The organism is Ventrimonas faecis (genome assembly GCF_040096075.1).
GTDB classification, from domain to species: domain Bacteria; phylum Bacillota; class Clostridia; order Lachnospirales; family Lachnospiraceae; genus Brotaphodocola; species Brotaphodocola faecis.
Window position 1 is genome coordinate 57672 of sequence record NZ_JBBMFJ010000002.1, and the last position, 168951, is coordinate 226622.

General features: G+C 49.4%; 159 protein-coding genes, 3 tRNA genes and 2 riboswitches (1 of these 164 cut by a window edge). Of the genes, 50 read left to right on the forward strand and 112 right to left on the reverse strand.

The window, feature by feature from the left end:
* From WMO41_RS01335 to WMO41_RS01365, 7 genes are all read left to right on the forward strand, one after another.
* Positions 1 to 658: the end of a DNA gyrase/topoisomerase IV subunit A gene (locus tag WMO41_RS01335; RefSeq protein WP_349228280.1), read on the forward strand. 1577 nt of this gene lie to the left of the window's left edge; the window shows 658 of its 2235 coding nt (coding positions 1578–2235); the start codon falls outside the window, past its left edge; its stop codon occupies positions 656 to 658.
* Positions 659 to 892: 234 nt separating this feature from the next.
* On the forward strand, positions 893 to 1978 hold the full coding sequence (gene asd, locus WMO41_RS01340) for an aspartate-semialdehyde dehydrogenase (protein ID WP_349228281.1): 1086 nt from the start codon (positions 893 to 895) through the stop codon (positions 1976 to 1978).
* A 135-nt stretch (positions 1979 to 2113) separates the two neighbouring features.
* On the forward strand, positions 2114 to 3175 hold the full coding sequence (locus tag WMO41_RS01345; RefSeq protein ID WP_349228282.1) for an aldose epimerase family protein: 1062 nt from the start codon (positions 2114 to 2116) through the stop codon (positions 3173 to 3175).
* Positions 3176 to 3315: 140 nt separating this feature from the next.
* Positions 3316 to 3522: an alpha/beta-type small acid-soluble spore protein gene (locus WMO41_RS01350; protein ID WP_118530711.1), complete on the forward strand. Its 207-nt coding sequence runs from the start codon at positions 3316 to 3318 to the stop codon at positions 3520 to 3522.
* A 264-nt stretch (positions 3523 to 3786) separates the two neighbouring features.
* The gene (gene rsmD, locus WMO41_RS01355) at positions 3787 to 4341 is read left to right on the forward strand and encodes a 16S rRNA (guanine(966)-N(2))-methyltransferase RsmD (protein WP_349228419.1); all 555 of its coding nucleotides are present in this window, start codon (positions 3787 to 3789) and stop codon (positions 4339 to 4341) included.
* Between the two features lies 1 nt (position 4342).
* On the forward strand, positions 4343 to 4825 hold the full coding sequence (coaD, locus tag WMO41_RS01360) for a pantetheine-phosphate adenylyltransferase (RefSeq protein WP_349228283.1): 483 nt from the start codon (positions 4343 to 4345) through the stop codon (positions 4823 to 4825).
* A 26-nt stretch (positions 4826 to 4851) separates the two neighbouring features.
* A complete protein-coding gene (locus WMO41_RS01365; RefSeq protein WP_118530717.1) occupies positions 4852 to 5436 on the forward strand; it encodes an ATP synthase subunit B family protein in 585 nt (194 codons plus the stop codon).
* On the opposite strand, the gene WMO41_RS01370 is transcribed toward WMO41_RS01365, so the two are convergent.
* Positions 5387 to 6511: a hypothetical protein gene (locus tag WMO41_RS01370; protein WP_349228284.1), complete on the reverse strand. Its 1125-nt coding sequence runs from the start codon at positions 6509 to 6511 to the stop codon at positions 5387 to 5389. The genes WMO41_RS01365 and WMO41_RS01370 overlap by 50 nt on opposite strands.
* Before the next feature lie 87 nt (positions 6512 to 6598).
* Here WMO41_RS01370 and WMO41_RS01375 point away from each other — a divergent pair, with 87 nt between their 5' ends.
* From WMO41_RS01375 to WMO41_RS01410, 8 genes are all read left to right on the forward strand, one after another.
* Positions 6599 to 8035: an RsmB/NOP family class I SAM-dependent RNA methyltransferase gene (locus WMO41_RS01375; RefSeq protein ID WP_349228285.1), complete on the forward strand. Its 1437-nt coding sequence runs from the start codon at positions 6599 to 6601 to the stop codon at positions 8033 to 8035.
* The gene (locus WMO41_RS01380; RefSeq protein WP_177292159.1) at positions 8035 to 8754 is read left to right on the forward strand and encodes a pseudouridine synthase; all 720 of its coding nucleotides are present in this window, start codon (positions 8035 to 8037) and stop codon (positions 8752 to 8754) included. Before WMO41_RS01375 ends, WMO41_RS01380 begins: the two co-directional genes overlap by 1 nt.
* A 122-nt stretch (positions 8755 to 8876) precedes the next feature.
* Positions 8877 to 9554, forward strand: a complete 678-nt coding sequence (locus WMO41_RS01385; protein WP_177292161.1) for an HAD-IA family hydrolase — start codon at positions 8877 to 8879, stop codon at positions 9552 to 9554.
* Between the two features lie 15 nt (positions 9555 to 9569).
* Complete coding sequence (locus tag WMO41_RS01390; RefSeq protein ID WP_349228286.1) at positions 9570 to 11630, forward strand: YgiQ family radical SAM protein; 2061 nt, start codon at positions 9570 to 9572, stop codon at positions 11628 to 11630.
* A 103-nt stretch (positions 11631 to 11733) separates the two neighbouring features.
* A complete protein-coding gene (locus WMO41_RS01395) occupies positions 11734 to 12507 on the forward strand; it encodes an SDR family NAD(P)-dependent oxidoreductase (protein ID WP_349228287.1) in 774 nt (257 codons plus the stop codon).
* A gap of 77 nt (positions 12508 to 12584) precedes the next feature.
* Entirely contained in the window at positions 12585 to 13151 is a 567-nt protein-coding gene (locus tag WMO41_RS01400) for an O-linked GlcNAc transferase-like protein (RefSeq protein ID WP_349228288.1), read from the forward strand.
* A 22-nt stretch (positions 13152 to 13173) separates the two neighbouring features.
* Positions 13174 to 14148, forward strand: a complete 975-nt coding sequence (locus WMO41_RS01405; RefSeq protein WP_349228289.1) for an RluA family pseudouridine synthase — start codon at positions 13174 to 13176, stop codon at positions 14146 to 14148.
* Position 14149: 1 nt separating this feature from the next.
* Positions 14150 to 14692, forward strand: coding sequence for a Holliday junction resolvase RecU (locus WMO41_RS01410; protein ID WP_349228290.1), 543 nt, complete (start codon positions 14150 to 14152; stop codon positions 14690 to 14692).
* Between the two features lie 78 nt (positions 14693 to 14770).
* Here the strand turns inward: WMO41_RS01410 and WMO41_RS01415 are convergent, their stop codons facing one another.
* Positions 14771 to 16294 (reverse strand): amidophosphoribosyltransferase, encoded by a 1524-nt coding sequence (locus WMO41_RS01415; protein WP_349228291.1) that lies wholly within the window; start codon positions 16292 to 16294, stop codon positions 14771 to 14773.
* Between the two features lie 375 nt (positions 16295 to 16669).
* Between WMO41_RS01415 and hisZ the strand changes: the two genes are divergently transcribed.
* The 17 genes from hisZ to WMO41_RS01500 all read left to right on the forward strand — a co-directional run bounded on the left by hisZ (position 16670) and on the right by WMO41_RS01500 (position 37589).
* On the forward strand, positions 16670 to 17944 hold the full coding sequence (gene hisZ, locus WMO41_RS01420; protein ID WP_494338412.1) for an ATP phosphoribosyltransferase regulatory subunit: 1275 nt from the start codon (positions 16670 to 16672) through the stop codon (positions 17942 to 17944).
* 14 nt (positions 17945 to 17958) lie between these two features.
* Entirely contained in the window at positions 17959 to 18603 is a 645-nt protein-coding gene (gene hisG, locus WMO41_RS01425; protein WP_177303629.1) for an ATP phosphoribosyltransferase, read from the forward strand.
* Between the two features lie 6 nt (positions 18604 to 18609).
* Positions 18610 to 19899 (forward strand): histidinol dehydrogenase, encoded by a 1290-nt coding sequence (gene hisD / locus WMO41_RS01430; RefSeq protein ID WP_349228293.1) that lies wholly within the window; start codon positions 18610 to 18612, stop codon positions 19897 to 19899.
* Positions 19900 to 19912: 13 nt separating this feature from the next.
* Positions 19913 to 20500, forward strand: coding sequence for an imidazoleglycerol-phosphate dehydratase HisB (gene hisB / locus WMO41_RS01435; RefSeq protein ID WP_177292842.1), 588 nt, complete (start codon positions 19913 to 19915; stop codon positions 20498 to 20500).
* Between the two features lie 18 nt (positions 20501 to 20518).
* On the forward strand, positions 20519 to 21244 hold the full coding sequence (hisA, locus tag WMO41_RS01440) for a 1-(5-phosphoribosyl)-5-[(5-phosphoribosylamino)methylideneamino]imidazole-4-carboxamide isomerase (protein WP_177292843.1): 726 nt from the start codon (positions 20519 to 20521) through the stop codon (positions 21242 to 21244).
* A gap of 2 nt (positions 21245 to 21246) precedes the next feature.
* The gene (gene hisIE / locus WMO41_RS16035) at positions 21247 to 22512 is read left to right on the forward strand and encodes a bifunctional phosphoribosyl-AMP cyclohydrolase/phosphoribosyl-ATP diphosphatase HisIE (protein ID WP_349228294.1); all 1266 of its coding nucleotides are present in this window, start codon (positions 21247 to 21249) and stop codon (positions 22510 to 22512) included.
* A 323-nt stretch (positions 22513 to 22835) separates the two neighbouring features.
* A complete protein-coding gene (locus WMO41_RS01450) occupies positions 22836 to 24071 on the forward strand; it encodes a DUF3798 domain-containing protein (protein ID WP_349228295.1) in 1236 nt (411 codons plus the stop codon).
* 101 nt (positions 24072 to 24172) lie between these two features.
* Positions 24173 to 25759, forward strand: coding sequence for a sugar ABC transporter ATP-binding protein (locus WMO41_RS01455; RefSeq protein WP_349228296.1), 1587 nt, complete (start codon positions 24173 to 24175; stop codon positions 25757 to 25759).
* Positions 25756 to 27621, forward strand: coding sequence for an ABC transporter permease (locus tag WMO41_RS01460; protein WP_349228297.1), 1866 nt, complete (start codon positions 25756 to 25758; stop codon positions 27619 to 27621). The genes WMO41_RS01455 and WMO41_RS01460 overlap by 4 nt, the downstream gene beginning before the upstream one ends.
* On the forward strand, positions 27614 to 28846 hold the full coding sequence (locus WMO41_RS01465) for an ABC transporter permease subunit (RefSeq protein WP_349228298.1): 1233 nt from the start codon (positions 27614 to 27616) through the stop codon (positions 28844 to 28846). The genes WMO41_RS01460 and WMO41_RS01465 overlap by 8 nt, the downstream gene beginning before the upstream one ends.
* Before the next feature lie 87 nt (positions 28847 to 28933).
* Complete coding sequence (locus WMO41_RS01470; RefSeq protein ID WP_349228299.1) at positions 28934 to 30316, forward strand: MATE family efflux transporter; 1383 nt, start codon at positions 28934 to 28936, stop codon at positions 30314 to 30316.
* Positions 30317 to 30424: 108 nt separating this feature from the next.
* On the forward strand, positions 30425 to 31402 hold the full coding sequence (locus WMO41_RS01475; RefSeq protein ID WP_349228300.1) for an EamA family transporter: 978 nt from the start codon (positions 30425 to 30427) through the stop codon (positions 31400 to 31402).
* Between the two features lie 176 nt (positions 31403 to 31578).
* Positions 31579 to 32241 (forward strand): HD domain-containing protein, encoded by a 663-nt coding sequence (locus WMO41_RS01480; RefSeq protein ID WP_349228301.1) that lies wholly within the window; start codon positions 31579 to 31581, stop codon positions 32239 to 32241.
* 168 nt (positions 32242 to 32409) lie between these two features.
* Positions 32410 to 34137 (forward strand): Na/Pi cotransporter family protein, encoded by a 1728-nt coding sequence (locus WMO41_RS01485; protein ID WP_349228302.1) that lies wholly within the window; start codon positions 32410 to 32412, stop codon positions 34135 to 34137.
* Positions 34134 to 34979 (forward strand): substrate-binding domain-containing protein, encoded by an 846-nt coding sequence (locus WMO41_RS01490; protein ID WP_349228303.1) that lies wholly within the window; start codon positions 34134 to 34136, stop codon positions 34977 to 34979. Before WMO41_RS01485 ends, WMO41_RS01490 begins: the two co-directional genes overlap by 4 nt.
* Before the next feature lie 319 nt (positions 34980 to 35298).
* Complete coding sequence (locus WMO41_RS01495; RefSeq protein ID WP_349228304.1) at positions 35299 to 36831, forward strand: putative DNA modification/repair radical SAM protein; 1533 nt, start codon at positions 35299 to 35301, stop codon at positions 36829 to 36831.
* Positions 36828 to 37589 (forward strand): TIGR03915 family putative DNA repair protein, encoded by a 762-nt coding sequence (locus WMO41_RS01500; RefSeq protein ID WP_349228305.1) that lies wholly within the window; start codon positions 36828 to 36830, stop codon positions 37587 to 37589. Before WMO41_RS01495 ends, WMO41_RS01500 begins: the two co-directional genes overlap by 4 nt.
* Before the next feature lie 14 nt (positions 37590 to 37603).
* On the opposite strand, the gene WMO41_RS01505 is transcribed toward WMO41_RS01500, so the two are convergent.
* The 9 genes from WMO41_RS01505 to WMO41_RS01545 form a co-directional block, all read right to left on the reverse strand.
* Complete coding sequence (locus WMO41_RS01505) at positions 37604 to 38656, reverse strand: tyrosine-type recombinase/integrase (protein WP_349228306.1); 1053 nt, start codon at positions 38654 to 38656, stop codon at positions 37604 to 37606.
* Positions 38657 to 38696: 40 nt separating this feature from the next.
* A complete protein-coding gene (locus WMO41_RS01510; RefSeq protein ID WP_349228307.1) occupies positions 38697 to 39422 on the reverse strand; it encodes a tRNA 2-thiocytidine biosynthesis TtcA family protein in 726 nt (241 codons plus the stop codon).
* Between the two features lie 255 nt (positions 39423 to 39677).
* On the reverse strand, positions 39678 to 40946 hold the full coding sequence (locus WMO41_RS01515; RefSeq protein WP_349228308.1) for an amidohydrolase family protein: 1269 nt from the start codon (positions 40944 to 40946) through the stop codon (positions 39678 to 39680).
* 24 nt (positions 40947 to 40970) lie between these two features.
* Positions 40971 to 43163, reverse strand: coding sequence for a S9 family peptidase (locus WMO41_RS01520; RefSeq protein ID WP_349228309.1), 2193 nt, complete (start codon positions 43161 to 43163; stop codon positions 40971 to 40973).
* Between the two features lie 14 nt (positions 43164 to 43177).
* Positions 43178 to 44710, reverse strand: coding sequence for an AbgT family transporter (locus WMO41_RS01525; RefSeq protein ID WP_349228310.1), 1533 nt, complete (start codon positions 44708 to 44710; stop codon positions 43178 to 43180).
* Positions 44711 to 44852: 142 nt separating this feature from the next.
* The gene (locus WMO41_RS01530) at positions 44853 to 45497 is read right to left on the reverse strand and encodes a TetR/AcrR family transcriptional regulator (RefSeq protein ID WP_349228311.1); all 645 of its coding nucleotides are present in this window, start codon (positions 45495 to 45497) and stop codon (positions 44853 to 44855) included.
* An 81-nt stretch (positions 45498 to 45578) separates the two neighbouring features.
* Positions 45579 to 46037: a DUF2798 domain-containing protein gene (locus WMO41_RS01535; RefSeq protein ID WP_349228312.1), complete on the reverse strand. Its 459-nt coding sequence runs from the start codon at positions 46035 to 46037 to the stop codon at positions 45579 to 45581.
* Between the two features lie 336 nt (positions 46038 to 46373).
* Complete coding sequence (locus WMO41_RS01540) at positions 46374 to 48107, reverse strand: LCP family protein (protein ID WP_349228313.1); 1734 nt, start codon at positions 48105 to 48107, stop codon at positions 46374 to 46376.
* A gap of 40 nt (positions 48108 to 48147) precedes the next feature.
* Positions 48148 to 50091: an NlpC/P60 family protein gene (locus WMO41_RS01545; RefSeq protein WP_349228314.1), complete on the reverse strand. Its 1944-nt coding sequence runs from the start codon at positions 50089 to 50091 to the stop codon at positions 48148 to 48150.
* 480 nt (positions 50092 to 50571) lie between these two features.
* On the opposite strand from WMO41_RS01545, the gene glmS reads away from it, so the two are divergent.
* Entirely contained in the window at positions 50572 to 52398 is a 1827-nt protein-coding gene (gene glmS, locus WMO41_RS01550) for a glutamine--fructose-6-phosphate transaminase (isomerizing) (RefSeq protein WP_349228315.1), read from the forward strand.
* Between the two features lie 141 nt (positions 52399 to 52539).
* Here glmS and rsfS read toward each other — a convergent pair whose 3' ends face one another.
* The 25 genes from rsfS to WMO41_RS01675 all read right to left on the reverse strand — a co-directional run bounded on the left by rsfS (position 52540) and on the right by WMO41_RS01675 (position 74039).
* A complete protein-coding gene (rsfS, locus tag WMO41_RS01555) occupies positions 52540 to 52896 on the reverse strand; it encodes a ribosome silencing factor (protein WP_177291630.1) in 357 nt (118 codons plus the stop codon).
* A gap of 70 nt (positions 52897 to 52966) precedes the next feature.
* Positions 52967 to 53563: a bis(5'-nucleosyl)-tetraphosphatase (symmetrical) YqeK gene (yqeK, locus tag WMO41_RS01560; RefSeq protein WP_349228316.1), complete on the reverse strand. Its 597-nt coding sequence runs from the start codon at positions 53561 to 53563 to the stop codon at positions 52967 to 52969.
* Complete coding sequence (gene nadD / locus WMO41_RS01565) at positions 53560 to 54192, reverse strand: nicotinate-nucleotide adenylyltransferase (RefSeq protein ID WP_349228317.1); 633 nt, start codon at positions 54190 to 54192, stop codon at positions 53560 to 53562. The genes yqeK and nadD overlap by 4 nt, the downstream gene beginning before the upstream one ends.
* Before the next feature lie 48 nt (positions 54193 to 54240).
* Positions 54241 to 54534, reverse strand: a complete 294-nt coding sequence (yhbY, locus tag WMO41_RS01570; RefSeq protein WP_118534197.1) for a ribosome assembly RNA-binding protein YhbY — start codon at positions 54532 to 54534, stop codon at positions 54241 to 54243.
* A 13-nt stretch (positions 54535 to 54547) separates the two neighbouring features.
* Positions 54548 to 55831 carry a GTPase ObgE gene (gene obgE, locus WMO41_RS01575; protein ID WP_349228318.1) on the reverse strand — a complete coding sequence of 428 codons (1284 nt, stop codon included), beginning with the start codon at positions 55829 to 55831 and terminating at the stop codon, positions 54548 to 54550.
* A 114-nt stretch (positions 55832 to 55945) separates the two neighbouring features.
* Complete coding sequence (gene rpmA / locus WMO41_RS01580; RefSeq protein ID WP_118534195.1) at positions 55946 to 56236, reverse strand: 50S ribosomal protein L27; 291 nt, start codon at positions 56234 to 56236, stop codon at positions 55946 to 55948.
* A 3-nt stretch (positions 56237 to 56239) separates the two neighbouring features.
* Positions 56240 to 56578 (reverse strand): ribosomal-processing cysteine protease Prp, encoded by a 339-nt coding sequence (locus WMO41_RS01585; RefSeq protein ID WP_349228319.1) that lies wholly within the window; start codon positions 56576 to 56578, stop codon positions 56240 to 56242.
* Between the two features lie 6 nt (positions 56579 to 56584).
* The gene (gene rplU, locus WMO41_RS01590; protein ID WP_118534193.1) at positions 56585 to 56893 is read right to left on the reverse strand and encodes a 50S ribosomal protein L21; all 309 of its coding nucleotides are present in this window, start codon (positions 56891 to 56893) and stop codon (positions 56585 to 56587) included.
* Positions 56894 to 57093: 200 nt separating this feature from the next.
* Positions 57094 to 58533, reverse strand: coding sequence for a TrkH family potassium uptake protein (locus WMO41_RS01595; protein ID WP_349228320.1), 1440 nt, complete (start codon positions 58531 to 58533; stop codon positions 57094 to 57096).
* Positions 58534 to 58548: 15 nt separating this feature from the next.
* Positions 58549 to 59904 (reverse strand): Trk system potassium transporter TrkA, encoded by a 1356-nt coding sequence (trkA, locus tag WMO41_RS01600; RefSeq protein ID WP_349228321.1) that lies wholly within the window; start codon positions 59902 to 59904, stop codon positions 58549 to 58551.
* A 34-nt stretch (positions 59905 to 59938) separates the two neighbouring features.
* Positions 59939 to 61126, reverse strand: a complete 1188-nt coding sequence (locus WMO41_RS01605) for a ribonuclease E/G (protein ID WP_494338413.1) — start codon at positions 61124 to 61126, stop codon at positions 59939 to 59941.
* Complete coding sequence (locus WMO41_RS01610; protein WP_177291598.1) at positions 61119 to 61832, reverse strand: TIGR03936 family radical SAM-associated protein; 714 nt, start codon at positions 61830 to 61832, stop codon at positions 61119 to 61121. Before WMO41_RS01610 ends, WMO41_RS01605 begins: the two co-directional genes overlap by 8 nt.
* On the reverse strand, positions 61816 to 63684 hold the full coding sequence (locus tag WMO41_RS01615; protein WP_349228324.1) for a TIGR03960 family B12-binding radical SAM protein: 1869 nt from the start codon (positions 63682 to 63684) through the stop codon (positions 61816 to 61818). Before WMO41_RS01615 ends, WMO41_RS01610 begins: the two co-directional genes overlap by 17 nt.
* A 246-nt stretch (positions 63685 to 63930) precedes the next feature.
* A complete protein-coding gene (locus WMO41_RS01620) occupies positions 63931 to 64170 on the reverse strand; it encodes a hypothetical protein (protein ID WP_349228325.1) in 240 nt (79 codons plus the stop codon).
* A gap of 98 nt (positions 64171 to 64268) precedes the next feature.
* On the reverse strand, positions 64269 to 64511 hold the full coding sequence (locus WMO41_RS01625) for a type II toxin-antitoxin system Phd/YefM family antitoxin (protein ID WP_349228326.1): 243 nt from the start codon (positions 64509 to 64511) through the stop codon (positions 64269 to 64271).
* Positions 64512 to 64549: 38 nt separating this feature from the next.
* Positions 64550 to 65902, reverse strand: a complete 1353-nt coding sequence (locus tag WMO41_RS01630) for a hypothetical protein (protein ID WP_349228327.1) — start codon at positions 65900 to 65902, stop codon at positions 64550 to 64552.
* A 118-nt stretch (positions 65903 to 66020) separates the two neighbouring features.
* A complete protein-coding gene (locus tag WMO41_RS01635) occupies positions 66021 to 66350 on the reverse strand; it encodes a DUF4491 family protein (RefSeq protein ID WP_349228328.1) in 330 nt (109 codons plus the stop codon).
* 287 nt (positions 66351 to 66637) lie between these two features.
* Complete coding sequence (locus WMO41_RS01640; RefSeq protein WP_349228329.1) at positions 66638 to 67312, reverse strand: 2Fe-2S iron-sulfur cluster-binding protein; 675 nt, start codon at positions 67310 to 67312, stop codon at positions 66638 to 66640.
* A 2-nt stretch (positions 67313 to 67314) separates the two neighbouring features.
* Positions 67315 to 68919, reverse strand: a complete 1605-nt coding sequence (locus tag WMO41_RS01645; RefSeq protein WP_349228330.1) for an FAD-binding protein — start codon at positions 68917 to 68919, stop codon at positions 67315 to 67317.
* A gap of 4 nt (positions 68920 to 68923) precedes the next feature.
* On the reverse strand, positions 68924 to 69460 hold the full coding sequence (locus WMO41_RS01650; protein ID WP_349228331.1) for a pilus assembly protein PilX: 537 nt from the start codon (positions 69458 to 69460) through the stop codon (positions 68924 to 68926).
* Positions 69457 to 69942: a hypothetical protein gene (locus tag WMO41_RS01655; RefSeq protein ID WP_349228332.1), complete on the reverse strand. Its 486-nt coding sequence runs from the start codon at positions 69940 to 69942 to the stop codon at positions 69457 to 69459. The genes WMO41_RS01650 and WMO41_RS01655 overlap by 4 nt, the downstream gene beginning before the upstream one ends.
* A 61-nt stretch (positions 69943 to 70003) precedes the next feature.
* Positions 70004 to 70378, reverse strand: coding sequence for an ArsR/SmtB family transcription factor (locus WMO41_RS01660; RefSeq protein ID WP_349228333.1), 375 nt, complete (start codon positions 70376 to 70378; stop codon positions 70004 to 70006).
* Positions 70379 to 70829: 451 nt separating this feature from the next.
* Positions 70830 to 72254 (reverse strand): MATE family efflux transporter, encoded by a 1425-nt coding sequence (locus WMO41_RS01665; RefSeq protein WP_349228334.1) that lies wholly within the window; start codon positions 72252 to 72254, stop codon positions 70830 to 70832.
* Positions 72251 to 73162 carry a polysaccharide deacetylase family protein gene (locus WMO41_RS01670; protein WP_349228335.1) on the reverse strand — a complete coding sequence of 304 codons (912 nt, stop codon included), beginning with the start codon at positions 73160 to 73162 and terminating at the stop codon, positions 72251 to 72253. Before WMO41_RS01670 ends, WMO41_RS01665 begins: the two co-directional genes overlap by 4 nt.
* A gap of 1 nt (position 73163) precedes the next feature.
* Entirely contained in the window at positions 73164 to 74039 is an 876-nt protein-coding gene (locus WMO41_RS01675) for a polysaccharide deacetylase family protein (protein WP_349228336.1), read from the reverse strand.
* Between the two features lie 172 nt (positions 74040 to 74211).
* Between WMO41_RS01675 and WMO41_RS01680 the strand changes: the two genes are divergently transcribed.
* The 3 genes from WMO41_RS01680 to WMO41_RS01690 all read left to right on the forward strand — a co-directional run bounded on the left by WMO41_RS01680 (position 74212) and on the right by WMO41_RS01690 (position 76543).
* Entirely contained in the window at positions 74212 to 75087 is an 876-nt protein-coding gene (locus tag WMO41_RS01680; protein ID WP_349228337.1) for a substrate-binding periplasmic protein, read from the forward strand.
* A gap of 81 nt (positions 75088 to 75168) precedes the next feature.
* A complete protein-coding gene (locus tag WMO41_RS01685; RefSeq protein ID WP_349228338.1) occupies positions 75169 to 75837 on the forward strand; it encodes an amino acid ABC transporter permease in 669 nt (222 codons plus the stop codon).
* Positions 75821 to 76543, forward strand: a complete 723-nt coding sequence (locus tag WMO41_RS01690) for an amino acid ABC transporter ATP-binding protein (RefSeq protein ID WP_349228339.1) — start codon at positions 75821 to 75823, stop codon at positions 76541 to 76543. The genes WMO41_RS01685 and WMO41_RS01690 overlap by 17 nt, the downstream gene beginning before the upstream one ends.
* Positions 76544 to 76607: 64 nt before the next feature.
* On the opposite strand, the gene WMO41_RS01695 is transcribed toward WMO41_RS01690, so the two are convergent.
* From WMO41_RS01695 to WMO41_RS01705, 3 genes are all read right to left on the reverse strand, one after another.
* Entirely contained in the window at positions 76608 to 76730 is a 123-nt protein-coding gene (locus tag WMO41_RS01695; protein WP_349228340.1) for a hypothetical protein, read from the reverse strand.
* Between the two features lie 81 nt (positions 76731 to 76811).
* Positions 76812 to 77417 carry a thymidine kinase gene (locus tag WMO41_RS01700; RefSeq protein WP_349228341.1) on the reverse strand — a complete coding sequence of 202 codons (606 nt, stop codon included), beginning with the start codon at positions 77415 to 77417 and terminating at the stop codon, positions 76812 to 76814.
* A gap of 36 nt (positions 77418 to 77453) precedes the next feature.
* On the reverse strand, positions 77454 to 77672 hold the full coding sequence (locus WMO41_RS01705; RefSeq protein ID WP_349228342.1) for a hypothetical protein: 219 nt from the start codon (positions 77670 to 77672) through the stop codon (positions 77454 to 77456).
* 439 nt (positions 77673 to 78111) lie between these two features.
* Between WMO41_RS01705 and WMO41_RS01710 the strand changes: the two genes are divergently transcribed.
* The 5 genes from WMO41_RS01710 (at position 78112) to WMO41_RS01730 (ending at position 82651) form a co-directional block, all read left to right on the forward strand.
* Positions 78112 to 79128, forward strand: a complete 1017-nt coding sequence (locus WMO41_RS01710; protein ID WP_349228343.1) for a coiled-coil domain-containing protein — start codon at positions 78112 to 78114, stop codon at positions 79126 to 79128.
* A gap of 6 nt (positions 79129 to 79134) precedes the next feature.
* Positions 79135 to 80244 carry a tyrosine-type recombinase/integrase gene (locus WMO41_RS01715; protein WP_349228344.1) on the forward strand — a complete coding sequence of 370 codons (1110 nt, stop codon included), beginning with the start codon at positions 79135 to 79137 and terminating at the stop codon, positions 80242 to 80244.
* A gap of 148 nt (positions 80245 to 80392) precedes the next feature.
* Positions 80393 to 81085, forward strand: a complete 693-nt coding sequence (gene cobI / locus WMO41_RS01720; RefSeq protein WP_349228345.1) for a precorrin-2 C(20)-methyltransferase — start codon at positions 80393 to 80395, stop codon at positions 81083 to 81085.
* On the forward strand, positions 81078 to 81917 hold the full coding sequence (locus WMO41_RS01725) for an ABC transporter ATP-binding protein (RefSeq protein WP_349228346.1): 840 nt from the start codon (positions 81078 to 81080) through the stop codon (positions 81915 to 81917). Before cobI ends, WMO41_RS01725 begins: the two co-directional genes overlap by 8 nt.
* 2 nt (positions 81918 to 81919) lie before the next feature.
* A complete protein-coding gene (locus WMO41_RS01730) occupies positions 81920 to 82651 on the forward strand; it encodes an ABC transporter permease (protein ID WP_349228347.1) in 732 nt (243 codons plus the stop codon).
* Here the strand turns inward: WMO41_RS01730 and thiE are convergent, their stop codons facing one another.
* The 6 genes from thiE to WMO41_RS01760 form a co-directional block, all read right to left on the reverse strand.
* Positions 82652 to 83278 carry a thiamine phosphate synthase gene (gene thiE, locus WMO41_RS01735; protein WP_349228348.1) on the reverse strand — a complete coding sequence of 209 codons (627 nt, stop codon included), beginning with the start codon at positions 83276 to 83278 and terminating at the stop codon, positions 82652 to 82654.
* A gap of 32 nt (positions 83279 to 83310) precedes the next feature.
* Positions 83311 to 84177 carry a hydroxyethylthiazole kinase gene (gene thiM / locus WMO41_RS01740; protein WP_349228349.1) on the reverse strand — a complete coding sequence of 289 codons (867 nt, stop codon included), beginning with the start codon at positions 84175 to 84177 and terminating at the stop codon, positions 83311 to 83313.
* On the reverse strand, positions 84134 to 84727 hold the full coding sequence (gene thiW / locus WMO41_RS01745) for an energy coupling factor transporter S component ThiW (RefSeq protein WP_349228350.1): 594 nt from the start codon (positions 84725 to 84727) through the stop codon (positions 84134 to 84136). Before thiW ends, thiM begins: the two co-directional genes overlap by 44 nt.
* 358 nt (positions 84728 to 85085) lie before the next feature.
* A riboswitch (TPP riboswitch) is annotated at positions 85086 to 85189 on the reverse strand.
* Positions 85190 to 85249: 60 nt separating this feature from the next.
* Positions 85250 to 86584: an MATE family efflux transporter gene (locus WMO41_RS01750; protein WP_494338414.1), complete on the reverse strand. Its 1335-nt coding sequence runs from the start codon at positions 86582 to 86584 to the stop codon at positions 85250 to 85252.
* Positions 86577 to 87425 (reverse strand): TrmH family RNA methyltransferase, encoded by an 849-nt coding sequence (locus tag WMO41_RS01755; protein WP_349228352.1) that lies wholly within the window; start codon positions 87423 to 87425, stop codon positions 86577 to 86579. Before WMO41_RS01755 ends, WMO41_RS01750 begins: the two co-directional genes overlap by 8 nt.
* A gap of 69 nt (positions 87426 to 87494) precedes the next feature.
* Complete coding sequence (locus tag WMO41_RS01760; protein ID WP_349228353.1) at positions 87495 to 87818, reverse strand: LysM peptidoglycan-binding domain-containing protein; 324 nt, start codon at positions 87816 to 87818, stop codon at positions 87495 to 87497.
* A gap of 181 nt (positions 87819 to 87999) precedes the next feature.
* Between WMO41_RS01760 and lexA the strand changes: the two genes are divergently transcribed.
* Positions 88000 to 88617: a transcriptional repressor LexA gene (gene lexA / locus WMO41_RS01765; RefSeq protein WP_349228354.1), complete on the forward strand. Its 618-nt coding sequence runs from the start codon at positions 88000 to 88002 to the stop codon at positions 88615 to 88617.
* A gap of 86 nt (positions 88618 to 88703) precedes the next feature.
* Here the strand turns inward: lexA and WMO41_RS01770 are convergent, their stop codons facing one another.
* From WMO41_RS01770 to WMO41_RS01810, 9 genes are all read right to left on the reverse strand, one after another.
* Complete coding sequence (locus WMO41_RS01770) at positions 88704 to 89384, reverse strand: sortase (protein WP_349228355.1); 681 nt, start codon at positions 89382 to 89384, stop codon at positions 88704 to 88706.
* Complete coding sequence (locus WMO41_RS01775) at positions 89371 to 90123, reverse strand: Spy0128 family protein (RefSeq protein ID WP_349228356.1); 753 nt, start codon at positions 90121 to 90123, stop codon at positions 89371 to 89373. Before WMO41_RS01775 ends, WMO41_RS01770 begins: the two co-directional genes overlap by 14 nt.
* Positions 90124 to 90133: 10 nt before the next feature.
* Positions 90134 to 90895 carry a class B sortase gene (gene srtB / locus WMO41_RS01780; RefSeq protein WP_349228357.1) on the reverse strand — a complete coding sequence of 254 codons (762 nt, stop codon included), beginning with the start codon at positions 90893 to 90895 and terminating at the stop codon, positions 90134 to 90136.
* Between the two features lie 129 nt (positions 90896 to 91024).
* Positions 91025 to 92077, reverse strand: a complete 1053-nt coding sequence (locus tag WMO41_RS01785) for a DUF7601 domain-containing protein (protein ID WP_349228358.1) — start codon at positions 92075 to 92077, stop codon at positions 91025 to 91027.
* Positions 92078 to 92167: 90 nt separating this feature from the next.
* Positions 92168 to 92716: a signal peptidase I gene (lepB, locus tag WMO41_RS01790; RefSeq protein WP_349228359.1), complete on the reverse strand. Its 549-nt coding sequence runs from the start codon at positions 92714 to 92716 to the stop codon at positions 92168 to 92170.
* A complete protein-coding gene (locus tag WMO41_RS01795; protein ID WP_349228360.1) occupies positions 92716 to 92985 on the reverse strand; it encodes a hypothetical protein in 270 nt (89 codons plus the stop codon). The genes lepB and WMO41_RS01795 overlap by 1 nt, the downstream gene beginning before the upstream one ends.
* A gap of 14 nt (positions 92986 to 92999) precedes the next feature.
* The gene (locus WMO41_RS01800) at positions 93000 to 97415 is read right to left on the reverse strand and encodes a DUF7604 domain-containing protein (protein ID WP_349228361.1); all 4416 of its coding nucleotides are present in this window, start codon (positions 97413 to 97415) and stop codon (positions 93000 to 93002) included.
* A gap of 234 nt (positions 97416 to 97649) precedes the next feature.
* Positions 97650 to 98888, reverse strand: coding sequence for an AfsR/SARP family transcriptional regulator (locus WMO41_RS01805; RefSeq protein WP_349228362.1), 1239 nt, complete (start codon positions 98886 to 98888; stop codon positions 97650 to 97652).
* Positions 98889 to 99011: 123 nt separating this feature from the next.
* The gene (locus WMO41_RS01810; protein WP_349228363.1) at positions 99012 to 99923 is read right to left on the reverse strand and encodes an AEC family transporter; all 912 of its coding nucleotides are present in this window, start codon (positions 99921 to 99923) and stop codon (positions 99012 to 99014) included.
* A 298-nt stretch (positions 99924 to 100221) separates the two neighbouring features.
* Between WMO41_RS01810 and WMO41_RS01815 the strand changes: the two genes are divergently transcribed.
* Positions 100222 to 101022, forward strand: a complete 801-nt coding sequence (locus WMO41_RS01815) for a hypothetical protein (protein WP_349228364.1) — start codon at positions 100222 to 100224, stop codon at positions 101020 to 101022.
* A gap of 74 nt (positions 101023 to 101096) precedes the next feature.
* On the opposite strand, the gene WMO41_RS01820 is transcribed toward WMO41_RS01815, so the two are convergent.
* From WMO41_RS01820 to WMO41_RS01835, 4 genes are all read right to left on the reverse strand, one after another.
* The gene (locus tag WMO41_RS01820) at positions 101097 to 101747 is read right to left on the reverse strand and encodes a cytidylate kinase-like family protein (RefSeq protein ID WP_349228365.1); all 651 of its coding nucleotides are present in this window, start codon (positions 101745 to 101747) and stop codon (positions 101097 to 101099) included.
* 127 nt (positions 101748 to 101874) lie between these two features.
* Positions 101875 to 102672, reverse strand: a complete 798-nt coding sequence (locus WMO41_RS01825; protein ID WP_349228366.1) for an ABC transporter ATP-binding protein — start codon at positions 102670 to 102672, stop codon at positions 101875 to 101877.
* Between the two features lie 6 nt (positions 102673 to 102678).
* Positions 102679 to 103584: an ABC transporter permease gene (locus tag WMO41_RS01830; RefSeq protein ID WP_349228367.1), complete on the reverse strand. Its 906-nt coding sequence runs from the start codon at positions 103582 to 103584 to the stop codon at positions 102679 to 102681.
* A 7-nt stretch (positions 103585 to 103591) separates the two neighbouring features.
* Entirely contained in the window at positions 103592 to 104635 is a 1044-nt protein-coding gene (locus WMO41_RS01835) for an ABC transporter substrate-binding protein (protein WP_349228368.1), read from the reverse strand.
* A 365-nt stretch (positions 104636 to 105000) separates the two neighbouring features.
* Between WMO41_RS01835 and citX the strand changes: the two genes are divergently transcribed.
* The gene (gene citX, locus WMO41_RS01840; protein ID WP_349228369.1) at positions 105001 to 105507 is read left to right on the forward strand and encodes a citrate lyase holo-[acyl-carrier protein] synthase; all 507 of its coding nucleotides are present in this window, start codon (positions 105001 to 105003) and stop codon (positions 105505 to 105507) included.
* Positions 105508 to 105539: 32 nt separating this feature from the next.
* Positions 105540 to 106397, forward strand: a complete 858-nt coding sequence (gene citG / locus WMO41_RS01845; RefSeq protein ID WP_349228370.1) for a triphosphoribosyl-dephospho-CoA synthase CitG — start codon at positions 105540 to 105542, stop codon at positions 106395 to 106397.
* Positions 106398 to 106428: 31 nt separating this feature from the next.
* Here the strand turns inward: citG and WMO41_RS01850 are convergent, their stop codons facing one another.
* From WMO41_RS01850 to WMO41_RS01890, 9 genes are all read right to left on the reverse strand, one after another.
* A complete protein-coding gene (locus WMO41_RS01850) occupies positions 106429 to 107418 on the reverse strand; it encodes a dipeptidase (protein ID WP_349228371.1) in 990 nt (329 codons plus the stop codon).
* Positions 107419 to 107496: 78 nt separating this feature from the next.
* Positions 107497 to 107967 (reverse strand): methylglyoxal synthase, encoded by a 471-nt coding sequence (locus WMO41_RS01855; RefSeq protein WP_349228372.1) that lies wholly within the window; start codon positions 107965 to 107967, stop codon positions 107497 to 107499.
* Between the two features lie 86 nt (positions 107968 to 108053).
* On the reverse strand, positions 108054 to 108647 hold the full coding sequence (gene yihA / locus WMO41_RS01860; protein ID WP_349228373.1) for a ribosome biogenesis GTP-binding protein YihA/YsxC: 594 nt from the start codon (positions 108645 to 108647) through the stop codon (positions 108054 to 108056).
* A 21-nt stretch (positions 108648 to 108668) separates the two neighbouring features.
* Positions 108669 to 110981, reverse strand: coding sequence for an endopeptidase La (gene lon / locus WMO41_RS01865; RefSeq protein WP_349228374.1), 2313 nt, complete (start codon positions 110979 to 110981; stop codon positions 108669 to 108671).
* Positions 110982 to 111056: 75 nt separating this feature from the next.
* Positions 111057 to 112364 (reverse strand): ATP-dependent Clp protease ATP-binding subunit ClpX, encoded by a 1308-nt coding sequence (gene clpX, locus WMO41_RS01870; protein WP_349228375.1) that lies wholly within the window; start codon positions 112362 to 112364, stop codon positions 111057 to 111059.
* Positions 112365 to 112436: 72 nt separating this feature from the next.
* Positions 112437 to 113057 carry an ATP-dependent Clp endopeptidase proteolytic subunit ClpP gene (gene clpP, locus WMO41_RS01875; protein WP_279220323.1) on the reverse strand — a complete coding sequence of 207 codons (621 nt, stop codon included), beginning with the start codon at positions 113055 to 113057 and terminating at the stop codon, positions 112437 to 112439.
* 74 nt (positions 113058 to 113131) lie between these two features.
* Positions 113132 to 114418, reverse strand: a complete 1287-nt coding sequence (gene tig / locus WMO41_RS01880; RefSeq protein WP_118731631.1) for a trigger factor — start codon at positions 114416 to 114418, stop codon at positions 113132 to 113134.
* A 96-nt stretch (positions 114419 to 114514) separates the two neighbouring features.
* Complete coding sequence (locus WMO41_RS01885) at positions 114515 to 117397, reverse strand: EAL domain-containing protein (RefSeq protein WP_349228376.1); 2883 nt, start codon at positions 117395 to 117397, stop codon at positions 114515 to 114517.
* An 86-nt stretch (positions 117398 to 117483) separates the two neighbouring features.
* Positions 117484 to 118920 (reverse strand): extracellular solute-binding protein, encoded by a 1437-nt coding sequence (locus WMO41_RS01890; RefSeq protein WP_349228377.1) that lies wholly within the window; start codon positions 118918 to 118920, stop codon positions 117484 to 117486.
* A gap of 152 nt (positions 118921 to 119072) precedes the next feature.
* Here WMO41_RS01890 and WMO41_RS01895 point away from each other — a divergent pair, with 152 nt between their 5' ends.
* Positions 119073 to 119525 carry a CYTH domain-containing protein gene (locus WMO41_RS01895; RefSeq protein WP_349228378.1) on the forward strand — a complete coding sequence of 151 codons (453 nt, stop codon included), beginning with the start codon at positions 119073 to 119075 and terminating at the stop codon, positions 119523 to 119525.
* Between the two features lie 72 nt (positions 119526 to 119597).
* Here the strand turns inward: WMO41_RS01895 and WMO41_RS01900 are convergent, their stop codons facing one another.
* The 44 genes from WMO41_RS01900 to WMO41_RS02115 all read right to left on the reverse strand — a co-directional run bounded on the left by WMO41_RS01900 (position 119598) and on the right by WMO41_RS02115 (position 166442).
* Entirely contained in the window at positions 119598 to 120587 is a 990-nt protein-coding gene (locus tag WMO41_RS01900; protein WP_349228379.1) for a galactose/methyl galactoside ABC transporter permease MglC, read from the reverse strand.
* Between the two features lie 13 nt (positions 120588 to 120600).
* Positions 120601 to 122112, reverse strand: coding sequence for an ATP-binding cassette domain-containing protein (locus WMO41_RS01905; protein WP_177292045.1), 1512 nt, complete (start codon positions 122110 to 122112; stop codon positions 120601 to 120603).
* A 123-nt stretch (positions 122113 to 122235) separates the two neighbouring features.
* Positions 122236 to 123348, reverse strand: coding sequence for a galactose ABC transporter substrate-binding protein (locus WMO41_RS01910; protein WP_349228380.1), 1113 nt, complete (start codon positions 123346 to 123348; stop codon positions 122236 to 122238).
* Positions 123349 to 123499: 151 nt separating this feature from the next.
* A complete protein-coding gene (locus tag WMO41_RS01915) occupies positions 123500 to 124552 on the reverse strand; it encodes a galactose ABC transporter substrate-binding protein (RefSeq protein WP_349228381.1) in 1053 nt (350 codons plus the stop codon).
* A 12-nt stretch (positions 124553 to 124564) separates the two neighbouring features.
* Positions 124565 to 125536, reverse strand: coding sequence for a substrate-binding domain-containing protein (locus WMO41_RS01920; protein ID WP_349228382.1), 972 nt, complete (start codon positions 125534 to 125536; stop codon positions 124565 to 124567).
* On the reverse strand, positions 125533 to 127326 hold the full coding sequence (locus WMO41_RS01925) for a sensor histidine kinase (protein ID WP_349228383.1): 1794 nt from the start codon (positions 127324 to 127326) through the stop codon (positions 125533 to 125535). The genes WMO41_RS01920 and WMO41_RS01925 overlap by 4 nt, the downstream gene beginning before the upstream one ends.
* Positions 127327 to 127335: 9 nt before the next feature.
* Positions 127336 to 128946: a response regulator gene (locus WMO41_RS01930; RefSeq protein WP_349228384.1), complete on the reverse strand. Its 1611-nt coding sequence runs from the start codon at positions 128944 to 128946 to the stop codon at positions 127336 to 127338.
* Positions 128947 to 128967: 21 nt separating this feature from the next.
* Positions 128968 to 130074, reverse strand: a complete 1107-nt coding sequence (gene cobD, locus WMO41_RS01935) for a threonine-phosphate decarboxylase CobD (RefSeq protein ID WP_349228385.1) — start codon at positions 130072 to 130074, stop codon at positions 128968 to 128970.
* Positions 130071 to 131075: an adenosylcobinamide-phosphate synthase CbiB gene (gene cbiB / locus WMO41_RS01940; RefSeq protein ID WP_349228386.1), complete on the reverse strand. Its 1005-nt coding sequence runs from the start codon at positions 131073 to 131075 to the stop codon at positions 130071 to 130073. The genes cobD and cbiB overlap by 4 nt, the downstream gene beginning before the upstream one ends.
* Positions 131076 to 131100: 25 nt before the next feature.
* Positions 131101 to 131424 (reverse strand): bifunctional adenosylcobinamide kinase/adenosylcobinamide-phosphate guanylyltransferase, encoded by a 324-nt coding sequence (locus WMO41_RS01945; protein ID WP_349228387.1) that lies wholly within the window; start codon positions 131422 to 131424, stop codon positions 131101 to 131103.
* A 93-nt stretch (positions 131425 to 131517) separates the two neighbouring features.
* Entirely contained in the window at positions 131518 to 132375 is an 858-nt protein-coding gene (locus tag WMO41_RS01950) for an adenosylcobinamide-GDP ribazoletransferase (protein WP_349228388.1), read from the reverse strand.
* Positions 132368 to 132898: a bifunctional adenosylcobinamide kinase/adenosylcobinamide-phosphate guanylyltransferase gene (locus WMO41_RS01955; protein WP_349228389.1), complete on the reverse strand. Its 531-nt coding sequence runs from the start codon at positions 132896 to 132898 to the stop codon at positions 132368 to 132370. Before WMO41_RS01955 ends, WMO41_RS01950 begins: the two co-directional genes overlap by 8 nt.
* Positions 132895 to 134970 (reverse strand): cobyrinic acid a,c-diamide synthase CobB, encoded by a 2076-nt coding sequence (locus WMO41_RS01960; RefSeq protein WP_349228390.1) that lies wholly within the window; start codon positions 134968 to 134970, stop codon positions 132895 to 132897. The genes WMO41_RS01955 and WMO41_RS01960 overlap by 4 nt, the downstream gene beginning before the upstream one ends.
* A complete protein-coding gene (cobK, locus tag WMO41_RS01965; RefSeq protein ID WP_349228391.1) occupies positions 134960 to 136531 on the reverse strand; it encodes a precorrin-6A reductase in 1572 nt (523 codons plus the stop codon). Before cobK ends, WMO41_RS01960 begins: the two co-directional genes overlap by 11 nt.
* Before the next feature lie 2 nt (positions 136532 to 136533).
* Positions 136534 to 137727 carry a cobalt-precorrin 5A hydrolase gene (locus WMO41_RS01970; protein ID WP_349228392.1) on the reverse strand — a complete coding sequence of 398 codons (1194 nt, stop codon included), beginning with the start codon at positions 137725 to 137727 and terminating at the stop codon, positions 136534 to 136536.
* 28 nt (positions 137728 to 137755) lie between these two features.
* Entirely contained in the window at positions 137756 to 138955 is a 1200-nt protein-coding gene (cbiD, locus tag WMO41_RS01975) for a cobalt-precorrin-5B (C(1))-methyltransferase CbiD (RefSeq protein ID WP_349228393.1), read from the reverse strand.
* Positions 138956 to 139068: 113 nt separating this feature from the next.
* On the reverse strand, positions 139069 to 139278 hold the full coding sequence (locus WMO41_RS01980; protein WP_349228394.1) for an alpha/beta-type small acid-soluble spore protein: 210 nt from the start codon (positions 139276 to 139278) through the stop codon (positions 139069 to 139071).
* Between the two features lie 77 nt (positions 139279 to 139355).
* Positions 139356 to 139550: a PspC domain-containing protein gene (locus WMO41_RS01985; protein WP_349228420.1), complete on the reverse strand. Its 195-nt coding sequence runs from the start codon at positions 139548 to 139550 to the stop codon at positions 139356 to 139358.
* Positions 139551 to 139578: 28 nt separating this feature from the next.
* Complete coding sequence (locus tag WMO41_RS01990) at positions 139579 to 139761, reverse strand: hypothetical protein (RefSeq protein ID WP_349228395.1); 183 nt, start codon at positions 139759 to 139761, stop codon at positions 139579 to 139581.
* The gene (locus WMO41_RS01995; RefSeq protein ID WP_349228396.1) at positions 139745 to 140518 is read right to left on the reverse strand and encodes a DUF1700 domain-containing protein; all 774 of its coding nucleotides are present in this window, start codon (positions 140516 to 140518) and stop codon (positions 139745 to 139747) included. The genes WMO41_RS01990 and WMO41_RS01995 overlap by 17 nt, the downstream gene beginning before the upstream one ends.
* A complete protein-coding gene (locus WMO41_RS02000; RefSeq protein ID WP_349228397.1) occupies positions 140511 to 140837 on the reverse strand; it encodes a PadR family transcriptional regulator in 327 nt (108 codons plus the stop codon). Before WMO41_RS02000 ends, WMO41_RS01995 begins: the two co-directional genes overlap by 8 nt.
* A 172-nt stretch (positions 140838 to 141009) precedes the next feature.
* Entirely contained in the window at positions 141010 to 141213 is a 204-nt protein-coding gene (locus WMO41_RS02005; protein ID WP_349228398.1) for a hypothetical protein, read from the reverse strand.
* Positions 141214 to 141260: 47 nt separating this feature from the next.
* On the reverse strand, positions 141261 to 142469 hold the full coding sequence (gltS, locus tag WMO41_RS02010) for a sodium/glutamate symporter (RefSeq protein WP_349228399.1): 1209 nt from the start codon (positions 142467 to 142469) through the stop codon (positions 141261 to 141263).
* Positions 142466 to 142756, reverse strand: coding sequence for a hypothetical protein (locus WMO41_RS02015; protein ID WP_349228400.1), 291 nt, complete (start codon positions 142754 to 142756; stop codon positions 142466 to 142468). Before WMO41_RS02015 ends, gltS begins: the two co-directional genes overlap by 4 nt.
* A 51-nt stretch (positions 142757 to 142807) precedes the next feature.
* The gene (locus tag WMO41_RS02020; protein WP_349228401.1) at positions 142808 to 143353 is read right to left on the reverse strand and encodes a nitroreductase family protein; all 546 of its coding nucleotides are present in this window, start codon (positions 143351 to 143353) and stop codon (positions 142808 to 142810) included.
* Positions 143354 to 143612: 259 nt separating this feature from the next.
* The gene (gene rpsA, locus WMO41_RS02025) at positions 143613 to 144695 is read right to left on the reverse strand and encodes a 30S ribosomal protein S1 (RefSeq protein ID WP_349228402.1); all 1083 of its coding nucleotides are present in this window, start codon (positions 144693 to 144695) and stop codon (positions 143613 to 143615) included.
* Positions 144676 to 145527 carry a 4-hydroxy-3-methylbut-2-enyl diphosphate reductase gene (gene ispH, locus WMO41_RS02030; protein ID WP_349228403.1) on the reverse strand — a complete coding sequence of 284 codons (852 nt, stop codon included), beginning with the start codon at positions 145525 to 145527 and terminating at the stop codon, positions 144676 to 144678. The genes rpsA and ispH overlap by 20 nt, the downstream gene beginning before the upstream one ends.
* The gene (cmk, locus tag WMO41_RS02035) at positions 145527 to 146216 is read right to left on the reverse strand and encodes a (d)CMP kinase (protein ID WP_349228404.1); all 690 of its coding nucleotides are present in this window, start codon (positions 146214 to 146216) and stop codon (positions 145527 to 145529) included. Before cmk ends, ispH begins: the two co-directional genes overlap by 1 nt.
* A 101-nt stretch (positions 146217 to 146317) precedes the next feature.
* Positions 146318 to 147553, reverse strand: a complete 1236-nt coding sequence (locus WMO41_RS02040; RefSeq protein ID WP_349228405.1) for a BaiN/RdsA family NAD(P)/FAD-dependent oxidoreductase — start codon at positions 147551 to 147553, stop codon at positions 146318 to 146320.
* A 3-nt stretch (positions 147554 to 147556) separates the two neighbouring features.
* Entirely contained in the window at positions 147557 to 149584 is a 2028-nt protein-coding gene (locus WMO41_RS02045; protein WP_349228406.1) for a M28 family peptidase, read from the reverse strand.
* A 189-nt stretch (positions 149585 to 149773) separates the two neighbouring features.
* Positions 149774 to 151093: an aspartate kinase gene (locus WMO41_RS02050; RefSeq protein ID WP_349228407.1), complete on the reverse strand. Its 1320-nt coding sequence runs from the start codon at positions 151091 to 151093 to the stop codon at positions 149774 to 149776.
* Between the two features lie 145 nt (positions 151094 to 151238).
* Entirely contained in the window at positions 151239 to 155003 is a 3765-nt protein-coding gene (locus tag WMO41_RS02055; RefSeq protein WP_349228408.1) for a phosphoribosylformylglycinamidine synthase, read from the reverse strand.
* 161 nt (positions 155004 to 155164) lie between these two features.
* Positions 155165 to 155686 carry a sigma-70 domain-containing protein gene (locus WMO41_RS02060; protein WP_349228409.1) on the reverse strand — a complete coding sequence of 174 codons (522 nt, stop codon included), beginning with the start codon at positions 155684 to 155686 and terminating at the stop codon, positions 155165 to 155167.
* Positions 155679 to 157406: an EAL domain-containing protein gene (locus WMO41_RS02065; protein ID WP_349228410.1), complete on the reverse strand. Its 1728-nt coding sequence runs from the start codon at positions 157404 to 157406 to the stop codon at positions 155679 to 155681. The genes WMO41_RS02060 and WMO41_RS02065 overlap by 8 nt, the downstream gene beginning before the upstream one ends.
* A gap of 12 nt (positions 157407 to 157418) precedes the next feature.
* Complete coding sequence (locus tag WMO41_RS02070) at positions 157419 to 157907, reverse strand: S-ribosylhomocysteine lyase (protein ID WP_349228411.1); 489 nt, start codon at positions 157905 to 157907, stop codon at positions 157419 to 157421.
* A 195-nt stretch (positions 157908 to 158102) separates the two neighbouring features.
* Positions 158103 to 159257: an RNA-guided endonuclease InsQ/TnpB family protein gene (locus WMO41_RS02075; protein ID WP_494338406.1), complete on the reverse strand. Its 1155-nt coding sequence runs from the start codon at positions 159255 to 159257 to the stop codon at positions 158103 to 158105.
* Positions 159190 to 159843 (reverse strand): IS607 family transposase, encoded by a 654-nt coding sequence (locus tag WMO41_RS02080; RefSeq protein ID WP_349228421.1) that lies wholly within the window; start codon positions 159841 to 159843, stop codon positions 159190 to 159192. The genes WMO41_RS02075 and WMO41_RS02080 overlap by 68 nt, the downstream gene beginning before the upstream one ends.
* A 92-nt stretch (positions 159844 to 159935) precedes the next feature.
* On the reverse strand, positions 159936 to 160934 hold the full coding sequence (locus tag WMO41_RS02085) for a transglutaminase domain-containing protein (RefSeq protein ID WP_349228413.1): 999 nt from the start codon (positions 160932 to 160934) through the stop codon (positions 159936 to 159938).
* Positions 160935 to 161068: 134 nt separating this feature from the next.
* Positions 161069 to 162175, reverse strand: coding sequence for an ABC transporter substrate-binding protein (locus WMO41_RS02090; RefSeq protein ID WP_349228414.1), 1107 nt, complete (start codon positions 162173 to 162175; stop codon positions 161069 to 161071).
* An 18-nt stretch (positions 162176 to 162193) separates the two neighbouring features.
* Positions 162194 to 162955, reverse strand: a complete 762-nt coding sequence (locus WMO41_RS02095) for an ABC transporter permease (RefSeq protein WP_494338407.1) — start codon at positions 162953 to 162955, stop codon at positions 162194 to 162196.
* On the reverse strand, positions 162952 to 163704 hold the full coding sequence (locus WMO41_RS02100) for an ABC transporter ATP-binding protein (protein WP_349228415.1): 753 nt from the start codon (positions 163702 to 163704) through the stop codon (positions 162952 to 162954). Before WMO41_RS02100 ends, WMO41_RS02095 begins: the two co-directional genes overlap by 4 nt.
* Position 163705: 1 nt before the next feature.
* Positions 163706 to 164368: a thiaminase II gene (gene tenA, locus WMO41_RS02105; RefSeq protein WP_349228416.1), complete on the reverse strand. Its 663-nt coding sequence runs from the start codon at positions 164366 to 164368 to the stop codon at positions 163706 to 163708.
* Positions 164365 to 165174, reverse strand: a complete 810-nt coding sequence (gene thiD / locus WMO41_RS02110) for a bifunctional hydroxymethylpyrimidine kinase/phosphomethylpyrimidine kinase (RefSeq protein WP_177292636.1) — start codon at positions 165172 to 165174, stop codon at positions 164365 to 164367. Before thiD ends, tenA begins: the two co-directional genes overlap by 4 nt.
* A 139-nt stretch (positions 165175 to 165313) precedes the next feature.
* Positions 165314 to 165424, reverse strand: a riboswitch (TPP riboswitch).
* 43 nt (positions 165425 to 165467) lie between these two features.
* Positions 165468 to 166442 (reverse strand): type IV pilin protein, encoded by a 975-nt coding sequence (locus WMO41_RS02115; protein WP_349228417.1) that lies wholly within the window; start codon positions 166440 to 166442, stop codon positions 165468 to 165470.
* A 183-nt stretch (positions 166443 to 166625) separates the two neighbouring features.
* On the opposite strand from WMO41_RS02115, the gene WMO41_RS02120 reads away from it, so the two are divergent.
* Positions 166626 to 167729, forward strand: coding sequence for a DUF362 domain-containing protein (locus WMO41_RS02120; protein ID WP_177292634.1), 1104 nt, complete (start codon positions 166626 to 166628; stop codon positions 167727 to 167729).
* 128 nt (positions 167730 to 167857) lie between these two features.
* Here WMO41_RS02120 and WMO41_RS02125 read toward each other — a convergent pair whose 3' ends face one another.
* Entirely contained in the window at positions 167858 to 168253 is a 396-nt protein-coding gene (locus WMO41_RS02125) for a VOC family protein (protein WP_349228418.1), read from the reverse strand.
* Positions 168254 to 168449: 196 nt separating this feature from the next.
* Between WMO41_RS02125 and WMO41_RS02130 the strand changes: the two genes are divergently transcribed.
* From WMO41_RS02130 to WMO41_RS02140, 3 genes are all read left to right on the forward strand, one after another.
* A tRNA-Pro gene (locus WMO41_RS02130) sits at positions 168450 to 168523 on the forward strand.
* A gap of 27 nt (positions 168524 to 168550) precedes the next feature.
* Positions 168551 to 168622 (forward strand) — tRNA-Glu (locus tag WMO41_RS02135).
* Between the two features lie 40 nt (positions 168623 to 168662).
* Positions 168663 to 168735 (forward strand) — tRNA-Thr (locus tag WMO41_RS02140).
* Positions 168736 to 168951: the final 216 nt, after the last annotated feature.

Genomic DNA, 168951 nt, shown 5'->3' on the forward strand with positions numbered 1-168951 from the left:
TGTTATGGACCGTTTCGGTTACTGCAAGCTCTTAGACCGTTCTGCCTACGACCGGAACCGGGAGACGGTGGATACCGAGTATAAGTATGTGATCCCGTGCCTGAATACCGACAAGCTCTGTATCTTTACCGATACCGGAAACCTGCACCAGGTGAAGATGATGGATATTCCGTCCGGCAAGCTGCGTGATAAGGGTACGCCGATCGACAACTTAAGCAAATACGATGGCAGTAAGGAAGAAATTGTTTTCCTCACCAATTTTGGCCGCCTGACCGGGCAGCTTTTGCTGTTTGCCACAAAGATGGCCATGGTAAAGCAGGTTCCGGCAGAAGAATTTGTCACCAACAACCGTACCGTGGCAGCAACCAAGCTGCAGGAGGGCGACAGCCTGCTTACTGTCCGGATTGTGGGTACCGAGACCGATCTGGCACTCCAGAGCGCGTCTGGTATGTTCCTGCGTTTCTCCATGGAAGAAATTCCGGAACTCAAGAAGAATTCCCGCGGTGTGCGCGGCATGAAGCTCGGTGCCGGAGATGAATTGGAAAAAATTTATTTTGTGACCCAGCAGCCACAGATTGTCTATAAAGAAAAAGAAGTGCATTTAAACCGCTTAAAGCTGGCAAAGCGGGACGGTAAGGGAAGCAAAGTGCGCCTGTAGAAAAGTCCCATGATGCAAAAGCCTGTCTGCCTCCAAAAGCGGACGGGCTTTTTGTAGAATCCGTCTCTCACGTGCAGTTGTGTTTATATCAAAGAAAATGTCTTTGCACAACGCACAAATGTATTTTTCTGACGAATAACTCTTGATTTTTTGAAAAATATGAGATAGGATAAGCGGGAACGAAAAAGTGGCGAAACGAAATGTTGCCATGAGGAGAGTAAGGAGCTTACGATTATGGAAAAGAAATTGCGTGTAGGCGTGCTTGGCGCGACCGGTATGGTAGGACAGAGATTCATCTCCCTTCTGGAGAATCATCCGTGGTATGAAGTAGTTACCGTGGCTGCAAGCCCACGCTCTGCAGGAAAGACTTATGAAGAGGCTGTAGGCGGACGCTGGAAAATGACCACCCCGATGCCGGAAGCAGTCAAGAAGCTGGTAGTCATGAACGTCAACGAGGTTGAGAAGGTTGCTGCCAGCGTTGATTTTGTATTCAGCGCAGTAGACATGACCAAAGAAGAAATCAAGGCCATTGAGGAAGCTTACGCAAAGACTGAGACTCCGGTTGTTTCCAACAACAGCGCACACCGCTGGACCCCGGATGTTCCGATGGTAGTTCCGGAGATCAACCCGGAGCACTTTAAAGTAATCGAGTTCCAGAAAAAACGTCTGGGCACCAAGAGAGGTTTCGTTGCAGTAAAACCGAACTGCTCCATTCAGAGCTACGCTCCGGTCCTTACCGCATGGAAAGAGTTTGAGCCGTACGAGGTAGTGGCAACCACCTATCAGGCAATCTCCGGTGCAGGAAAGACCTTCAAGGACTGGCCGGAAATGGAAGGCAACATCATCCCGTATATCGGCGGTGAGGAAGAGAAGAGTGAGCAGGAGCCACTTCGGATCTGGGGCGAGATAAAGGACGGTGTCATCGTAAAGGCATCCGAGCCGAAGATCACCTGCCAGTGCATCCGTGTTCCGGTATTAAACGGACACACCGCAGCAGTATTCGTAAAATTCCGCAAGAAACCGACCAAGGAAGAGCTGATCGACCGTCTGGTAAAATTCTCCGGACTTCCGCAGGAGTTAAAGCTTCCGAGCGCTCCGGAGCAGTTTATCCAGTACTTAGAGGAAGATAACCGTCCGCAGGTTTCTTTGGATGTCGATTATGAGAACGGCATGGGTATTTCCGTAGGCCGTATCCGTGAGGACAGCATCTACGATTACAAGTTCGTAGGACTTTCCCACAACACCGTCCGCGGCGCAGCAGGCGGCGCAGTTCTCTGTGCAGAGCTTCTGACTGCCCAGGGTTATATCCAGGCAAAATAAACTTTGTAAAATAAGAAAACAGGATGGATCCGGTTTAGACTGGTATCCATCCTGTTTTTGTGTTACAATATTCATAACTGTTCCGTGGTTCCACGGTTATGGGCAAAATTATAGTATGAGGCGGAGGTATTTGGTATGGCTTTCAGCAAAGAAACATTCGGCACATTGGAGAATGGCGCGGTAATCACAAAATATATCCTCACCAACAAGCACGGTTTAAAAGCTGCTTTTACGGATCTTGGCGGTATCTGGCTGGAAATGTGGGTTCCGGACAAACACGGCACGCTGGCAGATATCGTTCTGGGATATAAGGAACCGGAAGCATATCTGCATCAGGATACGCATTTTGGCGAGATTGTGGGACGGAACGCAAACCGTATCGGCACTGCCACCTGCACCATTGACGGCATTACCTATGCGCTCGTCATCAATGACAATGGTGTCAACAATCTTCACAGCGGACCGGATTTCCTTCGTAACCGGATCTGGGATGCGGAGGTCAGCGAAACAGAGAATGGCACAAAGATTACCTTTTCCCTGTTCAGCCCGGATGGTGACCAGAATTACCCGGGCAATGCCGACATTCGTGTCAGCTACACCCTGACCAACGATGATGAGATCCGCATTGACTATCACATGACTTGCGATGAAGATACCATCGCGAACTTTACCAACCACGCTTATTTCAATCTGGCAGGCCATGCTTCCGGCTCTGCCATGCACCAGAAGGCCTGGATCGACGCAGACCAGTTTACCATTGCGGACCAGTATTCCATTCCGACCGGCGATCTGGTTCCGGTAAAGGGCACACCGATGGATTTCACGTCCTTAAAATACATTGACCAGGATATAGAAGCAGATTATGAACCGCTTAAGTTTGCGGGTGGCTACGACCACAACTGGGTGTTAAAACATAAAGAGGGTGAGCTGGCTCTGTCCGCAAAAGCGGTCGATGAGGCCAGCGGCCGTGTCATGGAAGTCTGGACTGATCTTCCGGGCATTCAGTTCTATACCGGAAACTTTTTATCCCCCATGGAGGGAAAAGAAAAAGCGGTTTACGATAAACGCCAGGGATACTGCTTTGAGACACAGTATTTCCCGGACGCAGTCAACAAACCGCAGTTTGCTTCCCCTATTTTAAAAGGCGGCGATATTTACAGTACCACCACGATCTATAAATTTAAAAAGGAAGCCTAATTTCTGACAGTTTACACAGAAGATGCCAGGGTAAGAATCGTTCTTAAGCACATACTAGGGATGTAACAAAAACACAGACCGGCCATGACGCAGGAGAAAACGCCTGCTTCACGGCAGGCGCTTAAGAAAGGAGGCCAATTATGGCAAGCAGATCTTCTAACCGAGCAGAAGTACCGGAAGCAAAAGAAGCACTGGACCGTTTCAAAATGGAGGTTGCCGGAGAACTGGGTGTTCCGTTATCCGAGGGTTATAACGGAAACTTAACTTCCGCGCAGAACGGTTCTGTCGGCGGCTATATGGTCAAAAAAATGATCGAGGCACAGGAAAGACAGATGGCCGGAAAGTAATCACGGCATAAGAAGCAGAGTTTAAAAAGAGGGTCCGCGGTATTCGTACCGCGGGCTTTCTTTTTTGCAGCTCAGAAAATTTGTTGCCGTTCACAGACAGGAATTTTCTAAACTGAAAATTCCCACCCGCATATGTACGAAAAAAGATACGAAACACTGCTATAAACCGCTTGTATATCCGAAAAAATCAAGTTATAATTGCTTTGATTATAATTGTGAAGGAATAAACGTTACATAGATGCCTTCAGATGATGGGAGGATATGATGCGAGTAATAGCAGGAAGCGCGAGACGTACCCAGCTGAAAACCCTGGAGGGCATGAATACCCGTCCTACACAGGACCGTACCAAGGAAACACTGTTTAATATGCTTCAGTATGATCTGGCAGACTGTAGTTTTCTGGATCTCTTTGCCGGAAGCGGAGGCATTGGCATTGAGGCATTAAGCCGTGGCGCGGGTCAGGCTGTGTTTGTGGAGCAGAACGAGGCCGCTGTGCAGATTGTACGGGACAATTTAAAGGCAACAAAGCTGGAGGACAAAGCTGTGGTCATGCACTGTGATGCGTTCACAGCCTTAAAACGCCTGGAGGGAAAATACCGCTTTGATTTCATTTTCATGGATCCCCCATACGATCATGAACTGGAAAAGCAGATGCTGGACTATTTAAAGACCTCATCCATGATCGATAAACAGAGCACCATTATAGTAGAAGCATCCCTGCAGACAGATTTTTCCTATCTGTCTTCTATGGGCTACATTACAGAGAAAATAAAAGAATACAAGACAAATAAGCATGTATTTGTCTATCGAGGTGAGTGATATGGCAATCGCAGTTTATCCGGGCAGTTTTGACCCGGTAACCCTGGGACATATGGATATCATCGAGCGGTCCGCTCACATGGTGGACCGTTTGATTGTTGGAGTTTTGCAGAATAATTCAAAAACTCCGTTGTTTTCTGTCGAAGAACGTGTTAAGATGTTAGAAGATGTCACCTCATATCTGCCAAACGTGGAAGTCCGCTCTTTCGGCGGTCTTCTTGTGGATTTTGTACACCAGTGTCAGGCAGATGTGATCGTGCGAGGTCTTCGGGCAATCACAGATTTTGAATATGAGCTTCAGATGGCGCAGACAAACCGGGTCATTGCCCCGGACATCGACACCATCTTTCTGACTACAAACTTAAAGTATTCCTATTTAAGCTCCAGCATCGTAAAAGAGATTGCCGGTTATCAGGGAGACATCAGTGAGTTCCTGCATCCAGTTATCGCAGAAAAAGTGCGGGAACGCCTTGCAAATAAATAACCAAAGTGCGTTAAGGAGAAGAAACCATGAGCAGAATCGAACAGTTAATTGGTGAGATTGAAGAATATATTGACAGCTGTAAATTCCAGCCGCTTTCCAATACCAAAATTCTGGTAAACAAGGAAGAACTGGAAGAGCTGCTGGTAGAGCTTCGTCTCCGCATTCCGGATGAGATTAAAAAATACCAGAAGATCATCAGCAATCAGGACGCTATCTTAAATGAGGCCCGGGCTCAGGCTGACGCCATGGTAGCTGAGGCAACGGCCCAGACCAACGAGCTGGTGAATGAGCATGAGATCATGCAGAAGGCTTATGCCGAAGCAAACCGCGTGGTAGAAGACGCCCAGGCTCAGGCCCAGGCCATCATCGACGAGGCGGTGAATGAGGCAAATGGCATTCGTCAGGCTTCCATCAACTACACCGATGACATGTTAAACAGCTTACAGACTATCATTACTCATTCCATGGAGGGAGCACAGAGCCGCTTTGACGCATTTATTTCATCCATGCAGTCCAGCTACGATATTGTATCCTCCAACCGCGGAGAACTGGCTGGCAGTGTTACGAGTGTGGAGGAAACTCCAGAGGAAGCACCAGCTGAAGAACAGTAAGAATCAACGCGGAAAACCCTGCATGCAGGAGTTTCCACCCTACATAATGCCGGATGTCAAATCCGGCATTTTTTCTGTTACTGAGCGGATTGGGAAGGCTTTTGTGGCGCGTCCGCTGATCCGGTGCAGGACCGGAATCCGGAGCATCGGCAAAATCCGCTGCTGTTTGCGAGGCGCATGATCCGCAGCCTATGACGCTGCGGGTCTGGAAAACGCCGGAAATTCCGCCGAACGCCGCAGAGGCAGCACAGGCCGGAAGGCAGACAGCAGCGGGGAATGTGCCGCAGATCTGCCGGATGCCGGTGGTCATTTCCAGAATGCCGCAGAGAGCTGCCGCGGCCGGGGCCGGAATCCAGGCTGCATGAGCCAGAAAACGCGCAAGAATTGAAAATAACATCAGATATGCGCCAATCAGCACCATAATATCGCACACATCATAGAGAACCGTGTCCAGACTGTCTGTTTTGCTGCTGCCTGACAGGTAGCTGCCCTTTTCTGTGATTTCATGCCCAGAGACTCCGCACGTTTGGGGTGGTTCACTGTTTCTGGAATCCGGAGGGCCTGAAGGCGCTTCATGGGAGAACCTGCGCCCTGCAATCCATGACAGCAAAAACACCGGAATATAGATTCCGAAAAAAAGAAGACCGACGGAAAGCGGGCCGGGAAACTGACCGGGAATATATCCGGCCAGGAACATGGGGCTTGGAAAGCTGCAAAAGGCAAGCAGATACGAAGCCTCTTCGCTGCTGACCCGGTTTTCTTTCAGCGCCCGGGCACAGAGGGCAGGTCCCAGCGGATATCCGCAGAGCATTCCGGATAGCAGGATAAAGGAACCGGTGTCACTTAAGGAAAAGAGCCGCCGAAACAGCGGGCAAAGCGGCTTCATCAGCAGGCGGTCTCCGCCGGTGAGCAGGAGCATACGGGTACAGATCATGGCCGGAGCCAGGGTTGGAAGCACCGTATGAAACCAGAGAAGCAGCCCGTCTGAGGCCCCATGGATGGCCTGCCCCGGAAAGGCCAGAAGCAGAAGAAACAAGAGGATAAAAACCGGTGCGGCTGGGGAGATGGCGGACAAGACTGCCTCCTTAGAAACGGGTTTTCACTTGGAGTAAATTATGCTATACTTAATTTAATTATGCCAGAATACAGAGGAAGGAATTTTATGCAGTTACCAGAGACATTCCTGGAGCAGATGAAGCTGCTGCTGGGAACCGATTACGATGCATGGCTGGAAAGCTATGAGGAAAAGCCCTTTGCCGGACTTCGTTTCAATACAGGGAAGACGAACCGGGAAGCATGGGAGAATACGCTGTCACCCTTTGAACTCCGGCGGGTTTCCTGGACCGGAAACGGTTATTATATCGGTGAGGACGCAAAGGCATCCCGCCATCCTTATTATTTTGCGGGACTTTATTACCTGCAGGAGCCAAGCGCCATGGCGCCGGCGGCAGTTCTTCCTGTAGAACCGGGAGATAAGGTGCTGGATCTCTGCGCGGCTCCGGGCGGAAAAAGCACGGAACTGGGCGCAAAGCTTAAGGGAGAGGGCCTGCTGGTTTCCAATGACATCAGCAACTCCAGAGCCAAGGCACTGCTGAAAAATCTGGAATTGTTCGGCATCCCAAATATCTGCGTTACCAGCGAGACACCGGAAAAGCTGGCTTCGGTGTTTGGCCCGTATTTTGACAAAATTCTGGTGGATGCGCCATGCTCCGGTGAGGGCATGTTCCGGAAAGACCCGGACCTCATCAAGAGCTGGCAGGAGCGCGGACCGGAATATTACGCTCCCATTCAGCGGCAGATCTTAGCGTCTGCCGTGTCCATGTTAAAGCCGGGCGGCATGCTTTTGTATTCCACCTGTACCTTTGCAAAAGTGGAGGATGAAGATACCATTTCCTGGCTTTTGGAGACAGAGCCGGATATGGAACTGGTGCCGGTCCAGCCATGGGAAGGTGTCTGCGGCGGTTTTGACAATATGCCGGTCATCCGCCTGTTCCCGCATAAGATTGAGGGAGAAGGCCATTTTCTGGCACTGCTTCGGAAAAAAGACAAGGCACCGCAGGTACAGGAGAAACACGTTCCGGCAGCGTCCCCGGACAGCGCGACTTGCGGGAAAGCCGGAAAAACGCCGGCGGTTTCTGCGTCCGGCAAGGTCTCAGCGGAGGTACGCAAACTGGAAACAGAGAGTGATTTTTCCCAGTGGGAGGATATGGTATCGTTTTCCTTTGACCGCAGCCGCATGATGGTGCGTGACGGAATGGTCTATTATCTGCCGGAATGTTTTGAGAAACGCTGGAATCTGCGCTATCTGCGTACGGGCCTGCTTCTTGGCGAGTGTAAAAAGAACCGCTTTGAGCCGTCCCAGGCCGTGGCCATGGCGCTGCGCATGAAGGAATTTTCCCAGACTCTTTCCTTAAGCGCGCAGGATGAGCGTACCGTGCGTTATCTGAAGGGAGAGACCATTTTCCCGACAGAAGAGGAAGCAGCCGTGTTCAAAAAAGGCTGGGTATTAATTGGAGTGGACGGTTATCCGCTTGGCTGGGCCAAGTATACCGGAAGCAATTTCAAGAACAAATATTATCCTGGATGGCGGTGGCAGTAATGGCAAAATTAATGAGACTGGATAAGTATCTGGTAGAGATGAACAAGGGCAGCCGCACCCAGATCAAGGACGCGGCAAAGAAAGGCCGCATTCAGGTGAATGGCGTGCCGGAAAAGAAAACCGAGCGCAAGATTGACCCGGAGACCGATGAAGTGACCTTTGACGGTCAGGCGGTCAGCTACCGGGCTATGGAATATATTATGCTTTACAAGCCGCAGGGCGTCATTTCCGCAACGGAAGACAAACGCCACAGGACGGTCATTGACCTGTTAAGCGGGGAGAACCGCAGCGACTTGTTCCCGGTGGGACGTCTGGATATTGACACGGAGGGACTACTGCTCCTGACCAATGACGGAGATCTGACCCACCGGCTTCTGGCACCGGGAAAACATGTCGATAAGGTGTATTTTGCCCGGATTGAAGGAAAATTGCCGGAAACGGCAGTGGAGCAGATGGCGGCGGGACTGACACTGACGGATGGCACGCCGGTCATGCCGGGAAAACTGGAGATCTTAAAACAGTGGGAAAAAGGTGCCGAGATTCTTCTGACAATCCAGGAAGGAAAATTCCACCAGGTGAAGCGTATGTTTGAGGCACTGGGCTGTCAGGTAGTGTTTTTAAAACGCCTGTCCATGGGAAGCCTGAAGCTGGACCCGGAGTTAAAGCCGGGGGAGTACCGTCCGCTGACGGAAGAGGAACTGGAGCTGCTTGGAAAATAATGCCGCTGTGGTGCTACAGGGAATATAGAAAACAAAGGAATCAGTTTATGAATCAGAATACAACACAGAATCAGCAGACGCGCCACTGGCGCCTTCTCGATATGCATAGCAACAAAACTGGCATGTCCGGACGGGCCGCCGCTCTGGCGCTGCGGGATGCAGACGCCGTTTTGTTCGATTTAGATGGAACGCTGGTAGACTCCATGTGGATGTGGAAAGAAATTGATATCGAATATCTGGGCCGGTTTGGCTACACCTGTCCGCCGGATCTTCAGAAGATCATTGAGGGTATGAGCTTTTCGGAGACAGCGGAGTATTTTAAGAGCCGTTTCCAGATCCCGGATTCCATCGATGAGATCAAAGCAGCATGGATCCAGATGAGCATTGAAAAATACCGCAATGAAGTGCCCTTAAAGCCGGGCGCCCTGCGCCTTTTACAGTATCTGGAGCGCACCGGGAAAAAAGCCGGAATTGCCACCAGCAACGGCCGCGATATGGTAGACGCTGTGCTGGAGTCCTTGCAGATCCGCCCCTGTTTTCAGGTTATCGCAACAGCCTGTGAGGTGGCGGCGGGAAAACCGGCGCCGGATATTTATCTGGAAGTTGCCAGGCGGCTTCAGACAGATCCATCCCGCTGCATGGTATTTGAGGATGTCCCGGCAGGAATCCTGGCGGGAAAACGCGCCGGCATGAGAGTCTGTGCCGTGGAGGACGCGTTTTCCACCGGCATGCGCGAAGAAAAGATGGAACTTGCCGATTTTTATATTGATGATTATAATGAACTTTTTGATGCAGAATAAGGAGAATCGAAGATTATGATACATGATTATTTGCCGGTCTGCCGGGAAGATATGGACCGGCGCGGCTGGGATGCGTGTGATTTTGTCTATGTCTCAGGCGATGCCTATGTAGACCATCCATCCTTTGGCCCGGCCATCATCAGCCGCCTTCTGGAAGCCCGCGGCTACAAAGTGGGCATCATTGCCCAGCCGGACTGGAAAAATCCGGAGAGCATCCAGATTCTGGGAAAACCGCGTCTTGGTTTTCTGGTATCGGCCGGAAACATGGATTCCATGGTAAACCATTATTCTGTTTCCAAGAAACGCAGACAGCAGGATTCCTATACACCGGGCGGCGTGATGGGCAAACGCCCGGATTACGCAACCGTCGTCTACTGCAACCTGATCCGTTCTGTGTATAAGGATGCGGCGATTATCATTGGCGGCATTGAGGCCAGCCTGCGCCGTCTGGCACATTACGATTACTGGTCCAACAAGCTGAAACGATCCATCCTTCTGGATTCCCAGGCAGACCTGATCTCTTACGGCATGGGTGAGCACTCCATCGTGGAGATTGCGGATGCCTTAAACAGCGGAATTGATATCAAAGATATTACATTTATTGACGGAACCGTGTTTAAAACCAGAAATCTGGATATCGTATATGACTATAAGATGCTGCCGGACTACCAGGAACTGAAGGACGATAAAAAGGTTTACGCACAGAGCTTTTTTGTTCAGTACAGCAACACGGATCCGGTACTGGGCAAACGCCTGGTGGAGCCCTATTATGGAAAAGAATTTGTGGTACAGAACCCGCCGGCCAAACCGCTGACTCAGGAGGAGATGGATGAGGTCTATGCCCTTCCCTATATGAGAAATTACCACCCGTGCTATGAGGCAGAAGGCGGCATTCCGGCTATCCGGGAGATTAAGTTCAGTCTCATCAGCAATCGTGGTTGCTTTGGTGCCTGCAGCTTCTGTGCGCTGACCTTCCATCAGGGCCGTATCATTCAGGCCAGAAGCCATGAGTCTCTGGTAGAAGAGGCAAAGCTGTTAACGGAGGAGCCGGACTTTAAGGGTTACATCCATGATGTAGGCGGCCCGACTGCAAACTTCCGTTTTCCGGCCTGCGAAAAGCAGCTGACCAAGGGCGCCTGCCCGAACCGGCAGTGCCTGTTCCCGGAGCCATGCAAGAATATCCGCGCGGATCACAGCGATTACATTTCCCTGTTGCGCAAGCTGCGGGCGATTCCGAAGGTAAAGAAGGTGTTCATCCGTTCCGGCATTCGTTTTGACTATGTGCTGGCCGATAAAAACCGCGCGTTCTTACGGGAGCTCTGTGAGTACCATGTCAGCGGCCAGTTAAAGGTTGCGCCAGAGCATGTGGCGGATGCGGTTTTAAAGCGCATGGGCAAGCCGAAGAATTCGGTATATATGCAGTTTGTCAAAGAATATAAGGACATGAACAAAAAAATCGGAAAAGAGCAGTATCTGGTTCCGTATCTGATGTCCTCCCATCCGGGCTCTACCTTAAAGGAGGCTGTGGAACTGGCGGAATACCTGCGGGATCTGGGCTATATGCCGGAGCAGGTACAGGATTTCTATCCGACCCCGTCCACGCTTTCCACCTGTATGTATTACACCGGACTGGATCCCCGGACCATGGAAGAGGTGTATACGCCGCATAACCCCCATGAGAAGGCAATGCAGCGTGCCCTGATCCAGTACCGCAATCCAAAAAACTATGATCTGGTCAAGGAAGCCCTGATCAAGGCCGGGCGCACGGATCTGATCGGGTTCGATAAAAAATGCCTGATCCGTCCGAGGGAGATGCACTGGGGCGGAGCAGGAGCTTATGAAGGAAATGCTTTCCGACGGGAGGGCAGGCCTTCCGGTGGAAATGGATTTGGCGGCGGCCAGAAGCGTGCTGCCGGGCATATGGCCGGAAAAGCGGCTGGAAATGGCAGCAGTAAGTCTGCCGGAGTCAGCACAGCAGCTTTCCGGAATGCGGGCAAGCCTGCAGGAGCCGGAAGAACAGAAGCTCCGAAACCGGCAAAGAAAAAGACGATCCGCAACGTTCATAAGAAAAAATAAGGTAACTGTGAGGGTACTGAACAGTTACAAAATAAGAAGAATGGCAGCGCAGGACTGCCGCAGCTTTGAAACAAAACAGACTGGAAGCTCAGGAGAGTGCAGTATGAGAACAGGAAAGAAAAAGATTGCCATCGTAACAGGCGCGTCATCCGGCATGGGCCGGGAATGTGTGATCCAGCTTGCGGACCGCTTCGCCGGGCTGGAAGAAATCTGGGTTGTTGCAAGAAGAAGAAACCGGCTGGAAGAGCTGGAGAAGGAAGTGCCGGTTCCGTTAAAGGTGCTGGAACTGGATCTTCGGGATGAGCTGGCTTTCGCGGAACTGGCAGAAAGGCTGGAGTGGGAAGAACCGGAGGTAAAGATTCTGGTGAATGGAGCCGGGTTTGGAAAAATCGGGGGTACGGAGGATCTGGCGCTGGATGAGGAAACCGGTATGATTGATGTGAACTGCCGGGCTCTGACTGCGGTCACGCGTCTGGTGCTTCCGTATATGTCAGAGAACAGCCGCATCCTGCAGTTTGCTTCCGCAGCGGCCTTTCTGCCACAGCCGCGGTTTGCCGTGTATGCGGCCACAAAGGCGTTTGTCTTAAGCTACAGCCGGGCGCTGGCCATGGAGTTAAAGCCGCGGCAGATCTGCGTGACGGCAGTTTGTCCGGGACCGGTCAAAACAGAGTTTTTTGATATTGCCGAGACCACCGGAGAGATTCCGCTTTATAAGCGCCTGGTCATGGCAGACCCCAAAAAGGTTGTGAAAAAGGCGCTGCGCGACAGCATGATGGGAAAAACCGTGTCAGTATATGGTTTTCTTATGAAAGCCTTTTTCCTGTTAGCCAAGATATTCCCGCATGATTTTATTCTTTCCCTGCTGTTTGCCAAATGAACGGTAAGGAGAAAGCTTTGATCTGCAAAGGAATTGTGGCGTGAATGTTACATGAGAAAAAGAGGAGAAAAACAACGATGAAAATCCGAAAAGGACAATACGGATACCGGGATCAGCATAAACGGAATCGGACATTTCTGGTCGCATTGTTTGCGGCGGTGATTATTGCACAGCTTGTTGCAAGACAGCTGACTTCCGAACAGGCCGCAAAAAATATCCTGACTGTCATGGCTATTTTGACTGTGCTTCCCATGGCGAACCTGGCATCCCCGCTTCTGGCGTCCTGGAAGTACCGCACGGCGGAGCGTTCCTTCTACGAGAAGGCCCGTTCCTATGAAGAAAAATGCACCATGCTGTACGATCTCATTGTCACCACAAAGGAACAGATTCTTCCGTTAGATGCGGTGGCTGTGCATCCGAACGGGGTGTTTGCCTTCTGCAGCAATGAGAAAACAGATCTTTCCAAGGCAGAGAAAGCGGTGAATGCGCTTTTTAAGGCCAACAAGCTGGATCCAAATGTGAAGCTGATCCGGGATCCGCATGTGTTTTTCCGCAGACTGGACAGCTTAAAACCTGCTTCCGAATACGAAGATGACGGTGTGGTGGATTACGCGGCAGAGCTGATGAAGAATCTGTCCATGTAAAAAAGACAAAGGAGGATCTTTTATGAGATCCATTACGGTAAATAAAAATGAGGCCGGACAGCGCCTGGATAAGCTGCTGGCCAAATACCTGAACCTGGCTGGCAAGGGATTCCTCTACAAGATGATGCGTAAGAAAAACATTGTCCTGAACGGAAAGAAATGCGATGGTTCGGAAAAGCTTTCCGAGGGAGATGAGATCAAGCTGTTTCTGGCAGATGAGACCATTGAGAAGTTTTCTGAGGTGAAGGTGCAGAAGGTAAAGAAAACGAAGCTGCATATCATCTATGAGGATGACCATGTGCTTCTGATCAACAAACCCTCTGGAATGCTGTCCCAGAAGGCCAAGGAGCAGGATGAATCCCTGGTGGAGTATCTGATCGATTATCTGCTGGATTCCGGGAAACTGACGAAGGAAGACCTGCGAAGCTTCCGTCCGTCGGTCTGCAACCGTCTGGACCGCAACACCAGCGGCCTGGTGGCGGCAGGCTGTTCTCTGGCCGGTCTGCAAAGGCTTTCTGCCATGTTTAAGGACAGATCCCTGCATAAATATTATCTCTGTGTGGTTTCCGGTTCTGTCCGGGAGAAAAAGCGGATCGAGGGATTCTTAAAGAAGGATGAGAAGACGAATCAGGTATCCATCAGCCAGAAGGAACTTTCGGACAGCGCGCCCATCTGTACGGAGTATGAGCCGCTTATGGAAACCGGTGCCTATACGCTTCTCAAAGTAACGCTGATTACCGGACGCACGCATCAGATCCGCGCGCATTTGGCGTCCATCGGGCATCCGATCGTAGGGGATATGAAGTATGGCAATCCGAAGGTCAATGAGGAGGCAAAGCGCCAGTACCATATTCATTCCCAGATGCTTCATTCCTGGAAACTGGTTTTCCCGCAGATGGAAGAGCCGCTGGCGCATTTAAGCGGAAAGAGCTTTACCGCTCCGCTTCCGGGCGAGTTTGCCAGAGTTCTTGGCAGTCTGCCAGAGGGAGTGCGTTAGTATGGGAACCTGGAAAAGCCGGGGACTGCGCGGTTCCACGCTGGAGGATATGATCAACCACACCAATGAGGCCTACCGGGAGAAAAAGCTGGCCCTGATCCAGAAAATCCCAACGCCCATCACGCCCATCACCATCGAGAAGTCTACCCGTCACATCACACTGGCTTACTTTGACCAGAAAAGTACCGTAGATTATATCGGTGCCGTACAGGGCATTCCCGTCTGCTTTGACGCAAAGGAGTGTGCCGTAAAAACCTTCCCGCTCCAAAATATCCACGAGCACCAGATCCGGTTCATGAAGGAATTCGAGGAGCAGGGCGGAATTGCCTTTATTATCCTGCATTTTACTGCGCTGGATGAAATGTACTACGTGCCCTTCCGGGATCTGGAGAAATTCTGGAAGCGCATGGAAGCTGGCGGGCGCAAAAGCTTCATCTACGATGAAGTCGATAAAACCTATCAGATCCACGCCAGCAGGGATATTCTGGTGCATTATCTGGAGACGATCCAGAAAGATCTCACGGAACGGGATTCCGCACAATAAAACTTTATTCCCGTACAGAAAATGCCAGGTGGCGCCAATTCGGCGCCCCTGGCATTTTCGTTACCATACTATTGATCTTTACTCCTGTCCATCCCAGCAGTAGGTGCACAGGCATTCCTTTGGCAGTCCGATGGATTTCACCAGGTCATCCAGACGGTGGAATTTGAGGGTGGTGAAGTTTAAGCGTCTTCGGATTTCTTCGACCATCTCCTGATAGTTTTTACTGTCCGGGTTTGCGTAGTCAGCGAGGATTTCTTCAGATACATGATCTCCTTCGCGGTCGCGGATGATGCGGCGGGTGATGAGATCCAGCTCGGAGTTGGAGCGGGAGAAGTTTAAGTATTTGCAGCCGAAGAGTAACGGCGGGCAGGCCGGGCGGATGTGGACTTCTTTGGCTCCGCTCTGGTAGAGGAATTCGGTGGTCTCACCAAGCTGGGTTCCGCGGACAATGGAATCATCAATGAGGAGCAGGCTCTGGTCTTTGATGAGGGCGCCTACCGGGATCAGCTTCATCTTCGCGATCAGGTTTCTCTGGCTCTGGTTCTGCGGCATAAAGGAGCGTGGCCAGGTAGGGGTATATTTGATGAAGGGTCTCGCGAACGGAATGCCGGATTCGTTGGCATAGCCGATGGCATGGGCAATACCGGAGTCCGGAACACCGGCTACGATATCCGGGTGGATGGTGTCAGCCGGTGCGCTGGCTGCGCTTTGCTCAGCAGAATCGGCAGACTCAGGAGTCTGGCTGCCGGGAGCAGCTGCGTTTGTATGTCCCGGGCAGTGCTTGCATCCAGCGCAGCCCAGATCACGGTCCGCCAGGATCTGTCCGCAGCGGTAGCGCATTTCCTCTACATTGACACCTTCATAACTGGAAGTCGGGTAGCCGTAATAGACCCATAAAAAGGAACAGATCTTCATTTCTTTTCGCGGTGCGGAAAGCTGGGTTACGCCGTCTGCAGTCACCCGCACAATCTCGCCAGGTCCCAGTTCATAGCAGTCGTGGTATCCCAGGTTGATGTAGGCAAAACTTTCAAAGGAAACGCAGCAGGCCTCGTCCTTCTGGCCGATGGTCAGCGGGGTACGTCCGTAGCGGTCTCTGGAAGCGTAGATGCCATCCGGGGTCAGCAGGAGAATGGTCATGGAACCCTCAATCATCTCCTGGGCGTACAGAAGTCCTTCCACCAGGCTTTGCTTCTGGTTGATGATGGCTGCGGTTAACTCGGTGGCATTGATGCGTCCGCCGCTCATTTCCATGAAATGAATGTGGCCGTTTTTGAAGGCGTGGTCGATCAGCTCTTCTTCATTGTTAATCTTGCCGACAGTAACGATGGCGTAGCTCCCCAGATGGGAGTGGATCAGAAGCGGCTGCGGCTCATTGTCAGAAATAGAACCGATTCCGGCATTCCCGGAAAGTTCTTCTACATCCCGTTCGAATTTTGTCCGGAACGGGGAATTCTCTATATTATGAATACTTCTCTGAAATCCGTTTTCTCCATAGACCGCCATGCCGCCGCGGCGTGTCCCCAGGTGAGAATGATAGTCTGTGCCGAAAAACAGATCCATCACACAGTCGTGTTTTGATACTACTCCGAAAAAGCCTCCCATAGTTGCTTAACTCCTTCCAATTGTATGTAATCGTATATTAGATGCAAACGGGTACATGTGAGATACAGAATCAGTGTAACATATATCACTATATTTATACAACAGGCATTATATATAAAATATACTAATAAATAAAGGTAAATCATGAATGGAAGGAAGAAAGCCAGCAATAAAAAATGATTGTATTAGAAAAAAAGATAGAGAGAAAGATAGAGAATCGGAAAATGTTTGACGGTACTGATTCATGGATTTAGAATAAAGGAAAGAAGATTGCAAGATATTGATTGACAATTCAGATACTTTCTCCTATAATTAAAACCACGTTAACGAATTAGCACTTTACCATAACAGAGCATTGGAGACGGGATTATGAACATGAACAACCAGTTACTGCATACCCCGGAGGGTGTGCGTGATATTTACGCGGAGGAATGTGCCAGAAAGCTTGCTGTGGAGCAGAAAATCCAGCATGTGTTTGGCCTTTACGGATATCAGAGCATTGAGACACCGGTATTTGAGTTTTTTGATATTTTCAAAAAAGAGCGCGGAAGCGTGGGAAGTCAGGGCATGTACAAGTTCTTTGACCGGGACAACAACACCCTGGTGCTGCGGCCGGATATGACGCCGCCCATTGCCCGCTGCGTGGCAAAGTACTATATGGATGAGACAAAGCCGCTGCGCCTTTGCTATCTGGGTCCCACCTTTATCAATGGAACCAGCTACCAGGGCCGCTTAAAGGAGTCCACCCAGACCGGCGCCGAGCTGATTGGGGATGACACGGCGGATGCGGATGCAGAGATGATCGCCATGGTCATTGATGCCTTACGGGAGACCGGCCTAAAGGAGTTTCAGGTAGAACTGGGACAGGTGGAATTTTACCGCGGTCTGGTGGAAGAATCCGGCATGAACGAGGAGACGCAGGAGCAGCTTCGTATCCTCATTGAGAACAAGAATTATTTTGGCGTGGAGGAGCTTTTATCCGAGCAGACCATGGGTGATGATTTAAAGAAGCTCTTCTTAAAGCTTCCGGAGCTGTTCGGGGACATTGACCAGATTCGCCTGGCCAGGTCCATGACCACCAATGAGCGGGCGCTAGGTGCGATCCGCCGTCTGGAAGAGGTGCAGGAGATTCTGGACAGCTATGGTCTTGGGGATTACGTTTCTTATGATCTTGGCATGCTGAGCAAATATTCTTATTATACCGGCATTATTTTCAAGGCTTATACTTACGGAACCGGCGAGTACATCGTGGCGGGCGGACGTTACGACAAGCTTCTGGAGCAGTTTGGAAAGAAAGCAGCCGCAGTCGGTTTTGCCATTATGGCAGACCAGCTGCTTCTGGCACTCTCCAGACAGAAAATCCGTATCGATGTCAAAATGAACGACACCATCATCCTGTATGATCCGGCAGCAAGAGACAAGGCCATCCGCCTGGCATGCCAGTTCCGCAATGCCGGCATTCCGGCGCAGCTGACACCAAGAGCAGAGGCGGAGAGCATGGATGCTTACCTGGACTACGCGAGACGGTTTCAGATGCACCGCCTCATCAGCCTTCCGGCAGATGGCAGCACCGCAGTTGTTTACGACACGGAGACGGGTGTTTCTGTCCGTCAGGCATACACCGAAACAGTTCGGGATTACATTCATTAAAGGAGACGGCCGTTATGAGATATCTTACGTTTGCGCTGGCCAAGGGACGGCTGGCAAATAAATCCCTGGATCTGTTCGAGAAGATCGGCATTACCTGTGAGGAGATGAAGGACAAAGACACAAGAAAACTGATCTTTACCAATGAAGAACTGGGGTACCGTTTTTTTCTGGCGAAGGCCAATGATGTGCCGACTTATGTGGAGTACGGCGCAGCCGATATCGGCATTGTAGGAAAAGATACGATCCTGGAAGAGGGACGAAAGCTTTATGAGGTGCTGGATCTAAAGCTTGGCAAGTGTCGTATGTGCGTATGCGGCCCGGAATCAGCCAGAGAGCTTTTACAGCACCATGAGCTGATCCGCGTGGCCACCAAGTATCCGGCCATCGCAAAGGATTACTTCTATAACAAAAAGCATCAGACGGTGGAAATCATCAAGTTAAACGGTTCCATTGAGCTGGCGCCGATTGTCGGGCTTTCCGAGGTCATTGTGGATATCGTAGAGACCGGATCCACGCTGCGGGAGAACGGCCTTACGGTGTTGGAGGAGGTCTGCCCGCTGTCTGCCCGCATGGTAGTCAACCAGGTCAGCATGAAGCGGGAGCATGAGCGCATCACCAAAATCATACAGCAGTTAAAAAATCTGATTCAGGAGGCATAAAGAACCATGAGAATCATCAAATTAAATGAACAGAGCAGGGCAAATATCCTTGCGGATTTATTAAAGCGTGACCCGAACAACTACAGCGCTTACGAGGGCACCGTACAGGAAATCGTGGACGATGTCCGCGCAAGAGGCGATGAAGCCCTTTTTGAATACACAAAAAAATTTGACGGAGCAGAGCTGTCCGCAGACAATATCCGTGTGACCCAGGCAGAAATTCAGGAGGCACTTTCCCAGGTGGACCCGGGGCTTCTGGCTGTTATGAAAAAATCCATGAAGAACATCCGGGAGTATCATGAGAAACAGAAACAGTACAGCTGGTTTGACAGCAAGCCGAACGGCACCATTCTGGGCCAGAAGGTAACCGCACTTTCCAGCGTTGGCGTTTATGTGCCGGGCGGCAAGGCAGCATACCCGTCTTCCGTACTGATGAACATTATCCCGGCAGAGGTAGCCGGAGTGGAGAAGATTGTCATGGTGACACCGCCTGGAAAAGACGGCAAGGTAAATCCGGTCACCCTGATCGCGGCACATCTGGCCGGTGCAACCGAGGTTTACAAGGTGGGAGGAGCCCAGGCCATTGCGTCACTGGCATTTGGTACCAAATCCATTCCGCGTGTCAATAAAATCGTAGGACCGGGCAACATCTTTGTAGCCCTGGCGAAAAAGGCGGTATACGGACATGTCAGCATCGACAGCATTGCCGGACCGAGCGAGATCCTGGTACTGGCAGATGAGACCGCAAACCCGCGCTATGTAGCGGCGGACCTCTTATCCCAGGCAGAGCACGACGAGCTGGCTTCCGCAATTTTAGTTACCACCAGCATGGAACTGGCAGAGAAGGTTTCCGCAGAGGCAGATGCTTTCGTGCAGAATCTTTCCAGAAAGGCAATTCTGGAGAAATCCCTGGAGAATTACGGCTATATTCTGGTGGCAGATTCCATGGAGGATGCCATTGAGACAGCGAACGCCATTGCTTCTGAACACCTGGAGATTGTGACAAAGAACCCGTTTGAGGTTATGACCAAGATCCAGAACGCCGGCGCCATCTTTATGGGTGAGTACAGCTCCGAGCCGTTGGGGGATTACTTTGCAGGCCCGAACCATGTACTTCCGACCAACGGCACAGCAAAATTCTTCTCCCCGTTAGGCGTGGACGATTTCATTAAGAAATCCAGTATCATCTACTATTCCAGAGAGGCGCTGGAGGCAGTGCACACCGACATTGAGAGCTTTGCGGAGGCAGAGCATCTGACGGCACATGCAAATTCCATCCGTGTCCGCTTCGAGTAAGGAGGAATGCACCATGGCACGCTGCGCAACGATTGAACGAAATACAAAAGAAACAAAAATCCGCCTGACTCTGGATCTGGACGGAACCGGAAAAGCGGATATCCATACCGGCATTGGCTTTTTCGACCATATGTTAAACGGCTTTGCGCGGCATGGCCTGTTTGACTTAAAGCTCTGTGTGGATGGGGATCTGGAGGTCGATACCCACCACACCATCGAGGATACCGGCATTGTGCTGGGAAAGGCCATCAAAGAGGCTGTTGGAGATAAAAAGGGCATTGTCCGCTACGGCACAATGATCCTTCCCATGGATGAGGCACTGCTTCTCTGTTCTCTGGACCTTTGTGGACGTCCGTACCTGGTGTATGACTTAAATCTGGACCGGGAAAAAGTAGGAGATCTGGAGACGGAGATGATCCGGGAGTTTTTCTATGCGGTATCCTACGGTGCGGAGATGAACCTGCATGTAAAGCAGTTGAGCGGCATCAACAACCATCACATCATCGAGGGCGCTTTTAAGGCCTTTGCCAAAGCGCTGGACAACGCGACCCGTTACGATGCCCGCATCACGGACGTACTGTCCACGAAAGGCGTTCTGTAGGAAAGGAGAACAATCACAATGCAGTTATATCCGGCAATCGACATGAAGGGCGGCAAATGTGTCCGCCTGACACAGGGATTATTTGACAACGTAAAAGTATACTCCGATACACCGGCTGATATGGCAAAGCTCTGGGTCAGCCAGGGGGCATCCTTCCTCCACATTGTGGATCTGGACGGCGCACTGGCAGGCCATTCCGTGAATGAGGATGCCATCCGGGCCATCGTATCCAGTGTTTCCGTACCGATTGAGCTGGGCGGCGGCATCCGCAGCGCAGAGGCGGTAAAGAATATGCTGGATCTTGGCATCACCCGCTGCATCATCGGAACCCGCGCCGTGGAGCGGCCGGAATTCATGAAAGAGCTGGTGGAAGCCTTCGGGCCGGACCGCATTGTGGCCGGTGTGGATGCCAAAAACGGCATGGTAGCCGTGGAGGGCTGGGAGAAGGTCAGCAGCCTTTCCGCGCTGGAGCTCTGTCAGCAGATGAAGGAATTCGGTGTAAAACACATTGTATATACGGACATTTCCAAGGATGGCACCTTAGCCGGGCCAAACGTGGAGTACACAAAGCTTCTGACGGAAAAGACCGGACTGGATGTGATCGCCTCCGGCGGAGTTTCCTGCATGGAGGACCTTATCCGCCTGCATGAAAATGGCATCAGAGGCGCCATCATTGGAAAAGCATTGTATGAGAAAAAAATCAGCCTGCCGGATGCGGTAGCGCGGTTTGAACAGGGAGAATAGTTATGGCAGAATTTAAGCGGTTACTGGCGCAGCTTTGCTGCGATGAAAAACAGGAAGAGGAGATTCTTTCCTATGCGTCCGCCTGCGGCAACGACGGCGCGGACGGCCTGGTCTTTGTGGACAGCGCAAAGACGGATGAAGCGCATGAGTTTCACATCGGCCTGATCCGGAAAATGGCGCGGGCCATTGACATTCCGATCTTTGCGGGCGGCCGGGTAAAACGCCTGGAGGACGTAAAAAAATATCTCTATGCAGGCGCAAAAGGCGTATTCCTGGATGCGTCCCTGGAAGAGAATGTCGATATGATCAAGGAGGCAGCGGACCGCTTCGGCAGTGAGAAGATTTTCATCCGTTTAAATGACGCAGCGCAGACAAAACGCATTCCGGAATATGCCCAGCTTGGCGCATCTATGGCATTTCTGGGAGAGGAAGTGCTTCCGGAGGCGGCAGAGGTGATCCGCACCATGGAAGAACAGATGCACTACTATGTCATGAGTCCGTCCTGTGATGCCGGAAAACTGGCAGAAGAACTGAAGGCAGAGCCTGCTGCCGGTGTGGTTCTGGTAAATGAGAAGCCGGAAAATGGCAATTATATGGAGAAAAAGCAGGAGCTTGGCGCTCTGGACATTCCCGTTGACATTTTAAAGAGCAGCGTTTCCTGGGGCAACTTTAAGACCAACTCCGACGGTCTGGTTCCGGTTATTGTCCAGGATTTCAAGACCTTTGAGGTATTGATGCTGGCTTATATGAATGAGCAGGCCTTTGCAGACACCCTGCGCACCGGCAAGATGCACTACTACAGCCGCAGCCGCCAGAGCCAGTGGTTAAAGGGCGAGACCTCCGGACATTTCCAGTATGTAAAGTCTCTGCATTTAGACTGCGACAATGACACCATCCTGGCCAAGGTTCACCAGATTGGCGCGGCCTGCCATACCGGCTCCCGCAGCTGCTTCTTCCAGACCCTGGCGGAAAAGGAATACCGCGAGACCAATCCGTTAAAGGTATTTGAGGATGTGTTCTCCGTGATCCAGGACCGCAAGGTTCATCCAAAAGAGGGTTCCTACACCAACTACCTGTTTGATAAGGGCATTGACAAGATCTTAAAGAAGGTGGGAGAGGAAGCTACCGAGATCGTCATTGCTGCCAAGAACCCGGATCCGGAGGAAATCAAGTATGAGATCTCTGATTTCCTGTATCATGTCATGGTTCTGATGGCGGAGCGGGGCGTGACCTGGGAGGACATTACCGAGGAACTGGCCAACCGTTAGCAAATGAACAAATGCACAATATTTGTGCATAAAAATTGACACATTCATGAGAAAAGTGTGGCAGATTTTCAACGTTTTGAGAATCTGCCACACTTTTTTATATAAAAATTACGAAATCAGGCTTATTTTTTACAGCCAAACATAACATTTTTAATAAAATGTGCTTGCGCAAATGAAAATGCTGTGTTACACTAAAAGACAAGTGTAAGCCGTAAACGTACACACGAAAAACGGGCTTTGCACCCGGCGCGCAAGGGGGAACATATTAGCGGCGCGGCCGGAAACAGAACAGCTTTGGGCTGTTAAGGAGAAGGAGGAAGAATATGAAAAAGAGAAGAATTATGGCACTGGTTACCGCAGCAGCTATGGCAATGGGACTGGCCGGATGCGGCGGCGGAAGCGCAGCACCGGCAACAACCGCAGCACCGGCGGAAACTGGGAAAACCACAGAGGCCGCTGTGACCGAGGCGGCAGAAGCTGCAAAATCCGAGGGTTCTGACAACTGGAAGGTAGCTATCTTAACCGGTACCGTATCCCAGGGCGAGGAGGAGTTCCGTGCGGCAGAGCGTGCGCTGGAAACCTACGGACCGGAGCACATCGTGACCGCAACTTATCCGGACAACTTCATGTCTGAGATGGAGACTACCGTATCCCAGATTGTATCCTTCGCATCTGACCCGGATGTAAAGGCAATTGTGATGTGTCAGGCAGTTCCTGGCGCAAAGGCAGGATTTGATAAAGTCCGAGAGATGGGCCGTGACGACATGCTTCTGATCGCGGGTACTCCGCAGGAGGATCCGGCAGTTATCTCCGCAGCAGCTGACCTTGTACTGTATTCAGATGAGGCAGCGCAGGGTGATACCATCATGGAGAAATGCGCAGAGTGGGGCATCGATGTATTCGTACATTATTCCTTCCCGCGCCACATGGCTATGGAGCTGATCGTGGCACGTCATGAGCTTCTTAAGAAAAACGCAGAGGCTCTGGGCATTGAGATGGTAGACGTTACCGCTCCGGACCCGACTGCAGAGGCAGGCCTTTCCGCTTCCCAGCAGTTCATTCTGGAAGATGTTCCGCAGCAGTTAAAGAAATACGAAGGCAAGAAAGTAGCATTCTTCACCACCAACTGTGGTATGCAGCCGTCTCTTCAGACCGCATGTCTGGATGAGCCGAATGCTTATTATCCGCAGCCATGCTGCCCGAGCCCGTATCATGCATTCCCGGCTACTCTGGGTCTGGAACTTGCAATCGGCGGCGATGACACCGAGGCATTAGAGCAGATTGCTGCAAAGCTGAAAGAGCATGACGCAGTGGACCGCTTCTCTACCTGGGCATCTCCGGTCGCTATGACCATCATCGAGGTTGGTGTGGACTACGCAAAGGGTTATATCACCGGCGAGATCACAGACCGTAATGATTCCGAGAAACTGAAGGAGCTCTTCAACTCCAAGATTGACGGTGCCAAGATCAATAACTACAAGAACGCGGATGGCGAGGAATTTGACAACTACTACACAATCCTCCTTGCTCCGGTTGATTTTAACGACTACTTAAAGTAAGAGACTGAAATCTGCAGACAGGCACACCCTATTGATTTCGGGTGTGCCTGTTTCTATCTTAGAGAAAGGGGCTTTTCATGAACACAGAATATGTTCTTGAGATGAAAAACATTAGTAAGCAGTATGGGGAGAACGCGGTACTTCAGGGCGTTTCCCTTTCTGTGAAAAAAGGTGAGATCCATGCGCTCCTTGGAGAGAACGGTGCGGGTAAATCCACGCTGATGAACGTACTGTTCGGTATGCCGGTCATCCACAGCACCGGCGGATTTGAGGGAAGCGTATATTTAAACGGAGAGGAGACGCACATCCTTTCCCCGCACGATGCCATGGAAAAAGGCATCGGCATGGTGCACCAGGAGTTTATGCTGCTCCCGGGCTTTACCATCACGGAGAATATCAAGCTGAACCGTGAAATCTGCCGTCCGAATCCGGTTAGCCGCATTTTGGGCAAAAACCTGGAAGGACTGGACATGAAGGCCATGCAGGCAGACGCGCGCACCGCGCTGGATCATGTGGGCATGTCCATTGACGAAAACACCCTGGTACAGGGACTTCCGGTCGGCTATATGCAGTTTGTAGAGATTGCAAGAGAAATCGATAAGACCGGCGTAAAGCTTCTGGTATTTGATGAGCCGACCGCTGTTTTAACCGAGAGTGAGGCGGCGCAGCTTATCTCCGTGATGAAAAAGATTGCGGAGAGCGGCATTGCCATTATCTTTATCACCCATCGTCTGGATGAGGTTATGGCTGCTTCCAATAACATTACCATTCTCCGTGACGGAAAGCTGGTAGCTACCCGGGAAACCAAAAACACCAGCATCCGTGAAATCGCGGAGCTGATGGTAGGCCGCAAGGGCGAGTCCATGGCCGAGGTGGAGCCGCGTCCGGTACCGCAGGGCAAGGTTGCCATGAGCATCAAAGACCTTCATGTCGATATGCCGGGCGAGCGCGTAAACGGCCTGTCCCTGGATGTTATTGAGGGCGAAATCCTGGGAATCGGCGGACTGGCCGGTCAGGGAAAGCTTGGCATCTCCAACGGCATTATGGGCCTTTATGAGGCAGAGGGCGAGGTGACCCTGTTTGGAGAAAAACTGAATATCATGGATACCCGGGAAGTACTGAAGGCCGGTATGGCCATGGTATCTGAGGACCGGAAAGGCGTGGGTCTGCTTCTGGACCGTTCCATTGAAGACAACATCGTGTTCAATTCCATGCAGATCAAAGATGAATATCTGAAAAAGATTGGACCGTTTACTCTGGTAGACAGCAAGAAAGTCCGCCAGACCGCAGAGGAGTATATCAAGAGCCTGGATATCCGCTGTTTTGGACCGACTCAGCACTCGGGCACCTTATCCGGTGGAAACCAGCAGAAGGTCTGCATCGCGAAGGCGCTCTGCACTTCCCCGAAATTCCTGTTTGTATCCGAACCGACCCGTGGTATCGACATTGGCGCGAAGAAACTGGTGCTGGAAACACTGGTGCGCTTAAACCGGGAGCTTGGTATGACTGTTGTCATCATTTCTTCCGAGCTTCAGGAGCTCAAGAGTGTGTCTGACCGCATTGCCATCGTATCGGAAGGAAAGCTGGTAGACATTCTGTCTCCGCAGGCTTCTGACGCGGATTACGGCCTGGCTATGTCCGGCATCCGGCCGGCGGATCATCTGGAAAAGGAGGGAACGAACGCATGACGAAACAGAAGATACAGAAAATGATTGTGGTTCTCTGCATCGCGGCTGCTGCCGTCTGCCTGGTACTGGGCCTGATCAACGTACCGAAGCAGAATGGGGCAGCAGGCCAGGAAATCCTGCAGAAGCTCCGCATCCAGACACTTTTAAATGCGACCGGTGACAGCGTGGTGGAGAGTTATGTGACGATTGCCAAGCAGGAAGCGCAGAAACAGGCCAAGGAAGCTGGCGGCGGCATGGCGGCCATCCGTGAGGCGGTAGAGAAGGCCGAGGCTGAGACCCGTGCGAAGTACGAGGGCGGTGCAGCGGCAGATACCCTGTCCGTGGACACAGCAGACCTTTCCGCAGCCGTTGCCGTTTATACCGATGCCGTTAAGGCATACGCAGAAGCTGGGGCCGCAGCGCGCAGCGCCTACGAGGAAGCGCATTACGCAGAGGCGGAAGCGGCTCTGGAACAGAAACATGAGGAAATGCTGGCAGCCGGAGAGGAAGTGCCGGAGGACGACGAGGTCGTTGTGGATATGTCCGGCTTTGAGCCGACGGAAGAAATGCTGGCGAAGCAGGAAGAGGCAAAAGCCACCTATGCAAAGGTGGGAGCGGAGTTAAAGAAAATTTACCCGGTTCTGACCGATGAGGCGTTGGAGACTCTGGAAGAGACGGTAGAGGGAATCCTTTACCAGTCCGGCGACAGCTTCTCCACTCAGTACGACCGTTACATGGAGCAGAGTAGAGCCAAAGAAAGCACTGCGCAGCGCCTGATCCGTCATGCGGATGACCTGATCTATCTGGCATGCGCGCTGGTGGTTGTAGCGCTCCTGTTATTATTCCATCAGGTTCTTGTGGCAAAGCTTGGTATTCCGAGAGTCATCATCGGTGTATTCTTTATCCTGCTGTGCTTCATGACCTTATGGTATGACCTGTCCTTATCCACTTTGCTAAGCAACACCGTGGTCCGTATGGGTATGAATGCCATCATGGTTCTGGCTATGGTGCCGGGTATTCAGTGCGGCATCAGCTTAAACCTGGGCCTTCCGATTGGTCTGGTAGCAGGACTTATCGGCGGCCTGTTAACCATTGAGCTTGGTATACCGGGATGGGGCGGCTTCTTATTTGCCATTGTGGCAGGTTCCGTGCTGGCGGCAGTCTGCGGATATTTATATGCCCTGATGTTAAACCGCCTGAAGGGTTCCGAGATGTCCGTTACTACATACGTTGGTTTTTCCATCGTTTCCCTGATGTGTATCGCATGGCTGGTGCTTCCGTTCCATTCCCTGAAGCTGCGCTGGCCGCTGGGAACCGGACTTCGTAATACCATCGGTCTGGATTCCACGAACTTCCGCCACATCTTAAATGATTTTCTGGCATTCCAGATTGGTGAGTTCACCATTCCGACCGGACTGCTTCTGTTCATGGGATTGTGCTGCGTTCTGGTATGGCTGTTCTCCAGAAGCAAGACCGGACAGGCCATGCAGGCTGTGGGCAACAACCCGCGTTTTGCGGAATCTGTCGGCATCAATGTAGACCGCATGCGTATTGTGGGAACCGTGCTTTCCACTGTGCTGGGCGCTGTGGGAATTCTGGTGTACTCCCAGAGCTACGGTTTCATGCAGCTTTACACCGCACCGCGCCAGATGGGCTTTATCGCCGCATCCGCAATCCTGATCGGAGGCGCATCCACTACCCGCTGTAAGATCAGCCACGTTCTGATCGGTACGTTCTTATTCCAGGGCGTTCTGACACTGGGTATGCCGGTAGCCAACGTACTGGTTCCGGGCTCCACCATTTCAGAGACCCTTCGTATCCTGATCTCCAACGGAATCATATTATATGCGCTTACAAAGTCAGGAGGTGAGTCTCGTGCGTAATAAATGGGATTTTCGTGAAATTCTGCAGAAAAATGCAGTTACTGTGATGTTTGTCGTACTGTGTCTCATTGGCCTGGTATGTTCCGGACAGACGGTTTCTTATGTAATGTATGAGCTCTTTGGCCGCTTAAGCCGAAACTCCTTCATTGTTCTGGCCCTGATCATCCCGATCATTGCCGGTATGGGAATCAACTTTGCCATCACCATTGGCGCTATGGCAGCACAGATTGCTGCGCTGTGGGTCATTGAGTGGGGCATCAGCGGCCTTGCCGGATTCCTGACTGCCATGGTTATCACCATGCCGATTGCAGCTTTCTTTGGCCTCCTGATCGGTAAGCTGATGAATAAAATGAAAGGTCAGGAGATGATTGGCGGCCTGATCCTTGGATACTTCGCCAACGGACTGTATCAGCTGTTATTTCTGTTCATTTTTGGAAACCTGATTCTGTTAAAGGCACCGGGACTGGTCATCAAGGGTTCCACCGGTGTGGCAAACACCATTGACCTTTCTACGGAACGCGGATTCAAATATGCGCTGGATGGTTTGTGGCGTGTGCCCTTTGGTACCGCAGTGCTGATTCTGTGCGGACTCATTGCCGTGTGGAATCTGGCAAAGCTGGCTATGAAAAAGGAAGAGAAAAAGAAAGCACTGACCCGTACGGGCATCTGCGTAGCAGTGGCTGTGATCGCGCAGCTTCCATTTGTGACCGCAGCATTTTCCATGGTCAGTGTGCCGATGGTTACCTTCCTGATCGTGGCACTCTTATGTGTGTTCAACAACGCAATCATGAAGACCCGCATTGGACAGCAGTTCCGTGCAGTCGGACAGAACCGTACTGTGGCCAACGCAGCCGGTATTAACGTAGACCGTGTGCGTGTGATCGCTATTATCATTTCCACCGTGCTGGCCGGCTGGGGACAGCTCATCTTCGTACAGAATATGGGTTCCTTCCAGACCTACGGTGCGCATGAACAGGTTGGCCTGTACGCAGGCGCGGCAATTCTGGTGGGCGGTGCTTCCATTAAGAAAGCAACCAACGGCCAGGCGCTTCTTGGCTGTATCCTGTTCCATCTCTTATTCATCGTGGCACCGTCTGCCGGAAAGAATCTGTTTGGTGACGCGGCCATCGGTGAGTACTTCCGTGTATTCATTTCCTACGGCGTCATTGCACTGGCCCTGGTTATGTATGCATGGGGAGATAATAAAAAGAAAAAAGCAAAATAAAAGAATAACATGGATTGGGCATGGCGCAATCGTCTTAGAAATGCTATAATTAAATCCTGACACTACGATTTGACAGGAGATATTATCATGGAACAGACGAAAGAAACACATGACCAGTACTATGAAATGGCCCATGCGCCGGTAGGACGCGTGATCTCAAAGCTGGCCGTTCCGACCATCATCAGCATGCTGGTGACTTCCATCTATAACATGGCGGATACGTTTTTTGTAAGTCAGCTTGGGACCAGCGCCTCCGGTGCCGTGGGCATTATTTTTTCCGCGATGTCCATCATTCAGGCACTGTCCTTTATGATCGGCATCGGTTCCGGCAACTACATTGCGAGACTCATTGGCGCCGGAAACCGGGAACTGGCAGAGAAGCTTGCATCCATTGCGTTCTTTACCGGATTTGGCATGGGACTAGTCATTACCGTGCTTGGTACGGCCAACATTCACGCCCTGGTTATGATGCTTGGTTCTACCGTAACCATCGCGCCTTACGCGGAAGCTTATGCTTCCTACATTTTACTTGCGGCACCGTTCATGATGACATCCTTTATCATGAACAATATCCTGCGTTTCCAGGGGAAAGCCCTGTTTGCCATGGTGGGCATCACCACCGGTGGTATCTTAAACATTGTCCTGGACCCGATTTTTATTTTCGGCATGGATATGGGAACGGCAGGTGCGGCGCTGGCTACGGGAATTTCCCAGTTTGTCAGCTTCTGTATTCTGGTTGCCATGTGCAACATCCGCAAAGACTGTATTTCCATTGACATCCGCAAGTTCCGTCCGACACTTAAGCTTTACGGACAGATCCTTTACGGCGGTGTGGCATCTCTGGGGCGCCAGGGCATTGCCAGCGTTGCCACTATTCTTATGAATGTCATGGCGCAGCCCTACGGCGATGCGGCCATTGCGGCCATGTCCATTGTCAACCGCTTTATGATGTTTGTCGGTTCTGCCATGATCGGCTTTGGACAGGGGTTCCAGCCGGTCTGCAGCTATTGTTTCGGAGCCGGTATGTATAAACGTGTGAAAGAGGCTTGTATGTTCTGCATTAAGGTCAGCACGGCAGTGCTTTTTGTATTTGCAGTGATCGGCCTGATTTTTTCCGGCAATATTGTGGCTGTATTCCGGAAAGATGATCTGGATGTGATCCGGATTGGTACGCTGGCACTTCGTTTGCAGCTCTGTACACTGCCACTTATGGGCATTACGGTTATGGGCAATATGACACCGCAGTCTATGGGGTACGGCACCTGGGCTACCTTGGTTTCTACTGCAAGACAGGGATGGTTTTTAATTCCGCTTTTGCTGTTCTTAACACCGGTGATCGGCATTCTCGGTATCCAGATTGCGCAGCCGCTGGCGGATGTTGGAACCACGGTTCTGGCCGTCTGGGTTCTGCATCTGATTTTTAAAGAACTGCTGCAGAAGGAAGAACTGGCTGAGCAGAACCAGAATTAAGGAGAAAGAAGAAGGAGATTCTGAAAACTACTTGCCAAAACGGAAAACAGGTTTTATACTGGGTAAGTTCGTGCTGTACGAATAGTATAAGAAAAGGAAATGGTACATATGTGGTTTTGGTTAGCAGTTACTGCGCTTTTATTCTGGAGCGGCTCTGATCTGTTCTCAAAAATCGGCTGCCGTGACAACGACAAGTATGCCCACTTAAAGATGGTCATTGCCGTTGGTGTTATCATGGGTATTCATGCCCTGTATGAGATTTTTGCAGGCGGAACGGTGGTCACCTGGCACGTGCTCATTACCTATCTGCCGGTTTCCCTGCTTTATATTTCTTCCATGACGCTGGGATACATCGGACTGCGTTATATTGAGCTGTCCATCTCATCCCCGATCTGCAACTCCTCCGGTGCCCTGGTAGCAGTGCTCTGCTTTCTGACTGGCACCCTGGACGACAGCATTGAGGGAACGATGCGTCTGGCTGTCATCGGAGCGGTAGCCCTCGTCTGTGTGGGCGTCATCGGTCTTGGAATTGTAGAGTCCAGAGAGGATGATGACCTGCGCCGCGCGCGTCAGGAGGCTTCCAACTATAAGTACGCCAAGTCCTGGCTGGCACTGTTTCTGCCGGTGGCCTACTGCCTGTTAGATGCAGCCGGCACATTTGCGGATACCTTTGTCCTGGACAAGCTGGCCGGAGAGGCAGAAGCAGCAGGCCTGTTTGCGACAGCAGAAGAGTGCTCCTCCTATGCGGCATCTTCCGCAAACTGCGCCTACGAGCTGACCTTCCTCTTTGCGGCAGTCTGCTGTGTGATTTATGTGGCATTCATCAAGAAGCAGAAGTTCCTTGTAAAACAGGAAGGTCCGAAGTACATCGGTGCTCTGTGTGAGACAGCAGGACAGTTTGCCTATATCTTTGCGCTGTCCGATACTTCCCATGCGGCCATCTCCGCGCCGATCATCTCCGCGTACTGTGTGGCATCCGTGGTATGGAGCCGGATCTTCTTAAAGGAGAAGCTCTCCTGGAAACATTACGCGATGATTGCGCTGGTTGTCGTTGGTATTGTAATGCTGGGTGTGTTTGATATCTAAGAGAATACCTGAAAGTGTAAAAAATCAAAAAAGTCATTGTAAAACGGAAAAATCTGTTTTGCAGTGACTTTTTTGATTTTTTACCTGGATTTTATCTGGATAGAGTAAAAATCTTATATTTTATCGTTATACTCTCTGTATACAAAAAGAGATGGTGAAAAAGGAGCAAAAGGTATATGAAACCAGACATCACAGAAATTCGAAATGACAGAGAAATTAACTTACTGATTGAAAAAGGAAATGAGGTTCTTCGGGAACTGGGCTATACAGAGCATTCCAAGAAGCATGCATCCAAAGCATCAGAGAAAGCAGGCATGATCTTAAAGGAGCTTGGATATAAAAATAAGATGATTGAACTGGCAAAAATCGCCGGATATATGCATGATATCGGAAACAGCGTGAACCGTCACGACCACGCGCACAGCGGAGCCATTTTAGCCTATGGAATCTTAAAAGAGCGGCAGATGGATCTGGAGCAGATTCTTACAATCACAGCGGCCATTGGCCATCACGATGAGGGAACCGGAACTGCCATCGATCCGGTTTCCGCGGCCCTGATTCTGGCCGATAAAACCGATGTCAGAAGAAACCGGGTTCAGAATCCCAACAAGGCTAAATTTGATATTCATGACCGGGTGAATTATGCGGCGTTATCATCCAGCCTTGAGATTGACAAAGAAAAGCATATGATTCAGATGAATCTGGAGCTGGATGATTCCATCTGCAGTCTCATGGATTATTTTGAAATATTTCTGGAGCGCATGATCATGTGCAAACGGGCAGCAGAGCATCTGGGCTGCAGGTTCCGCCTGGTGGCAAATGGAAGCAAGCTTTGCTGAGCATACACGTTTTCTCCTTCGATTTGTAATTTTACATGAAATCCGGTATTTTACATAGATTTAACATTGCTTTAACAGGGGGACGGTAGAAGAAATCCCTTTTTCCGCTTATCCTAGAAAAGATGAGATAAGACAATCGGTATACATGTACAAAGGAGAAGGAGAACAATGAACGAAAACGTGAAAATCTTTTTTGGCCTCATCGGCGGTCTTGCCCTGTTTTTATACGGGATGAACAGCATGAGTGACGCGCTTCAGAAGGCTGCGGGAGAGGGAATGAAAAAGATTCTCAGCTTCTTAACAAGAAACGCGGTGATGGGAGCTCTGGCAGGAGCCCTGGTTACCGCGGTTTTACAGAGCAGTTCCGCAACCACAGTTATGGTGATTGGCTTTGTCAGCGCCGGTCTGATGAGCCTTCCACAGGCAATTTCTGTCATTTTTGGCGCAAATATCGGAACCACCATGACTGCGCAGTTAATGGCTTTTAAAATCAGCAATTATATTTATCCGATTATTTTTGTTGGTTTTCTGCTGAATTTTATGAGTAAGAAAGAAAAGGTAAAAAATATTGGTATGGTAATTTTTTCCTTTGGACTATTGTTTGAAGGAATCGAAATTATGGGTGAAGTCATGAAACCACTTGCCAGCAGTCCGTTTTTCGTGGATATGATGGGGGAGGTATCCCATATCCCGGTTCTTGGTGTTTTGCTTGGTGCCGGCATGACCCTTGTGGTGCAGAGCAGTTCCGCGACCATTGCTGTTCTTCAGAACTTTGCCTCTCAGGCCGGACCGGACGGCGTGACCAGTGTTATTGGTCTGACCGGCGCGATTCCGATTCTTTTAGGTGATAACATTGGTACCACTATTACGGCGCTTCTTGCCTCCATCGGTCAGTCAAAAAACGCGAAGAGAACCGCACTGGCCCACAGCGTCTTTAATATTACGGGAAGTATCGTATTCCTGTTTGGCATTCCGCTGCTGGCCGGTTTTGTCCGCATGATTTCTCCGAAGGGACCGGAGCTGGAAGTGATTTCCAGACAGATTGCGAATGCGCATACCACATTTAACATTGTCTGTACCCTTGTGTGGCTTCCGCTGATCCCGGTTATGGTAAAAATTGTGACATTTCTGGTACGCGGACAGGAACAGCAGGAGCGTCAGTCCTATGAGCCGAAATTTCTGGAGAATCGTGTCCTTACACAGCCGACGGCAGCACTGTATCTGGTTTCGGAAGAAATTCAGAGAGTATCAGATTTTACCAGACAGATGCTTGACAATATGAAGCTTTCTTTTGTGGGAAAAGAGCCGCAGGCAGCGTATCAGAATTTTACGGAGACGCATTTTGCTGTTAAGAAGCTTCAGGAACGGATTGGCAGCTATATTGTGAAAATGTTTTCCAGCGGTACGTTGACGGAACAGCAGTCCGAGCAGGCAGCAGGACTCCTTTACATTAATAACAACATTGACCGTATTGCTGACCGCTGTGCGGAAATTGGAGCTGTGGCAGAGTTCTCCCAGAATCATGGCGGTGTATTTTCGGATGAGGCAGAGCATGAGCTGGAAACAGGAATCGGAACGCTGGAAAACCTGTTTGCTACCGCAATGCAGGCCCTGGAAAACGGAGATAAAGATATTGTAGCTAAAGTATCCAAAGACAAAAACAAAATCCGGAAGCTTCAAAAGCAGAACAATAAAGCGCATCTGGCCCGTGTCAAGAAGAATACCTGTTCCTCGGATATGACGGTGCAGTATTCCAACCTGCTGTACAACATCGACCGTATTGCAGATAACTGTGTTAGCATTTCCGAAGAAGCCATGGATAATATTTCTTTCCAGAAACTGTATCAGAACAATGCCGATCAGGAAAATGGAAAAGCAGGAGGAACAGCAGAATGAGGCGGACGTGTAAAATCTCAGTGATTCTGGCCATAGCAGGAATTGCTCTGCTGACAGGTGGATGCCGCAAACAGACCGAACTTCCGGATGTGTCAGGACTTGGTTCCATTACAGTCATTTCCAGGGAAGAAGGATCTGGAACCAAAACGGAATTTGAAAACCTGATTCATCTGCAGCAAAATGCATCGGATGCGGAAGCGGATTCCACAGAGAATATGATTGATCAGATTTCAAATTCCAAAGGCGCAATTGGTTATGCAGCGTTTAGTTCTGTAAAGGATACAAAAGAAACAAAAATTCTTGCTGTGGATGGCATTCAGCCCACAGCAGATACCATCAAAAAAGGAACCTATCCGCTGTGCAGGGAATATCTGCTGGCCTATACCGGAGACCTAAATGATGCGGAGGCGGATTTTCTTGCTTATATGAAGACCGCAGGACAGGGAATTGTGGAACAGTTTTGTGTCCCGGAATCAAAAGCGGATACGTTTCTTTCGGATCAGTCTTCCGGAACCATCCGGATCAGTGGCTCTTCTTCCGCAGCCCCGATTCTGACAGCACTGGCAGAGGATTATCAGAAATACAACACCCACGTGCAGATCCTGATTGAGACAACCGACTCCACGGCCGGACTGAATCTGGCTTTAGAGGGAAGGTGCGATCTGGCTATGAGTTCCCGTGCCCTGAAAGATTATGAAAAGGAACTTTTAAATGCTCAGGTAATCGGAAAAGATGCCATTGCGGTTCTGGTGCAGTCGGAGAATCCGGTTCAGGATTTATCGGCAAAGCAGATTCGCAAAATATATGAAAAAACTTACGAAAACTGGAGTGACATCAAATAAACAAAACAGGAAAACGTTGGACAAAGTATTTTGTCTGGCGTTTTTTTGTATCATAGGAAATTGCGTCCTATGATACAAAAAACGCTCCGCGGGTTGTGCACTCCGCGCTAAGGAAATATGGTTGCTGAAGCAACCGCGCTCCGGCGCGAGAGTTCCGCAAGCGGAACTCTTTGTTCTATGATAGGAAGTTGCGCTTAAAAAGCATAGGGAAATTACGGCTGAAGATGGAATGAGAACAAATGTTTGCAGATGCGTTGCTTTTTGCCATGCCATATGTTATAATGCGGATACAAACATATGTTCGAGAAAGGCAAAAACAATGATCATACAGGACAATCTCACAGTACAGGAAAAACTGAAAATTTTAACAGATGCAGCGAAGTATGATGTATCCTGCACTTCCAGTGGCGTGAACCGAAAGGGAAAAACAGGACATCTGGGAAATACTTCGGAAGCCGGTATCTGCCACAGCTTTTCCGCAGACGGCCGGTGTATTTCGCTTTTAAAGATTCTGTTTACGAACCAGTGCATTTACGACTGTAAATACTGTGTGAACCGAACCAGTAATGACACCGTGCGGACCTCCTTTACTCCGGATGAAGTCTGTGAACTCACCATTGGCTTTTATAAGCGAAACTATATTGAGGGATTGTTTTTAAGTTCCGGAATTCTTTCTACGGCAGACCATACCATGGAGCTGATCTATGAAACTCTGTACAAGCTGCGGATGGAGTATCATTTTAACGGTTACATTCATGTGAAGACCATTCCTGGCGCATCCCCGGAACTGGTGGAGCGGATGGGATTTCTGGCGGACCGCATGAGCATCAATCTGGAGCTTCCCACAGCAGAAGGGCTAAAGAAGCTGGCGCCGGGAAAGACAAGGGAGAAGATTTTACAGCCTATGCGGCAGGTGCAGCAGGGGATTGCCATGTCAAGCCGTCTTTTGGGATATGACCGGGAATATAAAAAGATTTACGGAGGAAAGCGGGCTGGATTTGCAGGAGGGGCGGCGTTGTTCTCACCAGAAACGGGCAAAAACATGCTTCCTGATTTTCCGGGAACTATAACGGATTTTTCTGAATCAGGTAATTCTAAAGCATTCCATTCAGAAATTTCAATGTCAGACAAAAGAACTTCCCGGGCAGCAGGCAGGATTGCGCTCCCGGTCCGTACTTACCGGGAAAAGTCCTTCGTTCCGGCGGGTCAGAGTACCCAGATGATTGTCGGCGCCACGCCGGAAAACGACTTCCAGATGTTGTCTGTAACCCAGGCACTGTACCGGAATTTCGGCTTGAAGCGTGTCTTTTATTCTGCTTATATTCCGGTCAATGAAGATCAGAATCTTCCTGCCGTGACGGCCCAGCCGCCGCTTTTGCGGGAACATCGCCTGTATCAGGCAGACTGGCTGCTGCGGTTTTATGGTTTTCGGGCAGAGGAACTTTTGTCGGAGGACCGGCCGAATTTTAATATTTTTCTGGATCCCAAGTGTGACTGGGCTATCCGGAATCTGGAACAGTTTCCGGTGGAGGTGAATACAGCACCCTATGAGACGCTGCTTCGTGTGCCGGGCCTTGGAGTGAAATCTGCCCGCCGGATTGTTGCAGCCAGGAGACAGGGCGCTCTCACATTTGAGGGATTAAAAAAGATGGGAGTCGTGTTAAAACGCGCCCGCTATTTCATTACCTGCTCGGGCCGGACGGAATTCCCGCTAAAGCTGGATCAGGATCATATTACCAGCGCGCTTCTGGGAGATGAACGCCGTGCTGCCTGGGATATTACGCACCGGGACAGTTACCGGCAGTTATCCCTGTTTGATGATATGCATTTAGAAAGTGGGATAAGGATATGATTATTTTTTTATGTGAGCCGTCTTATGAAGGCATTTTAAGCGGTATTTACGATGCCGGCATCAGCAAGATTCCAAAGAACGAGCTGCGTCTGGAACTGAAAAATGAATCCCGCAATCTGGAACTGTTTGCCCATTACCGGGACTGTGAATCCTCGGAAAACAAAGCGGCAAAGGTGCGAAAGACCATCCGGGAAAAGCTGTCTGCAAAGGTGCAGCAACAGGTATATCTGGCTTCACTCAGCCAGGATCCGCAGCGGGCAGATAAGCTATACCGTTACTTAAAAGTATTATTCACACTGGGGCCGGAAGCCGTGGACCGGCTGCAGATTCCGGAGATCAATGCAATCTTTGAACTCTGCCGGAATGTCACCAATGAACAGCATCAGATGATTGAATTTTTGCGGTTTTCCCAGACAGGAAGCGGAAGTCTCCTGGCAAAGATTGCTCCAAAGAATGATGTGCTGGAACTGATCTCGCCACATTTCGCGGACCGGCTGCCAGAAGAAAACTGGCTGATTTTTGATGAAGGCCGAAGAAAGACTTCTGTTCATAGGAAAGGCAAATCATTTTTTCTTACCGATGTTCCGGAAGCACTGGCAGAAACATGGAAAAAGGCAGTAGAAGAGGAAGGGTATGAGACGTTATGGAAAACCTTTTTTGAGACGGTTGCAATTCGGGAGAGAACCAATCCGGCATGTCAGCAAAACCATCTTCCGCTCAGGTTCCGGCCGTATATGACGGAATTCTGTGATGGATAAAGATAATATTTTACTTATAGTTCTCTTAATTTCACCGCATTTCTTGCGCTTCTCCGTCGTTCATCCTCCAGTGCTGCGTAATGCTTTTTCGTGGTATTGACATCGGAGTGGCCAAGCACATCCGCAACCAGATAAATATCTCCGGTTTCCCGGTACAGATTGGTGCCGTAGGTGCTGCGAAGCTTATGAGGCGTGATTTTCTTTAATGGAGTTACGATTTTCGCATATTTCTTCACCAGATTCTCCACGCTGCGCACATTCATGCGTTTCCTCTGGAGGGAGAGGAAGAGCGCGTTTTCGCTGCCTTCTTCGGCCATGATTCCAAAGCGCTCATCCAGATAATCCTGGAGCGCGTTTTCTACCTCGGCTCCGAAATATACGGTGACTTCTTTGCCGCCTTTCCGGTGAATGTGAATGCCGCCATTCTTAAAGTCCACATCATTGATATCCAGACCGACACACTCGGAAACACGGATGCCGGTGCCAAGCAGCAGGGTCAGCATGGCCAGATCACGCAGGCGGGTACGGTTGTGGAAGGTTTTCTGTTTTTCGGTCAGTCCGTCACCCTGCTCTACGGCATCCAGCAGCAGGGCCACTTCATCTACATCCAGGCGAATGATTTCTTTTTCGTGAAGCTTTGGGAGCTGGACGAGGGCAGCAGGATTGGTGGTAAGCTTTTCCGTACGGAAAAAGTAATTATAAAAGCTCTTTAAAGAAGAGATTTTCCGCATGATGCCTCGTTCTTTGTTCGTGATTTCCTGGTTATGATCGTTAAAGCGGTACTTTAAGTATTCCATATATTCTTCCAGATCTGTCACAGTGATCCGATCCAGATAGTCCAGGGTAATATCCATACGCTCCAGTTTGGAAAGTACAGGATTTTCCTTTCTTAAAAAGTCAAAAAAAACGGAGAGATCGTAAGCGTAGGCAATGCGGGTTCTTGTGGAGGTGCGTGGTTCAATTCCACGGAAAAACTCCGTGCAAAATGGAGGGAGTTCCTTCATCATTTCCCGGAGTTTTTTTATATTTTCAATATCTTTCTGCTCATAATAGGGAAGATTTGCCATGTTTTTTAAATCCTTTCTTGTGCCGTTTGAAAGCATTTCATTACAGGGAGTGGTCAGGCCAGCCTTCAATGTTTCCGGTAATGACTGCGTGAAAGAGCCGGTCACGGACACCGGGACTGTCTGCATTCAGACTGCGGATCAGGTTTTTTACATATTCCCGGTGCGTATGTCCGTCCATCGGGCATGGATTTTTGCAGACAGGAAGCTGATATTTATTTCGAAATCCTTTTACATCTGCCTCTGTAACCAGCATCAGAGGCCGGATGACGGTCAGGTTGGTGCGGTCCAAATGTGTTACGGGCGGGAATGCGTAGAAGCGGCCTTCATACAGAAGGGACATCATAGCGGTTTCAATGAGGTCATCCTTATGATGGGCATACGCGATTTTATTGCAGCCGAGTTCCATGGCCTTCTGGTTCAGGGCGCCTTTGCGCATCTTGGCACACAGAGCACAAGGATTAGACTCTTTACGCACCTCAAAAAGGATTTTACCGATATCGGTGGAAATTACTTCATATGGAACGCCAAAACCCGCGCACAGGGCCTTTACGGGCTCCAGATCCATGGTATCAAGGCCCATGTCAACGGTAATAGCGGAAAGACGAAATGATTTCGGATAAAATTTCTGGAGATGGGCAAGGCCATATAACAGTGTTAAACTGTCTTTACCACCGGAAATACCAATAGCGATATGATCGCCATCCTCAATCATGTTATATTGAACAACGGCCTGACGCAGCAGGCTTAAAAGTCTCTGAAGTTTCATGGAAGTGAGAGTTCCTTTCTGAGTATATTAAAATAAAAATAGAACCGGAAATAAAAATCCAGGATATTGATAAAATAATCGGTTCTAATTAAAAACGGGACACCGGAAACCATATACAGGTTACCATGTCCCGTTTTCTTTGTCAACTATTCGTTAAACTATTCTTTCGCGAATAGTTGGAAATCACTCCTATTGACCGGTTTCACAGGCATTTCTTTGGATCCGGTCTTTTGAATTGCGTTATAATGTTATAGTTTATTCCAGGCAGCTTTCTGTTTCATATACTTTGCCTTCTTTCATGACAAATGCACAATCCAGCAATGCTTTCGTGTCGTGCATCAGGTCGCGTTTCCAGGCGGATATGTCGGCTAGTTTTCCGGGCTCCAGGGTTCCGATCTGGTCTGAAAGCTGTAAAATCCCTGCGTTGACGCTGGTTGCGGCTTTTAACGCATCAAAGGGCTTCATTCCGCTGTTTAACCAGGCTTCGTATTCATAGCCGCTTTCGTAGTTCTGATGGTTGGCTACAAAGTCTGTTCCGTAGCCCAGGCGGATTTTGCTGCTGCAGATGACTTCACGGCCAGCCTGAAGCGCGTCTTTATAAAGTTCCAGCTTTTTGCGGAATTCCGGCTGTTTTTTCTTGATTTCTTCCGGATCATAATGAACCGCTTCCTCATACGGACAAAAGGTCGGAACCAGGTACAAGCCTTTTTCTTCGATGAGCTGTGCTGTCTCCCGGTTCATTAAACTTCCGTGCTCCATTCCATCGATGCCAAAGGCAATCAGCTTCTGCATCAGTTCATTCGTGTATACATGGGCCGTTACGGTTTTTCCGAGGGCATGTGCGGTGTCCATGATGGCCTTTAATTCTTCGTCGTTGAGCTGCTGCTGGACTGGTGTATCGTAAGGTGTGAAGAAACCGCCTGTGGCCATGATTTTTAAGAAATCAGATCCATATTTTACCTGTTCTCTCACTGCGTTGACAAAATAGTCTTTTCCGACACCCAAAGTCAGCCTCTCCTGCTGCAGTTTCTGGGACAACAGGGGATTTTTCGCGAAACCCTGGCTGAGATCGCCGTGGCTGCCGGCAGAACACAGAAACATCGGTGCCGCCACAATACGGCTTCCTGGGAAATATCCCCGTTCAATGGCACGTTTTACATCCAGAACGCCGTATCCGTTGCTGGTAATTCCTCCAACGTGCCGCACAGTGGTAAAACCTCTGCGCAGCGCTTTTTCCGCACAGCGCGCAATGGCCAGTGTCTTGGCTTCCTCACTCTGGGTGTATACTTCTTCGCGCACGGTGTGCCAGTCGAAATAGTCCATATGCATGTGGGCATCGATCATGCCCGGAGTTACCTGGCAGTCGGTAAGATCAATGATGTCAGCACCCTCCGGCACGGAAATTTCACTGCCAACTTCCGCAATGAGATGATCTTCCACCAGAATGCTCTGGCCGCTCTTCCATTCCTGCGTCACACCGTCATAAAGACGCCCGCACCGCAGAACCTGGTATTTTTTATTCATACTGTTTGAACTCCTTCACTGCGTTTATTCTTCAAAAATTTCTGACTCTTCTGCTCCAAGAAGATTCCGTACAAAATAATCCATCTTCCGGCGCACAAAGTAGGCATCCGATGGTACATTGTGATTGCATTTTGGCAGGACCACCAGATCGTAGCGCTTATTGTGTGCATTCAGTTCATCGCACAGGCGGAGAGTCTGCGCCATGGTAACGTTATCATCCATGGCTCCGTAGGCCAGCATCAGATGGCCTTTCAGATTTCCGGCAAGGCGGGTAATATCGCCGTACTGGTAAACCTCCTCTGTATATAGCCCATTGTAGCGCTCCGTCCAGGAATGCTCATACATCCGCTGGTCATAGTTCCCGGAGGATGCCACACCGGCGCGGTACACGCCTGGATACTGAAGCATGGCTGATACGGTTGCGTAGCCGCCGGCGGAATTGCCCCACATGCCAACACAGTCCAGATCAATCTGCGGATACAGCTCTTTTAACTCTTTTAAGCAGAATACATGATCCTCCAGGCCTGCGCAGGCGTGAATGTTGTGATAGCTGAAGCTGTGGAAGGTCATACCGCGTCCTGGAACACCGCGGCCATCCAGAATCAGTCCGGCAAAGCCCAGTTTCGCGAAGGACTGCAGTCCTCCGTAAATTTCCCGGTTCATTCCATTATCCCAGGTGAACTCTCTTGGGACATTGTAAAGCTGCGCACCGCCGTATATGTAATCGATCAGCGGCCAGGAATTGCTTTCCGGCTCATCTTCGCAGGCTGCCGGATCCGGTCGGAAGAAAATGCCGTACAGCTTCGTTTTTCCATCTGCAGCGGTCAGTGTGATCCGCTCCGGAATCTGATAGCCCAGCTTTAACAGATCTGAGATATCCGCTTTTTCCAGTTCGCAGATCAGTGTGCCATCCAGCTTTCGCAGAACCGTAACTGGAGGAAGATCCACGCGGGAACAGGTGTCCACGAAGGACTGGCTGCCCATGCTGATCTGATGCACGGCATCCTCTGGCGTCAGGCGTGTCAGGCCACTGCCGTCAAATCCAACGCGGTACAGCTGGTAATACATGGGATCGGAACAGTCTGGAACATTGTTTGCCATAAAGTAAATCTGTTTATTCTGCGCATCCACGCGGATCAGCTTCTGCACGATCAGCTCTTTCTCAGATGCCTCAAAGAGATCTCCCTCACAGACACTTTCGTTTTCTGTCAGACGGTACCGGTAGAGATGGGCAAAGCCATTTCGCTCACTCTGCCAGAAGGCATAGGTTCTGTCACTGGTGATAAAATTGGAAAACAGATAGCTTCCGTATCCATCCAGCAGTCCGAAGGCGCCAAGATTGAAAAACAGATCCGTTGTCTCACGAATCACGGCGCTGCAGCTTCCGCTTAACGCGTCACCGAGATAAAGGCAGGCCTCCTGGTACCCTCTTGCAATCCAGGTAAAATAGAAATGGCGGCTGTCTTCCATCCACTTGACAGAGGATTTCTCAGGGGAGGTAAATACCGGATAAAGAAAATCAGGTGCATCTGCCTTCACCAGAGTTTTTTCCGTTAAGGAACCGATGTAGAGGCTGTAATGGGGAATCTCCTCGTCAGTATCGGTTACAAATGGGCACGGATACTCGTAAAGTTCCGGGCGCAGATCCTGAATTCCGTCTGCGTAGGATGCGATCAGAGGAAGCTTTTTCGTGCTTCTCCGGTCTGCGCGGTATGTAATGAAACGGGTTCCATCCGGGCTCCACAGCACCTGGGGATGTTCTTTATATCCCTGGCGCTTTACTGTAATCTGGCTGTAAATGTCGATATAGCATCCATATTCCAGATACGGTTCCCCGTCAAAGGTAAGCTGTGTACGCTCTCCGGTTTTCCGTTCGGTTAAGATCAGATTGTGCCGGTCATAAGAAAGACGGTAAGCACCGTCCGGAGACATGGTTACCGCCCTCTCCTCAGAACAGCCGGAAGCAGAGCTGGCGTCTGCCGCCTGTCCTGCTTTCTCTGCTTTCTGAAGAATCTGTCTTGTTCCAGTCAGTCCGTTTACTTCTGCCAGAACAGAGGTAATTTCACTGCCGGAACGCTCCTGCCGTTCATACTGAAATGCGGTGCCATCTGCATTCCAGTGTATCTTTGGATTTCCGTTTAACACGGTGGTGCGGGTATGTTTGGTTAGAAGCTTTTCTGCCGCCTCATACCGTCCTCTCATATTATGATGTTTCATGCTGCTTCTCCCTCTTATAAGAATACGCTGACACCCGGGCCAAGCGGAAGGTTAAAGAGTACCCAGATGATCATCTGAACAATCCAGACAAGAAGGAATGCAATGGAATAAGGAAGCATCATGGAGATTAGGCTTCCCATGCCGAACTTCTTGTCGTACTTCTTTGCCATTCCGATTGCGATCGGGATATACGGATAAATCGGTGTGATCGCATTGGTGGTGGAATCACCGATACGGTAGATGATCTGTGCAAATGCCGGGCTGTAGCCGAGCATCATCATCATAGGAACCAGAATCGGAGCAAAAATGTACCATTTGCCGGAGCCGCTGGTCATAAACAGGTTTACCACGCAGCAGAGCAGGATGAAGAACAGCATTAACGGAATGCCGGTAAAGCCGGCTGTCTGCAGGGCATCTGCACTCTTTACGGCAATGATCATGCCGAGGTTGGTGTAGCTGAACATGTTGATGAACTGCGCAATGACAAATACTAAAACAATGTAGCCGGTCATGCCTTCCAGAGCCTGGGCCATCAGCATCGGAACGTCAGAACTGTTCTTGATGGTACCGGCCTTCACGCCATATACAACGCCAACCAGAATGAAATAGATCATCAGGATCGGAACCAGACCCTTAATAAACGGTCCGTTTAAAATAGAGCCGTCTTCTGCCCGCAGGATACCGCCGGACGGAATGACCAGGATTGCAAATAACAGGATGTAGAAAATACTGAAAATACCGGCTGCGCGCAGTGCCTTTGCCTGAACCGGAGTGATCTCAGCGCTGGATTCAACTGCATCGACGCCCTCTCCGTCTGTCGGATCATAGGTGCCAAGACGCGGAACGATGAATTTCTTGTTTACGAACACGCCAGCCGCAGTCAGGGTAAATACGGATACGAACATGAAGTACCAGTTGCAGGTTGCATTCACAGTCATGGACGGATCAATCATCTGGGCTGTAGATTCGGTTACGCCTGCTAACAGGACATCGGTTCCCGCAACGATCACGCAGGCGGTAAATCCGGCGTTGGTTGCAGCATATCCGGCAAGCAGTCCTGCAATCGGATGCATGCCGACAGACTCAAAAGCTGCCGCTGCCAAAGCCGGGACTACGATGATGGATGCCTCGGAAGCAATACTGCCGTTGATGCCAAGGAATAATACAGTGGCGGTCAGTGCCCACAGCGGAACGCCAAGGATCGCGCGGCGCATAGCCGTTGTCAGAAGACCGACTTTTTCAGAAAAGCCAATGGCAATCTGCATAGCCAGTACCAGGCCAAGGGGTGAGAATCCCTGGAAGTTGGAAAGCAGATTTTCCAGAAGCCAGATCAGGCCATCTTTGCTGATGAGACTCTTTGCCAGAACTGTTTCTCCGTTTGTCGGATTTACAACACTGACTCCGGCCATGCTGCATGCCAGACTGATCAGTGCCAGGATCAGGCATAACCATAAAAATAAGATATACGGATGAGGAAGCCTGTTTCCTACCCGTTCAATAAAATCAAGAACTTTTCCGTTCTTTTTCTTTTGTGCCATTCCCTGCATAAAAGTACCTCCTGTTCATTTTCTTTTCTAGACCATGGTCTTATTATAAACAAAAAAAGAAGAAGGCGCAACATTTCCTGCCTGCACCTTCTAAAATAAAGTCAAATACGGTAAAAACGATTAAAAAATGCTCGTTTTCTTATTATTGTTCTTTCTTCACTTCATATTGAGAAGAATATCCAATGTAGGAACGCTCCAGCTTCGGGATGCTCACTGCAGCAAGGTCATAAGTGCCGTCTGCCAGGCACCAGGAAATCAGCTGGCTGCGCTCTTCTGCGACAATATCAGCAGCAAGCGTATGACAGTCAAGATCGGTCCGGATTTCGCCCCGCTCCTGCCCGCATTTTACAATCTCCAGAATAATTTTTACAAAGGAACGCTGCTCACCCCAGAAACGGATTCCGGTAGTACCGGAGAGCTGGCTGATGTAAAGACTGGTAAGCAGCTCCCTTCCGATCTGGCGGCTCATAAAATCGAACATAAAGCGGTTTAGGAGCAGCAGCTGTTCGAAGCTTCCTAATGTTTTGTCAATGTTCCGGTAAAACTCCTCATATTTTTCATCGAACAGCTCATACATGGAATCCAGAAGCTCTGCCTTGGCATGAAAGTAATAATAGAACCTGCCCTTCGAGCAGTGTGCTTCCTTCAGAATATCCTCCATGGTAGTATTCTGATACCCGTTCTGATAAAACAGCTTCCAGGCTGCATTTAAGAGCTGCTGCCGCTGCTTCTGTTCGTTGAATTCGTCCTTGGTCCGCATGTATAATTTGTCCTTTGCTTTTTTCATTATTTTAGCATGAAAGTGCAAGAGTTTCAAATACCATCAAAAAATGATGAAAGGTTGTATCGGCATTCCAGTCGACAGGAATCATTTGAACATCTTTCCAAAAATAAAGCGAACCAGCGGACCAGCCGCAAACAGCTGCCAGAAAAATGCCATTGGGAAGTTTTTAACTGTGGTAGAAATCCAGATGCTGAAAAATTCCGGCTGCAGACCGTTCTTAAATAAAATGGTTGCGATCAGGCTCATGTATGGGCACATCATCCAGACAGACAAAACAGACATCATCAGGATCACAAAAATGATCTTGTCTTCGGCCGGGTTAAAGATACGGAAGGTAATCTTTTTTGCGATCGGTCCGACTACGAAAAAGTCAAATAAAAAGGCCAGCGGGCACATGATCGGGAGCTCATGAAGGGCTGCGGCGAAAACAAAATTCTGCGTGCCACCGACATTCAGCGTTACGTTGTAGCAGACCATGGGATAAACCATGGCAAAGACCATCATGATCCCGTAAATGATTTCCTGTTTCAAAGATTTTGGCATAAGTAAATTCCTCCTTGATTGTCTGGGAACACAGTATTTTTGCGAAAATTGTGGGAGCTTCGCAGAAAATAAAAAATGCAGCGAAGCCGTCAAACTCGTTGCGACTCCACTGCATTCTGATTTCAGATATCGGAAAGCTGCTACTTGCAGATTTCCGGTGTGCATCTCACTGCGTTCTCATAAAACTGTATGATGTATGATTGTTACCGAGGTGCTATTATAGCGGAAAATTTTATTTTGTATAATAGTTTTTTGCCATTTTTTTGAATTTTGTCTCATTCTACAAAGATGAATGGCCAATAAGCAGATTTCTGTATATTATGACGGACGCTGTTTTTATACTCCCGGTCCGGCTTCTTCTGCCCCACTGCCGGAATTCTGTCCCGGCGCCTCTAAGGCCGCGTTGGTTTCCGCCGCGGTCGGAGCATTTGAGGTGCCCGGTCCATTGGAAGATCCTGGCCCTGCAGACGGTCCCGGCCCGGCACTGGTGTGATCGGAAGCGGTTGTCTCAGTGGAACCCGGGTGGTCCTGCGGCGCACTGATGACGCCGGAGGAGGTTTCGGTTTCCTCGGTTTCTTCTGCTGCAGAGCTTTCGATGGTCTCCTCTTCTGTTTCGGAAGACTCCTCCGCAGATGCGCTGCTTTCTTCCGCAGCCGGTTCGGTCTGGGCCGGAGCAGGCTGTTCTGCCTTTCCTCCGGTCTGTCCTCCACCATTATTGCCTTCCGCGCCGACATTCTTGCCAGATTCCGTATCCTTGCCAGGCTCTCCAAGGCCGGTTTTCTGGGCAATGTAATTGCTGATTTCCTTTACGGAGGACGGTGCGTCATACTGCTCCTGGTCATATAAGAAGGTATGGAGCTGTACCACATTGCTCTCCAGCGTGGTTGGAATTACGCAGGACTTCTTGCCGATCTTCATCTCCTGATGAGAGAACGGAAATCCGGAAGTCTGCCCAATATAATACTTTCTGGCTCCCTTTGCCATGGTGAGAACATCATCGACTCCGATGCTGGTAGAAATCTGCGGGTAAACCGCGCCTACCAGGGTCTTTAAGGTTTTAAAATCTGCTGATTTTGCCTTTTCCATCGCCTGTCCGAGTACCTTGCGCTGGCGTTCCGTCCGGTTAAAGTCGGTATCCATGAGACGCAGCCTTGCGTAAGCCACAGCCTGCACGCCATCCAAATGGTTCATGCCGCTGTGTTCCAGCTGATAGGAACCGACTCCGGTGGAATTTACGGTTTCTGTGATAAAGGAATTGATGTAGGCAAATTCTTTGTCGCTGATTTCCATATCCACGCCGCCAAGAACGTTAATGGCATCGACGACCGCCTTCCAGTTAAACGTAGCATAATCATCGATTTTCAGGTTCAGGTTACTTTCCAGCGCATGTACGGCCTGTTCATGACCACCCAGGAAATAAGCCTCATTGATTTTGTCGTAATTGTCTTCTTTGTCGGAGACCCGCAGGTAGCTGTCGCGGAATACAGACACCAGTCGGATCTCACCGGTTTTCTTGTTGATGCTGGCTAACATTTCTACATCAGAAAGCGCGCCTTTTCCCAGATTGCCGTCCCGGGAATCCACACCAAACACAGCAATGGTCCAGTAACCATTATCCCGGAAATGGCGGTAGAAAAACAATCCTGCAAACAGGCAGACTACCAGAATCAGGATCTTTCCGAAAGGTTTTTTCTTTCGGCGCTTTCTGTGAGGTCTTTCGTAAGCGTAAGCGGCACGGTCCTGTCTCATATCGCTCTGGCGGTTCCTCCCCCTGGAATATTCCTGCTCTTTTTCGCTCTGCGCGATGGTGCGGTTTAATTCCTGCTCCAGCGCGTTTTCATAAGTATCGTAATCATCCAGATCCAGTTCTTTAATTTGGTCCGGGCTTAACTCATCTGGATCCTCGTATGGCGCATCCGGTGTGCGGCTGTAATTGCGGCGCTCTGGCACGGAATCCGGAGTACTGCGCCGACTGCTTCTGCCGGACGGTGCGCCCTGTTTTTTTCGCTGCTGCCTTGCGCGCATGCGGTCCAGCTCGTCTCCCTCAAATGGCTCCTCTCTGTAATTCAAACCATACTCCTCTCTGGCCGGAAGCTCCGGCCGGTCATATTTAATCAATCAGACGGCGGTAATAAGGCCATCCGGCATTGCGTGTTCCAACGGTAACGTTATTGATGGAACCACTGGTTTCATGCACACAGCGGATTCTTCCATCGGAGGTCCAACCCAGGAACATGACCACATGAGAATCTGCTCCGGTACGGATCAGGATATCTCCTGGCTGCAGGTCTTCCCGGCTGATACGCTTGCCGAGGGCCGCCAGGCCGCTGGTACCCTCGTATGAAAGATGAGTTCCGGTCACAGACCAGTATACCCAGCTGATCCAGCCAGAGCAGTCCAGACCCTTCAGTGTGCGCCCGTCTACATCCGGCGGCATCAACCTTCCAAAATGATTGCCTTCGTAATTTTTCGCGGATGGTTTTCCACCCCAGTAATAAGGTACCTTGCCCACGGAATTTAACGCAAACCGCAGAAGCTCTTTTCTGGTGTCTGAGATATCGGACGGAAGCTCATCCAGATAGGTTTCAATTTCTTCCACGCTCAGTGGTGTTCCGGTGGAAATGGAGGATACGCTGAGACCATATTTCTGATACCAGTCTTCGGATGCCAGGGAAATGGCCGCCGCGCGGTTTTCCTCTGTCCAGCCCTGCCAGGCGCTCTCGCTGTATTTACTTGCATCATTTCCTGCCGCGTCCAGGGCAAACAGACCGGCACCCTCATTCAGGCCGCCGATTTTCATGGTAATGGTCAGGTCTACATGGCCCGGGCAGCTTAAACCGCTGCTCTTCTGTTCTTCGGCTGCGGAAGTTTCTGCTTCACTGCTTCCTTCTTTTTGCGGTTCTGTTTCTGCGGATGTTTCTATGTTCGATTCCGCAGTTTCGGATGCCGGTTCTCCGGATTCTGAAACGGCCTGTCCGGCATCTGCTGCGTCCTGAACAGCTGCCGACTTCTCCGCGTTGGAAGGAGACGCTGCTTTCTGCCTGGATGGCGCCGTGATCACGCCGCTGGTAGACTCCGGAACCGTCTCCGTCTCGGTTTCCGCTGCGCTGCTCTCGGCCTGGCTCGCCTCTTTTGCTTTTTTCTCTGCGGTGCTGAGTCCTGCCGTAATCACGCTGGTCTGCGTTTCAGCCGATGCTGACTGTCCGTCCCCTGCGTCTTCTTCGCCGGAAATTTCTTCATATGGGCGCTCTAGATTCGGATTTTCTTTTTCTGCCTCGGCTTCTTCCATCAAAGCCTTTTTTTCCAGCTCTTCCGCGTCTTTTCCGACACATCCGGAACAGTAATACACATCACTGATGGACATGGTGTAGGAATGGGAGGCCTCCCACAGGGCTTTTGCATAGGACAGGAACGCGTCGCTGTCCTCCGGATTATGATAATAGGTATAGACATTGGCCATTGACATGATCTGTGGCACATTGGAATAGGGAGAAACGGCATGACCGTCTCCGTCTACCGCCTGGATTTTTACGTTGCGGAAGCTGCCAATGGTCCAGGTAGAAGGGTTCTCCTTCTGGTGGCTTTTGTCTTCCGGGTTATATTTTCCCAGAATCCGGTCTCTGGAAACGCCGAGCTTTGCTGCCATATCTACTGGTGTTACATCGGAATAGCTGTAAATGGCGCTGGACCAGTTGGCATCCCGGGTCATCAGCTCATGGAATACGTGTCCAGCCAGGCTTTTGGTGATGTCCGTATCTTCTTCACCTTCCGGAAAATAGTGTGCCAGGTTTAACTCATCCAGCGTGGGGACCCAGGCACTTTCGGTCTCTGCCTCTGTAGCTGCGGTCGTGGTTGCGGCTGCAGTGGTTTCTTCTGCTTCGGAATCCTGCTCCGGCCCAGCGGCTTTTACAGCAGGATGATACAGAAAAGAAACACCAATGCTCCCGCCACCCAGAACCAGCGCCATTCCAGCAGCCGCCCATTTGCTTTTATAACGGATCATGGAATCCGCAATGCGTTTCACGATCTGTTCAGAATTGAAATGTGGTTTCATACTCGTTATCTCGTTTTTCTTTGGTTTTTGGTGTAGCAATACAACTTCGTATTTTAGCACAGAAGTTTTCGAAAATACAGAGCGGAAACTTTAATATTTCATGAAGAAACAGCATTTCATTGACGAAAAATCCATTCTGGTCTATAATAGACGCGATTTCGTTTTTCAGGAGGAACGAAACACCCAATAGCAAAGCTATAGCGCCATGCACCTGAGGACTGTACGTGAAAGCTGCAAAGCTGGTTTTTCAGGTTAACGAGGTGGAGAGATCATCGAAAATTCGGCGGGTACTCTCCCATGCTTCTCCGGGCGTGTATATTCTGTGAAATATGCGGGCAACCGCAAAACAAACGCAGGATAACCGGAGGCTCTTCTTTTTGTACGCATTTTTGGCTGAAAGCATCCTGCTGCCAGCGCAAAAGAAGCGGATTATGATTATGAACCATGACAACAGGAAAGACAGAAAGGAATTTTTATAATATGTGTGGAATTATTGGATATTCAGGACCTTTAGATGCAGGCAAGATCCTCTTAGATGGCCTCAGCGGCCTGGAGTACCGCGGTTATGACAGTGCCGGAATTGGTCTCTGCATGGAAGATACCAGCATCTGCATCGCGAAAAAGGTTGGAAAAGTAAAGAATTTAAGAGAATACTGTGAGGCAAACGTACATGGAACCGCTCACAGCGGCATCGGCCATACCCGCTGGGCCACCCACGGAGGTGTTACCGATGCCAACGCCCATCCGCACCGCGCCGGAAGGGTCACTCTGATCCACAACGGCATCATTGAGAACTATCACGAACTGACCGAGCAGTTCCACTTAGAAGGCCAGCTTGTCTCCCAGACAGACAGTGAGGTAGCTGCGCGCGTGCTGGACGCTCTGTATGACGGAGACCCGTTAAAGGCCATTCAGAAGCTTCAGGAACTGATCGTGGGTTCCTATGGTTTCTGCATCCTGTTCGATGATCAGCCTGGCTCTGTTTACGCGCTGCGCAAAGTCAGCCCGCTGGTGGCTTCCTACACCCATGCAGGCGCCATCATCGCCTCTGATCTGACTGCGCTGATCCCGTACAGCAATCAGTACTTTGTGGTACCGGAAGATAAAATTGTGCGCCTGACTCCTTACAAAGTGCACGTATACAATATGGATGAGACATTCTCCAAGGTTTATCCGGAGATCATGACCGTGAACTGGAATATGGACGCTGCCATGAAGAACGGCTACCCGCATTTCATGATGAAGGAAATCCATGAGCAGCCGGAGGCTATGAAGAACACCATTCTGCCGCGTATCAGCAAGGGACTTCCGGACTTCTCCGATGACAAGATCCCGGATGAGATCTTCAAAGACTGCAATCAGATTCATATCGTGGCATGCGGAACCGCCATGCATACCGGTATGGTAGCCCGTGCCCTGATGGAGCCGATCCTGCGGATCCCGGTTACCGTAACCATTGCTTCCGAGTTTCGCTATGAACAGCCGCTGATTGATGAACACACTCTGGTGCTGGTCATCTCCCAGTCCGGTGAAACCATCGACACCCTGGCTGCCCTGCGTCTGGCCCATGAATACGGATCCAAGACCCTGGCAATTGTAAATGTGAAGGGTTCCACCATCGCAAGAGAAAGCGATTATGTGCTCTACACCCATGCAGGCCCGGAGATTGCCGTGGCCAGCACCAAAGCATACTCTGTACAGCTTGCCGCCCTTTACATGATCGGCTGCCGCATGGCACTGGTTCGCGGTAAATTTACCGAAAAACAGGCTATGGACTTCCTCTCCGACCTGCTGGATGTGATCCCGGCTATGGAGACCATGATCGCACAGGAACAGATGATCAAGGGCGTCGTTTCCCACATCATCCAGAGCCTGGATGCGTTCTTTATCGGCCGTGGCCTGGATTACGCTTTCTCCTTAGAGGGTGCCCTGAAGCTGAAGGAAATCTCCTACATTCACGCGGAGGCTTACGCAGCCGGTGAATTAAAGCACGGCACCATTGCCCTGATTTCTGACCAGGTACCGGTTATTGCCATTGCGACCCAGGAGCATGTGTTCTCCAAGACCATTTCCAATATCCGGGAAGTCAAAGCCCGCGGCGCCTTTGTGATCCTGCTGACCAAAGAAGGTTCTGTGGTGGATGACAATCTGGCCGATATCCGGATTCGTATTCCGGATGTCGATGACCGCTTCACCGTATTCCCAATTGCCGTAGTATTGCAGCTTATTGCCTACTATGCTTCTCTCGGAAAGAATCTGGATGTAGACCAGCCGAGAAACCTGGCGAAGTCGGTAACCGTGGAATAGAATTTTGAAAAACCGTATATCATAGCATGACAAAAGCCGGAAACTGATACCAAATGTATGGTGTTCAGTCTCCGGCTTTCTCTATATGCCTGTGGGAGAACATGTGCTATAGCACATGTTCCGATTGAATCCTGATGGGAATTACTCCGCGAACTCGCTAGCCTCCATGATCTTACCGTCGCGCCAGATTCTCTCCAGATCGTAAAACAGGCGATCCTCCTTATCGAATACATGCACGATGATATCGCCATAGTCCATGAGGATCCAGTTCGCGCTCTGGTATCCCTCTACCTGCTTGCACGGGTATCCGGCTTTGCCAAGCTCCTCTTCCACGTTGTCGGCCATAGCCTGAACCTGGTTTCCGTTGGAACCACTCGCGATGAGGAAGTAATCAGCCAGAACGGATACCTCGCGGATGTCGATCACGCGGATATCTTCGCCTTTTTTATCTTCCAGGGCCGTGATGGCCAGTTTTACCATTTCATTTGCCTGACTCATTCGTTTTCTCCTTTTCTTCTGATCTGCCTGCATCCGGTCATTTATGACTGAAAATGCCGGTCACAGGCCACTATTTTTTATTTTCTTTCTGTTTCATGACCTCTTCAAAATAGGAAAAGGCCTGCATGGTCATCGGATCGATGGTACTTCCCTTTTTGCCAAGATATTGCAGGGTTCCTTTTAAAATCTCGTACATAGTCTCATCCAGATCCTGGAAGGCCAGGTAACGCATCTGGGGCAGATTGTCTGCCTTGTCCCTGCGCGGCTCAATGTAGTCGGCGATGTATAAGATTTTGTCCAGGGTTGTCATGTCCGGTTTTCCGGTGGTGTGACATGCAATGGCGGAGATGATCTCCGGGTCCTGAATGCCGTATTTATTCTCTGCCAGATAAGCACCATATTTTGCGTGGATCACAGCAGGTGCCTTGATTTCCGCCTCTGTCAGTGCTACTCCATGCTTCTGGCATTTCTGGATCAGCTCACTGTCTGTAAACCGCTTGGCACAGTCGTGCATGAGCCCGGCAAGCTCTGCCTTCTGAATGTCATAGCCATAGCGCATAGCCAGCGCGGTGCAGGTGAACGATACGCTTACAGAATGCTCAAAGCGCATGGGATCCAGCTTGGATTTTAACTGCTTGCGCAGGGTAATGATCTGTTCTGTTATCATAATATATCCTCCTTACGGTCAGGATGTTGATACAGGCCGTGTTCTCTGATGTAGCGCTCCACGCTGGCCGGAACCAGATCTCCGATTCCAAGCCCGAGGTTTTCCCGCTCCCGAAGTTCCTGGGAAGAAACATGCATGGTATCGCTGTGTAAAAGAAAAATTGCGGCTCCGTATTTGTTTCTCAGATATTCTGCCTGTTCTTCTAACGAGCAGGAGGCATCCTCACATTCACGGCCTGCGGCCAGAATTGTAACATGCCCTAACACCAGTTCCGGATGATACCAGCTTTCGATGTGGTACAGGGAATCCGCACCCACGATAAAGAAAAAGGTATGTTCCGGGTATGCTTCTTTTAAAAGCTGCAGCGTCTGGGCTGTATAGGTATTGCCTGTTCGGGAAATCTCAAAATCTGAAAAACGGAAATAAGGATATTCCGCAATCGCAAGTTTTACCATCTCGCAGCGGTCTTTGGTATCGGTTACCAGATGGTCTGTTTTGTGCGGAGGGGTGTGAGACGGCATGAACCAGACCTCATCCAGTCCGTATTCTTCCCATGCCTGTCTGCCCAGCATCAGATGTGCGTTGTGGATCGGATCAAACGTTCCGCCCATAATTCCGATCTTGGCCAAGCATCTCACACTCCCTTCGCAAAATGGTAATCACATTTCTAATGATGATTAAGGCAGAACGATCTTGCGCTTTGCCTCGTCTTTGGCCGGCTTGTAAAGAACGATCTTCTTGCCGATAACCTGAACGACCTCGGAACGGGTGCGCTCAGCCAGTACTTCTGCGATGGAACGTCCGTCGTCCAGGCAGTTCTTTAAGACCGTGATCTTGATCAGCTCGCGGGCCTCCAGTGCCTCTGCAATGGCTGCAGTCAGCTCCGGAGTCACGCTGGACTTACCGATCTGGAAAATCGGGTCCATGGTCATAGCCAGTCCCTTTAAATAGGATCTCTGCTTGCTTGTCATGTTTTATCTCCTGTTATTTATAATAATCAAATGCAAGGCCGTACATGCGGACGGTATCGCCCTCTTTGATGCCAGCGGCCTCAAGCTCGTCTAAAATGCCATTCTCTTTTAAGAATTTCTGGAAGAACTGGAATCCCTTCTCAGACTCCAGGTTCGTGTAGCCCAGCATCTTCTCGATGCGCGGTCCCTCTACCACGAATTCACCATCCTCGTTCTGCTCTACCGTGTACGGCAGGTTGCGGTCACCGGCGTACTCGATCTCGAATTCCTTCTCGAAGATGACCGGGTCAAGATTGACGGTCTTAAGAAGCTCATATACTGCGTATAACAGCTCCTTCACGCCCTTACCGCTGACTGCGGAGATCGGGAATACCTTGATGCCCTCTGGCTCAAACTCCTGTTTCAGAATCTCTACCGGATCCTCGTCCTCAGAGTAAACAGCATCAATCTTGTTGGCTGCAATGACCATCGGACGCTTTAACAGCTCCGGATTGTATGCTTCCAGCTCTGCGTTGATGGCACGGATATCCGCAATCGGGTCACGTCCTTCGGTACCTGCGGCGTCTACCACATGGACCAGTACGCGGCAGCGCTCAATATGGCGCAGGAAATCATGGCCAAGGCCGATGCCCTGGGAAGCTCCCTCGATGAGGCCCGGAATATCTGCCATAACAAAGCCTGCTCCGCCGTCTAAGTCAACCACGCCCAGATGCGGGTTTAAGGTTGTGAAATGATAGTTTGCAATCTTCGGTTTTGCGTTGGAAACGCGGGAAAGAAGGGTGGATTTTCCTACGTTTGGGAAGCCGACCAGACCAACGTCCGCAATGACCTTTAATTCCAGCTGAACCCAGAGCTCATGGCCCTGCTGACCCGGCTGTGCGTACTTTGGTGCCTGCATGGTCGGGGTTGCAAAGTTCATATTGCCGAGGCCGCCCTTGCCGCCCCGTAAAATGGTTTCGCGTTTATTTTCACCGGACATATCCGCGATGACCTTGCCAGTCTCAAAGTCCTTGATGACGGTTCCCTCCGGAACTTTGATCACCAGGTTCTCTGCATTGGCACCGTGGCACCGCTTCTTGCCGCCTTGTTCTCCATCTCGTGCTACATATTTCCGAACGTGACGAAAATCTGTTAATGTATTTAAACCCGGATCCACCTCAAAAATGATGTCTCCGCCTTTTCCTCCATCACCGCCGTCAGGGCCGCCTGCCGGCACAAACAATTCTTTGCGGAAACTTACATGGCCGTCTCCGCCTTTTCCTGATTTGATAAAAATTTTTGCATTATCTGCAAACATGGATTCACCTAAATCCTTTCTGTATATCGGTGAACGCAAAAAAACACGTTCTTTTACGTCTCTGGCAAAAAAGGGCTTCATACTAGTTACCAGTATGAAGCCCTGTCAGTGTCATTATTCGTTGATTGTTCTCGGGTATACAGAAACCTGCTTTTTGTCTCTGCCCTTTCTCTCAAATCTTACAACGCCGTCTACAGTAGCGAATAAAGTATCATCGCCGCCGCGTCCTACGTTCAGACCCGGATGGATCTTAGTACCGCGCTGTCTGTAAAGAATGTTACCAGCTAATACGAACTGACCATCTGCTCTTTTAGCGCCAAGTCTCTTGGACTCGGAATCTCTACCGTTCTTGGTAGAACCTACACCTTTTTTATGAGCGAATAACTGAAGGTTCATCTTAAACATCTCTTACACCTCCTCAAATCGAATTTTTATATACGGTTCTCCGTATGTTTCCTCAATGTCCTCTAAGCCGAGTACAAGAGAATTCATAAGGAGTGCTGCTTCCGGACTAATCGTTCCGGTAAACCGGAAACGGAACATCCCGGACTGCTCGTCCTCATCTGCCTCAAACTGGTCTTCCGTGAAGTGTTCCACAGAGTTTGCCATGTTAAGGGTCAGGGCAGACACAGCTGCACAAACCAGCTCCTGTCCATCCTGATGGTCATCTGCATAACCAGCATGACCCAGAAAAGAAATTCCATGATAACGATGGTCGGAATCAACAGATACGGTTACGTTAATCATGATTAATTAAGCATTGATCTTGTCGATCTTGATCTCGGTAAAGAGCTGTCTGTGACCATTCTTTTTATGATAGCCAGATTTTCTCTTATACTTGTAAACGATCACCTTTTTTGCTTTTGCCTCTTTAACTACGGTTCCGGTAACAGTTGCACCTGCTACAGTCGGGCATCCGATGGATAACTCTCCGTTGTTAACTGCAAGAACCTGGTCAAACGTAACGGTTTCGCCAGCGTCTACACCAAGCTTTTCAACCTTAATGATATCGCCTTCTGCTACTTTGTACTGCTTACCACCTGTTGCAATAATCGCGTACATATGGCACCTCCTATTATCATTACTCGCCAGTTTCGGTGTCCGGATCCGATGGACTCGGAACTTTCAAACCTCGCTGTGCGGCACATACTCATGTATATTAGCATGAAACCATGCGGCTGTCAATCCTGTATTTCAACTTTTTTCAAAGTTTTTTGCCGCGCGGCTGCAGCCCTGAGTATGGGAAACGTACGTGGTGTCTGCTACTCTCTCATCCAGGTACGCGGGGCAAACAAAAGCAGCATCGGGAACAGCTCCAGGCGGCCTGCCAGCATGTCAAACATCAGGATATATTTGTTGAGGGGGCTGAAAATACCGAAGTTGCAGGTCGGCCCGACTTTGGAAAGTCCCGGACCGATGTTGTTTAAGGTTGCCGCTATAGCCGTAAAATTCGTGGTCAGATCAAAGTTGTCCAGGCTGATGAGCAGCAGGGACACTGTAAAGATCAGGATATAGGCTACCAGGTACGTATTGATGGAACGCAGCACATTGTGCTCAATGGCCTTTCCTTCATATTTTAGTACCTTGACATTTCGCGGGTGGATCAGGGAGGAGAGCTCCTTGTTCACAGTTTTCACGGCAATGGCAATACGTGATACCTTAATTCCGCCGCCTGTACTTCCGGCACAGGCACCGATAAACATCAGGCACACAAGGATTGTCCGGGAAAAGCCGGGCCACAGATCAAAGTCCGTGGTGGAATAACCGGTCGTGGTGATGATGGATCCGACCTGGAATGCCGCGTGCTTTAATGCAGTCAGGATATCCGGGAACATGCCGCGGATATTCCAGGTGATAAGCAGCGTGCTTACCAGGATGATCCCGAGATATCCTCTCATCTCCTCGCAGCGCAGGGCATCCTTCGGCTTGCGGATCAGAAACAGGTAATACACATTAAAATTCACACCGAACAGGATCATAAAAATGGTAAAGATCCACTGCTGCAGGGATGTGTAATCGCCGCAGCTGCTGTTGACGATGCCGAAGCCTCCGGTACCTGCGGTACCAAAGCTCATGGCCATGGAATCGAATAACGGCATGCCGGTAAACAGCAGCAGAATAATCTGTACGACGGTAATGAACAGATAGATCAGGTACAGAATCTTTGCTGTGGTGCGGACTCGCGGAACCAGCTTGCCCACAGAAGGCCCCGGGCTTTCCGCTCTCATAATGTGAATGTTGTAGCCTCCGGCCAGCGGAAGTACCGCCAGAATGAAGACCAGCACACCCATGCCGCCAATCCAGTGGGTGAAGCTTCGCCACATCAGCATGCAGCGGCTTAAGGCCTCCACATCTGACAGCACACTGGCTCCGGTGGTGGTAAAGCCGGAAATGACTTCAAACAGTGCGTCCTCCAGAAGCGGAATCTCTCCGCTTAAGAAAAACGGCAGCGCGCCGAAGAAACTTAACACGATCCAGCTAAGCGATACGGCCACGAATCCTTCTTTGGCGTAAAATACGGTACTCTTTAACTTTTTATGGGCCAGCAGCCATCCGCTGATGCCGCAAAACAGCGCCACACCCAGAAAATAGAAACCGCTGGGTTCCTGGTAAATCAGTGCCACTACACAGGGAAGGATCATTAAAATGCCTTCGATCCCGAGAACCCATCCCAGAAAATAAAATACAATTCCAATATTCATCGTTCACCCATCCCTCTACTTTAAGACATCCTTTAAATCCTTCAGTCCGGAATGCGTGGTAACCACGATTACGGTATCTCCCGGTTCGATGGTATCTTTACCGCGTGGGGTGATAATCTGTCCGCCGCGGTTGATGCAGGCGATCAGCAGGTTATCTTTAAAGGAAAGCTTTTCCAGCGGTATGCCAATGAGCGGCGCATCTTTTCCAACGCGGAACTCCAGCGCCTCCGCCTTGTTCTGCACGATCTTGTACAGGGTCTCGACATTGCTTCCCATGGAATTCTGCATGGCGCGGACATAACGGATGATGCCGTCTGCTGTGATCATCTTCGGATAAATGATGCTGCCGAGATTCATCTGCTGGATGATATTTTCAAAGGCAATACGGTTGATCTTGGTTACAAGCTTGGCTTTTGATACGCTGGCTGCATAGAGAGACAGCATGATATTTTCTTCATCAAAGCCGGTCAGCGCCGCAAAGGACTCGGTCTGGGTAATGCCCTCTTCCATCAGAAGCTGCTGGTCGGAACCATCTCCGTGAATGATCATGGCCTTTGGCAGCAGTTCACTCAGTTCATGGCAGCGGGCCAGATCCTGCTCGATAATTTTAATTTTGATGCCAGTGTCCTCTAACATTTTGGCCAGATAATAGCTGATCTTTCCACCGCCTACCAGCATAGCAGTCCGGACTGTGGTGTTGGAAATACCGACCTGCCGGAAAAATTCGGATGCCTGGGACGACGATGCAACAAAGGAAATTTTATCTCCTTTCTGCAGGCGGAAATTACCGCCAGGGATGATGACATCCGCACCGCGTTCTACAGCACAGATCAGGATGCTGCAGTGCAGACGCGGTCCCACCTCGTAAACCTGCATGTTGTCCAGCACGGAATTATCCGGAATGATAAACTTCATCAGCTCGACACGGCCCTTGGCAAAGGCATCGATCTTGATGACTGACGGGAATTTTAACAGTCTGGCAATCTCCGTGGCTGCAGCCAGCTCCGGGTTGATGGCCATGGAAAGGTTTAACTCCTCCCGGATATACTGTACCTCGTTGGCGTACTCCGGGTTTCGGATTCGCGCGATAGTATGGCAGTTACCTGCCTTTTTCGCGATCAGGCAGCAGAGCATATTTAACTCATCGGAGTTGGTGGTGGCAATCAAAAGATCCGTTTCTTTAATACCAGCCTCCATCTGCACCTGATAAATTGCGCCATTTCCTTCCACACCCATGACATCGATATTATCCGTAACGGAACGGAGCTTGGAGCCGTCCTTGTCGATGACGGTAATATCGTGTCCCTCATTATTCAGCTGTTCGGTCAGGGTAAGTCCTACCTTGCCGCAGCCCACAATGATAATCTTCATGTTACATCCCCTTTGCTTTCCCATCGTAATCTTGTCACAGATTTTTCTGAACCTGCGCGATCTGTTCCCAGAGAGGTCTTTTTTCTTTCTTGCGTGTCATTTCCACCAGATTCAGCGGTGTCATGTCAATGACGGTTGTTTTCACCGGATCCGGACGTACCGCCGCCCGTAAGGTATCCATAAGGAGCGTTTTGTCCTCTTCCGTGTCCATATCAATAAAATCCACCATAATGATGCCGGACAGATTGCGCAGTCTCAGCTGATGCGCGATTTCCTTTGCGGCCTCAAGATTGATGAGACGGATGGTGTCAGCGAGATTCTTCTTGCCGGAATACTTTCCGGTGTTGACGTCAATGACCACCATAGCCTCCGTGCACTCTATTATAAGATATCCGCCGGACTTTAGCCATACCCTTTTCTGACAAGATTGTTCCATCTCGTGATCCAGGGAGTAAAGCTTCGTCAGGCTTAAGAGCTTGTCCTCATAAAAACGCAGCCCGGTGGTCTCGAAAATATCTGAAACTTCAAAATATTCCTGTAGACGCGCGTAAAGATCCGGCTGGTCAGTCACCACTTCCTCCAGGCTTCCGGACGGGCTGTTTCTCAGGCTCTTAATATAATCCGGCTCTGCCTCGTGAAGCAGGCTGTAGCAGGTGCGGTATCGGGCGTTGTTCATGACTCGCTCATACTGTTCCAGTAACGCCGAAAGCTCCCGAAGGAGCTTTGTTTCCTGTCCATATGCGTTTGTGCGGATGATGATGCCGGTATCCTTACCCTCAAGAAGCACCTCGATCTGCGGGCGCATGGCTTCCTTCCACTCCCGGTCCTCAATCTTGGACGAAAATCCAATGATCCGTTTTCCGGTAGTCAGAACCGCATACTTACCGGAAAAATTCAGGTTTCCAGTAAGAACCGGATCCTTGGTCTTCACGGCATCCTTTGCCACCTGTACAATGATTTCATCGCCCTCTTTGAGTTTTCCCTCATGGCCGTCGGCAAACAGCGTGACCTTGTTATCCGTGAGGCTGTAATAGCCGGTGCGGCCTTCTGAGAAATCCACAAAAGCGGAATTTAAGTTTTTGACGATCTTTTTTACTTTTCCAATATAAATATTGCCCAGAATGGAGGCCGTGTCCACAAGTCCCAGCTCTATGGTTGCTTTCTCTGAAACCAGAGCGGTCAGGACGCGACTGTTCCATCGGGTGACGATCAATTTATTCAATGTCTTCTCCAAATGAATCCAGGGTTACAAATTCGTGTTCCTCTTCTGTTCCCTTGTCTGCGTATACTTCCAGGCGGGTCACCATCAGGGCAAACTCGCCCAGAGCCTCACCGCGGCTTTCTGCATAAGCACGAAGGACGGCATCCGGCTTTAAGTTTGCCGCGCTTCCGGTTGCAATCTGTAAAAAGATTACATGATCCGGGCGGGCTTCCATCTGGTAGATCTGCGGACGGATATTCACCTCGCGCTCTCCCTTTTTGGTCTTTTTTACGATGACGATTTCTTCCTGCTCCAGGAACGTCGGAATCCCGGCAAAGAATGCGTCCAGGTCAGCCGGTTCGTAGCCTTCCCGGAAGCGGACCTCATAATCGGCTGCAGCTACTAAAGACATGGCGTTTCCGGCGTCATCCGGAAGTGCTTTATAGGAAAGCGCCTCCATGCCCTCGACCATATTCTCATTGATGCGGCGAAGCATCTCTTTGGAAGAATCGGTGCTCAGCACTTCAATATCCACATACTCGCCGCGGCTTTCCAGTCCCACGCCCAGCGGTGCCGCAAAGGACATGATCTGATGCGGGCTGAAGCCCTCGCTGTAGCGGATGTCCACATCGGCCCGGCGCATGACCTTCTGGAAATAACGCATGATATCCAGATGGCCGATGAATTTCATGGTGCCTTCCTTGGCAAATTTAATTCTTATCTTCAAAGCAGACACCTCCTCCAAATTTTCTTGCGCCGCAGCCGGAACACTGCTGGCGGCAGTTCGGAGTTACCTTTTCACCGAGTGCAGTCAGCCACTCGCGTTTTAAGAACTCCTTAGTCACACCCGCGTCAATGAAATCCCACGGGAAGATCTCATCGAGGCTTCTTTCTCTTACGGTATAGAAATCCGGGTCAACGCCGCAGGTCTCAAAGGCCTGCATCCAAGTATCGTTGTTGAAATACTCGCCCCAGGAATCAAACATGGCACCGTTCTTGTATACCTCTTCCACGACAGAAGCCACCTTGCGGTCACCGCGGGCCAGAACACCCTCCAGCACCGTCAGGTCTGCCTCATGGTAGTTGTATTTTAAGCTCTTGCGATTTAACATTTCCTTGAACTTATCTTTTACGATGTAAGCGCGCTCCAGGAACTCTTCCTTGGTACACATCTGTGCCCACTGGAACGGGGTAAATGGCTTCGGCACAAAGAAGGAAGAACTTGCTACCACCTGCACCTTGCCGTTGCGCTGCTCCTTCGGAATCTCATCGTAGTAAAGCTCTGCTACCTTCTCGGATAACAGGGCAATGCCCTCCATATCCTCTCTGGTTTCGGTCGGAAGTCCCAGCATAAAGTAGAGCTTTACGCGGTTCCATCCGCCGTGAAAGGCCTCAGCAGCACCCTTTAAGATGATCTCCTCGGTCAGACCTTTGTTGATGACATCACGCATACGCTGGGTACCAGCCTCCGGCGCAAAGGTCAGGCTACTCTTCTTGATGTCCTGAACCTTGCTCATGACATCAAGGGAGAAAGCGTCAATTCGCAGGGACGGCAGGGAAATGTTTACGCCCTTGCCCTGGAACTCCTCGATCAGGAAGTTTACGATCTCTTTCAGATGGGTGTAGTCACTGGAACTTAAGGAGCTTAAGGAAATTTCCTCGTGTCCGGTGCTCTTTAACATCTTATACGCGTGATCCTTTAAAAACTCCAGGCTGCGTTCCCGGAGCGGACGGTAAATGTTGCCCGCCTGGCAGAAACGGCATCCGCGGATGCAGCCGCGCTGGATCTCCAGCACCACGCGGTCCTGGGTAACCTTTAAATAAGGAACAACCGGCTTCTCCAGATACGGAACATCGTTCATGTCCATAACCAGTTCCTTGGTAATGGTGGCCGGAATGCCCTCTTTGTTCGGAGTGAAGGAGGCAATGGTGCCATCCTCCTTGTAAGCCACATCGTAAAACATCGGCACATAGATGCCTGGAAGCTTGGCTGCTGCCTCCAGGAAATCCATTCTGCTGCCGCCATTTTTCTTGTTCTCTTTGTAAAGGTCAAAGAGCGCGTCGTACTGGGTCTCGCCTTCGCCGATGTAGAACATATCAAAAAATGTGGCCAGCGGCTCCGGGTTGTAGGCACACGGGCCTCCGCCAATAACAATCGGGTCTTCCCCGGTACGGTCTGCCGCATGCAGCGGAATGCCGCTTAAATCCAGCACCTGCAGGATGTTGGTGTAACACATCTCATACTGGATGGTAAAGCCCAGAAAGTCAAAATTCTTCACCGGATCCTGGGATTCCAGCGCAAACAGCGGGATATGCTGCTCCCGCATCACCTTGTCCAGGTCTGTCCACGGGGAAAACAGGCGCTCACACCAGACATCCTCCCGCTTGTTAAACATCGCGTACAGGATCTGCATGCCCAGGTGGGACATACCAATTTCGTAAACGTCCGGGAAACAAAAGGCATACCGAATGTCCACAAGGGACGAATCTTTCATGACCACGTTCATTTCATTACCCAGATACCGAGCAGGCTGCTGCACCGATAAGAGGATCTCATCACTCAATGCTAATTTTCTCATAAAACCTTATTTTACCTACATTTCTCACGTTTTTGTCGATGTGTTCATCGCTGTTTTTTTGGTTCTTTTTTGTTCTTTTTTAGTTCTTCTCCGTAAGTGCAAAAACACAAATTCTTGTCAAGTGTTTTTTTCTCACAGACAGTTTACATAATATTTTTCGCTCTTACGACAAAAAAATTGTTTCTGAAATACGCACAATTCGGATTTTCCATCATTTTACGGACAAATCCGTTCTAAATGTACAGATCAGACCGCATTATTATACGGTATTTCTCGCGTTTCCGCAACAGATTCTTTCCGGGAAGCGATTTTTCGAGCTTCTATCGTCGAACTTTTTATTAAGTTTTCCGAATATTCGTCAAATCCAGGAACCTCAAAAATCAGGAAAAGACGTTGTTTTGTCCTGCTGCCTTTTTCAAGCCCGGATATGTCTATGGGGCGTCCCGCTTGCGCAGTCACATGGAGCACCTTTTTATGATAATCCACATCCTGAAAACGCAGAGCGATCAATTCGCTGATCCGGCATCCGGTTGTACAGGCGATAAGGAGCGGGAGGTACAGACCAGGGTATTTGTTTTAAGTTTTCATTTCGCAAGCACCTCATACGCTTCCATATTTTTCTGAATCAATCGTTCTGATATAGAAAGGACATCTTCTGTAGACGCTACTTTCATTTGTTCTGCTTTGCTGAAATCAATAACCAGATATCGAGGAACATTATTCTTCAAAATCACAGCCGTTCCATGTTCGTCTACTACTCTAGCTACTTTAGAAAAATTCTGATTCGCTTCTGTGATAGAAATCATTGTGTTTGTATCGATTGTCATGATAAACACCTCTCTTTCATTTATATTGTATTACTATTCTAGGTGGAATACAACCTATTTATTTTCGCTTTTTTTGATTTCCGCAATGAAATATAAATCATCCGATTGTTGATAGCCGGATAAAAAATCGAGTATTCCGTATTTGACAGATCTTCACCAGCTTCCTTCCGGATCTTCAATGTTCCTCTTAACTTATTCGTATCATCGGTCGTACCTTCAGAAAGATCAATCACATAATATGCATGTACCGTCTCTTTGTCTTGTTGAGAAACTCTCGCGTCCAGAAATACCTTTTTCGTGTACTCGAAAATCTTCTTGGCTGTATCCGTTGTATTTGTAAACGTGATCACCTTGGCGTTATGGTATTTCTCTGCCATTTTATTGATAATATCATCTTTTCCGGAAAGGCACACATAGAAATAGCGGTTTACATAATAAATAACGCCATTGTATTCGGTGTTTCTAACTTTCGCATCACGTGTTACCTTGCCCTGCAATTTAATCCCGTTATCGGCGATCATGTTTTTAAATCTCTGCATATAATCTCCATCATTAGAGCCCTTTAACACAAGATCAAAGCTGACGGTTCCGTGAGCATTTTGAATACGGTCCGTATATACTTCTTCCAGGGTCTTTCCGTTTGCGTTGATTCCATTTGCGATATCCACGATCAGATTTGCATTGTCGGATTCCAGGCTGCTAATCAGAACATCCTTTAAGGATGTATAAGCAAGCGTGTAGGTACGGATGGTATACATCTGGCCATCCACACGTATTTTTTCCGTTTTTACATTGCAACGGTTGATTTCTTTCACGCCGGTTGCGTTCTTTACATCCTCGCCTACCATGATGGATTCATCGGTTCCCGCATAGACAACGGTTACTGTGGTTTCCTGTTTTCTGGCCTGTTCTATCAGGTAAGCAACTGCTTTTCCCCTTGATATGATAGCAGCCTGTCCGCTGGCTGTCAGTGCTTCCTGCAGTTTTTTGGCTGCTTCTTCATTGTTCAAAATAGTGGATGGATTCTTGATCAGGATCGTGTCATAAGTATCGTCACGGGTCGCTTCGTACTGTACATAATTGTATCCGGTTCCACCGACATGATCCTCCAGCCATGTCTTCGTCAGCCACTTGGTGTTAGTGTCTTTCGGAAAAGTCACGTATGCATATTTTCCGGACTCGAAACGGGACTGTAAGTAATTGACCATGCGATCTGTCATCTGTGCCGGGTCGGCAAAATAGTTACTTCCGCTATCCAGTTTTACTTCTACGTAAGACAGTTTGTGCAGATCATTGTATACCTGCAGTTTCGGGTGATCCATCAGCCAGATGCGGTAATGATCCCCGGTCATGCCGGTATCTGTCATGCCGGTCGCCAGAGCGTATTCCATGATCTGCCCATTATCGTACAGAGTGCTGCTTCACTTTGAACCAAACTTGTCCAATGTCTTAACTCACTTGGATTAGAATGATTGTCTCATGAATTAGCTGGAATGGAAAGACGGTGGGTTATTCAGCGCTTACCTTTTTTCTTCTTTGTTTTTCCTCTTCTCTCCTTTTTCGTTTTAGATTTTCTGGAAACCAACCTTTTTGTACGCGTTTTTCCTGTTCAAAAAGTTCTTTAATACTCCAGAGGCAGGTAACACCAAATACTGCTATAATACTTCCAACAACGATATTCTTGATCCATAAAGACAGTATCAGAAAAGACACACCCAAAATTAGGAATAGCGGCCAAACGCGTTTACTGAAATAATATTCTGTTTTAACCACAATTCCATGAAAACCTCCGATAACAAGAAACGTAAAAATTCCGACAAATAATCCTTCCAGATGCATATCTAATTATCTTCTCTTTCTTTGAAAATATATTATTAAAATGTAACTGTTCAGTAGGTCTGCGCATTCACTGCGATGACCGTATGAAAACATGGGCTTGCAGGCAAAAATCCCATTGCCGAAGGCAGTTTTCAATGGATTTTTGCCCGTAACTGTGAGGGTACTGAACAGTTACGAATTACGGAAATGACAAAACCTGAACTTACAAAGGGTCAAAGCCGTTTACCTGATCCACTTGAACAGACATCTTTCATTTTACAGACACATCACATAGAAATTATTCATTCTTATTTATATCCATTTACCCTTGCCTGAATTGTATCTAACGGCAAACTTTGGGGGCAGACTGATTTACAGGAAAGCGACTGCCCACAGTATGTAAAGAAATGTTTTCGATATTCCTGTTTCATTTCATTTCTGTGACCATCCCAATCATTCTGTTCAATTGCCCGATACGCTTCTACCATTGCAGAAGCCCCTGCAAATTCTTTCCCGGCCAGAAAATTAGGACAAACTTCAAGGCAGCAGCCACATTGCAGACATTGACCGGCTTTGTACTGTAGTTCCCGATCCCATAAATAATCGGAGGAATTTTTTTCACTTATCCACACTTTCATGTGTTTCATGGTATCAAAAATCGTGCTTCGATCAACGACAAGATCCTTAATAAGCGGGAATTTACGAAAAGGTTCCAGTAAGATCTTTCCATGCTTTACTGTCTTCTTTAAGAACACGCTGCACGCCAGCACAGGATAACCATTCACAAGCATCGCACAGGCACCGCACTTTTTTTCCAGGCAACCACATTCCCATGCAATACGATCTGCCTTTGCCTCTTTCTGATTTGTTTCTGTCAGCCAGTCAGCGATCGACAAATTTCCGTCTCCTGTATAGAGGAACTTCTGTATATATGGTTTTTCAGCTTTACTTTTTTGCCTTTTTACAGAAATTTCAATCGTCATTCTTATTCACCCGCCTTCTGAAAATGAATCTGAATCTTTCCAGTGACATATTCTGCGATCGTCTGCTTCTGATATTTCTCACATTCTGCCGGATAATCACTTCTGATATGTGATCCACGACTTTCCTTACGTTCCATTGCACACATCAACATTGCTTTTCCCAGCAGACAGCAGTCTGAAAGTGCCTGATTTTCCACTTCTTCTGCACTGCTGTCGTATTCCCTTTCTACTTTTTCCAACAGGTTATCTATATCTGCCAGTGTTTTCTTCAGTGTTTCCTCACAGCGTACGATTCCAAGCCCGTTTTTCATAATTTCCTGTAACTGCTTCCAGTTTTCAGCATAACTGCCTGCAGCATCTGCTCTTCTGCCCACAGCATCTGGCATCGGTTTCATGTTTTCCACGATACTCTCATCTTTCATTGCCGATTTTGCAGCAACACTTCCTCCATATAATGCTCCCAGAAGTGAATTTCCACCCAGACGATTTGCACCATGATACTGACATGCACATTCCCCGGCTGCATAAAGATTCCTCATAGATGTACGATGATCTGTATCCACCCAGATACCACCCATAAAATAATGGATTCCAGGCAATACCGGAATCGGTTCTTTTCTTGGATCAAGATCAAGAAAACGGATACAGTCGTCAATAACTCCTTTTAACCTCTTTTCATATACTTCTTTATCCAGATGACTCATATCAAGATAGATTTGTTTTCCCTGTTCCATGTGCATCCATTCTTCTCTTGCAATTACATCTCTCGGCATAAGATTACCTAATTCCGGATATTTTTCTTCCATAAAATAAACCGGTTTATTATTTTCCAGAACATACAGTCTGCCGCCTTCGCCTCGTACAGCCTCTGTAATCAGCATATTTTTTCCGTGAAGTTTTACAGTCGTCGGATGATACTGTATAAATTCTCCGTTTGCAAATCTTACCCCGGAAGCAAAAAGATTTGCTGACACAGCTCCTGTATTTCTGACAGAACCGGTAGCATTACCAAACATCCCATTCAGTCCGCCGGACGTAATCAGGACTTTTCCATAAAAATTCTTCTTTTCCTGTGTTATCGGATGAACTAATACACAACCATATGCCTGAGCACCGTCATACAGCAGTTTCAGAAATGACCATCCGGTGTAGCGTTCAATGATTTCCTCTGCTTCATATCTGCGAACCTGATCTATCAGAACATACATTAACTGTTTTCCCGTATTCGCAGCTGCAAAAAAAGTTCTTTTTACAGACTGCCCTCCAAATGCCCTGGCATCCGGTCTTTCATCTTCATTCAGCGTAAAAGACATTCCTTCCGAAAACAGTGTTTCAATGATCTGTGGTGCCGCTTCAGTCATCTGGGCCACCGCTTTTGGATCTGCTATGTATCTTCCCGCTTTCATAGTCTCTTCTGCATGAAATTTCGGTGAATCTTTTTCTGTATTGACTGCAGCATTAATACCACCTTCCGCCATTACTGACTGCGCCCGCTCCGAAGGCATATCGGATACCAGTATTGATTTTACTCCATTTTTTGCGAATTCCAGTGCTGCACTTAATCCTGCTGCACCAGTTCCTATAATAATCATTTTTTCTTCCATCATTTTCTCACATCTGCCACCGAATATAATAAATAACCACTGCTGCCGTAAAGAAAAGCATCATAACAGATAATACCAGCAGCCAATCAAACGTTCTTTCTTTGAATTTAACTGTTCCTTTTGCAATCAGCATAGATTTTATGCTTACAGCTAAATGGATAAAAATTGCCAGTACAAATAAAATCTGTGATAACATCCGTCCAAAAGTAAATTCTTTTAAGAAAAATCTGCCATTCACACTTGTTGTATATGCCGTTACATGAAAGGCTAGTAATAATAGAATCGCAATCCCTGATATTCTTTTTGTCCAGAACGCTGCATTTTGTCTTAAATACCAGCGTCCGCTTGCTTTTCCACTTTTTACCGCCATAAGCGTTGATATCAATCCCATGATCCCATGAACAGCAACAGCCATTACCAGCAGCCAGGAAAGCGGCAGAAAAGAAATCGTGCTAAGTCCCAGCAACATCAGACTTCCCATAAGAGCATGAAGCAAAAACAGTACAATGATGACCCTTGCAAGTATATTATTCCATTTTCTCACTGTGCCGCCTCCTCATTCATAAGAAACATATCAAAATGGCCTGCATGTACAAAAGACAGCATCATAATTTCACTGCATTCTTTTATCCGGACGTGATATCCCTGCGTTTTCAGATAGTCCGATATATTCCTGACTGCTTTCTGATATTCTTCATTTTCCTTATCAGACAAAAGCACGATATCATCCTCATTTCCAACAGTGGCTGTATTTTCTAATATTTTGTAGGTATTCCCTGCTGTTAGGATTATTCTTTCTGTATAATCTTCTCCTGATAAAGCGAGATCGTCTTTTGAATATCCCCACGCAGAAACAGTCTCGCTTTTTCCTTTATCACGATGTGATTTTTTTGAAGCTCCACTGATTGCATCTATCATTGAAAAATCCGGATTATAGCTTGCATTATTAAGAAAAACAGAAATGCCTCCAGCAATAATCATCAAAACCAGCAAAACCAGCATCCGATGTTGAATTCGTTCTTTCATCAACTATTTCTCCTGTTTAGAATTTTCAAACTGATTTTATACACAAAACCATACAGTTTCCTTATATTTCCTGCTCTAATATATGCATCATGCCCTCATTAAATATAGATCTCACGTGTTCATCTGCAATAGAATAATAAACAATTCTTCCATCTTTCCGGTATTTTACAAGGTTAGACTGTTTTAATATGCGTAATTGATGCGAGACCGAAGACTTTGTCATTCCGATTAAAGCAGAAATATCACATACACACATTTCTGCCTGCATCAATGCATAAAGAATTTTTATTCTTGTTGAATCACTGAATATCTTAAAAGTGTCTGCCAAATCCATAAACTTTTCTTCCTCCGGCATTACCTGGCGCACGGTTTCCACAACTTTCTCATGTATAATGTTACAATCACATTGATATGTATCTGCTTCCGTTTTGCACATATAAATTCCTCTTTTCTATTGGTTGAATAGTTGTTCAACTTTTCTATTATGATATAACTTCTACCTGTCTATGTCAACACTGATTCAGTTTTTCAATCGTTTCCTTATTAATTACCTACATATCTCGTTCCTTCCTTTACTTCTCTTCTTCCATCGCTGCATTACCCATCTTTTCTTCTCGGCATTTATGTGAAAAGAACGCCATTTCGCCCGTCGCACAATTCCAAATATAAAAAGGCCGCCAGAATGAGGTGACCTTAAATTAATGAATGAAAAATAAGAACTTTATCCGAAAAAGACAAGCAATTTATATTTCGCCTAACAAAAAACTCCACCAGAATCATAAAAACTCTGATGGATTTTTTCTTTTTTATTAAAGTCAAAATAAAAATGGTATGTTTTTCAGTGCCATCGCTGCAGCTCCGGGGGAATTTTGTACCTTATGAATGTTTCAGATGAAATGCTCTTTCCATTTTCCGCTCTTCAGTCGCCAGATACAGAGCACCATGCGGATGAAGCAGTCGATGGCGATGGCAATCCAGACACCGGTTATGCCCATTTGCAGAGGACGGGTGGCCAGGTAGACCAGTCCGATCCGCAGCCCCCACATGCCGATGATGCTGACAAGCAGAGAGAAGCGTACATCCCCGGAACCGCGGCAGATGCCGCAGGTAATGACGAAAAAGCTGAAAAACAGTTCGGTGACTGCGGCAATGAACAGTGTCCGGGAACCCAGAGCGATGACCTGAGGGTCATTGCTGAACAGACGGATGACAGGACCGGACAGAATGGCCACCGGAATGCAGGCAGCAACGATCACGACCGAACCGATGATGCAGATGTTCCAGGCGAATTTGTCGGCCAAATCCCCACGTTTTGCCCCCAGAGACTGCCCGACCAGCGCAGTGGCGGTGTAGGAAAATCCGTAGGCGGGCAAATAAAGAAGTCCTTCTGTCTGGTTGGTCAGATAGTGAGCAGCCAGAGGAATCGTTCCCAGTGTTGAAATCATGGCGGTCAGAGCCATCTGGCCGCTGGTCAGTGTCAGGCGTTCCAGCAGAACCGGAAAGCTGATGCGCCACATCTGAAGAAACAGAGGTTTCTGGATGCGATATCGGCTGTGAAACAGCGGGATCTGAACCGGAGTGGATTTTTTTGCCAGTATGTACAGAAGAATCCCTGCCAGCAGAAACTGGGATGCGGAGGTGGAGAGGGCGGCACCTGCCGTGCCAAGTCCGGCTCCCCACATGGGAATGGATATGCTTCCAAGGGGAATCTGGCGGACCGGATAGATCAGCAGGTAGTTGCCGATCACATTGGCGGCATTGGCCGTTAAGTTGGCAGCCAGGGGAATCCGGGTGTTTCCAGCCGAACGGAATACGGAGGACAGAACCACGGAAAGTGCCTGGGGAATCAGTCCCAGCCCGATGATCTGCATATAACGCTGGGCATGGGGAATGACATCCTCTGCGGCTCCAAGCCAGATGGGAAGAGGATGACAGACAAGTTCCACTCCAAACATCAGCAGTCCGCCCAGAAGGACGGAGCAGGTGATGGACTGACAGGTGATGCTGCGGATCTTTACCGGATTCCCTTCTCCTACTGCATGGGAGATCAGAAAGGAAAAGCCGGCACTGATGGCGGTGATGAATCCGTTGATCAGCCATACGGTGGAGATGTTGATGGCTACCGATGCGGTAGCCACGGCACCGATGGAACCAACCATGGCGGTATCCATCAGTGTGGCCATGCAGATCAGAAACTGCTCCAGAATCGCCGGCCAGGCCAGTTTCATGATCGTGGCAGGAATGTGGTGCTCTGTTTCCGGTGAGAAGATGGAGTCCTGAGAGTCTCCCTGGGAGGAAACCCGGGATGTCATAGCAGTTTCTCCCTGGCAGACACATGGGTCCGCGGATCCCAGGTTTCTGAGTGACCGGTTGGCGTTTCCTGGACTTTGGACGGGTCAGAGCCGAAGCCGTTCTGCTCCAGAATCCAGGATGCCACGGCTTTGTTGGTATCCAGCCATGCGCCGTGGGTCTTCATATATCCGATCAGGCGGCTGAGCATCTGAATCCGGCTGGCACGCCCCATGAACTGAGGGTGAAGTACAAAGTTGATCATACGTCCCTCGTCTGCCAGAGAATCAAACTCCTCTTTCCAGATTTCGTACATTTCGTCCGGTGATTTCAGTTCGTATCGTTCCGGTGCGGAATCTGTGTAAAAATCATAAGCGGTGTCATCGAAGATGGAATCCTTGGGAAGCTCTACCAGAGGAACGGTTTTACCATCAATCTGATGCAGGAACGGGCCGTCGCTGTCCCGCCAGTTAGAGCTGTAGATATATCCGTGCTCCAGAAACAGCTCCAGGCTGTAGTCATGGATCACGCCGCCCGGAGCCCGGTGTCCGGCCATTTTCTGCCCGGTCAGATCTTCGATGATCTTCTCACTGCGGTGCATGGTTGCATCTTCTTCCTCACGGGTGGTGCTGGTAAATTCTTCGTGGAGATATCCGTGGAAGCCGATCTCATGACCACGGCGGGCAATCTCCTGTACCACCAGAGGATATTTTTCCGCAATAACACCGGGGATGAAGAAGGTGGCTTTTACCTGGTGGACATCCAGCATATCCAGAATGCGGGGGATGCCCTGCTTGGGACCGTAGGCACCGCGGGAAAGGTTGGTGATGTGATCTTCATTGCCGTCGCCCCGGGTGGTCCACATGGTTTCGGCGTCAATGTCAAATGCCAGCATTATGGCGATTCGTTTGTTGTCAGGCCATTGTGTCATGTCAGATCACCTCCCTTCTCGTGTACTGATCAAGCACATACCTGGCCACTTCCTCGCAGGTAGTGATCCAGGCACCGTGAGCCTGCATATAGGTGACCAGCTCTCCCACCATGCCGATCCGGCTGGCACGGCCGATCATCTGGGGATGAAGCTTCAAGATGAAAAGCTTGTTGCCTTCCTCGGCCAACGCATCGAATTCCTGCTTCCAGTTCTGGAAAACTTCCCGGTTGGTGTACATGGCTCGGACAGCCGGATCGCTGAAGGTGAAATAATAATAGGTAAAATCATCCATGGTAATATCACAGGGAAGTTCTACCAGCGGAAGCGTCTGTCCATCCACTTCCCACAGATAGGGCCAGTCGCAGTCTTTCATGGAAGAACTGTATAAATATTCACGTTTCTGAAGCAGCTGAGGTGTGAAAGGGTGGATGATGCTTTCCGGTCCGCGGTGTCCCAAGGGCTTCTTACCGGTAATGTCCATCAGAGCCGCTTCACTCCGATCCAGAATGTGGCACTCTTCCTCACGGGAAATGCCGCGCCGGGACTCGTGCATATAGCCGTGGCAGGCAAGCTCATGGCCGCGCCGGTGAATCTGGCACACCGTATCCCGGTAAGTCTCTGCGACAATGCCAGGTACGAAGAAGGTGGACTTGATGCCGGTGGTGTCCAGCATATCAAGACAGCGGGACAGCCCCTCGTAGGGACCATACTGTCCACGGGAAAAGTCAGTGAAACCTATGGAAGTGCCTTTTGATTCGGCACGGGAAATACGCAGAAATTCTGCATCATAATCAAATGTTACCATCACGGCGATCCGCTTTCCATCCGGCCAGGACAGTGCGGGACCATTGGTCTTTCCATCAATCAGATAGGACATGGAGATTCTCCTTTGTATCATTTTTTCAGTTCGATTATATCATGGAGGTAAAAGAAGTCAAGAGAGGGGTAAAAGAAGTCAAGAGAGGGGGATTGCAAGTTTGTTCCTTCTATGGTATAATAATCCGCATGTTTACATGATTATACATTTTGTACTTACTGAGGAGGAAATTATGATGAAAAAGAGACTGGCACTGGCAGTCAGCGCAATGCTGGCGATCGGAATGCTGACCGGATGCGGCAGCAAGGCAGATACTGCAGCAACCACTGCAGCAGCTGAGGCAGCAACGACTGCAGCAGAAACCACCGCAGAGACCACTGCAGCAGAGAGCGCAGCAGAAGTATCTGCTGAGAATCCGTTTAACGGCAAGACTGTAAAGGTAGGATGCTCCGCAACATTTGTACCCTTTGAGTCCATCGAGATGGCAGCAGACGGCAAAAAGACCTATGTGGGTATGAATATTGATATCATCAAAACCGTTGTTGAGAAGAATGGCGGCGAAGTAGAATTCGTAGATATGCCGTTCAAGAGCCTGATGGCAGCGATTCAGGCAAAACAGATTGATTTCTGCAGCGGCGGTATGGCACCGACCGAAGAGCGTAAGCAGACTCTGGACTTCTCTGAGATCTTTTTCTATCCGAGAAATGCCATTGTATATCGTTCTGAGGACAGCTATCCGGATCTGGATTCCCTGAAGGGCAAGAAGATCGCGTATGTATTCGGAACCAACTATCAGCAGGTTGCTGAGAGCGTTGAAGGCGCAGAGACGGTAGGTATTCAGGGCAGCCCGGCCTGTATCGAGGAAGTAAAGAGCAAACGTGTAGATGCATGCATCGTAGACGGCGCCGGCGCAACCGAGTTCCTGAAGAACAATGATACTCTGGCTATGAGCCTGTTAGACAAGACAGATGACTGCTTTGCAATCGGATTCCCGAAAGAGTCTCCGTACTATGAGACATTCAACAGCACTCTGAAAGAGATGATGGAGAACGGCGAGCTGGATGCTATCATTGCAGATCATCTGAGTGAGCAGTTTATTCTGGACTAAATTACACAAACAGATCGTCTGGAATTGTGTCTGATGATGGAGTCCGGCTTGCCGGACTCTTTTCCATGAGAGGAGTAAGGTATGAATCTTGATTTCAGCTGCGTGTGGCAGTATTGGCCGTTTTTATATCACGGAGCATTGACAACCCTGAAAATGACCGGCATTTGTCTGGTTCTGGGATTTCTGTTAGGTGTGCTGCTGTCACTGATTAAGATCAGTAACTGCAAACCGCTGGTATGGTTCGGTCGGTTCTACACATCTATTTTCCGCGGGACCCCGCTGCTGGTACAGTTGTGTATCGTACATTTCGGTCTTCCACAGCTGATTGGTGTTACACTGACTACGACTCAGTCCGGCATCCTGACATTTTCCCTGAACTCTGCGGCCTATATCTCTGAGATCTTCCGCGGCGGTATCATGGGCGTAGACAAAGGCCAGTATGAAGCGGCCATGTCCCTGGGAGTTTCTTACCGGGATATGATGAAAGACATCGTGCTGCCCCAGGCGGTGAAGCATGTGCTTCCAAGCCTGGTCAATGAAGCAATTGCACTTCTGAAAGAATCTTCCATTCTTTCCTACATCGGTGCAGTGGAGCTTCTTCGTGCAGCGGATCAGATCACCGTACTGACATTCCGGTTCTTTGAGCCGTATCTGGTGATTGCATTGATTTACTACGTAATGGTTATGATTCTGTCGGCTGTGGCCAGCCGTCTGGAAAGGTGGGTGAACAGAAGTGATCGAGTTTCGTGATGTACATAAAAGTTTTGGTGACCTGGAGGTCCTGAAAGGGATCAATCTGAAGATTGAAAAAGGTCAGGTGGTGACACTAATCGGCCCGTCCGGTTCTGGTAAATCCACCATTCTCAGATGTATGAATCTGCTGGAGCGTCCTACCAGCGGTACCGTACTGATTGAAGGAACGGATATTACAGAGCCGAAGACTGATATCCAGGCAATCCGCAAGAATATCGGCATGGTATTCCAGCATTTCAACCTGTTCCCGCATATGACCGTCATGGAAAACATGACCTATGCGCCTATGAAGGTAAACAAGGTAGAAAAGTCTGCGGCAGAGGCAAAGGCCATGGAGCTTTTAAAGCTGGTCGGCCTGACGGAAAAGGCAGACGCATATCCGGGCAAGTTGTCCGGCGGACAGAAGCAGCGAATTGCCATCGCCAGAGCACTGGCCATGGAGCCGCAGATCATGCTGTTCGATGAGCCGACCAGCGCACTGGATCCGGAGATGGTAAAAGAGGTTCTGGAGGTTATCAAGAACCTGGCTCACACGGGTATCACCATGGCTCTGGTTACCCATGAGATGGGCTTTGCCAGAGAGGTGGCAGACCGGATCTGCTTCATTGATGGAGGATACATTCTGGAAGATTCCACCCCGGAAGAATTCTTTGCGAATCCGAAAACGGACCGGGCAAAGAGCTTTCTGGAGAAAGTGCTGTAAGAAAAAGTCCTATATGAATGAAAGAAGACCAGATACCACCGGGGACGGAGGATCTGGTCTTTGTTTATTTAATAGGAAAATTATTTTTTAACGGATCCCCGCGGCGGAGCCCTTCTGACCCGGCCGGAATGTCGATCAGGCAGTTACTTCCGGACAGACACAGAATCAGGGTTTCGTTCCGTTTCATGGCTAGTACCGGACTCCATGTTCTTTTTCTCCTATTTCACAGCTTGAATTTGTCTGTTTTTTCTCAAAAAGTAAACTCCTGTCAGTGCTTCTGTCTCCAGAGTTTTCCTTCCTTATAATGTTTCCTGCAGAGTGCCACATAACTTTCGTTGGAGCCCAGCATAATCTGTGCACCTTCGCGTACAATCTTGCCATCTGCATAACGGGTATTGCACTGTGCCCGCTTTCCGCACCAGCAGACCGTAGGGACCTCCTCGATTACATCCGCAATCTCCATCAGTCTCCTCGAGCCCGGAAACAGATGATTCAGGAAGTCTGTCCGCAGACCATAGCACAGAACCGGAATATTGTAAAAGTCTACAAAATCCGAAAGGGTGTCCACCTCATCTGGGGAAAGAAACTGCGCTTCATCTACCAGAATGGCATTCACTTCTTTCCCATGGTAACAGTATTCTCCGCTCTCCTTTGCCCAGACTCCCGATATTTCTTTTAAAAACTCATCCACATAACCGGCCGGAGCAGAGAGTCCCATCCGGGAACAGATCTCATTCTCCCTGTCGCGATTGTCTGTCCGCGGTTTCAAAAGTACCGCGTACTGCCCGCGCTCCTCATAGTTGTAGCGCACCATCAGAATGTTTGCAGACTTGGAACTGCCCATCGCGCCGTATCTGAAATATAATTTTGCCATCCCAGTAACCTCTCAATTTCTATTTTTTACGTTTCCCTATAAAAGAATCCGAATCACCAGCCATACAATTCCAACCAGGAAAAGCACTGCTGCAAAAGCAGTAGAAAGTCCAAACAAAACTGCGCCCACTGCCAGAGACAGAACAAAACCAACCAGACTTAAGACTGCTCCCAGAAGTTTTCCGCAAACTCTGAGGGCCAGACCGACGCATTTAAAAATCAGTACTAAAAAAATTACAGCAAATAGTATTGTCATAATTGTACTCTCACCTCCTGTACTGTTTTCTCTTCAATCCATAGGATTATATCTGTTTTTTTCGGAAATGTAAATGTTCCTCCTGCATTTCAGCCTATTTCAGCCTATTTCAGCCTAATTGTACCTAATTTTGTTTTAACATTGCGCAAAACTAAGGTTTTACGCAATGTTAAAGTACATTTTTCGAATGTTTGTTCTAATTTTTGCCTGTTTTTTGTTGAAATTTTAAATTGTGTTTTCATCTTCTTGAATTATCTGACATTAATTTTTACGTTTTCACACCTGCTATCCTACGCTTTTTTCTCGATTATCGCGTTATACAGTGCTATGTATAGCATATCTATGTATAGCATTATATAGCACTTCTATTTATGTATGACGCTTCTATTTGACGGGACATTTGCCCCTGTGTTATACTATTTTTCAGGAGGATGAAGATATGAAAGAAGAAAAGACCACAAAAGAAAGCAAACAGGTGAACTTCCGCATTGATCCGGATTCTGCGGAAGCATTCCGCCAGTTCTGCACATCCCACGGAATGAACCAGGCGCAGGGATTTGATCATCTTCTGCAGGTTCTGGAGCTGAACAACGCCAAGGCCGCGACTCCTGGCCGTATTGTAGAAATAGAAAATTTTGAACGCCTTTTGAAAGACATTTTATCGGCCTATATCAACAGCATTGAGCTGAGCAGCAACGCGGAACTGCGCGTACAGGAACACTTTCAGTCAGATTTAAAACGAAAAGACCGGACGATTGACGAACTGCGGGAAAAAGTAGATCTCCTGGAAGCAGAAAAGAAAGAAACGGAAGCAGGTATGGCAGCCCTGCGCGAGGAGCAGAAACGGCTGCAGGAACAGGCCCAGTATGCCATCAGCCAGATGGATGCCGCGAAAAAGGCCGCTTTGGATCAGGAAGAGATGAACCGCATCCTGCAAATGCAGAATCAGGAGCTGCAGAACAAAATGGCTCAATATGACGCGCTGCTGCAATCAGAGACACAGGCAAAGAAAGAAGCTGCTGCGTCCCAACTAAAGATTCAGGAACTGGAACAAAAACTGTCCCATGAGACCGAACAAAAGAACACTCTGGAACAGACTGCAGCACAGCTGCAGGAACAGGTTCGGGAAATGGAAAATCAGCGCCTGGATGACCGGCTGCGGATTGCGGATCTAAAGCGGCAGCTCACGGATAAAGATGCGGATACACAGGCTATGCTAAAGCAGGCACGGATGCAGGCGGAACTGGAACAGGAACGCGCCGTAATCGCAAAGGAACGGGAAATGCAGGAAGAACTGAGAAACGCCGACCGGGAAACCGTGCGGCTGCAGGCCGAACTGGAACAGCTGCGCATGAAGCTGGCACAGGAAAACACACAGAAACCAAAAACAGGTTCAGAGGAGCCAGATACAGACAACAAAGCACAAGGCTCTTCTGCCGGTACAGAAAGGGAGTAATGCAGCATGAATGAACTGCCGTACCATGAGCAGCGCGACCAGAAGAATGAAGCGAAACTGCAGGAGCTGCTTACTGCTCTCCCGCCTTTCTGCGCGGATTTCTTTCGTGGAATCGAACCGGCTACCTCTTCCATGACCAGGCTTTCCTATGCGTATGATATCAGTATGTTTTTTGATTTTCTTATCAGCGGACGCGCCAAGGAGGCCTCATCGCTATGCATAGAAGCCAAACCAGAAAACCGCTTTGCGGGATTATCCGCCAAAGACTTCACCATGGAACAGTTCCGTCGGATTTCCGTCACCGATCTGGAACGTTATCTGGAATATTTGAAATACCGCCCGGATGATCCGGACCATCGAAATACCAACAAAGAACAGGGAATCAAACGAAAGTTCTTCTCCCTGAAAAGTTTTTTTGGTTATTTCCAGCGTACTGGCCAGATCACTGCCAATCCTACATTGTCTATGCAAGTGCCGAAAATCCGGGAAAAAGAGATTATCCGGCTAAACCAGGAAGAAATCAAAGAACTGTTAAAAGAAGCCGAAAGCGGTGCTGGTCTCTCACCAAAGCAACAGCAGTTTCATCAGAAAACAAGAGTACGGGACTGCGCGATTCTGGCGCTCATGCTGGGAACCGGTATCCGTGTATCGGAATGTGTTGGTTTAAACCTGTCAGATGTAGACTTGAAGGAACAGGGAATTCATATTCACCGGAAAGGTGGAAAAGAGGCAACGGTTTATTTCAGCAATGAAGTTGCGCAGTATCTGGAACGTTATCTGGAAGAACGCATGGAACTGCATACAAAAGCGAATCACACCGAGGAGCTGAACCCCCAGGAAGAACCGGCGCTTTTTCTCTCTCTTCGCAGGAAGCGTCTGACGGTGCGCAGCGTAGAATATCTGGTTAAAAAGTACGCGTCCGTGGCAACACCGAAGAAAAAGATCACGCCGCATAAGCTTCGGAGCAGCTACGGCTCTGCCCTTTACGCGAAAACGAATGATATTTATCTGGTTGCGGATATTCTGGGGCACAATGATGTCAATATTACCAGAAAGTTTTATGCTGCCATTGAGGAAGAACGGCGCAAGAGCGTAAAACACATTGATCTTCTGTAATTGCCTTCGTCAGGTTGTTTTTTTATTATGGCATAAAGCATAGGCACATAGGCAATTTTTCAAAAAAGATGCTGGTTCATTTTGCCGTCTTAAGGTATACTGATAGGGTGCAAAAATTTACATTGGTGAAACTGAGAGGAAATCAATTATGAATGGAACTTTATACGGTGTTGGAGTAGGTCCCGGAGATTCCCGTCTTATGACCTGTCTTGCAGTAGATACCATCAAACACTGCCCGGTGATTGCCGTTCCGGCCGATGGAAAAGGAAACGCCGTTGCGTACCGGATCGCAAGCGGTATGGTAGAGGATATTGACCGCAAGGAATGCATTGACCTTACCACTCCTATGACAAAAGACCGTGCCGTGTTAAATGCGGCTTATCAGACTGCTGCGGACCGGATCATAGAACAGCTGGAGCAGGGAAAGGATGTGGCCTGCCTTACGCTGGGGGATCCGACCATTTACAGCACTTACATTTACATTCACCGGCTGGTGAAAGCCCGCGGCTATGCCACACAGATTATCAATGGGATTCCCTCTTTCTGTGCGGTCAGCGCCCGTCTGGAGGACAGTCTTGTGGACCGCTCGGAACAGCTTCATATCATTCCATCCACCTACGGTGTTGAGGACGCGTTAAAACTGCCGGGAACCAAGGTATTAATGAAGGCTGCTTCCAAAATGCCTTTGGTAAAAGAGGCATTAAAACGGAGCAATATGAAATGTTCCATGATTGAAAACTGCGGAATGCCCGAGGAACATATTTATCACAATGCTGACGATATTCCGGATCAGGCCAGCTACTATTCCATTGTTGTTGTAAAAGAGGATCATCATGATTGAACTGCAGCATCTGACCAAACAATATGACCAGTTTGTCGCGGTCAGTGATTTAAATCTTACCATCAAAACCGGAGAATTTTTCGGACTTTTAGGACCAAACGGAGCTGGAAAAACAACCACCATCAGCATGCTCTCTACACTTCTGCTGCCAACAAAGGGCTCCATCCAAATTGATGGAGAACCGCTGACCAGAAAAAATGACCGACTGAAACGAAAGCTCAGCGTTGTTACCCAGGAATATTCCATGCGACAGGACATGACTATGGATGAAATCATGGAATATCAGGGTCGGCTTTACTATATGCCGGTAAAAAAGATCAGGGAACGTTCCGAAGAATTACTGGACTTTTGCGGACTGCTGAACTATCGAAAGCGAACCGTCCGAAAGCTGTCCGGTGGGATGAAACGAAAACTTATGGTCTGCCGCGCACTGCTGACAGAACCGGAAATTTTGCTGTTAGATGAGCCAACCGCCGGTATGGACGCGCTGGCCCGCCGGCAGATGTGGAATCTCTTAAAAAAACTGAACCAGCGGAATCTGACCATTCTGCTGACTACCCACTATATGGAAGAGGCAGAGTCTCTCTGTGACCGTGTGGGCTTTATGTGCCGCGGAGTTCTGGAAGAAACGGATACCCCCAGACACATGATTGAACTCCTTGGCCGTTATGCCGTCGATGAGACAACCGGGGACGGTGTGAGGAGCCATTATTTTTCCGGAAAGGAGGAAGCAATCCGGTATCTCTCTGACTCTCCCTGGGAAACAACGCTTCGCAGCACAACGCTGGAAGATGTTTTTCTGGAGCACGTTGGAAAGCTGGATCGCAAGTGACCATGGGAATTCTTACAGTACTATGGGAAAAATGGGTGGAATTTCGCCATAATTTCTTTAAGATTACCTCAGCGGCCATGATTGCGCCGATTCTCTATATTCTGGTATTTGGCTTTGGCGTACAGACTGTATCGCATGGACAGCCATACCTGAATTTTCTGATTCCGGGTGTAGTGGCGCTGACTACCATGAATGGCAGCTTTAATGCCATTGCCCAGACACTGAATGTACAACGCCTGTATGAAAAGGCCTTTGACCAGGTTATGATCTCGCCGACTCCGCTGTGGCAGTTTATTGCCGGCCAGATTATAGGCGGAAGCCTGCGTGGCCTGTATGCGGGAAGTGTGATCATTCTTCTGGTTCTTCCGCTCCGGACCGGACTTTACTTTAATGGCTGGTCCTTTTTGTTCATGTTTTTAAATGGAGCTGTTTTTTCCACCATTGGCGTGGTCGTTTCCTTTTACGCGAAAAACCATGCCGATGTGCCACGGTTTTCCAATTATGTGATCATGCCGATGGCATATCTGTGCAACACGTTTTTCTCCACCCAGGACATGCCGGGCGGAATCCGGCAGCTGGTCGGCTATCTTCCACTGTCCCAGACCAGTGCTGCCCTGCGCCAGATTGCGAATCATGAAGCATTTTCCTGGTCTGGCATAGGGATTCTGGTTCTGTATCTGCTCTGCTTTTCCGCTGCAGCCTCCTGGTTCTTATACAAAAAGAAAAACCTGTAATTACAGCTGCTTTACTGCCAGGCGCAGTTCTTCTGCCGCTTTTTTCGGATCTTCTGCTTTCATGATTGCGGATACAACAGCAATTCCGTTAGCACCGCTTCCCTTTAAAATATCCATATTGCCCAGGTTTAATCCGCCGATGGCAACCACCGGAATCGGAACAGCCTTGCAAATGGCAGACAGTGTGGAAACTTTCGTCAGGACGGTAGTTACCTTCGTTGTGGTCGGATAGATGGCCCCGACGCCAAGGTAATCAGCACCGTCCTGATATGCTTTCTGTGCGGCTTCTACTGTTTTGGCAGTTGCCCCGACAATTTTATCCGGACCAAGAAGACGGCGGACTTCCGCTACAGGAAGATCAGAGGCTCCAACATGAACTCCGGCTGCCCCGCAGGCCATAGCCACATCCACGCGGTCATCAATGATCAGCGGGATCTGGTAACGGTCCGTGATTTCACGGATTTTGCAGGCTTTTTCCAGATAATCTCTTCCTCCTGTGTTCTTTTCCCGAAGCTGTACCAGCGTTACGCCGCCCTTACAGGCCTCTTCCACGGTATGCAGCAGGGATTCCTCCGTATGATAGGTACTGTCTGTTACCAGATATAAGCTTAAATCCAGATGCTTCATAATTCTTCTCCTCTTTTCCTGTTTATTATTTCTTATGCCATGCGGACCCTGGCTCCTGAAAGGAGCTGTTCGTCTGTCAGGCAGTATATTTCGTCCAGCAAGGCAGCCTGAAAGCTTCCAGGACCTCTGGAAACGGCAGCAGCCCGTTCACCGGCAAGCCCCATGGTAATGGCACCAAGAAGCGCTGCTGTGGTCTCGGAACCATTCCTGTTATTTTCAGAACCGGAACGCTGCATGATGGCGCGGCTTCCCGGGAGATATGCCGCGGTCAGCGCACCAACCATACAGCCGGTACCGGTAATACCGGATAACGCCGTGTGTCCATTGGAAACCAGAAATGCCTCTGTGGCATTTGCAATGAGATCCTGTTTTCCGGTGGCCATGACGGTACATTGGAAATATGAAGCAAGCTGGCGGGCGGTTTCACAGTACCAGGTTTCATTTCCTTCCGAAACGGCATCCTGAATTCCGGCGTCAATTCCGGTTCCATGGAACGGAAGCTCTGCAGCAGCCAGAATCTCAGAGATATTTCCCTTGATGATGGAAATTTGTCTGCTGGAAAGCAGGCTGCGGGCAAAATCACGCCGAAGCCTGCTACAGGTTACTCCAACCAGATCCAGAAGAACAGGGATGTTCCTCTGGCTGGCTGCTTTTAAGGCACGCTGCATCGATGCAATACGGGCATCGGTAATGTTTCCAAGGTTTAACATCAGAGCGGCTGCCTCTGCCGTAATCTCCTCCACCTCATCCGGATGCTCAGCCATGATCGGCCTGGCACCTGCAGCCAGAATGATATTGGCGCAGTCGTGAATTGAGATGGGATTGGTGATGCAGTGAATCAGAGGTGCGGAATCTTTAGTAAGCTTTCGAATTTCCAGCATATCCTGCTTCTGTGTCAACGTTGTCTGTTTTTTTTCTGTGGTTTCTGTCATAAACTTTTGCACCAAGACTTTCCTGAAATTTTGCAAGCATTCCCGTCTGGCTTAACGCCTTTAAGAATACATAAGCTGCAATACCACCCATGATGGTGGCAGAGATAAACATTGGGGTATAATAAAAAGCATTTAATCCTTCTCTTCCCATTAAAAATGCCATGACCGGATAAGATACCAGGGAACCAATGATTCCAGTACCAAAAATCTCTCCGAGGACAGCACAGATGATTTTTCCCTTTGAAGCCCGGTAAAAGACACCGGATAAAAAGGCACCGAATACTGCACCCGTCAGTGCTAACGGCGGGATTCCCATGAACATCATGCGGATCACGCCAATCATGCATGCGCAAAGCAGGGAGTACCAGGGACCCATAAATACGGAACAGGTAATGTTGATCAGATGGGCGGTCGGACACATACCCTCAATTCGTAAGATTGGTGAGATCACCACACCAATTGCCACCATCATAGCCAGAAATACCATGCGAAACGTTTTCATTCTTTGTTTTTCCATTGTTTTCATCCTCCTGTTTTTTCCCAGGATTCCTGCCGCCGGATAAATTCAAAAAGTGATTCCAATAGCGACAAAAACCCCTTGTTCGGTCGAAGTTCCCTTACTTCCTCTCACTCCGAAAACACGGATTCCCATCGCTATTGTAATTCCTCCTGCCCGGCTGCAGGGCGCTCCCCCTCCGGCCTTCTTTTCCAGCAAAAATGTCCGCAGAATGATGACGGCTTATATTGGCCGTGTCATTCCGCGTTCCTGCTGTGCAGTTGGACTTTGTTTTTGTATATAAAAGAATGTGCCCTGGTACAGGATGCAATTTTCTATGAAACAAAAATGCGCCTTCGGCAATGACTCCGAAGACGCATACATATGCTTGGCTGCTTCCCTCCGTTGGCATTACCCAAATCAGGTACGGTCGAAGATGTATCTTCCTCTCAGCCTGTCACACAGGCTCCCGCGCTTAATATTTTCTTACATTCCTAATAAGAATAGCACAGACCAGATGGCTTGTCAATTCGATATTGCTGTTCACGTGTTGCGCAAACAGAAACGAATTTTGCCGATGCTTCGGATCCCGTTCAGAGTGAGCAGCATGGTGACGAATTCCGCACAGGGAAATGCCAGCCAGACCCCTGGCATGCCAAACAGAGATGAAAGCAGAAACGCAAAAATCAGGATGGCAACAAAGCCGCGGGATATGGACGAAATAAACGCCCACTGTACCGACTCCACAGCACTGAGGATGTTGGTTCCGACAATGTTGATTCCTGCAAACAAAAATCCGGTAAAATACAGGCGCAGTCCCTGTTTGGCCAGTGCTGCCAGTTCCAGATCATGTTCCCGGTTGAAAATACCGGCCATTGGTTCTGCCCAGATCTGGATGAGAATAAGCACGATCACGGCTGTGCAGAGTGCTGTTTTTAAGGCGAGCCCGATAACAATATGAAGATTTTTCCTGTCACCCTGACCGTAGAAACGGCTGATCAGCGGCTGGGATCCCTGGGCAATTCCGTTAAACAGGGCAACGGCAACCAGAGAAAAGTTTGCTACCACCCCATAGGCTGCAACACCTATGTTTCCGGAAAGTCCAAGGATGATCGTGTTGAATGCAACGGTAATGACACCGGAGGAGATTTCACCAACAAAAGCAGATACACCTACCTGACAGGAAAAGAGCAGCCTTCTCACGGACAGTCTGACCGGTTTTAAGATTACCGTATTGCGGCCGGAACAGAAATGCCGCATACAGATCAGAATGCTGACAATAGGGGAAAGAGCAGTTGCAAGTGCTGCTCCCGCCATAGAAAGCCCGCATGGAAACATCAGGACATAGTCAAAGACGATGTTAAACAGATTGCTTCCAAGCGTTGCGAACATGGCAATGGACGGATCTCCGTCATTTCGGACAAATGCTGTGATGATATGGTTCCACATAAAAAACGGTGCAAACATCAGGAAAATGCGGGTATACGAAAAACCTGTATTCACAATATCCGTGTCACCGCCAAGCGCATGGATTACCTGACCGGGAAAACATGCACCTGCCAGAATAAATATCAGACTGATGACAGCGCCCCATGCCAGTGCATGGAAGAAATAACCTTCAGCTTCTTTGATTCCTTTGTTGCGCTCTACGGTGAAACGAATTGCGGAGCCGACACCAATCATGGCTCCGATAGCAAAGATCAGGTTATAAAGGGGCAGCACCAGATTGAGAGCGGTAATACCATTAGCTCCAACGGCCTTGGAAATAAAAAAGGTATCTGCAAGGATATAAAGGGACATGCCAAGCATGCCTAACATGTTTTGTGATACATAACGGACGAACTGCTTCTGGATATTCATAGTGCTCATATTATACACCCCGTCCTGTTCTGTTATTTCCAAGCTGCCAGAATGCTACGGCGCTGGCAGCTGCCACGTTCAGGGAATCAACACCGTGTGACATGGGAATCCGCACAGTATAGTCGCAGTTTGCGATGGTGTCAGCCGCCAACCCATCCCCTTCCGTGCCAAGTACGATTGCCAGCTTTTCTTCTGCCATGACGGATGGATCATCAATTCGGACAGAACGGTCTGTGAGTGCCATGGCAGCCGTTTTAAAACCGGCTTCCCGCAGAATATCCATAGCCGGATATGGCCAGGTGCTGCTGCGGTCAAAAACGGTCCACGGAACCTGGAACACAGTTCCCATGCTGACGCGGATGGCCCTTCGGTAGAGTGGATCGCTGCAGCCGGATGTAAGCAGGACTGCATCCATGTTCAGCGCTGCGGCTGAGCGGAATATGGCACCGACGTTGGTCGGGTTTACTACATTTTCCAGGATGGCAATCCGATTTGCTCCTGCACAGATGGTGGAAACAGATGGCAATACCTTGCGGCGCATGGCGCAGAGAAGACCTCTTGTAAGGGCAAAACCGGTCAGTTGTGTAAGAACTTCCATGGGAGCTGTATAGACTGGGATGCTGCCACAGCGGACAAGCAGCTCCGCAGCCGGTCCATGAAGCCCGCTTTCTTCAGCCAGGATGGAAATCGGTTCATAACCGGCATCCAGCGCACGGTTTATGACAATAGGGCTTTCGGCAATAAAAATACCGGTATCCGGTTCAAAATAATGAAGCAGCTGATTTTCTGAAAGCCGGGAGTAAAGGGCAAGCTCTGGCCGGTTTAAGTCCGTCAGCGGTATAATGTTTGCATATGGCATGGGTAAAATTCCTCACTCGATTTGATAAAAACAAACCTTATTATAACCAATGCCTGTTCTCGATGCAAGTTATTCCGCAAAATATACGACTGTCAGATACTCGCCGGAATGAATCTGCTCTGATTTTAAACCGTTCATGCGCTTTAGCTCTTCTACATATTCCGAGCGGGAGTAAGGGCTCCCCTCACAGTACTGTTCTGCAAGTTCCCAGAGACTGTCTCCCTGACGCAGCTGGACACTGGTATAGTAACGGTTAAGCCCCGGGGCGTTCTGCTCTTCCGCTCTGGCATTCAGCAATGTGTGGCCGAAGAAACCGGAACAGAATGCAAGGATCATCAGCAGGATGACAATAAGGCTGCGGAATCTGCGTTTTCCATTTCTGTATGTTTTCATAAGTAAAATCCTCCCGTTTTCAATAATCCGAACGTACGTTTGTTGTGCCTTTATTATAGAATCCGAACGTACGTTTGTCAATATGTTTTTCAGGGAAAAGCGAACAAAGGTTTGCTTTTTGGAGAAAGCTGTGTTACTATATCCTTATAAAAACAGAAGAAATCCGCAAGGAGGAAATATTATGAGTCAGGGCAAGATTACCGCAAAACAGCAGGAAATTTTAACATATATCAAAGAATGCATTTTAAAGAAGGGTTATCCGCCGGCAGTCCGGGAAATCTGTGAAGCTGTTCACTTAAAATCCACCTCATCCGTTCACTCCCATCTGGAGTCTCTGGAGGCTAACGGCTATATCCGCCGGGATCCGACGAAACCGCGTGCCATTGAGATTCTGGATGACGAATTCGCGCTGAACCGCCGTGAGATGGTCCAGGTACCGGTAGTCGGTACCGTAGCAGCCGGAGAACCCATCCTGGCACAGGAGCATATTGAGGATTACTTCCCGATCCCGGCCGAAATTCTGCCAAACACAGAAACCTTCATGCTGAAGGTAAAGGGCGAAAGCATGATCAACGCAGGCATCTTTCACGGTGACCAGGTCATTGTAGAGCAGACGAATACCGCGGAAAACGGAGAGATCGTTGTTGCGCTGGTGGATGATTCTGCCACAGTAAAACGCTTTTATAAAGAGGATGGCCATTACCGCCTGCAGCCGGAGAATGACACCATGGATCCGATCATTGTGGATCATGTGGAAATTCTTGGCAAGGTGATCGGACTCTTCCGCATGATGGCCTGATCACGTTCACATGTAACGCCGTTTTTTTATGAATGTAAAATGGACGGGCAGGGCTGCAGCCTGCTCCGTCCATCCAGACGTGTTTCTTATCTTTCCACCATATACTCCATCCAGGGGTTCTCCTCGGGAACCAGTGTGCAGCGCACCGTATGTCTGGAACTTCCATTATAGGTGCAGGTAAATAAGGTGAGATCCCATTCTCCTGCCACCATCCGCTCTACGCCATCGGGTGCAATTACCTCGGTGCCGGATACCTGATACACAAACCGGTTGCCATCCATATCGGTAAATATCACCGGATCTCCTTCCACCAGCTTCCGGATGTAGCGAAAATGTTTCTTATAGCTGTGCCCGGATATGATCAGATCGCCGGTATATACTGAGCCCACATACCGGCAGGGCGCAATCTTCAGTCTTTCATCACTCCAGTCCCGGATCACCGGCAGCTTCAGCGACAGGGTCGGGATCTCCACCACACCAATGTAGATCTGTCCGTCAATCACCTTTTCCGGCATCTCCATCTGCGGATTATGAACAAATTCCGGAATCTCCATCTTCTCGCTCTCAGACTCCGCTTCCTGCGCTCCGGACTCTTCTTCTGGTTCCGTCTCCGGCATTGCTTCTGCCACCTGAACCAGCGCCTGATCCGCATTCCGCTCCGCCTGATATTCTCCCCACAGATTATATCCGGTAAGAGAAAGGGCTGCTGCAGTAAGCAACAGCCCCATGATCTTCAATAACACTCCATCGTGTTTACTTTTCTTCATGACGATTTCTCCGACTCTTATATACACCGGCCCCGAACATCACGATGCCGCCCAGCGCCAGAAGCGGTACTAACCACCACAGGGTACCCGTCTTCGGTAATGCAGCTAACGGAATCTCACCTTCCATAATACCGGTCAGCGTATCCATCGGGCTTAACGGTGGTGCTTCATCTATAATCTGCGTGACCACAGTTGATGTGGAACCGCCGCCGCTGCTGCTTCCGCCACCGCCGCCACCGCTGCTTCCGCCACCGCCGGTATAGTTGTTGGTAAATACGATGTTTTCTGATTTCGCAGTATCCTGATTCTTGTAAACCACCACGGTGGTTTCTCTGCCGCCGGTCTGTGCATTGGTCACATAAATGATCATTCGGTAAAGATTGCTGTCATACTGTCCCTTTGCATTGGAGCCTGCCGTCTGACGAATCGTGTACTGATAGATTCCCAGATTCGGAAATGCAATCGGCCCCAGCGTATACTGGCCGGCTGCTGCAACCTTCAGGTTATACACCCCATCGGTGCTTCCCTCCGGCATGGGATTTCGCTTATCTTCTGCAGTCAGAACCACGTTCAGTTCTTCTGGTGTGGACGGCTTATAGCCTGTAAGCTCCAGTGTAACCGGAACCTGTACCACCGGTACCTCCGTTGTCTCCGCTCCCATGGCAGCCATAGAAAACATCGGTATGCTTAATGCCGCCATCAGCAAAATGGAAACAGCCCCTTTTAATATTTTTTTCATACGAATCCTCCTATCTGCCAGAATGCGGTTTCATCTCCGCCAACACAATGGTTCTTGCATCTGTAAACTCGGTGGAACAGGTGGAAAGCAACAAAATCTGGTTCTCTCCGCTGCTGTTTCTGAGTTCTGAAACCTTATCTGCATTATAATGCATTGCTTCCTGCTCTGTCAATGAGAGCAGTTTATCAATATCAGCCTCATACAAATGTGGATCAAAAATGGCATCTTCCGAAGCCTCCACAAGCATACAGGCAAAGATTTCCAGGTCATAAACTCGATCCGGCAAGATCAGCTGGCCGGTCTTGTTCTCATCAAAAAATGTCTGATCCTTAAATTTATCCAGGTCGCCGAACATATCACCTTCTTCCATATGGTGTCCATACAGAAGCGAAACCAGATCATGAAAATCATGGTCATTTCTGGAATCCAGGAAAATGCTTCCGGCGAGAGCAAAATTCCCATATACATCCTTGTTGATATAAGTAAGATTCGTTTCCCCCTGTAAGATGGGGAAATCGATGTTTGTATTGTCCAGTGTCACCCAGGCACACACATCCGGGTTCACCGCCAGCAGTTCCTCGAAGGAAGCTCCCTCCTCCTCGGTAACAACCGGTTTCAGTTTGAGCATGCTGTCCTGTACATTCTCCGCCGCCGCATAGACCTGATTGTTATCCCAGAGTGCGTATCCGGCATAGGATGCTGCGAGAAACAGCGACATAACCACAATCAGATTCAGGAAGGAATTGGCTGCTTTCAATATGAATCTTGACATTCCCCTTCTCTCCTCTCTTCCTCTGAATGATTTTGTAATAGCCGGGGCGGACGGAAGTACCATCCGCCCCAGGTTCATTACTGAGTGTTAAAGCTTACGTGTTATGTAATCGATCAATATAAGGATCAATTAGAACATTTCCTCTTCTTTACGCTTCTTAGCTACGAAACCAACCATGCCCAGAGCTGCTACTGCAAGGATCATGATGTATGGGAGAGAATCAAGGGTGATACCGGTATCAACGGTTACGCCTTTATTGTTGGTGATATCTACTGTTTCTTTCGCTGTATCAATAATTTTTACATCATTTCTATCTGAACAATCATAAATAGCCGTATCATATCCGCCCTTAGTACCATCTGTATAATCATCCTCAACTACGCTATAGGTTACACCATAAGGCAGATTAGCAATTGTAATGGTTTCACCATGCTTCAAATAGAAGTCGGCTGGAGTCCCTACAGTAATGCTAGTCGGATTTGCCGGAATAGTTCCATTTCCTGCAAAAGAACCACCGCTAACTGTATAGGATTCTGCATAATTCTTTCCTTCTTCACCATTCAATGTAACAGTAACTTTAAAGTATGCACTCTGATCTCCCATATTACCGGTTACAGTCTTACTGATTGCAAGAGATCCTGCAGAATATTCATTAGTAAATCCTGTGGTTTTAACATCTGTGATTCCATCCTTATCCTTATCTTCCAAAGCCAAGGTACAAAATGCTGTATAATAAGTCTTTGTTCCCTGATCATATGCCACGGTTACTTTCAATTTTGCTACTCTAGTATCATATGTAACGCCGGCGGTTTTACCAGCAGTTTCAGTTACATTATAAATATAGATACCAACACCCGGCCATACAATATCCTTAAGTGCAACATCCACAGTTTGCTCTAATCCAGCCGTTGTAGCTTTTCCAGCTTCGAATGTAGTCGTAGCAGCAGCAATTGTCGGCATATCACGCGTCGTTAAATTTGCATTTGATTCAGTAAGACTTACCGGTGTAAAAGTAAATGTAAATGTTTCTTTCGGATTCGCCGTTTCTGGATTGGTTATTTTATATGTCTTTGTAAAACTTGCATCCTGATTCGTTTTTGGTTCTGCCCAAGCCGTAGAACTCATTCCCATAACCATCGTTGCTGCTAATACTGTAGCTAAAGCTTTCTTCATTTTTCTCATACCAATTACCTCCTATTTTAAATTTCTTTATTCACTTTTCTATCTAACTGCCTTTCGGCAAGTTATTCATGGTTTGTCTGGCCTGATCTTTTAGAGGCCTCTTCTGCGGAGAATGGTGATCACCTTTCCCTCCACCTGTTTCATTGGAATCGGTCCGAAATCCCGGCTGTCTGTTGCATTGGTTCGGTAATCTCCCAGAACGAACACATGACCTTCCGGCACCCGATAGGGGTATTCCAAACCTTCTTTGGCATAGGTTGGATACATAATTTCTCCCGATTGTGCTGTACCATTTACAAGAAGTTTTCCGCTTTCATCAAGAGTAACCACATCGGTTTCTCTTGCTATAATTCTTGCCACTTCCTGTTTTCCATCAACGGTGGCGACAATCACATCCTCTTTTGCATAATCTTTCTGCAACCGGAATGCAATGATCAGGTCACCGTCCTTTACTGCTGGAAACATTCCTAATCCGCTGTTCTGTGTGATCAGAAATACCTGTGTGAAGATCAGGTATGCGGTAAGCCCTAACACGATGATACGAAAGAACAGGCTTTTATAACCTTCTCTTGTATTGAGTGCCAGTCTCCGGGCTCTGATCACATCGGCAGCTCGAACATTTTTCTTGTTCTTGCCCATCACCCATCCTCTCTTCCAGCGGGGCCGTCCCCAGACTTGTATTCCTGTAATAATGTTTCATAGCGGATTCGTTCCGCTGCCAAAGCTGCTTCGTAGAGTTTATTTAACTCATCGATCTTCTTCCAGACATCCTGTTCACTGACACCGCCGAACAGCTGTTTTTGAAAGCGAACCTTCTTCAGCCATTCGACGATATTCTGTTGTTCGGAATTCAGTACTGGCTTATCTTGTTCAGGCATTGGCTGGTTTAAAACGCTGTCTTTTGCCATCCTGCTGCCCTCCCTTAGTCAAGATCTGAGTCATCTTTCTTACGTTTGCGTACTACATAAACTGCAATACCAAAAATTGCGATGCCAAGGATGACTACGTATGGCATGGAATCCAGAAGGATACCGGTATCGATGGTTGGGTTCTTTGTGTTGGTAAATACAAGTGCTGTATCTTCATCAACTCCAACAACCTCCACTCCCATGGTAGTAGTTTCCTTGAGTTCCGTTGCTGTTCCTGTTCCTGTTTTATCAATTTTAGCCGTGTAATCTGCCATAGCTTCAGAAACACGAACAGTCGCACCTTTCGGAACTCCGGTTACAACCACTGTTTCTCCATGCCTTAAGGTAAAGGACGCATTATCTTTCAAAGGAACTTCATTCTTTGTTAAAGTATAACCAGAATATGATGCGCCATTAACTGTGACTGATACAGTAAATGGAAAGTCCTTTGTTCTGTCCCCTAATGAACCTGTGACTACCTTTGAAACATCAATTGCCACGAGTTTTGTATAGGTATTTGTAAATGATGCTGTTGCAGAAGTACCTTTGCCAATCGTACCATTCGTTCCATTAGTTGTTGTTGCTACCTGATAGCCTCTTACATTCGCTGTTCCCTCAACTTCTGAAACAGTGTAATCTGTATTGGGCGATAATCCTTCGATTGAATAGGTATACTTCATAGGATCTGATGAAGACTGTGTCATATCCTTCAAATAAACATCCATTTGATTTTTCAAACTCGAACCAGTTACTGCATTATTATTTTCATCTTTCCAGTCCAATTTAACACTAAATGTCAAGGTATCCATCAAACTGTCAATTTCATCCTGAGTAAGACCAGCGAATGACTTTTCAATCGTCAGTGTACCTGGTTCAATTTGAATAACAGGCTTCAGATATGACTCTGTATTTGTAGTTCCGTTATAAGAATAAGTTACATATGCTCCATTATCAGCATTGGAATACAAACCATCTGCAAAACCATCTTCAACTTTACCACTTATTGGTCCATGCGTTCCCGTTCCTGCTCCCGGTCTATCATTATATGTTCTGCCTTCCACACGATATTCTTCATAAGCAGCTTCCGTCGGCTTTATATGAGCCGTAACAAGATACGTGTACCCCTCCTTCAACTCATATGTATCCGGGAAATCTAACGTAATCGTCTTTGTATGGTCATCATAGCTTGCGGTAAGTGTAACACCATCCACATTCAATGTGCCATTATTGCTGCTTGCCACTACAGTATCAGACCGCTTCACTGTTATGGTTAACTCTGGTTGATTATTACTGTCTGTTACCATCGTCACATTTTTGCTCAGCACATCTGTAACTGTAACATTTGTACATCTAAGAGTCGTAACGGCTGCCATGATAGAATTAAATGCACTGTTTAACGTCGTAGTGTCTGTTCCTTCGTAGAACATACGGTTTTCTGCATTCACGAGAGTTGCCGCATTTTTTAAATCCTTCAGTTTTTGATAATTGTCTCTTGGTCCCACACCAACCGAAAAGAAATAATGTGCCGATAGTGTTCCTATCTCCGTTTTTGCAGCATTAAGATTGAGATTGCTGTTATCGAATTGACCGTTTCCATTCGTGGCTCCATTACTGTCATATCTAAATGTTGGATCTCCATCTGAAACAAAAATTACAGCAGTCAATGCACCCGTTCTGGAACTTTTAAGCAATTCCTTCGCTTTTCGCAATCCCGCCTGATAGTTAGTACCTCCATTTGACCGTGGTTTTGTCTTATTTGTAATGGAATTCGCAGATTCTGTCCAACCTTGCAACAATTCTGCATCATCCCATGCCGACTCACCACGATTATTATTTCCACTAAATGCCACAAGAGAAAATCTAGTATCAAGATTCTGATTAGATGCTAATTGATTAGTTAAACTATTAATTGCATCACCGGCTTTTTCGCGTCTCGTATCTCTGTTGTTATAAGGCGGCCAATCTTCAGTCATAGAATAATCCATGCTTCCTGACTCATCCAAAACATATACAACATCCAACTTAGCTTTCTTTGTTATGCTTCCAACCTGACCGGCTATCGTCAGTGTCAAATTATAGGTGCCATCATCGAGACGTTCCGCATACTTATCATGAGCCAACTTCTGTTCTTCAATTTCCTCTGGCGGTGTTGGCGTTGTACCTTCTCCACTATACACTAACAAGATCGTAGAATTATCAGGAAGATCAGATGCCTTATCCCAATTTTCATTGGATGTACTATATTTAAATTTATAGCCCCGCCGATACCAATACGCTGTAATATAACGAAGGGATGCTCCGGAAACTGTCTCTAAATGTGCTCCTTCAAAGTGACGATTTTCAATAGCATAGGCATATGTATTTACATCAACAACCTCCCCCATATCTTTAGATATTGGTTCAGTTGGTGCCGATGTACAGGGGATCTCCGATCCTTTTTCATCCACATACTTAATTGTAACTGTTCGGCTTCTATACCCTTGCCATGTCACCATAAACCAGGAGAAACTCTCCACCGCAAACTCCGCAGCCACAACCGCGTTGTCTTCTTTCACTTCCACAGTACCGCTGGTCTCGGCGGTTGTATCAGCGACCTTCTCAACCTGAATCTCACCGGTTTCTGCATCTTCTTTCAGATGCTGGATTTCGATGTTCTCGGGTGCTACATCGGCCGGTAATGCTTCTTGCTTCATCTCGATAAAGACTTTTACTTCTCCGTATTCCGGATCTGGTTCGATCTCTGCTTCGCTGCCGCTGGATGCATCCACAAACCGGATATCCAGTGCCATCATTCCGTCATAGACCGTTGCTGCTTCATCCAGCTTATCCTTAGCGTCCTGATATTCCTGACCTTCCAGCTCGGTTACTTTCAGGGTAACATTTTCCGGAAGTGCGCCTTTTCGTGCCACAACGGTTACCGTTGCTTTATCGAAAGCCGGATCGGAGGTGTATGTTTCTGTCACTCCGTGATCCACAGCCCAGTCATATGCTGCGTCGTTCAGTGCCATCTCATCAACGGTTGTTTCGAACACAACAACTGCTTCGCCATCCAGCATAACCGGTCTGTACACGATTCCATCGATGATATCTGCATTTGCATTGGACGGGCTTGCCTCCTCTGCATTGGATGGAGTTGCTTCATCCGTTGCATCATCAGTTTCTGTCTCATCGACTTTATCCTCTGCTTCTTCGCTGTTAGACGGAGTTGCTGTGGACATTACCACGTATGTATTGTGACGGGTTATCGATGCTGTAACGGTTCCCGCATCAGAACTTCCGTTTTCACTGCTGTCTCCGGAATTATCACTGCTCTGCTCAGATCCACTCTGGTCGTTTTCTGCTGATGCGCCAGAGTTGTCGGAACCTGCATCGGATCCGGCATCAGAACCTGTGTCAGAACCTGTATCAGATCCGGCATCACTGCCAGCCTCGCCACTGGTACCGGAATTTTCTTCATTTCCTGTGTTGGTTCCGGCATCTCCGGTGTTTCCGGCATCGCCTTTTCCATCATCTGGGGCCGCCTCTTCTGTTCCGGCTCCATCCGTTGAATCCGTATTCTCTGTTCCGCTTCCACCAGCTGCTTCCGTCTCCGGCGCATCTGTGGACCCTTCGCCTGAAGCTTCCGTTGGGGTATCCGTTGATTCTTCGGTTGAAGCTTCACTGGAGGCTTCCGTTTCTTTTCCGGCATCGTTACTGGCCTCTGTGCCAGTTCCTGCCTCTGTCTCTGCTTCACTGCTGTTTTCTGCTGCAGTTTCCTGAGATGTCACTGCTCCGGGGCCGCCGGCGCTGCTTCCACCGCCACCGCCGCTGCTTCCGGAACCGCCGCCTTTACCAGCTGTCGGCGCAAAGTCTGCTGCCGATAATAACGGATCTACCGCATCCATCTCCACTGCACCTGCAGGTGCCACCTTGATGACATCTGTATACTTCTTCTCATCCACGCTGATAACAGCCTTCCGCTCCAGATCAGACGTATTGGTCAGGAGGAAATAGATCTTCTCGGATCCGTCCAGAATATACTCGCTGACACCTTCATCGGAAAATTCGATCTCGTCAGACAGCTCTGCAAAGGCCCGCAGCTTCAGGGCACCTTCATGATCTGCTCCGGACAGGTTCAGTTCAAACAGATCCAGACTATCTGCCATGGCCCTGTAGTCTTCCGCTGCCGTTCCCTGAAACTCCTTCAGATCTGCCCGATGATCCTCTGACACTGCTGTCTGAATCGCATCATACAGATCATAACTGCTCAGCTTAAACTCATAGGGTGTATTGAGTCCCTCATCGCCTGCAATTGCGGTATTCGCTACATTACCCAGTACCATGCTCACGCACAGGGCTGCCGCACAGATTCTTCTGCCATCCCGATTCCAGAAGCGCTTTAACATAGGAACTTTTCTCCTGCTTCTCTTTCTGATTTTATCTTTCTCCATAGATTATTCTCATCCTCCCTCTTCGTTGTTTTCAGGTTCGAGATAATCGATTTGCCTGGTGGAATCTTTCATAATCAATCCGATCTCATATAAGAACTTTATCAAATCAGCTATCAAAGAACCTATCAAAATTAGAAAAATTTTTGATTTCCGTAAGATATTTTACGAAATTCTTATCTACAAAATACAAAAAAACTGTCAATTGCTGTTACCAGCAAAAGACAGTTTCATTTTTTATTCTTCCCGTACAGGCAGCGGAAGCTCCGACAGAGAACAAACGACATACTCCATCTCCGCTCGTGATCCGGCTACTTTTTTCAGATTGTTGTTGATCCTGCGGTACACGATCTCGCAGCTGCTCTCATCGGCTGCGATCAGCAGAATCAGGTACTGGGAGTTATTGTACTGTGTGTAGACATCTCCTTTTCGAAGGCTGTTTCCGATCACATCCTTGAGGATCTGGGCACGCTCTTTCCGCTTTTTCTCATTCTGAAGGCGCTTTCCCTCGTAATCCACCAGCGTACAGAGCATCAGATAGTAGGAACGGCCGGAGCGGTCTATGTTGCGGTTAACCATATGGCAGATATCTACGAAGCCCCAGTAAGAGCAATAGTAGGCTTTATCGTCAGATTCGTAGCCACCCCCCGACTGAAAACGGTTCCGGATATCTTTCATGATCTCATCCATCTCTCCGGGCATGTGGCGAATCTTACTGTTCATGCGCTCGTAACAGGCCATCATCTCCGGGGAAGCCGGAAGTCCCATCTCGTCCGCATAGCGCTGAACCATATCATTGTACATGGCGTAAGCCCGCTTATACTCCCCCTTGTCCATCAGAAGATCAATCTGACAGATCTTCCAGTTGTCAGCGGGATCCATCTGGATCACATGCTCGTACAAGGCTTCCATCGCCGCATAATCCTTCTGACTTCTATAATACTCAGCCAGCCACTGAACACAGCGTTCATACCGCTTCTTCAGCCTCAGGTTCTCCGACATCACCCAGATCTCCGTACTGATCGACGGAAGCAGCTCTCCCCGGTACACCTCAAATGCCGCCTGATAGAAGGAATGCTTCTCCCTCTGGTCCGTGGTCTGCTCCGCCTGATCTAACAGTTCTTCGAACTCATGGACATCCAGCTTCAGAGGATACTCCGGATCCGGTATATAGACACCGTCCACCCGGGTCACATACTCCCCCTTTGGCAGTCCGGCCTTCACCATCTGCCGCCGCAGCTGATAGATCAGATTATTCACACTGTTGTTGGTATCAGCAACAGTGCTCCGGTCATACAGAGCCTTCGCCAGCTGCTCCTTCCCGACCCCTTTCTTCCCCCGAAGCCAGACCAGCTGCAGAAGCTGTATACATTTCAGGGAACTGTTTCTTCCCAGTATCAGTTCTTTTCCCTCACAAACAATTGAAAATTCGCCTAACATACGAACTGTAAAAAATTCCCGGTATGCATCTGTCATCTTCAATTCCCCCTTGCAAGTAATATGTACTCTCAACTGTTCCGATTATATCATATATTTTCAGGGCTTTCTATGCTCAAACATGTATAATAATGAATAATAATGTATAGGGTAGTTGCCCGGTCATGCCAGAACCAGGCACCAGAGCGGTACTGTAACCATGGAAAGCAGCGTAGAAAGAACAACACACTTGGTTGCAAAAATTTCATCCTTATCATACTTTGCGGCAAGTACAGCAGTAACACTGGCAGCCGGCATACCGGACAGGACCACGGAAACGCCGGTAACAAGACTGTCCACATGGGCCAGGTGGCATGCCGCAAATACCAGAAACGGAATAAAGACCAGACGGATAAAGCTGTAGTAAATCGTATCCCGTTCCGGTAGAGAACGCAGCGGCACTTCCGCCAGAATGGTACCTACTAACATCATGGCAAGAAACGTATTGCCGCCAGCTATATTTTTGATGGTCAGACTGAGAAAGCCCGGCAGCTGAATCTGCAGTATCATGATCAAAAGCCCTGCAAACACTGATACGATACAGGGATGTGTGCAGACTTTTTTGATCAGGGATTTGGCATCCGGTGCCTGGGTAAAATAGGTCAGTCCGATAGACCACATGAAGGTACGCTGGGGAATGGTATAAATAGACGCATACAAAAGTCCCAATCCGCCGAACACACCCTCTGCAATGGAATTTCCCAGAATGCCTGCATTGGAGCAGATGGTGGCGTACTGAAGCACTTTCTTGCGTTCATCCGGGAAACCCGGATAAAGGATGCGGCCCAGCAGCCAGGCGCCTGCCTGGATTGCAGTCGCAACAATGATGATAACCAGACAGCTCAGCAGAATCTGGTGGTTAAATTCGATCTCAAACGATTTGATGATACTGGCTGGCAGGGTAACAAACAGTACAAGATCGGTCAGCAGTCCCTTTCCGGCATCCGTGATCATTCCCGTTTTCCGAAAAAGATAGCCCAATATCATGATAGTAAACAGCATTCCCTGCATGGAAAACAATCCTGAAAAATCCATATTGCTCTCTCCTACGGCCGCTCTGTATCTGAACCGGCCTTTTTCTTATTTTGTAAATTTTTCTCTTCCTTATCATAGTACAACCATTTCATAACGTCAAATATACTTTTTTGATAACTGTCATAACCTGCATCGGCAGCTCTGTTTTCTTTTTTCTTCCGGAGTTCACCAAATGTTCACCATTTTGAAGAAAACTTAATAAAAAATCAATGGTTTTTTCGATTGCTTTGTAGTAAACTCATGTTTGTCAGTTCCGGTACCCTGGAATGACAGAGAAAGATCAGAGGAGTGATATATTATGAAAAAGGCATTATTAATCACTGCTATCGCAGCAGTTTCCATCAGTGCAGCAGCATGTTCCAGCAAAAAGACCGCAGAAACAACGGCAGCTCCGGTAGAGACCACCGCAGCAGAAACCACGACAGAGGCAGAAACCAATGAGGATTACACCAGCGGTATCATCACTGCCATTGACGGAGATGTACTTACCGTAAAAGATGATTATGACGACGAAGAAAGAAAATACGACATTTCCGGCGCTGACGTAACCAACGAATTCCCGCTCTCCGAGGGTGACTGGGTTGACATTACCTTCCAGGCTGACAGCACCGAGGATCCGATCCCGGCTATCGCAGTAGATGTTACCTCTTCCGTATTAGAGCAGAACATGGATCCGGTTGCCGAAGGCAAGATCAAAGAAGTTGCTTCCGATACCATGACACTTGAGGTTGATGGTGAGGAATACAAGATTCTGACCGGCAACGCTTATGTAGTAGGAAAAGATGGCATCAAGGCTGACGCAGACGCAGAAGTTACCTACCTTGGCGATCTGGACGACGAGCCGCTGGCAATCAAGATCGTTATGGCTGACGCAAAAGATTCCGACGATGCTAAGATCAACGCATTCGTAGGTAAGGTTGCACAGATCGGTGAAGATGGTGATCATATCGTTCTGGAAGCACAGACCGGTGATTTCTTCACATTTGTTTCTGACGATACTGATTTCAGCCAGTATGCAGAGGGTGATACCCTTCAGATCCAGTATGATGGTTCCATCAACGACAAAGAGATCCAGGCTGTAAAAATCACCAAAAAGTAATCTTTCATTCCATATCGCAGATTCCAAAAAGACCGCCACATAAAGTGACGGTCTTTTTGAAATTACGGAAATTTTTAAATATCGTATCCGATCATGCGGATATAATCCTTGATCAGTGCTACTACCTGGTCAAGCTCCAGTTTGCTGGCGTTGATTGGCAGGTCGTAGTTGGTGACATCCTCCCACTCTTTTCCGGTGAAATACTTGTGGTAGGATTTACGCTGTTTTGTGATCTTGTTTAATTTGTTGAGCGCTTCTTTGGTGTCGGTAATGCCGTCAGTCTCCTGGGTTCTGCGCACACAGGTTGGAATGTCTGCGTAGACAAAAATCTTAACCAGGTCTTCCTTCCCTGCGGTTTCCAGGATATAATCTGCACAGCGTCCAACAATCACGCAGGACTCTGCGGCAGCCAGCTCGCGGATGACCTCGGACTGGAAGCGGAACAGGTTGTCTGGAGAAGTTACATCGCCCTCCGTCTTTGGTTCCTCAAAAATGCCTGCAGGGAAACGCAGGTTTCCAACAATCTTGCGCAGCAGGTTATTTCCTGCTTTTTCATCAGCGAGGCGGAAATATTTTTCTCCTACGGCGCTTTTTTCCGCGGTCATGCTCAGGATCTCATCATCGTAGAATGGGATATTCAGTTCCTCGGCCAGCTTCTTTCCGACGATACGGCCGCCGCTTCCGTACTGACGCTCAATGGTAATAACCAGTTTGCTTTTATCCATAAGAAATCCTCCTTTTGGAAATCATGATGATCTGTATTTGGTACATTTAGTATAGCACAAAACCGGCAGAGTGCCAAACTTTTTTACACTCTGCCGGTCCGTAACATGTTTTCTGATTATTTCAAAACTATTTTGCAAGCATCATGCGGTCATTCGCAAATTCTTCCCCGCTTGCCTCCTCAAATTTGTGGAGAAGATCTTCTACTGTGAGATGTTTCTTTTCCTCTCCTGCCACATCGTAAATGACATTTCCCTCATGCATCATGATCAGACGGTTGCCCATCTGAATGGCATCACGCATATTGTGGGTGATCATCAGGGTGGTAAGCTTCTGCTCTTCTACCATCTCTGCAGTCAGATCCAATACTTTCTTGGCTGTTTTCGGGTCCAGCGCAGCTGTATGCTCATCTAACAGAAGAAGCTTCGGTCTCTGCAGGGTGGACATCAGCAGAGTCAGGGCCTGGCGCTGTCCACCGGAAAGCAGTCCGACCTTTGATGTAAGACGGTCTTCCAGGCCAAGTCCAAGACGTTTTAACATATCTACATAGAGCTTACGCTCTTCATTTTTGATTCCCGGTTTTAAACTGCGCACTCTTCCGCGGCGCAGAGCCAGTGCGAGGTTTTCCTCAATCCCCATGGTTGCTGCGGTTCCGTTCATCGGGTCCTGGAATACACGGCCCAAAAATGCGGCACGTTTATATTCCGGAAGACGGGTGACATCTTTTCCATCAATTACAATGGCGCCGGTATCGATGGGCCAGACTCCCGCAATCGCGTTTAACAGCGTGGATTTTCCCGCTCCGTTTCCGCCGATTACCGTAACGAAATCTCCATCGTGTAAGGTAAGATTGACACCACGAAGGGCTTTCTTTTCATTCACAGTTCCCCGGTTAAAGGTTTTTGTGATATTCTTGATCTCCAGCATGTTCTCCTACCCTCTCTTTCCCATATTTGAAAAATAACGGCTCTTCCAGGTAGGAATTGCCAGGAAGACAGCAACAACCGCTGCGGATAACAGCTTTAACAGATCGGTATCAATTCCCATCCAGATGACAACCTGCAGTACCAGATAGTAAATAATAGATCCCAGGGCAACGCCAAGCAGCTTCAGGCCAAAGTTGCGGAAGATTTTTCCGAAAATTGCTTCACCGATGATCACTGCGGCAAGTCCGATGACGATGGCACCGCGGCCCATATTGATATCCGCAAAACCCTGATACTGACAGAGCATGGCACCGGAAAGCGCTACCAGGCCATTTGATATCATGAGTCCGAGAACGCGGCTCAAATCCGTGTTGATTCCCTGCGCGCGCGCCATTTTATCGTTGCAGCCGGTTGCGCGTAAGGAACAGCCAAGCTCAGTTCCGAAGAACCAGTATAAAATAGCAATCAGAATAATGATCGCAATGGCTACAATCAGGATTGTATTTTTATAGAATGGAACCTTCCGGATAAAACGCAGGGAAACCAGCAGGTCATATTTGTCGACGTTGATTGCCTGATTCGCTTTTCCCATAGTCTTTAAGTTGATGGAATACAGGCCGAGCTGGGTCAGGATTCCGGCCAGAATTGCGGGAATTCCCATAAAGGTATGAAGGATTCCGGTTGCAAGTCCGGCTACCATACCAGCCGCCGTCGCGCCCGCCATGGATACCCACACATTCTGTCCGGACAGCATCAGCATAATGCAGACTGCGCCGCCGGTTCCAAGAGAACCGTCTACGGTCAGGTCCGCAATGTCCAGGATCCGGAATGTTAAATACACGCCAATGGCCATGATACCCCAGATCAGTCCCTGTGCCACTGCGCCAGGCAGGGCATTTACCAAACTCATCATATTTCAGTTACTCCTCAATCGCAATGTAATCATCCGGAACGGTAATGCCAAGTGCCTCGCAGATGGTCTTGTTGTATTTCTTGGTGAACTGCGGAGCGTATTCAATCGGCATTTCAGAAATATTGGATTCACCGGTCAGGATCTTTACAGCCATCTTACCGGTTGCTACGCCAAGGTCATAGTAGCTGATGGAAAGGGTTGCTGCACCGCATCCGCTGCAGATACCTTCCTCGCCTGCGATGATCGGTACGCCGGCCGGCTGGCAGATGTTGTTGATGATCTCGGTGTTTGCTGCAGCAGTATTGTCGGTCGGGATGTAGATGACATCAGAGCTGTTCGCTGCGTTGGTGGCAATGGTTGCCAGGTCGTTGGAATCAGAGAATGCGTAGTATTCACAGGTGTAGCCCAGTTTCTCCAGCTCTGCCTTTACGGTATCTACCTGATACTGGGAGTTTGCTTCTGCGGAACAGTATAACAGGCCAACATTCTTTGCGTCCGGGAACAGCTCCTTTAACATGGCAGCCTGCTCATTTAACGGTGCCAGATCTGCGGTACCGGAAATGTTTCCGCCAACGGTTCCGTTAAAATCATCAATACCGAGAGCTACGCCGTACTCGGTAACTGCAGTTCCGAGAACCGGAATGGTATCCGTGCCGGCCTGTGCAGCCTGAAGGGCCGGTGTTGCGTTGGCCAGGATCAGATCTACATCTTCTGCGACAAAATTGTTGATAATGGTGGAACAGGTATTGGAATCACCCTGCGCGTTCTGCTCATCAAAGGTAACCTGGTCTCCAAGTGCTTCGGTCAGGGCATCTTTAAAGCCCTCGGTAGCTGCATCCAGCGCTACATGCTGTACCAGCTGGCAGATACCAACTTTATAAGAAGCGCCATCTGCAGAAGCTTCTGCCTTTGTTTCGTCTGCGCTTTCAGCTGCAGTGGTGTCTGCTGCTGCCTGTGTGGTCTCGGCAGTCTTACCAGAGCCACAGGCGGTCATGGATGCGGCCATCATTCCGGCCAGGATCAGTGCAAGTGCCTTTTTTGTCTTTTTCATAATACAACTCTCCCTTTTCTTATATTCTGATTTCATAGCAAAAGCTTGAACTTTTTCCATCATACTACACTTTTTTTACTCCGTCAATTTAAAGCTTTAATTTCCTGTAAATTCAACGCATTAAAGTGATAAGGATACATTTATATAGGCCATAACTTATTAAGTATTTGCGCTTTACATATATTTAACCTATAATAATAACCGTAACAACTAAGTAGTGTTCTGAGATCCAATATAGCTTCTGTTTCAAAACCGATGGCTCTTAAATCCGATTTCTGCCAAATGATCGTGAAAAATTTTGCCATACGGATGGAATATGGAGCTTTATTGGTATATATAAAAATATTTATTCACAGGGGGATTTTATGGAAGAAGTAAATCTGCAGGAAATGCTTGCTGCCAGAGAGCGGCGCTGCTATCTGCAAACCCAGCTGCTGCATCAGTATAAAAAAAGCCTCATCAGCTTTACCTTAAACATCCCGGGACCAGTCAAAGTCCTGCCGGGTGTTCCGGAAGCATTTGCAACCGGCTGTCAGAGAATCGAGACACTGTTAAAAGACCGTCTGGTTCTTATTCAGCATATGGAAACCATAAAGGAAAAAACAGGATATGAAGCTTTTTACAGTGTTGACGCGAATCCGGATTTCATAAAAGAGCTGATGGTCTCCCTGGAGGATCAGGACCGGATTGGACGCCTGTTCGACATCGATGTGCTCCGCCCGGACAAAAGCAAGGTCTCCAGAGAGGATATGGGGAGCGCGCCAAGAACCTGCCTGCTCTGCGGACAGCCGGCCCATGTATGCAGCCGCAGCCGCAGACACAGCGTTGCGGAGCTGACCGCAGAGATTGGAAAAATCCTGAGCGGATCATAAAATAAATTGGGGATTGCGGAGGACTGGTATTTATGATTTCTTCTATTTTTTCTGAGGAATGTGCCTATGCGCTCATGGCAGAGGTAGGCGCTACTCCAAAACCGGGACTGGTGGACCGCCATGACAGCGGCGCGCATACGGACATGAATTACGATACCTTTGCGGCCAGCACAACGGCAATCGTTCCCTATCTGACCCGGATGTTTGAGGCCGGTCAGGCCTGGGAATCCAAGGATTTCAATGCCCTCTTTGAGAGCATCCGCCCAATCGGAATTGAGGCGGAAAAAGCCATGTTTGCTGCTACAGATGGAGTAAATACGCACAAAGGTATGATTTTTTCGATGGGAACCATTGCGGCGGCGGCAGGACTCTTTTACAGGCGCCACGAAAAATTTGACGCAGAAAAGATTCTGATGCTGGCCGGATATCTCTGTTACGATGCCATGCGTAAAGATTTTCAGAAGATTGACCGGAAAAATCCACGGACCAATGGAGAGCTTCTTTACCTGCGCTACAGTACCAAGGGAATCCGCGGAGAGGCCCAAAAAGGTTTTCCCTCTGTTCGTACTGTGTCACTGCCAAAGCTCCGCTCTGCCTTTTCCAGCGGACAGACCGAAAATGAAGCGTACTTAAATACCCTGCTGACTCTTATGGCGAATGTGGACGACACCAACGTGTTAAGCCGCACCAATACGGTAATACAGGGTTATGTCAAGTCCGAGGCCGCGCAGCTCTTAAAAATAGGCGGAGCCTCCACCAGCCAGGGAATGGAGGCTCTGAAAAAGCTGAATCAGAAATTTATTTACATGAATGTCAGTCCGGGCGGCTGTGCCGATCTTCTGGCTGTCACAATTCTGCTCTACCGACTGGAACAGCGAAATCCGCAATAAGCTGAGGCCTCAGAACCCGTTTGTATGTACATCACAGAAGCTCCCGGTAAACCCGGAGTACATTGTCATGGAACACGGCTTCAATTTCGCCGGTGGTAAAACCTTCCCGGCTCATTTCATCGGCCAGAAACTGCATGCCGGAGCAGTCCTTCATCTCTGTCGCGGTGTCAATCCCGTCAAAGTCAGAGCCAAGTCCGATACAGCCAATGCCCCCGATCTGTTTCATATGCTTCATATGTGCCACCATGTCGCTGCAAAGTCCCTGCAGCGGCATTTTTTTGTCTGCATCCTTCAGGAATGGGGCGTAGTAATTGATTCCGGCTACCCCTCCCCGCTCTGCCAGGGCACGGATCATCTCATCTGTCAGGTTGCGCGGATGATGGGCAAGCGCGCGGGCGTTGGAATGACTGGCCACAAAGGGCTTTTTCGTATAATGAAATACATCCCAGATCCCGGCATCATTCAAATGGGAAATGTCGATGATCATGCCAATCCGCTCCATCTCCTGCACAAAGGCAATTCCGGTCTCTGTCAGGCCATGTTCCGTATCCGGCACGGCTCTGGCCGGTGAAACACTCTCATCCTTTCCATTCGGGAAACCAAGCTCATTGGGGAAATTCCAGGTAATCGTCATCATGCGGGCACCCAGACGGTAAAAATCACGCAGACAGGCCAGATCTCCTTTACAGATTCCGCCCTCTTCCAGAGTCAGCATGGCAGACATTTTTCCGGCTTTCCGGTTTTCTTCGATATCCTTCCAGCTCTTTACGATTCCAATGCGGTCAGAATACGGTTCCAGTTCATTATAGAACAAATCGACCAGTTGCATGGCATAGTGAAATGGATCTTCTGTTTTCCCCAGATGTACGAACATGGCAAAATTCTGAAGGAGATAATCTCCTTTCTGCATTCGTTTTAAGTCCATGTGCAGATGATTTTCCAGAATGGAAACCTGCTCGCCCCGTTCCCTGGCATGAAAAAGCTCTGATATGGTGTCACAGTGCATATCTGCAACCTTCATAATAGAAATCCTCCCTGATATAAAAATTATGAAAATGAGACCGGCGCTTCCACCGGTCTCAGTGTTGAAACAGGCCGCTTACAGTGTCTCTGCCCGTTCTTCAATATTCCGTTTGAAATTGATGACCTCATGCTGATAGTCCCGGTTCATGAAACAGGATGTAATCATGAAATCCGCAGTGGCCTTGTTGACCGCCATGGGAATGTCGTAAACCTGTGCAATACGCATCAGGGCTTTTACATCCGGATCGTGAGGCTGTGCTGTCAGCGGATCGGAAAAGAATACGACAAAGTCAATTACGCCTTCCACGATCTTGGCTCCGATCTGCTGGTCACCACCAAGAGGGCCGCTGTTGTAGCCTTTTACGGTGAGTCCGGTCTGGTCCGTGATCATGCGGGCTGTCGTGCCGGTACCGTAAAGATTATGCTTCTCCAATTCCGCTTTATGCTCTTTGCACCACGCAATCAGCTTTGGTTTTTCGTTGTCATGAGCGATCAGTGCAATGTTCTTCTTGCTGCCAATAGTAAATGTAATGTATTCCTGAGACATATAACAGATCCTCCTTATTCTTTCTGTGTAGAATAGTTACAACGTATCACAGATTTCAGAAACTCTCAAGTGAAATTTTTGTAAAATCAGCTTTCTGGATTCTGCAAAGATTCAATGAGTGCCCAAATTTCATCTCTTCCCTGTTTGGTTTCCGCGGAAAACGGAATCAGGACATCTTCTTTTTCCAGGCCAAGACCCTCCCGCACCATTTTCACATGCTTCTGAATCTGGCTTCGCTTTAATTTGTCCAGTTTGGTGGCAATGATGACCGGTTTATAACCGTTGGACACGATCCAGTCGTACATCAGCTTATCGTTAGCCGATGGATCGTGGCGGATGTCAATGAGCAGAAAGATACATTTGAGCATCTGTGATTTCTTTAAATACCGCTCGATCATCTTGCCCCATTTCGCCTTGACTTCCACCGATACCTTTGCATAGCCGTAGCCCGGAAGGTCAACAAAATACAGGTCATCATTCACATTGTAAAAGTTGATGGTCTGGGTCTTGCCAGGCTGTGAGGAAGTCCTCGCCAGCGCACGGCGGTTTAACAGGCCGTTGATCAGGGAAGATTTTCCTACGTTGGATTTTCCGGCAAAGGCAAATTCCGGCAGCAGATTTTCCGGCAGTGTGCTGGTAATGCCGCAGACCGTCTCCAGTTCCGCTTTTCTAATAATCATCGTTCTTCCTCACTTTTCCTTTTATGCAAGTGCTGCAGCCAGCACATCCTCCATACTCTTCATGTAGAGAATGGTCAGTCCTTTTGTAATTTCTCTGGAAAGTTCCGCAATATCCGCGCGGTTCTTCTCCGGCACCAGAACCGTCTCCATGTGGGCCATCTTCGCAGCCAGGATTTTCTCTTTCAGACCGCCAATCGGAAGCACACGGCCCCGCAGGGTAATCTCTCCGGTCATGGCAACCTTGGCCAGAACCTTACGGTTCACCACGGCAGAGAACATGGCCGTAGCCATGGTAATTCCGGCAGACGGTCCGTCCTTCGGCACAGCACCCTCCGGAATATGAATGTGGATGTCATGCTTTGCGAAATAATCATCCGGCACATCGTACTGCGGGCAGATGGAACGGACGTAGGTCAGTGCCGTCATGGCGGATTCCTTCATGACATCGCCCATCTGGCCGGTAAGCTTTAACTCGCCTTTGCCCGGCATCACATTCACCTCAATCTGCAGGGTATCACCGCCTACGCTGGTCCATGCAAGGCCGCGCACAATACCAACCTGGTCCTCCTCATTGGCATCCTCAAACGTAATCTTCTCCTTGCCAAGATACTTTTCCAGATTGGATTCCGTTACCCGGATATGCGCCTTTTTATGTTCCAGATACTCTCTTGCGGATTTGCGGCAGATTTCACCGATGCGGCGCTCCAGGTTACGGACACCGGCCTCACGGGTGTAATTGTGAATGATTTTTTTCAGGGCAGAGTCAGAAATCACAAGCTGGTCCTTCTTCAGGCCATTGCGGTCTTTCTGTTTTTCCACCAAATAGTTACTCGCAATATGGAACTTCTCGTTCTCCGTATAGCTGTTGACTTCAATGACTTCCATACGGTCAAGAAGCGGTCCCGGAATGGTCTGTGTGGTGTTGGCTGTCGCAATGAACAGGACGTTGGAGAGATCAATCGGAAGCTCTACATAATGGTCACGGAACTTCACGTTCTGCTCTCCATCCAGTACCTCCAGAAGCGCGGAGGAAGTATCTCCCTTATAGTCACTGCTCACTTTGTCAATCTCGTCTAACAGCATCAGCGGATTGGAAACGCCCGCCTGACGCAGTCCGTCTACCAGACGGCCCGGCATGGCTCCCACATAGGTCTTTCTGTGACCACGGATCTCCGCCTCATCGTGTACACCGCCCAGACTGATGCGCACATACTTTTTATTCAGGGCGCGGGCTACCGAACGGGCAATGGATGTCTTACCGGTTCCCGGCGGGCCCACCAGGCAGATGATCGGGCTGTTGCCCTTCTTTGCCAATACACGCACGGCCAGATATTCGAGAACGCGCTCTTTCACCTGCTCCAGGCCGTAGTGATCCTCTTCCAGAATCTGTTTTGCGTGTTTGATATCATTGTTATCCTTGGATGTTTTATTCCATGGAAGCTCCAGAAGTGTTTCGATATAGGTGCGGATCACGTTGCTCTCCTGCCCGCCGCCCGGCATGCCTTTCAGGCGGTCGATTTCCTTCTGAAGCTTTTCCTTTACTTCCTTGTCTGCTTTTAAGGAAGCAAGCTGCTTTTCGTATTCATCCGCGTCGGATAACAGATCTTCGCCAAGCTCCTCACGGATTACTTTCAGCTGTTCCCGTAAAATGTAATCTTTCTGATTCTTGTCGATGTTTTCTTTTACCTTTTCCTGCAGTTCCCGGTGAATCTGGGATACCTCGATCTCATGGATCAGGTTGGTGAGAAGTACCTCATACTGTCCTGCCAGGGTTGTCTCCTCCAGATAGCTCTGGCGGATCCGGTAATCCCACGGAAGTTCGCTGGCCATCTGAAGCATCAGGGTTTCCAGATCTTCACAGATCATCAGACCCGGCAGAATTTCTTTACTGAATTTCGGATGCTGGCGTCCGTAGGATTCCAGCTTTTCTTTCAGGATACGGGACATGGCCTCGGCTGCAGCGCCATCCACATCTGCCTCCTGTTCACTGGTGAGGAGCACCTCGCCGATCAGAGCCGGTTCTGTGCTGTCCAGATCCAGAAGCTCCGCGCGCTCCTGGCCTTCTGCCATCACGCGGACAATGCCTCCCGGCATCTTCACCAGCTGCTTTATGTAGGAAACGGTACCGATATGATAGAGCTGTTCCAGAGACGGATCCTGAATCTCCGGGTCCTTTTGGGCCACCAGGCAGACTCTCTGATCGCTGACCATGGCTTTTTCTACCGCCGCAATGGATTTCTTGCGGCTGATATCGAAGCTGACAGTCATCTCCGGAAGCATGGTAAGTCCGCGGAGCGCAATGACCGGCATCGTTATAATCTTTGTATCTTCCATCAGGTTCCTCCTAAAATATAAATGGACTGAAATGGAAAATGGGAGCCATAAGCTCCCATCTTCCTGCTCCGGCGTTTACGCAATCTCGTCGGAAGTTTCTTTTTTCAGTCTCTGGGAGAGTGTTTTGCGCGGCACAGCCGTATCCCGGTATACCAGCTCCGGCTCTCCTGTTTTGTCTACGACATCCTTGGTAATGGTGCAGATGCCAATATTGTTGTCAGACGGAATCTCGTACATAAGATCCATCATTACGGACTCCAGAATGGAGCGCAGTCCTCTGGCTCCGGTTTTTCTCTCAACCGCAAGCTTTGCAACTTCCGCAATCGACTCCGGTGTAAACTCCAGCTTTACGCCATCCAGCTCAAACAGTTTCTGATACTGCTTTGTCAGGGCATTCTTTGGCTCGGTCAGGATCCGGCTTAAGGAATTCACATCGAGAAGATCCAGAGAGACGGTTACCGGCACACGGCCGATAAACTCTGGAATCAGGCCGAATTTCACAAGATCGTGTGGCTCAACCTGGCGCAGCAGTTCATCAATGTCTGTTTTATTTTTGTCTACCACTTCTGCGTTAAAACCGATGGATCCGGCACTTAAGCGGCTCTCAATGATACGCTCCAGGCCGTCAAAGGCTCCTCCGCAGATAAACAGAATGTTGGTCGTATCGATCTGGAGAAGTTCCTGATGCGGATGTTTTCTTCCACCCTGCGGCGGTACGCTTGCCACGGTACCTTCCAGGATCTTTAAGAGTGCCTGCTGAACGCCTTCACCGGATACATCACGGGTAATAGAAACATTCTCAGACTTTTTGGTAATCTTATCGATTTCATCTACATAGATGATTCCGTACTCTGCCTTGCTGATATCGTAATCAGCCGCCTGAATCAGCTTCAGAAGAATATTTTCAACATCCTCACCAACGTAGCCGGCCTCAGTCAGCGCGGTTGCGTCTGCAATGGCAAACGGTACATTTAAAATCTTAGCCAGCGTCTGGGCCAGATAAGTCTTGCCGGAACCGGTTGGTCCAAGCATGAGAATGTTGCTCTTCTGTACGTCTACATCACTGCCTGCGCCGGAGGTGATTCGTTTGTAATGGTTGTAGACCGCTACCGATAACACCTTCTTGGCTGCGTCCTGGCCAATGACATACTCGTCCAGAAATGCCTTGATTTCCTTTGGTTTTAACAGGTTGATACCGGCTAATGGAGATACCGGCTCTTTCTCTTCATCCTCTTCGAGTTCCTCCGCGAGGATTTCTCCGCAAAGTTCAATACATTCGTCACAGATAAATACATTGTTGGAACCGGCAATCAGTTTTCTTACCTGATCCTGGGTCTTTCCGCAGAAAGAGCATCTGACCCTGTCATCTGTTCTTGTCGGCATATAATAACACCTTGTCCTTTCCTGGTTGTAAATAAGAACGTGCCAGGCACGTTCCTGCGCAGAGCAGCCTCTTTAGTGTTTTGCGATCACCTGATCAATGAGACCATATTTTAAAGCTTCCTCTGCAGTCATGTAATTGTCGCGCTCTGTATCGCGGCAGATGACCTCGTACGGCTGACCGGTATTGGCCGCAAGAATCTCGTTTAATTTCTTTTTCGTCTGCAGAATCTTCTCTGCGACGATCTGAATTTCCGTTGCCTGACCCTGGGCACCGCCGGATGGCTGATGGATCATAACCTCTGCGTTCGGAAGCGCAAAGCGTTTGCCTTTTGCGCCGCCTGCCAGAAGAAACGCGCCCATGCTGGCTGCCATGCCGATGCACACGGTGGATACATCACATTTAATGTAGTTCATGGTATCGTAAATGGCCATGCCAGCGGTCACGGATCCACCCGGACTGTTGATGTATAAGTTAATATCTTTGCCCGGATCCTCGGACTCCAGGAACAGAAGCTGTGCTACGATCAGGCTTGCGGAAACGTCGGTCACTTCTTCCCCAAGAAAAATAATTCTCTCTTTTAATAAACGGGAATAAATATCGTAGGAGCGTTCTCCTCTGCTGGTCTGTTCAATTACATAAGGTACCAATGCCATCGTCAGATCCTCCTGTCTTTCATTACTGTCTTTTGCAATGATAGGTGCAGACTCCAGGTCTGGCCCGAAATCTGCACCTAGTCATAGTGTTAGTATTCCTTTTCTGGAAAATATTATACTAATTTAGCCTCAGCTACCAGGAAATCTACAGCCTCCTGTACAGCCATGTCAGCCTTCATCTGAGCCATTCCAGCCTCGCCCATGATGGTCTTGATCTGCTCAGCGTCCATCTTGTAGTTCTCGGACATCTTCTTGATCTCAGCCTCAACTAACTCGTCAGACGGCTCGATCTTCTCTGCTGCTACAACAGCCTCAAGTACCAGACGGGTGCGCAGTCTTAACTCAGCCTGCGGACGCATCTGCTCCTGTAACTGCTCGATGGTGCTGCCGGTGAACTGCAGGTACTGGTCAAAGCTGATGCCCTGACTCTGCAGTCTGCGTGCGTAGTCCTCGATCATGTTGCGAACCTGCTCGTCGACCATCGGTGCCGGGATATCCATCTGAGCGTTGTCAACAACCTTCTGTACAACGTTGTTCTCGTTCTCAGCGGTAGCCTGTGCCTGCTTGGTCTCAGCCAGTTTGTTCTTTACATCCTCTTTGTATGCGTCAAGAGTCTCGAACTCGGAAACTTCGCTTGCGAACTCATCGTTCAGCTCCGGAAGCTCTTTCATCTTGATCTCTTTGATCTTAACCTTGAAGGTTGCCGGTTTGCCAGCCAGCTCTGCTGCATGGTACTCAGCCGGGAAGGTTACGTTTACTTCTACATCCTCACCGATGTTCTTGCCGATCAGCTGATCCTCGAAGGTATCGATGAAGGAATGGGAACCGATCACCAGAGTGTAGTCCTCAGCCTTGCCGCCCTCAAATGCCTTGCCATCTACAAAGCCCTCGAAGTCGATTACGGTCTGGTCGCCGTCTGCTACTGCGCGGTCCTCTACGGATACCAGTCTGGAGTTCTGCTCCTGAACCTTCTTTAACTCTGCCTCTACGTCAGCGTCGGTTACTTCCGGTTTTGCTTTCTCTACTTCAATGCCCTTGTACTCGCCCAGGGTTACCTCCGGCTTGGTAGCTACGGTTGCAACGTAGATGAAAGATTTGCCTTTCTCTACCTGCTCGATGGAGATTTCCGGTCTGGAAACGATCTCAAGACCGCTCTCTTTTGCAGCGTCCGGGTAAGAAGCGTTGATTGCCTCATCTACAGCGTCCTCATAGAAAACGCCAACACCGTACATCTTCTCGATCATTGCCTGCGGTGCTTTTCCTTTACGGAAGCCAGGAATGTTGAACTTGTTTTTATTCTTGTTATAGGAAGTTTTAAGAGCTGCCTCAAACTGCTCTGCCGGTACTTCTACGGTTAATTTCGCCATGTTTTTCTCTAATTTTTCTACCTGTAAACTCATAATATGGGTTCCTCCTTACATCTATGTATGGCCGTCCCGGCAGGGCGCCACACTTCAATTCACCATTATAGCATAGACTTTTTATAATTACCAGTCCTATTTTTGCGATAATACACGTAATTTCTCTACCACATAGGGATTGACCGGCCGGATTTCCAGTTCCGGACGTCCCAGATAGTAGCCCTGGAACAGATCTGCCCCCAGCATCAGCATGGTATGAAGCTCTTCAATCCGCTCCACGCCCTCCGCAAGAACCAGAATGCCGCGCTCCTTGCAGTAATGAATCAGATTGGCCGCCAGTTCCTGCTTATCCGGGTTTTCATCAATTCCCTGTACCAGTTCCATATCCAGCTTGACGATGTTGATATTTAAGTTCAGCAGACTTTCTTCACTGCTGTAGCCGGAACCGAAATCATCCAGGGCAACCATGCCTCCGGTGCGCTCCACTGCCCGGGTCTTAAAGCCCATATCACTGCTGTTGATTTCTTCGCCTTCCGTCACCTCAAGCACGACCCGTTTTAAGAGATCCGGATACAGCCGGATCAGTTCCTCCAGGCATTCCGGAGCCAGAGAGGTATTGGCGATGGAGTTGACGAACAGCCGGCTGCCAGCCGGAAGTTCGGCCTCATGATCCCGGAACCATTTCATGGCGCAGACCCAGGTCAGGCGCTCAAACTGCGGAAGCTTTGCCTGACGTTTGGCCAGAGTCAGCACTTCCTGAATATTTTTCAGGTTCTTGCTGTTTGGACGCATCAGGGCTTCGTAGCCGAATATGCTGCCATTGCGGCTTAAGATTGGCTGAACCGCAAACGGAACATCGTCCCGCTCTAAAAGCTGGTTCAGTTCCTCCCGTCCGGAAAGCAGATAGGAATTCTTCTGATAACTGGAGAAATCAAATTCCTGCAGCACACCCTTGGTACTGTGCTTTGCCATATACATGGCAAAGTCCGCATACCGGGTCAGGGATGCAAAGTCTCTCGCCTGGCGCGGATACCAGGTAACACCGGCCGACGCGCGCAGCGGCAGTTCATAATCTTCATCCACCTTCAGGGAAACACCGCGCACACTGCAGAAGAACTGCCGGATCTCTTCCCGAATCTGTTCTTCGCTGTCTCCGCACAAAAAAGCCATAAATTCATCGCCTGAGTGGCGTTCTACCACGGCACCCAGGGAGGAAAGGCGTTTCAGCTGATCCGCAAACAGCCGGATATAGCGGTCTCCCATCTCATGGCCATAGGTATCGTTGACATATTTTAAATTGTCCAGATCCCACATGATCAGAGCCGCGCAGGAGAGTTTTCCGCTGCCCAGCAGGGCTTCCGTGCTCCGGCGGAACGCGCCGCGGTTATAAAGATCGGTAAGCTGGTCGTAATCACGCTCCCGCTCCAGCCGCTGCTGTTTTTCTACTTCTTCCGTGGCATCCAGAAGGACTCCGGTCTGGTTTCCATTCCCTGCTTTTACAATTTTCAGACGCAGGTACTGAATGGAATGTTCGCGGCTGATCTGGTACAGGCTGACATCCTCGCTCTCCCGGATGCCGTTTCCAAGCACCTGCATCATCTTCGCAAAACCCTCCGGTTCCAGATACGTGTAATCTTCATCGGTTTCCTGTATTCCGAGAAGTTCGAACAGACTGCGGCTGCAAAATACTTTTTTCTGGTCCGGAAGATACTCAAACACACCGATTGGTAGGCCGGAAGCATCCAGAATACGGGAAATGCGCAGAGCCGACTCCACCACATCCGCACTCAGGATTTCAATGGCACGGCTCAGTTCATCCAGCTCGCTGATCCAGGTACGCTGCAGGCGGATGCGGCTTCCGCTTTCCGCGGAACGAAGCTGGCCGATCAGCCGGCGGATTGGTCTGGTAAAGTATTCTCCATATAACAGAGCGAACAGAATACCCGGAAGCAGGGTAAACGCGCAGCCCCAAAGCAGGCCGTTTAAAAGCTTCTGGTAAAAAGATTCCATAACGCTCTGGCGGCGCAGCACCACCGTCTGCCATTCCGTACTGACATAAGGAGAATCACTTCCGTATATCGGAAGCTTCATGGAGGTCAGATACCAGCTGTCGCCGTTTTCATCAATAATCTTTTTGATATCCTGCCATTCAGTATCCATAAAGGATAGCTTTTCTCTTTTTCCAAAGCACCGGTTATAGGCAGAACCATAAGTCAGTACCGGAGTCAGAGAATAAGAACCAGATTCCCTGCGTGCAATCATCTGAATGGTATCGGCGTCGCTGTGGAACAGTTCATTTTTTAAAAGCGCATAGATCTGCCCCTTGGTCATGGTTCCGCCCAGAATACCGATAACCGCTCCATCTCCCACCACGAGTGGAATGGAATAGCAGACTCCAGCTGTGTCCTCCTGAAGCGCCGAGGAAATCTCACCGAAATAGCCATACCGGTCCGTGCTGCCAAGCACCCTGGTTCCCTTCGCGATGGAAAACGGATTGTAGAACCGGTACGCATCCGATGCGTCCATACTCATGTCATAATCCATCTGCCATTCCCCGGCCAGCGGAATCTTATAGTCACTGGATATGGAGGCCGCACCCTTCAGCAGCAGCAGATCCGAGTTGTCTGCCGCAAAACTGCTGCTGTCTGTATCCATGACAGCAACACCGGCTTTGTGTCCCTGCCGGCTCTGGCCTGAGGCGGGACCGTTCAGAATTACATAAATGCTGTTTCCATAGCTTCGATGCAGCAGATCCAGCACATCTGGCATAATACTATCCAGAATGGCAGCGTTCAGCGCCCAGTCAGACTGGATGTCTTCTGGTTTTTTCGCCTGTTCATCCAGCACAGACTGGATTTTTTTTTGGACCGTCGTTGAAGTCCGGATATCGTTCAGCCAGTGCTGGACCATCTCCCGTTCCAGGAGAAGTTCACTGTTCTGTACATCCTTTTCTATGAAATTGATCTCATTCGTATAAAGGCTCCTTGCCACCATGCCATTGGACAGAAAAACCATCATAAAAACGGTTTGGAATATCAGGATCAGGCAGAATGGCAGCACAAGACTGGACTTCATAGATCTTGCATTTTTCATGGGCACCAACCTTATTCTGCCAGGTTTGCAAGCTGGCTTTCCGTATCATCATACCACTGCTTAAAAATTTCATCAGTATCATACCGGGCAGCTGCCTCTTCCAGAGACACGCCCTGATCGAGAAGTGCCTGAACCTGCGCCCTGTTCTGCGCAGCCACTTCCGGCATAGTCATGTCGATTACTTTTCTTGCGTCATTTGCGTGGTCAAAGGGTTTTGCGGTATACAGGCCATACTGGTTTACCTGTGGAATTGCGGTATTCAGCATAGCGGACAGCTTCGGACCCAGTTCTTCGCCCTGCTCTTTCAGGCAGGCTTCGATCTGTTCCATATCGTTGGCACTCTTCTTTACCGGCAGATAACCGGATGCCGCGGAAAAACGGATATTCTGGCTGTCATCACTCAGCCATTTTAAAAAGGTTACTGCGGCTTTTTCTGTCTTTTCATCGGAATCAAACATAACCGCACCGGCGCCCTGCTGTACCGCGATTTCTTCTGTTCCCTCAAAGTTCGGCAGCGGAAGTATGCTGCAGGTGATCTCTTCTGTATTTCCGTCATCATAGGTAACCTGATCCGGGGTGTAGGCCGCGCCGCTGGTAGAGCCTGCATAAGCCACTATACGTCCGGTCTTTAAATCATCACTGCGGAATTGGCCCTCTGCCAGATAATAGCCGTGAATATACGGAACATAGTAGTTGTCCCAGAGACGGCGCATGGTTTCTTCATCCGCATCGGCCTTTATGGTACCCTGATTGCTCTCATAAATCGCGTGTCCAAGCTGATGGCTTCCGATCAGCATATAGTTTGCGAAGGAATCCCGCCCGAAAAACGCCTTGCCATCGTTTGGCTCTTCTGTCTGGGCGTCGGTCCACTCATAATACATTCTGGCCGTTTTCGCCAGTCCCTCCCAGCTGGAGAGATTCTCCAGAGACGCACCGGTTTCCGCTGCGAAAGGTTCCCAGGCGGTCCTATTGAGAGTGAGTACTTCTGTGGATTTGGCCACCGGGAAGATCATCATGGACGCATCGGTTCCGAAATCCCCCTCTTCCACATAACCAGGCACATAGCTTTCGTACTCTTCATCTGTTAAAAACGGGCGGAAATCCGCAATCAGATTCCGTTTGTACAGATTATAAGCGGTATCCGCGTAGGAAGAACACAGATTCGGGAGCGGATCACTTCCGGTCTTTCCATCCATACTTTCATAGACCGCATCCTGCAGCTCCGTGAGACTGCCTTTGCTGAGGGTTTCCGCAATAATCTTCTGATCTGCGCCTACCGTATCGTTGAACTCCTGAACCAGTTTATCGAACTGATCCTTCTGAGCTCCATTGTAATAATGCCACATGGTAATATGTACCGGTCTGTCGTCCGGCGCTTCTGCGTGGCTGCATGCAGTCAACGTGAAAGTACCCGCCAGCAGAATCGGAAGAACTAATTTTTTCTTCATAATGTGATTCACCTGACCCTTTCCTCATTTTCTCAATTAGTATTAATCATATCACAAACCCCTTTATCTTTCCAATACTTTCCTGTATACTCGGAGTAAATAAAATGCGTGTACGCAAAAAAGTACGATTTCAGCACGCAAAAGGAGACATTATGGAAATTGAGCGAAAATATCTGGTCACAACACCGCCAGAAGATTACCGTACCTGGGAAGCCGTTCATATGGAACAGGCCTATCTCTGTACCGCCCCGGTTGTCCGGATCCGGAAAGAGAATGATGAGTATTTCCTGACCTACAAATCCAAAGGGCTTCTCGCCAGAGAGGAATACAATCTTCCTCTCACAAAGGAGGCCTATGCGCATCTGCTTGAGAAAGCGGACGGCATTATCATCACAAAAACCCGCTACAAAAAGCCAATAGAGGGCACGGACCTCGTGATCGAGCTGGACGTATTCTCCGGGGAATATGAGGGTCTGATGTTAGCTGAGGTGGAGTTTTCCTCCATAGAAGACGCAGAACATTTCGCGCCGCCTGACTGGTTTGGGGAAGATGTCACACTCTCCGGGGAATACCAGAACAGCCGCTTAAGCCAGAAGAAAAACTAAGTGATTTTCGTATACGAAAAACCGGCACCCCATCCAGGGAATGCCGGTTTTTGTATGTACAGATTTTTAAAATTACTTCTTTGCAATGTACTTGCGGATATCGAGGGCAATTGCCACGATGATAACGATACCCTGTACAATGTACTGGTAGTTGGTCTGGATACCAAGGAACTGCATGGAAGACTTTAACAGCTCGAATACCAGAACACCGATGACTACACCGGAGATACGGCCGATACCACCATTTACGGATACACCGCCGATGGTACATGCTGCGATTGCCTCCAGCTCGTAGCCCTGGCCCATGTTAACGCTGGCACCACCGGCCTTTGCGCCAAGCAGGAAGCCTGCGATTGCGTACAGAGCTGCAGCAGTTACGTAGATGATGATTTTGGTTTTCTTAACGTTTACGCCGGAAACCTCAGCAGCAGCCTCGTTGCCGCCGATTGCGTACATGTATTTACCATGACGGGTGTAGTTGAATACGAACCACATAACCAGACCGATCACGAATGCGATGATGAACATGTACGGGATCTGCCCGAACAGTTTGCCGGTTGCGATTGCGGTGTAAGCTTTGCGGTAGCCGCCCAGAGGAGTTGCGTTGGTGTAAACCAGGCAGATGCCGTATACAGCCAGCTGCATGCCCAGAGTGCCAATGAAGGCCGGTACATTTAAGTACGCGATAACGATACCGTTGATGAGACCGAAAATACAGCAGATCAGGATACACAGAGCCAGAACTCCGAATACCGGCATATCACCAAGGTTCGGGAAGAACTTGCCGCTGTAGTCTGCAGTCTGAAGTAAGGTACCTGCGATACAGGATGCAAGACCTACCATACGGCCTGCGGAAAGGTCTGTACCTTTGGTGATCAGACAGCCGCTGACACCAAATGCGATGATAACACGGGCTGCAGTGTTAACGGAAATGTTGGATAAGTTGTTCCAGGAGAAGAAATTATCCTTTGTAATGCCGGTGATTAAAACCAGCAGGAGCAGAACAATGATGATACCATTGTCCAGCAGGGTTTTCTTAATATCAATATTCTTTTTATTCATCCTCGTATCCTCCTTAATTGAACTGAGTAGCCATACCCATGATATTTTCCTGAGTTGCTTCCTCACCGGAGACCTCACCGGTCAGCTTGCCTGCACACATAACCAGAATCCGGTGCGACATACCGATTAACTCCGGCATCTCAGAGGAAATCATGATGATGGATTTGCCCTGTCTGGTCAGCTCGATCATGATCTGGTAGATCTCGTATTTTGCGCCGACATCGATACCTCTGGTCGGCTCGTCCATGATGAGCACATCCGGGTTGTTGGCCAGCCATCTTGCAATGATAACCTTCTGCTGGTTACCACCGGACAGAGACTGGATCAGCGTTTTGCTGCTCGGGGTCTTGATGCTCAGTTTCGCCACATTGTCCTTCACAAGCTCTTCGATCTTCTTGGTGTCAAGCATCGGTCCGACCTTTAAGTAGTTGTTCAGGGAGGAAATGGATACGTTGTCCGCAATGGAAAGGCATCCAAGAATACCGGTTCCGCGGCGATCCTCGGTGATCATTCCGATGCCGTCTTTGATGGCATCACGCGGTCTTGTTACATGAATCGGCTTGCCGTGTACCAACACCTCGCCGCTCTTCACATGGCGCATGCCGAAGATGGCTTCCATCAGCTCTGTTCTCTGGGCGCCTACCAGGCCGCCAAAGCCCAGAATCTCGCCCTTCTTTAACTGGAAGCTGATATGCTGGAAGGAACGGTCATGGATACTGCAGAGATCTTTGACCTCCAGTACCACATCGTCCTGAATGGTGTTCTCCATCGGAGGATATACATTGGTAAGTTCACGTCCTACCATCTGGTGGACGATTTCATCATCGCTGATGTCTTTGACTTCCCAGGTTCCTACATAAGTACCATCACGCATGATGGTGATATCATCGGCGATCTCACGGATCTCAGCCATCTTGTGGGAGATGTAGATCATGGATACGCCTCTGGATTTAAGATCCCGCACGATGCGGAACAGCGCCTCTACCTCGTTATCGGTAAGGGAAGATGTCGGCTCGTCGAGGATCACTACTTTCGCGCTCATGGATACTGCTTTTGCGATCTCTACCGACTGCATCTGCGCAATGGAAAGAGATCCCAGTTTTGCCTTTGGATCATAAGGCATTTTTACATTCTCCAGCCATTTGGCTGCTTCTTCATTCATGGTCTTGTGGTCAATGACCTTTAACGGACCAAAATTTTTGAGCGGATAACGACCAAGATACATGTTTTCCGCAATCGTCCGCTCCGGGATCGGCTGCAGTTCCTGATGAACCATTGCCAGTCCTTTATGTAAGGCGTCATCCGGATTCAGGATCGTCATTTTCTCTCCGTCCAGATAAATCTCGCCCTCATCCATCTTGTAGATGCCAAACAAACATTTCATTAAGGTGGATTTACCGGCGCCGTTCTCTCCCATTAACGCATGGACGGTACCGGGACGGACTCTTAAGTTGATGCCGTCAAGGGCCTTTACGCCCGGGAAGCTTTTGCAGACTCCCCTCATTTCCAACCTGTACTCTGCCATCCCATTCTCTCCTTTCTGACTCCGGACCGGCTGCCAGATAAAATGCCGGTTTCTTTAAAAATCGGGTGTGTCAGACGACACACCCGAAAGATGAATCACTGTTAATTACAGGCCAGAGTCTGACTATTTGATGATGTCAAGAATATCTGCTGCGTTGTCCGGGGTAACCTTTACGTAGTCAACCATGTTAACCGGATCAACAGACTCGCCGTCTAAGAACTTAACAGCCATATCTGCTGCGGTCTTAGCCTGACCGATGTAGTCGTTGAATACGGTACCGGTCATCTTGCCGTCGGTGATGTTCTGAACTACCTCGGTCAGAGCATCAACGCCTACCAGGTAGATATCTTCGTTAACTTTTCTGCCAGCTGCTTCGATTGCCTGCAGAGCACCAAGTGCCATTGCATCGTTGTTACAGAAAACAACCTCGATCTTGTCGCCGAACTGGGTTAAAGCATCCTGAACGATCTGCTGACCCTTCGCCTGATCCCAGTCACCTCTCTGAAGCAGAAGCTCTTCAACCTCAACACCTGCATCGGTCAGAGCCTTTACAGAGAACTCGGTTCTGTACTGAGCATCTACGTTCTCCGGATCACCCTGAACCATGACGTAGCTTACTTTGCCATCGCCGTTGATATCGCCCTTGTTTGCGGTCTCAAGGATTTCCTCACCCTGATAAGTACCGGACTGTCTTGCGTCTGCACCAACGTAGGTTGCGTTAATGCCGTCAGAAGCCCATCTTTCTTCCTCTGCGGAATCCGGCTCACGGTTGATGTAAACAACCGGGATGCCAGCGTCTTTACACATATCAGTTACCTGCGGTGCGGAAGAAGACTGAACCAGGTTTAAGATCATAACGTCAACGCCGGAAGCGATGAAGTTCTGAATCTGGTTGGTCTGCTCTGCCTGATCGCCTTTACCATCCTGAACGGTGATATTCTCTTTCTTGAATCCAAGATCCTCTACCAGGTATCTCTCTAACTCGGTGCGGTACAGGGTCATGAAGTTATCATCGAATTTATAAATGGAAATGCCGACTTTCTTGTCTGCGTAGTCGCCGCCAGCTGCTTCTTTGACTTCTGCTGCGGTGGTCTCTGCTGCCTCAGTTGCTGCTTCGGTAGCTGCCTCGGTTGCTGCTGCAGTGGTCTCTGCCGGTTTGCTTCCACCGCATGCTGTCATGGACAGGATCATGCAGGATGCCATTGCCATAGCGGTTACTTTCTTAGTTAATCTCATGATGTAAATCCTCCCTTTAATTAAAATTGTCATAGTTTGTAAGTTTTTGTTTACTTTCTCCATCTGACATGTTCATTATAAGGGTGGATTGTGCATTTTTCCATAGGATTTTCTTTTCTGGATTATTGATTTTTTTCGATTGTACAATTTTTCATGGATTTATTTTCTCTTTTACGACATTATTCTGCCGGGTCCAGTAATATTTTCCGTCCTCCAGGTCAATTTCCGGCGGAATTGGTTCACCCAATCCGGCGGCTGCTGCGATCGTAAAAATGGCGTTGGCATAGCCGGTTTTATCCGATGATACGGTGCCCAGCATCTTTCCGTTTCGCACGGCATCCTGCCCCTGCGTGGTTCCGTCAATTCCCACAACACTGATCTTCCTGCCGCCGGCGCGCTCCAGCGCGTCGATGGCCCCCAGTGCCATATCGTCGTTGTTGCTGATGACCAGCTCAATCGTATCCGGATACGCCGAGAGCCACTGCTCCATCAGGGCAGACGCCTGGGACCGCTCCCAGTTGGCAATGCCTCCGGTAATCTTCTCAATGGGAATGCCCCGGTCCTTTAAGGTCTGCACAGACCACTCCGTGCGGATCAGGGAATCCTGATGATTATTTTCTCCCTCCAGGAGTACATAGCTGATAACGCCATCCCCGTTTTTGTCCAGGGAGACCGGATCCTTTTCGTACTGATCCGCTACGATTTCCGCCTCCAGCACCGCGGACTCCTTGGCATCCGCTCCTACGTAATAGAGCTTGTCCCAGCGATCCAGGTCCTCCTCTACCGGCTGACGGTTAAAGAAAACCACCGGAATATCCGCCGCCATGGCCGGATCAATGATGCCGGAGGAGGTCGTGCGGTCCACCGGATTGACACAGAGGGCGTCGCAGCCCAGTGAAATAAAGCGCTCCACCTGCTTGTTCTGGGTATACTGGTTGCCTTTGGCATCCTGAATATCCAGAGTCACCCTGATTCCGGTCTCCTGCTCATAGGCTTTGGCCCTTTTTTCCATCTCAGACCGGATATTTCCGATAAAGGTATCATCGGCCCGGTACAGGCTCACGCCGATGCGGATCGCGTTTTTCTTCTCCGGAAGTGTTTTCCCCTGACAGCCCCCAAGCTGGGTGCAGGCAAGAAGCGTCCCCATTGCGAAAGCCGCCCGCCTGACCGTATTTTTTCCGACATGGAATCCATTTTTTCTCATGGTGAACCTCCTTTATTCAATGGGGTAAAGCATCTTTTCAAATTCCGGCTTTCTCAAATCGTCCTTTTGGATATAATAGCTGTCCAGAACGGTCTCTTCCTCCAGTTTCTGGTTTGCCAGAATTTCCACGGCCCGCTTTACGCTCAAATACCCGGTGCTGAAATCATCTGTCACACACAGGCCATTTATCACGCCCCGGTCCAGGTAATTGAGTACCGGCGTTGTCGTTCCCCGGCCATAAAGACCGTCCACATGTTCCGGATATACGCTGCTGTCTGCCAGGATTGCCGCAGTCTCCAGAAGGCTCTCCGGATCCAGGGCAATGATGACGGCCCTGGCTGGCTCCGGATAAACCAGTTCTTCGATTGCCTTGCGGAATGTTCCATCTCCATGGCGTTCAAACTTTTTTATTTCGCATTTCCCGCTCTGCAGAACCGTCTCCACGCCGTCCTGAAAATGCTGTCTGGCAGCAGATCCTCTGTGGGAATAAAACAGATAGACCGGAATGCTGTTTCCATGTTCTTCCAATACCTGTTTTGCAAGATTTCTTCCCATGGCATCGAAATCGGCAGTAACCACGGAAGAGACCTTGTCTCTTGGCAGTTCGGAGTTGACCAGCACCAGCGGAATCTGAATCCGTTTTTCTGCCAGCGCTTCCTCCAGTTCGTTTTCCGTCACCGGCATAACGATCAATGCTTTTGCCCCGTCCTGCTGCTCTCTTGCCATCCGTTCAATCTGCTGCCTCGCGTCTCCTCCCTCATACAGCGTAATAAGGCTGACATCCGCGTTCAGCTCAATGGCCGCCCGGTCCACGCCCTTCTTGAAATTCTGGTATGACTCATCCGTGGTGTCATCCAGGATCACGGAAACCGGATAAATTTCCGTTTTCCGTTCTTTGATGATCAGGTTTGTAGAGGAAAGCAGATATAAAAGGATCAGAATTACTCCAAAACCGGCCATCAGCCATGCTTCCTGTCGTTTCATTGCGCTTTCTCCTTTTCCAGAATTTCCCGGTAATCCACTGCCGGAAGATGGATGCGGATGGTTGTGCCTTCATCCGGCTCTGACTCAATAAAAAGTCCGTATTCATTTCCGAAATACAGGCGGATCCGCTCATTTACATTTTTCACGCCAATGCCGGATCCCCGTTTCGAGGAAACATGGGCATGCTCCGTCAAAAGGCTGTCCACCTGCTCCTGCGTCATACCAAGACCATTATCCATAACCGTAAACCACAGTCCATCTTCTTTTTCTTCCGCGGTGATGGCAATGATTCCGTCGCCGTCCTTAAATTCCATTCCGTGATAGATGGCGTTTTCCACCAAAGGCTGGAGCATCAGCTTCAGGCTGGCAAATCCAAGCACCTCGGGCGCTGCGTCGATGGTGTAGGTGAACTTATTCTTAAAACGCATCTGCTGGATCATCAGGTAATTGCGCACATGCTCCAGTTCATCCCGCACCGGAATGATGCTCTTTCCCTTACTCAGGCTGATGCGGAAAAAACGGGCCAGTGCCGTCACAACCTTAACCGCCTCAGACTTCTGCTCATTTTCAATCATCCACACAATGATATCCAGCGTATTATACAGGAAATGCGGGTTGATCTGGGACTGCAGGGTATCAAACTCACTTTTACGTTTGGACTCATGTTCCACCACGATATCCTGCATCAGAACCTTGATCTGGCGTGCCATGTCCCCGATGGAACGGCCCAGATGCCGGATCTCGTAGGAACCGCCCTGGTAAACCTCAACATCCAGATTCCCGGATTCCAGCGCATTGACTGATTTTTCCAGTTCCCGGATCGGCACGGTAATGCGGGAAGAAATTGCCGCATTCGCAATGAGAAGCATAAACAGAAACAGCGCAACCAGAAACACCATAAACAATTTGGTTTTCAGGGTATTTAAATAGCTGTCCCTTTCCGGAGTCACCCCCACCAGTTTCCAGCCCGTATAGCCCACGGATTTTACCGTCACGTCACGGATCTTCCCCTGGTAGGATTCCCGGTAATTTCCATCCCGGTAGCCTGCCGCCATCTGGAAATTTTCTTCTCTCTGTCCGGCATCGATCAACTGCATCTGTGGATGGTAAATCAGCTGTCCTCCGGAACTGACCATATAAAGATAGCCGTGATTTCCCATCACGATGCTGTCCAAAAGCTGCTTTAAGCTTCCATAAGTAATATCAATCAGCAAAATTCCCTGCTCAGTGGATACGCCTTTTGTAATCTCCACCGCGCGGGTCAGGGTAATGACCCAGGTGTACTGGTTTTCATCGTTATCAAAAATATACTGCACATGCGGCGTGGTAAAGTGCAGGTTCTCGGTCCGCTCCAGTGTATCCGTGAACCAGTCCTCCGCCGTGACATCCAGACTGGTTTTGATCCGCGCGGCCGGAACCGTATCTATCAGTTCCCCGTCTTTGGAAAACAGGGCAATGTTGGATACGCAGTCCCGGTTGTTGTCGTACAGCAGGTTCATTTCATTGTGAATGCTTCCCTTTGACAGATCCGCGTTTTTGATTACGTCATAATACAGGGAATCCGACAGCTTCATGATCGTGCGCAGGTAGGAGTCCACAGAATGGTTCACCTGTGTCAGCATGGTCTGGTTTTCTTCCTGGATCGCCGCTGTCATCTGCCCGACCAGACGGCCGTAAAACGAAATTCCCATGAACACCAGCGCCGTGAGGGCACTGATCGTAAAATACAGATAAATGGTGGAACGGATGCTGGCCCGGCCCAAAAGCTCTGTAATCTTTTTCTTTCCCATAGCGCCCCCTTAGCTGCTTTGCGCTCCCCGGTATTTCGTTGGAGAAATGCCAAACCGTTTTTTAAATACATAGCTGAAATAATTCTGCTCCTGATACCCAACCTTCTGGGCAATCACGTAAGTCTTATCATCGGTTTCATTTAAAAGCTCCACCGCTTTCTGAAGGCGCACTTCCGTCAGATAGGCGATATAGGTCTGCCCGGTCACTTTCCGGAACATGGTGGAAAAATAAGCAGGGCTCATGTGGAGTTCCCGGCAGATCATCTCCACGGAAAGAGACGGATCCTGATAATGATTCTCGATATAGCGTCTCGCCTCCAGGATCACTTTCTTTGTGGTATTATCTCGTTCCCGGTTCAGGCTCTCATGGATCCGCAGCGAAACCTCCAGAATCCATGCCTCAAATTCCTCCGGTTTTCCGATGGCCGCCGGAATATCCAGATACTGTTTGTCCGTATCAAAGATTTCCCTTGTGGTCAGATCGTACTGCTGCATAAGCCTGGTGACGCAGTTAAACAGGGACAGCATATACAGCTGCTGCTGCCGCGCGTGTACCTTGGCATCCCCCATGCGGCCGGTCAGTTTCCGCACTGTTTCACGGATTTTTTCTTCGGGGCCGAATTTCACGGCCGTGATGAAATCATTTTCATCGCTGTTGTCAAACTTTAGCTTGCCGCGTCCAACCGGCTCCACATCATTGATGTAGATTGTCTGTCCAGTCCCGACAATGGTTTTATAGCCCAGCGCGTCCACGGCCGACTGATAAGCCAGACTGATTTCCGAAAGCTCCTGGCAGCTGTGTCCCAACGCAATGGTTACCGTAACATCCAGGACTCTCCGGCACTCCTTGCAGATATCTCCAAGATGATCCAGAAGTCCGGTCTGAGAATTATCCTCGTCAATGGCCGCAATCAGCGTGATTCCCGCTGATGAGTTAAAGATGGTAAAACGGCAGTAGTCCTTTAAATGGTCCTCCGTAATCTGGCGCACGGAAATGGGTACCAGCTCTTTCTGAAGTGCGTCCGGCCGTTCACTGCTTTCTGCCTCGATATGTACCAGCGCCGTCAGCCATTTTTTCGCATGCAGGATGTCTACGCTGTATTCTTTCAGTTTTTCTTCAATCTGGCCTGCATCGGAGGTTCCTCTCACCAGGTCGTTTAAGAATACCTCTCTCAGGATCGGAAGGCTTTTCTGATAGCTTTCTCTCAGAAGGGCCGCGTCTCGCCGCTGGCGGATTTCCTCGTCCAAGTTCTTTTTTACCCGGGTCAGGATCTCGGAAAGTTCTTCTACATTTACCGGTTTCAGAATATACTCCGTCACATTCAGCTTGATGGCCTGCTGGGCATACTCAAAATCATCAAAGCCGGAAAAGATCAGTACCTTCATGGACGGATATTTCTGCCGGATCCGTTCTGTCAGAGTCAATCCGTCCATGAAAGGCATGCGGATGTCTGTCATAACCACTTCCGGCTCCAGCTGTTCAATCTTCTCCAGAGCCTCTGCCCCATTTTCCGCATCACCGACTACTTCAAATCCCAGATGGCTCCAGTCGATTTTTCGGATGATGCCCTTGCGTACCTCTTCCTCATCATCTACGAGGATAATCCGATATAAACTCATGGTCTGCCTTCTCCTTTGTCTTTACCTTTTTCTTGTCTCTGCCAGGATCTGCTCCAGTGTATGGATCAGCACCCGGTTTTCCTCCTGCCTGCTGACGCAGACACGATAATATCCATGGGAAAGTCCTGTGAAGTTGCTGCAGTCCCGCAGCAGGACACCCTGTTTTAAACAGGCCTCGTATAAAAAAAGAGGCCTGGATTCTTCTTGATCATAAAACAAAATGAAGTTGATATCTGAGTCATACACCACAAAGCCCAGACGGCGAAGTTCCCTGCTTAAATATGTCCGTCCGGTTTTTAAAATGCCCCTTGCCTCATTTAAATAAGCTGCTTCCCCCAGTGCCGCGCATCCCGCCTCCTGTGCCGGAACGGAGATGCTCCAGGGCTGGCGTCCGAAAGAAAGCGTCCGTAAGAGATCCCGGTCCGCGCAGATCCCGTATCCCAGCCGCAATCCCGCCATCGCGTAGGTCTTGGTAAAGGCCCGCAGGATAAATAGCCGGGAAAACCGTTCTGTCTCAGAAACAACACTGAACGCTTCCGGGTTTTCCAGCAGATCACAGAAGCATTCATCCAGGATCAGCCATGTGCCGGTCTTCTGGCAACGCTCTGCAATCTGTAACATCTGATGTTTCGGCACCGCATGTCCGGTCGGATTGTTGGGATTACAGAAAAACACCAGATCTGTTTCCGGTGTGATCTGTTCGCAAAACCGGCTGATATCCGTGATAAAACCAGTTTCCGGGCAAAGCCGGACATAGCTTATCTCACAGCCAGATAAGGAAAGTGCCTGCTCATACTCCGCAAACCCGGGCGAGAGCAAAAGAGCATGCCTGGGCTTCAGCGTCCGCACCAGCTGATAGATCAGATCTGCCGCTCCGTTGGAGCAGAGAATCCGATCTGCCGGGACCTTGTGAAACGCGGAAAGCGCTGCCCGCAAATCCTCACATTCCGGGTCCGGGTAGCACGCCCAGTCCTCCACGGTTTCCAGCAGTTTCCGCTTTACTCCTTCCGGCATGCCAAGGGGATTTAAATTGATGGAAAAATCATGCCGGACCGGATTCCGGTAAATGTCACCGCCATGGCGGACCGGCATACCCGGCCCCAGGCTGGATATCTGCTGCCCGCTCATAAAATCCAACCTCCCCATTCACGGCAGATGAAAAGCACCATTGCGGTGCAGACTGCCAGGGTCAGAACGGAGGCGGTATACATCAGGCGGTTGGCCCGCGGGATATCCTCCGGCTCCACCGGACGAAGCGCATCTCCAATGGTCGGTTTATGATACAGTTCCCCAAAATACCAGGCATCCCCCGCAAGCTGCACGCCCAGCGCTCCGGCACAGGCCGATTCGCTCTGGGCCGAATTGGGGCTCTTGTGGTTTCTGCGGTCCCTCCGCCAAATCCGGAATGCATTTTTGCCATTCATTCCGGGAATCAGGCAGGCTGCAGCCGCAAAGGCCAGCCCGGTAAGCCTTGCCGGGATGTAATTGACCAAATCGTCAAGCTTTGCCGCCGCGCGGCCAAAATAAAGATATGTTTCATTTTTATAGCCGACCATGGAATCCATGGTATTCACTGCTTTGTAAAAAAATCCGCCCACCGGACCGAAAAAGAACAAAAATAACAGCGGGGCAATGACACCATCGGAGGCATTTTCCGCCACCGTCTCCACGGCTGCTTTCGTGACCCCATCCGCAGTCAGACTCTCCGTATCCCGCCCGACGATCATGGAAACCGCATAGCGGGCGCCATCTAAATCCTGTTCCTTCAGTTTCCGGTATACCTTCATACTCTCCGTTTTTAACGAACGGGCCGCAAGAATCCAGCCATCCAACACACACATAAGCACAAAGCGAAGATACGGATGAATGAATCCGGCAAGGAGCAGGATCAGTGCCGTAATCACCACGGTTACACCGGGAATGGTCACGGCCAGCGCTGCCCCGGCCAGAAGCAAAGCTTTCGGAGTATCTGCCACCCGTCCGCGTAGCCGTTTTTCCATACGGGAAATCAGGCTCCCGATCCCGCAGACCGGGTGCCAGAGTCCCTGGGGATCTCCCACAATAAAATCGATCAGAAAGCCAATGCAGGCCGCTGCCGCGTATTCCATCCAAAGCTGTGATAATCTCATGCTGCGCTCATTCCTTTTGTCTGTATTATTTGATCCGGGATGCAATACCGCACTGCACCCGGTATACTTCTGCTGCTGCCGCCGCCAGCATCTGTCCGACGTGTCCCACGGCTTCGCGGTAGTCCCGCTCTGCTTTTTCCATGGGGACAATGCCGCATCCTACTTCATCCAGTGTAATGACTGCCGGTGGATTTGCAAGAATCTGCCGTGTAAACCTCTCGATATCCTCTCCGGCTTCCAGGACTGCACGGACGCGGTCCTGAAAATCGGAAAGGACCGTTCCTCCGCCGCAGATCTGCGCCGCGTATGCTTTCTTTCCCTGAAAGCTTCCTCCAATCACAAGAATCATACGATATAAACTCCCTGTTCTGTTTCTAAATTCTGATACGGACATGCTGCATCTACGTCAGAACCGCTGCGGAATGTATCCGCTGCCCGTCCTTTATATCCGGCCGCACACAGCCAGTACCGCAACCATGAGCAGTTCCGCAGTCTGTAAAAAGTATCCGGCCAGATCGCCGGTGGTCCCGCCAAATTCGTGCATGGCCATATGATGATACCAGAGAAAGGCGGACGCCGCTGCCACAGTCAGAACAACCGCCGTGACTGCACCGGATACCAGAACTACAAACGCGATTCCGGCAAACAGCCAGACAGTAAGCACGATCTTCACTGCCGGCGCTCCGCTTCCGGTTCCTTTGGAGAAAGTAGCTGCAAGGCCATTCTTTCTTGCCTTCGGAAAACAGAGAACAGAAAGGCCGCTGATGGCGCGTGTCATCACATAAATTCCGGCAATGGCCGGAAAGGCATTTCCCCGAAGCTCGGAAAAAGCCGCCGCATAGAGCAGCAGGTACACTCCGCACCCGGCAATGGCAAATGCCCCCGCATGAGGATCCTTTAAGATTTCCAGCTTCCGTTCCCGGCTCTGGAAAGAACTTCTGGCATCGGTTACATCCAGAAATCCGTCCATATGGATGCCGCCGGTGATCAGCAGCGGGATTGCCGTTCCCAGAAGGGCAAAAGCCAGAACGCCAAGTCCTGCCCGTTCTGCTGCCCAGGCAAAGGCACTGACGCACGCGCCGATCACCACACCGATCAGCGGAAAAAAGCAGAAGGCGTATTTCATGCCCCGCTCGCTCCACTCCACAAAGGGCATAGGGATACGGGAGTACATGGAAAACGCGATCACAAAGCTTTCCAGAAGCGGCGGCAGGGTTCCGGCTTTCTGCACCACAGGGTTCTCAGACACACTCTGCGTGTCCGTGCTGCTGCCCGGTTCTGTGTTCTTATGTTCACTCATCGTTTTCTTCTCCTTTCTGCCGGATAGGAATTCCGTACACAACTTCCGTTACCGTGTCAGCTTCCCCTGCCAGCCAGATATTGATGGTTCCCAGAAGACGGATGTACCGGACCGTATCGGGATCATAATGACATCCGTCCGAAAAGATCTCATTGGTTACGATAATAAGCGTTTCGGTCTGTTCCTTTACATTCTGAATGCCTTTTTTTATGCGGGCCAGAATCTCCTCGTCCGTTCCGCCCAGTTCAAACTGCTCGTTTGCCAGAAGATTGGACATGCATTCCAGCATAAGGCTTCCAGACTGCGGCAGTTTTAAGGCATCCAGCGTGTGAAAGGCTTCGATTGTCTGAAAACCCTTTCCCTCCCGCATGGCACGGTGTTTTTTCACCCGCGCTGCCCCTTCCGTGCCCCAGGGACGCATGGTGGCAATATAATATTTATTCACGCTCATTGCATCCGCAAGCAGATCCTCCGCATAGGCGGATTTTCCGCTTGCGGATGCGCCGGTTACAAGATGCATCATACTGTTGTCTCTCCCTCTGTGGCAGTACCGGATAAGAAGTTTAAAATCAGCTCCGGGCCGGATAAGTAGTACAAATGTGGAAATCCTGCCAGCAGGCTGTCCGTCTGATGCATACAGTCCCAGCCACGGTTTGACTGCGGTTTTGCCGCATGAAATGCCGTGCCCGGAGCGGTGCTGTCCCAGTAGTGAAACTCATGCCCTTTGATCCGGCATGCTCCGCCCTGTTCCAGGGAAATATAGCCAAAGCGGCCGAGTTTTGCCGTGCGAAAGCCATCGGCTTGGATCAGGCCGGCCATAGGCCACTGGTTTCCATGTTCATCCTCCAGATGCTCCTGCAGATACAGAAATCCTCCGCATTCCGCAAGGATTTTAATACCGGATGCATGGGCGTTTCGGATGGACGCAAGCATCGGCTCATTGGAAGACAGTTCCTTTGCGTAGAGCTCCGGGTATCCGCCTCCCAGTAAAATGGCCTCAATCTGATCCGGCAGTGCCGCATCGTGAAGCGGGGAAAACGGAACCAGCTCCCATCCATGCCGTCTTAAAAAGTCCAGATTCTCCTGATAATAGAAACAGAATGCCTCATCCATGGCCACGGCCATGCGGTGGACGGCGTGTGAACACACAGATCCTGCCTGCCCGGCTTTCCTGCTTGCTGTCTCTGTTACTTTTGCGTCTTCCTGGATGGTTTTTCCGGCTTTCGCTGGTTCTTTTTCGGAATATCCCGCCAGTTTCAGAATTTCTTCCACGTCCAGGCACTGTGCCAGCTGCTCCGCAAAGGCATCCAGATGCCCGCGCAGTTCGCTCTGCTCCTCCGGCATGGTAAGGCCCAGATGACGGCTCTTGATGTCCATGGTCTCACAGACCGGAACCGCTCCAAGGTATCGCACGTCCAGCTTTTCAATTTCCGGGCGCAGGCGTTCCCCCACCATTTTGTTCGTTTTATTTAAGATCACGCCGCAGATATGACTGTCCTTCTGATAGTCCAGAAAGCCTTTGATCTGCGCTGCCAGGGACAGGCTGCTTCCCTTGCCGTCCACCACAAGGATAACCGGCGTATCGGTAATCTTTGCCACCTCGTAAGTGCTGGCGGAAAGGGAATTGCCTCCAATCCCGTCATAATATCCCATGACACCTTCCAGAATGGAAAGTTCCGCGCTCTCTGCCCGTTTGTGAAACAGCGCGCGCAGCTCTTCTTCTGACAGGAAAAAGCTGTCCAGATTGCAGCTGTCAATCCCCAGAACGTATTTGTGGAACATGGGATCAATGTAGTCCGGGCCGCATTTAAAGGAACGGCACCGGATGCCGCGGTTCTGAAACAGGGTCAGAAGGCCGGTGGTCAGAAGGGTCTTGCCGCTTCCGCTTCCCGGGGCCGCCAGGAGAATACGGGGCCGCTTCCAGGATGCCCGTGCCGGTCGTCCCTGCGCAGTCTGTGCCTGCAGATTCTGGAAATTTCGTGCCGGGTCTGAGACAGCCGATACATTGCCTTCATGCTTTTGCAGCACGGAAGCATTCGCGTCCGGGTTCTGTACCGTGATCACATAGATCGGATTCTGCGCCTGCATCATATGGTATGGCCCGCGCTTTGCGGCATGGGATACCTGCATGCAGACCACTTCCGGCTCCCAGCCCTTTTTGGCAAACCATGCCATGGCCTGGGTCAGACTCTCCAGCGCGATCACATTGATCACGATCTGAACTGCCGGGTTTAATTCCGTCACAAAATCCAGGATTTTGTCCATATTGCCACTGCTGCCGCCCAGAAATACCTGGTCCGGTGCCGGATAGCCAGGTAACGACTCCGGCGCTTTTCCCGGAACCACGGTCAGGTTTTTCACACCTGCTTTCTCTGCATTGGCCCGGATCAGCGCGCAGCCTTCTTCTTTTTGCTCAAAGGCATACACATGGCCCTCCGGGACCTGCAGCGCTGCTTCCACGGAAACAGATCCGGTCCCTGCACCGATATCGTATACAATGCTGCTTTTTTGCAGATCCAGCTTGGAAATGGATACCGCACGCACTTCACTTTTTGTCATGGGGATGTCTCCCCGGATAAACCATTCATCTCTCATGTTTGTTTCGCTCCAGAAATACAGCTGTCAGACTGTCTGCCTCTATATCTGTCATCGCTTTCGCTGTTCCACAAATCTTACGTTCATCTTTATATCCCATGCGAACACCGGCGTAGACCATGGTATCTCCCATGCCGGACTCCTTCAGATTCCGGCAGATCTGTTTCAAATTTCTGCTGCCATCCAGCAGCAGAAAGACTTTTTCCTGTTCTTTTAACAATGCTGCCACATCGCAGTCCCGCCCATGGGCACTGGCCAGACAGGCATCATCCCAGGAAATTCCAAACCGGGCCGCCAGCGCCGATACGGAAGAAATACCCGGATAAACCTTCACCTCGTAGGGAATTGCTTCTGCCGTGCCAAAACGCGATTTCAGTTCCCGCATCATGCTTCCGCTGCCACTGTAAAATCCGGTATCACCGGAGCAGACTATCACCGCATGCTGACAGGTTGAATGTTCTTCCAGCCAGTCCAGAATCTTTTCCGGCTGGTAATAAGCTTTCTGATGTTTTTCCCGAATCCATGGGGCAAGGTCGTTAAGCATCCGCGATGCACCAAATACAATGTCACTATGCTTCAGAACCTCCAATGCCTCCAGGGTAAGCTGTTTGCCGCCCCCCATCCCCATGCCGATCATGCTAAGGGTACGAACAGACTGCGTCGTCTGCTCGAAATCATCCTTCTGTTTCTCCCCCAGCTCGGAATCCTTTGCATTTTGCACCAGATTCCGAAGCAAATCCAGTGTTTTACTGGCATCCGGTGATTTCACACGATACGCATCCATCCGCTCTTTCGCCTCTTCCAGCGAAATTCCTTCCTCCTGGACCGGCCTCCGGATTACAACCACACTCACGCCACACTGTCTGGCGGCTTCCATTTTCTCCACAAATCCGCCGCGTTTTCCGGCTTCCTTTGTGACAAGCCACCCGGCCTGCGCAGTGCGCAGCAAAGCACAGTTCAGTTCTGTGGAAAACGGCCCCTGCATGGCAATGACATGAGCTCCATGAATGTCAAGATCCTCACATTTTTTCAGGACCTGACTGTCTGGCAGTACCCGCGCGTAAATGCGTTCCCGCATGGCCGGGTCTGCCGCAAAGGCTTCCAGCTCCTTGCTTCCCGTGGTGAGAAGAACAGACCGGCTATCCTGTTTCAGGCATTCTACGGCATCATGTAAAGAATCTACTACAAATACCGGAGCCGTTTTTAAAGCTGCCTTCCCGGTTTCTGCGGAAGCGGTCTGTTCGGAACCTCTTAAAACACGCTGATACGGAACGTCCAGTTCCCGGCACAGGGCGGCCACCTGTTCCGTCACCACCCGGGCGTAGGGATGCGTCGCATCTAATACCAGTTTCGGAGCCGTTTCCTGCAAAAACTGCCGCATTGCCGTTTCATCCAGTGCTCCGGTATGTACCCGAACCATGTCACTTTCTCTCAGCAGGCTCTCACCATAGCCGGATACCACGCTGACCAGAACCGGAATCCGATGCGACTCGGCATATTCTGCCAGTTCCCGTCCCTCCGACGTTCCGCCAAATATGACAACGGATGCCTGTCTCTGCATGTTCATACTCCTCCTTCCGATTTTGTCTGTTCTTCTCTCTGCTCCTCTGTTTTGAACAGTTTCATTTCTGCATCTGCCCTGCTTTTGCAGACAGCGGAACCTTTTGCAGCCACAGCCACCGTCACGCCGGTATGCACCTGCTTTTTCACGATCAGCCGTCCACCTGTTCCCGCACAGCAAAGCGCAGCCCGTTCACAGACATTCCCAACTCCGGTCACCTGACGCACAAAGCCGGACTCTGTAAAGTCTCCCTGCATCTCTGACAGGATTTCACTGCTGTATGTAGAAAAAGGAACGGCAAGCCCGGCCGCAGTTTCCAAAAGCCCGGCTTCATCCTTTTTTAAATCAATGCTGGCTATCGCGGATACTCCGCGGATATCCAGGTGATGTTCCTCCAGTGTTTGCCGGATTGCCATCTCCACGGCTTCCTTTGGCGTGCCCCTGCGGCAGCCAACACCCAGCACAAGATTTTTCGGAACCAGACGCAGGAATCTCATATCCTGACGGGATAATCCTGTATCTGACTGACAACGACCTCCAGCTTTCTTCAACGATACCAGCTCTGGTATATCCGGCGATGACTGCGTCTGCCAGGTCACCCAGACATTTAGCCGGTGCACCACATCGGTCTCATACCCGGGAGCCTCTGGCGCATCTACTGGTACATCACTGAAAAACCCAATTTTCTCTCCTTCGAGAAGCGCAGCCGCGATTTCTTTTGCCAGCGTCCGGTCCGTGATCGCAAAGCCGTGATCTGCTGCCCAGACATCAATCCCCGTCCGGCCCCGCACATCCGAGGCCGTTGTCACGACCGGGACCGCCTTAAGAATTTCCGCGGTCCATTCTGCCAAACGGTTTGCGCCGCCCACATGGCCGGAAAGAAGGGAAATGGAAAACTGCCCGGCCTCGTCCACTACCACGACCGCAGGATCGGTGAGCTTGTCTTTCAGATACGGAGCAATCAGGCGTACCGCAATTCCGGCAGCGCCAATAAAGATCAGTCCGTCACAGCAGGCAAACTGCTGCCCGGTCCATTCCGAAAGTGAACCGGATACAGCCTGTAATGTCAGTGCGGCAGTCCCTGTTTTTCTTCCTGTATAACCACAGCATTCCACTCCGGCGGCTGTCATCGCGTTTGTCAGTTTTTCGCAGACGCCTTCGCCTGCCCTGGTAAAGCTGATCACTGCAAGTTTCATAACCAGTCCTTTCATCGGCCATGCATGTTCACGGCCATTCCATCGTTTCCAGGTTGCTCTGTCCGGATGTCTCCTGCCAGGCATCAAACAATTTCTGCCAGTTCTCTGTCGCGCCAAGCAGCTGATGCGCCGTGGAAAAAGTGACGGCTTCCGCAGTGATTCTTCCACCACTCCAGGTTTCAATCCAATTTTTGACGTAACGGGCTGTCCGACATAGGAGCGGCTTTGCGAGCCCCTGCTCCTTTAGCAGAGCCAGCGCATCATCCGTGGTGTTGCAGGCCCGGACCCATTCCTGCAGTTCCGGATGCCCCAGTTCCCTTGTCAGCACCGCCATCTGCTCCATGCGGCCATCTCCATATTTGGAATGGGTGTTTTTCACACCGGCCGATACCTTAATAAGTTTTCCGATGTGCCCCACAAACAGCAGATTCCGAAAGCCCTCTTTCTCTGCCATCAGGACTGCATCCTTCACAAAGTTGCTGCAGAGCACCGCGCTTCCCATCGGGACGCCCAGCTCTTTCTTTAAAAATTCTTCTCCGTAATTTCCCGGAGCCATCAGGAGTACCTTTGCTCCGTTTACTGCTTTCATATGGATTTCCAGATGAATGGTCTCAAGCAAAGCTTCCTCGCTCATGGGTTTTACAATTCCAGTAGTGCCAAGAACCGAGATTCCACCCTGAATTCCCAGCTTGGGATTAAAGGTCTGGAGCGCCAGTGCTTCTCCCTCCGGAATCCGGATTTCGATAAGCAGATATTCTTCATAAGCCGCGGTTCGCGCAATCTCTTCTACCGCACCCAGGATCATACTGCGCGGCACCGGATTGATGGCATAATGCCCCACCGGACAGCTCAGGCCCGGCTTTGTCACCATGCCGATCCCCTGTCCTCCTGTTAAATACAACTGTGGATACTCCTCCAGATAATATCCGGCTCCAGTCCGGCATAAGGCTTCAAACTCACATTTTTCCACCTGGCGTACACGGGCAAACACCTTCGTTCCATTGGTTACATCCGGATCATCTCCCGAGTCCTTCTGCACGTAAAAGCAGGCCTCGCCCTGTCCACAGCCATTCTGTGTTACCGGAATCCGGCATACTGTCCCGCCCGGAAGCATAAGTTCGGCACAGGAAGCGTTTTTCCCACATAACAAAAAAGCGGCCGCCGCCTTCGCCGCAGCCGCCGCACAGGTCCCGGTTGTGTATCCATTCCTCAGTCTTTGCTCTGTCAATTGCATACTCCGTTCCGGCGCAGTTCTGGAATCGTGAACGGTCAATTCCGCAATTTGTTTTCTGCGCTGTAATCGGTTTTTATTATACTTGCTTTTTCGCAGTTTGACAAGCATCAGACAGATTCCGATTCCTTCTGCATTTGTTTCTTTCGTTTTGTGATCAGGCCGCCGATCCGTCCGCTTTCTTTTGACGTCAGACAGCGCCAGCCCTCTTTCAGCACCCGGTCTCCCAGGCCAAGTTCCTCTGCTATTTCAAATTTCAGCTGTTCCTCCGGTGTCATATGTTCCACATCAAATGGTTTCTTTTCTTTCTTTTTCGGCATAAAGGGCACACTCCTTTCGTTTGGAGCATGCCCGTTTCTCTGCGTTTTATTCATTTCATAGGTCGCATTCATCCCTGCTATTCCATCTCATCCGGTTCCTGCGGCATAACTACTGCTGCAATGATATAAGCCAGAAGCCCGGTACCGGAACAGGCAAGCAGCGCCCAGACCAGACGCACGATGGTCGGATCCACGCCAAAGTATTCCCCAATTCCGCCGCACACACCACAGATTACCTTATTTGTACTGGAACGATACAGTTTTTTATTCATATCCATGTTTCTTTCTCCTTGTACCTTATCATTCATGACCAACATAATCATCCAGATGTTCCTCGATTTCTTCTGCATGGTCATAATATTCTCTCACATAAGTTTTCGCATTTCTGGCTCCGCCCTTCATAAGACCAGCCGTGACAATTCCCGTGCCCAGAAGACAAAACAGGATGCCCACCAGCAAAAACCATTTAACGCATTTTTTCATAAACCTTTTTTCCTCCCTTCAGAAGTCCTGTCAGGATGTTCACAATCGTACGGATGCACCACGGAACAAATTTTCCATAAGTCAGAATGGATAACGCGATGCCAATGAGCACACACCCAAACGCAAACACCGCAAACCCGATGACGGTCACACCGCCCCAGAAATCGGAAATCAGAATTCCGGCTCCCATCACCGTCAGAATCACGGTGCCAAAGGAGGCCGCCACAGTCAGAAAACCGATTCCAAGAACCGCCATGGCAATAAGGGCAAACAGCGTGGAGACCACGGCAATGGCTCCGCTTCCCATGCCAAGAACGGCTGGAGACAGAAAAACAGCCAGAAGAACCAGCAGCACGATATTTCTCCGGTTGCTTTTCTGGGAACGTTTGCGGCTTTTTTCCGCACCAGATTTCTGCGTTTTCTCATAATCCTGATGGAATGCTTTTTCATCCATATCTTCCCGAAGATCCGGGAGATCCTTTCGCTTTACCACCTGATAACCCGGATCCCGGAAACGCTCATCCTCAAAGCCGTTTTCTGTAAAAGCACCGCCATCTTCCATATCTTCTTTTAGATTACTCCGGATAATGGACGCAATGCGCTCCGGGCTTCCGAATTCCTGCAGCACTTCCTCCTCCCGCTCTGGACCTGCCTCATCCAGATAGTCACGGTAAAAAGCGATTCCGTCTTCCCGGTCGTCTTCCGAAAGATCCTGCAGCAGATATTCCAGCTTTTCCATAAATTCTGCTCTACTCATGTTTTGTGTCCTCCTCAAGTATTCTGGATATCTTCTGTGCGTAAGTGTTCCATTCTCCGCGGTAAAGATTCAGCTGGAGCCTTCCGCTCTCCGTAATCCGGTAGTAGCGGCGGTTTCTTCCGTCGATTGCCAGGTCATAGCTTTCCAGGCAGCCATCCTTTAGGAGCCGTCTCAGCACCGGATAAAGGGTGGACTCGGAAATATCCAGCACCTCACGCACCTCCTGGGTGATGCGGTATCCGTATGTTCCATTCTGGTCTCTGGAGACAACGGACAGCACAATGGCATCCAGAAGCGCCGCGCCCGTATTAAAAACCATATGATCCCGCCTTTCCTTATAATGTAATATTATTTCAGCTTTTATATTATATAATGTATAATATTGTTGCTGAATATACTATATGTTATATAATATTGTTTGTCAAGAGTTTTTTAACAAAAAGCAGGTACGTTCTGGTTCTTCCCAGTCGTACCTGCTTCCCAATCCCATTTTATTTTTTTCGTTTTACCGGAATGTGAACCTCCGGAATTGCCACATCATCATACAGAATTGATTCGTGATGATGTTCTTTCGGATGCTCCTCTTTATGGGCTGCTTTCTTTCTCCCAATATGAATTTCCGGAACCGCCAGACCTTCGCTGGCAATTTCAAAATCGTGCTCTTTTTTCTGATCCTTCTCTTTTTTCCAAAACATCGCGTTCTCCCCCGCCTTCTTTTTCTGCCGAAATTTCCATCCGGCTGCTACAGAAAGTTAATAAAGAATGTAATGGAAAGGGTATTCAAAAAGTCTGCAAACAGGCTGCCCACTAGCGGAATCAGCAGATACGCTTTCACGGAAGGCTCATACCTTTCGCACACCACCTGCATATTTGCCATGGCGTTCGGTGTGGCTCCCATACCAAATCCGCACACGCCGGAGCTGATAACCGCCGCATCGTAATCCCGTCCCATCACGTTGAATATCACAAACCGCGCATACACAAACATCAGAAGGACCTGACCGAACAGCAGGATCAGAAGCGGAAGTGCCAGATCTGCCAGCTGCCACAGCTTCAGTGTGATCATGGCGATTCCCAAAAACAAGGACAGGCAGATACCGCCAATGTCATTGATCTCGCCCATATGAGTTGTGTATTTTCCACTGTATTCTCCGATATTCCGGATGACCGCCGCCGAGATCATGGCACCGATGTAAATCGGAAAGGTTAATCCTGTGAGAGACAAAAGGTCTGACACAAAGGTGCCGATTCCAATGGCAATAATCAGCTGGAATACTGCCGCCGGATACATGGTGGTATGGCGCTCATGCTTCTTCTCTTCTTCGATCAGAAGCTCCTCTTCCTCGATCAGAAGACTGTTGTCCTCCGGTACAATGGTTTTTAAAAGGTCATATTTCTCAATCAGACCTTTTCCGATCGGGCCGCCAATGACGCTGCCCGCAATCAGGCCAAAGGTGGCCGCCGCGGTGCAGACGGTTGTGGCACCCGTAATTCCCATACTCTCCAGGACCGGTCCAAAGGCACCTGCAGTTCCGTGTCCGCCCACCATCGGAATGGAGCCGGTGCAAAGGCCCACCAGGGATGGAAGACTCAGAAGCTTTGCCAGGCCGACAGCCAGAAAGTTCTGGGAAATAATCAGCAGGATTACCAGTCCCAGAAAGACCGCAAGGGCTTTGCCGCCGCTCCGAAGCACCTTTAAGTTTGCCTGAAAGCCTACTGAGGTAAAGAAAAATACCATGCAGACTTCCTTTAAGGTATCGTCAAAGGAAAATTCCGCAATTCCGGTGATATAACAGATGCAGGTAAATACTGCAAAAATTACGCCGCCAATCACCGGAGCCGGAATGCAGAACCGTTCCAGAACAGCACACCGCCTCCTTAAAAATTTTCCCAGCATCAGTGCAGCCACGGCGGCTGCGATTGTTTGGTAGATATCTAATTCAATGATCATAATTCCCGTTCCAACTCTGCAAAAAACATTTCGTAAAAATCATCTTCACCCTTTAAGAGCGGCGAATTCTCCCCACCGCCATTGGTGCTGCGCTTGATTTCCGCGTAAAAGCTTTCTCCGGCACAGGCCAGGTCCATCTCATAGACCTGGTATCCCAGTTCCCGGCAGAGCACACAGAATGCGGAAAGCGGATTGGCTTCCTTTCTGGTCTGCAGGATCCGGCTTTTCAGTTCCGGAGCTTTTCCGGCTTTCCGCTTCAGTTCATCAAGGGTTTCCGCAATGTTCATAGGCCGTATATCCTTTCTTTTCCGTTTTGTCTGTCTATATCCGAAATGGCATCAGTCCTCCACAAAGGTCAGAATATCATCCGGAGTCTTGCGCTTCGGCTTTTCCGGGTCAATATCACGGTAGCCGACTGCAATGACAGATACTACCTGCTCTGTCTCCGGAATGTGCAGCATTTCATGAATCTTTGCCGCGTCACGGATTCCCATGATCAGGGTATCCAGGCCAAGTTCTTTAGCCTTCAGGATCAGATTCTCACTTTGCAGGCCCAGGTCATAGTATCCCCAGCCGTTTCCACACTCATTATCCGGTTCTCCGGTCTCACGGTTAAAGCCTGCCCGGTTTTTCACAAAGGTAGCCACAAGATAAGAAGCTCCTCTGGAATTGTTCTGGTTAAACTGCGGCAGACAGTTCTCGGAAAATGCCTCACATTTTGCTTCCTCTAAAATAGCGTAATAGCGCGCAGTCTGAGAGTTTTTCCAGGACGGTGCCTGAATTGCAGCCTGAACCACAGTCTCCATCTGTTCCTTTGTTGCACGCCTGCTGCTGTCATATTTGCGAATGCTTCTGCGCTCTTCGATCAGTTTTTCAAATTCCATCGTCATGTCCTCCTGCTCACTTTACTTCAATCCGGGCAGCTGTACCTGTCAGTGCAGCAATACAGTTGCCCACCTGCAATATCATATCACATTTCCGGCTTTTCTGCAAAATGAAAAGGAGGCCCGCGAAAGGGCCTCAAAAAGGCTGATGCATCGCCACCATCGGCAGCCGCATCATAAAACAAGCGTAAAAAAGCACCATGACATGGAACCTTACATTCCACATCATGGTGCTTTAAAAATTTTATTTTAATTCAGATTACTCAGCGTCTGCCTCGTTCTGCTCAGCCGGAGCCTGCAGTGCTTTCATGCTTAAGCTGATCTTTCTGTCTTCGCCGTTGAAGTCAACAACCTTAGCCTCGATCTCCTGGCCGATGGTCAGAGCGTCTGCCGGTTTGTCAACGTGATCTCTGGAGATCTGGGATACATGAAGCAGAGCGTCTACGCCCGGCTCTAACTCAACAAATGCACCAAAATCAGTCATACGAGCAACACGACCGGTTACTACGTTGCCTACAGCGTACTTCTCAGCTGCGTTAGCCCACGGATTCTGCTCCGGGAACTTTAAGCTCAGAGCAATCTTCTCGCCGTTGATATCTTTGATGAGAGCCTTTACATGATCACCGGTCTTGAATACCTTCTTCGGATTCTCAACACGGCCCCAGGACATCTCAGAAATATGAAGCAGGCCGTCAGCGCCGCCCAGGTCTACGAATGCACCGAAATCGGTAACGTTCTTAACAGTACCCTCTACGGTATCGCCAGCGTGGATGCGCTCGAAGAGCTCTTTCTGCATCTCAGCCTTCTTAGCAACCATGAGCTGCTTTCTGTCGCCGATGACTCTTCTTCTCTTCGGGTTGAACTCAGTGATAACGAAATCGATATCCTGACCTGCGTACTTGGTTAAATCTTTCTCGTAAGTGTCAGATACCAGGCTTGCCGGGATGAAGACTCTTGCCTCATCAACAACAACGCTTAAGCCGCCGTCCAGTACCTGTGCAACTTTAGCGGTAAGAACCTCGTGGTTCTCGAAAGCCTCTTCCAGTCTCTTGTTGCCCTTGTCTGCAGCCAGTCTCTTGTAGGACAGTGCAACCTGGCCTTCGCCGTCGTTTACTTTTACAACTTTTGCTTCCATCTCGTCGCCAACCTGAACCTGGGTTCTGAGATCTACGTTTGCTTCGTTGGTGTACTCACTTCTCGGGATGATACCATCGGACTTGTATCCAATGTTCAGGACGATCTCGTCCTCTTTCACATCGATGACTTTACCAGTGACGATCTCTCCCGTACGTATTGTTTTTAATGATTCCTCCAACATTTGTTCAAAACTTAATTCTGACATTAGTATGAACCTCCTCAATAATTTGATTCGGGGTGGATGCCCCCGCTGTAATACCTACGCTGCGCACAGAATTCACACATTCAGGGTTGAAATCGCCGAGTGACTGGATAAAGTAAGTATTCTTACATTCCTTTTGGCATATCTCGTAGAGTTTCTGTGTGTTGGAACTATGTCTGCCACCTATGACAATCATAGCGTCCACTTCAGAAGCAATACGTCTAGCTTCCACTTGTCTTTCCTGTGTTGCATTGCAAATCGTATTTAAAACAAGTATATCATAACCCTTTTTCTCGAATTTTTCAACTAAATCTTGAAATTTCTTGTAATTAAATGTCGTTTGGGAAACGATACATAGTTTTTCGTCTTTTCCGACCGGAAGATCATCGATCTGCTCCGGTTTTTCCACCACCAGAGTGGTGTCATTTCCCCAGCCGCGGATGCCCTGCACCTCCGGATGATCCGGGCTTCCGATGATGATCACGCGCCGGCCCGCTCCGGTCTGCTCCTCCACAATGCGGTGGATCTTTTTTACAAATGGGCAGGTGGCATCTACCACGGTAATGTGGTGCGCCTCCAGCAGATCATAGACATGCTTTCCGACTCCGTGGGAACGGATGACCACAATTCCGTCGGTAAGGGCCGACAGCTCTTTCTCGGTATTCAGCACCTGCACACCCTTTTCTTCCAGATCCTTCACCACAAACTCATTGTGGATGATGGGTCCGTAGGTGTAAACCGGCTTTTCTGCCTTTTCAATCTGCTCATAGACCTGCTCCACCGCGCGCTTTACGCCAAAACAGAAACCGGCCGTCTTCGCAACGATGACCTCCATTAAGCTTCCTCCTTCAGGCCATGGGCCTTCGCGGTATCAATGATAGCCTGTACCACCTGATCAATCGTCATCTCGGAGCTGTCTAAGAGTACCGCATCCTCTGCCTGCTTAAGCGGAGCAATCTCTCTGGTCATGTCCCGGTGGTCTCGCTCAATAATATCTTGCTCAATTTCTTCCAGATTACACATCGTGCCTTTTTCCGTTAACTCTTTATAGCGGCGCAGGGCGCGGACCCGGCTGCTGGCTGTTAAATAAATCTTGGCTTGTGCGTCCGGCAGAATGCAGGTGCCGATATCGCGGCCGTCCATGATGACATTCTGGCTGGCCGCCAGGCTTCTCTGAAGCTCTAACAGATGGGCGCGCACGGCCGGGTACACGCTGGTGGCTGAGGCGGTATTGCCCACCTCCTCAGTGCGGATCAGGCCGGACACATCCTCTCCGTTTAAGATGACCTGCTGCGCCCCGTCCTGGTAGCGGATGGTGATGTCCGCGTTTTTCACGGCTTCACTCACTGCGGCCTCGTTTGCGGTATCCACGCCGTCACGCAGCAGGTAAAGCGCAATGGCACGATACATGGCTCCAGTATCCACGTAGATAAAGTTCAGCTTCTTTGCCACCATCTTCGCAATGGTGCTTTTGCCGGCGCCCGCCGGTCCGTCAATTGCGATATTAAATGCTTGCTTTTCCATAGCTTATTCGTCTCCTTGTTTCTGTATTCTAATGACCGCATTTCACGCAGTCTGCCTATTCTGTTTTCAGGCGGAATCTGAATTTTTCACACACTCTGCGGCTACAGCGGAATGGAAATTCCGGCCAGATACCCGGTGGACCAGGCAATCTGAAGGTTGAATCCACCGGTCACCGCATCAAGATCCAGCACCTCGCCCGCAAAATACAGGCCCGCTGTCTTTTTCGACTCCATGGTAGACGGATTTACCTCCCGCACAGACACACCGCCCTGGGTGATAATAGCCTCTTTATAATCCCGCAGTCCCACCAGGGTAATGCAGAAATCCTTCACGGCCTGCACCAGCTGATGGCGTTCTTCCCTGGTAATCTCATTTACCTTCTTCTCCGGTGAAATGCCGCTGCGCTCAATGATGACCGGTACCAGCTTCGCCGGAAGCAGATGGTTTAAGGAATTTTTGTACTGTTTATTTTTCGCTTCCTCAAAATCCCGGAGAATGCGGACATCTAACTGTTCCTCAGAAAGAGCCGGCTTTAAGTCAATGGAAAGGGTAAGTGGTCCTTTCTTTAATACGGACGCCACATAACTGCTGGCTGAGAGAAGCACCGGACCGCTCACGCCGAAGTGGGTGAACAGCATCTCTCCAAACTCCTCATACAATACTTTCTTTCCGTTCCGGATCTGTACGCTGATGTTGCGCAGAGACAGTCCCTGCAGTTCCTTACAGACCTCTTCCTTTGCCACAAACGGCACCAGAGCCGGAGAAAGATCCGTGATCGCATGTCCAAGTTCTTTGGCAAAGCGGTATCCGTCTCCGGTGGAGCCGGTAGACGGGTAGGAAAGACCTCCGGTGGTAACAATGACTGCATCTGCCAAAACCACCTTCTGGCCGCGCTTTAAGCGCACACCGGTGACATGTCCGTCCTCTGCCAGAACATCGGCCACCTCTTCATGAAGCTCCACCTCCACGCCAAGCTCCCGGAGCGCCACCGTCAGCGCGTGAATGACATCCGATGATTTATCGGAAACCGGAAATACGCGGTTTCCCCGCTCTGTTTTGAGCGGACATCCATGTTTTTCGATCAGATCCATGATATCGGTGTTGGTAAAGGTATAAAAGCTGCTGTATAAAAACTTGGCGTTGTGAACCACATTCTGAAACAACTCCTCGATATCACAGGCGTTGGTCACGTTGCAACGGCCCTTGCCGGTGATGTAGATTTTTTTCCCAAGCTTTTCATTCTTTTCATAGATGCAGACCTTATGGCCCGCACCGGCTGCGGCAATTGCCGCCATCATGCCTGCGGCACCGCCGCCGATGATGATTACCTGACTCATAGTTTATTCCTCCGTCTGCAGTCCCAGATAGCTTCTCACGGTACTGCGGTATGTATTCAGTTCTTCGAACTGATCAAAATAGCGGACACATTCCTGCCAGATTCCTGGGGCATCCATGGGCTGGTCTGTCAGCACATACAGCGCAAACGCGTCCTCAAACTCCGGCGCGGTGCTTCGCTCCTGGCCTGCGTCTCCCGGAGCCGCATCCGGCTGCTCCGGCACCTGCTGATTTTTCTGTACCAGCTCTGCGTAGCCTGTCACATATGCATCCGGCATGCTTTCCTTCAGCATCTGGCCATATACCCGCAGCAATGCTTTCAGAGTCTCTGCGCGGTCTGTAAAGATTCCTTCTTCTTCCGGGAAATCCGCCGGATCGATCCGGACCGTCCACTGTGTCATGTTTTCCGAATCATCCTGCCATGAATGACCGGTATTCTTCCGGTCTGTGCCATGGGCCGTTTCGGAGAGCGGTTCCGTTTTTTCCGCAAAAACGCGTTCTCCTCCCACTCCATCAGATTCATAGAGAAGTTCCGCTGCCAGAGATCCCGCCTCTTTAGGCTGGAATACTACGCTTCCAAGTCCCTTCAGATATTCATATCCGGTTTCTGTCTCCCCTGCTTCCAGGGTTCCATCCACTTTGTAGTGGGCAAGAAGCACCGGCTGCGGCGCGTAGCTGCGGATTTCGATCTCATAGACCTCTTTCCCGGGGATCAGTTCGGTCTGCTCTCCGGTTTTCGGGTCCTGCCAGATGCAGTCGGCTCCATAAGGCCCCGTAATTTTCTTAACCGGTTCTCCGTAAAGCGCGGTAAGCTGTTCCCGCACTTCCGAGACAGCCGGACCGTTTTCCCCTGGCTTCAGACTGACCAGATCCAGCTGCTCATCTGTAAAATAATAGCTGACCTGAAACGGCGCGTTCAGGCCAAACCACTTCATGGGGAACTGATAACGCTCCACCGGCTGGTTTGCTGCATTGCGGGTCACTACCGCAAGCTTTCCCGGAACACCAAGAATTGCCTGAAGCTTTCCCGGTGATGTTCCAAACGGAATGCGGTTCGCGGTGTCCTGTGTATAGGTGAATTCTTTCCAGTTATTCTCGAAATGGGCTTTGGCCCGCATGGACGGGGTGTCCAGACTCATGACCCTTGATACCGCCTGACAAAGCGTATCCACGATACCGGACAGACATTCCGCATCGACGGTGTCAACCGTATCCAGCGGGGTTCCGAAATCAAAACTGTCATACTGCTGTCCAACCTGCACAGCAGGAATCGCGCAGGAAGCAAAAATACCGTTTTCCTCTCCGGCTTTCTGTACATAGTTCCAGCGGTTTTCCATAATACCAGCCGCAGACTCCAAAAGCAGGTCCCCCAGCATGGTGCCTTTACCGTCCTGGGTTGCCAGGACCGTACCTTCCGTGTCAATCGCGCCGCACGGGCCGACCGTGATTACTCCGATCAGACGCTCCCGTTCCCGCTTGCTGAGGCTCTTCGCGTAAACCCTGGCGCCCAGGGCATCCTTTTCGTGGGCCGACAGACTGACGAAACGAACCTCCGTGTCCGTGGGAATTCCCGACAGGATCCGGGCCGTTTCCAGAAATACGGAAACGCCGGACGCATTGTTTCCGGCTCCCGGACTTTCCGGCGCCGAGTCATGCCAGGTACAGATCAGGATGATGTCCGCGTCCGGATCCTCTGCGAGGCGCATGGCCACCACATTGGTACCGAGGACTTCTTCATGCTCTGACTTTTCACGGAACCGCTGCCGGTTTACCGTATACCCATAGTCTTTTAACAGTTTCTGGATATACCTGGCGGCATTGTCCTCGCCGCGGCTTCCTGACGGCCGGGGAGAAGCTGAAAGAATTCCCAGAGATTCCTGAAGATAAAAAGAATTTACTTCTTCCACCACCGGAACCTCATCCGGGACCTCCTGCATGGTACCGTCCTGCCTTTGCGGCAGCACCTTTGTAGACGGACCGGCACAACCGGTCAAAACGGCTGCTGTTAACAGCACCGCTGCTTTCTTCTTCATGAAACTCCCCTTTTCGCTGCTGTTCACGCGTTGTGCAACAGCAATCTTTTCATTCTTAATATCAGGTCAAAACTTAAGAACCAGTATAGCACACTTTTTTCCGCAACGAAAGAGGGAACCTCGCGACGGCAAAAGCCGTCCGCGGGATTCCCTTTCCGAAAAGGCCAGATATAAAATCCGGCTCGTAATTTAGATTGCTGCGGTAATGAAGATGTCGTAGATAGCCTTGATGGCGGTCTCGAAATCGGAATTCTTCACGCCGATGATGATGTTGAGTTCACTGGAACCCTGGTCGATCATCTTAACATTGATGCGGGCGTGAGCCAGTGCGGAGAAGATTCTTCCGACGGTTCCACGGGTACCCTTCATGCCTCTCCCAACAACAGCAATGAGGGCCAGGTCGGACTCTAAGTCTACCAGATCCGGCTCTACTGCGCGGTGGATACCGGCAATGACAGACTGCTCGTACTCTTCAAATTCGTCCTGGTGTACCATAATGGTCATGGTGTCAATCCCTGACGGCATATGCTCGAAGGAAATGCCGTACTTTTCAAATACACCAAGAACTTTCCTCCCAAACCCTACTTCTGCGTTCATCATGGCTTTTTCAATGTTGATGGCACAGAAGCCTTTTCTTCCGGCGATACCGGTGATGGTGTAGCGCGGTTTTCTGCAGGTGCTCTCCACGATGAGGGTACCCTTATCCTCCGGGCGGTTGGTGTTGCGGATGTTGATCGGGATGCCTTCTTTTCTTACCGGGAAGATGGCGTCCTCATGCAGCACACCTGCACCCATGTAAGCCAGTTCACGAAGCTCTTTATAGGTGATGGTCTCGATAACTTCCGGATTCTCCACGATGCGCGGATCCGTTACCAGGAAACCGGATACATCGGTCCAGTTCTCGTACAGGTCTGCGTGGATGGCCCGGGCTACGATGGAGCCGGTCACGTCAGAACCGCCGCGGGAGAAGGTCTTAATGTTGCCGTCATGTTTGGAACCATAGAAGCCCGGGATTACAGCGCGCTCTACATGCTCCAGACGCTCGGAAAGCTCCTTGTTGGTCAGCTCTGCCTCAAAATTGCCGTGCTCATCAAAGAAAATAACCTCAGCAGCATCGATGAACTCGTAACCGAGATAGTTTGCCATAACGATACCGTTTAAGTACTCACCGCGGGAAGCTGCGTAATCTTTGCCGATTCCCTTTACGAAGTTTTCCTCGATGGTGTCAAATTCGTGGTCCAGGTTTAAGTTTAAATCCAGGCCGTCAATAATCTCCTGATAACGTGCCTTAATGGCCTCCAGAAGCTTTTTATAGGATGCTCCGGTGGATGCTGCCGCGTAGCACTCGTAAAGCATATCCGTAACCTTGGTATCCTTGCTGTTTCTCTTACCCGGCGCGGACGGAATCACATATCTTCTTGTTTTGTCTGCGCGGATGATATCTCCGACTTTCTTGAACTGGCGGGCACTCGCCAGAGAACTGCCGCCGAATTTCACAACCTTCTTCATATCGCTGTCTCTCCTCATATTGCTCCCTGGTTTTTCCAGGGCAGTTATCCCAAATCATACTTTAAATCGCGATTTCTGTCAATACCTGACAATAGAAAAGGGGCACCGCGCATCCCGCGGCACCCCCGTTAAAATCCTTCCCTTATTACTTAAAGTACTTCACGCCACTCTCAAAGATCTTCATATCCTGCTCGCCGTAAATGTTCATGGCTACAGCCTCACCGCGGCGCTCGGAATGCGCCATCTTGCCCAGGATACGTCCATCCGGGCTGGTGATGCCTTCAATGGCCATATAAGAGCCGTTCGGGTTCCAGAACTCATCCATGGTCGCGTTGCCGTTCTCGTCCACATACTGGGTCGCAATCTGGCCATTTGCTGCCAGCTTCTTTAACCATTCATCGTTTGCCACGAAACGTCCCTCGCCGTGGGATGCCGGGTTGCAGTATACGCCGCCAAGCTCAGCGCCAGCCAGCCACGGGGACTTGTTGGTGACAACCTTGGTGTATACCATCTTGGAAATATGGCGTCCAATGGTGTTCATAGCCAGGGTCGGGGAGTTTTCGGTCTGCTCGCAGATGCGTCCCTCCGGAACCAGTCCCAGCTTGATGAGGGCCTGGAAGCCGTTGCAGATACCAAGCATCAGGCCGTCGCGCTCATTTAACAGCTTCTCGATTTCTTCTTTGATCACTGCGTTGCGGAATACGGTTGCGAAGAACTTCGCGCTGCCCTCCGGCTCATCACCTGCGGAGAAGCCGCCCGGGAACATGACGATCTGGGCTTTTGCAATCTCCTTCTTGTATTCCTCTACGGAATCGCGGATATCCTCCGCGCTTAAGTTCTTAAATACTCTGGTCACAACCTTTGCGCCGGCACGCTCAAAGGCTTTGGTGCTGTCGTACTCACAGTTGGTGCCCGGGAATACCGGAATGAATACGTTCGGCTGTGCCAGCTTGTGGCTGCATACATAGATCTTGTCTGCCTGATACAGATCAGACTTCACCTCGGTCTGCTTGACGCCGGAAGTGGTCGGGAATACGCTCTCCAGGGTCTTGGTCCAGGAGTTTAATGCCTCGTCCATGGAGATGGATACCGGGCCGTACTCGAAGGCAGCCTTGTCGGTTACCTCACCGATTACGGTGTAGCGGATGGACAGATCTCCCACCTTGCCCTCCGGAACCTCGCAGACGATGTTGCCCCAGCCTGCCGCAAAGAAATCTCTCGGATCTACATTATGCTCAATCTTGACGCCCAGCTTGTTGCCGAATGCCATCTTGCTGACAGCCTCAGCCAGTCCGTGACCCTCTACCGCATATGCGGAAAGAATGCGTCCGGCCTTGATATCTGCGTTTAATTTCTCATAACCATCCATGATCTGGGCGTAATCCGGCAGGTCATACTGGTCTTTCTCAATGTTAAATACCACAATCTTGCTGCCCGGTTTCTTGAATTCCGGAGTGATGATATTCGGATAGTGGTCTACATCCACAGCGAAGGAAACCAGAGTCGGCGGAACGTTGATCTCGCCGTGCTTCTCATCGTTGAAGGTACCGGACATACTGTCCTTACCGCCGATGGACGGAAGACCGAAGCCAAGCTGTGCGTTGTACGCGCCAAGCAGGGCTGCGAACGGAGCTCCCCAGCGGGTCGGATCCTCGGTCATGCGCTTGAAATACTCCTGGAAGGTAAAGCGGATCTTCTTAAAGTCACCGCCGCTTGCCACGATCTTCGCTACGGAGGAAAGTACTGCGTAGATGGAACCGTGGTACGGGCTCCAGCTGGACAAGTATGGATCGTAGCCGTAGCTCATCATGGTAACGGTATCGGTCTTGCCCTTCAGTACCGGAAGCTTCGCAACCATGGTCTGGGTCTCGGTCAGCTGGTACTTGCCGCCAAACGGCATGAACACGCTGCCTGCGCCGATGGAGCCATCGAAACGCTCTACCAGGCCCTTCTGGGAACATACATTCAAATCAGATAAGACATTCAGCCAGGTAGCTTTCACATCTGCGACTTCCTTCTTAACAAACGGATTGCCCTCTTTGACCGGAGTCTCCAGAACCACCTTGGCCTCCTGATGGGCACCGTTGGTGTCCAGGAATGCGCGGCTTACATCTACGATGGTCTTGCCTCTCCAGTTCATGACAAGGCGCGGCTCCTCGGTTACCACGGCAACCGGAATGGCCTCCAGATTCTCCTCTGCGGCAAAGCCCAGGAATTTGTCTACATCAGACGGATCCAGAACCACAGCCATACGCTCCTGGGATTCAGAGATGGCGATCTCGGTGCCATCCAGGCCGGCGTATTTCTTCGGAACCTTGTCTAAGTCAATCTGCAGACCGGCAGCCAGCTCACCGATGGCTACGGACACACCGCCTGCACCAAAGTCGTTACATTTCTTGATGATCTCGCTGACCTCCGGACGACGGAACATGCGCTGGATCTTGCGCTCAGTCGGTGCGTTACCTTTCTGAACTTCTGCGCCACAGACCTCAATAGAAGCCTCGGTATGTACCTTGGAGGAACCGGTAGCGCCGCCGATGCCGTCACGGCCGGTACGGCCGCCAAGCAAAACGATGATATCACCCGGGTCAGAATTTAAGCGCTTTACATACTTTCTCGGAGCAGCGCCCATAACGGCGCCGATCTCCATACGTTTTGCAACGTAATTCGGATGATAAATCTCTTTGACATAGCCGGTAGCCAGGCCGATCTGGTTGCCGTAGGAGCTGTAGCCGTTTGCAGCGCTGTTGACCAGCTTTCTCTGCGGCAGCTTGCCCTTTAAGGTCTCAGACAGCGGACGGGTCGGATCTGCGGCACCGGTCACGCGCATAGCCTGATATACATAGGTACGTCCGGAAAGCGGGTCACGAATCGCACCGCCCAGACAGGTAGCAGCGCCGCCGAAGGGCTCGATTTCCGTCGGATGGTTGTGGGTCTCGTTCTTGAAGTTTACCAGCCACTCCTCGGTCACGCCGTCAATCTCCACCGGAACCACAATGCTGCAGGCATTGATCTCGTCGGATACTTCCAGGTCTTCCAGCTTGCCCTCTGCGCGCAGCTTCTTCATGGCAAGAAGTGCCAGGTCCATGAGGCAGACAAACTTGTCGTCACGGCCTTTGTAAAGAGCCTCGCGGTCTGCCAGGTAGTTTTTATAGGTAGCCTCGATTGGAGCCTTGTACTCACCTTCGGTGATGGTCACATCCTTTAACTCGGTGGAGAAGGTGGTATGGCGGCAGTGATCGGACCAGTAGGTATCCAGCACGCGAATCTCGGTCACGGTCGGGTCGCGGTGCTCCTCGCCTGCGTAATACTTCTGAATATGCTCAAAATCACGGAAGGTCATGGCCAGGTTTAAGGAATCGTAGAGTTCCTTTAACTGTGCGGTATCAAAGGTGGTAAATCCGGTGAAGGACGCCACATCAGCCGGAGTCTCAAACACAGTAACCAGAGTTTCCGGCTTCTTGCCTGCTGCCTCGCGGGAATCCACCGGGTTGATGCAGAATGCCTTGATGGCAGCCACCTGTTCCCCGGTAAGTTTACCGGACAGCACATAGGTGGTAGCAGTCTTGATGACCGGCTCCTCCGTCTCTTTTAACAGCTTTACGCACTGCTCTGCGGAATCTGCTCTCTGGTCAAACTGTCCCGGCAGATACTCTACGGAAAATACGGTATCTCCCTCTTCCTTCGGGAAGTCTTCCTCATATACATAGTCTACCGGCGGCTCGGAAAAGATGGTAACAAGTGCCTGCTTATAAGTCTCCTCAGACAGATTTTCAATATCGTAGCGGATCAATACACGGACCCCGGTCACGGTGTCTATGCTCAGGTAACTGCTGATCTCCTCACGAAGCTCTCCGGCCTTTACGGCAAACTCCGGTTTTTTCTCTACATACACGCGTTTTACACTCATGTGGTTCCTCCTGTACTGTATCGTTCCTGTTTTATGGTTCTGATTCATTACTGAGACTGATAAATCTCATTTAAATAAATAATACCACAAGATATATTATAAATAAAATTAATATATCTTATGGTATTTATCATCTTCACTTATTAAATTAGGAGAATTTCCTAAACCTCCGCATCCGGGCTGACGCTCATGGCATCCAGGGTCAGCTTCATAATGTCCTTGATCTCATCTTCGGTCATTTTCATCTTCTCCGCAAGCTCGGTGACCGTAGCCTCCCGGCCCAGCTCCTCTGCCATACGTTTGGAAACTTCCTTTAAGACATTGACCCGGGCCAGCATCTCTTCTTCCACCCTGGTCTCCAGTCCCTGCTCTTCCAGTGCTGCCTTGATCATCTCCTCAGCAAGGGCCTGAACCTGACTTTTAAAATCGCCGTCCTGATACTGGTCTACCGCCATGATCAGGGCCATGTTGGCTTCCTGCACAAGGTCTCCAATGGGAAGCCCCTGGTCCGCGTAAGCTTTCGCGGTCTCAGCAATAAAGGGCAGATAGCCCTCCATCAGGCGGGACCGTACCGTGGTATCTCCGTCCCGCAGTTTTTCCAGAAGCTGTGCTTCCTCCGCCGCGTCCATCGGACGGATCGCAGCAATTTCATCTAAATACATCTGATATACATCGTCATGCATTGCCATGTTCTCCTTCCAGTCTCTTGATAAATCTGTCTGTAAATTCTGTGCTGGATACCGGCCTGCTAAACAGATAGCCCTGAATAAAATCCGGTTTCAGTTCCGAGATTCGTTCCAGTTCCTCCATTGTCTCAATTCCCTCAATACACACCTGGATATTCAGGCGTTTGGACATCCAGATCATCTGCGTCAGCAGATTGTATTCGTAGGCATCCGTCAGGGCTTTCTGGGTAAAGGAACGGTCAATCTTGATGCAGTCCGGCGTCAGGTCACCCAGGCAGTGGAAATTGGAATAGCCTGTTCCAAAATCATCCAGAAGAACCCTGACCCCAAGCTTTTTCAGTCCCTGCCACACCTTCTGGAAATGAGCGCCCGGCTCCAGATAGCCGCTTTCCGTCAGCTCCACGCCCAGATATTCCGGCTGTAATACGGTTTCCTTCAACACTTCATGCACATCGCGCAGTACATTTGTTTTCGCGACCTGAACGTAAGATAAATTCACCTGAACACGCATGCCCGGATGCTCTTTCTGCCATTCCTTACACACGCTGGCTGCCGTGCGGATCAGCCACCGGCCCACCGGAATGATCAGTCCGCTTTCTTCCAGAATCGGAATAAACTCAGCGGGAGAGACCATGACCGTTTCCTGTGTTGTGCCCGTCTCTTCCCCGTCTGGATCCGCAGGCGCGAAGAAACGCATCAGGGCTTCTGCAGAAACCAGTCTGTGTTCCCCGGTATTCATAACCGGCTGATAGTAGATTTCAAAGCCACGAAAGTCATGATTCACCGCATGCAGCAGCTGTTTTCTGAGCTTCTGGCGGCGTACCCAGGCCCGGTAGTCCTCCTGGCGGAAAAAGTAACATTCATTCTTTCCTTCCCGTTTTGCCTCGTTGAGGGCAAATTCCAGGAATTTGAGGATCTGGTCATAATCGTTAATCCGGTCTTTGGTATCGATGATTCCTGCTGATACCGTAAAAACAGTCTGATACTGATGTTCTTCGATCCAGCGGGCAATCTCATAACGGATCCGGTTGTAAAGCAGACGCGCATCCGCCAGAGTCCGGCCCGTCAGATCTGTGATGATAAACTGGTCGGAAACCAGACGAAACAGCCTCTGCCCCGGCTCCGTGGCGCGCTGAATGCAGCCTGCTGTTTCCTTCAGCAGATAATCTCCATAATTCATGCCAAAGCTTCCATTTACCACACTCAGATCATCAATGCCGAGACGAATGATAAAACCGGCCGGCAGAGAGTCCGGACACTCCTTGGCGTACTGCCAGAGTCCGCCCTCTCCCATAAGACCGCTCACATTGTCTGCCTTTTGTTTTTTGCCGATTTCATTGATGCAGCCGATCAGATACTTTGGGGTTCCATCCTCCTCATGCAGTACCAGTCCGCGGCAGTTGATCCAGACCGGATTCCCATGGCGATCCAGCCAGCGGTAATCCAGATTGTGCTCATCTGCCTGACCGGCACAGATCCGGTCAATATCGTCCCACAGAATTTTCTGGTCTTCCGCATACACAAACTTCCGGTGAGCTTCTCTTGCATGATAAAAATGATCTCCCGGCAGGCAGAAACGTTTCACAGCCAGCGGAGATATCATGTAATAATCTTCTTTTAAATCTAACACATAAAGATAATCGTCCATCGTCGGACTAAAGAGCCGGATCATGTACGCCATGCTCTCTTTTGGTACACCATGTATCACTCTGTTCATTTGCGTTGTTATTTACTCCTGGTTCTCCGGGTAGATCAGTCTGCTGTCATCAATGTTGTCCATAACTTCTTTCAGAAAACGGTCCGCAAGCCATTTGGCCATAGGAAGGTTCATGTCCAGATAGTTGCCGCAGTCTCTTGCGCTGGCCCCCGGAACCTCTCCCTCAAAATCCCGGATAAACGCAAACAATTCTCTCATAAGCGGTACGATATCGCAGGACTGGTAAGCCCCCGCAAGCAGCAGATAAAAGCCGGTGCGGCATCCCATCGGTCCAAAATAGATCACGCGGTCTTTGATGCCGTCATGGTTTCGTAAAAACGTTGCAGCCAGATGCTCTATGGTATGAATTTCCGCGGTGTTCATGACCGGTTCAAAATTCGGTCTTGTCATGCGGATATCAAATGTGGTAATGACACTGTCTCCTGCCTTATCCTTGCGAGACACATAAATACCTGGCAGAAGCTCCAGATGATTGATGGTAAAACTTGTGATCTTTTCCATAATGTATTCTGCCACTCAAAATGTGTTGAAATATACTCAAACACATCGAGAAATTGAAGTCCTTGCGGATACTTCTTACTGCTTCAATGTGTATGCTTTGGCGATTATAAACAATACGCTACTCACAAGTTCTTGTACACTCCACAGTCGTAAATTCCTGCGATAGCCCGCAGTACATACTTACGTTTGCTTTCATTATGCAACTTCGTAAGTTAAAGCATCTCTTAGATTAAGAGCAGCATTAAAATCCCTATCCTCGACATAGCCACAATCACAACGGTATATTCTATCTGAAAGCTTCAAATCTTTCTTGATAGCACCACAACAATGACATATTTTGGATGATGGATACCATCTGTCTACGACTCTTAATTCAAAACCATTTTCATCACACTTAGCTTTAAGCTTAGTTCTAAATTCATAGAACTTTTGTGATGCAACGGCTTTTGATAGATGTCTGTTCTTCATCATTCCTGATACATTCAAATCTTCAATCGTTATATAAGATGGCTTGGCTTTCACTATCTCGGTTATTGATTTATTGATATAGTCAGTACGGATATTATCTATTTTATGATGAAGTCTTTGCACTTTGAGCCTTTGCTTTTGTATATTCTTTTGAGTGGACTCTCCTTTCTTTAAATTCTCATACTTGCGTGAGAGACATCTTTGTTCTCTGCGCAATTTCTTTTCCAATTTTTTAACTCTTGCTGACTTATTGATATTTTTATAAGTTTTACCATTAGAAACAATCGCCAAGTCTTTCAAACCCAGGTCAATTCCTATACCGTCATTGCTATTATTAGCAATCTTAGCGTCGGGAATTTCCACAAGAACTGACACATAATATTTGCCTGCTTTGATGGATACTGTACCGCTTTTGATTTTCCATCCGTCTTTCGTTGTTGGTATATAGCCTTTTTCTTTCATGCGTACCCAACCTAAAGTGGGTATGTTCAACCTATGTCTCTCGCATCTACAATCTTTAGGATTATTCTTTACGAAATACATTTTTACATCAGATTTACCTTTCTTTTTGAAATTAGGAAAAGCACTTTGATGTTTAAAAAATCTTGTAAATGCAGTACATCCATCTTCAATAGACTTTTTTACAGCTTTTGAATACGCTTCTTTCATCCATACTTTTTCAGGATTATTCGGAATGTACTCATTATTGAGCCATACGCTAAAACTCTTGCCAGTCATAAACTTTTTATCGTACAAAGCTTTGTTGTGACCGAGATAGAAGTTGTAAACATATCTACAAGTGCCGATAGTCTTGTTAATCTTGACTTTCTGTTCCTCTGACGGATTTATTTCCGTTTTGAAGCTCTTTAGCAATTTCCTCATCCCCTTCTATTTGTTTTTTATACTTACGAAGGCCGTACAATCTACAAGAAAAAACGTGAAGTATAGATACAATATCCTGTACAAGTTCTTCTTGCGGTGATAGTTCTTCATTATTTACTACCACTATGGTTGTATTAAACTTCATACAGAATTTTTCAAACCAATCATAGCCAAATCTGACAAATCTATCTTTATGTGTAACTATGATAGTTTTGATTTTTTGTTCCATTACTTCATCTAATAATTGATTCCACTTTTTACGATTGTAGTTAAGCCCACTTCCATAATCTTCAATACATTGATCTACAATGATACCTTTAGCATTGCAAAACTGACGTAAAAAAGTTACTTGGTCTTGTAAATCATCTTTTTGGTTTCTTGTAGATACTCTGGCATAAATAACAATCTGACGATTATCGTTTTCAGTATTTATGCCCTTAAACTGAAGATATTGGTCATAAGTATAATAACGCCTATCAGTCGGAGTCCGATTTGCTTTCAGAATCCCCTCTCTATCCCAACGTTGTAACGTTTTGACTGAGACGCCCAATAATTCAGCAAAATCTTTTGGTTTGTAATTAGTGATATTAGATGTGTTCATAACAATATCCTCCATGAGTATATTTTAACACATTTAATCACTATTGACAATGATTTTGATTGTTTAAAGTTTCCTCCTTATATCTGATTCGAATGCCGCAGTGTATCTTTTCCGTGTAAAACGCCGATATAGCGAAGCGCAATCCGCTGTCTCGGTCCCAGCTGTTTTCTGCTGTCGCGGAGTGCTGTCAGAAATCTCTGCAAAAACCTTAATTCCTGAGGCATCAGCGCTGCGCCTCCATAAACATATTTTTCCAGTGTTTCATTGACCCGCGGATAAAATCCCGCCGGTATCTCCGGAAATGTACTGCGGATTTCGTTTTCAGTCTGCTCCGTATTCCAGCCGGGCCTCAGATCGATGCCGCACACCCGCAGGTTCTGCGCGATCGCGCAGGCCAGAAAGCCTGCTGCCATTTCCGCTTCTTCTGGCAGCGGCCCGCGGATTTTCTGTTCGTACCGCCACCGGAAAAGTTCCAGCACAGCAAACAGTACCTCCAGCACAAACAAAAACGCCAGCACAATCCCCCAGGCAAGTTCTGCCGTGATTTTCGGATCCGGGATGGATTCGGAATCTGCGTTTCCATCCTGTGGTGTATTTCCCGTTACATTTTCCACCTCATCCCCCTGTTCTTCCAGGGCCGCGGTCTTCCGGATATTCTGGGGAAGTTCTGCCATGCGCAACAGTGCATATGTATTGTAATAAAAACCCGGCGTAAAATCAACCGGAATCCATCCAATTCCATCCATATATGCTTCTGCCCAGGCGTGCGCGTCAAAATCCCGCATTTCCACGGAAAAGGCAACGCCCTTTGCTTCGATATTTTTCTGGAACAGGTCTCTCATCTTCTGAGCCAGTGCCTCCAGAGCAAATGGTTTCTGTTCGAGTTCCACCTTTCCTGCCTCGATCCGGGACATGTCCAGAATGTCATTCAGTACAGATAACAGATACGCTGAAAGATTCTCTGCTTTTTCAATATAGCTTTCCGCCGCATACGGACATACCAGGCAAAAATCCAGAAAGCAAAAAAAAGCTCCAGAAGAAGCTACTATTCTACCATCAATCCCGACAAATAACAAGACCGCCTTCTGCTTACCAGCTATTTTTATTGCAACAGCCGGTACAGCAGGAAGCGGTCTCTTTCGCGTTCGGATCTTCTGCAGTTCCGTTTTTTATGATTATTCGTAACTGTTCAGTACCCTCACAGTTACGATTATTCCACTACAGTCATAACATCTGCTACATCCACGCTCTGATCGATCAGTCCGTTTTCGAGCATCCAGTCAATATTCTCCTGCCAGCATTCCTCGGTCTGGCTTAAGAATTCTGCGTCTGCGGTCTCCATAAGCGGGAGCAGGGTTTTACAGGACTGTTCCTCTACACTCTGGGTCAGCGGGAAGTTAGCTTCATTCTGATTATTCATCAGGATAGCCAGGCATCCGTCCGGATCGGCCTTGAAATCATCAAAGCCCTTCTTGGACGCGCGCAGGAAACCAGCTACCACCTCCGGCTCTTCTTCTAACAGCTTGTTGTTGGTCAGGAACACTTCCTCATAATAGTTCGGGATTCCGTAGCCGCTTACCGGGAAGTAGTTTAACTCAAAGCCTTCCTCTTCCATCTGCGGAACCTCATGGTTGACCAGGCAGCCGATGGTAGCGTCCACATTGCCGGTAGTCATGGAGCTCATCAGGTCAAAGCCCACATCGACCATTTTTACATCGGATGCATCCGCACCTACAGATTCCATCATACATTTTACCAGGGACTCACTTAACACGGTACCGCCGTAGCCGATGGTCTTTCCTACCATGTCCTTCGGGCTGGTGATGTTTTTGTCCTTCAGGGAAAGAATGATGTTTAACGGAGACTGTACGATAGCACCCACGGAACGAATCGGCGCTTTCTGGTTTGCTACTGCCTGGATCAGATCCTGCTGGTAGTACATGCCAATTTCCGCTTTGCCTGCTGCCACCATGGACAATGCATCGTTTGCGTTGGATGGGAAACGGATCTGCACCTCCAGGCCCTCTTCCTCATAGTAGCCGCGCTCAATGGCGGTGTAAAGGAAGGTATGGATGGCATTCGGATACCAGTCCAGAACCACGTTTACCTCGCGGAGATCTTTCTTATCCTTCTCTGTAGTTCCTGCAGCCTCGGAGGCGTTGCTTTCCTCTGCGCTTTCCTGTGCTCCGTCTGCTGCCTCAGTTTCTGCTTTTGCGGTTGTCTCAGTGGTTTTGGAACTGTTGTTTCCGCAGCCGGAAAGGGCCGCAATGCTTAAAGCTGCCGCGGTAAATGCAGCCACAAATGCTCTTTTTCTCATAATTTTATCCTCACTTTATTATAAGTCGTTTCTCCAGCGGATCATCCGCTTCTCCAGTAACGTTACCAGCCATACAAAGATCATGGCAACCACGGAAAGCAGCAGAATCGGCGCGAATACTCCGGCGCCGTCCAGCTGCGTCATCATGCGGCGGCTGAAATAGCCAAGGCCGCTCTGGGCGCCAAGCCACTCACCAATGGCCGCACCAATGATGGACAGCGGAACCGCCATCTTAATAGCGGAAAAGAAATACGGCAGCACCGCCGGTACTTTCAGCTTCCAGAAAATCTGGACCGGTGACGCGCCAAAGGTAAAGAGAAGTTCTTCCATTTCTGTCTTTACCGACTGAAATCCGTCAAACACCGTAATGGTGATCGGGAAAAAGGTAATCAGCACCGTAACCAGTACCTTGCCCCAGACGGAATAGCCAAACCACAGCACAAACAGCGGTGCCAGCGCCGTGGTCGGAATGGTCTGGGAGGCAATGATCAGCGGATACAGGGCTCTTCTTGCCGTGTCATTGGCATCCATCAAAACCGCAAGTCCCAGGCCTAACACAATGGAAATACCAAGGCCGATGGCAACGACCGACATGGTTGCCGGAAGATGTGCCAGAAAAAGCGGTTCCCGCAGTTCCCAGAGCTTTTGCAGAATCTGGACTGGGGATGGAAGGATGTAAGCCGCATTCACGCCCATGGCTGCCGCCTGCCAGAAAATCAGCAGGGCAAAGGTCAGGATGAGGGCCGGAAGGCTGGAATTCACGTTCGTTTTCTTCTTCACTTCGCGTCCCTCCTTAACATCTGGATCAGGTCTTCCTTTAAGGAAAGGATCTCCGGCCGCGCCAGTTCTTCCCTGGTGCGCGGATAACCGGCTGGAACCTCAATGGAGCGCAGGTGGGTCATCGGTGTCGATTCTACCACCAGAATGCGTCCGGACAGAAACAGCGCCTCCTCCACATCATGGGTGATGAAAAGCACGGTTTTCTGGTCCCGCTCCCACTGTTCCAGCAGCCATTCCCGCATGGAAAGCCTGGTTAAGTAATCCAGAGCGGAAAACGGCTCATCCAGCAATAACAGATCAGATCCGGTCAACACGGTGCGCGCAAACGCTGCCCGCTGGCGCATACCACCGGAAAGCTCTCTCGGACTCTTCTGTCCCCAGTCAGAAAGGCCAACGGAGGCCAAAGCCTCATCCGCCCGTTTCTGCATCTCCGCTTTGGTATATCCACCCTGAATTTCCATGGGCAGCATCACGTTTTCCCTTACCGTGCGCCACGGAAATAAAAGGTCGTGCTGAGGCATATAGCCACAGTAATTTTTCTGAGTTTCAATTGGCTGTCCATTCACAAGCACCCGCCCGGCATCCGGGGTAAGGAGCTTGTTCACCAGCCGGAAAATGGTGCTCTTTCCGCAACCGGACGGACCGATCACGCAGACAAACTCGCCGTCCTGAATCTGAAAGGACAGCTTGTCCATGATCGCGTAATCATCCACCTCATACTGGAAACACACGTTGTCAAATTCCAGCATGCTACCGCCTCATTTCCCAGGCCATATCCCAGAAGGACATCTCATAACGGGAGCAGGCCGTAAAAATATCAATCAGGCGGTCCATCTGTGCCGGTGTGTAATCGGCAGCAAGACGGTTCATCAGTCCGGTCAGGCGTTCATTTTCTTTGTGGTATTCTTCACTGGCATATCCGGATACCCACTCACCGTAAAACGGATGTTTGTCTGCCTGAGGATTCTTTTTCAGAATTTCTTTTGCGATGGCCTCATAACTTAAGGCGCAGGAAAGAATAGCCGCCATGACCTCTGCCTCTCCGCCCTCGTAAGCGGCACGCAGCATGTAGGAGGTGTAGGAACGGTTATCCAGAGATACCGGCGTATTCTCCGCCTCCTCCCGGCTGATGCCAAGACGCTTCATGTACGCCCGGTGAATGTCCATCTCCCCATCCAGAATGGTGTGGGTGGAAGCCGCGAACAGCTTCATAACGGAAAGATCCTTTGCCTTGGCCACGCCAACGGCAAACACCCGGGTATAATCAATCAGATACAGATAATCCTGTATCATATAATAACGGAATTTCTCCTGATCCAGACTGCCGTCACCAATTCCCATAACAAACGGATGGGTGTGATAGCCTGCCCAGATTTCCTGTACGGAGTCTAAAAGTTTTTCTGTAACGGTCATGCTTCCTCCTTTGCGAATCCTTTGCCGCAAAACTCGAAGGCATGATTCATCGGACCGGAACCGGCACCTAAATCCAGCATAGCTGCCAGTGCTCCGGAAATATATGCTTTTGCCTGCTCCACTGCGGTATCCAGATCATAGCCTTTTGCCAGGTTGGAGGCAATGGCGCTGGATAAGGTGCAGCCGGTACCGTGGGTATTCGGATTGTCGATGCGCTTTCCGTTGAACCAGCGGTATCCGCCGTCCCGGTATAACAGGTCGTTGGCATCGTTTAACTGATGTCCGCCCTTTAACAGGACTGCGCAGTGGTACGTCTCACTGATCTTCTTTGCTGCTTCCACCATTTCTTCCGCGGTAGTGATGTCCATATCGGAAAGGACCTTCGCCTCCGGGATATTCGGCGTCAGAACCGTGGCAAGCGGAAACAGGCATTCTTTTAAGGTTCCGATGGCATCATCGCTGATAAGCTTTGCTCCGCTGGTTGCCACCATCACCGGATCTACTACAATGTTTTCTGCCTTGTACTCTTTCAGCTTTTCCGCGATGGCCTGAATCAGGCCCGCAGAGGAAACCATGCCGATTTTCACCGCATCCGGACGGATATCTGTAAAGACACTGTCAATCTGCTGCTTCAGAAACTCCGGTGATACTTCAAAAATTCCCTGGACTCCTGTGGTATTCTGAGCAGTCAGCGCTGTGATCGCGCTCATGGCATAGACGCCATTGGCGGTCATGGTCTTTAAGTCAGCCTGGATTCCGGCGCCTCCGCTGGAATCACTTCCAGCGATCGTTAATGCTGTTTTCATCTTCATAATGAAACTCCTCTCATGCATCCATATTTTTTAGGCGGCTCAAGGTGGTGCCCCCAATGCACCGCCGCAAAAAGAATAGTGTAAAAAGAAAAAAAGCGGAACCGCGCAGGTGCACAGCTCCACTTTCTGTTTCTATCCAGTCACAGTCACTTCCTACGTTGGCATGATCCAAATCAGGTATACGGGTCCCGGCGGTTTTCAGCCAGCTCTCAGCCTGTTTCCACAGGCTCCCCGGTACTTACGGTTCTCTATTCTCTTTACGGGTATCACTATACCTCTCCAGGTTACTATTTGTCAAGCGGCAAATCTTTGAGTGTATCAGTATACTGCGGATAGCCTTTCTGGACCAGCTTCTTGTAGGCATCGAATGCCTCCTCCAGAGTTCCATATTTTTGGTCCTCGGAAAGATAGTTTTTATATTTGTTTAATGGAATATGATCTGCAATTGTTACATATTGTTTTCCCTTGTTTTCCCGGTCCGCTGTTGTCGACTTAGACAGATAGAATCTTCCATCCGCAGTGCTGATAATGATCGGAACTTCCTTTCCGGCACCGACATTCTTGCTGTTTACATCCACAGATGTCCAGAATAAATAACGGTTATTCTTGCCGCTGTTTGGCCCGTCATCTGCTACGCTTCCAAGATAAGCCCAGGTCCCTTTCTCCAGCAAATTGTTTGAAACCTTATTTTTTTCCATATAGTCCATAACTTGCGAACGCATAACAGAATTAGGACATCCGGAATCAATTTCAAGATTGACACCCTTGTTATAGTTATTCACAACATAAGCCAATACGCCGCTATTATTAAACGGATCTTGCAGGCCGGCCAGCTTCTTTCCACCGCCGCTTACAGAGCCAGAGCCGTCCAACCACTTTAAGATTGGGCCATGCTGGGAATCGTAATACACCTCACAGCTTCCTCCCGCAACCGGCCCGCCTCCCAGCCAGTTATTGGTATCGTCTTTGGTAATTCCGCCTATCGAAATCTTACCGGGAGTCTGCCAGCCATCCTTCTTCTGCTTTAATGTTACATTGTTTCTCTCGTCTAAATCTCCAGAATTCACCGCCGTCAGTACTTCCGCATAGGCGCTTCTCACATTTGCCAGGTCTGTCGCTTCCCGGCTTTTTTCCAGCTGCGATGTGAAAACCGGAATGGAGATGGCTGTCAGAATTCCAATTATGGCAACAACAACCAGCAACTCTGCCAGTGTAAATCCCCGTTCTTTCTCCTGTGACACACACTCTTTTGTATATTCCATACGTCTTCCTCCATATTTAATCATTTTAACACGTTCTCATATTCGTGTATACATGATTTTTCAATAAAATCATTCAAAACCTTATTGAATAACGGCTGCCTTTTCTCTTTTCAAAAGCAGAGAAACGCGCTATAATATGCACGAACGAAATGAGAAAGAAATTCACAAAAGCGAGGAATATTTATGGAAAAGAATGATATTATCCTGATCCACGGCACCAACTACAAGGTCATGGCCAAGAAGGTCATGGAAGCCGCAAAGGTAGCCGAGGATATCGGGGATAAGAAAAAGAAGATTGCCTTAAAGCCGAACCTGGTTACCGCAAAGGCTCCGTCCAGCGGCGCTACTACCCACAGTGAGCTTCTGGCTGGTGTCATCGAATACCTGCAGGAGCATGGCTTTGAGAATATTACCATCATGGAGGGCTCCTGGGTCGGTGACCGCACCGGTGAAGCCTTCCGCGCAGCCGGTTACGATATGGTCTGCAGCCGCTACCACGTTCCGTTCGTGGACCTGCAGCGTGACACCTGGAAGGAATACGATGCCGCAGGTATGAAGATCAAACTCTGCGACCAGGCTGCTTCCGTGGATTACATGATCAACATGCCGGTCTTAAAGGGACACTGCCAGACCACCGTTACCTGCGCTTTAAAGAATAACAAAGGCGTCATCCCAAACCAGGAGAAACGTCACTTCCACACCATGGGCCTGCACAAGCCGATTGCCCACTTAAATACCATTGCCCGCAACGACTTTATCCTGGTGGACAACATCTGCGGCGATCTGGATTTCGAGGAGGGCGGCAACCCGGTTGTCATGAACCGTGTTCTGGGCTTTAAGGATCCGGTACTCTGTGACGCATTTGTATGCGACAGCATGGGCTACTCCATCCAGGATGTTCCGTATATTCCGTTAGCTGAGAAGCTTGGTGTGGGAAGCACCGATACCGCCCATGCCAACATGATCTACTTAAACCAGCCGGATCAGGCCGGTGTGAAGTTCCGCATGACCCACCGCGTTCAGAAGCTGGCTGCCTACACGGAGCCGAAGGATGCCTGCAGTGCCTGCTACGGTTCCCTGATCTACGCACTGGACCGCTTAAACGATGCCGGTTACCTGCGCCGCGGTCTTCCGTCCGTTGCCATTGGACAAGGCTACCAGGACCAGCCGGAGGGCTGTGCCGAGATCGGCGTTGGCCGCTGCACAAAATGCTGCAAGAAGAGCCTTACCGGATGCCCGCCAAAAGCTGCGGATATCGTGGAATTCTTAAAAGAAAACTGGGATTAATCCTTACATAAAAAATGAGAACGCCATCAAACGCGTTCTCATTTTTTGTTCTTTTAAAGGAAAAAGGTCCTGCAGAACCCTTTTCCCGTTCTCTTCTTTTGTGTCCTCCAAAATACTGGTATCAGTCACTATGCCTCTACATAAAACGGTGCTTTCTTCACAGTAATATGAATGCGGAAACCGTTGATTTCTTCTTTTAAGAAGATCAGGCGGATGGTCTTTCCGTCTTCATCGTAGCGGGCGGTATCGTAATCTACCGGATATCCCTTTTCCTCCAGATATGCGATAGCAGCCGACATGTCATTTACAAAGAATCCAAGATGGCCCATGGTTCCTTTCCCCATTTTCTTTAACAATTCCATCTTGTTATCTACTGTAAAATAACCAGCCGGAATTTCCCGGTAATCATGATACCCCATCACATTTGTAAAGAAATCCTTCATGCGCACACCCTCTTCCGGTGTCTGCGCGTTGATTCCTACATGTGCAAATTCAAATTTTACATTTCCGTCTCCTAAAAACATGGTCCCTCTCCTTTTCACCCTGCTGTATGGCAGCATTGTATTTTGATGGTTCTATTTTACATAGTATTGTGAAAGAAGTCACATACATATTTTGCATGAGAGGTATATGAAAATCGCAATATGGTTTTCGAGTCCTAAAAAAATTTCAAATTGTTGTTGACAATTAACACAATTTATACTATACTACTGAACGTAGCGAGGCGTGGCTCAGTTTGGTAGAGCGCTGCGTTCGGGACGCAGAGGTCGCAAGTTCGAATCTTGTCGCCTCGACTCACTTCAGGTTTTACCTGAAGGAATGGCCTCATGGTCAAGCGGTTAAGACGACGCCCTCTCACGGCGTAAACTCGGGTTCGATTCCCGATGAGGTCATATGCTTTGGATATTATGTCCAAAGCATTTTTGTTAGGTCGCTTCTGTAGCGCAGTTGGTAGCGCAACGCATTCGTAATGCGTGGGTCGCCGGTTCGAGTCCGGCCAGGAGCTTATGATGAAGGGGCTGTCGCACTAACGTGCGGCAGCTCATTTTATATATCCAACACAAAACGCCGAGCTTCGAAAAGCCCGGCGTTCGTGGTATAATTAGTTTATGCTATTAAACAAAATAATACAGAGGGATTATACCTCATTTTCGCTGTATTATCAAATCAAACTTCCGCTGGATTTAGAGATTTCTATTCCATCTGATGATCCAGTTCGTCT

Coding starts and splice junctions, on each gene's coding strand:
- asd (WP_349228281.1), top strand. CDS start 893: ATGGAAAAGAAATTGCGTGTAGGCGTGCTTGGCGCGACCGGTATGGTA.
- WMO41_RS01345 (WP_349228282.1), top strand. CDS start 2,114: ATGGCTTTCAGCAAAGAAACATTCGGCACATTGGAGAATGGCGCGGTA.
- WMO41_RS01350 (WP_118530711.1), top strand. CDS start 3,316: ATGGCAAGCAGATCTTCTAACCGAGCAGAAGTACCGGAAGCAAAAGAA.
- rsmD (WP_349228419.1), top strand. CDS start 3,787: ATGCGAGTAATAGCAGGAAGCGCGAGACGTACCCAGCTGAAAACCCTG.
- coaD (WP_349228283.1), top strand. CDS start 4,343: ATGGCAATCGCAGTTTATCCGGGCAGTTTTGACCCGGTAACCCTGGGA.
- WMO41_RS01365 (WP_118530717.1), top strand. CDS start 4,852: ATGAGCAGAATCGAACAGTTAATTGGTGAGATTGAAGAATATATTGAC.
- WMO41_RS01375 (WP_349228285.1), top strand. CDS start 6,599: ATGCAGTTACCAGAGACATTCCTGGAGCAGATGAAGCTGCTGCTGGGA.
- WMO41_RS01380 (WP_177292159.1), top strand. CDS start 8,035: ATGGCAAAATTAATGAGACTGGATAAGTATCTGGTAGAGATGAACAAG.
- WMO41_RS01385 (WP_177292161.1), top strand. CDS start 8,877: ATGTCCGGACGGGCCGCCGCTCTGGCGCTGCGGGATGCAGACGCCGTT.
- WMO41_RS01390 (WP_349228286.1), top strand. CDS start 9,570: ATGATACATGATTATTTGCCGGTCTGCCGGGAAGATATGGACCGGCGC.
- WMO41_RS01395 (WP_349228287.1), top strand. CDS start 11,734: ATGAGAACAGGAAAGAAAAAGATTGCCATCGTAACAGGCGCGTCATCC.
- WMO41_RS01400 (WP_349228288.1), top strand. CDS start 12,585: ATGAAAATCCGAAAAGGACAATACGGATACCGGGATCAGCATAAACGG.
- WMO41_RS01405 (WP_349228289.1), top strand. CDS start 13,174: ATGAGATCCATTACGGTAAATAAAAATGAGGCCGGACAGCGCCTGGAT.
- WMO41_RS01410 (WP_349228290.1), top strand. CDS start 14,150: ATGGGAACCTGGAAAAGCCGGGGACTGCGCGGTTCCACGCTGGAGGAT.
- WMO41_RS01415 (WP_349228291.1), bottom strand. CDS start 16,294: ATGGGAGGCTTTTTCGGAGTAGTATCAAAACACGACTGTGTGATGGAT.
- hisZ (WP_494338412.1), top strand. CDS start 16,670: ATGAACAACCAGTTACTGCATACCCCGGAGGGTGTGCGTGATATTTAC.
- hisG (WP_177303629.1), top strand. CDS start 17,959: ATGAGATATCTTACGTTTGCGCTGGCCAAGGGACGGCTGGCAAATAAA.
- hisD (WP_349228293.1), top strand. CDS start 18,610: ATGAGAATCATCAAATTAAATGAACAGAGCAGGGCAAATATCCTTGCG.
- hisB (WP_177292842.1), top strand. CDS start 19,913: ATGGCACGCTGCGCAACGATTGAACGAAATACAAAAGAAACAAAAATC.
- hisA (WP_177292843.1), top strand. CDS start 20,519: ATGCAGTTATATCCGGCAATCGACATGAAGGGCGGCAAATGTGTCCGC.
- hisIE (WP_349228294.1), top strand. CDS start 21,247: ATGGCAGAATTTAAGCGGTTACTGGCGCAGCTTTGCTGCGATGAAAAA.
- WMO41_RS01450 (WP_349228295.1), top strand. CDS start 22,836: ATGAAAAAGAGAAGAATTATGGCACTGGTTACCGCAGCAGCTATGGCA.
- WMO41_RS01455 (WP_349228296.1), top strand. CDS start 24,173: ATGAAAAACATTAGTAAGCAGTATGGGGAGAACGCGGTACTTCAGGGC.
- WMO41_RS01460 (WP_349228297.1), top strand. CDS start 25,756: ATGACGAAACAGAAGATACAGAAAATGATTGTGGTTCTCTGCATCGCG.
- WMO41_RS01470 (WP_349228299.1), top strand. CDS start 28,934: ATGGAACAGACGAAAGAAACACATGACCAGTACTATGAAATGGCCCAT.
- WMO41_RS01475 (WP_349228300.1), top strand. CDS start 30,425: ATGTGGTTTTGGTTAGCAGTTACTGCGCTTTTATTCTGGAGCGGCTCT.
- WMO41_RS01480 (WP_349228301.1), top strand. CDS start 31,579: ATGAAACCAGACATCACAGAAATTCGAAATGACAGAGAAATTAACTTA.
- WMO41_RS01485 (WP_349228302.1), top strand. CDS start 32,410: ATGAACGAAAACGTGAAAATCTTTTTTGGCCTCATCGGCGGTCTTGCC.
- WMO41_RS01490 (WP_349228303.1), top strand. CDS start 34,134: ATGAGGCGGACGTGTAAAATCTCAGTGATTCTGGCCATAGCAGGAATT.
- WMO41_RS01495 (WP_349228304.1), top strand. CDS start 35,299: ATGATCATACAGGACAATCTCACAGTACAGGAAAAACTGAAAATTTTA.
- WMO41_RS01500 (WP_349228305.1), top strand. CDS start 36,828: ATGATTATTTTTTTATGTGAGCCGTCTTATGAAGGCATTTTAAGCGGT.
- WMO41_RS01505 (WP_349228306.1), bottom strand. CDS start 38,656: ATGGCAAATCTTCCCTATTATGAGCAGAAAGATATTGAAAATATAAAA.
- WMO41_RS01510 (WP_349228307.1), bottom strand. CDS start 39,422: ATGAAACTTCAGAGACTTTTAAGCCTGCTGCGTCAGGCCGTTGTTCAA.
- WMO41_RS01515 (WP_349228308.1), bottom strand. CDS start 40,946: ATGAATAAAAAATACCAGGTTCTGCGGTGCGGGCGTCTTTATGACGGT.
- WMO41_RS01520 (WP_349228309.1), bottom strand. CDS start 43,163: ATGAAACATCATAATATGAGAGGACGGTATGAGGCGGCAGAAAAGCTT.
- WMO41_RS01525 (WP_349228310.1), bottom strand. CDS start 44,710: ATGCAGGGAATGGCACAAAAGAAAAAGAACGGAAAAGTTCTTGATTTT.
- WMO41_RS01530 (WP_349228311.1), bottom strand. CDS start 45,497: ATGAAAAAAGCAAAGGACAAATTATACATGCGGACCAAGGACGAATTC.
- WMO41_RS01535 (WP_349228312.1), bottom strand. CDS start 46,037: ATGCCAAAATCTTTGAAACAGGAAATCATTTACGGGATCATGATGGTC.
- WMO41_RS01545 (WP_349228314.1), bottom strand. CDS start 50,091: ATGAAACCACATTTCAATTCTGAACAGATCGTGAAACGCATTGCGGAT.
- glmS (WP_349228315.1), top strand. CDS start 50,572: ATGTGTGGAATTATTGGATATTCAGGACCTTTAGATGCAGGCAAGATC.
- rsfS (WP_177291630.1), bottom strand. CDS start 52,896: ATGAGTCAGGCAAATGAAATGGTAAAACTGGCCATCACGGCCCTGGAA.
- yqeK (WP_349228316.1), bottom strand. CDS start 53,563: ATGATAACAGAACAGATCATTACCCTGCGCAAGCAGTTAAAATCCAAG.
- yhbY (WP_118534197.1), bottom strand. CDS start 54,534: ATGACAAGCAAGCAGAGATCCTATTTAAAGGGACTGGCTATGACCATG.
- obgE (WP_349228318.1), bottom strand. CDS start 55,831: ATGTTTGCAGATAATGCAAAAATTTTTATCAAATCAGGAAAAGGCGGA.
- rpmA (WP_118534195.1), bottom strand. CDS start 56,236: ATGTTTAAGATGAACCTTCAGTTATTCGCTCATAAAAAAGGTGTAGGT.
- WMO41_RS01585 (WP_349228319.1), bottom strand. CDS start 56,578: ATGATTAACGTAACCGTATCTGTTGATTCCGACCATCGTTATCATGGA.
- rplU (WP_118534193.1), bottom strand. CDS start 56,893: ATGTACGCGATTATTGCAACAGGTGGTAAGCAGTACAAAGTAGCAGAA.
- WMO41_RS01595 (WP_349228320.1), bottom strand. CDS start 58,533: ATGAATATTGGAATTGTATTTTATTTTCTGGGATGGGTTCTCGGGATC.
- trkA (WP_349228321.1), bottom strand. CDS start 59,904: ATGAAGATTATCATTGTGGGCTGCGGCAAGGTAGGACTTACCCTGACC.
- WMO41_RS01615 (WP_349228324.1), bottom strand. CDS start 63,684: ATGAGAAAATTAGCATTGAGTGATGAGATCCTCTTATCGGTGCAGCAG.
- WMO41_RS01625 (WP_349228326.1), bottom strand. CDS start 64,511: ATGACAATCGATACAAACACAATGATTTCTATCACAGAAGCGAATCAG.
- WMO41_RS01630 (WP_349228327.1), bottom strand. CDS start 65,902: ATGGAATACGCTCTGGCGACCGGCATGACAGATACCGGCATGACCGGG.
- WMO41_RS01635 (WP_349228328.1), bottom strand. CDS start 66,350: ATGCATCTGGAAGGATTATTTGTCGGAATTTTTACGTTTCTTGTTATC.
- WMO41_RS01640 (WP_349228329.1), bottom strand. CDS start 67,312: ATGACGATTGAAATTTCTGTAAAAAGGCAAAAAAGTAAAGCTGAAAAA.
- WMO41_RS01645 (WP_349228330.1), bottom strand. CDS start 68,919: ATGATGGAAGAAAAAATGATTATTATAGGAACTGGTGCAGCAGGATTA.
- WMO41_RS01655 (WP_349228332.1), bottom strand. CDS start 69,942: ATGAAAGAACGAATTCAACATCGGATGCTGGTTTTGCTGGTTTTGATG.
- WMO41_RS01660 (WP_349228333.1), bottom strand. CDS start 70,378: ATGTGCAAAACGGAAGCAGATACATATCAATGTGATTGTAACATTATA.
- WMO41_RS01665 (WP_349228334.1), bottom strand. CDS start 72,254: ATGACATCCCGGGTTTCCTCCCAGGGAGACTCTCAGGACTCCATCTTC.
- WMO41_RS01670 (WP_349228335.1), bottom strand. CDS start 73,162: ATGACACAATGGCCTGACAACAAACGAATCGCCATAATGCTGGCATTT.
- WMO41_RS01675 (WP_349228336.1), bottom strand. CDS start 74,039: ATGTCCTATCTGATTGATGGAAAGACCAATGGTCCCGCACTGTCCTGG.
- WMO41_RS01680 (WP_349228337.1), top strand. CDS start 74,212: ATGATGAAAAAGAGACTGGCACTGGCAGTCAGCGCAATGCTGGCGATC.
- WMO41_RS01685 (WP_349228338.1), top strand. CDS start 75,169: ATGAATCTTGATTTCAGCTGCGTGTGGCAGTATTGGCCGTTTTTATAT.
- WMO41_RS01695 (WP_349228340.1), bottom strand. CDS start 76,730: ATGAAACGGAACGAAACCCTGATTCTGTGTCTGTCCGGAAGTAACTGC.
- WMO41_RS01700 (WP_349228341.1), bottom strand. CDS start 77,417: ATGGCAAAATTATATTTCAGATACGGCGCGATGGGCAGTTCCAAGTCT.
- WMO41_RS01705 (WP_349228342.1), bottom strand. CDS start 77,672: ATGACAATACTATTTGCTGTAATTTTTTTAGTACTGATTTTTAAATGC.
- WMO41_RS01710 (WP_349228343.1), top strand. CDS start 78,112: ATGAAAGAAGAAAAGACCACAAAAGAAAGCAAACAGGTGAACTTCCGC.
- WMO41_RS01715 (WP_349228344.1), top strand. CDS start 79,135: ATGAATGAACTGCCGTACCATGAGCAGCGCGACCAGAAGAATGAAGCG.
- cobI (WP_349228345.1), top strand. CDS start 80,393: ATGAATGGAACTTTATACGGTGTTGGAGTAGGTCCCGGAGATTCCCGT.
- WMO41_RS01725 (WP_349228346.1), top strand. CDS start 81,078: ATGATTGAACTGCAGCATCTGACCAAACAATATGACCAGTTTGTCGCG.
- WMO41_RS01730 (WP_349228347.1), top strand. CDS start 81,920: ATGGGAATTCTTACAGTACTATGGGAAAAATGGGTGGAATTTCGCCAT.
- thiE (WP_349228348.1), bottom strand. CDS start 83,278: ATGAAGCATCTGGATTTAAGCTTATATCTGGTAACAGACAGTACCTAT.
- thiW (WP_349228350.1), bottom strand. CDS start 84,727: ATGGAAAAACAAAGAATGAAAACGTTTCGCATGGTATTTCTGGCTATG.
- WMO41_RS01755 (WP_349228352.1), bottom strand. CDS start 87,425: ATGCCATATGCAAACATTATACCGCTGACGGACTTAAACCGGCCAGAG.
- WMO41_RS01760 (WP_349228353.1), bottom strand. CDS start 87,818: ATGAAAACATACAGAAATGGAAAACGCAGATTCCGCAGCCTTATTGTC.
- lexA (WP_349228354.1), top strand. CDS start 88,000: ATGAGTCAGGGCAAGATTACCGCAAAACAGCAGGAAATTTTAACATAT.
- WMO41_RS01770 (WP_349228355.1), bottom strand. CDS start 89,384: ATGAAGAAAAGTAAACACGATGGAGTGTTATTGAAGATCATGGGGCTG.
- WMO41_RS01775 (WP_349228356.1), bottom strand. CDS start 90,123: ATGAAAAAAATATTAAAAGGGGCTGTTTCCATTTTGCTGATGGCGGCA.
- srtB (WP_349228357.1), bottom strand. CDS start 90,895: ATGTCAAGATTCATATTGAAAGCAGCCAATTCCTTCCTGAATCTGATT.
- WMO41_RS01785 (WP_349228358.1), bottom strand. CDS start 92,077: ATGAGAAAAATGAAGAAAGCTTTAGCTACAGTATTAGCAGCAACGATG.
- lepB (WP_349228359.1), bottom strand. CDS start 92,716: ATGGGCAAGAACAAGAAAAATGTTCGAGCTGCCGATGTGATCAGAGCC.
- WMO41_RS01795 (WP_349228360.1), bottom strand. CDS start 92,985: ATGGCAAAAGACAGCGTTTTAAACCAGCCAATGCCTGAACAAGATAAG.
- WMO41_RS01800 (WP_349228361.1), bottom strand. CDS start 97,415: ATGGAGAAAGATAAAATCAGAAAGAGAAGCAGGAGAAAAGTTCCTATG.
- WMO41_RS01805 (WP_349228362.1), bottom strand. CDS start 98,888: ATGACAGATGCATACCGGGAATTTTTTACAGTTCGTATGTTAGGCGAA.
- WMO41_RS01810 (WP_349228363.1), bottom strand. CDS start 99,923: ATGGATTTTTCAGGATTGTTTTCCATGCAGGGAATGCTGTTTACTATC.
- WMO41_RS01815 (WP_349228364.1), top strand. CDS start 100,222: ATGAAAAAGGCATTATTAATCACTGCTATCGCAGCAGTTTCCATCAGT.
- WMO41_RS01820 (WP_349228365.1), bottom strand. CDS start 101,747: ATGGATAAAAGCAAACTGGTTATTACCATTGAGCGTCAGTACGGAAGC.
- WMO41_RS01825 (WP_349228366.1), bottom strand. CDS start 102,672: ATGCTGGAGATCAAGAATATCACAAAAACCTTTAACCGGGGAACTGTG.
- WMO41_RS01830 (WP_349228367.1), bottom strand. CDS start 103,584: ATGATGAGTTTGGTAAATGCCCTGCCTGGCGCAGTGGCACAGGGACTG.
- WMO41_RS01835 (WP_349228368.1), bottom strand. CDS start 104,635: ATGAAAAAGACAAAAAAGGCACTTGCACTGATCCTGGCCGGAATGATG.
- citX (WP_349228369.1), top strand. CDS start 105,001: ATGGAAGAAGTAAATCTGCAGGAAATGCTTGCTGCCAGAGAGCGGCGC.
- citG (WP_349228370.1), top strand. CDS start 105,540: ATGATTTCTTCTATTTTTTCTGAGGAATGTGCCTATGCGCTCATGGCA.
- WMO41_RS01850 (WP_349228371.1), bottom strand. CDS start 107,418: ATGAAGGTTGCAGATATGCACTGTGACACCATATCAGAGCTTTTTCAT.
- WMO41_RS01855 (WP_349228372.1), bottom strand. CDS start 107,967: ATGTCTCAGGAATACATTACATTTACTATTGGCAGCAAGAAGAACATT.
- yihA (WP_349228373.1), bottom strand. CDS start 108,647: ATGATTATTAGAAAAGCGGAACTGGAGACGGTCTGCGGCATTACCAGC.
- lon (WP_349228374.1), bottom strand. CDS start 110,981: ATGGAAGATACAAAGATTATAACGATGCCGGTCATTGCGCTCCGCGGA.
- clpX (WP_349228375.1), bottom strand. CDS start 112,364: ATGCCGACAAGAACAGATGACAGGGTCAGATGCTCTTTCTGCGGAAAG.
- tig (WP_118731631.1), bottom strand. CDS start 114,418: ATGAGTTTACAGGTAGAAAAATTAGAGAAAAACATGGCGAAATTAACC.
- WMO41_RS01885 (WP_349228376.1), bottom strand. CDS start 117,397: ATGATGGTTTTTCTGTCCAATGGCATGGTGGCAAGGAGCCTTTATACG.
- WMO41_RS01890 (WP_349228377.1), bottom strand. CDS start 118,920: ATGAAGAAAAAATTAGTTCTTCCGATTCTGCTGGCGGGTACTTTCACG.
- WMO41_RS01895 (WP_349228378.1), top strand. CDS start 119,073: ATGGAAATTGAGCGAAAATATCTGGTCACAACACCGCCAGAAGATTAC.
- WMO41_RS01900 (WP_349228379.1), bottom strand. CDS start 120,587: ATGAATAAAAAGAATATTGATATTAAGAAAACCCTGCTGGACAATGGT.
- WMO41_RS01905 (WP_177292045.1), bottom strand. CDS start 122,112: ATGGCAGAGTACAGGTTGGAAATGAGGGGAGTCTGCAAAAGCTTCCCG.
- WMO41_RS01910 (WP_349228380.1), bottom strand. CDS start 123,348: ATGAGATTAACTAAGAAAGTAACCGCTATGGCAATGGCATCCTGCATG.
- WMO41_RS01915 (WP_349228381.1), bottom strand. CDS start 124,552: ATGAGAAAAAATGGATTCCATGTCGGAAAAAATACGGTCAGGCGGGCG.
- WMO41_RS01920 (WP_349228382.1), bottom strand. CDS start 125,536: ATGAAACGACAGGAAGCATGGCTGATGGCCGGTTTTGGAGTAATTCTG.
- WMO41_RS01925 (WP_349228383.1), bottom strand. CDS start 127,326: ATGGGAAAGAAAAAGATTACAGAGCTTTTGGGCCGGGCCAGCATCCGT.
- WMO41_RS01930 (WP_349228384.1), bottom strand. CDS start 128,946: ATGAGTTTATATCGGATTATCCTCGTAGATGATGAGGAAGAGGTACGC.
- cobD (WP_349228385.1), bottom strand. CDS start 130,074: ATGAGCGGGCAGCAGATATCCAGCCTGGGGCCGGGTATGCCGGTCCGC.
- cbiB (WP_349228386.1), bottom strand. CDS start 131,075: ATGAGATTATCACAGCTTTGGATGGAATACGCGGCAGCGGCCTGCATT.
- WMO41_RS01945 (WP_349228387.1), bottom strand. CDS start 131,424: ATGATTCTTGTGATTGGAGGAAGCTTTCAGGGAAAGAAAGCATACGCG.
- WMO41_RS01950 (WP_349228388.1), bottom strand. CDS start 132,375: ATGAGTGAACATAAGAACACAGAACCGGGCAGCAGCACGGACACGCAG.
- WMO41_RS01955 (WP_349228389.1), bottom strand. CDS start 132,898: ATGATGCATCTTGTAACCGGCGCATCCGCAAGCGGAAAATCCGCCTAT.
- WMO41_RS01960 (WP_349228390.1), bottom strand. CDS start 134,970: ATGAGAGATGAATGGTTTATCCGGGGAGACATCCCCATGACAAAAAGT.
- cobK (WP_349228391.1), bottom strand. CDS start 136,531: ATGCAGAGACAGGCATCCGTTGTCATATTTGGCGGAACGTCGGAGGGA.
- WMO41_RS01970 (WP_349228392.1), bottom strand. CDS start 137,727: ATGAAACTTGCAGTGATCAGCTTTACCAGGGCAGGCGAAGGCGTCTGC.
- WMO41_RS01980 (WP_349228394.1), bottom strand. CDS start 139,278: ATGCCGAAAAAGAAAGAAAAGAAACCATTTGATGTGGAACATATGACA.
- WMO41_RS01985 (WP_349228420.1), bottom strand. CDS start 139,550: ATGAATAAAAAACTGTATCGTTCCAGTACAAATAAGGTAATCTGTGGT.
- WMO41_RS01990 (WP_349228395.1), bottom strand. CDS start 139,761: ATGAAAAAATGCGTTAAATGGTTTTTGCTGGTGGGCATCCTGTTTTGT.
- WMO41_RS01995 (WP_349228396.1), bottom strand. CDS start 140,518: ATGAGTAGAGCAGAATTTATGGAAAAGCTGGAATATCTGCTGCAGGAT.
- WMO41_RS02000 (WP_349228397.1), bottom strand. CDS start 140,837: ATGGTTTTTAATACGGGCGCGGCGCTTCTGGATGCCATTGTGCTGTCC.
- WMO41_RS02005 (WP_349228398.1), bottom strand. CDS start 141,213: ATGTTTTGGAAAAAAGAGAAGGATCAGAAAAAAGAGCACGATTTTGAA.
- gltS (WP_349228399.1), bottom strand. CDS start 142,469: ATGATCATTGAATTAGATATCTACCAAACAATCGCAGCCGCCGTGGCT.
- WMO41_RS02015 (WP_349228400.1), bottom strand. CDS start 142,756: ATGAACATTGCGGAAACCCTTGATGAACTGAAGCGGAAAGCCGGAAAA.
- WMO41_RS02020 (WP_349228401.1), bottom strand. CDS start 143,353: ATGGAATTTGAAAAACTGATCGAAGAGCGCAGAAGCATTCGCAAATAT.
- rpsA (WP_349228402.1), bottom strand. CDS start 144,695: ATGTCAGAATTAAGTTTTGAACAAATGTTGGAGGAATCATTAAAAACA.
- ispH (WP_349228403.1), bottom strand. CDS start 145,527: ATGGAGGTCATCGTTGCGAAGACGGCCGGTTTCTGTTTTGGCGTAAAG.
- cmk (WP_349228404.1), bottom strand. CDS start 146,216: ATGGAAAAGCAAGCATTTAATATCGCAATTGACGGACCGGCGGGCGCC.
- WMO41_RS02040 (WP_349228405.1), bottom strand. CDS start 147,553: ATGAGTCAGGTAATCATCATCGGCGGCGGTGCCGCAGGCATGATGGCG.
- WMO41_RS02045 (WP_349228406.1), bottom strand. CDS start 149,584: ATGAAGAAGAAAGCAGCGGTGCTGTTAACAGCAGCCGTTTTGACCGGT.
- WMO41_RS02050 (WP_349228407.1), bottom strand. CDS start 151,093: ATGAAGAAGGTTGTGAAATTCGGCGGCAGTTCTCTGGCGAGTGCCCGC.
- WMO41_RS02055 (WP_349228408.1), bottom strand. CDS start 155,003: ATGAGTGTAAAACGCGTGTATGTAGAGAAAAAACCGGAGTTTGCCGTA.
- WMO41_RS02060 (WP_349228409.1), bottom strand. CDS start 155,686: ATGCATGACGATGTATATCAGATGTATTTAGATGAAATTGCTGCGATC.
- WMO41_RS02065 (WP_349228410.1), bottom strand. CDS start 157,406: ATGAACAGAGTGATACATGGTGTACCAAAAGAGAGCATGGCGTACATG.
- WMO41_RS02070 (WP_349228411.1), bottom strand. CDS start 157,907: ATGGAAAAGATCACAAGTTTTACCATCAATCATCTGGAGCTTCTGCCA.
- WMO41_RS02075 (WP_494338406.1), bottom strand. CDS start 159,257: ATGAGGAAATTGCTAAAGAGCTTCAAAACGGAAATAAATCCGTCAGAG.
- WMO41_RS02090 (WP_349228414.1), bottom strand. CDS start 162,175: ATGAGAAAAAGAGCATTTGTGGCTGCATTTACCGCGGCAGCTTTAAGC.
- WMO41_RS02100 (WP_349228415.1), bottom strand. CDS start 163,704: ATGCTGGAATTTGACAACGTGTGTTTCCAGTATGAGGTGGATGATTAC.
- tenA (WP_349228416.1), bottom strand. CDS start 164,368: ATGACCGTTACAGAAAAACTTTTAGACTCCGTACAGGAAATCTGGGCA.
- thiD (WP_177292636.1), bottom strand. CDS start 165,174: ATGAAAACAGCATTAACGATCGCTGGAAGTGATTCCAGCGGAGGCGCC.
- WMO41_RS02115 (WP_349228417.1), bottom strand. CDS start 166,442: ATGGAATATACAAAAGAGTGTGTGTCACAGGAGAAAGAACGGGGATTT.
- WMO41_RS02120 (WP_177292634.1), top strand. CDS start 166,626: ATGGAAAAGAATGATATTATCCTGATCCACGGCACCAACTACAAGGTC.
- WMO41_RS02125 (WP_349228418.1), bottom strand. CDS start 168,253: ATGTTTTTAGGAGACGGAAATGTAAAATTTGAATTTGCACATGTAGGA.